Below are 230,686 nucleotides of genomic sequence, written 5' to 3' on the forward strand. Positions count from 1 at the left end.
GACAGCTCTGAAGGATCCTTCAACCGATCGCTTTGGCTTTAACTGATCGGCATTAGCTCATTGTTGAGCGCTTTTTTGTTGGCGATCTATGACTTCTTCTTTGTACTCGACAAAGTAAACTGATTAATCAGCGATTCAAGATGATCAGATAGCTCTTCTAAGTCATTGCTGATGTTGCGAGTTTCAGCCGCGGATTGCGATGTGTTGTTGGCGTGAGAGGTGATGGTTTCAACCTTTTGTTGAACATCTTGAGTCGCTTGTGTGGTGGATTGCGTTTGCTGCTGAATATTCTGTGCGTGAGCCAGCACCTGTTTCATCTCTTCGACCACACCATTCATTTCAATTGAAAGTGCGTCGATATCGGTTGAGCTTTGATGGGCTTGTTCGCAAACGCGATCGGCAGAAGTCAGCGACTCTTCGCTGCCTTGCTGGAACTGATGAATGATTGACTCAATACTGCCTGTTGCTTCAGCGGTTCGTGATGCAAGATGGCGAACTTCATCAGCCACCACCGCAAACCCACGACCTTGTTCTCCCGCACGTGCCGCTTCAATTGCTGCATTCAAGGCCAGAAGATTGGTTTGGTCAGCAATGCCACGAATCACACTCAATATTGAAGAGACCTCTCCGGTTTGCTCATTGAGTGTCAGTATTTTGTGTTTCACTTCTTCTATGCTGCTAACGAGGTTTTTTATCTCACTGCTTGCTTCGTGTGCTTGGTTGGCACTCTTACACGCCACATCAGCGGTGTGATTGATAAGCTCTGAAGCTGTTAAAGTCGCTTGTTCTACATTGACTTGTTGCGCCTGTATTCCTTCGACATTGTGTTGCACTTCTGCGGTTTCGCTTTGCTGGTCGCTGGCGGCTTGCTCGGTAATTTGCGCGACACTAGTCAGTTGGTTGGCAGACGCATTTAACTTGTGCGAGGTGCTTTGTACCTTTTCTAAGCTGTCGGATACGGTTCCCATGAACGAGTTGATGGAGTTAGCCAGCGTGCCAATCTCATCCTTGCTTTGTTCCGGCAGGCGAGTGGATAGGTTTTTATCGTTGCTGACTTGGGTCATAAAGCGAGAAGTCTGTTGCAGCGGGCGCACGATAATCTTACGAATTAATCCCATCGTAAGGACAAATCCGGCAAACGAGATCACTGCCATAATGCCAATAGCAGCCATGGTTTGAGTGTTAATCAGCGAGTTAACATGGTTAAGGTTATATTCGAGACGAATCGCACCCAAGACTTCACCTTCTGGTGCCATATGACAGGCGACACAATTGGTTCCTCGGTAATCTTCACTCGACTTCATTGGCAGAGCAATCACCAAGCCTTTGCCCCAATCAGCAGAAAAAGGTTCGATAACGGTTTCGCCCGCTAGCGCTCGTTTATCAATATCGTCAACCGGTGTTTGGTTGTCATTACCTGGGCCATATAACTTGCTGACAGCGTCGGCGCGTAAAACACGAACGTCTTCAATGCCTTCTTGAGCCAGTGCTTTCTGACGAAGGGTCTCTTTTTGTGCCATGGTGCCGGTGAGCATCATCATATTGAGGCTATCGAAGTAGTTACTTGCTTTGTCGTGAAGCTGCTCACTTAACACTGAGTTTACAAGTTGCTTTTGTTGCGAATATTGGAAATAGGTCGATATTGCCAGCAAAAAGGTGAACACGATGGCGAGGGCCACTAGGATTTTAAAGGTGATTGTTGAGCGCATAAGGTGTTTGTTTTTATTAATTATAATGACGCAAATACTGTACTAGTAAGAATTCCTACCACCTATGGGGTATAACGAATTGTGTGACCACACTCCGGTTGTGGTTATGTTTCTGTGATGTAGCGAGTTTGTGTCGTGTCTGATGTTGAAATGGAACGCGCTTCAAGCTCCTCGCTGTTCTTAAAACAGACTGTTGTTTTGGGAAAATTGAAGTGCAGCATCGAGTTTTGATTGTGCTGATAATTAGAAAAGCCTAGGTTGTTAATTAGCTCGATGTATTTGTCCGCTTGTCTTTTATCAATAAAGACTATTGTTTTAGACGACTTAGTGGTCAATTTATATCCAAATGGTTGTTTTGTTCAATTTAATAGCAAAAATTGTGGTTATAGCGTTGTGTTTCGAGGCTCATTCGATAAGATGAAAAGACCTCTATGATAGAGGTAGGGCAGCAACGGATACGCTGCTTCAAATACTATGGAATGTGACTTATTGGACACATACATGAAATTCAAGATTACATCACCGATTATTGAACCTACGGAAGGTTCACCACATCAGTTAATGCTTACTCACGCTTCTCGTTTTACCTCTTTTAAGACAAGCTCCCCTTTGAACGCCCTGTTCGACAACGTCTCTGCACGCTTCTTTACCGCTTATCGCTCCTATTGTTATTCGTTTTATAACTTTATTTCTATCTGAACTCCTTTGTCATCCGCTCGATGAACGAAGACTCACATCTATAAAAACTAAACAAATAAGTTAAAAACAATGAATATTAAAATGATGGGTAGCTCCCTAATTATCGCTGGTACCGCTCTCGGTGCTGGTATGCTTGCGATCCCAATGGTATTAGCTCAATTCGGATTGCTTTACGGCACACTGCTTATGGTACTGATCTGTTTCGGTACGACTTACGCAGCATTACTACTTCTAGAAGCGACCATCAAAGCGGGTGGCGGTCTAGGATTAAACTCTATTGCCCGAAAAACCTTGGGTAAACAAGGTCAGTTGCTTACCAACGGCTTGCTATACGCGTTGTTGATTTGCCTATTAATGGCTTACATTCTGGGCGCAGGTGACTTGCTGAGTAAGTTACTGTCTAACTTTGGCGTCGAAATTACCGCGACTACCAGCCAAACCGTGTTTACCTTGCTTGCTGGCGCAGTAGTCGCAAGTGGTACTGGTGTGATTGATAAGCTCAATCGAGCATTGTTCTTCGTGATGCTTGCTAGTTTGTTTGCAACCATGGCCTTCTTAGCGCCGAGCATGACTCAAGAAAACTTGATGCAGGTAACCAGCCATGACCACGTTGACCTAATCAAAACCAGTGCCATCCTGTTTACGAGCTTTGGCTTTATGGTGGTGATTCCAACCTTGGTTTCTTACAACCACGAAGCGACAGACAAACAGCTGCGTAACATTGTGATCATCGGTTCTCTGATCCCATTAGTGTGTTACTTGTGTTGGTTGTTTGCGGTAGTGGGTAACTTGAGTGAAGAGCAATTCCGTAGCTTTGAGAACGTATCAGATTTGATGGCGGCGTTTGAGGCTCAGTCTCCTTGGGTGGGTAACGTCTTGTCTACCTTCACTGGCTTGGCGTTGTTGACTTCTTTCTTTGGCGTAGCAATGGCGTTGTTCAACCAGAACAAAGACATGTTCAACCAAAATACAGCGGTAACGTACTGCATTAGCTTTATCTTGCCGTTGGCGGGTTCATTGCTTGCTGCAGACAAGTTCCTACAAGTGCTGAATTACGCAGGCATCATCTTGGTGTTCCTAGCGGTGTTTGTTCCTCTGGTTATGGTTCACAAGCAGCGCTTCATGAAAGTTGCTGATGACCGATACCGAGCAGAAGGTGGCAGCGCAATGATGTTGTTCTCACTGCTGTTTGGTTGTTTCCTGCTTATCTCGCAAGTGATTTAACAAAACAATTTGGTCGGTTGAATCAATCAGTCACCAAGCTTTAGCTCCAAAAGCTTCAGATACAAAAAAGGAACGCCGCGGCGTTCCTTTTTTATTATCGGTTTATTAATTCAGAATGATTAACAAACAACCTTAACAGCCAAACCACCTTGAGATGTCTCACGGTATTTAGCGTTCATGTCTTTACCTGTTTCTAGCATTGTTTCGATAACTTTATCTAGAGAAACAGTAGGAGCAGAAGAGCGACGAAGCGCCATACGAGTCGAGTTGATTGCTTTAACTGCAGCAATACCGTTACGCTCGATACATGGTACTTGTACTTGGCCAGCAACTGGGTCACATGTTAGACCTAGGTTGTGCTCCATGCCGATTTCTGCAGCCATACATACTTGCTCAGGGCTACCACCCATAAGCTCAGCAAGACCAGCAGCAGCCATAGAGCATGCCACACCAACTTCACCCTGACAGCCAACTTCAGCACCAGAGATTGAAGCGTTACGCTTGTAAAGACCACCGATCGCGCCAGAAGCTGCGAAGTAACGGATGTAATCTTTCTCTGTCACTGTTTGGATGAACTTATCGTAGTAAGCCAATACAGCAGGGATGATGCCACATGCGCCGTTTGTTGGTGCCGTTACTACACGGCCGCCAGCTGCATTTTCTTCGTTTACTGCGAAAGCAAACATGTTTACCCAGTCAACAACCGACATTGGATCATTGGTTGTTTTTTCTGAAGTCATTAGCTGTTGGCGAAGTGCTGCTGCACGGCGAGGAACACGTAGTGGACCAGGCAGGATACCTTCAGTATTCATACCGCGATCCATACACTCACGCATAGTTTTCCAGATGTTAGCGAAGTAAGTGCGAGACTCTTCGTCTGAGTGGAACGCTGCTTGGTTTTTCATAACCAGTGTACTGATAGAAAGACCGCTTTCTTTGCACTGATTAACCAGCTCTTCAGCTGTTGTGAATTCGTAAGGTGCTTTGATTGGGTTTTCTTCTTCTTTGCCGAAGTTCTCTTCGTCAACGATGAAACCGCCGCCAATTGAGTAGTACGTTTTTGAGTATGCAACTTCGTCACCAACCCATGCATGAATGCTCATGCCGTTCTCGTGTAGAGAAAGGTTGCTAGTGTGGAAGTTCATACCGCCATCGCGTGGGAACGATACTGTATGACAGTGCATGCCAACAGGAAGGCGCTCAGTTTCTTCTACGCGAGCAATGAAGCCAGCAATAGAATCGATATCAACACGCTCAGGAGTATTGCCAGCAAGACCCATGATGATTGCGATATCTGTGTGGTGACCTTTCCCTGTCAGTGATAGTGATCCATATACGTCCACGGTGATTTTAGTGATGTCGCGCAATTTTCCCATTGAACGTAGGTCATCAATAAATTCTTTACCCGCTTTCATTGGTCCAACTGTGTGTGAGCTCGATGGACCAACACCGATTTTATAGATATCAAATACACTAATCATAGCGATTACCTCAAAAAGAGAGCCTCCCAAGGGGAGTAGGGAGGCTCATTTATTATCATTATATTTTTTGTCTAATCTCGTGATATAAGATGGATGCCATCTTATAAAAAGGGCTTGAGATTAAAGAGCGCCGTAGATTACAGAACTAATAGCCGCTAGACCACATAAAGCTGTAAAGATTTGTACAGGTGCTGAAGTTTTGTACTTAGCCATTGCTGGTACTTTTTGCATCGCGAATACAGGCATTAGGAACAGGATAGCTGCAATCATTGGAGCACCCATTGTTTCAATCATACCTAGGATACTTGGGTTAACTACCGCAACAATCCAAGTAGTAACAACGATGAACGCTAGAGATGCTTTTTCGATAGTGCTTACTGAAGAACCAGAGCGAGACTTGATTAGACCAACAAGACCTTCGTGAGCACCTAGGAAGTGACCGAAGTAGCTAGAAGTAATCGCTGCGAACGCTACTAGAGGACCCATGTAAGAGATAAGTGGAGACTCATGTACGTTAGCTAGGTAAGAAAGAACAGAGATGTTCTGTGCTTGCGCTGTTGCTAGTTGCTCTGGAGATAGAGAAAGCACTACAGAGAATACGAAGAACATTACAAAACCCATCAGCATCATTGCTGCGCCACCAGTGATCGCGTCAGTTTTCTTAACTGCGTCATCACCGTATACACGACGTTGCTCTTTAGAGAACTGTGAAATGATTGGGCTGTGGTTGAAAGAGAACACGATGATTGGAATAGCAAGCCAGATAATAGAAGGCATTGTTGACCATTCTGGGCTTACGTCCATCATTGAAGTGTTCCAATCAGGAACTAGGTAAAAAGATAGCGCTAGTAGGATGAATACTAGTGGGTAAACCATTGCTGAAGTTGCTTTAAGCATCAGCTCTTTACCGAATACAACACCTGCTGTCATAGCAAGGATAAGTGCACCAGAAAGAAGAGGACGTGGAATAGATTCCATACCCATTTGGTTTACTAGGAAAGAATCAACTGTGTTTGTGATACCAACACCGTAGATAAGAACGATCGGGTAGATAGCGAAGAAGTAAGCAAAAGTAATAATGTTTGCGCCAGTCTTACCGAAGTGCTCTTCAACTGTGTCTGTAATATCAGCTTCAGGGTTTTTAGCAGACAGTACGAAACGAGCTAGAGATTTGTGTGCGAACCAAGTCATTGGTGCCGCAATTAGAGCTAGGATAACTAATGGCCAAAAACCACCCGCACCAGCTTTGATTGGAAGGAATAGTACGCCAGCACCAACTGCTGTACCGAATAGTGATAAACACCAGGTAAAATCTTTATAGTTAAACTTGCTTGAATCTTTAACGGCATTTGCCGAAGAAGTTGTTGTGTTCATGTTAAATTACTCATTTTTTGGGAACAGGAAATAAGTCGGGGCTAATTCTGCAGAATTTTCTTCTGCAAAAAATAGATCTAAATCATGTAATGAAACGGCGTGTCACATGATATGCGAAAAACGGATTTTTGATCACGAAAATAGCGTGCCACAGGTGATTTATGTTTATGCTTGGTATTACTTTTATTTATGCGAAAGGCGGGGTTGTATAGATTTATACCAGGGAAACGTTTGCGTAAAATTGCATTAATAAATCTGTTCCATAGAAAGTCTGGATTTTGTTAACAGAGATTAAACAAAACGTAGTTGCTATGTGATTTGTTGCACTACATGTTGCTGCAGTGAATGGATGATTTGCGCCGTAACGCCCCAAATTAGGTGCTCTTGGAAGGGCATAGCAAAAACTCGATGCTTGATTTGTTTAAAGTTAACAGTGTGGCTGTGTAACTTGGCTTGGTCTAAAACATAGGTAGCGGGCACCTCAAAAATTGAGGCAACTTCGTTCTCATCGATGATGGCTTTATAGTCAGGATCGACCATGGCAACAATCGGCGTCACAGAAAATTTACTAATAGTACTCAATGCAGGTAATTGCCCAACAATTTTAACTTGATCCGATCGAATTCCCACCTCCTCATGGAGCTCTCTGAGTGCAGTGAATTGCATAGAAGGGTCAGAAAGTTCGTGTTTACCACCAGGAAAGCTGACTTGGCCGGGGTGATGCTTTAAATGAGCCGCTCTTTTAGTAAAAATGACATGTAAACCATCTTCTCTTTCAACTAAACCTACCACCACTGCCGCTTTACGTAATTGCTCGCCACTGATGTGCGAAACACGCTCTACTGACTCTGGGTGATAGCCAACGGTAGGGTTAAGTTGGAATTGCTGAAGGAAGTTTTCTTTATTCATATCAAGCCAATATATTGATTATTATGATTTTAATTATAGACATAACCGTGGGTTGATTACCAATATTGAGTTTTTCTTCATTCACTTTCCCTCTTTTAGTTATTAATTGGGCGTCATGAGGGGCTGTTTACCGATGAATCTCCTCAAAATGACGATTTTTGCTATATTCAATATGTGCATACAGGCGAGTAAGCGTTACCCATGTCATAAAATTGGGTGACGAAACGTAGATTTTTTGTTTAAGAATTTGATAACAATAACTTAGTGGACCATTCTAAAAAGAAATAGAAGAAAAGGTATGAGATGAAAGGAATCATATTCACCGAATTTTTAGAGCTTGTTGAAGACAAGTTTGGGCTAGAGCTTTTGGAAGAAGTTCTAGAAATGTCAGAAGATGAAGGGATCTATACGTCGGTCGGCAGTTACGACCACAAAGACCTTGTCAGGTTGATTATCAACTTGAGTAAGAAAACCGATATTGATGCGGCAAGCTTGCAACGCGTGTTTGGGCAGTCTGTATTTAAGAACTTACTGGCCTCATTACCGAATAAAGCGAGCCTTGCTCACAGCAATACCACCTTTCAATTTATTCAGCACGTAGAGCGTTACATTCATGTTGAAGTGAAGAAGCTCTATCCAGATGCTGAGCCACCTGAATTCAGTTTTATCACCACGAACGAAGCACAACTTGTTTTTGACTACAAAAGCGCAAGGTGTATGTCTCATGTTTGCTTAGGGCTTATTGAAGGATGTGCTGAATACCACGGTGAATCTATCGCGGTGGAGATGACGCCACAAAATGATGACCAAAGCGTGGTTAGGTTTAATCTCAAAGTAGAAAAGTAATATGGATCTGGCATCTGCCCTAGAGAAGAAGCTTAAGCGTCAAATCGCGGCAAGGAAAGCGGCTGAAGGATTGTTGGAACAGAAGAGCCTCGAACTGTTCGAGGCTAACCAACAACTTGAGCTTGCTTTGCGTCAGTTAGAAAAGCGCTCCAACGCGAATATACGCCGCATTGAATTCCAAGAACAAATCGACAACCTGTTGATTGATTTTGGGCGCGCGTTTCTAAGAAATGATCTCGATGATGTCATGTTATCTGAACTAACGACCAACGTGACTAACAGTTACTTAATCGAAGCCAGTCGTTTGATTCTACCTCCCAAGCTCATCCCTCAGTTACAGACCTATGATTATGGCGATGAGACTGTCGAGGTGTTAGAGCAAGACATTCAAGAACCTCATTGGCAAGACAACCTACTGACCGTGCCCTTAGAGGTTGAAAAAGTCATAGTTGGTGCGTTAATCGTCAGAGTCAGATTGTTAGACCAAGACTACGAGTTTATCCAAAGCCAACTGTTGTTGGTCACGGACCTTATCTGCAGTGCCTTAACCCATCAACTAGCAATCAACCGAAATATTGAATCACGTAAACGAGCGGAAGAGTCCGAAAGGGCAACTCGTGATTTTGTGGCGATGATTAACCATGAGTTAAGAACTCCACTTAATGGCTTACTAGGCAGTGCCGAGTTGATCAGTGATACCGAACTGAATAGCTCTCAGCGTGAGATAGTGAACAACCTGAGCCAATCTGGAGAGTTTCTCCGAACCATCATTAATGATCTATTGGATTACAGCAAAATCAATGCAGGGATGTTGGAGCTTATTCCAAAGAAATTTGCCCTACGTGATTTGAGAAACACGATTGAAAGTATCTTCGTCAATCGCGCGATTGAGAAGCAGATCGAATTTAATATCAGTGTCGCATCTAACGTACCTTCTCATTTCCAAGGCGATTTAGAACGTATCACGCAACTGTTTGTAAACTTAATCGGTAATGCGATCAAATTTACAGAAGAGGGGCACGTCAATGTCGATATTGAGTGGGAGAAAAACCAGTTTGTATTCTCAGTGGAAGATACTGGGGTAGGCATTGCCGAATCTGCACATAAGACGCTGTTTGAACCTTTCACACAAGCTGACAACTCAAGTAGCCGAAATTATGAGGGCACTGGGCTTGGCTTAGCGATTTGTCGCAAGCTGGTGGCTTTGATGAATGGCGTGATTGGGGTGACCAGTGTTGTTGGCTCAGGCACTACGTTTACCATCTCGATTCCTCTTCAGGTTGTCGATGTACCAGCAGAGAGTGATAGTGTCGCCAGAGGCTTTGAATCTGAAGTCGAATTGTCACTGCTTAAAGTGCTGGTGGTTGATGATATTAAGATGAACCAGATCATCATCCAACAAATGTTACGTAAACATGAGATTGAACCTGCTACCGCGAGCAATGGTGTAGAAGCTTTTGAGCTTGCTTCAGATAATGAATACGACATTGTTTTCATGGATTGCAGAATGCCCGTCATGGACGGGTTTGAAGCAACAGAGAAGCTAAGAGAGAAGGGTTACGTTAAATCTATTGTGGCACTGACCGCCGGAACGACATTGGAAGAACGCGAACGTTGTATTCAGTGTGGAATGGATGACATTTTGAGTAAGCCTTACACCGCCAACGATCTGAAAGAGATGCTCAAGAAGTGGGGTGTCTCAGCGGTGAAGGTCGCTTAAACACGCGAATAAAGCGTTGTGAGTTATGTACTCTAACTTACAGACTAAAAAACCGAAGTGATCTTACGATCCTTCGGTTTCTTTTTATATCGAACTTTTGCTAGCCGTTAAGCTACGGAACTCGTCATTAAGTCGCGGAACTCGCAGTTAATGACACTAGGTTTAGCAATCTTCAAGTACCGGTAGAATTCGACTCAGCTTATCCAGTGTTTCTTGGTATTCAGAAGCACAATCACTATCAAATACCACACCACCGCCAGCCCAAGCATAAAGCGTGTTGTTCTCGGCGACTAATGTACGAATGGTAATACTGGTATCCATTCTGCCATTTCGGCTGATGTAGCCAATACTGCCGCAGTACGCTGAACGTCGATGCGGTTCTAACTCTTCAATGATCTGCATCGCGCGAACTTTTGGTGCGCCAGTAATCGAGCCTCCAGGGAAACAGGCTCTCAGAAGGTCAGTTGCAGAGTATTGGTCATCAAGGTCCGCTCGTATCGTGCTCACTAAGTGGTGCACGGCAGGGAAGCTTTCAATATCGAAGAGCTTTGGTACATGCACTGTGCCCGGTTTTGCTACTCGGCCAATGTCATTACGAAGTAGGTCGACGATCATCAAGTTTTCCGCCTGATCTTTATCGGCGCTTGCTAGGTCTTGCGCGTTGGCATTATCAATCATCGGGTCCTCAGAACGAGGTCGTGTGCCTTTGATTGGCTTGGTTTCAATGACGTTGTCTTTGAGTTCTAAGAAACGCTCTGGCGAAACACTGATGATTGCGCAGTCGGTCAAACGGATGAAGCCAGAAAAGGGTGCCGAGTTGTCTTGTTCCAATTTGTCATAGGCTAGCCATTCACTGCCTTGGTACTGGGCATTGAAACGCTGAGCCAAGTTAATCTGATAGCAATCGCCGGATAACAGGTACTCTTGAACACTATCGAATTTCGTTGCGTAGTTCTGTTCGCTCATATTGGATTGCCACGGTGTGGTTAACCCAAAGGGCGCATGTGATAGGTGTGATTGAGCCATCTGCTGCATTAGCCAATCATGATGTTCATCGATATTGCTACCGACAATACACGCCGTTTTCAATTGGTGGTCAACGATAACAGCCCATTCATACAAGCCAACTGCCATGTCAGGTGCTTCAATATCACGCTTTGCGAGTGATGGAAGTGTCTCGACTCTGCGCCCTAAATCATAGCTAAAATAGCCTAAAGCGCCGCCAACGAATGGCAACTGAGTGTGCTCTTTAGTCGCAGGCAATAACTGTTGCTGATATTGGTCGAGTAGTTCGAAAGGATCGGAGTCTGAAACCTCGCACTCTTCATTAACATTAACGGTCGTTTTTGCACCGACTGTCTCAAAGGTGGCGATGGGTTGAGCAACTAAAATATCGTATCGACTATCAACGTGGCTTTCTGAAGCTGAGCGTAATAGCATTGCCCACGGTAGGTTTTCAATATGGGAAAACAGCTGTTTAGCTAAAGTTGATTGATATTCAAGCGGCTTGATTTGGATAGAGCGAAATTCGTTGTTATTCATTTGTTTAATTTGTGACAAAGAGTTCGATCACTGCATGGCGTGTGAGAGGAAGCAAGAGTATCATAAATTGAAAATAAAATGGGTTCTTGATTAGAACGGTGTAATACAAGTGGTTTAGTTTACAGCTATGCAAGCGATTGCTAAAGCAACTAAATACAGCTCAACACAATAAAAAGCTAAGCCAATTAGGCCTGAACAGTCAAACCATGAACCCACATGGAACCAGAACAATAAAGAGGCATGCAATGACGGTTATTCGTAAGCAAGATGTGATCAGCAGTGTCGCTGACGCACTTCAGTACATTTCTTATTATCACCCTTTAGACTTTGTCCAAGCCCTAGAAAAAGCGTATGAGAAAGAAGAGAGCCAAGCAGCAAAAGATGCTATCGCTCAGATTCTGATTAACTCGCGCATGTCTGCGGAAGGCCATCGTCCAATTTGTCAGGATACGGGTATTGTTACTTGTTTTGTGAACATCGGTATGGATGTTAGGTGGGAAACGGATCAAACAGTACAACAGATGGTTGATGAAGGCGTTCGTCAAGCTTACAACAATCCAGATAACCCATTGCGTGCATCTGTCCTAATGGACCCTGCAGGTAAGCGTATTAATACCAAAGACAACACACCAGCGGTTGTTCACATTAATATGGTTCCAGGCAACAAAGTTGAAATTCAAATCGCGGCAAAAGGCGGCGGTTCTGAGAACAAAACCAAGATGGTTATGCTGAACCCTTCTGATGATATTGCAGAATGGGTAGAGAAGACGCTGCCAACAATGGGTGCAGGCTGGTGTCCACCGGGTATGCTAGGTATAGGCATCGGCGGTACGGCTGAGAAAGCAGCTGTGCTAGCGAAAGAATCTTTGATGGAACACATCGATATTCAAGAGCTTATCGAGAAAGGTCCTGAGAACGCAGAAGAAGAGCTTCGTTTAGACATCTTCAACCGTGTAAACAAGCTTGGCATTGGTGCACAAGGTCTTGGCGGTCTCACTACTGTGGTTGATGTAAAAATCAAAACAGCACCAACTCATGCTGCTTCTAAGCCTGTATGTTTGATCCCGAACTGTGCAGCAACGCGTCACGTTCACTTCACACTAGATGGCAGCGGCCCAGCAGAGCTAACGCCACCTAAGTTAGAAGAGTGGCCAGACATCACTTGGGAAGCGGGCGCAAATACACGTCGTGTTAACCTTGATGAAGTGACTAAAGAAGACGTACAAGAGTGGAAGACCGGCGAAACGGTTCTTCTGTCAGGTAAGATCTTAACCGGTCGTGATGCTGCTCATAAACGTATTCAAGGCATGCTAGAAAGCGGCGAAGGCTTACCAGCCGGCGTTGATTTCAAAGGCAAGTTCATTTACTACGTGGGTCCTGTTGATGCTGTAGGTGATGAAGCGGTAGGTCCTGCGGGCCCAACAACTTCAACACGTATGGATAAGTTCACTGACATGATGCTGAACGAAACTGGCATTATGGGCATGATCGGTAAAGCGGAACGTGGCCCTGCAACGGTTGAATCAATCAAAGAGCACAAAGCGGTTTACCTAATGGCGGTTGGTGGTGCAGCTTATTTAGTCGCAAAAGCAATTAAAAAAGCACGCGTTGTTGCGTTTGAAGATCTCGGTATGGAAGCGATTTACGAGTTTGAAGTTGAAGATATGCCTGTAACGGTAGCGGTTGACTCTAACGGCGTGAACGCACACCAGATCGGCCCTGACACGTGGAAAGTGAAGATTGCTGAAGCTGAGAAAGCGTAATTAATCGACGCCAAAAAATCGTAATTGTCGCTAACTTCAGCGTTTGAATTGCAATTTTTGACAGAAAGTTAAAGACAAAAGTGCAGCATTATCTGCACTTTTGTCTTATTATCAATGATATAGTGATAAACACATAGTTTGATATAAGAACATAGGAGAGAGGAATGCCTCGTTTTATTCAGATCCTACAGATTATCTTGGCAGTGGTGATTGGTGCTTTTGTTGGCTACGACCTGATCTTGAAAGGGATCAGTATCTTTGATAATAAATACGTGACGATTACATGTGCGCTTTGGCTAATTGCAGAGATTGCGCTGTTTGTTATCTACAAGTTGATTGAAGACGATTAAACGTCGGATATCGTGCAAAAATTCTAAAGCCCCTGATTATGAATGTAGTCAGGGGCTTTTATTCATCTAGCATTAAGAATGTGTATTGCATACTCATCAACATCAACATCAACATCAACATAAGCAAAAGCATACAAACTATCCCAATTGGGAAAGAACATAGGCTTGCCTCTCTATTATCATAACCAGCTAGCCTAACTATCACGGAGTCGTTCAAATGAAACACCTAACTCAAGAAATGAGTGACTTTATAAGCAGAGGAACGGATTCTCATATTCGAGTAGCGGTCACGGGTCTTTCTCGTGCGGGTAAGACAGCATTCATAACTTCGCTGGTTAATCAGCTTCTTCACACGTCTACCCATAAAAACCTGCCACTGCTTGCATCGGCGAGAGATGGAAGAATTATTGGCGCAAAGCGCATCCCGCAACACAACATGATGATTCCACGCTTCTCTTATGATGAAGCGATGGAGTCGTTGAATGCACAGCCACCAGAATGGCCGGTACCAACGCGTGATGTCAGTGAGATTCGTTTAGCCATCAAATATAAGCCTGCGAAGGGCGCAAAGAAGCTACTGAGTAAAAACAGCACCCTTTATCTCGATATTGTCGATTATCCAGGTGAATGGTTGCTTGATTTGCCGTTACTGGATATGAACTTCGATACCTGGAGCCAATCTCAGTTTGCCGCATTGAAAGGCGACAGAGAAACTTACTCGCAACAGTGGAACGCCATGCGTGGTGATATCGATTTGCTAGCAGAAGCGGACGAAAAGAAACTGGTCGCGATTGCCGATAGCTACACTCAGTACCTTCATACTTGTAAAAGTAACGGGCTGCATTGGGTTCAACCGGGTCGATTCGTATTACCTGGTGAGCTTGAAGGCGCGCCTGTGCTGCAATTCTTCCCGTGTCTCGCACCTGAGGGTAAGTTCTCAAAAACAAGTAACTATGCGGTACTTAAAGCGCGTTATGAAGAGTATCAACAGAAGGTCGTCAAAGCGTTCTACAAGAATCACTTCGCGACGTTCGACAGACAAATCGTGCTAGTGGATTGCTTACAGCCACTTAATGCGGGCTATGACTCTTTCATGGACATGCGTGGCGCGTTAGAACAGTTACTTAAGAGCTTTAAGTACGGTCGAAGCAATATCTTAAGACGTTTATTCGCGCCGAAGATCGACAAGATCTTGTTTGCAGCCACAAAAGCTGACCACGTGACACCGGATCAACATCCGAACTTGGTGTCACTGTTACAACAGATGGTGCATCCAGCTTGGCAGCAGGCGGCGTTTGAACACATCGACATGAGTTGTATGAGTATCGCGTCTATTCAAGCGACCAGCGCGGGTTATATCTCGTCTGGCTCAGACAATGTTCCGGCGTTGCAAGGTGTGACTTTGGATAATGTCCCTCAAACCATGTATCCGGGAGAGGTGCCGCGTAAGTTGCCCAACAAACAGTATTGGGAAACCAACCAGTTTGATTTCACGAGCTTTAGACCGATGGAGCAACATTCCGATGAGCCTTGCCAACATCTAAGAGTCGACAAGGTTTTAGAGTATCTCATTGGCGACAAGTTGAAGTAATTGAGGCAATTAAAATGAGTGAATTAAAAACAAAGCAGGTCTTTAATGAACCGTTGAAGACCTCTTTTGATGAGCAAGACAAGACCGACGTTGGCCCGGATTTAGGTGCTCAACAACTGTTCACAGAGCAAGAGAAATTTGTCCCTGTCGCACCGCAAGTGGAAGCCGAACTTGATGGTGAAGCTGAGCAGCAATTGGAACAAGTGATTCGACCGAGCAAAAAGAAGAAGTGGTTTGGAACGGGTTTATTGGTCGCTTTTTCTGGCCTAGTTGGATGGCAAGCAATTGATTCGGTCATTACCGCAATTCAAACTGCTGATTGGCTTGCGTTAGGTTGGGCAGGCTTTATTGCTGCCATTGCTTCATTGGGTTTAGGCGCAATAGGCAAAGAGCTGTGGAAACTGCGTTCACTTAAAGATCACTTTAGTGTGCAAGAGCAGAGTGAAGAGCTACTCCAAAGTCAAAGTGTCGGCAAGGGCAAAGCGTTCTGTGAAAACATCGCCAAGCAAGGCGGCATTATCGCTGAGTCTCCTTCGTACGATAAGTGGCGAAACAGCATTAACCCTGCACACAGTGATGCAGAAGTGTTGGATATGTACGATGCGTTAGTCGTGAGTCAACAAGACAAAGTAGCGACTCAAATCGTCACTAAGTTTTCGACCGAATCGGCGGCTTTGGTCGCGGTGAGTCCATTGGCGGCGGCTGATATGTTGTTGGTGGCTTGGCGAAATTTCACCATGATAGACAAGCTTGCTGATGTGTATGGCATTGAGCTTGGCTACTGGTCTCGCATTAAGCTATTTAAACTGGTGTTAATCAACATGGCCGCTGCAGGAGCAAGTGAGCTCGCGATTGATGCAAGTATGGATCTCGTCTCGATGGATCTTGCAGGCAAAGTCTCAGCTCGAGCAGGGCAGGGGCTAGGTGTCGGTATCCTTACTGCAAGACTGGGCTTAAAAGCCATGACATTGCTGCGTCCTATGCCTTGGCATAACGAACGAAAAGTAAAACTGGCAGACCTCCGCAAAGCCGTCCTTTCTGAAATAAAGCGTATCACTCTTAAATAAAGCATTTGAAGCTCAATAGTTTGAGAAGAAGAGTAAACATATGTTTACTCTTCTTCTTGACTGAACTCAGAGCTTAATCCACACTACTGTCAACTTATCCTGACACCTATAATAGGACTATTTGTGCGTCTTGAAGTATTGTGTGAAGACAGACTCGGCTTAACGCGTGAGTTGCTCGATATCTTGGCCTCAAAAAGCATTGATTTAAGAGGAATCGAAATTGATGTTAAAGGTATTATTTATCTAAACTGCCCTGATATTGATTTTGATGCTTTTAGTGAACTTATGGCTGAAATTCGCCGAATTTCAGGTGTGAAGGATGTACGTAAAATCCAATTTATGCCAAGCGAAAGGCATAACACAGAGCTGATTGCTCTGCTGGCAAACCTACCTGATCCTGTGATTGCGATTGACCTTAAAGGCTCAGTCGATATGGCTAACCACGCCGCATTGAGCCTCTTCAACAAACAAGAAGATGAAGTCATCGGTGAACCGCTCGCGACGTTTGTTCCTAGTTTTAACTTTGCTCGTTGGATCGAAGGCGATGTAACGCGCCATCGTGAAGTTGTCGTGTTAGATGGCTTAGATTTCTCTATTGAGATCCTGCCGATTTACCTTGGTGGTGATGTCAACGAAGCGGTACTGGCAAGCGCAGTAATGACGATTCGTTCTTGTAATCAAGAGATGAACTCGCCAGATTCAATCCCAGAACAGAACAACCTGGGTTTTGAACACTTTGTTGGTGTCTCTAATCGCCATAAAGCCTTGATCAGCCAAGCTAGGAAATTGGCTATGCTGGATCAGCCTCTATTAATTGAAGGCGATACAGGTACGGGTAAAGAGATGCTGGCGAAAGCGTGTCATAACCGTTCAAATCGATCGTCTTTCCCATTCTTGATTCTAAGCTGTGCATCGATGCCTGATGACGTAGCGGAAACGGAATTGTTTGGTCATGCGCCGGGTTCATTCAACCATGAGCAAGGTCATAAAGGTATTTTCGAACAAGCGAATGGCGGTACGGTATTTTTAGATGAAATTGGCGAGATGAGCCCGCATCTTCAAATCAAGCTGCTGCGTTTCCTACAAGATGGTTCATTCCGTCGTGTTGGTGAAGAAGAAGAGATGCACGCGGATGTTCGTATTATTGCATCAACGCGCCACCGTCTTTCTGAATTAGCCGACTCGGGTTCGTTCCGTGAAGATTTGTTCTACCGCTTGAATGTACTGACTCTGTCTATTCCAGCATTGCGTGAACGCTCAAACGACGTAGCGCCACTGTTGGAACTGTTCGTTGCAAAGTACGCGCAGCAGTTAGGTATGTTAAAACCAAAACTGACTCAAGAGTTAGTCGACCAGCTTGGTAATTACCAATGGCCGGGCAACATTCGTCAGTTAGACAACATGGTTCTACGCGCACTAACAGAGTTGGATTCAGACACGCTAACGGTTGAGCAATTCCACTTGCCACAGCTTGAAACAATGACGGCTGGAATGGCGAACCTGAGCTTAGACGGCTCGCTCGATGAGATCATGAAAGACTATGAATCTCAGATTCTAGAGAAGCTTTATCAGTCTTTCCCATCAAGCCGTAAGCTAGCAAAACGTTTGAATGTTTCTCATACCTCAATTGCGAATAAGCTTCGTGATTACGGTATCAGAAAGAACTGATCGAATAAGAACAAGATTATGGAAGATTTGAGTACACCAGAGCGCATTTATAAGCATGATGGTAATCTGATTCTACGCACGGCTGAAATCGATGATGCTGGCATGATCAGCGAGTACTTTCAGGTTAACAGAGAGTATCTGAAACCTTGGGAACCGATTCGCGAAGACGCGTTCTTTGATAGAGCGAGTTGGGCGCAGCGACTGATCAAGTTAAACGAGCTTCATAAAATGGGGCTAGGCTATTACTGTTTACTGATTAACGCTGACTCTAATGAAATGTTAGGCACCATATCGTTCAGTAATTTGTCTCGTTTCCCGTTCTACGCTTGTAATGTCGGTTACTCATTGGCGCAAAGTGCACAGGGCCACGGTTACATGCGCAGAGGTTTGAACATGGCCAAAGACTACATGTTTGATGTGCAGAACATGCACCGCTTAATGGCGGGCTACATGCCTCACAACGAACGCAGTGCTGGCGTATTAGAACATCTTGGTTTTGTCCGAGAAGGTTTTGCTAAAGACTACCTACAGATTAACGGTAAATGGGAAGACCATATACTGACAGCATTAGTTAACCCAAATTGGGAAGATAGACGCGTTATTTAGCGGCAATATTGCTAAGACGTAGTACTAGTTAAAGGCAAATAGCTTTTAAACGTAAACAAAATTTAGACGCAGCGTATATCAAGCTTTGCTAATCGCCGCTGCATCAAAAAGAACAGATAGGCATGGTAAATCCATCAGCCTGAGCAGATATTTGAGGAATTTTGATGTCATACACAACTTTGGACGAATACCAAAGAAAATGGATTTTCACACACCAGTCAATGCCGCTTCCGGCAGAGGACTTGGAAAAGATTAAGCCAATGACACAGGCGAGAGCATCTCAGTTCTGGAAAGAGAACGTGAGCCCTCAAAGCCCAGACGCAGAACGACTGAGCTCGCAAGACTGGCCAAGCAAAGCATCGAACTGGAATGAAGAGATCAGTTGGATGGCGCATTGGGAAGCGGATGAGCCTGAAATGCCAGAAGAGATTCTTAACTTTATTGATTGGCAAGATGACGTAACTGTTTATTTTTGTTACGAAAAGTACAATGTTCTTGAAACCAAATGGGCGATTTTCAAGAAGCATTGGAAGAACTTCTTGTTCTACGATGATGGCCCGATTCTAATCGGTCGTCGTCGTTCAGAAGCCCTTTGGTTTGCTACCAATGGCAAGGTGAAAATTGGTAACCGTGCTTAACCTCGGTGTGATTTAATCGAGCTAGTGCTGGTAATCCGAGCAACAGATAGATAAACAAAAAGCGAGCATTGAGCTCGCTTTTTTTGTGCCTAATGATCTTCGAAGATCATGGAGAAGTGCCCACTATTTGAGTGCTGACAAAGGTGACCATTTTCACTCGTTCAAAGTGGGTAAATTACGAAATTGAGATCGCTATCTCATTGGGTTAGTTGAAGTTTTATGGGGTTGAGCTATCTTTATATTACTGCCTTAGTGGAGGTGAAGTATTATGATTTGGGATACTCTCGAACGTGTAAATAAACTTCGCAAGGAAGCAATGGAGGATCCAGAGTTTTTGGATTCAGCAAAAATGCATGAGGAATGGCTTTTAAGCGAAACTCATAATCAATTGAACAAAGGAGCGAAAGAGAAGAAACCGAAAAAACTATCTGACATTTATGAAAATACAGATTTTCCTATCAACCCAACTGGAACCAAACATTAACAATGATGAACTGCAACACGGCTAAGGCTCTTAACCAAAAAGCTATAAGTCGATTACACATACCAGCCTTAAGCCACCAATAAAAAAGCCACTTTCAACGAATCGAAAGTGGCTTTTTCTTTTCTTGCTAGCTTCTTTACCATTAGTAACGAAAGCTAATCGTTTTCAAACCTAGTTATTGATTAGGCTTAATCCGCTTGGTAACGCATCACCAAACACACGCTTAGATTCACTCTCAGAAAGCTCAGTCACTTCACTCACTAGTGTTAACCATGAGTCAGGTACCTTGCTTTGCTTAAGCTTCTCAATCACTTGATTGCGATAGTCGTCAGAGATATCAAACTGACGGTCACCGGTTTTTCGACAAATCATCACCGCTGCGAAGGCGATCATCTGCTCTTTCTGCCAGTTCTGTTCAAGCAGTTTTGGTAACCACTGTTCAGCTTGCTCTCTAGGAATTACGCTGTGTTGGCTGCCATACAAAGGCGTTCTTGATGCTAATCGTCCTAGCGCCCACCAGTGAGCCTGTTCAAATTGGTTATGGTTGATCGCTTTGCTTAAGAACCAACTTGCCAGCAGCACTTTGTCTTCAACCTCAAGTTGCTCAAGTGACGCCGCTAAACGGACCATGGCTTCATAACCATTATCTTGCGCATCTTTGGCTGTCTTAGGGTTCTTCATTGCACCTGGGTGAAGGTATTTAGCGATGTCAGCCAAGATACTCTCTTGCTGCTCTTGGTTTAGCCCACCAGCGACACGACGCCAGAATACCCACCAGTCTGTCCAGCCTTGGTGGTTCTTGAACTGAATGTTCTGTTGGTAAAGGCCCCAAATCTGTTCGATACGCCATGAGTCAGTCGGATCGCCAAAGCCAGGACGTAGCGAGTATCCCGCCAAACGTAGCCAGTTCTTCTCGTGTGCTTCTGAGCGGCGACGACGTTTACGACCTAATGAGAAGGTATCAAATAGATGACGAAGGGTCGTGAAGTCCCATTCATCGCGTTTACCTAGTCGCTTCTCAAGATCTTTCGATAGTGTTTTGATCTCTTTCGATTCAGCACTCTTCTTGTTGCCGCTGTACAGGCGAGAAATCAACTCCTTACACTCTTCCAATCTTGGGTGAAGCGCGGAGGTATCAGATTCATCGCCTTGCTTGTTTCTTACTTCAAACTCAAGCAACCAACGCTTAGAGTCATCTTCTATACTCACACACTCCATTTTCAATGTGCCGACTTCGGTTAACTGACAAGCGAGCAGTACTTCAACACGCTCTTTTTGGTTGGCTTGAAGTTCTGCAGTACCTGAGCCTTCCAGCGTAGAAATATACGGTGGGAGAGGGGAGAACAAGTCGGCATCCACATTGACCATCACACCGTTTTGAATGGCGGTGTCATGAGCAATTTGATCGTGTGTTGAAGTCAGAAGATTAAATCGTACTGGCTCACCTAAAGTCAGCGAGAAACGACGGCTGTTCAAGCGTATCTCTTGGCCTTCTTCGGTTCCTTTGGCAAGCAGACAAAGCGCTTTACCCATCTTGTTTTTCTCTTGCAGATGCAAGAAGTAAGAACGGGCAGCACCGCCACCGATTTTCAGCTGTGCACCGCGGCGTGCTTTACCAAAGGCAACCGCGCCAAGGGCAACAGACCAATCTGGATGAGGGTTATCAAGCACTGTGATAGGAGAACCGTTCCAGTTGCCCAGTAGCTGAGTAATTCGCTCTGTTACCAGTTCACTGTTAAACACACCACCATTGAGCAGCACGCCAACTGGAATTGCAGGTTTGGTGTCATCGAACTCAATAGAGTCTGAGTTTTCCAATGCGGCTTTAGACACTTGTTGGTGCGTTGCTAGGAATTCTGCAACGTGCTTACTCACCGCAGGGTCAGCCACGTAAGGCAGACCAAACTCAACCACAGCACTGCGGCGTTTGTCGGGTGTTTCAGTAAACTCAGAAAGCGGGAAGAAACCTTCCAATGCGATTTGATGGACTTCTTGTTTAGTTAAACCAATACTCTTAGTACCGCCAAGCAGTTTTGAACCGCTGCCCAGCATGGTGATCTTTACATCATCGGGCGCATTGGCAGAAAGCAGGCTCTCTTTTGCGGCGCGAGTCTGTTGAATCAGTTTGGTTAGGCTAGAGGCATTGAGCTTTTTGTTTTGATTGAAGCGTTGCTCAGCGAGGTGAGCAAGCGCTAAATCGAGGTTGTCACCACCGAGCATCAAGTGTTCACCAACACCAATACGGTCGAGTGCGAGCTCGTTATTACCGTCGCTGTTCGCATCGAATTTGGCTTCAATTAAGCTTAAATCGGTGGTACCACCTCCAACATCACACACTAGAATCAGTGGGATTTGTTGAAGTTCATCGGCTGCGGTTTGTTGGTGACGGGCATACCAGTCATAACAAACGGCTTGCGGCTCTTCGAGTAATAGAATCTTACCTAAGCCCGCCAGTTCTGCGGCTTCGAGTGTTAGCTTACGTGCTGTCTCATCGAAGGAAGCAGGAACGGTAACCACAACATCTTGGTCTTCCAGCTTGTTGCTCGGGTTACGGTAGTTCCATGCTTGGCGAATGTGGTTGAGGTAGCTTGCACTCGCCACAACTGGCGAGACTTTATCGACATCAGCTGCGCCAGCCCAAGGCATAATGTCGGAGTTACGATCAACCGCTTGGTGTGATAGCCAACTCTTAGCACTCGATACTTGGCGGCCTTCAACCTTAGCGCCTAATTCACGAGCCCATTCACCGACGATAACGTTCTTAATATCGCCTTCAACGGGGCTTGGTTCCCACGGCATCGTCAGGTCAGAAGGGGAGATTTGACCTTGTGCTGGGTGGTAACGAAAGGATGGAAGTAGGGGCTTGCGAACCACTTCACCGGGGCCGATGAGTTGGTCAATATCGAAAAGAGAAACGGGAGCATGTTGTAGGTCGTCGTTGATTTCACAGTAAGCGACAACCGTATTGGTTGTACCTAAGTCAATGCCGACTAAAAAACGAGGAGTTGCCATACAAAACCTTATTCTTCCAGAGTGATGACCAGTTTTTTGATAGCTTTGGTCTTATTGTTGTTATTCGTAAACGTCATTCCTGAGAAACAGGCAGGACTAGATTGAGAAATGCATTGATAAAGTAACGGCACCCGCTAAGGTGCCGTTGATTCATTATGCTTGTTCGTTTGAGTCGTTATTCGAGTCTTCACGAACATCGAACTCAACGTGCCACTTCTGACCGTTGTCAGTAGCAATCGCTTCTAGGTGTAAGGTGCCTAGCTCAGTAACGCGAGAAGCCAAAGTCACTGGAACCACTTCACCTTCGCGACGGCCTTCAGAAACCGGCAATGTCACTTGGATTTCAGGAAGCTCATCAAGCTCTTCAGGCGCCCAGTGATCAAGGTGCGTACCCGCTTCATCTTCACGACGAATGGTTGAACCGAAGAACTGGAAGTGTACTGGCTGACCAATCACTAGACCGAATTCTTGGCTAGGTACTTGTACGCTTGAACCTTCTTCCATACCAAATGGTGCAACACACAAAGCTTCCATCGGAGGAGCCATACCTGGGATAGCTGGCATCGCGCTTTCAATTCCTACGTAGTAAGAAGAAGCGATACCACCGCGGATACGAACGCCTTGGCCACGACGAACTGCGCCGTAGTATGAAGCGCCACTTGCAACCGCTAGGTCTAAATCTAAACCTGAAAGCTGTTTTGCGAACTCTTCGTCAGCATTGATCAACCATTCGTTGATCGTATCTGAAAGACGATCAGCAAGTAGGTTCGATTTTAGAACACCACCATTGAACAGGATTGCTGTTGGCTTGATGAAGTCTGCCGCTGGCGCTTCTGACCCTTGCGTACCGGGCATACCGGGCATGTTTGCAAACGGGTTGAAATCTTGCTGAGCCGTTTCGCTATTTCCAGAAAGCGCGTTCGCTTGCTTAGAAAGGAATGCGGCAATGTGACGAGTGATACCTGCGTCTTGAGCGTAAGGCAGACCCATTTGAGTCAGTGCGCCACGTGTCTTTTGTACTGGATGCTCAGTCACGGCTACTTTCGGGAAGAAGCCATCAACCAATGTTTGTTGTACTTCTTGCTGAGTCAGTTCTGTTTTCAGTGTTGCGCCAAGCAGTTTAGAACCACGGCTTGGAACAACGATAGGCATAGATTGCAGTTCAGCATTGTTTAGCAGTGCTTCTTTCGCATCACGACATGCGTGAGTCATCGCTTGAACCTGCCAAGGAGCCAGTTCTTTGCCTTCTTGCGCCAGTTTCATTTTCAGACGGTAAGCCAGTGCTAAGTCCATGTTGTCGCCGCCAAGTAGGATGTGTTCACCTACTGCGATACGGTTCAGGCTTAGGTTACCGTCATCTTGTGTTACTTCAACTAACGAAAGGTCGGTTGTACCACCACCGATATCGACAACAAGAACGATGTCACCAACGTTTACTTCATCACGCCATGTGTCGTTGCTGTTATCAATCCAGCTGTAAAGAGCCGCTTGTGGCTCTTCAAGAAGCGTTAGGTGAGTGAAACCGACATTACGTGCAGCTTCTGCTGTTAGGTCACGAGCCGCAGGATCAAACGAAGCTGGAACCGTGATCGTTACATCTTGGTCTGCCAGTTTGTGTTCTGGGTTAGCGTGGTTCCAAGCGTCTTTAAGGTGCTCAAGGTACAGTTCAGTTGTCTTAAGCGGAGACACTTTTTCAACTTCTTCAGGGCTGCCTGCAGGAAGGAAAGCATCGCGACGGTTAACACCACCGTGGCACAACCAAGATTTTGCACTTGCTACCAAACGGATTGGGGTTTTAGAACCAAGGTTACGAGCAATTGCACCCACTAGCGCTTTTGGCTCTGAAGACCAAGGAAGAACGCGAGAGCCCGCATTCATTTCATGTTCGTGCGGTTGGTATAGGAACGAGCCAAGTTGGCTGCGAGTTTCTACTGTACCTGGCGCCGTCAGTTGAGGGATTTGCATCACCTCTACGCGAGCATCTTCATTGCTTGTGTCGATGTAAGACAAAACGCAGTGCGTAGTACCTAAATCGATACCAACACTGAATTTAGGTGCTTGATGTTGCTCTTGAGAAGATAGCTCTTGAGCTGAATGACTTTGGTGTTCCATTATAGCTCTACCTCTGCCGGTGCAATTACAGATGCATCGTAGTTTTCAGCAAGCTTAGGCAGGTTCATGTCAGTTGCTTTCCAACCTTTGTGAACCAGTGTGCCGTTGAATGGCGCATTACCCGTTACGTTGCCAGTTAGGCGAATTTCTTGAGGGTTGAAACCTTCAGCAATAGTGATACGTGTTTCTTCATCTTCAGTGCGGATGTGAGACAGCGTTACGTAATCGGCTAATACTTTTTGACCGCCAGTGTGAATAACACGAGCTGCCGCGCCAACTTCTTCATCAGAGAATGATGTTAGGTCTTCTTTTAGGAAGTCAATTAAACGAGCTTCTTGCTGCATGATAGACAGTAGCTGCATTGCAGAATCTGTTGGTGCTGTTGCCAGCTTAGATTCAACTTCTACTACTTTTTCGATCACACGTTCAACTTCAACAACTTTCTCTACTTCGACAATTTTCTCAACTGGCTTTTCAACTTCAACGATCTTTTCTACTGGTTTTTCTACGACTTTCTCGACCACTTTGGTTTTACGAGAAACGGCAATTAGCAGTAGTAAAACGCTTGATGCAGTTAGGCCTGCGTGAAGCATATCAAACGTTTGTGGGATTAGGTTCAAATCAACGATCATAGTGATTTCTCTTTAAAATTGATTTAACGGTATATTCGTCGGTTTAAAGGAATATACAGGTTGGAAAGAAACTCAGTGGCATAAGGCCGAAATGGTCACTTTCAAGCTATAAATATGGGTGGATACTAGCATATTCAAGGCTTAAGGGCTTTATTTAATGTTTTCAATAAACTGGCTTTTTGGTGAGTTAGCTTGAAAGTTAATCGAGATTTGTTGGTTTATTAGCCGTAAATGTCCATGGGTTGTAAATAGTGTTAGTTTTATCCCATTGTGAGAGTCAAAGATAAATAGAGCCTAGCATTCCGGCAGTGTATACTTTCGACTCAAAATAACATCATATGGGAAGCTGTATGCCCCACACTACCGACCCTATAACAGGGTTGAAGAAACGAACTTTGCCGTTAGTTGTCTTTTTTGCCACATTTTTGATGACGGTGTTGTGTTTTGTTTTGGTTGCGGCGAATCAAAATAGGTCTTTGAATGAGAATCTGGATAGCTTTGCTCAGCATCAAACGCTCAGTTTAAAAGCGTTTATTGATAACGATGTCGCTTATATCGGTTCCGGTGCGAATTTTTTCTATTCTAATGATGTCGATAGTCGGGACCGATTTGATCGTTTTGCTCAGCAAACGATTAACGGCTCGAAAAGCCTGATCGGATTGCAGTGGATGCAAAAAGTAGCGGTAGAAGATATCGCCGAGCACACCGCCAAAATGAAAGCTCAATACCCATCCTATAGAATGTTTACTATCCCTAAACATGGGCCAAAAACTTATGGTTATGTCTTGGATGGCGAGCCCGTATTTATCGCGACAGATATTTATCCGAATGATCCAGTGAACAACGGTGTTTTGGGTTTTTACTCTTCTCGTGAGCGGTTTAATCTGGTCATTGAGAACATTAAAAAAACACGTGAAGCGAATATTTCAGACAAAGTTCGTCTATTGCAAGATGGTTTAGACAGCAACACACCTAAGAGCGGAATGTTGGTTTACCACCCTGTGTTTGATGGTCAAACGGACAATTTGTTAGGGGTTGTGATTGGTGTTGTTCGTACCACATACTATTTTGAGAAACTTCTGGCGTCTACTGTCGGCGATATGGACGTTTATGTGCGTGTTACCGATAGCGGTTTTGAAGCTGAAGATGCCCCGATAATGTTCGAAACCAATGGTTATGAAGCGGTAACTGGGCAGCACATTACAAAGACGATTACATTAACTAACCGTGAATGGATCATCGACTTCAAGATAGATGCATGTATTTCATTTAATGGTTACTTAGTGTTGGCGGGAATCGGCATAGTTGGTACCACTATCTCATTACTGCTTGCTTATATTGTGAACCTGCAAATTCGAGAGAAAGAGCGCTTGTATCGAATGATTGATGAAAGAACAGAAGAACTTCGCTTTCTTGCCAATCATGACAGTTTAACGGAAATTTATAATCGCCGAGCTTTTAATAAGATGCTTGGTCAATCGATACAAAGCGATAAGCCGTTTAGCTTAATAGTGTTTGATGTTGATAAGTTTAAAGAGATCAATGATAAGTTTGGGCACCCAGCCGGTGATGCGTTACTTATCCATGTGATTAAGGTTATCTCAGTGAGCTTGAAGTCTGGAGATAACCTATTCCGGATGGGAGGGGATGAGTTCGGTATCATTTCGAGCATCACTGAACATGACCCATTGTCTCGCTATTTAGAATGTATTTTAGAGAAGGTGAGTGAGTCTCATTGCGAGCATTCTGGCCAGCTATTGAGTTGTACTCTAAGCATCGGGGCTACCATCCGCACTAATGAAGACATTGAAGCGCTCCTTCAAAAAACTGACAGCATGTTATACCTAAGTAAGTCAAATGGCCGAAATCGAGTCACAATTGCAGGCTAAATGAGCACTTGATGCAACTGGGGTCGAGTTCTTTATTAGGCTCATGTACAATTTCACGAAATTTTTGACGAGAGAATTAGGCGACGTATGAATCACAATCGAGTGGTGTGTTTCGATTTGGAAATGTGCTGTTGGAGCGAAGACGGTGTAGGAACAACAGGGGAGATCATTGAAATTGGTCTTGCTGAGATCGATCTTGTATCTGGAACCATCGTGAAGCGCGCGCAATATTACGTTAAGCCCGAAAAAGACGAAGTCTCTCTATTCTGCGCCGAGTTAACGGGTATTACACCTCGTAAAATCGAAAAGCAGGGTCGCCCATTAGAGTCTGTTATCAAGTCGATGATTAAGAACTTCGGTGGCCCAAAGAAAATCTATGCAGCGTGGGGACGTGACGACCTTATCTTACACAAAGAGTGTATTGAGAAAGGTATCGAGCCTCCGTTTAGCGAGTTCTTAAACATCGCAACGCTTTACCGTGTTCAGAATCGCTTGAAAGACAAACGCATTGGTCACCGCGCTGCTCAAGAAGCCAAAAATATTGAGTGGGAAGGTCGTCAGCACTCGGGTTATGTCGATGCTTATAATCTTGCGAAACTCACATTAACTATGTTGTAGCTAAATTTTTAGCTCCTCTCAGCCCTGTTTAGTCAGCTTTCAGTTTACCGATTCAAAAAAGCGACCGGTTTCTTAACCCGTCGCTTTTATTTATTTCAGTTTCCAATTCATTATTTCAGGCACTAATTTTCGCCTAAAACACTTAACTTACTCTTGATGAAGTCACAGTGGTCAACGTAGAGCAGTTCTGCTGTTTTACGAATCACAGAATCTTCGATAGGGTCAATTTCCCCGTCGGCATGCGCTACTTCCCACATCGCTTTGATTAAGTCGATTCGCACTGGCTGAGATAGGTCTCTGAGTTGCGATGTAAAGTCATACAGCGATACTGATTGCTCTACTTTCGGCTCTGCTTGCGCGAGCAGTACCTTTGCTTGTTCTTCATCTAAATCCAGCAAACGCTGCAGAAGCTGTAGCTTAGCGACTCTTTCTGATTCATTGATCTGATGGTCGGCACCCGCGACTTCACACAACAAACTCGCGATGGCGATATTAGGTGATGTGCCTTGGTTTTTGCTTAGGTCCTGGCCTTCAATCAATTGTTTAAACATTGATGTGAGAGAATTGAACATAACGAGCTCCAGTTAAAATTTGTATCGAGTTCCGTAACGCTGATAGCTATCAACTATAACCATAAGCATAACTATTGGGTCTACAGAGTGTGATCGCAAGCGTCTTTACTAAAAACTGACATTACGGATACGCGAGCGATAAGGAGCATTTTATCAATCGGGCTCTGGGAAACGGGTAATTTTACCGTCGCCACTGAGTGTCGTGATCGATTGCGGTTTCCCATCAGTGTCTAGCCTCAATTCTCCAATCGCACTGCGGTTTGAAAGGCGATAGAAGGTCTGATTGTCAGGGCTTCGCTTTTCGATCTTCAAGCGTTTACGCTTAGTGAAGTAGTTCAAAACTGAGCGAGGGCTGTATAACAGGCGGTCCCATACATCGCAGAATTTAAGCAGCGGAGCAGGGAACTGATTTTTAATACCACTGCAGGTGATTTGATAGATGTTCGGGCTGTTGCGACGATACCTAAGCTTGATGTCATAAGCGAAGGAGTAGTGAACATCGCCAGAAAGTACCACGAAGTTGGTCGGTGTTTTGGTATGGGTAAAGATGCTAATCAGCGTATTAGCACTGCCCGGATGTGCCATCCAGTTTTCAGCGTCAATCACTAATGGCTTGCCGATTGTGGTCGCCATCTTTTGCAGTGTTTCAATAAACTTCACGCCAAACATCGGTGCAGCAGAAACGATCACCACTTTATCTTGATTCATTAACTGATGTTGAAACTCAATCAAGGCTTCCCAGTCCATTAAACCTGAAGGCTTATTCATGCGTGACTCTGAACGCCAACGGCGGGTTCGAGTATCTAACACAATGACTTTGGGTGAGGTATCTATTGTGTAATGCCACTCTTCAAAGCGACTCAGCATCTCAATAAAGGCTTGATGCTTGTCTGGCTCGATGTTGCCAATAGAGTGAGTAGTCGCTGCATTGCCGGCTTCATTATGAGTTTGTTTACTAATGCGCGGTTGTTTAGTAATGAGCGGTTGAGCGACAAAAAGCTGTTTTGCTTGCACGATAAACGTTTCATCGAAGCTCTCCGGTTTGTTACCCCAACCTTGACACATCCAGTAAGCCGCAAGGCCGTTACCAATGACTTGGGTCGCGAACTGGTTTTGGTCGACGGCATGCTCCCAACCCACGGTAAGGTTCCAATCATCCGTCACATCGTGATCATCGAAGATCATGTACGTTGGAATATGCGCGAACAGACGTTGCACTTGCGGTAAGCCAGCAATGAAATCATCCATGATGACGCTTTCATCACGCCATTGTTGCTGCTCAGTCGGTGTTAATTGGCGTCCACCTTGAGTGAAGTTATTCTCAATTAAACGCTCTCGATTGACGCATTGCCACAGTGTCGGAGACCAAACCAATAAGTACATCGCGATAAACTCAGACAGCGTGACCAAGTGGTTTTCACAATCGGTAGAGCTAAAAATCGGCACGCCACGGTTCGGGAATAACTTATCGATCATCGATTCTGAAGCTGTGTGGTGCGGCAAATAGTGATGACGCTGGTATAAGTGGTATTCACTGTTATACAGAGCGTCACTGTTGTTGATTTGTTTAATTTGCGAGTCAGTCGGTAAGCTTTCGCCTACAAGGCCAAGCAGGTGAATCACTTGTTGAATAGCATCAAGTGTTGGGCCTGCCACATGGTCGGCGTAGATCTGATCGCCGCTCATCATCAGCATGTCGGGTCTTTCAGCGACGGTTTGATCGACCATCTTGTTATCGGCTGCAACTAGGCTGTCTTTGCTTGGATGATGCGGGTTGCGGCAAGAGCCATGAAGAATGTAATCAGCTGAGGTCGATATCTTAAACTCAACGCGAGATTTACCGTTGTAAACAAGGTGAGGGGCGAGCTCTTTTAGTGAACCTGACTCTGTGTGAATGTCATATTCAAGCAGCGTATTAGTCGGAAACTCACCTTGTAAGCGAATTAGCGTTATCCACGCATGTGTACCGATTTGAATCGAATCATGTTCTTCAAGCGATGAGGTATAAAACGGCTGGTCTTGTGCTGCTTCAAAATCGTCTATTTCTTGAGTATGAAGCTCGGCTCTGCCTGTAAGAGGCGAGCTGGTGGCTAACCAAAGTACCACTTCAGTCGCGGTGGTTTTTCTTAAAATGGGTCCGGCGAGTAACAGGGGAAGAGATGATGTCGTAGAGGGTTTCAATACGGTACCTAAAATCGTTGGTGGCTAGTCGTCGTGGTGTTCTTTTGTTTCGAGCTTGTTCGTGTCTGGCTTTGTGGTTCCAAGCGTTGATGCTTCAAATTCTACTGAGTCAGATTCTGTTGATTATGCTCTGCAATCTCAGGCTCTGTCGTTTCAGATTCTGTTGATTCAAGAACTTCGATAACTTCTGAGCTAGAAAGTTCATGGCCCATTAGAAATATTGCCAATAGGGCATCGGCTTTGGTCTTGGTATCGGAAGGCTCGTCTAATAACAGTTCGAGCTTTTCTCGAATCATAGCAATCTCGTGCTCAACAAAGCCACGGCCTTCTTCATCCCCTTGATTGTCTTCAGGGGCATTATCGAATTCAAGAAATAGCATGTCACCGTCTAGGTTGGTATCCACCAAACGCTCAGGCAACCACGCCTCACCCATAACAATATCTGGATCGGAATCTTTGGGTAAGTGATCTATAATGTTTTGTAATTCGGAGACTTTCACAATACTTTCATTTAACCGAGAATATTCTACATTGTAACGGTCAATGCCGAGCAAACCTAAAAATAGTTAGCCGTCATGGTTAATAAATGTCTAATCAGTAACACAATATTTTTTCAAAGAGTAATTACACAAGAATGAAGCTCAAATATTTACCGACTCTTCCTTCATCTGGATTGGTTTTACTAGGTAGCGCTTTCCTAAGTGGCATTTTCGTAAGTGCTAATGCGTGGGCCGCTGAAGAGCAAGAGTGGGGCATCGCTGCAATGTTCCGTACAGCAAGCATCCCTTATGACACGTCTGGTGGCGACCAATCGGTTAGCTCATTCGTACCGATGCTGTTTTTCAAGAACGATTATGTGTTTATTGACGGTACTGAGATGGGGGCATACCTCTATCAAACTGACGATGAGAAGTGGTCTTTCAATGCTATCTCTCGCATGCGCTTTATTGATATTCCTACATCTGAGCAGAACGCGATTGAAGGCGATACGGCGGACTTTGGTGCTCAACTGACCTACCAACTTGATGATTCTTGGTCTGTCGAGACGGAGTTAATGAGCGACAGTGAATACAACTTCCACGGTAACTTACGAGCTAAAGCCAAGTATGAAACTGGAGATTGGGAGTTTTACCCGAGCGCGACGCTGCGTTATAAAAGTGCTGATTTCAACAGTGAGTATTACTCCGCATCTAATGAAACCATTGGTGCTGGTGTTGACTTAAATGTTGGTGTTGAAACGCGTTACCATGTGGTTTCTAACTTGTACTTATTGGGTTCAACCAGTGTGACTCGATTGGACGATAACGCTTACGATTCTTCGATTGTTGAAGACCGTTATCAGGGGGAATTGTACCTTGGCTTTGGTTTCTTTAACGACAAAGAGAAAGCGCCAAAACCTAAACTGAGCAATGCGCCGTACTTACGTGTCGCACACGGCTGGGGAACGCCATCCAATATTGGCGACATCATGAAGTTCAATAGAGAAAAAGACGAATACAACAACCAGTTGACCTCGTTCTTCTATGGACACCCGTTAACCGATGAGATCTTCGGTTTGCCACTGGATATCTATTTAACCCCAGGTATTGCGCACCACTGGAGTTCAGACGTTCAATCGAGCAGCACCGAATACATTATCGCAATCAAGGCGTACTACACCTTTGATTGGCCAACTCAGTGGCGTGTTGGTGTGGCAGAAGGTATGTCTTACATCGATTCGATTACCTATATCGAAGGCTCTGAGATGGACCGTAAAGGTTACACCGCAAGCCATCTATTGAACTACTTAGACTTCTCATTCGATGTCAACGTTGGCGACTTGATTGGTAAGAATGACTTGAACAACTTATGGTTCGGTTATTCATTGCATCACCGTTCTGCGATCTTTGAAAAATCCTCTCAGTATGGTCGTATCAAAGGCGGCAGTAACTACAACACGGTCTACTTCCAATATGAGTTTTAAGCGCAGTTTTTAACGTTAGCTTTAAACCAGAGTTGACTAAGTACGAATTACATTTGACCGCGCTTTCATAGCTCCTGCGAGTGTTAGCGAGATTAATCAGCCTGATAGCTAAAGGTTTTCCCTTTGCTGTCAGGCTTTTTTGTTTGAGACTTGTGATATAATCGCGCGAGTTTAATAAGTACAAGAATAGGACACGCTTTGACTTCGTCTCCGGAAAAAGCAGATAACAACAAGAATGCAGCACAGCCAAGTTCTTCACAGAGCAAAGCGAAACCAAACCAAGCTGCATCGAAAAAATCTGCTGAACAATCAGCGACAAACAACAAATCATCTCAGAATAGCCCAGCCTCTCTTCGTAAAGCGCTCAACGAATGTATGATGCGCGATCGCTTCCGTTTGAGTAAGCGAATTGCTGGTGCGAGCAAAATTAAGAACGAACAAGCTAAGCACGCTGTCTTTGATGAGATTGCGTTAGACATTGCTAAGTCGATGATGACGGCAACTCAGCGTGCGGCACAGAAACCAACGATTGAATACCCAGAAATTCTCCCGGTTAGCCAAAAGCGCGAAGACATCGCGAAAGCCATCGCTGAAAACCAAGTGGTTATCGTGGCGGGTGAAACGGGTTCGGGTAAAACCACTCAGCTACCAAAAATCTGTTCTGAGCTTGGCCGCGGCCGCTTTGGCTTAATTGGTCACACTCAGCCCCGTCGTCTTGCGGCGCGTTCGGTTGCGAACCGTATTGCTGAAGAGATGGAAACACAGCTGGGTGAGTTCGTTGGTTATAAGGTTCGATTCAACGACCAGATTTCTGACAATACCCAAATCAAACTGATGACCGACGGTATTCTACTGGCGGAGATTCAACACGACCGTTTCTTAAATCAGTACGACACCATCATTATCGATGAAGCGCACGAACGTAGCCTGAACATCGATTTCATCATGGGTTACCTGAAAGAGTTACTGCCAAAGCGTCCTGATCTGAAAGTGATCATCACGTCGGCAACCATCGATCCAGAGCGTTTCTCTAAGCACTTTAACAATGCACCGATCATTGAAGTGTCTGGTCGTACTTACCCAGTTGATACGCGTTACCGCCCATTAGGTGGTGATGAAAGTGATTCAGACCGCGACCAAATCGAAGGCATCTTTGAAGCCGTTGATGAGCTGTGTGATGAAGGCCTTGGCGATATCTTGATCTTCATGAACGGTGAGCGAGAAATTCGTGATACCGCAGATGCATTAAGTAAACGCAACCTTCGTGATACCGAAATTGTCCCGCTTTACGCGCGTCTATCGGCGGGTGAGCAGAACCGTATCTTCCAGTCTCATACTGGTCGACGCATCGTTCTGGCAACCAACGTGGCAGAAACCTCGTTAACCGTTCCGGGCATCAAGTATGTTATCGACCCGGGTACGGCGCGTATTAGCCGCTACAGCTACCGAACTAAAGTACAACGCCTACCGATTGAACCAGTATCTCAAGCGAGTGCTAACCAGCGTAAAGGTCGTTGTGGTCGTGTTGCGGAAGGTATCTGTATTCGTCTGTACTCAGAGGAAGATTTCGAATCACGCCCAGAGTTTACTGACCCAGAGATTCTTCGTACTAACCTAGCATCGGTTATCCTTCAGATGACAGCGCTAGGCCTAGGCGATATTCAAGCGTTCCCATTTGTTGAAGCGCCCGATAAGCGCAACATTCAAGACGGTGTAAGGCTGCTTGAAGAGCTTGGTGCGATCGCCACCGTTGAACCGTCAGCGAACAAAAACAAGAACCACGGCGACGACAAGAAGAAGCTAACCGCGATTGGTCGTAAGCTGGCAAAACTGCCTATCGATCCACGTTTAGCGCGTATGGTAATTGAAGCGCCACGTAACCGATGCCTACACGAAGTGATGGTGATCGCGTCTGCGTTGTCGATTCAAGATCCGCGTGAGCGTCCATCAGATAAGCAACAATCGTCTGATGACAAGCACAAGCGTTTCTTCGATAAAGAGTCTGACTTCATCACGTTTGTGAACTTATGGGATTACATCAAGCAGCAGCAAAAAGCATTGTCGAGTAACCAGTTCCGCAAACAGTGTAAGCAAGATTACCTCAACTATTTACGTATCCGTGAATGGCAAGATGTGTACTTCCAAATTCACCAAGCAATGCGTGAACTGGATACTAAGTTGAATACAGAACCGGGCAGCTACGATGGCATTCACATGTCACTGCTATCAGGTCTGCTTTCGCACATCGGTATGAAAGATCAAGAGAAGAATGAGTATCAAGGTGCACGTAATGCACGCTTCCATATCTTCCCTGCGTCTGGCTTATTTAAGAAACAGCCTAAGTGGATCATGTCTGCGGAGCTGGTAGAAACCTCAAAACTTTGGGGGCGCGTTATCGCGAAGATTCAACCGGAATGGATTGAACCGCTAGCGAAACACCTGATTAAACGTAGTTACAGCGAACCACATTGGTCGAAGAAGCAAGCGGCAGTAATGGCACACGAAAAAGTGATGCTTTACGGAATCCCAATCATTCCAAAACGCTTAGTTAACTACGGTGCGATTGATGCCACTGTCAGCCGTGAATTGTTTGTACGCAGTGCATTGGTTGAAGGTGAGTGGGAAACCAAACATACGTTCTTCAAACAGAACCGCAAGCTCCTGCAAGAAGTGGAAGAGCTTGAGCATAAATCGCGTCGTCGCGACATCTTGATCGATGATGATGAACTGTTCGACTTCTATGATCAACGTGTTGGCGAAGAGGCAGTGTCAGGCCGTCATTTTGATACGTGGTGGAAGAAGACCAGTCAGAAAACTCCTGAGCTGCTTAACTTTGAAAAGTCGATGCTGTTCCGAGGCGATGCTAGCCACGTTACTGATTTGGATTATCCGAACTTCTGGCACCAAAACGGTATTAAGTTGAAACTGAGCTACCAATTTGAACCAGGTGACGACAACGATGGTGTAACGGTACACATTCCGCTGCCTATCTTGAACCAAATTGACCAAAACGGTTTTGATTGGCAGATCCCAGGCCTGCGTCAGGAACTGGTGATTAGCCTAATTAAGTCACTACCTAAAACGCTACGCCGTAACTTTGTACCTGCGCCAAACTACGCAGATGCATTCTTGGCACGTGTGACACCGCTTGAAGCACCGTTACTGGATTCTCTTGAGAAAGAGCTACGCCGCATGACGGGTGTGGAAGTGGTACGTGATGACTGGAAGTTAGACCAGATTCCAGAGCACTTAAAGGTAACATTCCGCGCTGTAGATCATCGCAAGCGTAAGCTGAAAGAACAGAAAGATCTGCATGAGTTGAAAGAGAGCCTGAAAGACAAGGTTCAAGAAACGCTTTCTAAAGTGGCAGACGACGATATCGAGCAGCAGAACCTGCACACGTGGAGCTTTGGTGAATTACCAAAAGTCTACCAACAGAAACGTGGTGGCTACGATGTTAAAGCCTTCCCTGCGCTGGTGGATACCAAAGACAGCGTAGAGATCAAACTGTTCGAAACCGAGCAAGAGCAAATCTCGGCAATGAAATCGGGTCAGCGTCGTTTAATCTTGTTGAACGTGCCATCACCGATCAAATACTTGCACTCGAACCTGCCGAACAAATCGAAACTTGGCTTGTACTTCAACCCATACGGACAGGTACTCGATCTTATCGATGACTGTATCGCTTGTGGTATTGATAAGCTGATTGAAGAGAAGGGCGGTTTGGTTTGGGAACCAGAGCAGTTTGAAGCTCTGAAAGAACACGTACGTGCAGAGCTGGGTGATACCGTAGTAGAGATTGCTCAACAGGTTGAAACCATCCTAACCACGGCATTCAGCATCAGTAAAAAGCTGAAAGGACGCGTGGATCTTTCTATGGCATTCGCACTTTCTGACATAAAAGCTCAAGTAGAAGGTTTGATTTTTAAGGGTTTTGCCACAGAATGTGGGTGGAAACGCTTGCCGGATATTCTACGCTATATGAGAGCGATTGAACGCCGCATGGAAAAACTGCCAATTGACCCGAACAAAGATCGTCTTCACATGATCAAAGTTGAGTCAGTAATGAATGATTACAAAGAACTGCTGAATAAAATTCCAAAAGGGATCGCGGTTTCAGAAAATGTAAAAGAGGTGCGTTGGATGATAGAAGAGCTTCGTGTAAGCTTCTTCGCACAGCAGCTCGGTACGCCTTACCCAGTATCAGATAAGCGTGTTAAAAACGCGATTGATGCTTGCTAAAGGAATAAAGCTAGACGCAATGGCAAGGTTTGGGTATAAATCTTGCTTATTGCATTACTAATTGAATAGTTATTACATACAGGGCGACTTGGTGGCAATTTATTACCACTCAAGGCCTGCCACTAGGACGAAAAAGGTCGAATATGAAAAAAACGTTATTGGCACTAGCACTACTAGGTGCATCTTCAACAGCAATGGCTGATTCTTGGTTGTACGGCGGTGTAATGGGTGGTCAAAACTCATTCGCTGGTGAAGATGAAAACGCGGTGGGCATCCACGTAGGTACAGGTATCCTTCCACTAATCGGTGTTGAAGCGGGTTACTGGGATCTAGGTTCTTTCGGCAGCGTTAATTACGGCAACCGCGATCTTAAGAATTTAGACGCAAGCACTGCTTACCTAGCGATTAAACCAAGCATCGATTTTGGTCCTCTTCACGTATACGCGAAGGGTGGTCTTCACTCTTACGAGCTTAAAGCTGATGGCTTCAAGCAAGACGATGTTGATATCATGTACGCTGTAGGCGCTGAATACTTCATCTTTGGTCCACTATCTGTAGGCGCTAGCTACCAAAACTTCAAAATGAAAGATGACGACTCTGGCGTATTCACGCTAAACGCAACTATCCACCTACTGTAATTACTTGCAGTCAGTGACAGACGTACCGTTGGTCACGGATATTTGTAGAGTTCGTAAGAATTCGTAAAAAATGCCAGCTTGATAGCTGGCATTTTTGTATCTGTTAACCGTGTAATCGCTACTCTGTTTTCTTCTAACAGGCAGCGGGTAGACGGTTACTTTTTACTGTTCAGAATACGCTGGATTCTTGGGTTAATCGCTTTGCCGTGCTGGCTTTCGTACTCTTCACGTTTTAAATCGTTTAGGTTTTTCACTGAGTTAGCGGCAAGCAGGAATTGCGGCAACTCCGTTTCCAGCATGCCTTTCTCATCTAAACGTTTTGCTTCCAAGTAGTACTTCTTAAACAGACCATCCAGCTTGTTTTCAGCCGTACGCTTCAAGTCATACAGTTTGTTCTGAATCAGCCATTTTTCAATTTTGTTGGCAGCGGTGCGAGACAACACACGGATACGGCTATCCAGCAACTCTTCTTCAGTTAAAGAATCTTTCAGGATCCACAGCTCACCCATTTGCGGCGGCCAGCTGTTGCCAAGCTGAATACGTTCGTGGCAGTGCATTAAAACGCGGTTAAGGCCGTCTGAATCAACAGAGTTGGCAAACTCAATGAACTTACCGCTTGGCTCACTACCGTACTGATATTCCCACTGCGTTTCGTACACGCTCAAGAAAGAGCCGAACACGTGAATACACCAATCGGTTAGTTCCAGCTCTGCAGGATCTTGATCAACAACAGGTACTTGTTGAGACGCACCAGAATCCGCAGCTTGTGCAGCCGCTACTTTCACTTCGGTACTTTGCGCTTCAATCACTTCAGGTACTAATGGACCTGTAGCGTCAGGTACAACAGGTTGAGCTGGCTCAGAAGGTTGGCTTTTTGCCTTTTTGAATGAGCTGCTGCCTGAAGCGTTCAGATGGGCTAAGCTTTTGTCTATACCCATTTCCTTGAGCTTGTCCTGCATTTCCTGAATATTGAGAGGTCTTCTGCTGTTGTTGTCTTTCATTTTGCTTCTCGTTAACTAGCCAGTACTGCAGCTTGGATTCAATCCGAGATAATGGCATTAATTCATTGGCTTTGGCTTTATACCAGAGGACAAATTTCTTCCATACTAAACTATGGTCACCGGTCAAACCGGAGAATTTAAACGCACGTTCTGCCCATGATGGTATCTCTTCTTCGTTGAGATCATGAGTAGAGACGGTGTTGCTGTTCATTGAGCCTCGACCTTGTGGGCGAGGGGCCTGCTGCATGTGTTGCATTGGTGCCGGAGCAGGCTGAAACTTAGGTGCAGGTGCAGGTGCAGGTGCAGGTGCAGGTGCAGGTGCAGGTGCCGTAGAGTAGACCGGAATACTATTGGTCGGTTGAACCTCAACGTGCGCCGCAGTCTGCTCTTGCTCAATGAGCATTTTGAAAACGTGAATCTCTTTTTTATCCCGATAATCTACTTTTACCTTATCGAGAAAACCTTGGTCGACTAAACACTTAAGACAGTCGGCTAAACCAAACGTAGAGAGAGCACAAAGTTGACCTGCTGTTTGTAGGCACACATTGGTGTAGCCGAATTCGTCAGCACCGTCTGCAAGCATCAATAAAACCAGCTTTTCTGCAGGGCTAGAAGTATTCACTTGCCAAGCTAAATAAGAATATTTGGCGCTCAATATCGTGTTCTCAAAAAAGGTAAGTCGTTGTCACTATTGTAAGTCACCCCTTACCGAATTTATAGCAACTTAACAGAAAACGGCATTAGTAAGCCAAATATTGACCATAAGGAGACGTCTGCCCCATAAAGTAAGCCTACAGTCATTCATTCTTGTGGTTTAAGCTAGGAATCATTGGGCATGAATACGCATAGCAGCTTAAAGTGCCGACATTCTTTGTTAGGTTAAGAATGCCCAATTCGCGTCCACATTCTGTTGGTCACAATACAGGTCTTCTTTTAAAGTCTTCTCTTTAGGTCAACTATTGATGATTTTCTTAGCTATATCCCATTTATTCTCTTTCCATTCACAAAATGTATTTAATTTATAAAACCCCTTGATATGATCAATACTTGCGCTATTATGACGATAAGTCAGAAATGACGAAGCGTCACAAAATGGTTAACTACATGAATTTACTATTCGTGTTAATATATTGGACAGGAGCGTTTTAAATGCTGATTAAGCTTAGGTAATAGCTAAGCTCAAATACGGACTGAAAAATTATGTTTGGCTTTGGTTGTAAAGGCGATAAACAAAGTATCTTTGGTTGCAAAGGCGTGTTGTCTAAAAAGCAGCAATCCATAGCCGACCGAGAAGTAGAATTGATGTTGTTAGCAAAAGATCTGGTTCGAGAACAAGGGTTCGGAAACCTCACGATGGACAAGCTAACGGCAGCGAGCTCTTATTCTAAAGGTACGATATACAATCACTTTTGCAGCAAAGAAGACGTCGTTTTAGCGTTATGTATTCACTCTCTCAAGACAGAAGCAATGATGTTTGCTCGCTCTGGAGAGTTTGAAGGCAACACACGTGAAAAGATCGTCGCATTGCACGTTGCTTACCGAATCTATGCTCGCATGGAGCCGGTACTATCAACCTGTGCGATCATGGCTAAAAGCCCGTGGGTACTAGAGAAAGCGTCTAGTGCACGCGTCGCCGAGATGAATGAACTGGAAGAGTTGGTGATTGAACAATGCGACTCTATGGTTAACCAAGCGGTAGAAGCGGGTGACCTAAAGTTCTCTTCTGGCGTTGGCTCAGATGCCATCGTTTTTGCTAACTGGTCAATCGCATTTGGTTCAAATGCTTTGTCACAGAATGCATCAAACAGTCATTGTATTAAGCGGTTACAAGACCCGTATTCAGTATTACACAACGCGAACATGATTCTAGACGGCCTAAATTGGCAGCCCCTTTCTAGTGACTGGGATTACCGCAAAACTTGGCGTCGTGTAGAACAAGAACTGTTCAGTGAAGAGATCGCTTACTTAGAGTCTGTAGGTCGATAGCTTCCGTTAAGCCCACACATGTGGGTTTATTAATAACCATTTTTGACGATTCGTCACAAACTTGAGACTGACCGACTGTGGTTGCTGTTTTCTTGAGTGTTTGACTAAGCATTGTGTCTTTTGTCAGCTTCGGCTGGCTTTTTATGACACAAATATGACGAATCGTCACAAATGGAGACTGTGATGAAACATGACAGCCAGAAGCCCACGTTCGATCAGCAAAACCGAGATAACCCTAATGCCGATAGCGCAAACACAGATCTAAACAGTTGGCACTCAATACCTACCAAGCGTTCGTTTATCGTTCTGCTGGTGGTGTTTTCAATCATCATTCTCTCTGCATTAGGGGCTAAGAACCTCTACTTTAGAGGGGACTACAACATCTTCTTCGAAGGCACCAACAAGCAGTTGATGGCGTTCGATGAAATCCAAACCACCTTTGCAAAAACCGACAACCTTGCGATTGTTGTCGCACCTGAAGATGGCAATGTCTTCACCCCTGAAACTCTCAACCTGATTCAAAATCTCACGGTTGATGCGTGGCAGATCCCGTATTCAAGCCGTGTCGATTCCCTTGCTAATTATCAGCACACCGAAGCCATTGAAGATGATCTTTTGGTAGAAGACTTGCTGTATGAAGAGTACGAACACACACCAGAACGCATCGCCAAAGTAAAACAGATCGCCCTTAACGAGCCGTTGCTTAAGAATGCCTTGGTGTCGGCCTCTGGCGATGTGACGATTGTGAACGTCACCGTGCAACTGCTAGAAGTGGACAAAACCGCAGAAGTGCAAGAGGTGATTGCGGCAATCAATACCATGATCGGCAAGTACCAAGCTCAGTATCCTAATGTCGAATTCCATAAAGCGGGCATCATAGCCATGAACAACGCTTTTATGACTTCGGCTCAAGAAGACAGCTCAACGCTCGTTCCTTTAATGCTGTTGGTGGTACTGGTGTTCCTGACCTTTATGCTGCGCTCGTTCTTTAGTGTGGTGGCGACGCTCATTGTGATCATCTCTTCGATTGTTGCCACCATGGGATTGTCTGGTTGGGCAGGGATGTTCTTGAGTACCGCAACCGTGAATGTGCCAACCTTGGTTTTAACTTTGGCGGTGGCTGATTGTGTTCACGTGATTGTGACCATGAGACAAGCGATGCAGCGCGGTATGGAGAAAGCACAAGCCATTCAATACAGCATCAAGCTCAATGCGATGCCGATTCTGATCACCTCGGTGACCACTGCGATTGGTTTCCTGATGATGAACATGTCGGACTCACCAGTGCTGCGTGATTTCGGTAACTTATCGGCACTGGGTGTACTTATTGCGTGCTTCTTGTCTGTGACTATGTTGCCAGCGTTGCTAAAACTGCTGCCAGTCAAACGTCTACCTGCCAACCCTAAGGCGGCAGACAAAGTCACCTTCATGGATAAGCTGGGCGATTTTGTCGTAACTAACCGTAAAGCACTGCTGCCGATTTCTACGCTAGTGATTGTTGGCGCTGCCGCGTTAATTCCGCTCAACAAAGTCAACGATGAATCGGTGAAGTATTTCGATACCTCAAGTGAATTCAGACAAGCGGCTGACTTCATGGAAGAGACCGTAAGCGGCATGACAACCCTCAGTATCGCAGTGAAAACTAACGAGTCTCAAGCGATTGCTGATCCTGTGTTCTTGCAAGCAATTGGTGACTTTACTAAGTGGCTACGCGTTCAACCAGAAACTGACCATGTGGCAACGCTTTCTGATGTTTATATGCGTTTGAACAAGAATATGCATGCCGACGACGACAGCTACTACAAGCTACCGCTGAACCGTGAACTTGCCGCGCAATATCTGCTGCTTTACGAAATGTCTCTGCCGTACGGCTTGGACTTGAACAACCAGATCAACGTCGATAAATCATCGATCAAAATGGTACTCACCGTCGATAACCTTGGCAGCGTTGAGCTAGTCGAACTCGAAGAGCGCATTTACTCATGGTTTGCAGCCAATGCACCGCAATATGAAGTGGTGGCTTCGAGCCCGTCACTGATGTTTGCCCATATTGGCGAAACCAACATGGCGAGCATGCTATCAACTTTGCCTATCACCCTAGTGCTTATCTCTGGCTTGATGATCTTTGCATTGCGCTCGGTTCGCTTAGGCATGATCAGCCTAGTGCCCAACATTGCGCCTGCGATCATTGGCTTTGGTTTATGGGCGCTTATCTCAGGTGAAATCAACCTCGGTTTGTCAGTCGTGGTCACGCTCACGTTGGGTATCGTGGTTGATGATGCGGTGCACTTCTTGAGTAAATACCAGCGCGCAAGAATCGAAGGGAAATCAGCAGAAGAAGCGGTTCGATACGCTTTCCACACCGTAGGTCGCGCTTTGTGGATCACCACTGTTGTGCTAGTGGCCGGTTTCTCTGTACTGGCGATGTCGAGCTTCAGACTCAACTCCGACATGGGCTTACTCAGCGCGATTGTGATTTTCATTGCGCTGGTGGTCGATTTCATCTTGCTACCAAGCTTACTGATGATCTTCGACAAACAGACCCACTATTCAGCTAAAACTCAGCACGAATCAAAGCCAGATACCAAGTCGCAGCCTAGATCGACAGCCGAACTGACTACTTCGACCAAATAAGGAAACGTCGGCCTGCTGCGGTGGGCTGACTCAAGGAGATATTTATGAAAAGCGTTAAACAAACATTCGCTACTACATTACTTACTGTTAGCTCGTTGGCACTGAGCACATTCGCCGCTTTCCCAGCGTTAGCAGACCCTGCGAAAGGCTTAGAAATTGCCGAGCAACGTAAAGCGGTCGATGTCGGGTGGGGCGATTCTGTCGCAACCATGGAAATGCTACTTCGCAACAAACAGGGCGAAAGCAGTACACGTCTGATGCGATTGAAATCTTTGGAAGTCGATGACGATGGCGACAAAGGCTTAACCATTTTTGATGAACCACGCGACGTAAAAGGCACGGCTTTCCTAAACCATTCGCACATCACCAAATCCGATGACCAGTGGTTGTATCTTCCTGCACTCAAGCGTGTAAAACGCATCTCTTCACGCAACAAATCTGGCCCGTTTATGGGCAGTGAATTTGCGTATGAGGATTTAAGCTCGTTTGAACTTGAAAAGTACACCTTCAACTACATTGAAGACGCGAAACTGGAAGGCGTAGACACCTTTGTTTTAGAGCAAGTACCGACCGATAAAAACTCAGGCTACACCATGCAAAAGGTATGGCTAGACCAACAGCACTACCGCCCAATGAAAGTCGAGTTTTACGACCGCAAAGGCGCACTGCTTAAAACTCTATCGTTCCAAGATTACAAACAGTACCTAAACCAATACTGGCGCGCACACACCATGGCGATGCAAAACCATCAAACAGGCAAAAGCACCGTATTAACCACGACAGATTTAGTGTTCCAGACCGGTCTTAAAGACAAGGATTTCCAAAAGAACACACTAAAACGTGCGAAATAAGGCAGGAATATGAAAAGGATTGTGGCAACAGGAACCCAATTATCCTTAACCTTGGCGGCGACCGTCGGGCTTATGCAGGTGTCGTTGCCTTGTGTGGCGGCAGGCTTTAGTCCTGATATCGCAGGGCAGGTTAACCTTGAACATAGGCAGTTCTTTAGCGACGGCTTACAAGGGCAAGACAAAGGACAAAGCTCACTGGTGTTGCAGCCAGAGTTTTACTGGGAGCAACAAGAGGGCAACGGCAGCATTACCTTCACCCCGTTTTATCGCCTAGACAGTGAAGACGATGAACGAACTCATGGTGATATTCGCGAAGCCTTGTATTTAACCTATTGGGATGATTACGAACTGCGAGCGGGTGTTGGAAAGGTATTTTGGGGCGTAACCGAATCGGCGCATTTAGTGGATGTGGTAAACCAGACCGATGCCATTGAATCGGTCGATGGCGAATCCAAGTTAGGTCAGCCTATGGTGCACTTCACCTCGATAAAAGAGTGGGGCACCATAGACGCCATGTTACTGCCGTATTTTCGTGAGCGTACATTCGCAGGCGAAGACGGTCGATTAAGACCAACGGTACCTGTTTCGGACGATGCGCTTTACGAATCTTCGCGAGAAGAAAAGCACGTCGATGTGGCATTGCGTTATAGCCAAATGTACGGCGATTGGGATGTCGGTTTAAGTTATTTAGGTGGTACGAACCGTGACCCTTATTACCGTGTGGAAGGCAATCAACTCAAGCCGTATTACGCGCAAATGCAGCACTTCGGACTCGATGTTCAAGGCATTATCGGTGACTGGTTATGGAAGCTGGAAAGCATTTATCGCGACAGCTACGACAACCATACCGGCGTGGCGACAGGCTTTGAATACACTTGGGTTGGAGCGCTTGAATCGTATTGGGACATCGGCTTCATCGCTGAATACCTGTATGACAGCCGAGGCAACAATGCCCAAACCATCGGCCAAAATGATGTGTTCCTTGGGGCACGTTTCGCTTTGAACGATGAAGACGGCACCGAAGTGCTTACTGGTATCACTCAAGACTTAGATAACAGTGATGTCTACAGTGCCAAGCTAGAGGCATCGAGCCGTATTAACAACAATCTCAAGTGGCGACTGAATGCTTGGTTGTTTGAGAACGAAACCCCAGAGGACTTGTTGTTCTTCGCACGCAAGGATGACTTTGTTGAGATGGCGTTGGAATATTATTTCTAATGTTAGCTTCGTGGGGCGTTCCTGTTGGGGGACGTCTCAAATTTAAGATGAGCCATATTTAGAATGTTCAAAGTCGTCTTTTTATAAAGTGGATCAAACAATCGAATAAACCTACAGGTAAAATGGTTATATTTTTTCAGTATCTATAACCTCCGAATATGCATGTAAATCGTGCTGGTGGTATCGGCCTTAAGGGATTTATGAATTCATTTAATTGGGATAAAAACTTTGAAACAGGCATTGGTGTTGTAGATGAACAGCATCAATATCTTGTTGGTATTATCAACCACTACGGAAATCTGTTGTCAGAGAACACTATCTCTATCGACGACATAAACGTCGCTTTACTCGATCTCACATGCTATGCCGAATTTCACTTTAAAGAAGAAGAATCTTTGATGAGAGATTGCGGTGTGTATGAGCGACACATTGAAGAGCATATCAAAGTGCATCGTGTATTTATGCAAGATATCTACAGTATGCAAGCTTTCATCATGGAAGAAGATCAGTCGTCAGCACGGCAGTTACTTGATTTATTGATCCACTGGCTTGCTTACCACATCCTCGGCATCGACCAAAACATGGCGCGACAAATGACCGCGATAGAAGAGGGCGCGACACCTCTGCAAGCCTTTGAAGCGGAAGAAAAGCAGCAAGATTCTGCGACTGTCCCGCTGTTGGCTGCGCTTAACGGCCTGTTTGAACAAGTCTCTGAACGAAACAAACAGTTGTTACGCTTCAACCAGTTACTCGAAGATAAAGTTGAGGAACGTACGGCAGAATTAAAACGAGCGAATAAGAGACTTGAAGAACTGTCATTAACCGACTCTCTTACTAATTTGCATAACCGTCGTAGTGCTTTTAAACAGTTAGCGCTGCATTGGCAAGACTCCAAAGAACTGGGCATGCCTTTAGTGTGTATTATGATTGATGCCGACCACTTCAAGCGCATTAATGACACCAGCGGCCATGATGCAGGCGACTTGGTGCTACAAACCCTCTCGCGTGAACTGAAAAACACGTTCCGTAATGATGATATTGTTTGCCGGTTAGGTGGCGATGAGTTCTTGGTTATTTGCCCAAACACCGACCTTAAAGGTGGGATGTACATCGCGGAAACCGCTCGACAGAAAGTGTCTGAATTAGAGGTTGAAACCAGTCATCAAGTTTGGATTGGCAGTATTAGTGTCGGTGTCGCTGAAATGACCCAAGAATTCGAAACCATGAACGAATTGATTAAAGCGGCGGATGAGTCCGTCTATTTAGCAAAAAACGCAGGGAAGAACAGCGTTTGTTCTATTCAGATCTAGCCTTCAGGTCATTTCCAAATTAAGAAGTGGAACCTGTAATTGTTCCACTTCTTCCTACTCCTCATTAATATCCTGTTAAATTTGCCGTGTTTTTAGGCAATAACTTGTTCTTTTAGCGATTCAATTTGGCATTGGTTGCGTGTTTGATTACTATGTGTAGCTATCTAAAAAAACTAATCATCCGATACGGACACTACCAACTGGTAGATGAGGAAATGATGCAACATCTAGAAGAGATCATTGCTAATGCAACGACTGCTATTGATACAGCAGATTCGTTAGTCGCACTTGATGAAGTGCGAGTTCAGTATTTAGGTAAGAAGGGTGAACTAACTCTTCAACTACAAAGCCTAGGTAAACTTCCACCTGAAGAGCGTCGCACTGCTGGTCAAGAGATCAACAAAGCGAAAGGTGCTGTTCAACAAGCGATCGCAGCTCGCAAAGACGCACTACAACGTGCAGAGCTTGAAGCGAAACTAGCTGAAGAAACTATCGATGTGAGCCTACCAGGTCGTCGCATTGAGAACGGTGGTCTTCACCCAGTTACTCGCACAGTTGAGCGTATCGAACAGTTCTTTGGTGAGCTTGGCTTTAGCACTGAGTCTGGCCCTGAGATCGAAGATGCATTCCACAACTTTGATGCACTAAACATCGCAGACGATCACCCAGCTCGTACTGATCACGATACTTTCTTCTTCAACCCTGATCTAATGCTACGTACGCACACTTCTGGTGTTCAAATCCGTACGATGGAAAACGGCAAACCGCCATTCCGCTTCATTGCTCCGGGTCGTGTTTACCGTAACGACTACGATCAAACTCACACGCCAATGTTCCACCAAGTGGAAGGTATGTTAGTGGATGAGAACGTAAACTTCGCTCAACTTAAAGGCATTCTTAACGATTTCCTTTGTAACTTCTTTGAAGAAGAAGTTGAAGTGCGTTTCCGTCCTTCATTCTTCCCGTTCACAGAACCTTCAGCTGAAGTTGACGTGAAACGTAAAGATGGCAAATGGCTAGAAGTTCTAGGCTGTGGCATGGTTCACCCTAACGTACTTCGCTCTGTTGGCATCGACCCTGAGAAATACTCTGGTTTTGCATTCGGTATGGGTGTAGAGCGTCTAACGATGCTTCGTTATGGCGTAAATGACCTTCGTGCGTTCTTCGAGAACGACCTTCGTTTCCTTAAACAATTCAAGTAATCCGGGGCAGTCAAAACTATGAAATTCAGTGAATCTTGGCTACGCGAGTGGGTTAAACCTGCAATTAACAGCGAAGAGCTAGCTCACCAAATCACTATGGCTGGTTTGGAAGTTGACGATGTAGAACCTGTTGCTGGTGAATTCACCGGCGTTAAAGTAGGTAAAGTGGTTGAGTGCGGTCAGCACCCAGACGCAGACAAACTACAAGTAACTAAAATTGATATCGGCGAAGAAGAGCTGTTAGACATCGTATGTGGTGCATCTAACTGTCGTCTTGGCCTAACTGTAGCAGTAGCAACAGTTGGCGCAGTACTGCCTGGTAACTTCAAAATCAAGAAAGCAAAACTACGTGGTGTTCCATCGAACGGCATGCTTTGTTCTTTCTCTGAGCTAGGTATCGACGTAGAGTCTGACGGCATCCTTGAGCTGCCTGAAGGCACAACGCTAGGTATGGACGTACGTGAGCTTCTTGAGCTTAACGACGTAACTATCGACGTAGACCTAACAGCAAACCGCGCAGACTGCTTCAGCATCCGTGGCCTTGCTCGTGAAGTTGGCGTACTAAACCGCGCAGACGTTACAGAGCCAACAGTTGACGCTGTTGCAACAAGCATTGAAGACACAGTATCTGTTGAAATCAAAGCAACTGATGCTTGTCCACGTTACCTTGGCCGTGTGGTTAAGAACGTAAACGTGAAAGCGGAATCACCAATCTGGATGCAAGAAAAACTGCGCCGTTGTGGTATCCGTTCAATCGACCCAGTTGTAGACATCACAAACTACGTGATGCTAGAGCAAGGCCAACCAATGCACGCATTTGATCTAGCTAAGATCGAAGGCGGTATCGTGGTTCGTCTAGCAGAGCAGGGCGAAAAGCTAACACTTCTAGATGGCAACGAAGCTGAACTAAACAGCAACACACTTGTTATCGCTGACCAAAACAAAGCACTAGCAATCGCTGGTATTTTTGGCGGTCAAGATTCAGGTGTTACGACTGAAACAACAGACGTACTTCTTGAAGCTGCATTCTTCGCACCGGATCACATCCGTGGTCGCGCACGTGCTTACGGCCTTCACACAGATTCTTCTCTACGTTTCGAACGTGGTGTTGATTCAACACTACAAGCAGCAGCAATGGAGCGTGCAACACAGCTTCTAGTTGAAATCTGTGGTGGTGAAGTTGCGCCAGTAAACGGCAGCGAATCTGAAGCTGATCTTCCTAAAGCAAACGTAGTTGCTCTACGTCGCGCTAAGCTAGACAGCCTACTAGGTCACGAAATCCCATCTACAGACGTAGTGGAAATTCTTACTCGCCTAGGCTGTGAAGTTGAAAGCACTGATGCTGGCTGGACGGCAACGTCTCCATCTTGGCGTTTTGATATCGCAATCGAGCAAGACCTAATTGAAGAAGTAGGTCGTATCTACGGTTACGATAACATTCCAAACCAAGCGCCTAAAGCGGCACTTAAAATGAATGACCACAAAGAAGCTGACCAACCGCTTAAGCGCGTTCGTGACCTTCTTGTAGACCGTGGCTACCACGAAGCAATCACATACAGCTTCGTAGAACCAGAACAGCAAAAACTTGTTGTACCTGGTGTTGAGCCGCTAATCCTGCCATTCCCAATCTCTGCGGACATGTCAGCAATGCGTCTTGGCCTAATCCAAGGTCTTCTAAACACAGTTGTTCACAACCAGAAGCGTCAACAGTCTCGCGTTCGTCTATTCGAATCTGGCCTACGTTTCATCCCTGAAGCAACTGCTGAAAACGGCATGCGCCAAGAAATGATGCTTGCGGGCGTTATCTCTGGTACTCGTGGCGAAGAGCACTGGGACATTGCAACTAACACTGTAGATTTCTTCGATCTTAAAGGTGACCTAGAAGCCGTTCTTGAGCTTTCTGCTAACGAAATCGCATACAGCTTCAAATCTGCTAAGCACCCAGCACTTCACCCAGGTCAAACTGCGGCTATCGTAGTAGACGGCAAAGAAGTGGGTATCATTGGTACTGTTCACCCAGAACTAGAGCGTAAGTTTGGTCTTAACGGCCGTACTATCGTATTCGAAATCGAATGGGCAGCTATCAATACTCGCGTGCTTCCAGAAGCAGTAGCAGTATCTAAGTTCCCTGCAAACCGTCGTGATATCGCCGTTGTTGTTGACGAAGCAGTTGCTTCTGGCGACATCGTAGAAGCGTGTATCGCAGCTGGTGGTGAATTCCTAACAGGCGCTAAACTGTTCGACGTATACGTTGGTCAAGGTGTTGAAGAAGGTAAGAAGAGCCTAGCTATCGCACTTAGCCTACAGTCTGTAGAGCGCACACTTGAAGATGCAGACATCGCTGGTTCAGTAGACGCTATCGTAGCTTCAATCTCAGAGAAATTCGGCGCAGCACTTCGCGACTAATCTCTTCTGATAGATAGAAAAATCAAAGGCCTCGCATTGCGAGGCCTTTTTTGTTTTGGAGATGGATGCGGATACTAACTCATTATTGGGCATAAACGCGTTATACTCAAAACTCTAATTCACTTAACTGATATTAGAAAAAGTATCTTGAAACCGTAAAGCTGCGAGTTTGATACGGCGACGTTGAACAATGAGTATTAGCTATCTAATCAATTACGCTAGTATGGGCGAAGTCTGAAAGTAATAGACTCAGAAAGCGTATTAATAATAACCAACAAAAGTCTGGTGAGTGTGTTACCTTGGTTGTTATCCCTACCGCTTAGTAGGGACTTCTTTTCTTTTCCGAACTCGCAAATCGGCACTCCTTAGTCGCCCTCCTAAGCCATACTGCAGGCTTTAATTATGTCCATCTCAACCGAAAAGTTAAGAAATATATTCAAACTCTCTAGAATTGAAAATGTAGATACCAACAACGTACCCCATATAGCTCCTTGGTTACCACTTGCTCAAAAAGTAAATCCGGTCATCCCTTCTGCAATTATATATTGCGAAGGTAATTTTGGTAAAATTGATGGTAAAACCGCTAATGGGTTAGTGAGGCATTCGTTAAGCTATCGTATTCTATCGGTTATTGATAGTGAGTCTGCTGGCTTAGATGCTGGTGAAGTTCTTGATAACAAAGCCAATGGAATACCGATCCTTGCCAATGCTGAAGAAGCTATCATTCACGCGGAAAGCATTCCCGATTATTTCATTTTTGGCATTGCGCCATCAAGTGGTTTTTTATCTGACTTAGATAAAAGCATCATTTTAAATGCCATGTCATTAGGAATGAACATCGTAAATGGCTTACATGAATTTCTAACCGACGATCCTCTGTTTTTAGAAGCCAGTTTAAAGAATAACGTTCGAATATTCGATACTCGCAAACCCAAAAGTAAAGGCGATCTGAAAACGTTTAGCGGGAAAATACACTACGTTAAATGTCCGAGAATTGCTGTAATGGGGACGGATTGCGCCCTAGGAAAACGAACAACAGCAACAATATTGGCGAATGAACTGACTAAAAAAGGCCTTAACGTCGTTCTGATTGCCACTGGTCAAACAGGTATTATGCAAGGCGCACAATACTGCGTTGCACTCGATGCAGTCCCTTCACAATTTTGTGCCGGTGAATTGGAATCTGTCATTGTACAGGCCTATGAAAAAGAAAATCCGGATCTGATAATTGTTGAGGGGCAAGGAGCCTTGAGTCACCCTGCGTTTTCAACCAGCGCTTTTATCTTACGTGGCAGTTGTCCAACGGGTGTGATACTGCAACATGCCCCTAAACGTTTATATCGTAGTGATTTTCCTGATTGCCCAATGCCTTCGATTGCCTCAGAAATCAATCTTATCGAAACGTTTTCTAATACCAATGTTATTGGACTAACACTGAATCATGAAGATATGTCGTTGGATGAAACACGTTGTGCGATAGACACTTACACTACCGAATTTGGTCTACCGGTTACTGATGTCTTGTCACAGCCTGTTGAACATCTACTGCACATCGTAACGTCAGCCTTCCCTATAATAGCAAGTAAACTGGCCGAAAAAGGGTGAACTACCCTAGGTTAGACATCGATTGTGGGAAAGTTCATCATAACGCTCAGTTCCTGATTTCTCAGCTATCACTGAAAAATATATCCGTTACGCCTGTAACAAAAGTCTTCCTCGGCCACCCTATCATCGCACAAGTTCTTATTGATGCTGGCGCAACAATGTTAGCCGATTCAAGAATCGAAAATCTTCAAAAGATGACTGAAATTGGCATTGCTATCCCTAAAATGCTGATACGTACACCCATGCTCAGTCAAGTGGCAAGCGTAATAAAATACAGTGATATGAGTTTAAACTCTGAAGTTGAAGTGATTCAGAGGCTTTCACATGCAGCGGAACAACAAAATTGCTGTCACGGTATCATTATTATGGTTGAGCTTGGCGATCTCAGAGAAGGTGTGATGCCAAATCGCGTGATTGATTTTATCCGAGAGATTATTTCTTTACCAAACATCACGATAAAAGGAATTGGTACGAATTTAGCCTGTCGGTATGGTGTCGCTCCAGATGATCAAAATATGAGTATTCTTTCTGAGCTTGCCGATGGAATTGAAGCTACATTTGGGGTCAGTCTAGAAATTATTTCAGGGGGTAATTCTGCTTCAGTTAACTGGGCTCTTCAGAGAACAGGCTTAACTCGAGTCAATCACCTTCGTATAGGAGAAGCCATTTTTTTAGGCTGTGAGCCTTTAGAGCACGAAAATATCAAAGGCTTACATACGGATGCGGTTTCTTTGACCGCTGAAGTGATTGAATCCAAGACTAAACCGACTTTGCCTTGGGGGAGTCGGGGGTTAAATGCTTTTGGTGAAAAAGAAAACCTTCAAGATAGAGGGGAGGTCTCACAAGCTATTCTAGCATTAGGCCGCCAAGATGTTTGTGTCAGAGGGCTTAAGGCTCCGAATGGGATTAAGATCATGTCTTCAACCAGTGATCATCTTGTCCTTGAATCCTCACAGAAACCACTATTTGTAGGGGAAAAAGTCACATTCAGTTTAGATTACAGTGCGCTCTTATCTTCTATATCTTCACGTTATATCCATAAATATTTTAAGGCACCTAAAGGGAGAAGAAAGGAAGAAGGAGCGCATAATGCTACGAACAACTGTAATTCTCTTCGTCAGTGTCATGCTTAACGGTTGTCAGATAAGCCCAATAAAATCTAATGGACTTGCCGATTATAGAGCGACAGTTATTTCAAGCCAACTTCCACAAGAGTTAGGCTCAATCACACTCGTAAATGCACAGTCAGAGGGCGATAGTGTCACTCTTGTTTTCGTAAAAAAGAAAACTTTGAATATGGACCGCTTAGTAGAAAAAGTCGCCGTTAGTTTTTGTGACAACATCGAAATAAGACCACTATTAGAGAGTGGGATCTCTTATCGAATCATTACCTTAGGAAAAAATGAGAAAGTAGAAAGCCTTAACGTCATTTCTCTAGCTAAGTGCTCTAATTGAATGCTTAGCAGTCGAATGGATAAAAGCCAATACGAGTTGTTCAATGTACTCAATGACACTATTTTATTGAGGTTTGACCGCCTTACGCCTTGGGAAAAAAACTTTATCACAGAGTTACACCATAAGGTCGTAACTAGACAACTCATTTCAATTAAACAAAAACAGCTTGCTTTAAAAATTTCAATGAAAGCCTATAAATCAAAGAAGAAAAACGCGCGTTCCAACGTTTAATTTAAGCTTGTGTATACCTAATCTGTTCAAGGTCCTCTAAACCTTGGACAGATTAGTAGTATTTGCACTTAACGTATTGAAAATAATCAAGTGTAGCGGTGAATGGGTAACAACTTTCAGCGTAATAGCAATTGAAACACCTAAGTATTTAGGTTCCTTTTCGATTAACACTCAGTACCTTCTGAAAGCAACAATGCGTCTTCTAATTCAACCCCAAGATAGCGGATTGTATTATCTACCTTGGTATGACCAAGTAGTAGCTGCACCGCTCGGATATTTTTCGTTTTTGCGTAGACTAACGTCGCTTTTGTTCGCCTCATCGAGTGAGTGCCATACAAGTTAGGATCCAACCCCAGATTAGAAGCCCATCTCCTCACTAAGTATCGATAGTACGAATAGCTAATCGGTTGTTGCTTTCGCCTTTGGCTTGGGAAAATAAAATTGCTGTCATGTAGCGAAGCCATCAAAATCCATTTCATTAGACTCTGTTGAGTTCTTGTCGTTATCTCAAATTGAACTTCAATATCTGTTTTGCGCTGGATATGCTTAACGCGGTTAAATATCCTATCTTGCGAAGATACATCGCAAACTCTGAGAACGAGCAATTCACTTGCTCTAAGTTTGCTATCAATAGCTAAGTTGAGCAATGCAAGCTGCATCAAATTATTTTCAATTTCTAATCTGGTTCTGATCCGCCAAATTTCCTCAAGCCGAAAAGGCTTTTTGACGCCACTTCGTTTCGTTTTGTTGAAAACTACCATGATGACCTCCTTTTTAATTTGGTCATCACGATTGTAGTTGGAAGGAAATGGACAAAAGTTTGCAGTGATTATCCTAAACTAGCTTTTCACGAATTACCTGAAGTATTGCAAAACCTCTAATCTGCGGGCCAAAATCAATCATCCACTACACTTCAAGCACTCTGGTACGAGGCTATAGAGCATGGTTTGCAGCGAGATTGTGGAGACTCAAGTTCGTTACAAGCTTTTAAAGATGTCGATAAACGGTTTGTCTATTACGGTGAACTATCAAACACCTTGTTAGAGAAACCAACGGAAGATCCTGCAAGTCGACAACAAGCGTTGTCTGAACTCAAAAAGTACAAGACAAACCAGTTCAATAAAACAATGTATAACAAGGTATCTCAAATTGGTTTTCTAAAAGAGGCGTTAGCAGATACTTTTTCATCGCTATTTGGAAAGTTGGGTGTGGCTGAGACACTCATAACGAAGGTCGCGCCGGATATGGCGCATTATTGGAATGAAGACACCTATTTTGGTAGCGATGTCAGGCATAGGCTAATGGTTGAATTGAAGGAAGCGCTTGATAATCAGGATGATGTGATGATTGTATCGCACAGCCTTGGGTCGATGATCAGTTATGACGTGTTATGGAAGTTGTCTCATTACGGAGAGTATAGGCATGACTATGGTGCGGATAAGAAGGTTAACTTATTGCTGACGCTTGGGTCACCTTTAGGTGATGAAAACGTAAAAGACAGGCTAAAAGGGAGTCGCTTGAAAGATGAGAAGAAGTACCCTTTAAACATTCAGCAATGGATAAACATATCGGCAGAAGATGATTTTATCTCTCATGACAGCAAAATTAGAAATGACTTTAAAGATATGCTCAAACTGGATCTGATACCCGGTGGAATGAAAGATATCCACCCGATTTATAACCTCAATATTCGCAATGGAAAAAGCAATCCCCATGCTTCTATCGGTTATCTAATCAACCCTAAATTCATCACAGTACTGGACGAATGGCTCTCGAGTTGATTTGGTTTTACCATCGTAAATTTATAGCTACTCGTTCAACACAACACTGTTCAAAGTGATTAAGAATTTTTGTATTCGCAATAGTTAAGCTTTTTTGAAAGCGACTCTAGGCTAAGTTTTGCCAATGTGTCTTTAAACGGCGAATTATGTAAGGCAGTAGTGAGGATGTCGCGCTCTTCTGCTGAAAGCAAATTAGCATGCCTGAATAAGACGTAATCTAATGCGACGTGCAGGTACAATGTTGAGAAGTCAGGTTCAAGCAAATCGTCATTGTTATTCAACTGCCCGATAAGTGCTTTAACGCTTCTTTTAATACCTTCCTTTCCCCTAATCGTTAGCTCGTTTTGCTCAGCTTCGAAGCGGCTCAGTGCAGCACACCGAAAGGCCACTTCCATCAACGTTTTACTCACTCCCAATAACGACATACGTTGTGTGTCGCTAGCCTTGGTCACTGTTAGTTTTTCTGTTGGGTATGCTTGCATGAGGAACTCACAGATCGTTAAACTCTCGGTCAGTGCAACCCCATCACTGGTTTCTAGAACCGGAATGGTACTAAATGGATTAACTGCGACCAATGTGCTGGGTGTTTGCCACGGGTCGACCCATTCAAGAACCATTGGAGCATCACACAAATAGGCCGTTGCCAGCACTGCTCTGGAGAATGGAGAGGTGTCGTTTAAATACAGTTTCATGAGCGATTCCTTTGCTAAGAACTTGTTTGAGCAGTGTTTAATGTCTGCTGTTTAGTTGATGTAAATGCGATGCAGAGTATCGACAAAATCAGTGCACTCGCGCTGATCATAAATAAGAGGTTATAACTGGTGAGTTGAGGGGCGTAGTGAGCCATAACGAAGCCGACTATTCCTTGCGATATAGCAAAAGCCATTGTCATTGCTCCCCAAGATTTCGTATGGAGCTGAGTCCCGACGATTTCTAAGGTGTAGGTTGATACCAGTGTTACGGTGCCAGGCGTAAACATACCGACCAACAAAGATGAAGCAAAAAGTGCTGTTTCACTGGTGCTTAATAGTGGAAGAGCAACCCCAGCAGCTTTACAAATAAACGCCGCTAATAGTGCTTTTTTAAGTCCAAATTTATCCCCTAATATACCAGTTACTATTGGCCCAATCGCTGCTCCTATTCCAAACACAGCCCAATAAAAACCACCGCTCGCAAAACTCATTTTTAGCTCTCGAACAATATAGTCGACCCAAAAAAGAGTATGAGGTAAATAACCAATGGCGCTAAAGGTGTAGGCTAAAAGTACGCAGCTAATACTAATGCGCTTATTCTTAGATAAGGCATCAAACGTCGATGGGCTTTTATCACAATGGTTTGGTTTAGCTTCAAGAGCCCATGTTTTCCACGTCAGGACAGTTGCGAGAAAAGCGATCGCTCCCATACCTAACCATGCACTTTCAACACTTTGGTAGATAAGCAAAGGTATGATTGTTCCTGAAATCATGGCGCCGAGTCCAATGCCTGAAAATACAACGCCACTGATTCTTGCTTTCATCTCTTGAGGGTGAAGGCTGGTGATCACGGGTGGTGCGAGTACCATGAGTACGGCACCTGATATACCCGCAATGGTTCTAAGCGTTAAAAACCATTCAAAGGGCGCAGATTTTAAGGCACAACCAAGATAGCTAAAGCTACTTAACAACAAAGAGGCACGTATGAGTGTGCCTGTTGAATAATATCTTTGTAAAAAGCTCGATGCAGGAGCTCCGAATATATAGCCAATCAGTGTTGCTGCGCCGAGTATGGAGGCATCTTCGCTTGAGAACCACCCACTTTGAATGAGCACAGGCATTAATGCTATGTAGGCAAAGCGACCAATCCCGTTCCCAACTAATGTTGCTGCGAGCCCAGCGAAGGTGTTGCGGTTTAAGAGTTTTACGTGCTGCATATCTCGTACTGTTGGTTTGCATATGTAACATTACGCTAACATTTAAACTTGAACTATCTAAGCTGAGTTTTTGCTCTAATGTTTAAGGTTTGATGACAACTTACATTTTTTGTAAGTGTCAGATTGGTCATTTACATCTCTAATCTCTAGCTAGTATAGGTAAAAGCTAATGGGAGAGGGGGAGTAACTGAATATCGATCGTTACAACTATAGCCATATGTTCAATAGCAAAGAATGATCTCTCCCTCGAACGTTAATCTAAAGAGAGCGTTTAAGTTCATTTGAGAGGCTTTGATGCTAGATCCGTTCAATATAACGTTGATGAAAGCGTTTAAGTTGTAATCGTTGATAGATAAAACAAGGCCTCGCATGTGCGAGGCCTTTTTGTGGTCCGACTGAAACTCAATATTAATCGAGCCTAGCGAAAGCTCGGGATAATCGCTGGAATCCCCGGTAGAAGGCCAACCAACGCCATTACGCCACTTAGCACAATAAACATAGTGCCAGGCAACACCCAGCGGCTCATTTTACTCAGTTCACTACTACGTTCTTTACAACCGACTAAGCCTAAGTTATCCAACAGCATGGTGAGAGCCCAACCAAATGCTGGGTTAACGAGCGCTGAAGAAAATACAACAATCGCTGCTGATTGTGTGGTTTTTCCTTCACGAGTCATTTCCATTCCAGCTTCTAGCAATGGCACAAATACCCCAACAATTAGCGCCACACACAGTACAGGTTGCCAGATAGCTAGATCCATCGGGTAACCCCAAACAGCGGCGATGATACAGAACAGAGCCGTGAGCAAAGCGCCAGCAGGGATAGGGCGTTTAGCAATCGCAGCCGGTACGATATAAGTCCCCCATGAAGACGTAAAGTTAGTACCGCCAAGCAGAGAACCGAACGTTTGACGAATTGATGCCGTGGTCATGGTGTCGTCGATGTTCATGTGTACTTTTTCGGTACGTTCTGGGTAGCTGATCTTTTGGAATACTTGATGCCCTAAGAAATCCGGTGACCACATCGCTACGGCTAGAATCGCAAACGGCAATACCACCATGAAGTGTTCAATCGTCGGTAGGCCTAGCATCCAACCTGTATTTTCTCCCCACCAATACATAGGGTTCATGTTGGGCAAGCCTGGCTCAGTGTGGAAAGCAAATGGGGCGCCCATGGCAAATGCAATCGTACCACCCAACAAGCAGCTAAGAGGTACTGCTAACCAACGTTTGCGGAAGTGTTCCAGTAGCGCGTACAAGATAATGGTGCAAAAGATCACCACAAACGCGATGTGGCTCATACCGATTCCTTCAGCCCAAGCGAAAAGCTTTTTCACTTGAGAGGCGGTTCCAACAAAGCCGAGGTAGAGCAATAAGCCGCCACACACGCCTTTACTGGTGAGGTTGGCCAACATGCTGCCACCTTTACTGATGGCTAAGATGAGGCCAAAAGCGCCAATCAACAGGCCAAACGCCATCGGGTGTCCACCTGCTGCAACCACAATCGGAATCAAAGGGATAAGTGGGCCGTGGGTCCCTGCGAGGTTTGCAGTCGGCAATAAAAAGCCAGAGAAAATAATAATGAAAACAGAGGCGATGAGCAGTTCATAACGAACGTTTTCTAGAATGAAGTCTTCATTTAATCCGAGAGCCCCAGCAAAGGTGGCTGCAATCGCGCCCACCATAACCACTTTACCAATGGTCGCCGCCATCGCTGGGATGGTGTCTTCTATCTCAAATCGATAATCTTTAAACGGCAAATTTGGACGCCAGCGCTTAGGCGACATGATTTGCAATTCGTGTTCTAGATACTGTTCTCGGGATTCAAACTCTGAGCTTGGTTTATGTTGTTGTTCATAGGTGAGTTCATCCTCATTGGCTTGAGGCTTCTCTGTTTGTATATGTGCGGACTCTAAAGTAGTGCTCATTTTGATTCCTTTCGTTCACACTCTGAGGTGTGTTATTCCAACAAACGTTGTTGACTCACGGCATGAAGTGTAAACAATGCGTCAACTTATAATTAAAAATTCATTAACATTTAGTTGTTAGTACCTTATACCAAACCAAAAAAAACAAATAGACTCAGTCGGTTAGACATTAGTCGTAGAGTCGGACGACTAATATTAGACCCTGTAGATAGTATGTGTCTGGTTATTTGTAGTCCCTTAATTTCTCCCACGTTCTGCACTTGATAGTGATAGAATCTCCGCATTAGAGTTATCGAGAAACTAGGTATTTATAAACAATGTTTATCCATCACGTAAATGGCATCGACTGGCTGGTAATTACAGCCTTTGAAGAACTGAAAACTATGTTTATCGAAGATGCAGGCCCAATCCCAGCTTGCTTTTCTACCGCCAGCGAGTTGAGCCTGATTGACCAAGCCAAACGCAGTTATGGATTTTTGCCTAAACTCCGCGGTGTGATCACCGATACCGGCACTTTTCAAAGTAGAGATATTGAAGAAGATTTGAACCCACAGCTTGCGTGTATCGTTGAAGGGCGTGGTCGGGTTTTTATCTATCACGGCGACTACGTGGCTTTTGTCGATGACGAGCAAACCTTCATTACCCGTATGGACTGAGAGTGATTCAGTGAGTTGAGATCGGCGAATTGGTAAATCGGCGAGTTAGCCCACCTAGAATTTAAAACTAAAGGATTAATATGATGGCAAAAACGATCTCATTGGTACTTGGCAGTGGTGGCGCAAGAGGCTTGGTTCACGTTGGAGTCATCCGCTGGTTAATTGAGCATGGCTATCAGATAAAATCCATTTCTGGCTGTTCAATTGGCGCACTTATCGGTGGTGTCTACGCTGCGGGCAAGTTGGATGAATTTGAAGAGTGGGTCACCAGTATCGATCAAGGTGATATGGCGATGTTGTTGGACTTTTCATGGCAGTCGAGTGGTATGTTCAAAGGGGACAAGATCATCGACACACTGCGTGGGCTGATCGGCGAGATTTCAATTGAAGATCTGCCTATCCCTTATACCGCAGTTGCTGCCAACGTCGCCGAAGAAAAAGAGGTTTGGCTGCAATCCGGTTCTCTGTTTGATGCCATTCGCGCCTCCATCTCTTTGCCACTGTTCTTCACTCCACATGTCATTAATGGTGAAGTGCTGATTGATGGCGGAGTGCTCAATCCCGTACCGATTGCGCCTACCTTTAGTGATAAGACAGACTTTACTCTGGCTGTGAACTTAGGTGGTGAACCCGAAATGCTTCAACAGGAAGTGATACCGGTTTCCCTACCAACAAAAGAGAGTAACCTGCATGAGAAGGTTGTTCACTTTATCGATAATCTCGGTAACAGTGTAAAAAGTAAAATGAGCTTCAATTTTGCTTTTTACGATATTGCCAACCAAGCGTTTGATGCGATGCAATCGACCATTGCTCGCCAGAAGCTGGCCGCTTATCCCGCCGATATTACGCTTGAGATCCCACGTAATGCTTGTGGCACCTTAGAGTTCGATCGCTCACAAGAGATGATAGACAGAGGTTACCATTTGGCACAGGCTAAACTGGGCAACCGACTTTAATGTATTTTCAGCTGAATGAGGGTATTTATGGAAACTGAACTCAAACTATCTGAACTCAAAGAATTGGTCACAACAAAAGATGTCATCGTGCTCACCAGCATAGAAGAGCCTGCTGTATCTTGGTTGATAGATTGCTATCAAGAGAATGCTGATATCCAAATTATCGAGAACGCACACCAACTAGATACTGAAGCGATTTTGTCGCAATGCAGAAGCAGCCTTAACGAAAGTAAAAAGGTCATCCTTACAGCGCAGTTTCGTAGCCAACTGCCTATCATCAATATCGCTTCACTGTGTAATGAGCAGCGCAAGTCATTGATCAATATTGAGCTATTAGGCTGGGATGAAGACAAACGCGTTCCTCATTCTTACAGTAGTTTCTAGCTTATATTTGTTGCTAGGTAACTGCAGTTTTTAGGTAACCGACAGCGTCTCTATAACCAGAGCAGTTCAACACAAGGTTGATCAAAGCGGTTAAGTCAGTGTCCGGAATTTGTTGACCACTACAGGGTGGTTGTATCGAATCAGGAGTAGAAAAGTCTCTTGAGATTTTACTTGTCTAAATTGTGCTTAATTATTTGTTCCACCACACCATTCATCGTCCTTGAGCTAATCTCCGGTTTCAAATACAAGGAATGATACTCAACTCCTGTTCGGTCTATATAGGCTGCTTGTAAGCCAGCGGATAGCGCACCATGAGTGTCCCAATCATGAGTAGCGACAAGACGAAGGTTTTCGACAGGCTCTTTTAAAGTTTCGGCTGCAAAGTTATACACATCTGAATTGGGTTTGAAACTGCCTGTTTCTTCAACGGAAATGACGGTGTCGAAATAATCTTCTAAGCCTGAGTTCTTGATTTGAGAAGTGATGAGATCGAGGGATGAGTTGGAAAAAGCGACGGTTTTAAACCCGTTCTCGCGCAATTTGAGCAAAGACGCTTTGATATCTGTGTGCGGTGGTAGATTGGCAAAAGAAGTTAACAAGGCACCTTTGCTTTCCGCCGTTAAATCACACTTGTACCGTTGTGCAATAGCGTTGAGCGCTGCATTCGCTAATTCAGAAAAAGTAGATTTTACGTTTGTTGCGATGCAAACCGTTGAAGAGTGTAAAAGCTTTGAAAACCAAAGTGATAATGCATCCTCCTTTCCAAACACCGCTTTAAATTTAGGCTGTAATGACTCCAAATTTAAAACCGTTTCGTTTATATCAAAAAGTATCACTTCTTTTTTCATGCAAAGCCCCCAGATTTAATTGAATTTTATGCTTACATAATCTGCTCTGACGATATGGTTTTCAACCTCCATTCAAGTAACTAAAGCTTTGCTCTCTAATTTGAAAAGAAGCTGGAATGCGTCAACGACAACCCGCCAACTCAAATCTGGCGTTGCTTTATGAGTATCATGCAACGCCAAATCTGAAACGATTTAGCTTAATTTGCGGCTTCGATGGTGCCTTTGAAAGTGCTGTCTAAAAAGTCATTGATCTCTTGTGAGTGGTAAATTGAGATAATCTTTTTATACGTTTCATTATTTTTGTCTTCTTCTCGCGCCGCAACAACCATCACTGCTAAAGGTGCGTCTTTTTTCTCTAAGTAAATGCCTTGTTTCTTAGGGTCGAGTCCAGCCGACATTACATAGTTCATGGTGATTGCAGCAGCATCTACATCGTCAAGAGAGCGGGGTAGCTGCGCGGCATCCACTTCAACAAATCGAATGTTCTTCGGGTTGCTAACAATATCGTTTAAAGACGCGTTGAAACCAGCGTTGTCTTTTAATGAGATCAGCCCTGCATCTTCAAGCAGTAATAGTCCACGCCCGCCATTCGTTGGATCGTTTGGAATCGCGATTCGAGCGTTTTCGGGAATAGAATCAAGCGAAGTGTACTTGTTCGAGTAAACGCCCATACGCATCAAAATTGAACGTCCGATAGAAACTAACTGGCTATCGTGATTGGCATTAAAGTTATCGAGGAATGGCTGATGCTGGTAACTGTTCAGTTGGATACTTCCATCATCTAATGCTGCGTTAGGGGTGATATAGTCTGAGAACTCGACGAGTTCAATGTTTATCCCTTGCTTTGCTGCTTCTTTGGCAACAGCTTGTACAACTTGTGCATGTGGGCCAACTGTCGCCCCAATCTTGATGACAGCCTCGTCTTTTTTTCCACATCCTGTTACACCGAATACGAAAGCTAATGCCAACAGGGATGCTGTGATTTTTTTGTAGCTGTTCATGATAACTCCATTTAATAAATAAAAGACATGTAGACGTCTAGCTATCTATATTATCTATTTGCGCGATCGGGTCAATAGGTTTGTTTGAAGCGAAGTTACATTGATGAGCGGTTAAGTCAGTGAATCAACGAGGCTTCTGTACGTGAGACTCGACCGACAATCCCCTTCTAACCCCCTTGGTTTACATCTCAAACCTATTGTTGGTAATGGGAAAAGGGAGGAACTGATTACCGACCAACAAAGGCCTCGCGAGTGCGAGGCCTTTTGGGTTTTGTAGGGAATAGGGCAGTCACTCGGAATCTAAAGAAAACGGGTTCAGTAAAGCTAACTATTAAGAAAGCTTTTGGTTAAAGAACTCAAGTGTACGTTTCCAAGCTAACTCTGCTTCTTCTTCAGCATAGCGGCCAGTTGAATCGTTATGGAAGCCATGGTTCACGCCGTCATAGATGTAAGCTGTGTAGTCTGCTTCGTTCTCTTTGAGTTCGGCTTCATAATCTGGCCAAGTCGCATTCACGCGTTTATCGATTCCCGCAAATTGGATGAGCAAGGGGCCTTTTACATTTTTTCTTAAATCTGGTGCGGCAGGAGTACCATAAAATGGAACGCCTGCATCGAGTTGCTCTGGCATGACAGCGGCCAACATATTCACGATATAGCCACCGAAGCAGAAACCGACTGCGCCTAGCTTACCGTTACTTTTTTCATGGGACTTCAAGAAGTTTGCCGCTGCGATAAAGTCTTCTTCGATTTTCTCTTTTGATAGCGACTTCTGCATCGTTCGACCTTCATCATCATTACCTGGATACCCGCCAAGCGAATAGAGTGCATCAGGTGCAAACGCAATAAACCCCGCCGCTGCGAGTCGTCTTGCCACATCCTTTATGTATGGATTGAGGCCTCTATTTTCATGAATGACCAATACAACAGGCGCATTGCCCTCTAACTCTTTGGGTACAACCAAGTAACCATAGCCTTCGCCGTGTCCTTTAGGTGAAGGAAACTTCTCGTAGGTTGCTTTGATGGAAGGGTCATTGAAAGAGACTTGCTCTGCCTGCGCATAATTAGGAATCAGTGCAGAAGTTAGCGTCGTCATGGTTAAGCCAAGTACAGCTAGCCCAGATAGACGAGCCATAAACTCTCTGCGATCAATCAGGCCGTGTGCATATTCGTCGTACCAATCAAATGCTTCTTGAGGGATAGATCGAGTCGGCGTTGATTGAGATTCGGTATTTGGATTCATAACTTTTCCTTGTTGTGAGTTGTTTGACCAATCAACTATAGTGGAAAATTTGATAAAATTGAACGATCGCTCAATAATTTTTGAGCTATTTGTTATATCAAAGTACAAAAATTAGATGACAGTCCGATAAAACGATCACTTCGAATCGATTTCCATCGCTTTGGTTTGTTTTACGGAGCAATTCAATACAAGGTTGATTTGAGGGTTAAGTCAGTGAAGTCGGGTGTGATGATTGTTTGTTTTTAGGGAGGCTCTAAATCGAAGTTGGGCACATTAGAGCTAGGCTTATTTTCCGCAGACATGGGCAAGTAAGTTTCAATGCAAAACGCTTGATTTTACTCTGGTATAATCTTTCTCATAGGGACGACCTTAGCGTTATCAGAACCTTCTTGATGAGAGATAAAATAGATGTTGAAACTTCTGCGTCAGATAAAAAAATGGAAACTTGTAACGTTTGGCTTACTGATGCTCATTGCCGCTTTTTTTATCTACAACCATTTCGGGAACCGTATGTCCCGTGTCGACGAGGCAAAATTTCTAATCGGCCAGCTGAATACTGTTTTGGATGCCGCTGAGCAATATTCTCGTGATAATGGCTCTCTGCCTCCTATTGCTTCCGATACCGATACGAACTTCGGCTACTTAAACATCAATCACTTAATTGCAAATCCGGGCTTATCCACATGGAAAGGGCCGTACCTACCTTATGAAGATACATGGATAGGTGGCGATCAGTACATCGACCACCCAGATTACATAGCAACGCAATTACTGCTTAAGGAAAAGGATAGTCTTTGGATAAGAGGAAGCTCCGAGACAGGTTGCGAATCGTCATCATCCACTTGCTCTGTTGCAGCTTGTATCTGGTTGGTACCAACAAAAGTCGCACAAGAAATTAATAAGATTGTGGACGGCAGTTCGAGTTTAGAAAGCTCAGATGCGACAGGAAAAATACGTTACGAAAAAGCTTTTGGTGGCGCTCTTATCTGTATGATTGGAGATGATTATCCAATGCCTTCAGCACAGACAAATTAAGTCGTTTCTAATTACCTCACTGGCAACTTGGTCTTAGTTTTTACCTGACCGAAGGCGAAGCTGGATTCAATAGAAGCAATATTAGGCAGGCGAGTTAGTTGTTTACGGATGAACTGCTCGTAGCTTTTTAGCGATTCACTGACTACATGCAATAGGTAGTCGTGATTGCCCGTCATCAGAAAACACTCTAACACCTCGTCAATCACTTCAATGTGCTGCTCAAAGTCTCGCATGTTCTCTTCTGTCGGCTTTTCAAGTTTCACCAACACAAACACATTGACTGGCAGGCCACACGCTTCTTGGTCGACACTGGCGTGGTAACCACGAATTATCCCTTGTTTCTCTAATGCTCGAACTCGGCGTAAGCAAGGAGAGGGCGACAGTGCTACTCGATCGGCCAACTCTTGATTAGACAGCCGAGCGTTGTTTTGCAGTTCAGCCAGTATTTTCTTGTCGATCTCGTCCATTGGCATAATCCATCAATATTGAATTTAGTTTGGCAATATTATTGCTCAAAGTGTATGTCTTACTTCGCAAATAGCAATTTTTAACATCTGCCCAAAACTAAAATTAAAGAAGGAACAACAAGCATGGAATGACTTAGGAATTATGAATACTTCAACTCAACTTAGCCCGCTGCGTAAAACCACCAAACACGAACAAGCAGAAGCTCTTGCCGTTGAGCAAGCAAAGCATTTTGGTATCGTCCCAAATAGCGATTACGGCATCACGCTGATTGAACTGGCGACGACACTGTACCAAGCCAATACCAAGACACACGATCTTTGGGCATTGACGGTTGATGGACTTTCAGAGCTCGATAAAAGTGACCGAATCGCTTGGTTTAACGCCAAACGTTTTTTGTCATTCCAGATCGCTAAGATCCTCGATAATCTGCAAAACCCAATGCGCGCCACTTACCAGTCTATTGCCACCAATAATGGTAATTTTGCGTCTAAAGGTGCGTATCCAATTTTCGATAATGTCGCTGCTATATTTTCTGCAAGCCCTGTGATTACACGTACCGCGACCTATTTGTTTGCGTGTACAGAATGGATTGAAGATGCGTTTAACGGTAAAGAGCCGTTGCACGATATATATTCTCGACTGCTTAACCCTACATCGATTTCACTGGCTAACCATATGGTTGATATCGAGGCAGGCTCTAGAGCCAACGAATACCTCGCATGGAACTTTAACTCGGGTATGGCGGCTATTGATGGGTTGTTGAGCCACTTGCTCGGGCATGAAGACATTGTTTTGGCTTCACGCAATATCTACGGTGGTTCTTACCAGCTGTTGGAAGATTGGTTTGGAAAACCTTCTAATCTGAATGTCGCGGTAGAGTGGGTGGATGGTTACTCCGGTGATGAGTTTGCGACGCGCCTTGATGAGGTTGCTGATAAATACGCAGATCGCATCGCTGCAGGTAAGAAAATCTACGTTTACCTAGAGTCACCGTGTAACCCGCATGGATACGTGTTGGATGTTGCTAGCATCAGTAAAGCTGGTCACTCTCGTGGTTGGGATGTGATTGTTGACTCAACAGTGGGTACACCATTGTTGCACCCAGTACTAAAACGTGACGATGTGATGGAAAGACCAGATTATGTGATTCACTCCTACACCAAAGAACTGGCGGGTTCTGGCACCACAACTGCTGGGGTTGTGATTGGTCGCAATGAGACTATGTTTGTGCCAAAAGGAGAGGAGGTCACTTTCACCAAGCCCAACGGTGATGAGGCCAAAATCCTATGGAACGAAACGCTGTTTTGGAATGTGTACTACATTAAGGGTGCATTCCTAGATGCAGATAAAGCGTTTGAAGTGCTCAATGGTATGAAAACGTATGAGATGCGAGTGGTGCAAAAAACGATTAATACACTGACTCTCGCGAAGATCTTTGATGCTCACCCAGACATCAATGTGTCGTGTCCTGCTTTGCCAGATAGTGATAACTATGAACACTGCCAGAACAACATGTACTTGGGGCTACCAGCGGCGCTTTTCACTATCGATATGGAAGGCAATGGCGACCGTGCGCCAATCAATCGAGATGGCTTCAAACAGTTCTTCGACATGCTTGAGCCCGCTATCGGCATGCAAGTAAGTTTAGGGCAAACCAATACAGTGGCGCTGTGTCCAGCACTGACTACGCACTCAGAACTCAGTGATGAAGCGCTCAATGAAGCCGGTATCAAACCGACGACAATGCGTATCTCTATTGGCTTGGAAGATCCGAGAATGTTCATCGCTCATATTGTCGAGGCCGCTAAATTGTCTATCGACCGCAACCACGTAGATTTCTCATCCAGCTTCCCGAGTAGTGACAATATCGATGAAATCTATATGCAAACTTATATGGATGTACACCAGAGGTTTGTGAAAAGCTTGCCGAAGTTCAGTGAGCTGAGTCAGTAACTTAGGTCAGTAAGGAAAGTTAACAAAAGAAATCAGTGAAGTAGGGAGCTGTAAACGTTAAATGAAAAACGTAAGGCCTCGAACTGCGAGGCCTTTAGGTATTCGGGTAATTACAATAAACCAATCTAGAACAAATCCTAGAAAAACGCGTCGATGAATCACCTAATAGCCTTTAACTCGTAGAATATGGGTAATTCATTTCTTATAACATAAGGCAAATATGAGTGGAAAAAGTAGTTTTTTGGACAACACTGATGTTGAGCACTTTTTCCACTCAATGAAGCTGCAATTAACGTTGGCTAGGGTCCTTTAATTAAAGACGCTATCGCCCCAAAACTCGGCGCACTAGCCACGATTTTTCTCTTCACTCCTCGTTTTTTAAGTATTGTGTCTATCTCGGTTTGGTGAGAATGCTCAAAAGACATGATGGCGTGAGGTTTGGAGCAATATTGTTCTATCGTTGTTGGCGGTGTTTGCTTTTGAGGATTGTAAAAACAGACCTCTTGGTCAGAAAACAACTTAGTTTGAATTAAATCCGACTCGTTACTCATTAGTTCAGGTGACAAAACAAAATCTACATCGCCAGACCGAAGTAATGAAGCCCACTGAAGTTGAGTTCTGGCTGGAGCTATGTGCAGCGAACTCATCGGCGCTGCTTTCTGGAAATCATGAAACATAGGTTTTATAACGGTTTCTATTTCATAGTCGTTAGCCGCGATGGAAAAAACTTTATCATCTATTAGTGGGTTGTATTGTTGTGAGCTTGCGAAGGCTTGCATCGCTATTACGATTTCTCTGGCTTTTTCAATAAGTTCTCCCGCCTTTGGCGTAGGCGCGATGCCTCTTCCTGAAGTGACAAACAATTCATCGTTTATGGATCAGGTCGCTGCTTTAAGTATTGCGCTGATTATACATCACCTTTGAATTGGGTAGCTAAATTTACTATGCCACTAGACACCTTTTCGGTTTAGTCAGATCGATATTTTTGAATGTCGACCTCGTCAACATATGCTTCCGGCATAAATTTCTTCGCGTAGTCGAGGTACACTCCGCTCTCCAAGAACAGTAAAAATAAGTCCATATCCAAATGCTCATCCACTGCCATTTGATACATTATATCGATAGCGATACTCACAGGCTTCGCTTTCTTGTATGGCCGGTCTCCTGCGGTTAACGCTTCAAATATGTCTGCAATCACCAATATACGTTCTGGTATCGATAAATCCTCGGCATTCAATTTCCGTGGATAACCGTTACCTTTGAGTGTTTCATGGTGCGTGGAAGCATAGCGCGGTACATTGCTCAGTTCAGGTGGAAATGGCAAAGCTTCAAGCATTCTTATCCCACTAATCATATGCTCATTGATTTTGAAACGATCCTCAGGTGTCAAAGTCCCACGTGAAATCGTTAGATTGTATACCTCACCCATGTTGTATTGATGCTCAGGAACTTGCATTTGGATGCCATGCTCAGGTTCGAATTCGACGGGTCGCACACGTCTAATGATGTGCTCAGGTTTATCTTCTAGCAGTTTTTCCATGACTGGTAGAGACGAATCCTGTTCGGGTTTGTTCATTTCTTCAAATGGCGACAAACCCAAGCGATCGTCAAAGTAACGTAACCATGTTTTCTCAGCAATTTGCTTAATTCGAGCAACTTTATCTTCACTCATGAATTCACCACCGATGTTAGCCTTGGCAAGGAACTCAAAGTCATCGTTCAACTGGCGTACTTTTTCTTTAAACTCGGCATTTGCTTTATCCTTACTTACCTCACTGTGCAATAACACGTTTAAGTAATCGATTTCTGCATCTCTCCGTAGGACTTCAAACCGAGTTCGAATTTCATTGATTCGGTTGTAGTTCGCTTCAAGTTTAGTGCCCTTATCAACAATATGTTCTGGCGTCGTAATTTTTCCGCAGTCATGCAACCAGGCAGCAATACGAAACTCTCTTCGTTCGGCATCATTTTGGAAAGCAAAGTCTTTGAACTTACCGCTTTGGCATTTCTCAGCTGCACTTGCCAGCATCATGCCAATTTCTGGAACGCGATTACAGTGTCCTGCTGTGTACGGTGACTTATCATCGATCGCTTGAGCAATAAGGCGAATAAACGCTTCGATGAATTCTTCTTGTTGTTTTTCGTGCAATTGAATCTCAGCCATCATTTCCATCATGGCTTCGGAAAGTTCATCAATTTCTTTGACTCTGGTTGTCATTGGCCAAACTTGATCAAAGTTGCGTGCACGAATCTTCTTAGTTCTTGCTTTAAGTGCATAGATTGATCGAGTCATCGGTTTACCCAGTCGCCACGCGAGAGGAAAAAGACCTAACATCAACAATGTACTAATGAATAAAGAGTTGAACAAACGTTTGTTGACGGCACTGGTTATGATTTTTTCTGGGATAATGACGGAAAAGTAATCGTCACTACCGACTGAGCTCGATATAGGTGTTATGTAAGCAAAATAGTTTTTCCCTTCAATACTTTGTCTCACAATAGTATTGTAGTTGGGCGTATCTTTCACCAGCTGAAGCACTTCTGGGTAGGGTAGGAATGTGCCACGCCAGTGATTAGATTCTAGCCATTTTTGTTCTAAAGCATCTCGTTGAACAGGCGTAATAGACTCTATGGCAAGATTGAGTACATCTAATAATCCAGCATATTTTTGGTTTATGTACATGTGATAAGAAGCCGGGGGAGCATCCAACTTTCTTACCGTTATTGCTGATGTGTTGTCTAAACTATTAAGCTCATCTAGCGTTAGGAATGAATCGACCAAGTATGGCACTTCGCCTTTCTCTAACGCATCTTTTGCGTCGCTTAAGCTTTTGAATTCAACAATGTTCAAGCCTGAATAATTAGCTTGCAACCACTCTTTCATACCAAACCCGAAAACTACTCCCACTTTGGCTGTAACGTTTTCCAGTGAAACAGGCATGGAACGGTGTTTTTTACCTGCAATCGCTAATTTCGTTGAGTACATTGGTGCACTTCGCTCGCCATATAGCGGCACTTCACCAGACACCGAGTGCAAAACATCGATAGTGCCTCTTAAGTATCTTTCGGACAGCGAGTTCGATTCAAAACCATTAATAAAATCGAATTTTAAACCAGTTTTTTGCGACAAAATTTCAATTAAATCAATAGCAAAACCTTGCGGTTCACCAGCTTGAGAAAAATCGTAAGGTCCCCAGTCATTTTGGTTAGAAACCAATAAGGCTGGAGTGTTCATTACTAGCGCACGTTGTGGTTCGGTAAGAGTTAACGGTGCAGATTCAGGAATTTCAATATCGCGCTCTAGGTAAATATTTGACGCAACCACTTCACCTTTATGATTGAAAATAAACGATTCAACACCACTCTCTAAACTCATTCCTAATGCGGTTGCTGCGATTTTCTCATTGAGTGTCGAAAGCTCAACATCAATTCCGATAACATCCTCGCCGCTACGAATCGAATAACTTTGGCCTGTCACCTTCATATTCTTGAACAGGTAAGGTTCCGTTTTATTAACGTGGGTTTCAACTGCTTCGACAAACCATGGTCTTCGAGTAGGGTAAAAGGACGTTTTGCTTACTACCGTTCGATTAACCTTAAAGTCGCTATCAACATAGGAAACGAGCATCTGTCGATCAGTGCCGGTGCCTTTCGCTTTTGCGATAGCCCAACGGTCATTGCTATCCGCACTCATTTTGTTTCGGATGGTGACTGAATTTTTGAGGTTAATGATCTGAAAGAAGTCTTCGTTCTCACTGCCTACATACAAGCTTTGGATAAAAGGGTTTTCACTCAAAACCTGCGCAAACAACTGTAGAATTTCTTTCTCTGAAAAGTCATGATCAGACATAGAAAGGAAGCTCTTCAGCATTTTTGTACTACTGATCGCATTGCTGTCGACTTGGTGAATATATTCACTCACATCTGCTGTTGCTACGCTTAACCTTGAGATGACGTGCTCCTGGGACATTTTCTGCCCAAAATAATGCATCATAACCATGGCAAAAATCGCTGTAAGCGCAGTTACTAACATGAACATGCTGCTCACTATAAACTTGATTGAATATGTGCTTTTTAGCGAAGCGCTACGTTTCATTTTTATGCCCCAGCGTGGTCATCTACTATCAAATTGTATATTACCATCTTCTAAATAAGGCGGCTTTATGTGCCCCCTAAAAGGGGACGTTGGTTCAGTCTCGCACTAGTTGTTACTGCTTTACGCATTGTTACTTGTATTTATGGTGGACATAACGTCGCATGATGTCTTCGTTTAGTCATACGAGATCAACAAAATTACTTCGCTGCCAAAAGCGGTTGTTAGATGGGCGACTCTCGTTACCAAGTGACGCCTCCCAGGGAGCTGATCTTCAAACTTTCAATTCACTAGGATCAAGTTTAGACAAAGGTATCGTTCAATACCCAGCAACTTATAAAGCAGCTTGAGTAGTTTCGTTCCCTGAGTTACTAGCTAGCCTTTTGGTTTCCCTTGGCCAAATATTCTTGGTTTGAGAATTAGATAGTGTGCATTTCAGGTTTTCACGCTAGACATCATTTATGCGTGGAGTGACCTCAAATTCTTTGATGTATTATTCATCAATAAACCTTCAGCAACTCCCTCTTAATATAGTGCTCTAGTTTATATTAGTCTCAACAGGGGGGGGATGCACATGAACAAGGGTTTTCATGAATAGGGGCAATCGATGGAAGGGGCAATTTCGAGAAGGAAATTGCCCCTAGTTAAAGTGTAACCTGCATGCATATCGGCAAATAAGCGCTCACATACGCTATATAACAATGTTCCGTATTTAGCTTTCTCGATTATGCCTGCTAAGTCAGCAGGCATTTATTGGTGTTATTTCGCTTTTGATGCGGCGTGGTGTTCAATCATGAAGGCAATAGCTTCATCGTTTAAACAAGATTTACTCACATATTGGCGCTGTTTACCGATATGCAGGATAAAACCAAGATCGGTCTGCTCAAGTTGGTCGATGTCACTCCACGCGATGGTGTTGGTCGCTTTGTGGGTTTTGTAACTTACTCCGTTAGCGTCACCTTGAAAGACAATTTTGCTGCCTGCGCCTGAGCTGATTTTTTGTCGCCATAACCACCAGGTTCTTTTGCAGTACACACTGAATGCTTCAATCACACTCAAAACAATAAAGAACCAGCCAACATAGCCGTTAGGTAATAGTTCAAACTCCAGCAGAACCACACCAAAAATAAGAAACAGTATTCCTTTTAAGTAGGCTTTTGGAAATTGAGTCGGAAGGCTAGTTTGATCATAACACTCCGCGAAAAACGTCTTGTCGAGTTTGTATTCTGTAGTGAAACCGGGTTCTTTAGACATGTGAGGCTACTTTATGGTTCTCTGTGAATGGGCTGTCAGTGGGCAGGTGTCCCACGCTGCAATTTTGCAACTTGATTATTGTATCGCTTCTCACTGTTTTTATTTAGATATTTTGGCTCTGTTTTGTAAATCGATGATACTTAACGGGTCTATTCTAACTTTAGCTATCAGACTAGTGTAGGGGCATCTTTAAAGTCACCTAAAAAATTGGTGATGGGATGGATAGATCTGTGGAGTCACCCGGTTGTTGGGACTACTGGCCTTTTTGGATAAAACTTCGATCTCATTTTGTTGGTTGATGGAGTCTATAGTGATTAGCGTGCTTTATCACTACTGTTGAGGGGCTGGCATAGTCTGCTCTAACAGAATAAACATATGAAGCTTGCAAAGTTCATCACTGTTCACTCTGAGAGGCCATGCCCAAAGCGATACCTTGGGCATGGCCTTATTCTATTTCAGTTTTAGGATCAGTACTCGATGAATAATGACACCTGCTTAACGTTAATGAAGAAACTTCTTTCATAGGGAGAAGAGGTAAGAGCAATATCTAGTTTGTTCAACCCAGACACTCTCTTCTCATTTAATGCTTCTAATAGTTTAGAGTTGGTAAACCTAAGCGTTTGACCGGCTTCTACGTTGTTGAATGTAGTGAGTGGATTACTCCATGCTGCACATATAGTAAAAGACTCACAGAACGTGTCGTAATCCAGTGTGTTTGGAGACCAAGTTTGATTAACGATATGCGCAGTTACATTGTTGAATGGAAATTGAAGAGTTGAATCTCCGAAATCAACAATAAGCGTTGCCTGTTTAATTTTCCCTCGAACCTCACTTAAGTCAAAACTCGCTAGTGTTTCGTAGTCGTATGGGATTGAAGCCCCCGCTCTTAAGTAACCACCGACACGATGTTGCGTGACATGTGTTGCCGGGGTTGCTTGCCAGTTTTCTCTTTCCAAACCGAATAGGTTAGAGGGGAGGGTCACATTCACTGGCGGACTGAAATCAGAGGCTTGGTATGGTGGAGTTTGACCGAGAACTCCTTGTCGATAGGAGTCAACGCCACTGTAGATTAGCAGTGCGTTCAGTTCATAAGGACCATCGGCTTGCTTAAACGTGTCACCAGGAACGGTAAACTTGATGGTGTTTTCGCCAGCCTCAAGCGGTTCTTGGAAACTCACTAGCTCTAAATACTCTCCGGCTGCACCAACGATATTTACCGAACCTGTGTAAGTTCCACTGCGCGTAACATGGATAGGAAACTCAAAACTCAGCGAATCAATGTAGGTTCCATCTTGCGACATAGTCGGTGTGGTGACTAAACTCCCCGTGACTTCAATCGGTTCGCGGCAACGCTCAAAAGATGCTAAATCAATAAATTCTTCAAACTGAATTCGAGGGGCTGAAATTCGTATGTCATCTTGAGTGATTGCGTAGATGATCGTCGGGTTGGAGGTCAAAGTAGACGCTGAATCAAACGCGCCAAAAATATCTTCAGTTGAGTACTGTAGAGTGACGATTTGCTTCGCAGGTTTGAGTTGCAGACGTTTGCTTGTGTTCAGCTCGTCAATTCCATCGGTGAGGTAACCATGAATGGCAAAATCCCCCGCGGATTTAACATCAAGTTCCAAGCGCTGCTCTAAGGCAATAACACAGCCTTCAGAGGAAAACAGTGGAGCGAGTGAGAGGCTGACAAATTCAATGTCAGAGGGTAGTACGTGGATTTTTTTACTTGTCTGGCGAGTGATAGTTGTTCCATATTCTTCAAAAGACGTTATGCCTTCAATTAGATAATCCCCTTCAGCGGGTGGAACGAAAATATTGCTGTAGACACCATCTTTAGCAATAGCATCGAAATTGACACCCTCATCTTTAAGCGTCAGGCGTGTTTTTATTCCAGCTTCATCAATGATCACTGCGCTGGTTTGGGCACCTGTGATTGGATTCCCTTTGTTTGTCAGTAATGCAGAAACGGGAACTGGTTCACCGACCACAAATTGGTTTGCAGCTATCGCCATGCCAAACGCAATAGGGGATTGGATCGCAACCTGAGCAATAATTACTGTGTTGTAACTTAGGTTTGGAAAATCAACGACGATCTTCCATTCGCCAGGTTCAGGGTTAGTTACTTCAGGCAAAAATAAATAGCTGCCCGGTAGCGGCGGACTTTGTGTGTCACCTGAAAGTATGTTCGCTTGCACATCATTGGATGATGTTGCGACTTGCCCGTTAGGCTTGACTAAATATACGGTTGCATCATCCAACGGCACGATGATTTCTGCTTTTAGGGCTTCCGCTTTGTCGATGGTAAATAGCATTGTGACTTCGTTATCGTTACTAGTCACTGGTTGAGATAGTGTCGTGCTTGTACTCATCCCAACGGGTATTGCATTACTGGCGATAGCCGGTGTGATGAAGGTACAGAAAAGACTGAACACCATCACTAATTGCTTGATGAATTTCATTGTGGCCACTCCTTAGCGCATTGAAATAATTTGTTGTAGAAAACGTTCAACGTTTTGTCCCGTTTTCATTGTTGAGTGGTTAGCCAATACGTTACCCAATGCATTGGTATAACTTGGGTTAGCGCTTGCCAAGGTCACAACAACATCATTTTCTTGCGGTACTGTTTGAATGGCTTGGTAACTGACTATGGTGATTGGATGAGCTTGTGGTCCATGCACACTTGGCATTGTGACCGATTGAGTTTGAGTATCGAGGTAGGCCGCAGAACTAAAGCTTCTTAGCGCCTGCCAAGCGGTAACGCCTGCCCAACGCGATCCCCACGGGAATAGGCCAACGATATCAGGATCTTTCTCAATAACACCGTCTTGGTTGAGATCGGCATTTGCCCCAATAGAAAATGTATTTGCAATATTGCCGCGAGTACGCATTTGGATCGCGTTTGATGCTGTATCCGTTGTTAGATCACGGATACCAGGCATTTTAGGACCCGCAAACGGAATATTTGGGAGTTGCATGTACTTGCCAGCGTAATTATTTGGATCGGTACTGACGTTACTGTAGATATCGGCGTAGTGGTCCATTTTTATCACCGACAAATCTGCTGCGACGCTACCAAGGTGAGGTGTGGAGAAAGTAGAAAGGGAGGTTATCTCAAAGGAAGGGCTAAGTGCTTTGAGGTTTTGGGTATCTAGCCCGCCTTTACTGTGTGCAATGACGTGAACTTTGTCGGATTTCAACTCATCGAGAAAACCCTGAATTTTGTTGTTCAAGATATTAGCGTTAGTCGCTGTGGTTCCATTTTTGTCAGCAGAGAAACGAGTATAACGAATGCCATAGTCATCAAGTGTAGAAAGCACGCCTGGAGCCGTATCATCATCCCAAGTGTCTGATTGTGCAGCAATGCCATGAGCAAGAATCACAGGAATGGCAACATCAAACTCGATTGAGACCCAATCGACAGACATACACCAGTTGTCTCCCGTATTGCCAGTATCAATATCGACGCGAATCTCATTGTTTTGGCCGAACTTGACATCACTGATATCGACTTGAAGGTTAGTATCCGTCCAACGGTTATCAGCGCCTTGCACCGTACCTAAAGACTTTCCGTTAAAAGATACGATATCTATTTCTGGAGCAATATTACTGACGTTGGCATTGGAGTCTATGTCGAAGACCGGCATGCTGATCCTTGCGTTAGAACCGATAACGCCTTTTTGCTGCATATCGCCCAGTTTACTCGGAGCAATTCTCCCGTCACTTTGTAAAACGTTGGGGCTGACAACCATAGGAACAGGTAAAGAGATAAGTAGAGGTCCGCCAGAAGCATAGGTACAACCGGTATCCAGACCAGGACCAGAATTGACAACATAAACGCCGAGTACTTCTTGCGGTGGGGCTATCCCAGAGCTTTGTGAACGCATCGAGAAATTACGCAATTTATATCTTCGGCACTCGCGAAACTCGGAGAAAGTAACAAAACACTGAGCGTGGCGCTCGGAATGTATAGTTTCATTTGTTTACCTTTGAGTATAGGTTATCCAAGAATTTGGTTGAAGAAAGCTCTATCTGTAGTTGTAAGGTAAAGGCTAGGAGTTTGATGTGAAATTTATTGGGTATAATTTCGGCTTGTTACTCAATTGATAAAACTGCTGCTCTATTTTTTTTCAAAATAGGAAGAGTGCGATCGCAGTTTCTGGATTGCGGAAGTTATGTCCTTATTTTCAAAAGGAGGGGGATAGTGCTCTAATATTGTTAGAACAATCTAAGTTAGTTTATGAAAGAGTAGCTAAGAATAGGAAAATCAAAGTTGGATGTAGGTTTGTTACAGAACTACATAGAGCGCGCTGTTCTGAATGGTTGACTACTAACCTAACTGGCTGTGCAAAGTTAGGTTAGTAGAAATTATGTGGCTGTTAATTCAGATTTGAGAGATAAGGGCTAGTGTTTTTTAGTAAAAATGGTAAAGGTCGCAATAAACTGAGGTTTGTTATTACATCGTTCGCTACATAGTGAAAACAGGCGACATACCGCTGTCTTGTCCACTCATTAGCAACAAGCCAATTAAGACAAGTAAAACACCACCGAATAGCTGTAAATAATGACCTGCGGCTTTTAGTGAAGCACTGTTATTCTTGTTACCTGCTGCCAAATAGCGTTTTACCAAGTTCTTGCCTGTTAGTGTCATTATAGCAATCGTCGAGGTTGTGAAAGCAGTACCAATCGCCATGGAAAAAGCACTGACAACACCCATCCAATATAGGCCAACCATGTTTGCGAAAAGCAGTACCATGATGGCTCCGGTGCACGGTCTTACGCCAATCGTCACTATAATTCCAGCATATTCTCGGAGCGTTGAGGCTTTGTTGATTGCGTCTGCATCGGCTACATGCTGGTGGCCGCACCCACAGTCGGCATGAGAATGATCTGCATGAGTGTTAGCTGCGGCTTGCATTGTGCTAGTAGCGTCGATTATCGGAGAAGGGGCTGATATTGATGAGCGAAGTGCCATTGGCGAACGCGCTGAAATTGTCGCAGCTGTGTCTGTTGCGAGTGTAGTGATGGCTTTCACTTTCAGCTTAGGCTTACGCATAGCGGTGTAGATGTTTTTCAAAGCCTTCCAACATATAAGTGCGCCGACGACCGCGACTAAGGCAAAGCTTAATGAAACAAACATATTCGCTTTGTCATTCACTACTCGCATGGAAGCACTAAAGCCCCACAGCAACACGCTTACTAGTAAGATTGCGACCAATGCTTGTAAAAAAGCGGAGACGACCGTAAGCACTAAACTCGCCTTGGCTTTGGTTGGGTGAGTCGCTAAGTAAGTCGACACGATAACTTTGCCGTGCCCAGGCCCCAAAGAATGAAGCATGCCATAGATAAAGCTGAACCCGATAAGGTAACTGCCTGCGCCCCAAGGGTTGGATTTAGCTTCATAGAGCAGGTCTGCAAGTTCTGAATTGACTTCTCTTTGCCATTGAATGCTAGAGATAACTAACGATGGCCACATGGACCACAGTTGATACGCACCAATAGCAATAAGCACGAACGCGCCAGCACCAATGAGGTAGTGATTGATTTTGGATTGATTTTTCTTCATTTAACAAGAACCTATATCTGAAATCTTTCTGTTAATTAGTTGCCATGCTTAATCAGCTAGACGCTGACTTAAAGGCTGAAACGAACCACTGCGACTAAGAAGCGGGAACCGCCGCACAATGAAGCTCAACCGATTGTGTAAACAGTTGGCCTAGCGTGTTATCTGGATCTGCATCGACAGGTAAAGACATTGCATAACTCATTTGCTCTGGCGTCGGGTTAGGCTCGATTAATTCTAAATGGCATTGTCTTGCTAGTTCAGGTGACAATGTCACGTCGCTGTTGGATAGCCACGACATGTCGACAAAGTAACTAGGGTCAAAAATCAATACGCGAAGCGAGTTTCGTGTCACAGGCTTAGGTTTAGAAAGTGGTAGGTCAAATGTTAGAACCATCTTGGCTTTATCACGCTCAAACTTTGCGTTCTCAACCACCTGATATTTGATGGGCTCTTCACCATCATAAAAGTACGTGAAGTAGTGCTCGTACATCATGTTTTCGATTACAGACGCAGCGAGCTTTTTGAATGTTTCAGTTTCTGTATCGGCAGAGACGTCTTCTCCATCCAACATGTACATCGAGGTCATTGCATCAAAAGACCACTCCATAGAGAGACCGGTGATCATGCCATTCTCTCCCTCAATATGAGTTTTCATCTCTATCCAAGAGTGAGGGTGGGCATATAGATTTGGCGCAAAACACAATAATGCTAGGCCAACAGTCAAGCCCTTGAGAGAGCGAAAGCATGTCGAGAAACGGCTTACATAGCGTGTGGAGAGGCGATTGATGACATCGATTAGAATAAATGGCTGTTTCATGAGAAATGATGGTAATTTAGTGTGATGTTATATTATAACAACCCGATGCGTTGTTCACTTCAAATTATAAGCTTGTTTACATTGAAGCCGACTGCAATTCTTGATTTTCAATCCAACCTATTTTTCCTATAAACATCTTTGATTGGTCCCTAATTCGACATTATTCAGACTAGTGTGTGACGTTGAATAGTCGATTAAGCTCTCGGTTGTGCGAGGCCTTTTTGTAATGGGTTTGAGCTTGGCTCTTGATAACAGGCATTAACAACGCAAAAAATACCCCCAGTAAAAATACTACCCCCTAGTATATATGGTTATTTGAAAGGTAACTGAGAGAGGCTGAAGATGACGCTAAGTTTGGGTGCTTGTGATCTTAGTTATCGATCCAGTAAATCTTATTTTTCACATGATAGTTATTGGCATATGCCAGTAATGGGGCGTATGCTGAACTCCTGATCATCAATAACAGGAAGTTACTATGTTATACGCAGTACCTTGTCGCGACCTTCATGTTGGCAACCACTTTGCTCGTTCCCCACAGATCGCGATTGTCGATGAACAACGACAGATAAAACAGATTGTTCCTTTGATTGACTCCGACACCTCTTGCAATAAAAAGAAGCAATGGATTTCGGTTCTCCGTTCTTACGATGTGAAATCTGTGGTGGTTCGTTATATTGGTAAGAAGATGCTGGCGCACTTGTTCAATAACGATATTCGAGTCTTGGCATCGACAGGTAAGGCAGAAATCGGGGCTTTGGATTTCGACAATCTACGGGAAGTGACCGATCTCGATTATGGTCGCGAGCCGAGAAATAGTGGGTGTGGCAATAAAACGTGCGGCGAAAACGGGCACAAAAAACAAGCTTCGATTCTAATGGTACAGCCTAATCAGCTAGGTGCTATTCGAGGGTTCCGACAATGACCTTTTTGTTGACGCTATTGGGGTTTGTCGGAGTCGTTACATTGATGGCGATAGGCGTGATTTTTTCGCGCAAGCCAATCAAAGGCAGCTGTGGAGGATTGGCGCAGTTAGATATTGAGCGTGAATGCAATTGCAAGGATGTGTGTGAAGGGCAAAGTAAAAAGCTGTATCAGATTACTGAGCCATCAAGCTAAGTATCGAAGTAAGCATCAGAGTTCTCGCTCACTGAGTTAAATAACTTCTGGCTAACACGTTAATTAACTACTTTGAATCACCAACGCGTGACCATTGACGATGCACTTGGCGACTTTAGCTCGTGCACGCTTGATAATGTTGCCGAACGTTTGGCGAGACACCTGCATTTGTTCAGCGGCTTCAAGCTGGCTCAGGCCTTCTTGATCAGCCAAGCGCAAGGCTTCGAGCTCTTCCAATAGCAATTCTTCTTTATGAAGCTCGTCCATAGGAACACCATTGGGCTTAAAACAAGAGTAAGCCGTACGGGTACACAACTGGCGATGTTTTTTTGGTCGAGCCATATCAATCTCTAGCAATCTATGGGTAAAGGTAAGTATGAAGGTTTTCTTTCCACACAATCATCGGCGTTGCCAAGTGTGCAGCCAAGGTTTTTTCAACGACAGCGCCATTTGTTTTGAAGCTATTGGCGAGCATGACACTTTAACTAAGCATGAGGCAGTAGCTAAATATAAAACCAGAGCCAAGATTGTACCAACAGATAAAACTGAGGGCTACGATGGCATCATGCAAGGTGGCATTGTCACTACACTGCATGACAGCGCGATGTTGCATTGTCTATTTCAGAATGATATCAAGGCGATGACGGTGAGTTTAACCTCTCGTTTTCATCATCCGATTTTGATTGGTCAAGAACTGGAAGTTCGTGCCCAGTGGGTGAAAAGTAGACGTAATATCTACTTCCTAGAAAGCCAAATTACTCAGTGCGGAAAGTTATGTTCGTCGGCACAAAGTCAGTTTATGTCAGTTTCTAGCTATCAAACTTAAGCTTGGTATAGCGGTGTTGTTTTATCAGTTATAAAAGTCCAACTACGGTTTCATAATCACTGAAAATAACGTGTACGAAGAAGAGATTAACCGCGCCCTGTTGAAGATTCGTGAGTCACGAAAGTGGCGTAAAATCTTGGTCGATTATTTCGCAGATCAGTAATCGAAATTAGAGGCTTATTCAAAAGCTTTTGGACTTTCGCCGTTACAGTTGATCTGAATCTGAGGCCTTGATCTTTTTGAAGTATTTAAATGCACTCCAAACCGCGTAAGCCGCAACCCCTACAATCAATGCCGAGCGAAGGAGAATAGGCGCATCATGCTCAAGTTGACCAACATGCGGCACAATACTGGCAAACAATCGACTGGTAAAAAACAGCCCCATTACTAACATAACAATCTTATTCATGTGACCTGCCATTCAATTGGGTACGTTGGACAGAACGAGTTATGGGGCGATTACACGGTTAACACGCCAGACAACGATTCTGCTCGAGATAAAAGCATGCGCTTCTCAAACGTAACCGTCAACGCGATATCAGCTTAAAGCCAGTAAGCTAAAGTTTCGTTTTTGGAAGTGATTTGTTCTGCTGTTGGAGTTTCGAGTTCAAGACTGTTGGGAGGGCGATGACACCTTTCTGTGAATTTGATTTTCCGGAATTATTATTCTGATTTATGATCGCATGCAATCTAGGGGGGACAAATGTCCTCCTCTTTGTTTCTATCGGCGCAATAAGATAGGTGCTACAAAAATCAAATAATAAAGGACACCCCGATGGATCTATTCGCCCTACTTGATATCAACAATACTCTAGTCAATATCCCAATAGGAGATGGCTATGCAATGAGCTGGATCGAATCATTCGGCACGGTGTTTGGCCTGCTTTGCATTTGGTTTGCAAGCCAAGAAAAAACCATTAATTACCTGTTCGGGTTACTGAATGTCACCTTATTTGCGGTTATCTTTTTCCAAATTCAGTTATACGGACTGTTACTGCTTCAACTCTTTTTCTTCTGCGCCAACATTTACGGCTGGTACGCATGGACACGCCCTAATGAGCAAGGTGAAACGCTAGAAGTTCGCTGGTTGAGTCAAAATAAGCTGGTGGCAACGGCTGCAGCCTGTGCGATTTCGATTGCACTGCTCACAATGTATATCGACCCATTCTTCTTTGCGTTGGCAAACATCGCGGTTGATAGCTTGAATCTATTTGGTGCTGATTTAACGGAACCAGTACTTGAACCTGATGCGTTCCCATTCTGGGATGCCACGATGACTATTCTATCTATTGTTGCTCAAGTTCTTATGACACGTAAGTATGTTGAAAACTGGATACTGTGGATTGTGATTAACATTATCAGTGTTGGTATTTATGCGACGCAGGGTGTGTACGCAATGTCTGTTCAATACGCAATCTTAATGTTTATTGCGGCAAACGGTACTCGTGAGTGGGCACGTACAGCTAAACGAAACAGTGATAAATCGTTAACTCAAGCAACGGCTTCTTAGGAGTGAAGATGGCAAAGCAACCTCATATCGGCGTTGATGAAACGCAAATTGCTCCGTTAGTTATTGTTTGTGGTGAGCCTGATAGAGCGAATCGAATCGCGAGCTTGCTTGAAGATGCCGAGATGGTTTCTGAGAACCGAGAGTATCGAATGTTCACTGGAACTTATCAAGGGAAAGCGATATCAGTTTGCAGCACTGGTATTGGCGCACCTTCAATGATCATTGCGGTAGAAGAACTTAAGTTTTGTGGTGTGACTCATATCATCCGAGTAGGGTCTGCAGGTGCGATGCAGTCACATATCAGGCTTGGTGAGCTAATTATTGCAGAGGGCGCGGTTCGCGATGAGGGTGGTTCTACCGCTTACGTTAAGCCGTCGTATCCCGCCTATGCAAGCTTCTCTCTGCTTAAAGAGCTAGACAAGTTCTTGCAGCAGCAAATAACACCTTACTATTTGGGCACGGTACGCTCACACGACAGTTTTTATACCGATGACGAGCAGGCGCTTTGTCAGTACTGGAATGGCAAAGGCATTTTAGGTGCAGACATGGAAACATCCGCGCTGTTTACCGTGGGACGCTTGAGAGGGCTTAATGTAGCTTCTATCTTGAACAATGTTGTCTTGTACGAACAAGATGTAAAGGAGGGCGTTGGGCAATATGTCGATGAGGCAGAGGCAATGATGCAAGGAGAGCGGCTAGCATCATTAGCGGCACTGGAAGCATTAATTACTCAATAAGAGCCTGAATAAATACAAGACAAAAGCGATGGGAGACCGTCGCTTTTTTATTGGGTTCTCTCCTGTGGTTTAAGTGGTTACAATCGTTTGAATATAAACAGCAGTAATGCAATGAGAGAGTAAGTATGAAGATTGCACCATACTCAAGCGGACGCTTTAAAAATTACTTAGAACAAAAAAGCTCTGAATTTAGAGATCTCATCTACCAACACCAAGTTAACTCTCGTTACTTTAATCAAAACGATGAAATCCTACGTCAAGGTGAGCAGCTTCAGTATCTTTATGTAGTGCCCGCAGGGAGAGTCTCTATGAGTATTTCTGCAGCTAATGGGCGACGCTTTCAATTGGGTGAGGTGAATTGCGATTACCATATCTTCGGTGAGATGGAGTTTTTCACTCAGACACCTTGTCAGTGGAACGTAGTGGCTGACGAACACATGCAAGTTGATGTCATTTGCATTCAGAAACTAGCAGAAGCACTACATGAAAACCCGGAGATGATGTTCTTCTTTGCCTCTGCATTAGCGGAAGATTATCAAGACTCTATGGGCATTTACACTAACCGTCTTTTACACTCAATTACCTACAACATTGCCTACGACTTATTGGTTCAAAGCCAAACAAATACCGTGTTAGGTGGTTTCGATAAAGTGAATCAAGAAGCGGAACGTTTTGGCACATCGAGCAGAGTGTATCGAAGAGCGGTTAAAGACCTATTAGACAAAGGTTTCATCAGAAAAGGAGACCAAGGGTTAGAAATTGTCGACCAGCAAGCACTCCGAGCCTTTATTGATTCGTACGAGTAATAAAAGAGCTTGGCACTTACTTAAATGCCAAGCTCGGTTTTTCAATGTTTACTATTAACTACTCGCATCTATTTATGAGCGACTTTCTCTCAGCAACTAGCAACTAGCCCGTAAGTGTCCGCGCACCATTACCGGCGACTAAGTATTAATCCTTAAGCTTTTGCATACATGAGTGTTCTATAACCACCGATTAAGTTGCGTGCTTTAAAGCCGTTGTTGACGAGTTGGCGATAAGCCACGTTACCACGTAACCCGACTTGGCAGTAGATTACAATCTCTTTGTCTGCTGGGAGCTCACTCATTCGATCACGCAGTTGGTCGACAGGAATGTTGATTGCGCCTTCAATAAAGCCACCATTTTCTAGTTCGCCAGGGTTACGAACATCGAGTAGGAGTTGGTTGTCGCTTAATGTTGCAATCTCATCGAAATGAATAGGTGTCGCGTCACCTTTAATAATATTGTTGGCAACAAATGCGGCTTGGTTAATCACGTCTTTGGCACTCCCGTAAGGTGGTGCATAGGTTAATTCAAGGTGTTGAAGCTGATCAACGGTCATACCTGCACGTTGAGCTACTGCCATAACATCAATGCGTTTATCAACGCCATCTTTACCGACGGCTTGCGCACCTAGTATTTTCCCTGTCTTAGGGGCGAATAACATCTTGAACGAGACAATCTCAGCGCCAGGATAGTAGCTAGCGTGGCTTGCGGTATGCACATAGACTTTTTCATAGTCGACGCCTTCACGCTTCAACTGTTTTTCGTTTTTCCCTGTTGAGGCAACGGCTAGGTCAAAAATCTTACAGATAGCTGTGCCCTGTGTACCTTGATAGATTTCATTGCGTCCGAGCATGTTGTCGGCAGCCATACGACCTTGACGGTTAGCAGGGCCAGCAAGCGGAACTAGAGTTTGTGCACCTGTGACAAAGTCTTTTTCTTCGACCACATCACCCACAGCGTAGATGCTAGGATCGCTAGTCTGCATCATTTCATTGGTGTAGATACCACCTAGTTCGCCAATTTGAAGTCCTGCTTCTTTTGCTAACTTAGTCTCAGGACGCACACCGATAGCCATGATTAAGATATCAGTAGTTAATGACTCGCCATTATTAAGTGTTAATTCCAATTCACCCTCTATGTGTTGGTGCTTCTCGCTCTCGCCTGAATCAAAACTTGCGATGTGTTCGTTAGGTATATATTTCACAGACTCAAGCGCGACGCCGAGTTTTAGGTCGATGCCTTTGTCACGAATCTCCGCATGGGCAAAGCCGGCCATTTCCCGGTCTACTGGCGTCATTACTTGGTCAGCCATCTCAATCAACGAAGTCTTGATCCCAAGCTGATGAAACGCTTCCATCATTTCCAAGCCGATAAAGCCACCGCCAACAACTGTCGCGTGCTCAGGTTTATTCATTTGGATTGTTTCGATGATGCGATCCATATCTGGAATATTGCGTAGTGAATGGGTTAGGGGGTTATCGATTCCTGAGATGGGAGGAACGACGGCACCGGCTCCAGGGCTGAGTAATAAGAAGTCGTAACTCTCGCTGTAGTGATTACCATCAACAAGATTTTTGACTGTAACGGTTTTATTGGTGCGCTCAATAGAGGTAACTTCGTTCATCACTCGTGCGTCAACGTTGAAGCGAGCTAAGAAGCTTTCAGGTGTTTGTAACAGAAGCTTGCTTCTATCCTCGATATCGCCACCTATGTGGTATGGCAATCCACAGTTGGCAAAAGAGACGAATGGTCCTCGTTCAAACATTATGATTTCGGCTTCTTCACTAAGACGACGAGCGCGTGCAGCAGCTGAAGCACCTCCAGCTACGCCACCGATGATTACAATTTTAGTCATACGTTTACCTATTACTGTCTCTAAGTTTAACTATACAAATTGCCGAGCATAGAGCTTGTATCTTCTTAATGATCAGTACTGGCTGGTCGCCGGCGATTGAGTAGTTTTCGAAATACCTAGATACTATAAAGATGTAAATTAGCATTGTCTAATATTTATTTTAAAGCTATCACCTCGGGATTGAGCGTTTGGTCCAAGGGCTGTGATTAGACTAAAGCACGCTAGTAAAGGTAATACGCGTTAGCGAGTCGAGTACAGGTTAGCCAAATTAACTGTCATGAGCATAATGAACAGGATCATGGATGTGCTGACTGATTACGTTCTTCAGATCTTGTTCATACAGATCTAGCCAGGCATAACGCTCGCGATACAACTTACGCTTTTGACGTTTTAGAGCTTCAAGATCTTTCCTGTTCGGGTTTGTCGGGAGACGATAGAAATAGTTATCATGCACCTGTCCATCGTGCTCTTCCCACAGACTGTCGTATTTAAGGCTGATGTCTTTGTTTTTCTTACCGTAGCGTAATGAGTTCGAGACATGACCAGACTCTTTTACCGCATAGATATTGTCGATACCCAAGTTAATAGCGAGCAGTCGTAGTGTTTCTACCATGAAGGATTTAGGTCTTAAACCGTAAAAAGCTTTGGTGAATGTGCGGCTAAATCCATTGTCATTGGCGCCACCCTGTATACCGCCGATGTAGATGTTGTTGTCGAAAACAGTAAACGAAAGGGTATACATTTTTTCGAGTTGAGAGTTGGTCAATGAAATTGTCAGTTCACCTTCTTTTCTCGCGTTTCTTTCGAAGCTGAGATTAACCAGATAAACGTTGTCATCTATCTCAAGTTTTAAAAGATTGAGCCTTTCGTTATAGATTTGGTGTCTAGCTTCTGTTGCGAAGGTGTTTTCAAACCAGTCGTAGTGTTTGGATAAGATATCGATCTTTTCTTTATTGCTAAAGCCAGTACATAAGTAGGGAGTCACAAATTTAGAAAGGAAGTTGGGTTGCTTGATAAATAATAACTTTCTCTCTTCAGAGTTGAAATTATCACTCATTTTTCGAGTAGCTGAATAATAAAACAGGGCTCGAATAGTAAACTTAAGTATCGCTTTGTACTTACCCTTATTTTTATGGGTATTTGCTTCAATCCCCATGCGAACGACATTCATAATCACCTCAAAGAAGAAGGATTGCTCGAACACAGTCGTGTCATGAACCCTTCCAATAATCTGACCAATAACAAGAAAATGATGATAGTGAAAAAGGCGATTTGGGTAAGTATGGATATGTATAGCTATGTAACCTAATCAGTTACTTAGTGAGTGGTTCTTGTTCGATTATGCCTTGTTATGTGGAAGGGAACTGGATTGATGACTATAAAAGAGTCGTTTATAGGAACAATGTTGCACCTTTTACGGGTTACGTGCTTTTAGAGTTGCAAGCCGAAAAGTATTTGGTCTATCGAATCTGGTGGAGGTTAGCTTCGGTTTTAGGGTTCTGTATAAGACTTTGACCACATAAAAGCACCGATAACCCAGGCTGTAACATCTCCGCTTATAGTGGTTAGACGCAATATCATGGTTATCGCTAAAGAAACCTCTGAACCGTAAATTGGGTTAAGTAGGCTAACCAGAACAAGTTCTCTAACTCCGATCCCAGCAGGGGACCCGGGGGTGAAGAATCCAACAATCCAGGCGACCGCGAAAATGCTCCCTAGTGTCAATATATCGAGTTCCCAAAGGTCAAACAGTGCTCCTCCAACTAAAGATATTACCGCGCCCAATAGTAAATAGTTAAATAAATATGTTACTAAACTCACCATCACAATTGGTAACGTAGGGAGTTTAAGTTCGTCTATTTGTGCCACGTCTTGTTTTGATAGAAACCAAGCATACAGGCGAACAAACGAATGCCGAAAGATCTTCGGTCCAAAGACAATAGTGGTAATAGTCAAACTAAGTATAAGTACGTGTGTTTGTATGGATGATTCGTGAATGAAGTCATTCCCTTGATGGATCCCATGATATAGGGTCAAGATAACCACAACTCCAACTACCCAAATGGTTTCGATAAGCATACTCAAGAGAATTTTACTTCGCTTCATTCTTAACTTTTCAGATAACACAACGCGCCCTATATGGTGTGCTATGTTTCCGGGTAAGTACTTTGCCAATTGAGCTACAAGGTTTATTGAAACGACCTGAGTTATGTTACCTCTACTTTCTCCTACGGATTTCAGTAGGTAGTAGCTAACTAAACCACCGTTTATTAACGTCCAGCTATAAAGAGCAATACTTCCGACTAGGACTAATATTAGATCGTAGCTCCAATTAATCGTGTACCAAATTGATAATTGAATTGATGACTGATAACAAAACCATATAATTAGCGATATAGATATAAGCCAACCTAGTTTCTCTACCTGTATTCGTATATTAGACACCAAGCGAAACCCTTAGACGGTTACTTTGATATTTTTGATTTTTCATTCGCTAACCTATCCTCTAGTTTCTCGATTCGGTACAGCAGTTTTTCCATTAACTTGCGATTGAAGCTTACTAGGTCTGCGACAAATCCTACAATCATAGTGAGAAACCCAAGTATTAATAATGTGCTGCCGAGTAATAAGGACTGAATATGGCCATCGCCACCCCCTTCCATGAAAAAGTATAGGAAACGAATGATGGGTAATACACCAACGGCAACCATTATGGCACCTAAAATAAAGAACACACGCAAGGGTTTGTACATTGTGTAGATACGAATTAATGTGGAAATAGACATCCTTAAAAAGTGAGGAATACTTGAAAATAGCCTAGACTCTCTAGTCTTCTCGTTAGTGTGGATTGGAACGGAGATTACACCGAGCTTTTTCGCACTAGCTTGAATAAGCATCTCAATCGTGTAACTGAACTCTGATACTATATTTATTTGTTGTGCTGCTGATCTTGATATTGCTCTGAAACCACTGACTGAGTCTTTTATGTCTAAGCCGGTCGCTTTGGACACGATATAACTACCTAACACTTGAAGGGTTCGCTTGAAAAATGAGAAATGTTTATTGTTATAACCACCTCGGTTTCCGACGACAATATCAGCTCTCTTATTCAGTATGGGTTCGACTAACTTAGAGATTTCAGAGCCATTGTATTGGTTGTCACCATCAGTATTAACAATGATATCAGCTTTCTTATCTATGCAGGTTTCTAACCCTAGGTGAAACGCGTGGGCTAAACCCTTATTTCTCGTGCTCTCTACTATGTAATCCACGCCTAACTGTTGCGCTATAGCAACCGTATCATCTGTAGAACCATCGTCTATAACAAGTATCTCGATTTTATCTATACCTTTGATCTCTTCCGGTATACCTCGGATTACTGATTTGAGGTTACTTCCTTCGTTATAGCAAGGGATTTGAACAATTAGTTTCAATTTTGCCACCTCTATTTATTCTGGTTTGTTTAAAATCCGCTAAACATACGAGATTCTCGATTGCTCTCTTTAGGCCTATATAAATTCTCCCCCCAACGAAGTGTATATGTACCTGTATCTTCGAAAATTTTAATAGTATTTTTTCCTTTTGATAAAGCGACGATTTCTTGTGGGTGGATAACTTTGTTATTTATGATTACTTTTGAATCTGATTCCAAAGTGTAATTACCAGAGATATTTAAGGTAAACGTCACGGCGTTATCCTCTTGAGTTAACAGCAACTCTTTACCTGCAACATAGAGTTCATTCCAGTGACTTATATAATTGTTTTTAATAGCTTTCCTATCTTCTTCTAAAAGAGCCAAATAGATTGATCCCACACTGCTCTCGCTGTGAATGAACTCAAGGTATTCTGAATTCACGATCAAAAATTTAGGTTCGTGATCTTCAATAGCAAGCTTAAGTATAGGCTGTCCTGCTATTAAGTAGTTATCCATCCCCCAAGAGCTCATGAAAAAGCCTTTCTGAGGGTATGATGAGATCATAGAGCACCTATCTATGTAGGCGACAGGTTCAGGAAATATCTTCTGAACAACATTAATAAAATGATACTGATAATCTAAGTTCCGGGAATATTTCAAATAAATACTTTGAAATATTAGGTTAAAAACAAACAAAAAAACAACCCCACGGCTTATTCTCATGTATCGTTTACTAGTTTTTCTTTGATTCCATACCTCCCAAGCTAGGCCGAAATAAATTGCTGAAGGAGCTAATATAAATGAATAAAAGTAGGGGAATGCGTTACGATAAATAAGAATAGATAATAAAGGAAGTATCAAAGTCATGAGCTTTAAGTAATCTAATTTTATTTCAATATTATTATTTTTAATTGTTGAAGATAGGCAGAAGTAAACGCCACAAACTAAAGTAAACCAAAAGCCTAAGTCTGTTCCTAATGTATATATAAAGTAATTAGCTCGAGGGAAAAATAAATTATGGTTTAGTGTTTTGTTTGCCCCACTTAGCATTGATATAGCATCGTTCTCGGTTGTTGATGTAATGCTTTGTGAGTGCCAAAAGTATAGGGATAAAAACAGTAACGTGACTAAAATAAAATATCGCGAAAGGATAATGCTAGTTCTACGTTTTTGGGAAGATTGTACAATGGATAAAAGTGAAATTAGGATAATAGTAGGAAGATAAAATACAGACTTTAGTGTTATAAGGAATGCTATGGCAGTAAGCAATGCAGTAATCAATGTTCGTTTGAAAGAATACTCTAGTTTTAGCAGATAATCTAAACTAGCCATTAAGCAAAAAGTTGCAATAGGGTCTGTCCGAAAACTAGCTCCCATCCTAATTACAAATGAAAATGAAAAGTAAGCTAAAACCGCAAATAGAGAAGCGGATCTACCAAGGTGTCTACGACAAATTCTAAATATAAAAAATCCTGTAGCAATTTGAAGACACAGCATAACATTACGAGCAACAATGATTTGGTTAACCTCATTATCGGATACCCAGCTTAACCAAGTGAAAACATGCACATGGAATGTTTGAAAGCTACTTATCGATTCTCCAGCTAAAAACTGATGAACAAAAGACAGATAGTAGAATTCATCCCAATTAACCTCATAATTGAACGCGGTGTATACTCGAAGAACTATAGCTAGAAATATCAAGGTAAGCATAATGGAACTTCTGCTTACCTTGATATCTCTATTTAATATATTAGGCTTACTATTTGTTTTTTCAAACATTTTCCTTCTACCCTAAACTTCCAAAGACTTTGTTATTTCATCTAAAAGCTCAGTTGCTTTTTCTAACTATAGTACCTTTGAATTTTCTTGTTTTTAGTGAGTTAGAACTTGATTACTTAGACGATTAGCTAACGGTTTGTCGTCTGTTGGGCTAAGATAAAAGTATGAAATAAGCTGTTTTATGGAACTATTGATGATACATATTTTGATTGGTACTCGCGCTCAGCTCATAAAAATGATTCCCATTATGAAAAATCTTCAAGATAGAAATGTTGAATACAATTTTATATTTATGGCACAGCATAGAGAAACTATATTAGAAATATTATTTGAATTTGGAATCAAAGAGCCAGATTATGTTTTATGTGACGATAATAGAGATATCGTTAGCAGTATACAGATGGTTGCATGGTCTATTAAGGTTTTACTTGTCGGTATTTATAATAAACGGGAGTTATTCAGAGGAGATAAGGACGGGATCGTAATGATTCATGGTGATGCCCCCCCATTGTTATTAGGTGCTATTTTGGCTAAAAGCCAGAAATTAAGGGTCGCCTCGGTCGAAGCTGGCTTACGTTCTTTTAATTTACTCAAGCCTTTTCCTGAGGAAATAACTCGTGTTGTTACAGCTAAATTGGGATTAATTGATGTTTTTTATTGTCAGGATCAACTCTCTGCAGAGAACGTAAGTAAATATAATAAACAAGTTGTCAACACTAATGGGAATACTATTGTTGATACTATACAACTTGCTAGCTCTATAAATAAATTATCGACCAATTCTATCTCTGATAAACAAGAACGCTACGCTACTGTCTCACTCCATAGATTCGAAACGATATCAAATATAAGTGGTTTGAAGAAAATAGTGGAACTAATAGAAAAACTCACTAATGTTATTCAAGTTAAGTTTATATTACACCCTCCAACAAGAGAAGCACTTAAGAAGAATGGGCTTTATAGAACTTTGGAAAACAACATCAATCTAGACTTAATTCCTCGTATGACATTTTTGAACTTTAATAAACTCATATCGAAATCTGAGTTTATGGTTACTGATGGCGGTAGTAATCAGGAAGAATGCGCATTTCTCGGAATTCCATGTTTAGTTATTAGAAATGAAACAGAGAGAAAAGATGGACTTGGTGATAATGCAGTTCTTTCATATTTTGACTATAACGTGATTGATAGTTTCATTGAAAACTATTCTGAATATCGTCGCCCGAGTAAAGTTCTCAAGAGAAGCCCCAGTGAAATCATTATCGACAACGTAACTAAGTCATTGTGATAAAACCAGTTTTGATCATCTACTTGGGTGGGTGTTAAGAGTTAGCGATACGTAACCATAACGAACAAACTCATTGTAGTTGCTGACGTCATAGATCACTAAGACAAGCCTATAACCAAAAATGCCACTACAAATCTGCAGTGGCATTAGAACGATAACAAACTATCACCTTGCTTAAACCTAAACTTTAGTTCTTATATAAACTAAAGTTCTAACAGTTTAGCCAGTTCACGCTCTTCGAGAAGCTCTTCAATGCGTTGACGAGTCTTAGGCGTTTCGGCTTGCGCTTTAGTCGACTTGCCTGCTTTTTTGCTTCGGCTCGTTTTCGCTTTTTCCTTAGTCGTCATCGTAATCTTCCTTGTGTTTTTTGTGTTACAGGTTGCACGTCTCTTTTAGTGCCTTGCCCGCTTTAAATGCTGGCGTCTTTGATGCGGCAATCTGAATCTCTTCTCCGGTTCGCGGGTTACGACCAGTGCGAGCAGCTCGAGAGTTAACTTTAAAGCTACCAAATCCAAGGATCGATACGTCATCACCGTTCGCAAGCGAAGTAGAGATACCTTCAACTAGCGCATTTAGTGCTGTGCCTGCTTGGTCTTTTGAGATGTCTGCAGAAGTCGCGATGTGTTCAACTAATTGAGATTTGTTCATAATCTATATTCCTTATTGAGTACGGCTGGCGTCTACCTTTAGCACCTAGCTTATGCGATCTTATCAACAGCAATTGAAATAATGTCAGTGAGCGGGTAGAGCTTTGTAAAGTAACCAACAGAATTGACTATAAAAGCATCTGTCGGTTCAATCAATGCAATTCATTGATTATTATTGGTTTATAGACATGTTGCCCAAATTTACTTGAGAAAAGAGCATTAGGGTTGCCCGTTCGATTCATAATCCAAATCGAAGCTGTCATCTATCACGTTGATAACGAAAGAGTAAAAACAAAGAAGCCCAGCTTAATTGCTGGGCTTCATGTTGTGCTGTCAGAGCGATTTGTTAATTCAGAACTATTTAGTAATAAAAATTTGTTCTGTTTCTAGTGATGTCATCGTGCGAACTTGACGCCAAATGTAGTAGAAAATACCTAACATCATCAGCATGCTTGGGATGGCGATTGCTGGGTAGCTGTAAAGTGTCAGCTTGCCAAGTTCTTCATTAAAGGCAGCGGTGCCAGCAGGGCTAGTCACAATCCAAGTCGCTAGGAAGTAGTTCATAGCTGAAGAAAATGCGAAAGTACTCGCGAATAGGTAGTTGGATGTCATTAGACAACGATCAAACTTTGCTTGGTTACCGAACTGCTTTAGGCGCTCTTCAATAAGAGAGATATTTAACAGGGCCGGTGTGAAGATAACTTTCTGGATAAACGGGTAGCGGGTGAAGGTTGAGCCCAGAACCGCCAAACCAATTAGACCAGGGATTAATGCTTCTTTTAGTGCTAACCAACGAGTGTCTAGCTCAAAGAAACCAATACCGCCCGTCAATAGCACGCTTACAAAGCCGAGCGCAGCGATGAAGTTGAACTTCTTATTGCGGATTAACTCCATGCCACCATAAGCAATAGGGAAGGCAAGGGCAACAAGCAAAGCTAAGCCTGTTCCGAGATGCTCATCTCCACTGAACTTCATTAAAATGAATGAAGGAAGAAAGACGTTAAACACGACTTCGAAAAGAGGACTCGATTTTTTGTTTTCTGTGTTACTCATAATTTCTAAATACATTATGTTATGGATTTATTCTCAGGGATTGTTGTTTACCTCGCCCAAGATGTAAAGCCTTAAGGCGTCATGCTGTGTAACGACATGTGACATCAACGACATCTCTGAGCCTATATAACGCTCAATTTAATACTTTGTGAGGGATGTTTATCTGGCCGACTTGGGGAAATCGAGTGGAAATTTTGGTTTAGTTTATTCAAACCTAATTCAGTTTATTGCGTTGTCGCGTACTCTCACTCACATTCACCGCTCTTAAACGATTGATGAATGTGAAATGAGGCAGAACAGAAAGGAAGAGTTATAAGCCCATTATTCGTCGAAAAGTAGGTTAAAGCTCAAAGGGATTTGGTCGGAAATCGCTAATCCACCCACGGTCGCTGAAAGTTTGTTTAGATTCTCTGTAGATATCCCAAAATCAGCGCCGTTGACGATGATTGTCGAAGCTGAGCTAACCATGACAAACCCTGAGGATGGAACCACCACAACTGGGAAGTCGATCGTTTTGGTTACGCCGTGTAAAGTAACTTCCGCTGCTACTGTTGTTCTTTTTGGATCACCAGATAGCATCGACGGTTCAACCTTCCCAGAGATCTTCACTTCAGGAAAAGTCATCGATTCAAAGTAGAGTTCATTCAGTCTCTGGTCACGAATAGCGACTCCGGTGCTCACGCTTTTCAAGTCCAATACTATTGAAAACTGGCCCTCTTCGGTAAGCCCTCCAGACATAGGTTTGATGGATGCGGGCTCGACAACAAACTGCTTTTTAATGGTCGCGAATGTGATGTTCGATAACTTCGGATCTAATGTGTAGCCCGACTCCGCGAAAGATTGAGCGGAGATAACGGTGCATAGGAGGCCGAATGTAGAGATTAGTTTTTTCATAAGTTGTCACCAGATTGATGAATTCACAGGTTTAAGTTCTTGAGTCGTACGTTTTTAAAATGACTTTTTGGAAAGAGTGATTGAGAGAAGCTTAGTTCAGCATTCGAAAAATTACCGCAGGAAAAGAAGAGCGTCGCTGTATTACTGGAATCATGATCGACGAAGTGACTTGTTTATTTTTGGTTATGTTATAACATAACCAAAATCACTCTTGCCAAGAATAATTATTCTGTTGGTAAACGGGAAGCGATGAGCATGTATCAAGGAGACGACGTAATGAATGCCGTGTTAACCAAGCCTTTGGCTACCAATAGCAGCCAGCCACTCAACATTAGTTCAGCTGTGAGTATTCAGGATAAGGCAAATCACAAGCCAAGCTTGAGTGCTTCTGAGCAGCCAACGGTATTAGCGGATATCTACCAAAGTGATATTAATATAGCGGTATGGCAGCGACAGTTTGATGAAGGCTTAACGACGGCAATTAGTGAATTTATCGCCTTGAATCCAAACTTTAGTAAGTCTGTTAGCGTGTCACCTGATAATGCTTTCGATAAGTTGGAATTTGCCACCGATGGCACCGCCTCTAAAGCGCTATTAGAAAACATGGCAGAGCTGGTGGATATGTTCTGTTGTTTGTTTGAGCTTGAAGAAGTCGGGTTGCGTTTAGCCGTTCTGAATAAAGCGATGTGCCCACGTTTCCATTTTGATCAAGTGCCTTGCCGCTTGGTGACAACTTATCATGGTGTTGCGACTCAATGGTTGCCAAACGACTTAGTCGACCGTTCTAAGCTAGGGCTAGGGGCTAACGGAAAGCTTGATTCTGTTTCAGGCCTGTACAACGACGAATCTGACATCCAGAAAATGGCCAGTGGTGATGTTGCGTTATTAAAAGGGGAGCGTTGGAGTGGCAATGAGAATAGAGGCCTTGTTCACCGTTCACCAGTCACTTCATCTGACGAAACACGATTGCTGTTAACGTTGGACTTTGGTTGATCAACTTTTGACTATTTAGTTCGCAACCTGTTTCTATTCAGACGTTCAACTCATTTAAATACCTTCCTAATGAGCTAACGGTATGGCGCGATCTGTGCTGTTATTATTCTCAAACAGAGACACTCATCAGCTGACCATGTTTAGCACATTAATTCAAAATTTAGAGTTTACCATTCTCTAAATCAATGGGTTACGATGCGTGCACTTACTCACATATATCAATATTTCAGTTCCTCATCGGTTTCTTAATTTATTTTAAAGCGTAAAATATATCCCGCTTGCAAACCGCTTTGGCAATCAATTTGTTCGCCACGGTTTATTACTTCCAAATTATAGGTTTCCTATGTTCAAGAAACTCTCGCTTAAAAATAAGCTGGCGATTTCAGCCAGTATGGCCATTATCCTGGGGGGGATTTTGGTCGAGGCATTGTCTTTTCGTGCTTCACTGCAAAGGTTGGATATTGAAGTTGAACAGCGCTTAGAGGGCGCATCGGCTTCGTACAATCAATATGTATCGGATTGGATCTTATCCAAAGAGCGTGCGCTTACTTCTCTTTCGAAAGAGTCCAAACAAGAAAGCTTGGTGACTTATCTAAAACAGGTTCGTGACTCAGCCTCTTTTGATAATGTCTTCTTGGCATTTCCTGATGGTTCGCAAAAGAACGCGAACGGTGTTGTGTTGCCACCGGGCAATGATGATCCACGCGTATGGGGTTGGTACACCAATGCGGTTGCGAACCCAAGCAAGGTGTTCATGGATAACCCAACGGTTGCTGCAGCAACTGGGGTGAACGTTGTTTCATTAGGAACAGCAATGCAACTGCATGGGCAACAGGTTGTGTTGGGTGCTGATGTAGAAATTACAGACATCTTAAACAGTCTAGAGCAGGTGATTCTTCCAGGTGAAGGTTACATGTTCATCGCGACCAACAAGGGCACGGTTTATACGCACCCTGACACTAAGTTACTGAACAAAAACATCAGCTCACTTGGGTTACATTTTGCGGACGTACAAAAGGCGCTGACTAGCGGTAAAGACACTTCTATCGAGTTGAATGGCAGCGACTATGTTCTGTACGCACGTGCGATTGATGGAACGAGCCTGATTACTGTGAGCGTTGTTAACCATGACTCTCTGGTTGCGCCACTATTTGATGCAGTGATTGGTCAAGTGTTGGTGACGCTACTTGTGGTGATCGTATGTACCATACTGTTTAACCTGTTGTGTACGATTCTATTCCGCCCGTTGAACCACGTTTCTCAAGCACTGGCGCAAATCGCGAATGGTAGTGGTGATTTAACTCAACGCATTCATGTTGAAAACCAAGATGAAGTGGGCGAGTTGGCTCATAACTTCAATACCTTCGTTGGAAGTTTACAGCAGTTGATTGGCCATATCCGTGGGCAGTCAGAGCAGCTAAACAGCCAGTCAGAGCAAAGTGCTCAGCGTGCGAACCGTTCGGTGGATGAGCTTAATCATCAGCAGCAAGAAATCACCATGGTCGCGACGGCCGTAACTGAAATGGCGAGCGCCACGCAAGAGATAGCATCGCATGCCGAGCAAACAGCAAAAGCGGCGCAAGATTCAGCGACAAGCACTAACAGCGGTCACGCTCTGGTTGTGGATACCAAAGGTTCAATCAATAACCTAGCCAATGAAGTGAACGAAGCGGGTAGTGTGATTAGCGAACTTAACAAGCATGCTCAAGAGATCTCGACTGTACTCGCAACGATTCAAGGCATTGCAGAACAAACCAACTTACTTGCTTTGAATGCAGCGATTGAAGCGGCTCGTGCTGGTGAACAAGGTCGTGGATTTGCTGTGGTAGCGGATGAAGTACGTGTGCTTTCACAGCGTACCCACTCTTCAACGGAAGAGATCAAATCAACGATTGATATCCTGCAGCGCACAACGACCCAAGCCGTTGAGCTTATGGAGAGCAGTTCTAAACTGGCAATACACTCAGTAGAGGATGCCGACAGAGCTTCGCATGCGCTTAAAGAGATCAACTCGGCGGTGGCTTTGATCAGTGACATGGCGACTCAAATCGCGACGGCTGCTGAAGAGCAAACACACGTGACGGGTGAAATTACCCAAAATATTACGACCATTAAAGATGTTACTGACCACCTAGTTGTGGGCGCACAGGACAGCTTAACTGAGTCAAACGAACTTAAAAGCCAAGCCGCGGGTTTAAGCGACAAAGTGGCCACTTTTAAGCTTGCTTAACTGTTTCACTCGCTGATGCCTGATCAGTGAGTGCGCGGTAAGCAATAAGTCAAAGCGACGTAGATTACGTCGCTTTTTTTGTGTCTGTGAACAATCGAATTCTTTACTAATCCGCTTCTGAAAATTCTCTAAGCGCACTCATTGCGGCTTCAGCTTTGTCTTTCTGAACGAAGATATGGTCGTGATAAAAGCCAGCAATCACGTTGGCGCTAATGCCGTAAGAACCAAGCTTGGTGGCAAAGGCTGCTGTTAATCCAACCGCTTCAAGACTGGAATGTACCGACAATGTAATCAGGCTAAACACACCATCGAAGTCTAGCTGAGCTTTGGTCGCAACGTCTTCTTTCAGAACCAGCGTTAAACCTTCTTTCTCACGAAAAGTCGAGATTGGATTGAGCTGAACATAGTCTGCCAATCCCCCGCCTACAGTACAAAAAACATAGTTGCCTTCAATGAGTTCTGGTGACATGGACTTTAACAAAATGTCTAAATCGGTAATGGCAGCCATAGTCAGTTTCCCTGCGTGAATAAGCTAATTGATGATGTATGCAGTCACGATAGAAGCAACTGACAGTTAAGTAAAATTAATGATTTTAATTCTGCATCAGTTTTACTAATGGCAAGTTTTCCTCCTTAGTGATGGCATCGTACTTCTACCAACTTGTCGATTGTTCCATCTCGTCAGATAAATGGTCGATAAAGGCTCTTAACAGCGGTGTGACTTGTTTACGCGTTCCATAAATAGCATGAACACCGAGCGTTTTAGGTTGCCATTCAGAAAGCAGTGGCACTAATAGACCATCACGCATCAAGGTTTCCACTGAAGGGAAGGGCAGTAAACAGATACCGTTGCCTTTGAGTGTGGCAGAAAGCAGAACCTCTGAGGTGTTTGCACTGATATTCCCTTTAATCGGAACCGATTCGAGCCCATTGGGGCCATTGAACGTCCAAGCGGTTTTGCCAAAGTAACTGAACGATAAACAGTTGTGGTGCGCTAGATCTTGGGCTTCTGTGGGTGTGCCTTTCTCTTTTAGATATTGAGGCGATGCGCAAATCACGGAGCGGCATTCACCGATCTGCTTCGCGACAATATTGGGCGTCAGTTCGTTGGTTATGCGAATGGCCAAATCGATGCGTGACTCAACCAGGTTGACGGTCTGATCAGTCGAGATAATGTCGATAGAAACCTCTGGCCATTTGGCGATGAAGCGACTAATTGATTCCATCAAGAAGCTATCGACAATCGAGTAGCTCGCAGTAATACGCAGCTGACCTTTTAAATGCTCTCGGTTTTGGTTTCTGATCCCAGCTAGGGATGTTTCCAGTGCCAAAAGTTCTCTGGCGACCTCAAGTGTTTCTTTACCTGCGCTGGTTAAACTCAAGCTTCGTGTTGTTCTGTGAAGCAAGCGTGTGTCCATCCATGCTTCTAACTCACCCAAATAACGAGTGACCTTGGTTCGTGAGAGATCAAGGTGCTCTGCCGCAGCGCTTAAACTGCCACGTTCCACTATGGTGACAAAGACATTCATTGCCTCGAGTTTATCCATTGTTTTATTGCCTAGAGAATTAAACCGACCTCAGTATATGTCCGAAAACTGCAATAGTTAAAGTCAATTTGATATCTATTTCATCTAAAAACAATCAAATAAGATATTTGGACATTCAACGAGTTGGCAGGTGTTCAACTCCAAGTATCGGAATAAAGCCATGAATACGTTATCGAAAAACCTGTTATTAAAAAGCATGCTTTTAGGAACCATAAGCCTAGGAACCGTGCTGGCATCAAGTGTTGCTTTAGCTGTGGATCTGAACATCACTCACTATAACCCCGGTGAGAACGCGATATTCCCTGCAAGCTCGGTATTGGTTTCGGGTGAGAAAGAAGTGATTCTATTTGACGCACAATTCAGTGTCGCAGACGGACAAAATTTGGTGGAGCAAATCAAAGCCACAGGCAAAAAATTATCGATGGTTTACATCAGCAGCGGCGACCCAGATTACTACTTTGGTTTGGAACCGATAGTTTCGGCATTTCCTAACGTTAAAGTCGTTGCCAGTGAAGCCGTTGTCGCGCATATCAAACGCACCAAAGATGCAAAGCTTGAATACTGGGGGCCTATATTAGAAGGCAACGCGCCCTCTAAGGTGATTGTTCCAATGGTGATGAACGACACAACATTAAGCATCGAAGGTGAAACCATCGAAGTGAAAGAGATAAATACACACCAAGCTTACCTATGGGTTCCGTCTGAAAAAACGGTGTTTGGTGGCGTGTCGGTGTATAGCGGTGTGCATGTATGGATGGCAGATACTGCATCGAAAGAGATTCGTAGCCAGTGGTCACAATCGTTGGAGCGTATGAAAGCACTAGAGCCAGAGGTTGTAATTCCGGGTCACTATTTAGGTGAAATGCCAACAGGAATAAATGCAGTTCACTTCACGAAGGATTATGTGGCTGATATTGAAAAAGCGTTGGCGAGCAAAAGTAATCCAACATCGGTCGAGATCAGTGATTACATGAAGAAAGCCTACTCGAAATTTGAGGCTACGGAAGGCGATTTAGAACTTGGCGCGAAAGTGCTAAGCGGCGAAATGGCTTGGCACTAGAGTTGATTATCTCGGTTGTGTCCCAGAACAGTCTGAAGATTGTATGCTAGATTTATTGGTGATACACAACTGGAGATATCGATGATCTGGCTTTCAGTGAAAGTACTACAGATTGGACTTGTCTATGGATACAGGAAGTATCAAAAAACGAAAAGAGCTCCAGCTTAGGAGCTCTTTTTTTGTTTCGGAGAGACGACTTTCTATTTCAAGTGAGAAAGAAAATCAGCATTTACCCGGTTTACAGTTAGTAGTCAGATTAGCCTAGTAGCCAGATCCGCCCTGCAACTCAATATCACCAATAAGCGAAAGTATGTTGAAAATAGAACCCATTACTCCTCACATCGGCGCTCGTATTCACGAACTAGAGCTTTCTACATGCAGTGCTGATGAACTCGATAAGGTGTATCAGGCACTTATTGCCCATCAAGTGATCTTTCTCGACGGGCAGACTTTGTCTCCAGAACAACACTTGATGATTGCACAGCGCTTTGGAACGTTAGAACCTGCACATCCTTTCTTCCCTCGCGTGGAAAGTGCGCCACAGGTGAGTGTGATTGAAACAACCCGTGGCAATGCGCCAAAGGAAAGTTATTGGCATACCGACTTAACGTGGCGCAGCTTGCCGTCGAAAGCTTCCCTGTTGCATGCTCAACACATTCCAAGCATTGGTGGTGACACTATCTGGTGTTCTATGACTGCGGTTTTTGAATCTCTACATGAAGATATGAAAGCTAAGTTGAGAGGGTTGTCGGCGACTCATTCGCTTGTGGCCTTTGAAGGTATAGAATCAGAAGACATTGATCTCGATTGGCACAAATCCTTGATTAAAACAGCACAGGAGAATCCGCCAGTGGTTCACTCTGTTGTTCAAGTTCATCCTGAAACGGATAAAGAAACGCTCTGTATCAATGAACAGTTTACTTGTTATATCAACGAACTCGACCGCAAAGAGAGTGATGTTTTACTCAGCCAACTGTTTGAAATTGCGAGACGCCCTGAGTTTCAAGTTCGTTTCAAATGGGACAACGGCTCAATGGCGATCTGGGATAACAGGGTAACGCAACATTACGCAGTGATAGATTACGGGGATACTCCAAGAAAAATGCATCGAGTAACAGTGACATAGCGGTAAGCTGAACACAGTTATCAAAAGAACACCGCGCATGCCCATCCCTGAACCAAGCACTCGTACTTAAATTTAAGCGTCAGCAGGGTGCATCATTCATCTACGCTTAATAATAAAAACAAATGCGTTGGTACATATTTGATTGAAACCTCACTGCTCGGACGTGATGTGTAATATAATCGGCGCCAAAATATAAGTATAAAAACCAAATCATAGAATTAATAAACGTCAGGGCTTAGAGAGCAAAGTATTTCGTATGAACGCGATTCGTAAAGTTTACCAGTACGCAGAACCGAATTTAACCCTCGTGGGTTGGATGGGCTTTGTCGGCTTCCCAATTTACTACATTGTGTGGGAGTTTTTGTTCCCGCAACCCTACGAAAACTTAGCGCTTCGCCTGTTTTGCTCGGTATTGTTCTTTGGCATTATATTTCGCAATCGCGTCCCATTTGAATGGCGAAAATACCTTCCGGCTTATTATCAAGTTGCCGTAACTATCTGTTTGCCAGGTTTCTTCTTCTACATGCTGCTAATGAATAATTGGTCCAACGTTTGGGTTATGTCATTCATGTCGGCTATTTTCCTCCATATTTTATTGGTGCACGTGACGAGAGTGATGTTTGCACAAACCTTTGCCGGTATTGGGATTGCTACCTTGTGCGCTTGGATTGCACAAGGCTTCTACCTCGAACTCACAATGGATTGGACGCATGTGCCAATCTTTTTGTTTATCTACTTATTCGGCAACTTGTTCTACTTCCGCAATCAGGTGGAACATGAAAACAAGGTGTCATTGGCGAAGTCTTTTGGTGCGGGTATTGCCCATGAGATGCGAAACCCTCTAAGCGGATTACTTACCTCTATTGATGTCATGCAGTCCATATTGCCGAACCCTAAAAGTGGCGATCAAAAAGGGCAATATGCGTTAAGCAATGAAGAAGTGATTCAGTTGCGTGAAGTGGGCGATGAAGCGATGGAGATCATTCATTCCGGTAACGAAACGATAGATCTGTTACTGACTTCAATTGATGAAAACCGAGTCTCTCGATCTACGTTTAAGAAGCATTCAGCGCAAGCGGTGGTTGAGGATGCGATAGACAGTTTCAATTACAAGCGCTCTGCTGATAAATCAGCAATCTCTTTAGACGTACAGAGTAACTTTGATTTCTTGGGTAGCGACACTTTGTTGAAGTACGTGATGTATAACTTGTTCAAGAACGCATTCCACCATCGCAGCCCTGAAGATTTTCATATTCATGTCACCATGTCTAGTGATGAAGTGGCCAATCAAATAATGGTTACCGATAACGGATCAGGCATCTCAAATGATGTGATTCGACGCATTTTTCAGGACTTTTATACTACTGGCCAATCGGGTAATTACGGCTTAGGTTTGCCATTTTGTCAGAAGGTAATGCGCTCGTTTGGTGGTGAAATTAAATGTCAGTCTGAAGTGGATCAATGGACACAGTTCACGATGACTTTTCCGTCTTTGTCTTCCCATTCGGTGAAAGAAATCAAGAATGAACTGACTAAACTTAAGACTGTGCTAATGGTGAGTGACCAGAAAGTTCTCACCAATAAAATGACTGAGGTAGCCCGTTTTATGGGGTTTGAGCTCACGGTGTTGGATGTAGCATCAGCGCTTAAAAATAAGGAATACCAGTTCGAATTCGACTTGATTTTCGTTGATATGGAGAGCTTGGATTTAAGAGCCAATTGCCTCGATAAGATTGAATCGTTACTTTCGTTCACTGAGGCGCGAATCATTTACTTGTATGAGCGTCATCCTATCAAGCGTGTACGTAACATTTCTTTCGAGCCTATTTGGGTGGAAACACAAGTCTGGCTACTAAATACTAAAGCGACCATTGACCGTTTACTGTTTGACTCCAACTACGTGATGCCATCGGTTGCTGTAAAACCGCTAGAGGCCACCACTAGACGTACGATTATGGTGGTCGATGACAATGAATCTCTACGCCGATTTACGGCAATGTTATTGGAAAAACAGGGCTTTGATGTTGTGCAAAAAGAAGACGGACAACAAGCCTTAGATGCGCTTGATACCGACGAAATCGACTTGATCCTAATGGATATTGAAATGCCAATCATGGATGGTGTTGAAGCTTCTCGCCGAATTCGCAGTGCCGACAAAGAATACTCTTCGGTGCCGATTATTGCTCACACGGGTGACAGTTCTCCCGTTACCTTGGAAAAAATGGAATCATCAGGCATGTCGGACTTTATTGTTAAACCTGCCGATAAAAACCGACTGTTTGATAAAATTGCTCACTGGATTTAGCGGGTGTAATAGTCTGAAGTTCACGGCCATTGGGTAGACATAGATTCAAGAAAGAGCTCAGCGAATTGCTGGGCTCTTTTTGTATCGCGACATGATAGCGTCCATTCAGTCCTGCCGTTGGTGTTGGTTATAAATATGGTTCGAAAAAGGTTACACGAACTCTAACTCGGGGTGATGGTACGCTTCGTGACAAACCGTGAGCACATGGTCAATGTCTCTTGGCGTCATATCGGCATTCACTGAAAAACGGATGATGTTTTTGTTCTTGCCAGTCGCAGGGCGGCAGAATACCGCACCGAACACATCACGTTCTTCTAAGAAGTCTCGCACACGCTCCGTGTTTCTTTCATTGCCGCACTCTAGCGCTACAATTTGAGACTCACTGCGGATATTAAAGCCAATTCGCTTTAGCCCCGTAGTCAGCGACTTAGCCCGATTGAATAAGGCTTCTCGTTTGTCTTCCGCACCTTTGATCACCTCCAACGTTTTCTCTAAACGAACCACTTCTTGTGGTAACACTGTTGAGCTAAAAATCGCAGGGTACGCCACAAACGGCAAGGTTTTAGACAGTTGTTTAGGGCCAAGGATTGCCCCAGCGCGATAAGCAAAGGTTTTTGCCAAGCTAACGGTGATGAAGTCGACTTGCTTGGTGAGCCCCAATGCTTGCACTAAGCCTGCACCATTCTCTCCATGTGTACCCAGTGAATGGGATTCATCAACGACGACCGCACAATCAAACTCTTGCGCCATTTCGTAGATGTCGCACAGTGGGGCAATGGTGCCTATTGTGCTGTAAACCGAGTCGACAACAATGACACCTGAGCCGTGGCGCTCTAACTGTTTGCGTAGGTGATTCATATTGTTATGCATAAACGGATGGGCAACTGCGCCGGCAGCCCGAATCCCTTCCCATAGCGACATGTGTGCAAGGAAATCAATATACACAGGTGTGCCCGGTGGGCAGATGGTTTGCAATAGCCCAATATTGGCCGCCCAGCCCGATTGAGAAAGCAAACAGCTCTCCATTCCAACATAGTTCGCAAGCTCAGTTTCGAACGCAGGTTTAGACTGCTCATCTTGTAAGAAAATCGCAGACATCACCACGTTGTCATCGTGCTCACAGATCGCCGCTTGATGGGCTTGTTGGATCTGTTTGTTGTGTGACAGCGCTAGGTAATCATTGCTCTGCATCACAACGGCACTGCGCTGGGGGCGTTTACCCAATACCAAATGCTTTTGGCTTTGGTTCTGGGTAATCAGGTCTTGAATATAGAAGTTCAAGCGTTCTTCGATAAAGGAAGGTAGTGGTTTGTTTTTTGTTTTATCACTCATAATAGTTCTCTTCAAATACAGGAAAACGCCAGCGCTGACGGCTGTATATTGACGATAAAAAGTGATGTGTCATTAGCCAAGTTGCATAAATTTGTGGGTGCTTGCAAACTCAGCATTTAAGGGTTTTGAGGCGAGTGGGTTTCCTTACGGTTCGGGGCTTTACCCGAATTAAGATAGGAATAATAGCCTTCTTTTTTATGACAAAAGGCTATTAGAATTCGGCATTCGAAGGCATTTAAAAAAGCGGATTTTGAAAGGCTACGTGCTACGTGCTACGTGCTACGTGCTGTTAGCTGTGAATATGGATAAGCTCGATTAAGGCATCCAATTGCTGCTTGGCTCCACCCTCTAACGAATACCCAATATTGATGCGTAAGCAATTGCTGTAAAGGTCGAGAGTGCTGAACAGGTGTCCAAGCCTAATATCAATGTTCTTCTCGGTAATGCCCTGAGCAAAGGCTGAGTGGGCAGGGCAACGCCGTAGCTCGCAGCTGAGAACTGAGCCTTGTATTCGTTGATAAACCTGCCCGGCAAGCACCATCCCAAACGGTAACTCGGTGACAAACTTTTCGATACTGATCCACACCATAAGACAAAACCGCCTTTGTCGTAGTATTTCGCGGGGAGCGGCGTGTGTGAGGAGTAGGACAGTTCCAGATACACATCATCTTCAATGATCGGCACTCGATAGTGATTCGCTAATTCAGCCAGTTTCTGCTTTTGAGTGGCTGACATGTTGATCCCTTGAGGGTTCATATGAGAGGTACAAAAGATCGCGGCATCGACTTGTTTATTTTTCAAATGCGCTTCCAGTTGTTGCAAGTCGACACCATCATCTAGAGACGGGATCTCGATGATTTTTCGCGACATTTGTCCGAGCAATTCCAGAATACCGTTGAAACATGGCGAGCTAATAGCGATGGTGTCGCCTTCTTTAGTGCAAGATTCAAGTGCGGCCTTAATCGCAGACATACAGCCAGCCGTAATCACCATCTCTTCAGGTGAAAAGTGCACATCGAGCTTGGCAAAATGAGTGGATAATGCCTGTCGTAAAATCGGCTCACCTTGTGTATCTGGGTAATGGTTAAGCCTGTTGCTCATACGCCTAATAGCGCGACGAAAACTTCGTTCCAGTTCAACGATCGACTGCTCATCATTAGTGGTGCTCGAAACCCCTAAAGGCCCATTGATTGAGTTGTGAGTCGATGAGGTTTGCCTAACGCTGGACACCTTACTCTCAAACTGTGCCCACTCTGGGGTTGAGTGAGCAGGTTTATGAGGAGAAACAAAATATCCCGCTTGCGGTCGAGAATGAATCCAACCTTGTGATTCCAGTTTTTGGTAGCAGCTCACCACGGTCGACATGCTGATCGCCTGTTGCTTGGCGCTACTTAGTCAGTTATGGCTTTGTGTTCGGTGTGGGTATCTGGGGTATGGCTTCATGGTCGATCACTGCTGGTTTATCGTCTGGGCTTTCATCGGTCTTGCTTTCAACCAACGTATTAATCGGCATGGCGGTTGGCGTGTGGTTGTTCAAGGAGAGTGCTTCTATTCGTAAATTATTGGGTGCGATGCTAGCTATGTGTGCATTGGCGGTATTGGTATCTGCAGCTACGGGTAATGTCACCGTTAATGGCGTGATCTTGATTATGATTGCGGCGTGCAGTTGGACCTTGATGGGCGTGATTGTTAAGGCATCGAAAACCACTCAAGCTTTTGCGTTCAATGTCTGGGGGATGCTGTTTGCTCCAGTGCCATTAGTGTTATTTGCCGTGATGTTACATGGTGACCAAATTATCTGGCAGGGCATCGAACAATGGGATTGGAACACGACGATTGCGGTGCTGTTTCAGGCTTACCCAACCACGCTATTTGGTTATTGGGTATGGAATAAGCTGCTAATCCAATACCCTTTAAGCACGACCGCGCCGTTAACCTTGTTAGTGCCTATCTTCGCATTGATTAGCGGTTACTTTATGTATGATGAGGTGCTGTCTGTGGCTCAGGTTGTTGCATCAATACTGTTTCTTGTCGGAATTGGTTTGATTGTGAAACCTGCGAATGTAACGAATACCAAAGCGACACAAACACTTGCTGAACAAAAATGATTGAAGAAAGCTGATATTGCATGAGCAGCTTTGAATGACAAATAAGACCTCGCACTTGTGAGGTCTTATTCTATGTCGAAGAAGTGAAGTTATTTAAATAACCAACTTACTAAGCAATCAACTAACCATACACGCAAGTAACTGGCTCTCAAGATCATCGTCTATTTCTAGACCGATCATTTCTATTCTGATTTCGATACACTCATCGAGTTCTGATTCCGTCAAGCCATCCTCTGTTAAGTTGTGACCGAAAACCTCAAAAGAACATAGGCTTTTATAAGTGAATTCGAATTAAATTCTGAAATGATACAAATCTTATATTTAATAACGCTTATTTAGTAACCTTTGTTGAGTCCCATATCAAATCAAGTGGCTGATTTTATTGGGTATCGGAGAAAAGTCTCAAAAATTATTATTTAGTTCGCTAAAGTTTTAAATTCTATTAATGGTTGTTTGTATGGAATATAACTCCATTTCGTTACTGTTGAGTAGATGGTTTTTAGCTATATATGTGAAATTTGAAGCGAGTTATCTTTCTGATTTGAAAGAATAATTAAATAGTTAAGATAAAAAAGTTGGCGAAAATCAGAAGCTTGGCATACACTTTCCTTGTAAATGACCTTATCTCATTGATTGAATAGGGTAAATGCTTTGGCGCTACTGGCGATGGTAGCAATGTTTAACATAGCTTTGAGGAAAGTTTTATGGCACTCACGAAGGCCGATTTGGCTGAGAACCTGTTTGAGACACTCGGATACAGCAAGCGGGATGCCAAGGAAACGGTGGAAGTGTTTTTCGAAGAAGTTCGTAAAGCGCTCGAAAATGGCGAACAGGTAAAACTGTCTGGTTTTGGTAATTTTGATCTTCGCGAGAAAAACGAGCGACCTGGTCGTAACCCGAAAACTGGTGAAGACATTCCAATTTCTGCTCGACGTGTTGTTACTTTTAGACCGGGACAAAAACTAAAGGCCCGTGTCGAAAATATTAAAATCGAGAAGTAGCCAAGCAATAGACCACGCCTAGCGTGGTCTTTTTGTATCTGCATAGAGTTTAAGCTAAACGCATTTCTTTAATTTTTAGTAACCTTTCTCAAACTCCATCTATTTACTGTCCGGTAAGAACTTGCTTTAGATGCGAAAACAGAGGCTAGGCCTCTGACTTTGAATCTTCACTCTAAAGGGCTTGTTGAACCTTACTTGCGATGTCTTCAGACACCCAAGGCTTCCATACCTGTGGTGAGCTTTCTAGAAAGTAATACATGGCTTCTTCGGCGTCGGCTTGGTTGTCTTCCATCCAGGCCAGCAACTCACTCATTTGTTTATTGGTAAAACCACGCTTTTCAAAGTATTGGTAGGCAAGAGGTTCGTTATTAGCAAAGGCTTCTGTGGTGATTGTGTGAACCGGTGCTGGTGGATACATGGTCACTTTAGGAGATTCACAATCAGGTTGTGTCGTACAGTTACGGAATTCCTCAATGTCAGTACCACTTCCGAAATCAACCTTCACCATTTCATACTTACCTAGCACAGGCGTAGGCGACCAGTAATATCCAAACCATGCTTTTTTGCGTTCGTAAGCTTTCGCTATCGTACCTGCTAAAGCGGCGCCTGAGCCGGGATCAACCATTTCAAAATTGTGATCTTCTAACTTAAGCGCATCGAACAGGTGACCGGAGGTAATCTGACAAGTCCAACCCGCAGGGCAGCTATAAAACGCAAACTTCTCATCATCTTCTGGGTGTTCAAACAGCTTTGCGTTTTTAATCACACCTTCAATGGTTGTAAGCTCTGGGTACTGTTCAACAAGGTAGTTTGGTACCCAGAAACCTTCTTCACCGCCGTTGACCAAAGACTTGCCCCCGTAACGTAGACGCTTATCCGCAACACCCTTATCCAACGCTTCTTTGATGCCATTAGTCCAAAGCTCTGGCGCAACATCAGGTTGACCTTTTTCAATCATTGACGTGCCCGTAGGGACGCTATCACCGGGGATTAAGTCCGCTTCACAGCCGTAGCCGTTATTCAAAATGAATTGGTCGACATGAGCAATAGGCTCGCCGAGTTCCAGTTCATGTCTGCAATGGTGATCTTTCCGCATTCGTCAGCACTAGCGTGTACAGAAAACGCAGCAAGTAGCGCGATGGAAAGCATGGATTTGTTATTCTGCATTGACGTAATTCCTTTTCTTGTCAGAAGCTTATTCGCTATAGAAACAGAAATGTTCGACGGAGAAAAGAGACTGAGATCTAAATTTAAACGATCTGATTATTTGGGATAGGAAGTGGAGAGGCTACTCAACAAGTACTAAAAAGGGCTGCGAGTGCAGCCCTTGTGATGTTTATTGGAATAGCCTATCTATGTGTTAAGCCGCTTTAATGTGCGTTGTAATGTACGGTTGCCATGCTTGTTGGTAAAGCTCTAAAGATTGGCGTCGTAGGCTATTGATTTGTGCCGCTTCGATATCGTTGATTGGGCGATGTTCTGCAATTGCGTGACGCTCAATGCCTTGGATAATTTCGTACAGCTCGTGCTCAGGACCACTTTTCACGTCAGCAATCGCTTTTAAGTGAAGTTGAACCTCTGCAATGATGTTGGTTTTAGGCAAACGAACCAACAAGTTAAGGTCACGGTAACCAGAGTCAGCCGGCGATTTAAACTTGTTTTTCAGCTTAACAACGTCTGCTTCACGGCTTAGCGCTTCGTAAACTTCAACCAAGCTCTCTACATCGTTCGCGATGATAGTTGCACGGGCTAAGTCGGTAATTTTTGTCACATCACCATCAAGCTCAAGGGCGATTTTTTCTTCTGCGCGAGCTTGAGATTTAACGCCAGCAAATAGCGCTTCAGAATTGGTGAGTAGGGCAGTACTTTTACAGATAGTTTCTAGTTCAGCTTGGCCTTGATGCGCTTTGCTGTACAAAATATCGAAGTCGGTGTAAGGCTGAGTCGGGCGTGAGTCGAAGGCTTTGATGCCGTAAAGGCCGCTCAAACTATGACGGAATACGTTTGAAGATACTTGGTTTTGCGCAGGAGTGCGCGTTTGATCTGTTGAACTTGTTGAAACAGGTGCTGCTGCGAATGCAGGCGCTCGGCTCAATACCAAAAGCATTAGGGCCGTCGTACGGAGAAATACACTCATTCAAACTCCAAAATACAAGGTTACAAAAAACGGGTAGTCAAAAGGGGTAACCAGTAACGCACAAGAGTAAAAACAGCTTAACTAATTTCACTACATATTAAATGAGGCTAGCTAAGACAGAAACCAATTCTAACGTTTAATATTGCTTTAAAATGTGAAGATATAGCCAAATAACCCAACCGTTAGTTCCGCAATTATCAGAACTTTGAACTTAGCCAGTTTCTGATTTTATCGAAATCAATTTAGTACTTTAAACCAAGCTAAGGTTGCTCTTACCTCTCTATACTGTACCCTTGCATTATGACTGTTTAACATGAACGAAAGATGAATAATCCTGAATTTTGGCACAATAAATGGGCAGCCAACCAAATTGGTTTCCACCTCGAAGATGTAAACCCACTTCTGATTAAATTTTGGGAAAATACTGAGCCTAGCTACGAGAAGAGTGTGTTTGTTCCACTTTGTGGCAAAAGTGAAGATCTGATTTGGCTAGCTTCAAAGCATGAAGATGTTCAAGGTGTCGAGTTAAGCCAGATTGCGGTTCGCGCATTTTTTGCAGAGCACCTTTATACCCCGACTGTGACTCAAATTAGCGGTCAGCACGAGCTCTACCAATTCGATGAACTGAACATCTACACGGGCGATTACTTTTCAGCGCCAATCCAACCTGTCGATACCATTTATGATCGCGCGTCTTTAGTCGCATTGCCTGAAGAGATGCGAGTGCAGTACGTAGAGCGCTTAAAACAACTGCTGAAACCGGGCGGTAAGATCCTTCTGGTGACTCTGGATTATGATCAAAGCGAGATGGCGGGGCCTCCGTTTAGCGTACCTAAACTAGAGATCGATCAGTTGTTCTCAGGATACAAAATCACATTGTTGAATCAAGATATAGCGAACGATGAACATCCGAAGATTGCTAAGAAAGGTTTGTCTCGCTTCTGTGAAGAAGTGTATTTGATTGAGTCAGACGCTTAAGTTCAGTCTGCTTAGTTAAGCCAACAGATAACACCAACAAAAAGACGGGCTCGATAGCCCGTCTTTTTTATTGTTCAGATTTGAACTCGTGATTGTTCAGAATTGAATAGCAGGTTAGTAAATCACTTTTACTTTTGACGCGCTCTCAATTGCATCTTCAATCGCTGTCTCAGTGCTGTTGCGACGAGTAAGCGCCACACCAAGACGACGGCGACCATCGATATCAGGCTTACCAAACAAGCGAACTTGCGTTTGTGGTGCGTCTAGCGCTTCTGCAAGGCCTTCAAAGCGGATATTCGTTGATGTGCCTTGACCAAGGATTACGGCAGAGGCACAAGGGCCATACTGAGTAATTGATTTGATCGGCATACCTGTAAATGCGCGTACGTGTAGTGCAAATTCCGATGAGTCTTGAGACATCAGAGTAACCAAGCCAGTATCATGTGGGCGAGGGGAGACTTCATTGAAGATCACGTGGTCGCCTTTAACGAACAGTTCAACACCAAAGATGCCGTGACCGCCTAATGCGTTAACCACTTGCTCTGCCGTGTATTGCGCCGCTTTAAGTGCGTTGTCAGACATGACCTGTGGCTGCCATGATTCACGGTAATCACCGTCTTCTTGACGGTGACCGATAGGTGCACAGAAGTGAACACCGTCGACTGCGCGAACGGTAAGTAGCGTAATTTCGTAATCGAAGTCGATGAAGCCTTCAACGATTACACGACCCGCGCCAGTACGACCGCCTTCTTGTGCGTAGTCCCAAGACTTCTGAATGTCTTCCTCTGTTTTGATAACGCTTTGGCCTTTACCTGAAGAGCTCATTACTGGCTTAACAACGCAAGGCATGCCCACGAATTCAACAGCGGAAGCGAAGTCTTCAAAGGTGTCTGCAAAGCGGTAAGGTGAAGTGCTCAGTTTGAGTTCTTCTGCGGCTAGACGACGGATACCTTCGCGGTTCATCGTTAGCTTGGTCGCATTCGCAGTTGGAACGACATTTAAGCCTTGCGCTTCTAGCTCTACCAACTTGCTGGTGGCAATAGCTTCAATTTCAGGAACCACATAATCTGGCTTTTCTAGTTCAATGATCGCTTGAAGTGCATCGCCGTCTAACATGTCTAATACATGGCTACGATGCGCAACTTGCATCGCTGGTGCGTCTGCATAACGGTCACAAGCAATAACTTCCAAACCTAAACGTTGGCACTCGATAGCAACTTCTTTGCCGAGTTCACCTGAACCTAATAGAAGTACACGAGTAGCATTTTCACGAGTAGCAGTACCAAACATAGAAATTCCTTCCGATCTTTTGAGCGATTGATTGAAAACGGGGTGATCATACTTATTTCAATGATAAAAGCAAACGTTTGCGCAAGTTGTTGCGTTAATTACAGGTATAAAAAAAGCAGCCCCGTTAAATAGGGCTGCTTATTTAAATTTTTGTTAATTATATGTACTTAGATTGCTAAGTAAGTCACTGGAATGTCGGGATTAATCGCTTCTAATGTAGATTGCGTATCCGCTAGGTGACTGATGCTACCTTCTGCGATTTCAACCAAAGCAGCACTTTCAATTTGTTCGAAATCGAAGCCAGCCAGTTTAAGTTGAATTAACGCGACTTGAAGGGGTGGTAGGCTCGGGTTGAACGCCGCATTTTCTGCGTAAGCACCCGTAAAAATTTCACCTGACGTCAGTTGTAGTGAAACACCACTTAGGTTTTTGGTGTAAGGAGCATGGCTGCGGTTTAGTGCTGCTAGCGCTTCTACAACAATAGGCGTTGTTTCTTCGGTCGTGTACTTATGATCAAGCTTTGTCATTAGGCCAGTTGTCACACCTAAATCAGCAGGGCCGAACGAGTCTGGTAGGTACTCTTGCAGAGACATTTCATCACGTTGTGGCAGCTGAACTTTAAGTTCTTTTGCTGTTGTCAGTTCGTTCATGAATTGACGACAGTGACCACAAGGACTGAAGTTGATGGTGATATCTGAGATACCTAGTTCGCCTTTCATCCAAGCGTGGCTGATTGCAGATTGCTCAGCGTGAACGGTTTGACCAAGTTGAGCACCAGCGATTTCAAGGTTTGCACCAAAATACAGAGTACCAGACAAACCACGCACGATTGCACCAACATAAAAGTCAGATAACGGAGCGTAAGAATACGCTGCGGCAAAAGGAAGTAGCGCAATACGTAGTTCGTCATCCGCTAGACCACTTGCTTGCAGTAGGCTAGCAAATTGTTCTGGAGACAATGTCGCGTCAAAGTTGTCTGCTAATACGATGTCACTCAAAAGCGCTTTCATTGATGATGGAGCACTTTCCAGCGCCAGGGTAATACGACTGTTCATGTTGAATCCTTAATTGACCTTAGGCTTTAAGTTTATGCATTGCTCAGGAATTTTCTGTGATAAAAATCACTATTGAATTGTTGTTGTTACATTGGTTTGCATAATTAGAGTGAGGTCACACTTGAAATCGATTACAAGAGCCATTTATACAGCTGATATCGCACTTATTGCTCGTAAAAGACCGTGACTTGACTGCTATTGCTAAATAAATGCGAATAAAAAGCCCAAACAGACACTGTAATAAACAGCATTCTGGTTGGGCTGAATCGCGTAGTGATCGTTTAGGTTAAGAGTAGAACCAAACCACGAGCGAAAATATACTCGGTGCGATGATTGAGGTAATGACGCCACAAAGCACAAGAGCCAAAGAACTGAATGCTGCATCTTCCTGATTCTTTTCCGCACAAGTCGCGGTGCCTAAAGCGTGAGACACGGTACCCATGGTTAAACCACGGGCGATCGGGCTCTTAATACCAATGAGGTTGTAGATTGGGTAAGCAAAAATTGCCCCAAATAGACCCACAATCAATACCAGTATTGCCGCAATCGCTGCTTCACCACCTAAATGGCTCGATACTTCCATTGCAATTGGCGTGGTGACTGATTTGCCTAACAAGCTCGCAATCAAAGTTAAGTCCGCTTTAAATGCTACTGCGATCACTGCCGTTGTTGTCATCGACATCACACTGCCTAGCGTGCACGCAAAGGTAATGATGCGCCAGTTGGCTCTGATTTGAGGTAGCTGCTCATAAAGTGGGTAAGCAAGTGCAACAACCGCAGGCTGCAGCATGTAGGTAATCCAAGTGTTGTCAGCATAGTAAGTCTCAAACGGTACTCTAAAGAACGTGAGAATCGGAATGATGATACCAATGCTGATAAGCAGGGGGTTACACAGCGGCGAGTTTACTTTTTGACTTACCCAGCGAGCAAATAGGAATACCACGATGGTGAGTAGAATCCACATGATCAGTTACCTCTCGAAAGCAAGCGGTCTAAGAACCATGATAAGGATACTAACACCAATAATGTGCCACCAACGGCGCTCGCCATAATTGGCAATGCGTTCGCGATGAGCATGTCGAAATGATCCATCAACCCAACACTGATCGGAACAAACAGTAAGATCATTAGGCGGATAATCAAGCTTGCACCGGGTTGTACCCAGTGCGAAGGAACAATACCAATCACCATGGCGGCAAACAGAATCAACATGCCAAAAATACTGCCAGGGATTGAGGTATCCAAAAAGTGCTGTAACGCGTTACCTGCTGTAAGTGCACCTATGATTAAGGTGAAGGAGATTAAGCAGTAAACCAGTTGGATCAATCTTTCTTTCAAAGTGTTACGTCTCTTGATAATGGAATTAGCTAGCTAACTTTTCTACGTACTGATAAACCGCCTTCAAGATAGCCATTTTCTTCTCGTCGCTTTCATGTTCGTGCGCGAGGTTTTCAAGGTTGAGCATGTACTCTTCTAAACGGCACTCATAAAACTCACGACAATGGTTCGCCCATTTCAATTGCTCAGCTTCGTCGAGCGTCCATGGGAAGTTACGCGCACGGTAACGGAACAGTAACGGTTTAATTCGTTCGTCACTGAAGGTGATATCCAAAGCCGCCAAGTTGTTCGGGTCAGTTTCGCGAATGATGTTCATCGCTGTTTTATCAGCAGGTGAAAAGAAACCGTCGTAAAGGTGTGTATCAACATCATCACTCTTTTCGTACTCGCGCTCTTGTGAATACAGGCCGATCAGTTTTTCGCGGATCTCTGGGTGTTCGCGCAGCAGTGCCAAGTTTTTCAGGCATTGTTGGCGATCGATACCGATGGTTTCAGCATTTTCAGCCGTTAGCGTTTTGGCTGGAGCAAGAATAGGGCACTTGTTTAGCTGAACCAATTTGATGGGTACGGGTAGTTCGTCTTCACCCAGTTCACTGCGTTTGGTATAGAGCCTTTCTCTGAGTTCATCAGCGTCCAGTTCTAACAGTGGGCTTGGATCTTTGGCTAAATCAACCACGATAACCGCATTTTGATTGGTTGGGTGCCAAGCCATAGGCACAATCCAGCTGGTGTAGTTGCAGTCACGGCCAAACATGCCTGAAACGTGCATTAATGGTGTCATGTTTACGATATCAACCAGATCATTCAGCTTACGCTTATGACGCATGTTGTAAAGGTAATCGAACATCTTAGGTTGCGCAGCTTTCAGCTTCTTCGCTAACTCGATGGTCGCAATAACATCGGCCATCGCATCGTGCGCGTTCTCATGTTCAATGCCGTTTGCCACAGATAGGTGTTCCAGTTTGAAGCTTGGATAACCTTCTTCGTTCTCTGGCCAAACAATGCCTTCAGGGCGCAGTGCGTGAACAGCTCGCATTACATCTAATAAATCCCAACGCGAGTTGCCGTTCTGCCAGCTCCACGCATATGGGTCGATGAAGTTTCGGTAACAGGTGTAACGCGTTACTTCATCATCGAATCGAATACTGTTGTAACCAAGGCTTGTGGTGTTAGGTTTCGCTAACTCAGCATGGATCTTAGCGATAAACTCAGGTTCAGGAAGACCTTGTGAAGCCGCTTTCTGTGGTGTGATACGGGTGATCAACGCAGCTTCAGGCGCAGGGAGGTAATCAGCGGGAGGTTGGCAATAGATAACCAGAGGCTCTCCAATAACATTGAAATCTTGGTCGGTACGAACACCTGCAAATTGACTCGGACGGTCTTTTGCTGGGCTAACGCCCCAAGTTTCGTAATCGAAAAAGAAGTAGGTCGGCTGATTATCTGAACTCATTGAATTTCCTGAACAGCAAGCGCGGAACGTTTACTGTGGCTGAAGGTTAGTTTTGTTCAGTATCTGATAGTATGCGGTACGCGTGCAACCCAGATCACAAATAAATTGCCGGAAAACGGTGCTTTACTATTCAATCGAGTCAGTGGGGAAGGTTTTGAAACCAATTGAGGCGGTTTCTTAGTTAATACAATCTGTCTATCGTCCGTTTAATCCGATGGAGGCGAGAGTATCAACTGGACTTTCTGTTTCATGGTCAACTCTCGGTTCTTCAGATCTTTGAATATGGCCTTCCATTCTTGAAAGGTGACCACTATCGGATTAAAACTGTTCACGGGTTTGGTGACGCCATAACGTACAGTTTCAACTTCAGGTTCGAATGTACCAAATAACTTATCCCAGATAATAAGAACGCCGGCGTAGTTCTTATCAATGTATTGCGGGTTTTTGCCGTGATGTACTCGATGATGCGAAGGGGTATTAAAGATGTATTCAAGTGGCCCCAAGCTTCGTATCCATTGTGTATGGACGAAGAACTGCAAACCTAGATTGAGAAGCACCACAAAGATGACCCACTTAGGGGCAAAACCTATGATGACCAACGGTATCCAGAAAAGCCACATCCCAGCAAGTGGATACATTAAGCTTTGACGGAAAGCCGTACTGAAGTTCATGCTTTCTGAACTGTGGTGTGCCACGTGTGCTGCCCACATCCAGCGAACACGATGGCTTGCTCTGTGGAACCAGTAATAGCAAAAGTCTTGCAACACCATCAATACAACAAAACTCAGCACGCCCATTTCAATGTCCATTAAGCGCCAACCAAACATCCAGAGATACAGCTGCACGACCAATAACCCGGTGAGCAAATCGGAGAGTTGATGCATTCCCGCCAGCGTGAAATTACACATCACTTCTGAAAGCTTATAGCTGGAGTTATCAGGCAGTCGACCTTGCTTCTGACCGATAAAATACTCAGCCAACATGCACACCACGAACAAGGGCGCTAATACCAGCAGTAGCCATTCTGGGTAATTGATTAATGCGTCGATATTCATGTTTTATCCTTGTTGAGACGCCATACGCGTTCTTAGTATCAAGTTTACTTAGACTTGCTCGCCTGAAATTCAGTTAGCAAAATTTCGCTACCAGCGAGCAAAGTGATCTTCTGTTAGGCCAAGAACACCATCGAGTTGATGTGTCACTCCATTGTTGTCTTCAATCGAGCCAGAAAAGTGACCAATGAACTGACGAAAGTTACTTTTTAACAGCCATAAATTGAGCTTTTCGCTGCGATTATTTAAGGGCGTAAAGGTCAGGTTTATACGTCCATCTTGTGATGTTATCTGCCAAGGTAAATTGGTGTCTTGGCGACTAAACGCAAACTGTACCGGGTTAAGTAAGTGCCGAGTTCCATTGATCCATAAAACGTTCTCGCAGCCTCCGGTTTCATTGACGCCTGCTGCGAGGTTCAAGCCAATATCTGTCCCATTGGATTGCGTGTTGATGCTTGCCCAGCGCCAACTGGTTTCACGTCTCATGTAACCCGCTGAAAAGTCATAACCGGCACGAGCTTGTTCGAGAACGAGTGATTCTCCCTTGATTTGGATTTCACCGCTGATGCGCAAAGCATTGTGCTTTTGGGTGTAAGTCCAACCTGAATAACCCGTTGGGCTGCACATCGCCATGGGCAAGCTGTCGGTTTCAGGCTCTAAAGAAATATCGGCCTTGATGAATTTCGTATTCAAGCGAACTCGCCATTGTCCGCCCTCGATATAGAAAGCAATGCTTTGATCTGCAATGCTTGTCTTTCCTTCAAATGGTGAAGGCGTTACATGCTTATCAAACCCTAATGGCCTCAACCAAGATGACTCTTGCAGATGGTTGTTTTCTATGTCGTACAGATAACAAAATGCCGAGCCTAAGTAGCGAATATCCGCGATAGCGACGCCGATAATGTGTGTGTCGGTGACGATGCTGACAAACTGGAATTGCTTATAGTGGAAGTGCTTCTGCCAAGGGTTTGCTTTTGAATCCATCGAGTTTCGGTAGTCAAAGTTCTCGATGTTTAGGTGTTTAAGGATGCCATCGAAATGCCCAATGATCGGCTGACCATTAGAATTAATCAAACTGTGTGGGGCTGGGTTGGTTTTTATCATTGCGATGGTTCACATTATTTTAACAACTAAAGCCATTGTGCGATGAGTAGCGTAGAATTGGGAGGTCATATTCGGACAAGAGCGCGTTACCAATCACGATTTTGTCAGCATGTGTTGTTAAGGCTGAGTAGTCATGTTGATGGGAATGGGCTCGATATAAGGAGAGACGATTGGAGATTATCGCGGAGTATAAGCCAACCGGACATCGGCATCAGTTGGGCACATTAGATATCGCGCTGCTGTTGAATACGCTAGAGCAACGAGGTATCGATATTGAAAGGCTACTCAATGATGTGGGTTTGCCGAACATGGATTGGCGAGATCCGAATGGAAAACTGACTTACGCTGATAAACTAGCGTTATTTAGCGTGGCGAATCAGAGCTTTCCTCACGATGGCTTAGGGCTTTGGCTGGGGGAACACGCTAGCTTGAGCCACTTTGGTGTGTTGGGTTATGCGCTATCGACCAGTCAAAATGTCGGGGAGGCCATCAAGTCGGGCTTTAAATATCTGCGCCTGAACGGTCCTATTTTCTCGGTTAAATTGTTTCTAGATTCCGAGCACGCAGTGATTCAGATTGAGAACACCTTGGAAGTGGGCGATCTGCTCCCTTTCTGCAGTGAGTATTTCTTAAGTTCCATCGTCTCTTTGTTCAAAGAACTGACTGGTCATGAGTTGGATATTCACACTTTGGCTTTGCCTTATGCTCGTCCCAATTACGCTAAGCTCTATGACGACCGTTTCCAGTGCCCTGTAGTTTTTGAGCAGAGCCATTGTGAATTGCGTTTTGATGCCTCGGTTTTATCACAGACCTTATTGACTCATGATGCCGCGACACTGAAGCGCTATCTTGCGTCTTGCCAGTCGATAGTCGAAACGTTGGACTCTGAGCATCTGCTGACTAATCAGATCAAAACGATCGTTTATCAAACCGCAGGTAGTTTCCCGACTATAGAACAACTCGCGGATGAGTTTGGTTGTAGCTCTCGTACACTCAGGCGAGAGCTAGTGACCCATGAATCCAGTTTCCAAATATTGCTTACCGAAGTTCGAGTGGAGCTGGCCAAAGAGCTATTACTCGGCACAACCATGAGCATTGATGACATCGGTGAAAGGCTCGGTTATAGCGACCCTGCAAATTTCAGAAGGGCGTTTAAAGGTTGGCTCAATAAAACGCCCGCTCAGTTTCGTGATGGTTTAAGTTAAGGCGTTACTTGCTAAAGAACTGCTCCCTGAAATCGGTGACTTGCTGTTGATAATAACTGTCCCAATCTTGTTGAGTCCAAGTGGCATAACTTGATGATCGCTGAGAGTCTAAGGTCGCTTTGAGCTGATCCAGTTGCTCGTGATAACTCATCACGGTTTGTTGCTGTTGTGCGACTTGTTGTTCTCGCGCGGCAATGTTGCTGGCCTGCGCTTCATCTAAGTAGGCATCTTGAAGGTCGGCTTTGACTGATGCTACTTCAGCAGGGCTATAGCTGCTGGGTATCAAAGATACTGCCAGTTCATATTTTTGAAGCTGTGTTTCGGCGTTTAACGTGCCCGTATTGTTTTGCCATTCACTAAGCAAATCTTGATAGTTGGCCAAAAACTGGCTCGCTTCGTTCTTTTCAAGGGTGTTAGCGTCAAGCGTAAAATCCAGATGAGCAAACTGGTCAGCGAATAGCTGGTGGGCCAACTCTCCCCATACTTGTTGTGCAGATTGCTTGAATAAGGCAACACGATCTTCAAGAGTCTCTATGGATTCAAGTGGGATAGTGCTTTGTGTTAATTGCCAGTCAGCCGATAGCTGCGGATAGTCGCTCAGTAACTCGAACCATATGCCCGGCAATTCTGATTTCAATCGTGCGAGTTGCTCTGCGCAGTCATCGCGTTGTTGGCAAAGCTTCCAGAACCCATCGAGATCATCGAACAAAGCCTTGCCTTCAAGCTCACTCAAGTTTTCAGCAAGAATTTTACCGTCCAGTGCTCCGGCTTGGGCTTGATTGCTGTGCGATGCGGAGTTTTCCGAACTAGCGGTTGCAGTAGGCGTGGAATTATCGTCATTAGTTGTCGTAGAAACACGCGGCTTAGGTTCTGTGTGTTGAGCAGAAGATAGCGCTGTTTCGTTCGTTTTTGATGACCACGAATAGCCAATAATGCTAGCCGTTAAGACGAGCATTAGGATTAATATAACTCGATGCATTATTGGTTCACCGAGTTACTTGATCACGGCGCTAACAGGGAAGTGGTCTGAAAGGTTGTAGTGCTTCCATAACTCACTGCTTGTTGATCTTGGGACATCCACACGATTGTCGTTATGAGCTTTGGCGGCATATTCCGAGCTCACTACCACATAATCGAGATACTCAACGTTTTCACCACCCGACATAGGTTCACCCGCAAAGTTGTTGATGCGTGGGTCAAAGGTAGAAGCGGTGTAACCTGAGTAGGTTGGTTCGTCAGCTTGCAGGTTAGCGAACATCTGTTGGTAGTCGTCTGGGAACTTGAGCTTGTTCACGTTGAAGTCACCGCTGTAAACCACAGTTTCTGATGCCGGGATATTCAGAGACTGCGCCAGTGCACGCATCTGCTTGAATTGACGTTGTCGGTAATCACGAGCGGTGTCCGTATCGAATGATGCCGTGTGGGTACCGAAAACATGGTAAGCCTGACCATTCTTGATCACTTCCGCGTAGTTAACACCTTTATCAGCAAAGCAATCTGTGCCCGTGCAATCAGGGAAAACATACTGCGCTTCATTAACGATAGGATAGCGGCTGACAATGATCACACCACCGTCGTATATGTTAATCCCATCTTTATCGAGCATTTTAGTTTGATAAGGATACTCTTTCGCAAGCTCACGCAAGAACTCATCTCTGCCGTTAGCAAACACCTCTTGAAGCGCCAACACGTCATAGCCCTTTACATATTGAGGGAGTAGGTCATAGCGGTCACCAATATGTGAAGCGATGGCAGGCAGCGCCCAGATGTTGTAAGTCATGACCTTGAGTGTATTGGCATCCGGCTCTGGTTGCTCATCCACTTTTGGTGGGGTGATGGTGTAATAAATATCATCATAGCGCGCTGTAGAATCGGCTTTGAGGGCTAGCTCTGCATTGACCCCGAACGCATCGGTTGTGCTGCGATGAATATTACGATCGTCATACAATGTTAGGTTGACGTCTGCGGCACTCAAACCATGTTGCAGTGTCGAGTTATACCAATGTCCCTTCATGGTTTGGTTGAGCGTGACACTTTCGCCCACAGCGTTTGATACCACAGTGTCAAACTCATAGGTCTTCCCAGATTTCACACCAGTCCAGCGGTTGAAACTTATCAGCTTCTTCGTCTCCCAAGGACCAATCTGTTCAACATGCTGTTGCCACTCATCACCGAGTTGAAGCAGGTCGGTACCAGTGTGGTTGGCTTGAATGGTCATCACTTGATTGGTGTTATTGGTGAGATACACGTCGGTGTCTGCGATCGCAGAGGTCGAAGCGATTGATGTGGATGCCACAAGTGCAGCTAACCAAGTCCATTGAGTTTTCATCGTTTACGTTATCCTTATTGATTGATGTCTAGAATAACGTAGTCAAGAGTTATGACATTGGAGTTATAACTCTATGGCATTTATTCAAATATGAGATATATGCCAAGGTTTTATAAAATTGATTAACCATTGAAAATTAACATATTGTCTTATCGGAATGATAAGTGGTACGCGCGCGAATAATAGGGTCAGTTAATGCTTTCGAGTCGGTGGAACAGCCAATATTGGCGTGCTTAAGTGAAAACTGTGTGTCGCGGTAAAGTGGAGGTTGTGAGCAACAAGAAGGGAATATGGACACAGCTTAGAGCTATCAGCATAAATTTTGCGATTGTTCTGTAATTTACTCTTGTTCAGTAAACAGAAACCTCAAAAACAGGTATGATAGTGCCGTTTTTAATCCTGAACTGGGAAAGTCATGGCAAAGTTAACACTCCAAGAGCAGATGCTTAAAGCTGGCTTGGTAAATGAGAAAAAATTAAAGAAGGCGAAGAAAGGCTCTAAAAAGTCTCGCGTTCAGTCTCGTGAAGCAAAAGCGGCAGCTGAAGAAATTAAACTGGCGCAGCAAGCGAAAGACAAAGAGCTAAACCAACAGTTGAAAGAACAACAGTTGAGCAAAGAAATTAAAGCTCAAGTGAAGCAACTGATTGAGATGAACAAGATCGAACAGAAGAACGGTGAGATCAAATACAACTTCACCGACGGTACGCTAGTTAAATATCTTTACGTAGAAGAGCTGACTCAAAAGCAACTAAGTAAAGGCATTCTAAGTATTGCTCGTCAAGGCGAGAGCTATGTTGTTATTCCAACAGCAGTAGCGAACAAGATCGCGATGCGTGACGAAGAATCTATCGTTGATACTCAAGCTTCAAGCTCTGATGAAGTAGACGAAGATGACCCGTACAAAGACTTCGTGATCCCAGATGATCTAATGTGGTAATCCGTTTTACCTAGCTCCATTCTAATGGTTAGCTAAGTTTACAGGATCTAAGAATGCAGCGAACAATCACTCGATTGGCGCTGCATTTTTTTTGGCGCAAAATGACTTCGACAAATCTTTAATTACGCTTAGTGTTCTGACATGCCGTAAACAAGGCTATCATTGGCACTTGCATGATCGATAAAATCGGTATTAGCGCGCTGTTCGTGTTGGTCATAGCCATCGAAGTAACAGTCGCCAATTTCATTGCGCGGGCAAACGTGAATGTGGTCTTTGATGACCAGTTCGGTAGAGCAGCATGGGCAGTGTTTTACATGTCCAGTGAGTACCGTAGATCGATTTGGTTTCATACATCCTCCTGATAGGCACTGTAATCTGATTGCCTATTTGCACCCTAAGTTACGCAAATTAGTGTGTCGTTATGATTTCATTTTTAAGTCAATGAAAAACGATTCAGAAGTGAATACTTAGCGGCTAATACAGATGTATGACTGAGAGAATGTAAGACGAATCAAGCCCAGAGCAGACGCAATGGGCTTGGAATAACAGCTGAAACTTTCTATGGGCTTATGGCTGCATTGGGGTAAGCGTTAGCTGAGCGCTGTTATAACCCAGTTGCGCTAGGGCTGCAGGGTCGAAGTCAGTCAGAACCTTGATGTCACCAGCGTAGTAGGGTGTGTAATCGCCTGAAGGTGTCATGGCGTTAAATGAATCAATAGAGTGCTCGGTACCAATATCGATCATTCCAGAATATTGTGACTCCGCACTAAACTGGCCTGAAACATAGGTGTAGAAAGGACGGACACTGGCACCTGCGGCGTACTGCATGCTACTTAAACCATTGGTGTTGATTGCCCAGCTCCAATCCCACCATTTCATCTCTCCAGGAATATAACGGTGATCCCATTGGTAGCGGATATTGGCTTGATCTTCGCTAGTGGTTCCCATGGTAAAGGTGTGAGAGACCGTCGGGCGGTTTGTTGGGTGTGAGCTTAGCGCATTGCCGCTATAACGAAGGAAACCTGTGAAGTTCACGTCGTAACTCATGCTGGTTTTGATACGGTATGGGTAAGTGATGGTAGAGCGTAAGAACTCTACTTGAAAAGGAAGTACTGAGTGAGCAGGCACGGTGATGATGGCTTCCAGTTCTGTTGGTTCAAAACGAGCACCATTGTTGGTATCGGAGAAACGTTGGCCATCTTCTAGCGCTACTCTTACTTCTGTCTTTCCAACTTGTGGCCAATGAAAGGTTTCATCAATGACGACTGAATCAGCAAGGTCGAAGCGTTGGGTTTTACTCCATTGTGTGGATTGCTCAAAATGAAGGTCAACGACGATTTGTTTAGACTGATCGTCGTCATTGATTGCATAAGCCGAGACGGTTTCAATCAGTTCTTGGTCGGTCTCTGTCATAGAACCGTGTAAAAACGATGTGTTATCGAGCGTGTAAGCGAAGTTATCAACAGTGATGCTTGTCTTCTCATCACAGCGATCACCGGCACAGCTTCCATCGTTATTGCCTTTAATCTCCCAACCATTGTTAAGCGGTTTTATTGCCATGTCTTGGCCGACGTAACGCGCGCTATCGCCTCCAACCCAAGCGTAACCGAGGTTATGGGCCAAGTAACTCAGTGGCCTGATAAAGTTCGTGTTGTCGCTGACTAAGGCGCGTTGAATATCAAGGTTATTGTTCGTTTCGATAGCTTGCGCTTCGTAGTAAGGCAGGCCTGCGTCTGGGGTATTGGGGTAGCACCAAGTATTGTCACTTGGTTGTCCTTGTTTGATGAGCCCGTGGTAGCCAGACCCCATGATCACCCAGTCATTTTTAAGGCCAGCAATGTCCCACACATTCATGCGAGATAGTAGGGCGGTTTTGTGTTCTTGAGCTTCTGTATTACTGAGCGGACGATAATCGGAACGGCAGATATCTTCATCGAGGTTATCCAATACGATTTGGTCTGAATATATCTTGGCATGAGTGGCAAAAGAGATGAAACAGAGGGCAGAGCTAAATAGAACGGTTTTACTGACGTTAAGCATGAATAAGTTCCTAAATGCCATTATTTGGCTATTTTTATTAGAATCGAGTTATTAGATTTTATTGATATTATTTAAAGCCGAGGGGCTCTAGCGGGGTGTACTTTGTCATATAAAACAATGCCAAAAATACTGAAATGAATTGAAAATAAATACTTATAGATATCAGGAGGTTGTACTGATCAACTTGTTGTTTGATAAAGACTTATCTTGATGACTTCAATTAGTTTCAACAATCCAATCTATGGGTGATTAATTGTTGAACGTTTCTGTTTTTGAAGCCTCGTTATTTGGTATGTTGGCTTGGAAAATTTAGGCCAGCAAGATGGATTAGATAGGTTTATTGTTTAAAGGAGGGGGAAGTACTGAGTAAGCCAAATAAGGAGGGATGTTGTGATAAGCAAGATCGAAAAATGCAGCCAACAACCGTTCGATTGCTGCTGCGTTTTTTATTGTTCGAGTTAACTTAATTGGAAGAGATTAAGCATCACCTGGTTTTTCGCGTTTGCTGTTCCAACCCATAAAGTTGTAAATGTTGTAACGAGCAAAGCCAATCTGTTCATGCAAAGCAAAATCTGTGACCGCAAAGTTGTACCACAATGGCAACCATGAAATTTGAGCAGCCATATAGTCGGCTCTCACTGGAATAACATTCAAGCCGAAGTGGTTGAAGTAGAGCTCGCTACGACGAATATGTAGACCAGATGAAACCAACACAATGTTGTCGAATTTATGATGCTTCATTAGGTCACTAGTGAGCTGAGCGTTCTTCCAAGTGTTGACGCTATTTGGCTCTTGAATGATGTCACCCATCGGAACGCCAAGTCTCAGCAATTGTTGCTGATAAACTTCTGCTTCGGCAACACCGTTATTTTGTGCATCGCCACCACTGATGATCACTTTGCATGTGGTTTGGGTTTTGGCGCAATCTTTATATTGGCTGGCGGTTTCACTGATTCGGCCAAAAGAGAAAAAGGCTGGCTCGAACTCTTGCGTGCTTTTAATTAACTGCGTTCCCGCACCCAGAAGAACAATGGCGTTATTGTCAGACCATTGGATATCAGGCTTATTTTCGTAATCGGCTTGCAGATCGTTCAGTAAATAACGAGGAATTAAACCTGAACCAATCAGCACAAATGACGATATAAGAACAAGAGATAAAAACAGAGAGGTTTTTCGCCACTGAAGTAAACGTGTAAAGCCTACGAATAGCAGAAGAAGTAATAATATAATAAAGCTCATGAGGATCCTGTTATCGAACTGGTGCCAAGATGATGTGACATACTGAAGCGGTGCATCATATATCAGTTATGTTAATCATTCATAGGTAACTCATTGTATTATTGAACAAATGCACGATTTCTTTCTATCAAGAACAATCATCGATGAGAGCATTCGAAAAATCGCTTTATTATTGTTCGATAATCCCATTTTAAATATAGGCATATAAATCAAGAGGGTTATTTAAACCTTATTTCGTGTTATTTGATTTATCTGTTCATCGGTTTCCGTTTCTTCAACTCGTTAACTCAGCTTTCATATTCTTAAACTACCAAATCTTCAAGCTCTTAAATGATCGAGCTCTCCAGTTTTCAAGATCTTAAACTATCAAGCTCTCAAGTTTTCAAGTTTTCAAAGTAATGCTGAACAAATTTAACGAACACTTGGTGTTTCTTTGCCGGATAAATAACTTGCGGATAGAAAAGGTAAATACTGTTGCCTTGTTGCAGACATTCATCAGGCAGCACTCGCTCTAATTCTCCCAGTTCGACCTCTTTCGCAACGTAGTAACTTGCAATACGGATGATGCCACTGCCTGCCATAGCTTGTTGCTTAAGCAGGTGGTTGTCATTACTTGAAAGCCAGCCGGACACATCAATATTTACCGATTTTAAAGGCCACTCGGTTTGGTGCAGAGTTGCTAAGCATTGATGATCACTTAAGTCACTCACATTGGTAGGGCGACCAAATTGGTTAAGATAACCGGGAGTCGCGACTAAATCATGTTGATAGCTAATCAAGTGTTTCGCCACCATGTTGTCAGGTGGCGTATTGGTGGCACGAAACGCGATATCGATATCATCTTGATTGAGATTAAAGTTGGTGTAGCTACTGTTTATCTCGAAACGAATCTCAGGGTATTGCTGCCTTAACTGTTGGCAGATATCGAATAGATATACCTCAGTAAACATCTTTGGCGCAGTGAGGCGTAATAGGCCTTTGACGATGTCGTGTTGCTCAGAAACACTGCGTTCAAGCTGTAAGACTTGCGAGCGAATCGTTAAGCCTTGTTGTAACGCGCGTTCGCCTTCTTGGGTTAAACGAACGCTGCGAGTGGTTCTGACCAAAAGCGGGCACTGTAAATCGTTCTCTAAACGTTTGATCTGTTCAGAAAGGTAGCTCTTAGAGATACCGAGCTTTTCGGCTGCCTTGGTAAAGTTGAGTTGCTGAGCAAGTTCTACAAACAGGATCAGTCGTTCTATTCTTTTGTGTTCGTTCATTCGCGCGTTCCTACCAATCTATTGTTCGTCATATCAAACAATCATTTCGTAACTAGCATATTCTGTTTTTAAAAAGAACAATATGATAGAGGCATTTTTCTGGTCAGCAAATCTTCTAAGCGAGAATCGATATGACGAACAGCACTGAATCTACAAACAAAACGAATGACAAAAAACGTATCCCATTATCAAATTATCTACCGAATGTTGGGCAAATTGCCTATGGCTGCATGGGGTTAGGTGGTGGCTGGAATGATAATCCAGTGACGAGTGCGGATGTTGCTCAAACACGAAGCGTAATCGGCACCGCACTAGAATCGGGCATTAACTTATTCGACCATGCGGATATCTATACCTTCAGCAAAGCTGAGCAAGCCTTTGGTCAAGCATTACAACAAGCGCCTGATCTGCGTGAACAGATGTTCATTCAATCTAAGTGTGGGATTCGTTTTGAAGGCGAGGGCAATGTTGGTCGTTATGATTTCTCGGCTGATTGGGTAGGCCAATCGGTAGACGGTATTCTCAATCGATTGAATACTGAAAAGCTTGATGTGCTGTTATTGCACCGCCCTGATCCTTTGATGGAACTCGATGAGCTAGCAAGAACGTTAGAGCACATAAAAGCGCAAGGTAAGGTCGATTATTTTGGTGTGTCGAACATGAACAGCCATCAAATTCAGTACCTGCAATCTGCGCTTGGGCAACCCATCGTCGCGAATCAAGTTGAGATGAGCTTAGCCAAATTGGATTGGTTGAATGATGGGGTGATGATTAACTCGCAAGGGCACCATCAATCAGACTTCGCCGCAGGCACTCTTGAACATTGCCAATTGAATAACATCCAACTGCAAGCTTGGGGCTGTTTGGCACAAGGCCGATTTGCTGAGCAAGGTTTGTATTCAGAACATGAAAACGTGAAAAAGACAGCGCACTACGTGGCTCAGTTAGCGAACCAATATGGCGTAGAAAGTGAAGCGATTGTGTTGGCATTTTTGCTTCGTCACCCTGCTCGTATCCAACCTGTAATTGGCACCACAAATCTAGAGCGAATCAAAGCTTCGGCAGTCGCGACTCAGATAAACCTGTCTCGTGAAGAGTGGTACAACCTATACGTGTACTCACGTGGTCAAGCACTGCCATAAGGAATGAATATGTTGAATCAAAAGATCGCGCAACAACTGGTGTCTAACGCTCTAGACATTGCTGAGCGTAATCAACAAGCAATCGCGGTGAGCGTGTGTGATACGCACGGTGAGTTACTGGCGTTTATTCGCATGGATAATGTGAGTGTTCAAGCCGGATTGTTAGCACAGAACAAAGCTTATACATCTGCAAGAGATAGACAGCCAAGCGGTAACTTAGGTGCTTGGGCGAGAGAAACTGGTAAAGACTTAAGTTACTGGACTGACCCAAAGATCACTGGCTTTAAAGGCGGTGTTCCCATTGAATTAAATGGGCAGGTGATTGGCGCTATTGGTGTCAGCGGATTAAGTGAAGACGACGATGAAGCACTTGCCGAAAAGTCATTCAACTTGTGTTCTAAGCTGTTGCTCGTGAAGTAATGGAAGTTAGAAGTAACAGATAATAAAAAACCGATGCATGTGCATCGGTTTTTTTGTTTAACGAGACTCAAGTGCTTGAATCAATCGAACCCATTAAGCGTTCGCTTGTTCCAGATCTTGTTGCTTGTCTTTCTTGCCTAATAGGCGGCTTGTGATCGTACCGGCTGTCATAGCACCAGATACGTTAAGCGCCGTACGTGCCATATCGATAAGTGGCTCGATAGAGATAAGCAGTGCTGCAATCGTTACAGGAAGGCCCATAGCAGGAAGTACGATAAGCGCCGCGAACGTTGCACCGCCACCTACGCCAGCAATACCGAATGAGCTCACTGTGATAATAGCAATCAGAGACAGAATGAAGTTGATGTCCATTGGGTCGATGCCAACTGTAGGCGCAACCATGACTGCTAGCATTGCAGGGTAGATACCCGCACAACCGTTTTGACCAATCGTCGCACCGAAAGAGGCAGACAGGTTAGCAATCGCTGGTGGCACGTTTAGCTTAGTGATTTGAGCTTCAACGTTCAGTGGAATTGTTGCTGCAGAACTACGAGACGTGAAAGCGAACGTCAGTACAGGCCAGATCTTTTGGAAGTACTCTTTCGGGTTTACACCAACAAAAGAAACCAACACACCGTGTACGACGAACATCAGTAGAATCGCAACGTAAGATGCAACGATGAAACCCAGTAGGCTGAGGATGTCAGAAGCACTTGATGTTGCAACTACCTTCGCCATTAACGCTGCGATGCCGTATGGCGTTAGTGCCATGATCATCTTAACTAAGCGCATAACGATAGATTGTGACGCTTCAACAAACGTACGGATTGGAGATTCTAGTTCTTCTTTCTCTGCCATCACTTTACGAGCAGCGATGCCCGTTAGCACACCAAAGATAACAACCGCGATGATAGACGTAGAGCGAGCCCCCGTTAGGTCTGCAAATGGGTTAGTCGGAATAAAGCTGATCAGCATTTGTGGAATTGTTAGGTCTGAAACGCTACCGATGCGGCTTTCAAGTGTTGCGATACGTGCTGTTTCGCGAGCGCCTTCTGTTAAACCTTCAGCAGACAGGCCGAATGCTTGCGTTACAACAATACCAACAATCGCAGAAATCGCGGTTGTTGCTAACAGTACAGAAATGGTGATACCAGAAATCTTGCCCAGTGAGCCGCCTTTTTCAAGCTTCACTACTGCTGCAATCATTGAAACCAATACTAATGGCATGATCACCATTTTCAGTAGGCCAACATAACCACGGCCAACAATATTTACCCAGTCTAGTGTTTCGTTGATGACCGGATTGCCTTCACCAAATAACAGCTGTAGACCAAGACCAAATGCGCTACCAAATACTAAACCGAGTAAAACGAGGCGAGAAAGTGTGTTTTCTTTTTTCTGCTGTCCGTAGAGAAAAAAGAGGATACCAGTGAATACCGCTAAGGCAGCGATAGCTGAAAATGACATTTGTTTTCCTTATGAATTTCTTTAAATCGATAGGGCGCTTAGATATATGGGCGCAAATACTGTTAGCTACAGTAGCGACCTGTAACAAAACGTAAAATAAGGAAAAGTAATTTATTAGAACGATTAGTAATATCCACTCAATAGGATGGGTGGATATTCAACATTGTGATGAATAGGTGAGCTTTTTAGCGATATTTTGCCAATAAATTGAGCATGTCACTTGACGAGTAAATTTCGATATTTTGGAAATTATTTTCGAATAACCGGAACAACATTGCTTTGGCTACGTCTTCCGACTGAATAGGGCGTAGGTTTTTGAACTTACCAAGCATAAATGGAGACAGCAGAGGAAAGACACTTTGCAGGAGTTTTTCATCAGCTCTAGGTTCATCACGCTCACCCACCAGAGGCCCAGGGCGTGCGATGAAAAGCTGCTTGAAGCCAATACGTTTTAAATTTTGTTCCATTTGTCCTTTACAGCGAAGGTAGTGCGAATAGGAATCTGGTGAAGCGCCATAGCTAGAAACGACCGCTACGCGTTGAACCCCAAGAAACTTCATCGACTGTGCGACTTGGCTAACCAGTTCCACATCGATTTTGCGAAGCGCTTCTTTTGATCCTGCCTTTTTCTTAGTCGTACCTAAGCAGATAACGCCAAGATTAGGCGTCGCATTCGTGTCATCCCAACTGGTAACTTGCAGGTCGCTGTGAATGAGTGTGTGGAGCTTGTTGGAATCAAACTGTGAATCTAACGCTCGGCGAGATAGGGCATAGATATGATCAACGGCGGGTTCATCGATGAGCAACTTCATCACATGATGACCAATTAACCCGGTTGCACCAGCCACCACGACCGATGTTTTGTCTCCAGAAATGCTCATTTTAATCCCTTCTTCACTCCACAAGTGCTTGTTTAATATAAACAGTGTTTGAATTTTAAGCGAATAAAAGTTTGTTAAACGAGTGGTCAGTAGTATGTGGGGAGTCGCCTGTTTATGGAAAAAAGAGATGATTTAGTTTGGCTCGACGCATAAGTACGGTCTGAAGCATAAGTACGATATGAAACATAATGGCGGTGGGAAAGATAAATGCGGTTTGAAACTTAAGTTAGGCGTTAAACATAACAAAGCCCGCTGGGCGACGGGCTTTGTTACTTTTCTTGCTTCTTACTAGGTAAAGGACAGTGGGATTTTCCTTACCTTTTTGCTAGCTTTCTTACTTGATTTATTTGGTTTTCTTTTACTTGAATTTGGAATCATTACACCTCCTAAATCGTTGTTCTGTTTTGTCTTTCAATCGATTGTCTTTCTTCGTGTAGCGTCAGTGTTGTGGGCATTCACTGTATGGGTACTTATCAATGGAGAGATTAATAAGTAATTTAGATAAGGCATAAACGATGCCAAAATGTAAGTTATTGATAAATCTATTATCAGTATTATTTGTGTTTTAGGGTTCGTCAATTTGACTGTCAATCTGAGAAAAAACCAGTGTGATCTGTTTAAATTAAGAACACTCTCTGCGGTTTCTGCCACATAGCCATAGATACAGCCTTGCTTAACACGTAAACTGAGTCGTAATTCACATAGACCAAGGACGTGCTATGAACCTCAAGCTTGATACTCTTGCTCCCACTCAGATTTATCACCTGATGACACAAACCGTTGTTCCTCGCCCGATTGCGTGGGCATTGACGGAATCTTCTGACCAAGAGTACAACCTCGCGCCTTTCTCTTATTTCACACCTGTTTCCAGCAATCCGCCGTTACTGATGTTATCGGTTGGGAAGAAGCCGTCCGGCGAAATCAAAGATACCACTCGTAATGCCCTAGAAACGGGTAAGCTAGTGATTCACATTGCTTCTTCAAGTTCTGCCGAAACCATGACGGCGACAGCAGCTACCCTTGAACATGGTGATTCGGAAGTCACCGCGAATAACATTGATCTGGTTGAATTTGAAGGCTTCTCTTTACCGAGATTGAAAGAGTGCGCGGTCGCTTTTGGATGCACCTTGTACGAAGTAAAAGAGGTTGGAGAAGTGCCACAAAGCCTTATCTTTGCTCAAGTCGAAACCGTGTACATTTCCGAAGACGTGATCGACAAAGACAGTGAGCGTCTTAAGATCGACGCGTTAGCACTTGATCCTTTATCTCGATTGGGTGGCGGTGAATACGCCACGCTTTCCAATGTGTTTTCTGTCGCACGCCCTAAGTAGCAATACCTAAGTAGCAGCCCTATATCAACGTACCCAGAATAAGCGTTTTTAAAAACTATGTTAGATACCCAATACTCGCAGTACATCCAACACCGAATTGACCAAAAAACCAAGCCACTTGGCGCACTTGGCTTACTAGAAAAAGTCGCACATCAACTGGCTTTGATTCAGAGCCAAGGCAAAGAAGCTGCGGTTGAACACATCGAATTGAATAAGCCAAGTATCATCATTTTTGCTGGCGACCATGGCATTGCTGACGAAGGCGTGAGTATTGCTCCAAGCGCGGTAACACAACAGATGGTGTTGAACTTCTTAAGCGATGGCGCGGCGATCAATTGCTTCTGTGCGGTGAATAATATCGATATCACGGTAGTCGACACGGGGATATTGTTGCCTGTGGAATCAGACAGTGACATGTTGATCTCTCAGCGTTTGGGTACGCGAACCAATAACTTTGCCAATGAAGCGGCAATGAGTTTAGAAACGGTTGAACGTGGGATTGAACTGGGTACAGATCTTGTATCTAAAACCATTTCGAATGGCACCAATATCATCATGTTTGGTGAAATGGGTATCGGAAATACCAGCAGCGCATCAGCGATCTTAAGTGCATTAGCGAATCGTGCTGCAGCGGAGTGTGTTGGCCTAGGCACTGGCATCAACAATGAACAGCTTGCACGTAAAGTGGCTGTGGTTGAGCAAGGTGTCGCGCGTTGCAAAGGTTTAGATGCGAATGAAGTTAAAGATATTAAAGAGGTACTCGCACAAGTCGGTGGCTATGAAATCGTTCAAATGGTCGGTGCTTTCCTTGGCGCTTACCAAAACAAAACCCCAGTATTAGTCGATGGCTTTATCGTGTCGGTTGCGGCGTATGTCGCGACTTTAATTGAACCGAGTTGCCGAGACTATATGATCTTCGCCCATCGCTCTGAAGAGTCAGGACACAAAATTCTGTTAGAGCTGCTCGACGCTGAGCCACTGCTCGATCTTGGATTGAGATTAGGCGAGGGCACAGGTGCTGCGCTAGCTATGCCAATCATTCGTGCGGCAGCCGAGTTCTATAACAACATGGCGAGCTTCGAAAGTGCTGGAGTCACGGTTTAATGAGTGATGCACCAGAAAGATCGTTGAAAGATCGAGTTACTTATCAGTGGGAGCTTTTTGCGCTGGCGATGGGTTTCTTTTCTCGCTTGCCAATGCCGAAAAACACGCCCTATTCTACAGAGCGAATGAACCGTTCTGGTCGCTACTTTTCAACGGTTGGTTTGTTGCTTGGTGTTCTGTGTGGCGGTGTGTTCTTGCTACTTGATGTGGTACTGCCGAGTGCAGTAGCGATCTTTTTGATGATGAGTTTTAGCCTGATGCTCACTGGCGCATTCCATGAAGATGGTTTGACTGATATGGCCGATGGCATTGGTGGCGGCATGACCCTAGAACGCCGTTTGACCATCATGAAAGACAGTCGAATCGGTACTTATGGTGCGTCTGCTCTGATTATGGCTCTGCTTGGCAAGTGGGTGCTGTTGAATGAACTCATAAGCATGACGGGACTGTTTATGGTAATCGTGACCAGTTATACCTTTAGCCGCGCGATTGCTGCATCGCTAATTTACGACATGCCTTATGTCAGTGATTTAGATACCAGTAAAAGTAAACCATTGGCCAACAAGCAAACCAAAGGCGAACTTGTCTTCTTGTTGCTGGTAGGCGTGCTGCCTAGCCTGTGGTTTGGTCTTGAATTCGCTTTGGTTTTATCTGTCGTCGCCTATCTGTTCAGAACAGGTTTTAAAACGTGGTTAACGGCTCGAATTGGCGGCTTTACTGGGGACTGCTTGGGTGCGGCTCAACAGTTAATGGAGTTGCTGACTTACCTTGTATTCATTACTGCATTTTACAATGGCTTTCTATAACGGCTTCCTATGACCAACACGAATGAAACTATTCAAGCTAATCAAGCAAGTCAGCGAAACAGCCATTTGGTATTGGGCGGGGCTCGTTCTGGTAAGTCTAGTTTTGCAGAGCAACAAGCATTATGTGCGCTTGAAGCATGTTCAAATGGACGCCTCAATTATATTGCGACAGCGACATATCTTGATGATGAAATGCGAGAACGAATCGCGCACCATCAACAGCGTCGTGGTGAGCAGTGGATTGAGCATGAAGTACCCGTCGAATTAGCCGAAAAACTGCAGTCTTTTGAGAAAGAAGATGTGGTATTGATTGATTGCCTAACCTTGTGGTTGAACAACATCATCTTTGAACTGGGTGATGACGCAACTAATGAACAGGTTGAAGCCGTGGTTGAAGTATTGGTCAAAAGCGTCGAGCAAAGTCCGGCGCAAATTATCATGGTCTCTAACGAAGTCGGTTTAGGTGTGGTGCCGCTGGGTAAAGTGTCTCGCTTGTTTGTGGACAATGCAGGACGAATGAACCAAGCGCTAGCTCGCGTCGTTGAGCGCGTCACGCTGGTTGCTGCCGGATTGCCGCTGCACTTAAAACCATCTAATCACTTGCTTGATATTCAAGGCTAGGTCGCACACATGGTCAATGGAACAACCAAAAACATCTATTTGTTAAGACATGGCAAAGTCGAAGGAAAAGCTGCGCTCAATGGTTTATCTGATGTGCTGGTCAACTCTGATCTTCAAGAACAGATATGTGAGGCACTAACTACACAAGGCATTACCTTTGATAGCGTGGTTAGCTCTCCACTAAGACGATGTGGTGATCTCGCGAGCTTGTTTGCAGAGCGTATGTCTGTGCCTTTATCAGTTGCATCGGGTTTTCAGGAAATGAACTTCGGTGAAGTAGATGGTGTCCCATTTGATGAACTTGAAGACAAGTGGGGAATGTTAGAAACCTTTTGGAAAGACCCTGCTAATCATCAATTAACTGGCGCAGAAAGTTTACAGAGCTTCCACGACAGAGTAACTCAAGCTTGGTCGCAACTTTTGAATGATTCAAGTGACAACATATTGTTGGTTACTCATGGTGGTGTGATTCGCATACTGCTAGCGCACTGCCTTAATATTGATTGGAAAAACCCGAGTTTGTACTCGAAGTTATCGATAGAAAACGCATCGATAACGCATATTCAAATCACTCAGTTTGCGCAGAGCTTTATCAGCGTTAAATCGATAGGGCTACCTGTTCTCTGAGTTTTCAAAAAACACAGTTTAAGAATTAACAATCTATTAGAACTGTAAATAGAAATAGAAGTATAAAGCGGCGTTTACAGCCGCTATACCAGATTGGTATTACTACCTACGTGAAAGGAATTTAGTCATGACAACACCGAGTTGGGATCTAAGCATTGCTTATCGCGATCTTAATGATGCAAAAATCGAACTGGACATTGAACTCATTCAACAATGTATTGAGCTGTTGTACCTACACGTTGAAAAGCGTCATATTATCCTAGCGATGCAAAACGCCATTCAAACTTCTGAAGCGGCAGGCACGTTACTGAGCACAATCAACACCTTCGCTAATTGTCACGCATCGGTAGACGCGACGCACACAGAAGCCAAAGCACTGCTTGGTCGTGTAGCGAAGCTGAACTCTGAAATGTCTCAAGCGTTCAGCCCTTACGAAGACACGCTAATTCACGCAGAGCCAGAATTTATTGATGCAGTATTAGAGCATGAGAGCGCGGATGTTGCAGGGCAACGCTTTGCTATCGAAAGCTCACGTAAGTTATCAAGCAGTCGACTCAGTGTTGCTGAAGAGCAGTTATTAGCTGCGATGAAGGTTGATGGTCGTGACGGATGGGGTCGTTTATACGATAACCTAACCGGATCTTTAAAACTGTCGCTAAAGCTGGACGGTGAAGAGGAAGCCCTAGGCTTTTCACAAGCCGCGAGCCTGTTGTACGGCAGCGAATTCGACAAACAAGAACCAGCATGGCGCGCGGTTCAAGGTGCGATGAAAACGCACCAAGAGTCTTTTGCTTCGATTCTAAATGCATTGGCGGGTTGGCGACTGACTGAAAACAAAAAGCGTTCGAAGATTAGCGATGTGCATTTCCTAGATCCAAGCCTACACGGCAGCCGCATTGTGCCAGAAACGCTAGACACCATGATGTCGGTAGCGAAAGCTAATCGAGCTGTTGGTCAGAAAGCAGGTTTGTTAATGGCAAGAGTTCACGGGCTAGATGAAATGAAGCCTTGGAATCACTTAGCTGCGATGCCGCCGCTGGGTGACGCTGAATCTAAGGTTTACCCATTTGATGAGGCGATCGACGTGATCAAAACTGCGTTCGCTGAAGTAAATCCAGAGATGGCTGATTTTGTCGCTTTGATGGTTGATAATGGTTGGATTGATGCCGCACCAGCAGCCAACAAACGTTTAGGCGCTTACTGCACCAAGTTTGCTGCTACACGCACTCCGCTTGTGTTCATGACATGGAGCGGTAGCCGCTCAGATTTAATGACATTGGCACACGAGTTAGGCCACGCGTTCCACAACTGGGTGATGAAAGACATGCCGTTGTGTCAAACACGCTACCCAATGACGCTAGCAGAAACCGCTTCGATCTTTGCTGAAAATATCGTTCGAGACCATTTGTTAAAACAAGCACAAACACGTAATGAGAAACTTGAAATGCTGTGGGAAGAGCTTTCTTCTTCTTTGGCATTAATGGTGAACATTCCCGTTCGTTTTGAGTTTGAAAAAGCCTTCTACGAGCAGCGTGAAAAAGGCGAGCTAACGGCTCAGCAGCTGTGTGACTTGATGGAAACGACTTGGAAAGAGTGGTATGGCGATGCAATGACAGAAGCTGACCCTTACTTCTGGGCGAGCAAACTGCATTTCAGCATCTCTCAAGTAAGCTTCTACAACTACCCATACTTGTTCGGTTACCTGTTCAGTAAAGGTGTTTACGCTCAGCGCGATGCGAAAGGTGAGCAATTCTTCAGCGATTACGTTTCGTTGCTTCGTGATACGGGCAGCATGATGGCGGAAGAAGTCGTTCAAAAGCACTTAGGAATGGACCTGACTCAAGCTGATTTTTGGCAACAAAGCATCGACATGGTCAAAGTTCAAATCGATGAATTTGAAAGATTGCTCGATCAGGAAGATTAATTGATCTCAATCTGTTCATAGCAGGTAAGAGCTGTGTTAGCTTACGTGGCTCTTATCTTGCTGGCATAACCTGAGATAAGCCGAAACAACCAAAAGTCTCTTTAAATAGAGAAAGTTATTTGGAACAGATGTCGGTTAGTAAAGTCAGCAGGTAATATAAAAATATATGGGTAGTATTTGTGAGTGATAACGGAGTTTCTGTTGATAAGTGCGATCCTAGCAACACAATTTCTATGTACAATTTATTAACATACGGCCGTGCAATTAAGGAGTAGCGCATGACGAAGACCCTCTTTCGCCAATCATTTCTTTTTGACAGCCTAGATCTTGAGCAAGAAGTGTTTGCAGGACAGACCGTACTGAGTAACGGTGTTCAAATTAAGCTTCATCAACGCGGTGTCTTGGAAGTGATTCCCGCGGATTTTAATTCTGAAACCAAGAACATCATTTTTTCAACCGGTGTTCATGGCGACGAAACTTCACCAATGGAGCTGATCGATAAGCTCATTGAGGATATTGAAACAGGTTTCCAAGTAGTAAACGCGAGATGCTTGTTTATCATAGCTCACCCAGAAGCCACTAACGCGCATACTCGTTTTCTTGATGTGAACATGAATCGTCTGTTTGATGAAAAGCAGTACGAGAGCAATCGAGAAGTGGATATCGCGAAGAACTTGAAGTTCTTGGTGACTGAGTTTTACAAAGAAACGGAACCTGCCACTCGTTGGCATCTAGATTTGCACTGTGCAATCCGTTTATCTAAGCATTACTCGTTTGCAGTGAGCCCTAAAGTTCGCCACGAAGTACGCAGTAAAGAGCTGTTTGATTTCATTAACAGTGCGCACGTGGAAGCAGTGTTGTTGTCAAATGCGCCAACCAGTACATTCAGTTGGTACAGTGCTGAAAACTTCGAAGCGCAAGCACTGACAATGGAACTAGGGCAGGTCGCGAGAATTGGTGAGAACCAACTTGATAAGCTAACGGCTTTTGACTTGGCGATGCGTAACTTGATTGCTGAAGTTGAGCCAGAGCATTTACCTAAGCGAACCATCACTTATCGCGTGAGCAGAACCATTGTTCGTTTACATGATGACTTCGATTTCATGTTCTCAGATTCTGTAGAGAACTTTACCGCGTTCAAGCACGGTGAAGTATTCGGTCATGATGGTGATAAACCGTTAATGGCTAAGAATGAAAACGAAGCGGTGGTGTTCCCTAATCGTAATGTTGCTATCGGTCAACGAGCGGCCTTAATGGTGTGTGAAGTTGAAACGCGATTCGACCATGGTCAGCTTGTGTACGATTAATATCGACTCGGGTTTAAACGACGAAAACAACCGCTCAACTGGTTGAAATATCAAGGTTCACATTACGGTGTGAGCCTTGAGTTTATTTAGGGATACAGGTAAGGTTACGCGAACATTTTCAAAGTAGCTTGATATGGATTTCCAACAACTTCTTCACCAAAAACAGCGCAAATGGACTAGAGCCATTTATCTGATGGCAGCACTGCTTGTCGCGCTGAGTGCGATTTACCTAATGGTTGGCGATCTTTTCATTTCCCCTCTGGGCACATTGTCCACGTTAGAACAAAAACTACTGATTGATTTACGCTTACCTCGACTATTGGCGGCTATTGCTATCGGGGCAGGGTTAGCCGTATCTGGCGCAAGTTTACAAGTCTTATTGGGTAACGTATTAGCAGAGCCCGGTGTGCTCGGCATTTCTGGTGGTGCAAGTTTGGCGATGGTTATCGTGCTGTTCTTCTTGCCGTTTGCTCCCACACCAGAACTGTTCATGATTGCCGCCGTTTTAGGCTCGCTCTGTTTCACCGTGATACTGGTGAGCATGGTAAAAACGATGCGACTCACCACGGCTAAATTACTGCTAGTGGGTGTCGCGTTAGGCATTCTTTCTGGCGCGATGGTGACATGGGCGTTCTATTTTAGTGATGACTTAAGTCTACGCTTATTGATGTATTGGCTGATGGGTAGCTTGGGTGGTGTAACTTGGTATCAACACTCGCTCACGTTGGTGATGATCCCCGTGATTATTTGGCTGTGCCTGCAAGGTAGTAAGCTAGATAAGTTAATGATTGGCGAAACGCATGCCGCACAGTTAGGCGTAAACGTACCGAGATTGCGCTGGCGTCTAATTTTCGCCGTGTCTATTTTAGTCGGCTGCGCGGTAGCTTTAGGTGGCGTGATCAGCTTTGTTGGCTTGGTTGTGCCACACTTGTTGCGTTTAGCGATTGGTACTGATAACAAATACCTTCTTCCTTTGTCTGCCGTTGCTGGCGCTGCGTTGTTGGTGTTTGCTGATATCTGTGCAAGAACCTTATTAGATTCCGCAGAGCTGCCTTTGGGTGTGATGACCACCAGTATCGGTGCGCCTATCTTCATTTGGATGTTAATTAAAAATCATGATTCAAATTAAGAGCCTGAGCGTCGGCGCTCGTTTATTACCACTATCATTTGAGCTCAAGCAAGGGCAGGTGACTCACGTTATCGGCCCTAATGGCAGCGGTAAAAGTACCTTGCTCGAAGCGATATCTGGAATTGGTGATGGTTACAAAGGTGATATCAAGATCGACGGGCAGGATTTGTCGGAGCTGTCTTTACAAGATTTATCATTGCATCGTGCTTACTTGTGCCAAAGCGCAAGGCCAGCCTTCAACTTAGAAGTGTTCCAATATCTTGCATTGTCACTGCCAAGCTCCTCACACGGCCTTGATGCTGAAATCAACGCAGCTTTGGAAGAAATCAGCCAGATGCTAGACATTGCAGACAAACTTCATCGCTCAATTCAGACACTGTCTGGTGGTGAATGGCAACGCGTACGTTTGGCGGGAATGTGCCTGCAAATTTGGCCGACACTTAACCCATACGCGAAGCTGCTGATCCTCGACGAACCCGCAGCTCCGTTGGATATTGCTCAAGAAGCCTTGTTGTACAAGCTTATCGAACGAGTGGCTGAGAAGGGCATCGCCGTGATCATGGCTAACCATGATTTGAACAGAACACTAAGACACGCAGACCAAGTGTTGTTGCTCGATAAAGGTGTACTTCAAGCATCAGGCTCAGCTGATCAAGTGCTTACCCCTGAGCAGCTAGAGTCCGTGTTCAACACCGAAGTCAAAAGTATCTCAGTCGACAATCAGACCTATCTGCTGTTTGGTTAACTTAAGCTCATCAATACAAGGCAATCTATATGTTTAGATATATTCAACGACGACGAATCAAGAAAGTAATCAAATCACTTTCTGCAAAGTTGGTGAAAGCGTACGGAAGCAGTGACTTTTTCTCTATTGGGCAAGTAGAAACGAGTTCATGTGAATTAAGTAAGCGCCAACAACTGGTTGCCTTAGCATTGTTTGCTGATCCACAAGACCTTGCTGCTGAAATTGCTCCAGCCATTCAATTGCTGCGTAATAATGTGTCTAATGACTTCTTCGGTGGTGAGGAATATAACGCGCGTGATGTACTTAATTTGTTGGGCGGTGGCGGTTGGAAGGGCGGTCGTATGGACGATGATATGTCGAATCGATTTGGCATGAATAGCCGCTATTAGTTTAGCTCGTTCAAATTAACGTTTAATGATTTATCCATTTATAAACGTATACGCTCAATAGCTTAGCGACTTTACAGCAGTCTCAACAACGTAATAATAATGATGATAAAAAGCACTCAATATCATTATTTATGCGAGCGTTTCACTCCAATTAATTCAATGAAAAAATACCTTCCTAGCGATCTATTTTCTTAGGGAATGCGTAATTTTTGTCGGTAAAAATTGATAATTCGAACCAATATCATCTATCTACAACGCATTTGTTTGAGTTGTGTGATGCTGATTCCTATCAATATAAAATCCGCTGTTATTGATAAAATTGACGTATATATTTTTCGTTGTTCTTTAAGTCAGAAACTATAAACCTTCGAATTACAGTGCTGGTTGGTTAGTAACCAATTGGTTTTGTGTTTAGGGTAAAATAATAGAGAGTGGGAAAGTGACAACAATAAATAATAATATTCTAAAAATAGCAGTGGGTATGGCTATGCTATCGAGTGTGCCGTCAGTGGCAAATGCTCATGGTTGGTCTGAGTTTCCAAGCGCGCGTCAGAACACGTGTTACGAGCAAGGCGGGATTTGGTCGGGTACACCACCTAATGCTGCGTGTGCTCAAGCAAAAGACATTTCGGGTTCATACCCGTTTGTTCAACGTAACGAGTACGCGAAAAATGTCCAAGATTTCAATAATATCAATGCTGTAAAAGCGGCGATTCCTGACGGCACGTTATGTTATGCCAACGATTCGCAAAAACGCGGCATGGGTGCGCCTCATACTGGTTGGACTCGTACCGAGCTAAATACTGGTACGTTTGAATATGTATTCAATGCGACAGCGCCACACAACCCTTCTTTCTGGGAGTTCTACCTAACGAAACCAAACGCGGACCTAAGCAAAGGCCTAGCGTGGGGAGACTTAGATCTTATCCAAGAAGAGGGTAACGTTCCGGTTAATGGCGGCAAGTACCGCATTAATGTCACTATTCCTTCAGACCGTTCTGGCGATGCGATTCTATTCGTTCGTTGGCAACGTGATGATGCTGCGGGCGAAGGCTTCTACAACTGTTCAGACATCACTATCGCGGGTGGCACAACCCCTCCACCAGAGCCTACACCTCAACCTGATCTAGTCCGTGGCGACCTGTTTGTTTCTGACCAGTTTGGTACGCCAGAAATTGGTGATACGGTTAAGTACGACATCATCAACAAGTACGGTGAAGTCGCGCGTAGCTTCGACATCGTTATCGACGCTTCAAACGTTAACGATTGGGCTCGCTTGTTGGCTTCAGAGATTAACGGCTGGCACGAAGAGTTTAAAGATGGCGCGATCTTCATTGGTGACTGGCATGCTGAAATGCAGCACTACATGTACTTCCAAAACGATCCTTCACGTAACTTCTTCAACTCAAAAGATAGCCGTGCTTCTGGTCAGTTAACGTTGATTGATGGTGGCGACGGTGGTGTTGAACCATTAAAAGGCGACATCTACGAGCTAGTGAAGAGTGACAACGTAGTGAATGCTGGCGACAAAGTTGTAATTGCAACAAGCGAAGCGGCGACATTGACTCAAACTCAAGGTACTTCTGTAAGCATTCAAAATAACGGCACGGCTTCTATCGTAGTTGATACCACTGGCATCACTGCAAACGAAACTTTATCGTTTATGGCTAGCTCGATTGAAAGCGACAGTGTTGAAACCTTCACTTTTGAAGTAATTGCTGATGACGGTGGCGTAACACCAGACCCAGATCCAACGCCGGATCCTGATCCGACTCCTGACCCAGACCCTACGCCAGATCCAGGTACGTGGGACTCATCAGCGACTTACCTTGGTGGCGAAGTCGTGACTTACTCGAACCAGTCATGGAAAGCACAATGGTGGGTTCAAGGTGGTACTAACCCTAAAGCGACTTACGAAAATGACAAATGGGGCGTTTGGCGTCCAGCCAACTAATCTTAACTATTGTTAGTTAATTAGCCTTGCAATAATAACCAAGACACCACACTTTTTGACGAGTGTGGTGTCTTTTTTAGCGTCTGCATTTGCGGTTTTGAATGTCATCAGCCTAGAAAAAGTGATTCAGGAACGGAGTCTTAATCACTCAGCACGGCTCTATAAGAAGATGAGAGTTATATAGAAAACAAGAGCTATATAACGTTTTGTAATGTGTTGAAGAATTATTCCAGAGTAAGGTTTTGCTTAATCTCATCGTTAAGATACCCCTGATCAAAATCTGGTGTCATGAATTCGACGAAGGAGGAGTCTAGATAGCTGGTTTCTAGATAACTCGACTCTAGATAATGGAAATCTAAGTGATCAGCACTTGCGTAGGTGGGAATCGCAGAAAACAAAACGATACTGATCGCTGCAGCGATATTAATGACTTTGTTACGTTGAGAAGTAATTTTCATAGTAGTGCCCTCGAAAGGTGGGCAAATCCATCTGCCTATGAGAATTGAATCTGAGATATTTAGAAGTCGTAAGACAAACCAAGTGTGATGATGCTGTCGTTGTCGATCGGGCCCATCGATTGGCCGTTCAAGTAAAGGTCACCTTCGTTGGTGTTGAAATAGGTGTATTTCACGTAGGGTGTCCAGTCGTCGATGCTCTTAGAGAGAACGACTTCGTGTTCATTGGTACGGTAGTCGCCTTGATGAAAGATTACGTTGTCATCGTTGTGGGTAAACCCGCCATTGGATCCATCACTGTTTTCGTGAGTGTATTGGTAAGCTAAATCCCAGCCTGAGAGTGAGTACCCCGCACCGGCGATGAACTTATTAGTGTTGATCGTGGTGTCGCTTACATTCTCGAGTACTTGCCCTGACTGGTTATATCCCAATCCACTGAATACATTGAAGTTATCATTGACTTGGTAATCAATAATACCTTCGATTAATAACTCTTCACCGTTGTCCCATTTACCGAGTTCACCGTATAGGTTGAACGTGAAGGACTCGCTGATGTGAAAGTCGTGGCCGTAACCCGCTGCTAACCAACCTTGGTCATCAAAACCTATATAGACTTGTCCATTTTCTGAGGTATCGATTAATGCGCCAGCTTCTGTGGTGTAGACACCGTTATCAGCAGCATTAGAGGCAACGTTTTGTTCGATGTAAACTTGAGTCGAAGTCGTAAACGCTGCGCTGCTGAGTAACGTAAGTGGTAGAGCACCTTCCGATGCAATGCATGTTGCCGATGAAGGCTCGCTAAAAATCACGCACGGTGAAGGCGGAGGCATTATGACGGAATACACAATAAAGGATGGCCAACACGCTTTTTCTGTTATGTGTGGATACACCTCGGGTCCTTCATTCTGGGCTGATGGAAAACCCGCGAAGGTATGTGAAGAGGCGCAAGCACTAGCGGTTGCATTGGAAGCAAAAGGTGAATGGGAGGTGAAGCCAATGACTTACACCATCGCACCAGCAAGAATCGTAGTTGATAAGTGATTTTTGTCTACAGAACGCTCGTTATATCGAGCCTCGTTATCCAATCATATTGATTATTTGTAGTGAGACAGAGGGGTACTCAGGCTGAAATGGTCTTGAAGTTCCCCTTAACTTAGCTCAAATAACAAGAAGCTAAGTCAACCAACTAATCAAATTTGTATTCGAAAATACAGAAGGTCTATCCTATGAAAAATACCATTAAGCTACTGGCTATCGCATGTGTTTTACTTACTCCAATGCTTGTCGCCGCTGCCGAACATAATCACAGTCACAATCATTTTAACCCTGAATTAGAGCAACTTGGCGACGACATTATTGGCCTAACCGTGTGTTACAAAAATGGTCATCTATCAGATGAGAATCAAGAGCCTGCGTTTATGAACCTTATCAACCACGCCAATGTTGAAGGAGAGGAGTTGGGGATGTTCTACATGGACAAATTTGGCCCTAAAGCTGAGCAAATCATGAGTGATGACGACGCTCGTCGCTTATGGACTCAAGATTATTGTGCTGATTTGACTGACACTTATTTGGATTCAGATAAGTTAGCTCAAAGATCAAATGAACATCAAAGTCATTCACACGGCCACGATCATGGTCATCACCATAATCATGACCACCATGGACATGGCGATTTAACGCCGGAGGTACTTGAGCAAGATATTGAGAGAGGGCGTTTACTCAGTATCAATTAAGCCCAATAAGATAAGTTCATCTAACCTATTGTTAAATATTCACTATTTGTTAGTGTGTTTAGGTGCACATTGAGGATGTGTTTCATATTTAGCGAAGAAATATTAGGAGTTGCGATGAGTATTATAGTGAGACGGTCTGAGCCGTCAGATGCGAAGGGAATAAAAGAAGTTTACGAATGCACGAATGCTTATACCGGTACGCTGCAACTCCCAAATCCATCTCTGGAAAGCTGGCAAAAACGAATCTCTAATATGCCTGATAACGTGTATTCGTATGTCGCGATGATCGACGATGAGATTGTTGGCAACTTGGGAATGGAAGTGTGTGTGAACCCAAGAAGACGACATGTGGCTTCATTTGGTATGGGTGTTAAGGACGATGTGCTAGGCAAAGGTGTCGGTAGCCAACTGCTCGCAACAGCAATCGACTTGTGTGATAACTGGATTAACATCAAGCGAATGGAGTTAACGGTGTATACCGATAACGAAAGAGCGATCAGTCTGTATAAGAAGTTTGGTTTCGTGATTGAAGGAGAGTCCGCAGGATTCGCTTTCAGAAATGGCGAATATGTGGCGGCTTATCATATGGCTCGACTAGTATAGCGCTCGGCTTCTAACCAAGGCTACAATTAAAACAGCTAGAGTTCTTCAATAGATAATAAAACGCCACGTTACAATAACGTGGCGTTTTCTATTTCAGTCAACTGATGCTTTGAAGCGCTTCAGTTTTAACTCTACTTAAGCTGTAAGAGGCTCAAGGTTCGCAGGACGGTAGTGTACAGATTTTAGTACTTTACCTTGGCGAACTGTTTTACCTTCCGATACAAAATCTTCAGCGCATTTAGCAATGATGTATTCACCTTTTTGAACCGCCATTAGCTTAATGTTCTGCTCAGCATAGAATGCTTCTGTTTCTGCGTATTCTGTTTCATTACGGCATACTTTGCTCATGTTGCTTGAGTGTACTTCGTCCCAGCAAGGTAAGAAGTCAATTGAACGGTTTTTGGCAACGTTCAACAGTAAGTCGATTAAGTAGCTGATCGCTAGGTTGTCTTCTACTTTGGATTGGCCAAGGTGAACCAAACGTCCCATCAAAACATAAACGCTGTCTACAATAGCGTCCGCTTGTTCGATTTTAGAGTCAGCTTCTGCAAGTTCTGTTAGCTCTTCGATCGCTAGAGAGGTATGTAGCGTATCGCCTTTTTCGTCCATTGTTTCAGGAGCAGCAACCGGCAGATCAAAAGTACTGCGGAACTCTTCAATGTCGCGGTAAAGGTGATCGTAGATTTCTTGGTTTAGTTGAGAAAGGTTCATATTCCTATCCATTTTGTTTCGTTAATGGACCATTTTAACAAAGGTAGGAATGGGGTGCTAACGCAAAGTGGAAGAACGCGACTTTTATTCATTGGACCAATGAGGTATTTTGCATACAAACTAATTGATTATTATGTTTTTTTACACTTTACTCTTCTTAATATACGAAATATTAATGTTGCCATTAATGTCAGCAGTAGTGGAATCCCATTTATGAACCAAGCCAGTGAAAGCGAAATTGTTATACGCCGCTTGTATCAAATCACCAATGATTATCGAAAGGGCTTCGACGTTCAGATTGCTCAGTTGCTCACAATGGGGCTTGAGCGTTTCGATTTAGATATTGGTATCTTATCGAAAGTCGATGGCAATACTTATGTTGTTGAACATTGTGTTACGCCTGAAGGGGTAGAACTCAATAGCGGTGACACTTTTGATTATCGTTCAACCTATTGCGAAATTACCTGTAAATCGATTGGTCCTATCTGCATTGAGCATTGTGGTAAACACGATAAGTATGCGAAGCACCCTGCTTACCAGTCTTTTGGCTTGGAGTCTTATATTGGGGTTCCCATTTTCGTTAATGATGAGCTTTATGGCACTTTAAACTTTTCAAGCCCAGCCCCCTATCATCGCGAGTTCAAAGAGTTCGATGTCGACGTGATGAGACTAATGGCATCATGGATTGAAGTGGAGCTGGTTAGAAGACAGCAAGAACGAAAACTCAAAGAGCTGAATGAGAAGTTAGAGTACCAAGCTCTGTATGATCCTCTGACACACTTGCCAAATAGACGTTGCTTGTTTAAAACGTTGAATGCGGAAGTCGAGCAGTTAAAAGGCTCTTTAGGAAAGGGAACCTTGGCGGTTGTCGACATCGACTTCTTTAAACAGGTTAACGACATTTACGGTCACCAAATGGGCGATGTTGTATTAAAGAAAGTGGCGAGCGTGCTGAGCAATAACACTCAAGAAGGTGAGTTTGTGGCGCGCTTTGGTGGCGAGGAGTTCATTCTTTGGTACCCAAATAAAACACCAAGTTGTGTTGAAGATAAGTTCATGACTCTTTTGCAAGAGATGAAGAAAATCACACTGGATAGAAAGCCTGTCACTATATCAATCGGTGCGTGTCATTTTGAGTTGAGTACAGGGGATACCAAAGGGGAAAGGATGTCGGCGTTAGATAAGCTCATCAAAGTTGCCGATGAATGCCTGTATATTGCGAAACAAAATGGACGAGATCAGTTCATTTCTCGTCCATATCATCAAGAACGCTCAGGAATATGAGCCATTTTGTTAGCGATTAACTGAACGATTAGCTGAACAGATAAGGGAACAGTTGACGACGTTCTTCCGGAGTTAAGGATTCAACTCTCGCGATGTTGGTATCAGGAATCGCTTCAGGGTTAGGGTAGTGCTTCAACACTTTTTCCATACTCGCTTCACGAATCAAATGGTAAACCGGGTACGGAGAACGGTTCGTTAGGTTTTCATCGTCTTCTGGATCCGCACCACCAAAACAATAGTCTGGGTGGAAGGTTGCTACTTGGTAAACGCCTTCCCAATCTTCTTGCTTGATCAACGCTTCAATCCAATCAATGAACATGTTGTAGTCGAAGAAATCTTGCAGCATGTTAGGTACAACAACCAAAGTCGTCTCTAATTCCGCGACTGGCGTGTTATCTAACTCTACGAAATGCGTCATGATGTCTTGCAACAACGCTTCTTCCGTATTTGCTTCACTCACAAAGATCTTAATCTGTTTATTACGTTGTGGCTTGGCTGCGAATGGACACAGGTTTAGGCCAATAACGACATCGTCTAACCACTGTTTTACTTGGTCGTGGATGGTTTGAAGATCTGTGCTTTGAGTGTTCGACATAACAGGTTCCGAAATGAAATTTTGCGTAGGATATCAGAACGGACGTCAATCAAAAGCAATAATTGAGTTACAACCTTAGTCGTACTTATGCTTGTGCAAGTTTAGACGCCGATACTTGTAGCTGTTTCAACTGGTAGACCCAAGCAAATATCGCGACATAGAAGATTGAACCGCCCGCAATCACGCCATTCCAACCGAACAGCTGCCAACAATATAAGAGTAAGAAACCACCTAAGCTCCCGCCAATGTAGTAGTGAACTAAGTAAAGTGCCGTTGCTGTCGCTTTGGCGCTCGGTGCTTTTTGACTTACCCAAGAGTAGGCAAGGGTATGGGCGAAGAACGCGCCGCCACTAATCAATAACAAGCCTGCTAGCATGAACGGAACTTTGTCGACTGCAGAAATTAGCATTCCGATTAAGCTAATACACACGCCCATCAATATTCCGCTTAACGGGTCAAAGCGAAGTGTCCATTTGTTGGAGAGCTTAGAGCTTACCGTACCGGCCAAGTAACATAGGAATATCAGTGAAGCTAAACCAACGGGTACCGAGTGAGGTTCGGATACTAGCCTAAAGCCCATTACAGAGTACAGGTTAACAAACAGCGCGAAGTTAGCACCACCAATCAACATGGCAAGCCACAAGGTACGGTTTCTTAAGTGCATTACAACGGAGCGGTTGTGATGAAAGAACAGCCCTTTTTGAGGTTTGAAGTTCTGTTGGTCAGGTAGGCGATAGGCAATAAAGAGTGCACCAAGCAATGAACCGACAACGAAAAACAGTACAGTTGCATGCCAATCGAAATAGTCTGTAATTAAGCCGCCTAATACACGTCCGAAGATTCCACCCAATGAGTTGGCCGCAATATAACCTCCAATCGCGACAGCAAAGGCTTTGGGTGTTAACTCCTCAACCATATAGGCAACCGCCACACCAGCAAACGCCGCCACAGCGATGCCCATAAATGCGCGGGCAATAACGAGTTGCAACAAGGTAGTCGTGAACACCATGCTTAACCCTATTAATGGGATAGCGAACAGACTGAACAGAATAATGGGTTTACGACCAAAGGTTTCAGAGGCAATTGCCCAAGGTACCAAGCTAATCGAAAGGCCGAGTGTTGTAGCAGCAAATAACCAGTTGATCTGAGTTTCAGATACTTGGAAGTGCTCCGCCATGTGCGGCAAGATAGGCTGAAAGAGGTAAAGGTTACAGAAAATGATAAATGAACCAATCGCCAATGATTGAGTGATACGTTTGTATTGAGGACTGCCTTTATCAAACATTTACGTTGTGCCTGCGCGAGTTAGTAAGCTATTTGTGAACAAGTTATCAGTACAGGTGTGATTAAAGAAATATATTAAAAATATCACCTCTATATATTAAATATATCGCCATGCTTGAATCAAAACCACTTCGACATTTTCTGGCTGTTGCTCAGTTTGGTAACTTCACCCAGGCGGCCAAAGCGCTGCATATCGCACAGCCTGCATTGAGTATCTCCATTAAAAAACTAGAACAGACACTAGAGTTGATTCTATTTCGTCGAGGCGATAAATCCGTCACTTTAACGGAGGAGGGCAAAGTACTGTTTGAGCATGCAAAGCGAATCGCCCAGCAGTTTGATGATGCTCAGCTCGCGATGAATGAACTAAAGGGGCTAGAAAAAGGCGAGGTTCGATTAGGCGCTCCAAGTATGATGGGCAGTTACTTTTTCCCCCAAGTAGTGATGGCATTTAAAAGCCAATACCCAAACCTAAAGTTGACCTTGATTGATGCTGGCACCGCATCGATTCGTGAAATGCTGTTAAACGGCGAACTCGATATTGGCGTAATTAATCATGAGAACGTTCCAGATGATTTGGAAACGGATCATCTGTTAAGCTCAGAAATGTTAGCTGTAGTTGGCAAAGATCACCCACTGGCAACGCAACCATCCATCACCTTTGAAGAATTTTTTGCTCAAGAGCTGATCATGTTCAAATCGGGCTACTTCCACCGCGATTTTATCGATGCGACTTGTAAGAAGTACAATCTCGATATGACCATTGCGTTCGAAACCAATTTATTGCCAATGATTCTTTCTATCGTGAAGCGAGAGTTTGCCATCACCGCGTTGCTTAGCTTGGTGACAGAATACGAGGAAGATGTCGTAGGCGTGCCATTTAAAGACCCTGTGAAACTGAACCTATCTTTGGCGTGGAGAAAGGAAGGGTATCTGTCAAAAGCAGACCGAACCTTTATTGATTTCGTTAAGCGGTATGTGTGATTTAGTAAGATTTAAATAAACAAAGCCCGAACATCCTAGGTTGGACATTCGGGCTTTGTTTGTAGAAATATAAGTCTCTTAAATCACGTTAAGTGTTCTTTGAGTTATACATCTTATCGAAGTTCTTCTGATTCCAACCGACCATCACTTGATCGCCGATCTTAAGCACGGGGATAGAACGAGCACCCATCGCTTGCAATTCTTTACGACCACGCTGCATCTTTGCATTCGTTAGGCGGTAAACAATTTTCTTAGAGTCTAAATACCTTTGGGCATCTTTACAGTGCGGGCATTTGTCTGCGACGTACAATACAACACGTTTCATTTTTTCATTCTCTTGGTGAATCTCGCTAAAGTGTAACGAATCCTAGGTGATTAGAAAAGTGTGATCAGTTACACTATGCGGCTCAATTTTCAAGACCACAACGTATTGTCGTGGTGTAACTTGTACGGTCTTTCAGCATGCATCCTTCTTTACGCTATATTCAAGGCTATCCTAAGCACATTCTTGATCCTGTTACTCAACTTGTAGAGTCGGGTAATTTGGTGCCTTGGTTTGAAGCTCGCTACCCAAAGAATCATGAAATAAAAAGCGAGAAAGCCCTGTTTGACTATGCGATTGAGATAAAAAATCGCTACATGAAAAAAACACCACCGATCAGCAAAGTGATTTACGACGGCAAGATACACCTAATCAATAATGCGTTAGGTCTGCATTCTTACGTTGCTAAGAATCACGGTGGAAAGATCAAATCAAAGAATGAAATTCGTATCGCCAGTGTTTTTAAAAATGCACCAGAACCTTTGCTAAGAATGCTGGTGGTACACGAACTGGCGCATATCAAAGAGAAAGAGCACGACAAAGCCTTTTACCAACTATGCTGTCACATGGAACCGGAATATCATCAACTTGAGTTGGATGCCCGTTTATTCATGATGTATTTAGATTTAAAGAAGTAGCCCAATGAGCCAATCACAAAATAGAACGACGCTAAGCCTGTCGAAAAACAGCACTTCATCAGCAAAAACAAAAGACAACCAAGCTGATGTTAAGCCAAGTACAGCTAAGCCAAGCAGCGACAAGCGTATTTCTACAAAGAACACATCTGATAAAAGCCGCAAGAATAGCGCACCTAAAGGCGCGGGCAATAACAAAGCAAAGCGACCTTTTGCAAAAGACAGTAAAGGGAAGCAGGGTGCAAATAAAGGATCATCGAATAAGGGTTCTTTCAATAAAACGGCTTTTAACAAGAACGCAGCTCAGAAAAGACGCTCGGCTGAAAAACCTCAAGGTGGATTACACCCAAGAAACCAGCACACTGGCCGCTACAACTTCGAGTTACTAGTTGCAGCCTTGCCTGAGCTAAAAGAGCATCTGATCAAGAATCCGGTTGGCGAAGACACCATTAATTTCTCTGATCCATTGGCCGTTAAGCTACTCAACATAGCTTTGTTGGCGCATCACTATGGCGTTAAACATTGGGATATTCCTGCTGGTTACTTGTGCCCGCCAATTCCTGGTCGTGCAGACTACATTCACAGAGTGGCCGACATCCTTAATAGCGATGGCCAAGGTGAACCCTATAACCACGCGTCTGTGAAAGCATTAGATATTGGTGTCGGTGCAAACTGTATCTACCCAATCATTGGTGCGACAGAGTATAAGTGGCGTTGTACAGGGACAGATGTTGATTCAGTCTCCATCAAAACAGCGAACTTCATAGCGGAAAGCAACCCTAATCTAAAAGGTAAGATCCGCGCTCGCCTACAAGCTGACTCTGAATCTATCTTTAAGGGCGTGATTAAGGATAATGAACGTTACGATGTCACTATTTGTAACCCGCCATTCCACAGCTCTCTTGAAGAGGCTGAAAAGGGGTCACAACGTAAACTGGATAATCTAGCGGCGAACCGTGCTAAGAAAGCCGGTCAGTCGTTCAAGCCAGAAATGAATAAGAAGCCAGTTAAGTTAGATAAATCAACTAAGCAAGATAAACCAACCTTAAACTTTGGTGGTCAAAAAGCCGAGCTTTGGTGCCCAGGTGGTGAAGCCGCTTTCATTATGAAGATGGCGAGAGAGAGTCAACTTTTTGCTACTCAAGTTTTGTGGTTTACGACATTGATTTCTAAGAAAGATAACGTCGATATGGTTCGTTCAGAGCTTGGCAAGCTTAGAGCTAAACAAGTGAAAGTCGTCGAGATGTCACAAGGCCAGAAGGTAAGTCGCTTTATCGCATGGACCTTTATGGACGATGAGCAAAGACAAGAGTGGATCGCGCTAAAATAGCGGCTGCACTTAGTTAAGATATTAAGCTGAAATACGGACGGGCTTGTTGTTAACGCAACAAGCCCGTTTTTTTTGTGTTTTGCATATAACCTAAGCAGAAAGCAACTCATCTAACTTACTCTGATATTTCTGCTCTAGAGCTTTGTTACCTGCTTTGTTTTCGAGATCGACCAAGATTTTAAGCGATGGAATTTGATAGCCATAACGCTGGTGGAATTTGAATAAACGGATTCGAGCTTCATTGTAATCGGCGTCACTCACTTCAATCTTTGAAAGCTGCAGTATCGATTTCACGCGGTTTGGATCGTGGTCAATTGCTCTGCTGAAGTAGTACTTCGCTTGGTCGGTATTGCCAGCCTTAAATGCGCAAAACGCGGCGTTTTCATAACTTGCAGACACCAAGTAGTAGTAGGGTTGGTCGATGGCGCGATTGAAGTAATTATCGGCTTGTTCGTATTCGCCCTGTTTACACAAGAAGGTACCGTAGTTGTTCAATACATTGCCATTTCTTGAATCAAGACTGAGTGCTTTGCGGTAAGTGCTTCTCGCTTCATCTACTTCACCCACTTGTTCGTAGTAATGCGCCATTGAAAGCCGAGCACGGTAGTAGCTAGGTGCGTGTTTAATCGCGAGCTCAAGGTTTTCACGCGCTCTCACCATATTGCCTTGTCCCATATAGCCCAAACCTAATTCGATTCGAGATTCAGACATCGCGATAGGATCACTTTCAATCTTTGGCGGTCCTTCAGTGACAGAGACACAACCGGCCAAGGAAAGCGAGGCAAGTAGTACCACACTTGATAACGAAAGAGGGCGGGACAACGAAATCGGATTTGAAAATGATGGCTTGGCAGGCATGTGAAGCTCCTTATGAACACCAACCCATCATATGAAATCAAACCCATTGAAGTCGTAAATCTATCATGGAATGCGACCCACACACCATAAAAAAACCGCGTCCAATTCGTCGTTTTATCAACAACATACTGAACACGGTTTATGTGTTTGTGAATCGGAAGAAAGAACTTAATCGTCTTTGGTAAAGTTGTCTTCGCTGAAATGATCCAGATCGTAAGGCGTTTGTTGGTAAACGCAGTAGTTTAGCCAGTTTGAGAACAACAAGTGTCCGTGGCTGCGCCAGCTTGCAACCGGTTTGTTGTCTGGATTGTTATTCGGGTAGTAGTTGATTGGTATCACAGGCTCCATGCCTTCACCCAAATCTCGAATGTACTCATTGTGAAGTGTGTGAGAGTCGTACTCAGGGTGACCCGTTACAAACACGTTTCGCTTATCTTTGGTTGCTGCTAGGTATACGCCTGCAACATCAGAAGTTGCAAGAACATCAAGGTCAGTATGTTCCGCTAAGTACTCTTGAGAGAAGTCCGCATAGCGAGAGTGCGGAGCTAAGAATGTATCGTCGAAGCCACGTAAAATAGGGTGGTATGGGTTATGTATCTCGTGGTTATAAACACCAGACAGCTTCTCTTTACGAGTGCGTTTTGGCAAATCATATAATAACTTCAAACCAGCCTGAGCCGCCCAACACACGTATAGCGTTGAAGTAACGTGCTTGTTTGCCCATTCCATGATGGTTTTCAGGTGATCCCAGTAGATCACATCTTCAAATTGAACCAAGCCAAGCGGCGCACCAGTGATGATCAATCCATCAAAGTTTCTTTCTTTGACCATTTCAAATTGGCGGTAGAAGTTATCAAGGTGTTCAGTCGGTGTGTTTTTACTTGGTCGGTCATCAATGCGCAGCAGCTCTACATCCACTTGCAATGGGCTGTTCGATAGTAGGCGTAAAAATTGAGTTTCAGTTTCAATCTTCTTCGGCATTAGGTTGAGGATCAAGACTCGAAGTGGACGAATTTCCTGTGTCGATGCTCTTGATAACGGCATAACGAAGATGTTTTCTTCACGAAGAACATCGGATGCTGGCAATTGGTCTGGAATGCGAATAGGCACAGCTTTCTCCCTAAGCTAGATATGTAGACGTCTATACATCTAAATCTATAGTAGTTTGATACGCTTGTCGATATGCAAAATGGATAGATGTAAATTATTTGTGTTTTCTATCAGAAGCAATCCACGCGCTTCGAGGGGAGTCTCATTGTATTAAGTGATTGTCTGAGTCGTGTGTAAGTACTTGGTTTTCGTATGCTGAGCAGAGGCAGTTATCAGAGCAACTCGTTACTATTTACGATAAACTCATGTTTTCAAATTAGCCTGTACAGTGACAGATGAAGTTAATACTCATTCGAGGGTTGCCCGGTTCTGGCAAATCAACAAAAGCAAAAACCTACGATGCATTGAATGTCGAAGCCGATATGTATTATGTGAATGAGCAAGGTGAGTACCATTTTGATCCTAGGCAGCTGCGACAAGCTCATGAGTGGTGTCAAAACACAGCTGAAAACGGCTTAAAGCAAGGGTTTGATGTGGTTGTTTCAAATACCTTTATTAAGCATTGGGAAATGAAAGCCTACCGCCAACTTGCACTCAAATATAAAGCAGAATTAATTATCGAAGTGTGCCGAGAGCAATATGGCACTATTCACGACATTGAACCTTCAGTAATTAAGCGTATGGCGAAAGACTGGCAAGAATAGCCTCGTTCTTCTTCTGCTTGCGTGGCTGAATGGCAAATAGAATTAAATTAATAGAACAACTTCAAGGTAACGATTGAAATGGCAAAGCGCTCTGTTGTGGTCGACATGACTTCTTATGGTATCTATTCCACATGGGATTCAAAATCTAAAGATCTTCCAAAAATCCAAGAGTTCACCACCACCGTTGATGCTGAAATCGACGTAGAGTTTGGCTATATCCTGAATATCAAAAAAGCCAAAGGTGAGAAGATCCGTTACTGCATTTATCACCCAAACATCACCACAGACAAAGGTGAAGTGCTCGAACCGTTTGACGGTGAGGAGTATGTCGGTAACAATGACTGGGATTTCTACTTAGGTGACACTATCTGGGCTCCTGTCTCGAACAAGCTAGGAAAGTGGCGCATGACGGTTGAGCTAAAAGGCAACATCATCGCCGACAAGACATTCGACCTAGTAGCAAAAGACGAAGGCCAATTCTGGAAGCGTAGAGGGTTTTAGATTCGACCTTCTATGTTCACCTAAACAACAAAAAGCCGAGCATCGTGATGATGTCTCGGCTTTTTTCATTGTGCTAGATAGAAGTGACTACCTAACTAATGGATTCGATTATTGCGTTACGTAAGCCACAACAAACTCAGTGATTGCGACCATGTCTTTCACTGCAATGTACTCTTCAGTGGTGTGAACTTTCGCCATACCAGTAGAAAGGTTAACTGTTGTCAGGCCTTTTGCGTTGAAGTTGTTTGCATCGCTACCGCCGCCAGTGCGTTTAGTGTTCGCTGTGACGCCAAGCTTCTCAAACGCCGATTTGATAGAAAGAATGTGCGGATGATCGTCTGCAATAACGAATGCATCGTAAGCACGAGTTGATTCGATTTCTACTTCAGCGCCGAACTGCTTAGCACTTTCTTGGAATGTAGAGATCATATGTTCAACTTGAGCCGTTAGCTTTTCGCCGTTTAGAGAACGTGCTTCAGCCACGACTTTAAGCTCTGGCATTACGATGTTAGTTGCTTGACCACCTTCAACAATACCAACGTTTGCTGTCGTTTCTTCATCGATACGAAGTAGGTTCATCTTAGTGATAGCGTCTGCAGCAACTTGAATTGCGCTGATGCCTTCTTCTGGTGCTAAACCAGCGTGAGCAGGGCGACCTTTGATTTTAGCAACAATCTTCTGCTGGCCAGGCGCTGCGTTTACGATAGTGCCAATTGGACCGCCTGTATCAAGTACGATTGCGTGCTCAGATTGAATGTAAGACATATCGAAGTTCAAAGAGCCGAACAGACCGCCTTCTTCGAATACAGTAAATGCAATCTCGATAGTTTTGTGCTCTTGTCCTTCAGCTTTAATGCAACGAACCGCTTCCATGATAGCTGCGATACCAGACTTGTCGTCACCACCTAGAATTGTGTTGCCTTTTGAACGGATGATACCGTCTTCGATGATTGGCTCAATGCCGATGCCTGGCGTTACTGTGTCCATGTGGCAGCTGAACACTGTGCTACCTGGAAGAGTGCCATCTAGACGAGCGTAGATGTTGAAACCATTAGACACTTCTTCAGGAACCGCCAGTTTGTGAACTTCAAAACCTAGTTCACCGAGTTGCTCAGCCAAAGCTTCAGCAATCGCTTTTTCGTTACGAGATTCACTATCAATTTTCACTAGATCGCAGAAATGTTCTACAAGACGTTGTTCATTAATTTGGGTCATTGTTAATTCTCATTATGCTTCCGCTTGTTCAAAAAGAAGCCGCGGAGGTAGGAACAGGAAAATCACTATAACGCCAATGAGGTAGATGATTGTCTGAGTTAAATCAAGAAAGTTGCCTGATTATTCTAATTAATGAGAAAAACCCAATTCAGATCCACCAGTGCGCAGGATTTTAATCTGTATATCTGTCGGGTATAATGTTTGACCGCTCTTAAAAAACGTCAATAAAATTGGAATTCAATCAATAATGGCCCTGATAAATGAATAGAAACAATGTGTTAGGTTCATTCCTTTTCGTGGTGCTGATGAGTATTGTGCTGGGGCTGTATTTGCTCTATCCAACTTATGACGACGATTTAAAGCATATTCGCCCTGAAAACCCGAGTGTTTATAGTCCAGAGAAAGAGTTATCACTCTCTCAATATGGATCTGCGTTGATCGATATTCTCGATGTATCTCGTGGTGACCCTAATTTAGCTTCCCTACAACTTGAGGCTCTCCAAGCCAAGTTCCCAGACCAAGATAAAGCCATCTATCGTGCTTACGAATTGATGATTTTGTCGAACCTCGCGCAACATAAGTTGGATACCAAAGCGGTTTCCGAATACGTCAGGCAGATTAAAGCACTCGCACAACACGAACATATGGGTTGGTTAAAGGCCCAATCTCTCGTTGAATTAGCGATCGAATACATCAGTACGGGTGAGCTAGCGGAATCTGAAATCCAAATCAGAGCTGCGATAGATATCGCAGAATCGCTTCACTATGAAGAGTTGTTGATTAAGGCCTATAACACGGCTGGTGTCATCAATAACATCCGCAATGACTTTCCTGAAGCTCAATACTTTTTCCATAAAGGTTTAGACCTTGGTAAGAAGTACCCTCATCACATCTACAACAGCAAGTTAGTGTCAAATATGGCACTGCTTTATATCTATTTGGAAGACTGGCCTAAAGCGCTCAAGCTGATTAAAAGAGCCAAAAAGCTCTATTACAAGAGTGGGCTACTCGAAGCGTCTACCATCGGCGTGCTGCATGTGAATGAGTCTTTTGCTTATCTGCGCAGTGGTGATTTAGTCAAAGGCCGAGAAGCATATCAAAGTGCGGCTAAGCTAAATGGCGATAACGTGAGTGAACGATACAAAATCATCCTATTAAAAGCAGAGAGTGATGTGTTGTTGGCGGAAAAGAACTTTGAGTCAGCACGACAAGTCGCAAACTTGTGTCTTAGATACCCAGGCGTGGACAAATACACACTTCAATTGGGGCAGTGTTACCTAAATAGAGCCTTAGCGAACATTGGTTTGAACCAAGATAATTTTGTTTTTGCTGATCTAAAGCGATCGTCTGCAATGTTCGATGTTGTGGGGACTCGCAGCTGGAAGGTCCTCGGCTTAAGAACACTTGCTGAATACTATGATTCAAGAGGCGACAGCGAGAACGCACTTCGCTACTTCAAGCTCTATTACAAGGGTAATAAAGCGCTGCTATTTGATAAGCGCCAGAGTGATATCTTTTTACTCGAGCAAGATTTCGCTACGGCATCATTAGCTCAAGAAAACGAACTGCTTAACGCAGAAAAAGAGTTGGGTGAGCTGACATTAGATAAGCAGCAATTACGGAATCGAATCGTCGTCGCTTTGGGTATCATGGTGATGATAAGCGCCACGTTACTATTGATAAGGTTACGCTCGATCCAGAAGACCAACAAAGAACTACTTAAGCAATCAACAAGATGCGAACTGACAGGCTTATACAATAGGCGTTACTTAGAGCAACGGTTAACTCAGCCGATGCCACATCATTTGTCGTCGTTTGGGTATACGCTCGCTATTCTAGATTTAGACCGCTTCAAACAAGTTAATGACACTTATGGCCATGATATTGGTGACCAAGTGCTGGTGGAAGTCGCTAAGCGTTTAGAGAAAATCTTATCAACAAACGATGTAGTGGCAAGATGGGGTGGGGAAGAGTTTGTTTTGTTGCTGTCTGGTTCCATTGATCCTGAGCAACAGTTGAACGTTATCCGTTTAGCTATTTCTGAAACACCCATTGATACGCACTCCGGCTCTTTAGACCTCACCACATCGATAGGAGCGTCGATTGGTATTGTTCATGAGCAACTCAATCAAGATACTTACAAGAAGTACCTCAAAGCCGCGGATGATGCACTATATCAAGCGAAAGAGTCGGGTAGGAATCAAGTCATCATTGCTGAAAGTTAATCGCTAATCTGGAAACAAAAAGCCATTCTGATCTTCGTGAGATAAGAATGGCTTCTGGAACACTCTGAGATCGCTAATATCAAAATTTGAGTGAGAAGTGGGGTTTACTTAGCGATATGTCGAGTTTATCTATATCAACATTTTCTAAATGAGTTACTTAGCGACACCTTGAAGCATTTCAACCAATTCGCCTTCTGTCGCTGGTTCGCTAGCGAGTTCAATCACAGCCGAAGCTCCTCCCTTTAACATGTAGGCTTGGGTTCCGCAGTGGTCATAGTGGAACCATTTACCATCTACACATACGTCGGTATAACATCTTGGGTCTTGTTTAAGTTCCATATCAATTTCCTTATTAACATTTGCCTAACGTTTTTCAGACTAGTTGATCACAAATCTAGGTAAATTGATCTAAATCAATCTAGAGTGTAATTGATGATTTAATTATCAAAATAAGAGAGGTGTGTCTAGCGAAGGAGCGACCTCTCGTTGGGCACTGCGCTCAAAGGTCGTGATTCTGGTTGGCAACTCTCGCTCTTTTGCTTGCCAGGTGATGCTTTTCTACATACGCTAGCTACTCTCTTAATCCCTATGAAGACTTGATTGTGTTGGAAAATGACTAATATCTTTATCGTTGTAATTGTTCTGGTTGTGTTCTTTTACTTTATTCAAAAGTATGTGGTGAAACACGATGACACCAAAGACCACGCTTATCAGAAGAAAGGCGCGTTGATGTCGGCGCAACAGGCGACATTCTATAATGCGCTAAAATCAGCTGTGGGCAACCATGGGGAAGTGTTTGCTAAAGTCAGCATGTCGAACGTACTTGTTCCTGCTAAGACGAACAATAAGAAGAATTGGTTTATCGCCAACAACAAGATCTCACGTAGTTACTTCGACTTTGTTGTTTGCGACCCGCGAACGCTAGAGCCCCGCGTTATTATCGAACTTGATAACGGCAAAGAGCTCAATAAAGGGAAAGTCGATCGCGAAAAGCTACTAATTCACGTGTGTAAATCGGCAGGTTTACCTCTGATTGGTGCATCTATTAAACACAGCTACCAAGTGAGCCGTTTGAAGAGCTTACTGGCAGCACACATCGATTTAATCGAGCCATCAAAAGAAGTGCGATTTTGTAAGAAGTGTGGTAGCCCAATGATCATCAAACTGGCAAGCCAAGGCGATTACAAAGGCCGACGCTTCTTCACTTGTAGCCGCCAGCCAAACTGCACCTATACCGAAAACTACAACGTTGTATTCGATGTTGAAGAATAGTTGGTATCGATAGTAATGCATCCGGTTGGACTCGATTCAATCGCTTAGATACGAATAAGTTATACAAACTAAAAAGCCGAGCATTGATTATGCTCGGCTTTACTAATATTAAGTGGATTGGTTTAGACTAAAACGCGTAACGCATACCGAGCTGTAGCTCATCTTCGTCGTTATCGCCTTGCCCACCTTCGCCCTCGTCTAACATGTTAAACTTATAACTACCAAAGAAGGCCACATCGCCAATATAACGTGCGTATTCTAGACCGATAAAGTTAATGTCGTAATCTGCAATATCGTCAGCTTCAAAGTAGCTGTAGGTCAGGTTGACGGTGTTGACACCAAACGAGTATCCCAAGTAAGCATCGGCAGAATCGTAGTCTGAATCTTTTACGCCTAGACCTGAAATACTACCAAATTGATAGAGTGCGGCGAACCAAACCCCCTGATCGTTGGTGTACTTAACCGCACCAATATAGGCATCAGAAGTTTCTGTATCTGTCCCAACGCCATAGGTTTCATCACTTGACGCATAACCGACGCCAATATCTAACCCAATCGAAGTGCTGCCGGCGACAACTGCACCGAAGCCGTCACTTTGTGCTGATTCACTATCTGAATTGAAATTGCCATCAATTTGAAAGGTGATGTTGTCGCTTGTCAGTTCATAACGTAAAACATTTTTTGCTCGATCAGCAGTCGACACCGTGTATTCATTGATATAGCCGCTGAAGGTTTCAGCCATATCCGTCCAATCGGTTAAGTAGGTAACGGCATTATTTTGGTGGCCATAATAGACGTTACCGTGATTGGTTTGAACACCCGTATATAAGAATCGAGTGTTAATGCCGATATCATCTGATGCGCCATCTTCAGACTCTGTTAGTTCGAATTCATATTTCCCAAAAAAGTAAATATCGTCCGACGCTTTTTGTGTGCCATCGACACTTAAGCGGACACGTGATCTATCACTATAGGTGCTACTATTACCAGCACTTTTATTCGCATCAGAGAAATTCCCTCGAACTTCTGCGCGGCCGCCGATATTGAATACTGTTTCATCTGTCTCATAAATGGTCGCCGCCGATACGGCAGATGTCGATAGTATGCTCACCACTGCAATGGCGATATGTGATTTTTTCATAATTTATTCCCTATTTTTCACACTTGTATTTATCGCAAACCATAAATTCACGTATAGCATTGAATTTAGATTGTTGATTCCTACAGGTTATGAATATAGGCGCGCTTTACCATTATGCAAATTTCATTATGTATTACTGTGCTGTATGTATTCAAAATAGCTATGATGTGTGGGGTTGGGTTTTGAATTGCTTATAGATTGTTGCTCTTGAGGGAGATTAATTGTAGCTGATGTTTTTCGACTATAGAGTGCTATCGTATTTATGTATGTTGGTAATAACCCGGCCACTTTATATGAAAAATCCGAATTTAGTCATTGCGGCCTAGTAATTCGATGACGACGATTACAAAATCGTGGTGATTTTTATGAATGATGTATTTCAGTGAGTTACAAAGCCTTTGCGTGCCTTTCACTTATAATGATCAAAATACTACGGTAACCCAGTGGGCAAGCAAAATTTTTGACACTAAATATAGGCATTGATCTATACCTGTATGGTTACTGTAAAGACCAAGAAAAACGGTATAGACAACAAAAATCCCAAATTGAACACATTAGGTTAGTTAATTGGTTGTCATCAAGGATTAGAATTTTTTCTAACTAAACTTTGTTTTTCAGCGGTTTGACGATAATCTGGGTGTAAAATCGACATGTTGTTATGTCTTTGATTGCAAAGTGAGCAAACGAATCGCAAGATGCCAGTTAATACTTGCACCATCTGTTTATCATGGATATCATCGTTGGCGTTCTAAGGGAATGCGTCCGTAGCTCAGTTGGTTAGAGTACCGCCTTGACATGGCGGGGGTCGGTGATTCGAGTTCACTCGGACGCACCATTCCTTATTTAGTTTTTATTGCATAACTATTGAGTTTGTCACAATGGTAGTAATAAGAAATTAGAACATCGCCCGCTTAGCTCAGTTGGTTAGAGTACTTGCATGACATGCAAGGTGTCACTGGTTCGAGTCCAGTAGCGGGCACCAAATTCGTTCTTTCTGAACAAGCAAAAAGCCCACCTAGCGTGGGCTTTTTTGTGTCTGTAATATTTACATAGTTATTCATTTCGTATCAGCCTCAATAGTTTTGTCTCAGCTGACTCTTGTCTGGTTAGGCACAATCGACAGGTTTTTTGCCTATGCTGTGCCCAGGTTCAACTAACACGGCTAGTTTAGGCTGCCGCTACGCTCTCACCACTAAGAACTTAAATCTCAGCATAATCTTGGGCAAAAGTGAGTTACGAACTAGAGAGTACTCTGATTTTTCGGATTACTTCTAGTATTGCATCATTCGCTCCGCCTACATGTAGTTGGAGATACCCCCTTATCCACTACACTTTTTCCAGCAGCAAACGAAATAATTAATCAAGTAACTAATGTGACGAGTGGTTAGCAACATTATATTTAGATAGCTCCAGTACTTTTCGGCTCACTGTTAGCCATACTTAGACCTAGATAATGTTTATTAACGTCTACAAAAATCGAAACTCTCTTATGTGTTAGACAGGTTTCAGGCTGATATGCGTATTTTTATCTGAAGTGTCAAAGCCTGGCGCTAAGCACATGGACGTCAGACTGGCCAGCTCATAGCGATTAGCTAGGTGCAGTGGAAACTGCACCGCAGGTAGTGCAGCTTCGGCCGAACAATCGACACGCCATTCTTGCAGGCAATACCCGGCCATAGCTGCGCTGATACGTAGATTCAAAACTGGTTTGTTTTCCAAGCCGAGATCCAGCCGGATGGCCTCTGGCTGATGATGATTCGGGTGAGGGACCAAAGTTAGAACCACTTCGGTAAGCCACTCACTGTCCACAGGAAGTGGCGACGGGATCGGAACAGTGTCAACTACCTGTTTGAACCTGCTGAGCCTAAACACACGGAACTCACCTGACTCACCGGCTGAAAAGTCAAAGGCTCGGCAGTACCAATTACCCAAACTGTTGAAAAAGTGGGTTGGGGCTAAAAGGCGCTCACACGCACCTGAGCTCAGCGATAAGTACTGAACGGTAACCGCAGAGCTACGGCATGCAGCCGATGTCAGCGTACGTACTTGTTCCGGATCCAACGCAGGTGCAATTCCTGCGGGTAAGTTGGCAGGAACAAGCGGCGACGATATGTATCGTGTTATTAGACCGGTTGAGATTAAGTCCAAGCCCGCCAGGGGATCATGCGAGAACACCGGAATATAGCCAGATTCGGCGACATAGAGCTTTTCTGAGTGCTTGTAAGTCAGATTGTGAGGCCAGCGGCGGACATACTCGCCAAAAGTGCGCGATGCGGTAGCCACACTGATTTGTGCAAACTCCATCAGGTCATTCCGGCTAACCTGCCCGCAGAACGCCAAGTAGAAATCAACACAGCGCAGATTTCTTTCCATGCTAGTCGACATCTGGTTCTCCATAAATTCTTGAAATAATTGCATCATATTCCAAATGACACTCATCTTCAATGGTTTACAGTATCAAATGATTCGAATAAAATGTTGGTACCGTACTAAAATTGAGCAGGTTTACCCATGAAGTGGACGATTGAAGAAGATTTAAAACTCCTAACCATTGTTCGCCAACGCTTTCCGGAGTTGGTCAAGCACACCCGACTGGATGCAGGCATGGCCTTTAGCCAACAGTTGAATATCGACTTCAATTCGCCACACCGCGATGCAGCAGCGCTGTTATTTCGCCTTGAGGGTGCCAAGATCCTGGCCAAGGCTAGCCGCCCAACGGGTGACGCCAACAAACAACGCTTTTGCTGCCTGCTCGCGGACGACCTGGCGCTGTATGACTACAGCGTCACACTGCCTACGCTGAAGCGGGCGCTGAACCCTCAGACTGTTAATGCGGTACTACACCACTTTTCTGTGAGCGACCCGCATCAGCCGCTTTCCGATACGATCGGAGAGATCTCTGCAACCTTATTCTTGGTGCCGATGCAGGTGGAAAAAGTGCTTATCGAGCACAACCAGCTGGTCATTAATCGCTATCGCCAGTGTGAGCGAGCTGAAGCTGCGCGAGCTAGCCTCGGCCTTAGCGACCTGATCACCAAACAGACTCCGGCCGCCAAGCTCGTCGACGACATCAATAAATGTCGCGCTCGAGCCTCAAAGCTATACCATGTGCACGAGCGTGACGGCGCAGAGGTGCTCTTCAGCTCTGACGGCACCGGATTTGGTAAGAGCTACGGCGTGATCCAGGGTTACGTTGAGTACATCGAACGCTTCGCAGAAACCCAGGCTTCTGACTACCTGTTCCCAGAGGGTGGCTTCACCAATCTGCTGTTCATGTCGCCACAGAAGTCGCAAATCGACCTCGAACGTAGTCAAAAAAACAAAATTCTGGCCGCCGGCGGTGAGTTCATCTGCGTACTGGCACGCAAGGACATCGCTGACCTCGACTTCGTGGACTGGGCCTCTGGCAAGAAAAACCGCAAACGCTATAACCAGTGGTACGAGGGAGCGAAGGATAGCTCTTACATCAAGTCCGCGATGCGCACACTCAACTACCTAATGATCCAAATCGACCGTTGTGAAGAGCAGATCGAGCGACTTTCTGCCTTCGGCACGTTAGACGCGATCCAAGACAAAGAGATGGCGGAAGATCAGCTCAAGAGCTACCGCAACAGCCTTCGTTCCACGATCGAGTCCGCCTGCAAGGCGCTGTTTGATGCCAGCAGCTCGGAAAATCCAATCCGTGACTATGTTGGCCGCGGCATTCAAGCTCGCCGCGAACGCCTGCACAAAACCGAACAAGTTGAGGCCGAGGGCAAGAATGCACCGAAGATGAGCGTGCACGAAGTCTACTTCGAGCTGATCAAGCAAGTATTGCCATTCGAGGTCTGTAAGTTCCGCCCTTCTGTACTGCTAATGACCACCAACAAGTTCGACACATCGACCTACCGTCTGGCGCCGCGTCAGCGGGGTGAAGGAATGCGCTTTGAGTCGGTGGGCTTCGACCTGCTGATTGGTGGCAAGGTGAAGCCGGAAAAGCCACAGATCAGCACCGTTGCTGCTGAAAGTCACGCGGTGCAGGTCGACTATCTGCGTAACGAACACTTCAAGAGCAACCCGGATTGCCCGTTCCGCCGCAACAACATTCGCTTCACCGTGGTGGTAGACGAACTGCACGAAGCCTATACCCGCCTCGAAGACAGCTGCCATGTCAAACTAGTCAAACAGGAAAACAACCTGGCGCATGTGCTCTCGGTCACCGGGCGCATCTACAACGCGGTTCTTAGTTTAGAGCGCCGGGAAAAACCTCACGAAGAGCAAACTACCTTCGAGCAGGAGAAGGTCAAGTTCATCACGGCCTTGCGCGAGCTGCTTGCCGACAAGTGCGAGCTGTCACCAGGAACGACTCTGGGCTCTGTACTGGAAATGTTCCGTGACCAGCTGGGTGCGTTTGAAGTTAATGGTGACGCTGCGGAGCGCATCATCTCAATCACCCGCAATGTCTTCAGCTTCAATGCCAAGATGTACGTCAACGAAGAGGGGCTAAAGCGCATCCGAATGCGCAACAGCGAAGACGACGTCACCCGCACGGAGCTGTATTACGAGGTCGAGGGCGACACCACCGACGCTAACCCCACACTGCACGATCTGTTCCAGCTGATCTCAGCTATCTTGGCTGCCTGCGCCCAGATCACTAACCGCCATTTCAAGCGCTGGGTGAAGAACGGTGGCCAGGATAACGCTAGTAGCCAGAACACCCCTCTGGGCCAGTTTGTCGATGCCGCCAACAACGTTGCCGGTGAAGTGCGCCACATCTTTGACCGCACTACCGATGAAAACTTGCTGATTGACCATTTCTACACCTATCTGCAGCCGAAGACTGTGTTCACCATGACTCCGGTGACCGAGCTGAACTACGTGAACAAGGGGGCAGAGCGCACTGTGATCCTGGCCTTCGAGATGGATCTGGTGAAAGAGTTACCTGAAGCGATGCTGCTACGCCTACTGACTGGCACTGAGAATAAGGTGATCGGCCTGAGTGCCACCAGTGGCTTTAGCCACACCAAAAACGGTAATTTCAGCCGTCACTTTCTGCAGCGTTACGCCCGCGACCTGGGCTATCGTGTGGTCGAGCGCGAACCTGCAGACATCAGCATGCTCAAGGAGCTTCGCGAACTGCGAGCCCGTATTCGCGATGCTCACTTCAAGGTCTTTGATGCTGAGCTACCGGTACTGACCGATACTTACCAGTGCTGCGAGACCTTCCGAGCGGTGTACGACGACATCTTCAGCGCTCTGCGTGAACCACTGGAGTACGCTCTGAGCAACCCCTACAAGCGGCGCCAGCACTGCCGTGAACTGGAAGCGCTGCTTCTCGCCGCCTACGAAGGCAAAAACAGCCTAATCTTGTCGCTCTCCGGCGGTTTCAAAAACGCTTTCGCTCGCGCCTACCGCCAGCATCAGACCGCATGGCGCAAGCAGTACGGCATGAGTTCCAAGTGTGACGAAAAGCATGAGAAGCAACATGACCAGATCCTGACCTTTACCCCGTTTCAGGGACGTCACACGATCCATCTGGTGTTCTTTGACTCGCCGCTGGCCAATGTAGAGGATATCAAGCGGGAAACCTATGTCAGGGACGACAATAGCGTGCTGGTGTTCATGAGCACCTACAACAGCGCGGGTACCGGCCTCAACTACTTCGTCAAGTACCATGATGGCGACATCGAAGATGCAAATGTGCCGCGCCTGGACGTCGACTTCCAGCACCTAGTGCTGATCAACTCATCGTTCTACAGCGAGGTGATGGGCAACGGTGCCAACCTCAACAGTCTGCCCAACTACGTCAGCGTGCTAAAGCACCTGGCCGATGACATCGCCGGTCACCAGATGGCCGACTTTAGTGTCAACTTTGCGCAAGGAGACAACTATCGCCTGCTGATGGCCGAGCATGGCATGAGCTTGTTTAAGGTGATTGTCCAGGCGGTGGGGCGGGTCGAGCGCCGTGATACCTTGCTGAACACTAAGATCTTCCTTCCCAGTGACGTTATGCACAACGTGGCGTTCCAGTTTGCGGGATTAAGCGAGGACGCTGGCAACGAGGTGGTGCTGGAGAGCATGTCCCTGCTCAACTACCGTCTCAAGGAGTTCTGTGAAGAGCTTAGCCGAAATCATTCTTTCGACAGCGCGGAGTTGCGCCGTACGTTTGAACAGTCAGTATTGAACGATGGCCGCCGGATCGACGCTGTCCACAAACGTGTCCTGAAGAGCGATTGGATGAACCGTGTGCGTGGTGGTGGCTTTGAATACCTAGATCTGTGCAACCTGTTCCGTGATCGTGACTCTTTCGCCAACCCTGAGCGCTGGCTGGAGAAGTTGCAAGCCCATCCCCAGTATGCCGTCAACCGTCAAATGCAGTCGATCCATGACAAGTTGTTCATCTCGCGCCGCCAGGGCAATCAGCCTATCTTGTTGTGTCATAAGCGCGGCCCTGATGGACTGGCCCATCCTGACTACTCGGCCTTGTCCGACTTTGCCGGCGGAGCTCGTGAGTACCGCCCTGAGCTGACCATCTTCCCGCAGTACAGCAAGGACGTCGACTTCACCCCAGGAAACCTGGTGGGAGAGCTGATGCGAGAATGTGCCGACATCCAGAAAACGGCGTTTGCCAAGGTGGTACCGCACCCTAAGCTGGTGCCACTACTCAAAGGCAATGTTGGCGAATACTTGTTTGACAGGGTGTTGGCTCATTACGGGGTGCTGCCGCTCGACGACATGCAAGTCTTTGAGAGACTAGAGCCGTTGGTGTACGAATTCTTCGACCGCTTTATCGAGGTAGGTGATGATCTGGTCTGTGTTGACGTCAAGCGTTGGGCAACCAAGCTGGACGATTTGACGCGGGCGGAAGACACCCTAGAGAAGAGCGATAACAAGATCCGTCAGATCCGTGACATCGCCAGCCAAGCTGCAGACCTAGATGGTCAAGAGCAAGTGCGGGCGGCGTTGGCCGGTCGCTACCAGCGCATCAAATTTGTCTACCTGAACGCGGCCTACAGCCAGAACCCGAACAACCTGATGTGGCAAGATAATGTGGATCATACCATCCACTATCTAAATCTGCTTCAGGCCGACCACCAATATTATCAGCCGCTGGATCGCGAGCGTCTACGACGTCAGGACAAGTCCAAGCTGGACACTACTATGCACATCAACCCGATGCTGGACACCCTGCTCGGACGGTAACCTACAAATAACCGGCGGCCTGCGGGCCGCCTTGAGGATAATAATGTTCCCCAATCTACAAAAACTGACCGATACCCCGATTGCTCGCACTAACCTGATCCAGCTTGAAGAGGCGCCGTTGGCCACCATTCGCCGCTTGCTAGCGCCTGTCTCTGATCTGTACGTGATCGATTTTGGATTGCAGCGTTTCAACAAGGAGCGAAAAGAGAAGAGCCGAGACTATCACGCACGCGTTCATCGTGAGGTCAAGGTGCAACTTCGGCAGACGCTGGGGCTAGATGCCAAAGACGACGTGAAGTATGAGTTGCACCGCCTCCCCAGCGGCCAGCACGTCTATTTTTACCTGGCACCTTCCGCGGCTCGACACACGCCGGCTCACCAGTCGCTATCGACGCGTATTGAACAAGTATGTCAGCAACTGACTGCCAACGAGCAGAGCCTGGCACGCTTGATCCAGGGATTGTTCGGTCTGCACTTGAAGATGATACTTCTGGAACAAGCAGCTGACCGTTTCGCAGTGTGTCCCGTCTACTTCAACGCGGTGATGTACCTTAACGCTCGCCTGAGCCAACCGGTCACCAAGAAAAATGGTACTGGGGTGATGGAGGCTTTCGAACTTGATGTGTTTGCCTCAGAGGAGCGTGAGCTCGCGTTCACCTTGTACAAGCGCAAATTCCTGGTTGAGCCCGCTGAAGAGCTGCACTTGGTTCTGAATGATGACAAGGTATGGTTCAACACCGATAGTGGTCGGGTAAAAGCCCGACGCAAGCTCGATGCCCGTGACACTAAGCTGGAGTTTTTCCGCGAGCGCAGCGGCTATGGTGATTGTCAGGCCTACACCTACAATGTAGTGATGAATGCTGTGGTCGAACGTCTCATCGAACTAGAGATCCCCCACGCGCCAATACCATTTCAGGCTACCTACGAGGTCAATCAATTTGTAACCGACCTAGATCAGCAACTGGCCAATACTCTACTGGTAGTGAACAACGGCGTAGATTTCAGCGCCACGCAAGAGGCCTACTTCTTCAACGCTCTAGCCACGCAGCTGCCTGGGTACCAGCTGTGGCCCGTAGACTCGTTGGAGCAGGCGAAGAAAACCCGATTCTCCGAATTGCCGTCAAATACCTCGGTAATGGTGCTTAACCCGGTGGAAGATGATACTAGTAACAGTATTCGCCAGCTCTGTGATGGTACTGCTGAACATGGCAACTTCTTTGCAGCGTATGACACAGACCGGAAGCAATCTGGTTTACGTTGGGACACTTACACCCAGCTCAAACTAGATCGTCTGCATGGGTGGTTGCAACAAGAACCACTACACGTGGCCCTGCAAGGCATGAACATAGATAGCAAGCTGCTTGAAGCTATCAACTATATCGATGAGCTGTCCAAAGCCAACCCAGAGCAATACAGTGCCGATCTGGCAAAGCCCAGAAGCCGCCTGAAGTCTGCGGTTAACTTGGTAAATAGCAAGATCTGTCGGACTAAGACTGAACTGTGGTTCAAAGAGAGCCTGCTCACACAGTGCCATATCCAGTTGCCGAACATCGCGACAGGGCGCTATACAGCGTTTGCAGTGCGCTCGACGGATAACGGCACCACGTTGCTTGGGCACGTTGAGTTGATGTCAGACGGTAACCAGCTGAGAGTGGCAAATACTGGGGTCACAGAGGGTGATCTGGAGTGGCTGGCTGTCGAGCATCCGGCACTGGCGAGGTTGAAGAAACTATTCAACAATAGTTTCTACCTTTATGACCACGCTGCGGATGTGCTGCTCACCACCTACAACAGTGTGCGGGTGCCGCGCCTGATCGGCCCAAGCCACCTAGACGTGGTGGACTTGTACTCCTTTCAGGAGCAGGAAAAGAAGCAGACCGAACGCGATGGGGGTAAGTTCAGCGATTACGCTATCACACGTTCGGCCAAGGTGGAGTTGAACGTGCTGCCCTACCTGATGTCGCCTGGTCGCTCGATTCACGATCCGCTGACTAAGTCGCAGAAGATGAAGCATCACCATACGTACCTGCAGCCGCATGACTACGGACTCTATGTCTTGGTAAGCGACTCTCAACCAGCAAACCCGTCAATGGCGCGGCCCAACCTGGTAGAGAACCTACTAATTTGGGATGCTAAGGGCGAACCTTTGGATGTGTTCACCAACCCACTAACCGGTGTCTACCTCAACTCTTTCACTCTTGATATGCTGAAAAGTAGTGACAGCAGCAAGAGTTCGATTTTTGCTAAGTTAGCTCGTCTGATGGTGGAGAATTAATACGGTTAAACCTTATTCAAGGCTGAGGGTATGGGGCTGACGCGTAGTAGCACTTTAAATAAAGTGGTCATGAAGATAACTGATATTAAACTGTGTATCGATATGGGTGGCACTGAAATTTTAACGTAAATTAAACGGGCATATAGCCTTTACAAAATCAGGCTAAGTTAAACAGCCTAGTTTGGTGAAAACGCTATTATCACCCAAATGCCCACCCGACAAGGGCAGTCATTTAGACTACCTTTTGTATAAATCACATAGATTAAGTTAATCCGAATTAATTATTAATAATTAATTCGGATTATTTGTTCTAACTCACTTTGGGGCGTGCGACGTGAAGTCGTATGAAGCGCTGTTCACCGTTTAATGTGTGAACCATCTGTATCACCAGATGAACCTAAGGCTCTGAATAAAGTAGCGAGCCTGACAATGTAACGAAGGTTGGTCATAGACCAATCGGGATCAAAATCGTGAGAGGACGATCCTCCTGATAACCACAATCGGGTGAGTGCTACGTAGTCAGCATGATGAACATAAGTGAATCCGCATAAGGTGCGTTATGTTATGAAACAGCGGAAGTGGTTAATACGCTGTGGCCAAAAGGCACGAGAGTCGGAAAGGGATTGCCCCATGCTCTTTCGTGATCGTCGAACTCTCCGCACTATAGCGGGCATCTACACTGACACTGCGCAACATACGGAACACGGTAAGCCTGTATCACTCCCTCCGGGAAAGCCTTCGCGGCCGATAGTGATGCAGGTATAGGAGGTTGGAAAAAGCGAATGCTGCATTGTAACGATGCAGATACAGACTTGTGTCTGGTCACGAAAGTGAGCCCACTTCCGACTGGTCTCCCGTTGCGAGAGAATTTGAAGAACTTTATTCAAGGAGAAATGCAAATGATGATCTCAAAAGAGATTAGTGCCGCTCCTGACAGCGCTCAATGGCAGTCAATTGACTGGAAATCTGTTGAGGCGCATGTATTAAAGCTTCAGATGCGTATCGCAAAGGCAACGAGAGAAGGTAAACGTGGCAAAGCGAAAGCATTGCAATGGATACTGACTCACTCTCGTTCAGCAAAGCTTCTTGCTGTTAAACGAGTATCGCAAAACAAAGGCAGTAAAACGTCTGGAATAGACGGTGTCATTTGGAACACAGACACTCGTCGCATGAAAGCCGTGCATCAATTGAGTCGAAAGGCCTATCAAGCTAAACCACTCAAGCGTATCTATATCCCCAAAAAGAATGGCAAACTTCGACCATTGGGCATCCCATGCATGATAGACCGAGCGCAACAGGCACTTTATCTATTAGCATTAGAGCCTGTGTCTGAGAGTATTGCCGATCCTAACAGCTACGGTTTTAGACCAAGGCGCAGCACTGCTGACGCAATCGGACAGTGTTTTATCTGCTTAAGTCAGAAACGGTCAGCACAATGGGTTCTCGAAGGGGACATCAAAGCCTGTTTCGACAAAATAGGGCATCAATGGCTGATGGACAATATTGCTGTTGATAAACGTATGTTGGGACAATGGTTAAAGTCTGGCTTTGTAGACAAAGGGCTATTTCAAGACACCGATGAAGGCACGCCTCAAGGCGGGATTATATCCCCAACCTTGATGTTAATGACGCTCTCTGGTCTCGAACAGCAGATTAAGTCTACCGCTCTCAAAAAGGGGGCAAGAGCCAACTTTATTGGATACGCCGACGATTTCGTCGTCACTTGTGCTTCAAAGGAAGTATTAGAGAACGATATCAAACCGTTGATCGCTGATTTCTTAGCAGAAAGAGGCCTAACACTTTCCGAAGAGAAAACGCATATCACTCACATTAATGATGGCTTTGATTTCCTAGGTTTTAACCATAGGAAGTACAAAGAGAAATTGCTCATTAAACCGAGTAAATCGAACACGTTGATGTTCTTGAGTAATCTGCGTGAACTCGTCAAAAAGCACGTAACCCTACAAGTGAATGATCTTATCAAACTGATAAATCCGAAACTTAGGGGGTGGTCGAACTACTACCGACACTGCGTTGCCAAACAAGTATTCGGATATGTAGGCCACAAGCTATTCCATACATTGTGGCACTGGGCAAAAAGACGCCATCCAACAAAGTCTAAAACTTGGATCGCCCTAAAATACTTCATCAACCGAAAAGACCAGTGGCAGTTTCACGGTTGGCAGAAGATCATGGATATGGATTGCCAGTTCAATCTCTTCCAAATAGCCAAAGTGCCAATAGAAAGGCATGTGAAAATCCGAAGTGCAGCGACTCCATTTGCCCCTCGATACCAAGAGTACTTGGTTAAAAGGAAGTCCAAAAGGCTAGCTCGTAACTCTTGGAACGAACCTGCTCCGACTGCTTTATAAGTTGCTGGGTATCAAACGATGCCTTCGTGGAGGCTTGAGCCTAGTGCAGTGAAAGTTGCACGCTGGGTTCTTAGGGAGACGGCACTTGGTAACAGGTGTCGTCCACCCGACAAAACTAAGCTAGCGATTTGCTGTATTCAATAAACTAGCAGTAACTGTACTATTAGGAGAGGGCTTCTTAACCTAAGATAAAGTCCTTATTCCAAACAATAGATCATCTGGAAGGGGAAATTGAAGTGGGATAGTTGAGAGATCGCTATGATCTAGATACGTATCTGACTTGGCTCTTATTCTGGTATGTACTCTATAAGCTCTTCGATCTTGCATTCGAAGAATTTACACAATTCATTCAAAGTGGTCGTTGTGGTTGTATAACCTTTGTTATTAGCAAGCTTTGACATCGCGGAGCTTTGAACTCCAACGGCTTCGGCAACTTCAGATAAAGTAATCTTACGTTTTTCGCGTAACGATTTAATTTCTACTAATTCTTTGATCTTATATTTAATCATATCTATATAATTATTTGGTATATAAATCGTCTTGATGGGACGAATTAATGGTTCTATAGTTTGTCTTGTCAGGACGAAAGTTATTCTTGGCTAGCAAATAAGGAGGTCATTATGGACCAAACATTATTGACTGCAAAAGAGCTCGCAAGTCGTATCAAATTTAGCGCCAACTATATTAACGCGACATTGCGAGACTCTCTTTTCATCGAAGGTACGCATTACATCCGACCTTTCAATGGTCGCAAAATTCTCTACATTTGGGAAGCTATTGAGCGGGATTTGTATCAATCTGCATCTCGAAATCAAAATATAATTCCAATGGCAGGAGGGCGTATCTGTTATGGGTAAAGTACGAGAACGAAATGGAAAACTATTTCTGGATTTTAGGTACAACGATATCCGATGCAGAGAACAGACTGCCTTACCTAATACCATTCAGAATACCAGGAAGTTGCAAAAGCTGCTTAATCAGATAGATGCAGACATAAGACTGGGGTCTTTCGTCTATAGAGATTACTTTCCAAGCTCAAGTAGAGCTGCTCGATTTCTTGAGGAGGACTGTAAGGCCGAAAAGGTAAAGCAAGAAATGTTGGGGAGTTATAAAAGTGCAATACACGAAGCACAAGGTACTTCTCTTATTTCATTAGAAGACTTTGCCGCTGAGTGGTACGAAGAAAACGAAAGTCGATGGAAAGAAAGCTATAAGGAGAGTATTCGTTTATACCTTTACAGATACCTTGTTCCACACTTTGGAAGTACTTCTATTGATCAGATCTCTAGGCCAGATATTTTGAAGTTCAGAGCTGAATTAGCTAAACCAAAATCGGGTAAGAAACTATCAGCAGAGTTTATTAATCACGTGATGACGCCATTAAGGATGATGTTGTCAGAAGCTGCAGATCGTTATGAATTTAGAACTCCGTTTGAAAACATTAAAGCGTTGAGAATTGATAGAAGAGACGTTCAGCCGTTTAGTATTGAGGAAGTAATGCATTTTCTCGATAAAATTAGGGATGATTACAAGACGTATTTCACCACACGCTTCTTTACTGGTATGCGGACTTCAGAGATTGATGGTTTGAAGTGGCAATACGTGGATTTCAATTTGAAGACAATTTCTGTTCGTGAAACTTATGTACATGGGAGAATGGATACAGTTAAGACGACAGGTTCTGCTAGAGATATTCAAATGAACTCTCATGTTTATGAGGCTTTGGAAAAGCAATTCAAGTTAACAGGGGAAGGAGAGTTCGTATTTACAAATGCTTCAGGGAACCCTTTGGACAAAGGGAATGTCCGTGACCGAATTTGGAAGCCTGCGTTAAAAGAGATGGGGTTGAAGTATCGTCGCCCATACGAAACGCGCCATACTTATGCCACTCTGATGCTTGCCGCTGGTGAAGCCCCTGAGTGGATAGCTAGGCAAATGGGGCATACGACGACCAAGATGCTTTTTCAGACATACAGCCGTTTCGTACCTAATTTAACGCGGAATGATGGAAGTGCATTTGAACGTCTATTGAAAAAAGCTAATAGTGGTGGGTTAGGAGGTGATAAATGAAGTATTCTCCTTTGACAATCCATTGCACTAGTTTGTGCTTCGATGTGATTCAAGGGCAACATTTCAAAGCCATGTCACATCAGGATATCGATGAAAGCTATCAAGAAGTCTATTGTTTGGTAAGAGAAAGAACGTCATTACACCCAATGCATTATGTAAGAGAGCATAAGTTTGTGAGTGAGGTGGCGGAAGTTGTAGTAACGGTGCTTCATCACTGCTTGAATGAGCCTATAAAGCGGGATTCTGATTGGGTACTTGAAGTTATTGAAGCATCAATTGATAAGTCAATAAAACGATATTTAAATTGAATGCTTAGCTTTATTGCTCATAGCTCCTAGAAAGTCGATGTTCGCTCGAATCTAGGGGCTAAAATATTATTGTTACTTCTGCACGAATGTTCGTTGCGGTTGTCACTAAAAATAAATGAGATTTAAAAGGGGTTAATATCAGGGCAAGATCATGAAAAACCCATATGGAATAAGGGGTAGCGTGAAGTGATGTTTCCACTAATTTGTACACTGAAGTCACAACAAATTCAATACATTCAAGATCGATTTGATGATCAGATTTAGGTGTGGTCATATACTGTTTTTTAACAGCAGATATTTAGCCATAATGAATGGATTAAGCCTTTTGGACCATATTTCAGTTATTCGAGACCCTCGCCAAGCTTGGAAAATAGAGCACACGCTAACCGACATTATCTTCTTAACAATTGCAGCAGTGATTGCTGGTGCTGAAGGTTGGGAGGATATTGAAGATTTTGGTGAAGATAACTTGGAATGGCTTAGGCAGTATGGTGATTTCAAACAAGGCATACCAGTACACGATACCATTGCCCGAGTTATCAATCTTATTTCCGCCAAGCAACTGCAACGATGCTTTACTGCGTGGATGAAAGACTGTCATGAGACGACAGAGGGTGAAGTGATTGCTATCGACGGCAAAACTCTCAGAGGCACATACAACAAAGACAAGCGTTGTGGTGCAATCCATATGGTTAGTGCCTTTAGTGCAGCAAACCAAGTTGTACTAGGACAAGTGAAGACTGCGGATAAAAGCAATGAAATAAAAGCGATCCCTGAACTGCTTGAAATGCTTTCCTTGCGAGGTTGTTTAGTGACTATTGATGCTATGGGATGCCAGAAGGATATAGCTGAAAAGATAGTCGCTCAAGATGCAGATTATCTCTTAGCGGTAAAAGGTAATCAAAAACGATTGGAGCAAGCGATTAGCCAAGTGTTTAATTCTAGTATGATTAATAGTTTTGAAGGTGATAAATACGTCACTCAAGAGAAAGGGCATGGTCGTACAGAAACGCGTTTGAGTATGGTTGTTCACAATACAGATTTCTTAGGCTATATAGCGTTTGATTGGGCTGAACTCTCCACAATTGGTATGGTCGTTTCAATTCGTCAAGAAGGTGATAAGCCAGCAGAAACAATGCAAATCAAGCACTACATAAGCTCAGCAAAACTAACGGCTAAAGCTTTACTAGAGAGCACGCGAGCACATTGGAGCATTGAAAATCAGATGCACTGGCGATTAGACGTTGGTTTTAAAGAAGATGAATGTCGGATACGTCGAGAGCAAGCCGGTGAGAATTTAGCAGTTATAAGACATATAGCTTTAAATCTGCTGACGGAAGAAATCAGCTTCAAAGCAGGGATCAAAAGAAAGCAGAAAAAAGCGAACCGCAATAACGCTTACCTTTCGCAAGTCCTTGCAGGGCAAGGGGCTTCGTAATCTTGCCCTGGGGTTAATATGCTTAAAGTTGGAGTGATCGATTATATAGCGACAGGAGAAGGTCGACATATCTATATAAAAACCGGAACTGAAGACTCTATTCGAAGCAACGTTGGAGATTGGCTTTATCAAGGTGCAGACGTATATTCTATCGAAGAATGGTTGGAAATTGATAGAGCCTATGATTCCAGTAATGAGCGAAACTCAGGTGTAGTTATTCTTAAAACGTATGCTCCTGCGTTATGGGATGCGATGGTAAAAGGTTTAGTTATGAAAGTGGATATTGAATACCACGATAATCAAAGCTAACGAAGGCTTCGCTTTAGCTACATTCATGAACCTCATCTTGGTAGATACGTTTTTCACAAGCTTATAAACCTCATTTCGAAACCCCTTTCAAATATTATGCTTCTCAACGAAACGACTTAGTTTGAGAGGCCTGTCATGTGTAAACAATCTAGCTACAGCAAATACCAAAAGCGTGTAATCAAATTTTTAAATGACCAACTTGGTACAGCTACGCCTTTCTCTTACGAAAGAACTCAGACAAATCACCTAAAAGTACTTATAGATGGTGTACCAAAGCCCATTTTTACTGGGTCTACGCCATCAGATTGTAAATCAATCAATAACGTTATGGCTGAAGTAAAGCGTGAAATTAGAGCGAGTAAAGCTGAAGTGGATGATTCTAAACCTACCCCTGAATTACCTAATCCCGTAAAAGCCTCTAACGATAAGCTAATTCAGGGTTGTATTAAATCTCTGCGCACACGCCTGCCGGTGTTGAAATCTCAAGAAGAGTCTCGTGTTTTAGAGACTCAAGAGCTAGACGATATCACCCCGAATCGCTTAGAAGCGGTAAAGCATTCCATCTCATTCGCGTTGCAAGCGCGAAAAGATGGCGTCTATATCAAACGAAATGAAATGAAAGAGCTTGAGCAAGCAATTCTAAAGCATTTAAATTTCATGCTACCAACAATGGCTTACTACTCAGAACTCCTGGTAAATAAAAATAAATATCATCAGAAGAATCTTGAACCTTTACCTGCAGAAACTGTGATGAATGAGTCTGATGTTCGAGAGTTTCGAGCTACTACTGTGGTGAACATAGATTCGCCTTCAAGAGATGTTCCGAATACTGAGAGCTTGGTTACCTCTAAAGTGCGCACGAATTCCCGCACCGTCAAACAAACTAAAGATTCAGCTTCAGAGCTTATGGAGATGTCTACGGATAATCGCGTGTGCATGTTACGACGTTTAACCAAAGTACAGGCGCTGACACTCATTGATGATTTAAATCATGCGTTAGCTTTGAACCGCGAACAAGATATCGAAGCTGTCGTTGAGTTAATCCGTGATAAAGACTTGCCTTTAGAAGCTATTATTTCTCGTTTGGAAGCAGCTTAGAACGGAACCCAATTAACTTATTACCGTTAGCTGCTTGGTATTAGCGGTAAGAACTTAGACGGTGAGCTGTTGCTCATCGTTTTACCTTAAATATAAGAGAACCGCATTGTGTGTTTGACCCAAGATTATTTTGGTGCGCTAGAAAAAGACAAAGCTCAAAAAGAAGCTGAGCAATATCTCCAGCTTGATGAAGTTTGCCTTCAATATGATATAAACATGAATTTTTTGGTTCGCGCGAATCTGATTTTTCATGAGCAAGCAGGAGAGGGAATCATCAACACGGTTAGACCGACAGCAGTTGGTTCCCGCTGGCTAGTTCTAAGTTACCAAACTTGTTATATCCACAAGCTGGATATCTCGGAGTTTTTACTTTGGGTAGCTAGACGTCGATATCAGTTTTATGAAGTATCTTTTTTGGATGAAGCAGATCAAGTGCATGTTGGGCACTTAGAGCTTACTGATCTTAAAACATTGCGGTTTACAGTGCCTTTATGTTATCCACTTGAGAAAAGCCTCGATATTGAAGATCTTCCAGTTAACTCAAGTGAGCATGTTTCAAAAAGTTTGGCGTTAAATGGTAAAGATCTTGATTCTATATTTTGTAACATTATGAGTTGTCGTTCTGTTGTAGATAACCTCGACTCCATCAGGGAAGGTTACATAACATTTAGAAGAGATTTAGATCAAGAGCCACGAGGGCTACAAAAAGACTTAGAAAAAGCTAAAAGTGACTTAATGAACCAATGGTTAGCTAAGGGCATTGATGAAGACACCTTTACTAATAAATTGAATTCGTTAGATAAAAAAACAGAGCGATATTTAGTTTGCTATGCCGTTGCTGAGAATGAGTTTTTTAAGGCTGCGATGCCTGGCATTCCAGAGTCGATGTTTGAGGAACTAGTTAGTTTGATAAAAAAGACTTGAACCAAGGACCTTATGTTTTTTGATATCAATCTCATTAATAGTTTTTGACAAATGATCAGTTGAATCATGGTTGGTATCGGCTATTTTACACGCGAATGAATTCAAACTATTTCATTCTGAGTGCCGTTCGGTATCGCACCTAAATGAAGCGTGATACGCTAAATTATTTTTGAGAAAGTTAACATAAGCTTAGAAACATTGTAGCTGTAAACCACTCTAAAAGTTACATTTATTTGCTAAGGGTGGTCTGATACATAGTCTAATTTAAACGAGGAAATAAATTGAGTCTTAAAAAATTCACAGTGGCCAAAGCAAGGGCGCTACCAGTTATTATTCTAGCTGACACCAGTGGCAGTATGTCTGTAGATGGCAAAATTGCCACACTAAATGAAGCCGTGAAAGATATGCTAGCTACATTTAGTCAAGAATCGGCTAGACAAGCAGAAATCAAAGTTGGATTAATCACGTTTGGTGGTAATTCAGCTGAGCTTCATCTTCCATTTGCTAAAGCCAAAGAAATTAGTGAAATTGAGCCACTTGAAGCCATTGGTAGAACTCCAATGGGGGATGCGTTCAAACTAGCGACGGAGCTACTTGAAGATCAAGAACTGCTCTCCTCTAGAGATTACCGTCCGGTATTGCTCCTTCTTTCAGATGGTATTCCAACCGATGATTGGAAGTCTAATTTGACGGCACTATGCGAGAGTGAAAGAGCGAAAAAAGCGAGCAGATTTGCAATGGCGATCGGCAGTGAAGCAGATCAACAGGTTCTTGCCGAATTCAATAATGATCTTGAAGCCCCAGTGTTCACGGCAAACGAAGCAAGAGATATCCATCGCTTCTTCAGAGCGGTTACAATGAGCGTCACTCATCGCTCAAAAAGTCAGACCCCAAATGTTATTACCCCGATAGATTTTTCAGATTTTGGCAATGCAGATGATGACTTAGGTCTTGATCTCGGCGGCCAATGGTAACAATGCATACAATCGCTGTGTCGGTTAAAGGACCCAGTCATCATACGACCGGCTTGCCCAATCAAGATTTTTGTAAGGTAAGAAAGGTACCGACTGGTTGGCTCGCGGTGGTTTGTGATGGTATGGGCTCTAAGCAGTTTGCTGATATTGGTTCAAGGATAGCGACTCAAGCCGTTTATGACGTGATTAAAAAGAGCTCATTTCAGATCGATAGTAAACACTTGATCAAAGCCATTTATCAGCAATGGTTAAATTTGTTAGATTCCGTTGCTCCCAGAGAGGCTGTAACAACCTGTTTAATTGCCTGGTACACGCACGATGGTCGCTATCGAACCTTTCAACTGGGGGATGGATTATTAATATCCAGTCGCAGTTTGACAGCAGGTCAACATAAAAAGCTAAATAACAGGGACTTTGGTAATGTCACAACGGGTCTAGGTATTTCGACCAAATATTCTGATTGGACTGAATCTCACGGCAAACTAGGGCCAAGCGAATATCTAGCACTTATGACAGATGGTATTAGCGAAGACATTACTGAAGGCTTAGAAGATGATTTTATCCAAGAAGTTATCGAACATACGAAAGCCAAAAGTGCTCGACAAGCAAAAACTTGGCTGAAGAACGAACTACGTAACTGGGCAACCCCAAATCACCTAGATGATAAAACACTAGCACTTCTGGTATTAAATAATGAGCGATGAACGTAAACCAAACAAAAGATTGGTCAAGGATGAATTTGGACAACAATTTGAATTGAAATCAAAGCTAGGGGAAGGCGGTCAAGGGTTAGTTTGTACAACCCAATTTGAACAAGTGCTTGTTAAAATCAATACTCAAGCAGACAAAAAACGAAAAAGTCAGTGGATGGAGCATATTCGCTGGCTGATGCGCCAACCACTGGAACAATTGAATATTGCTAAACCATTTGCGCGTATTCCTCCTCAAGAAAATAAAGGTAATGTTGGATATGCTCTTGAGTTGATGCACGGTTTGATCCCGCTTCAGTCGCTTATGGATGAAACTGAAAGTGCGATGGATGAATCAGAAGGCTCGCCAGAAAAATACCTCGAGACAGGGGGTATCAAACGCCGCATGCGATTGCTGGCAAGGCTAGCTAGAACCTTAGCCGATCTTCATTCTAGAGGGCTAGCCTTTGGCGACCTTTCTCCAAGTAATATCTTTGTTTCTAAGGAAGTTGAATATGATCAAGTCTGGCTAATTGATTGCGATAATATTTGTGTCAATCAACGTGACAGCTACGACTCCTCTGAGGTGGAGGGAAGGCCTGGTCGAGTTTACAGCCCTGGATATGGAGCACCAGAAGTAGTAAATGGCGATGCATTTGTTTCGTCCTTAACTGATTCATGGAGTTTCGCTGTCATTGCATTAAAACTATTAACGACGAACCATCCGTTTATCGGAGAGTTTGTAGACAGTGGCACTCCTGAAGATGAGGAGAGAGCCTTCAATGGGGAGTTAGCTTGGATATATCATTCCGAGGACTTCTCAAATGAGGTCTTTAAAGGGCTGCCTCTGGAGCTTGTTGCATTAAAGCCTTTGAGAGATGCATTTGAACGCTGTTTCGAGTTGGGTAAAGATAACCCTACGGCACGGCCGACTTTGAACGAATGGGCCGAAGTGTTTGAACGCATGAGTCATCTTTTAGTGCGGTGCCAAAGTTCGCGTTGCAACGCGACTTATAACTTTGATGTCACTGATGGCGTTTTGTTATGCCCATTTTGTGACACCAAAGCCTCTAGCTCCCAAGTTCTATTTATTCGAAATGTGATTGAAGACACTTCATTGCTGAATATTGAAGGAGCAAGTAGAAAAGACTCTCTAATTGATACTGGATATTCGCAGACCTTAAACCTAAATGAAGAGTTAGTTGTCAAAAATTCACCTCCCGGAAGTGTGTACTGGCACGAGTCGGGAGAAGCGTTTAGTTTGTCGCTAACGACAGAACATTTGATCGTAAAGCCTGCGAAAGGTAAAGATGTTAAGTTTTCGATTGGCAGTTCGTCACTCAAGAGTTTCTCAAAAGAAATTAAGTTAGCTTCAAATGAGCGCGATGGAAAGTGGCTACGTTTTGCGCCTCAGTCATCTGGTTCCGAAGGGTTAATCAATAGTTTTTGGGTTAAGTGGTAAGTACTCATGAAAACAATGGATCTCAAACATCTTGCAAACGAACATGTCATTGAAGCGAAGCTAGAAGGTGATGCTTTACTAGAGTTGAACACAAACGATGAACTACTGATTTATCAAATTGATGGTGAGTACATCGTTGAACAAAACGACAACTTGTCGGCCGTAATCAATAGTTTTGTTTTCACATCCTTGGGAAACATAAAGCATTACATCTGGATTCCAGTGTCGATCAGTGGGAACACATTGTCTTTGCAGTACATCCCTTGTTTACCGAGTAATTTGGGATTTGAAAACCTTGATGCTGCGATAGATGACAAAATAGTTCATCAAGTCGTAGAAAAAGCAAATCTGGCAGACTCTTCAGTTGAATCTATTGGTAAGTGGATGCATGAGCAATTTGTTCTGCAATCTTCAAAAGGCGCAAGCCTTTTGCTTTCGATGAATCGAAAAAACAAAAAGAAATCCGGCTCTTTGACCTTGGTCGGACGACAATACTTGCTGCAAGTCGAAATCAAGCCCGACGGCATGCTTTGGGTCAATACACTGACCCCTAAACCTAGAAATAGAAACTACGACTTAACGCATCTAAATGCCGAAATTTCATTTGTTGATTCAACGCTCGCAAGTAGGATCCAAGATTCGTCGCTAAAAGAAAAGCTTGATGAGCTAGAAAAAACCAATACTGCCTATATTCAGCTCTGGGACGAGTACAACCAGAAAGTCAAAGAGAAAGCGGTTCAGTTGGCAAAGGAGGCTAGGTTTGTGCGCTTTGTTAAGTGCCAAGCATATGAGTCCATAGATGGCGTAGAGTGGCGCTTCTACTTCAAAGAGAAAGATAAAGAGTCAGTCGAAGCTTTATGTGGCATCGTTGACGACCAAAAAGACAACTTGCTTGAAGTTAGTCAAAGTCTTCCTGAATGGTTGGACAATGATGGCACTACCGATCTCGTTGCTAATGATGACGAGCATCCGTCGATAAAAGCGCAATTGGTTCGAAAATCCAATCAGTATTTAGTTCTTGAACTTCAAGGCTTTGGTAAACCGAATGATCAGGGGGTCATTTATCTGTCTATCAGTGGTTCGTTAGTACAGATGCGTCGACGGGAGAAAGCAAGAGATGCTATTACTCGCCTTACTAACCCGATGCCAGAATTACGCTTTCTCATCGAGAATCTAGATTTTGATTCGGGTCGCAGCAAATACAAAACACTGAAGCCATTAACTCAGTCTGCTAGAGCCGCTTTTAAAGGCACACCAACGAGAAAACAGGTACAAGCGTTAGACGTTGCGCTGAATACGCCCGATATCGCACTGATATTAGGGCCACCAGGCACAGGCAAGACGCAGGTTATCAGTGCTCTTCAAAATCGACTTGCCGAAGCGGCAGACCAAAGCATGACTGCCGAGATATTACTGACCAGCTTTCAAAATGACGCAGTAGATAACGTAGTCGCTCGTTCTGAAGCATTTGGTATTCCTGCAATAAGAGCTGATGACAATGTACGAGCACCGCTGTTGTTGGAGCAGTGGGTCAAGAAGCAAGCTCATCAACTAGGGGAGAGAGTTGAATCTGTTTCTCATTCGGATGGCGCTTATAAGATCCTAAAAAACATCAATGCAGACATTGTCGCTTTACACAGTAAAACCGTTGATTTCACCATCAAGAAAGCGCGTCTTACAAGCTTATTAGAAGATGTAAACTTACTTAGGATTGAACATGGATTTGAAGTCCCACTTCAACTCGTTCTCCAGCTTGAGGAGTGCTTAAGCAAAACGTCGACTGTTGCGAGTGAAACTAAGTCAGAGCGATTGCTACAAAGCATTCGAGGCCTCAGAACAACTAAAACGTCTTACAACGATGATGGTTCAGAGCAGTGTTGGCGATGCGGCAGTGCTTTGAGGCGGCTAGATTCATATCGAGGCTCAGAAGAAGTGGATTTTCTGGAAGCACTAAGTGATTCCTTTGAGCCAATCAGTGACTCACAATTGACTAAACTTAGATCTCTCAAAAATGATTTACTTGACCATTTCTTGCCTGACATTCGCCCTAAAGTTCTCCAATCTCAAATGTCGGATCAGCTAACTGTTTTGCTTAATCAACTGGCGGAAATCATGCACGAACATGCATCAAGTTGTTCCGCTGGTATCCCCGAAGTTTTAGAAGAGTATTTAGAGACGATTAAGTACCAACCGCACTTACTTGCGTCATGTGTATCTGAATATACAACGTCGGTTGGGGCTTCTTGCCAAAGGTCACAAAGTGAAAAAGTGTCTAGCTATAAACAGAGCGTATCAGCTTCTTTAGGCGAAGTTAACAGCGATATTTCTTTTGATACGGTTATCGTGGATGAGGCGGCGCGGGCTAACCCATTGGATCTATTCATACCAATGGCACTCGCTAAACGCCGTATTGTTCTGGTTGGGGATCATTTCCAGCTTCCTCAAATGTTGGAGCCTGATATTGAAAAAGAAATGACAGAAACAGGCTCATTAAGAGAAGAAACCGCTGACGCAATCAAGAAGAGTCTTTTCGAGAGGCTTTACATGCAGTTAAAACAGCGTGAAGCGAAAGACGGCATTAAGCGCACTGTCATGCTTGATACTCAGTTTCGTATGCACCCTAAAATTGGTGATTTTGTTAGTCGATCTTTTTATGAGAGTGAAGGGGAGGCCAAAGTTAATGCCGGGCTGACTGCGGACCGTTTCGATCTAGGAATTGCCAATTATTCAGGAAAATTCGCTGAATGGATTGATGTTCCACTTTCCAGTGGAAAAGAGCTTCGTTCTGGAACAAGTTGGCAACGTAGGTGTGAAGCAGAAAGGATAGCCGAAGAAATCGCTGACCTCCTTGAAGCATCAACGGGTATTAGTATTGGAGTGATTACATTTTTTGCCGCGCAACGTGAGCTTATATTTGATCAATTGGCTAAAAGGTCAATCTGTCGTAAGACGAGTGATGGCTGGGAATACTTACCCGAGTACAAAAACTTGCCAAATGGAGAGGAGAGACTTCGGGTTGGATCTGTCGATGCTTTCCAAGGTAAAGAATTTGATGTTGTCTTACTGTCTATGGTTCGTTCCAACAACTATTCCGCCACGGATGAAAATTCACTGAGGGCAAAGTATGGATTTATACGTACACCTAATAGACTCAATGTTGCATTTAGCCGTGCTAAAAGCCTAATTAAAGTAATAGGTGATAAAGCCATGTTTGATACCGATGAAGCTAAAAAAGCAATACCGCCAGTTTGGTCTTTCGTGAACGAGTTGTGTGAGGAGCAATAAATGGTTACTCATAAAGATATAAAGCAAGTGAGCTATTTGAAGTCCAAAGACATTAGTAGGCAAATTTATGCTGACAAAAAGGATGTTTTCTGGCCTTTCTACCTCTGGAGGGTTTTGGCGCCAAAGTCAAAACCCATGCTGAATGTTTTTCAAACATTGATTCTTAAGTTGGTTAAAGCTGGTTGCAAAAATAGAGAGAGCCTTCATGAGTACAGCAACCTAGACCCGGAGTTGATTCAATACATTCTTGTTCAGCTAGCACAATCTAACTACATGGAGTCTTGGGAGTTGACTCAAGATGGCTTAGATATTCTTAAAGGAGAGCTAACGGATTCTAAAGAGCGAACCAGTTACTACTTGATTCAGGACGCATTCACTGGTCGTTTGATTCCTCGAGTGTTGAATGATATCCCTCATATTGAGGGCATGGACTTCTCACAAAAGTTCCCAGGATACATTGCAAGTAAGAGCTCGGGTCGAAAAGTGACCCCGCTTTTGCTCAGTAGAGGGATCTTAAACCCGACTCAACCACTTATCGAGGACATGAGCTACTGTATTCGTGAACATAGAAGGGAATTAAACCAGTTCAAACAAGCTGATTTTTATGTTCCCGAGCAAGCTCTTGGGGTAAAGCAAAATGTTGAGCTCATAGAGGAGCAAGCCATACCTGTATACGTTCACTTAAGCCTTTTCTCACCGATAGCAGCAGGGGAGCGCTTGTGGTATCTGTCTGACCCAAGTGGTTTAACACATACAGTACCAGAGCTTAACGAGATAGCAGAGCAGGTTGCTGAGGGTCATAAAGAATTTGCCGAACGCGTCGAGTCGGTAATCGGTATTGCGAGTTCAGATCACATGACAACTTACCAACAAAAACTACAAGAGTTCGAGGAGAAAGCAAAACTAGAACTTCTTTCATCGTATTCTTGGGTGAAAAAAGACGCTCTGATAGAGAAGCACTTGCTAGCCATGCTACGTCTTAAAAAACAAGTTGAATCTGAGTCTAACCCTAAGTTTGAACTACTTGATGGATTACTGAACGAACTACAAAAAGTGTTGGAAGCTTGGCTGAAAAGCTTTATTCGACCAGATAAAAGGAATCGTGATTGGCATGTTTTGGTTTACCGCTGGGAAGGTGACAAAGCAATAATGAATAACAATCAATTTTTTAAAGAAAAAATATTCTTACAGGTCAATGGGGTCAGTAGTCAAGCTGCGAGTCAATTATCAACATCTAACTCGGGAAACATTCGTGGTGCTTTAACATTTGGGAATCAGTCTCTCAAGCCCATGTTGGTGGCAATGCTATTGAAGTACCCAGAAGCAGTCGAGCAGTTGAACGCATTACTTCCCGACTGGATTGACAAAGCGATTCAATTGGCGAATGTCCGAAACACAAAGTCAGCACATGCTGGTGGGCAGACTTTAACCAAGCCCGAAGCGCTTGAACATTTAGATAACACAGAAAAACTATTAAAAGTATTAGAAAATTTGCTAGGAAATAACTAATGGGAAAGAAAAAGGCTAGTGGCCGCAGCAACGCTAACAAAACTAACACAAGCACTTCTGCGAATACATTGGGCAGTGGGCTTTCAGCGATTAAAAACTTAACCGCCAATGAAGACAGTAGTGAATTGGGAACAATGGCTTCTTTGTTAATAGGTGCCCAAGAATCATTTGACGCCGCCGATCATGCTAAAAAAGAGAAAATATCAGAATCGCTTGAGGACGATATTCAACTGCTAGTGGGTGAACTTAAGAAAGTAATTGCGGCAAATAAAAGACTTGAAAGTGAAAATAAACAAACGCTTTCTCAAACGAAAAACTTAGAAGAAGCTGCTTTACTGAAAAAGAAACAAGTTGAGCAAAAAGAGAAAGATTTATCTAAAGAAGAAAAGCAAATTTTAGTTGATAAGAACAAACTGTCTTTGGAACAAGCAGATATCGCAACACGCTTGCGCGATCTAGAAGAAAAGGAACTCGATGCGGAGAGTGGTTTTGCCCAAAAAAATATGGATATGCTGGAAGAGTTCCGCGCAAAAAAAGAAGAACTACACGCCAGGTTAGAAAAGAGAAAAGACGACCTCGAGCAACAAATAGATCAGTTAGAAGAAACTAAAACAACCATTTCAGAAGAAGATAATACAGCTTTAGAATCAAAACTTCGTGATATTGCTGAGAAAGAAAATACGCTGAGTGATAAAGAGCACGAGCTTAAACAAAAAACAGCCGTACTGGATCGAAAAATTAAGCGTTTGGAAATGACAGAATCGGATGCCCAAGCATATCGACTGGAAATTCTTGACGACGTCAAAAACCAGTATGTTCATCAAATTCACAACCTTGAAAGCTCAAAAAAAGTATTAGCAAATCAGATTGAGCAATATCAGCGCAGTGAAAAGGAGCAGTTGGCTCAGTTAGGAGCATATAGCGAGCTTCAACGCAAGTTTGGAGATTCATCAGCAGAGCAAGTTCTAAAAGAACTAAATGACTCAAGAATTAAGCTATCAGAATTGAAAGCGCAGCTCGATGCAAAGCCAAGCGAACAACTAGAAGGCGCGCACAAAGCTTTAACGAATGAGCATCAGGAATTACAACAGTCGTTAGTTGATACACAAACAGAACTGGCTCAAGTGAAAACACGATTAAACAAAAATATGCGTTCTGTCGTGGAGCTAGAGCAAATGAATTTCCAAAAGCAGGTGTTGGAAAAGCATAACGAGTTGCTAAAGGTGAGACTTGACCAGTTAAGAGATGAAGTTGATGAACTACTAAGTAAACAGCAAAGTAAGTCGGCATTCCCAGCCTTGTTAAATCTTGATGCCAAATATAGAGCTAATGCACTTACCGAGACAGTTCCGGTACTGGCTGAATTTGCGCGCGAACTCCAACAAAGAATTGCCTGGGATCCAACAGTAAACAAAGAGCTTTATTATCGCTTGGAAGATATCCAGCTATTTATCGCCGGCCTGGCAATGAGCCGTTTACACATATTACAGGGTATCAGTGGTACGGGTAAAACCAGCCTAGCTAAGGCATTCGCCAGAGCTATTGGCGGCGGCTGTAAAACAATTTCAGTTCAAGCTGGCTGGCGTGACAAAGGTGATTTGGTTGGGCACTACAATGCGTTCGAGAAGAAGTTTTACGAGCAAGAAACGTTACAAGGCCTTTATGAAGCACAGTGTCCATCGTTTAGTGACAGACCTTACATTATTTTGCTCGATGAGATGAACCTTTCTCGCCCAGAGCAATATTTTGCTGAATTTTTATCTGCGCTTGAATTAGATCCCAAAGACAGGATCCTACCATTGATGACGACTGAGCTTCCTGGTGGACCAGAACTGTTGATAGATGGTCGTAAGTTGAAAATTCCAGAAAATGTCTGGTTTATCGGTACTGCAAACCATGACGAAACGACGTTTGAGTTTGCTGATAAAACGTATGACCGAGCTCACGTTATGGAGTTACCAAGACACAGAAATACCTTCAATATCGATAAGTCGCTAGATAAGGTCACATATAGTTTTAAGTCACTGGAAAAAGAATTTGAGCGTGCTTCACAAAAGCACAGCAAAACAGTCAAAGATATGGTCAAAGCAATGGATGCTTCAGGCTTCTCTATGTGTTTAGAGGAAGACTTTAACGTTAGTTGGGGTAACCGTTTAGAGCGACACTTACACCGCTTTGTACCTGTTTTGCTGGAGACTGGTAGTGATCTAGGTTTTGCAGTAGACCATATCCTGGCCACCAAAGTTTTACGATCGGGTAAAGCAACGGGTAGATATGATACAGATCGTACAGAAATTTCTAACCTGATTGACCACTTAAAAGAGTTCTGGAAAGAACAGAAATTCAACACTGGACCGACTGCAAGCTTGAGGTTGCTAGAGGCAGAGTTAAAAATAAAGAGTGAAATTTAATGAGCCTTTGGTATGACCGTCTAGAAGGGAGATTTACTAAGCGGCTCCCAAGTGTCATTAGTCCATCTCAGTTCGCAGTGACTGCTGAGTGTGAATTTAATTCGCACTCAGTTCTTTCGGCTGGGCAGGCGATTGTGAATGATGGCACTGATAAGTTTCATTTCCAGAGCATAGTTGGTAGTTTTGATTCGCCCGAAGTTGGGGGTGTAAATAAAACTGAGTTAAATATTATTGAAAGTGCTCTGTTCGCATACAAGGAGGCTGTAGATGACGGTAATACCGCCTCCTTTCTAATTTCTGAAACTTTACTTTCGCGTTTCGATCTAGGTAACTTTGAGCAGCTTCTTCATAGCGTACTTGCAAAGGGGCACCTGCAAGAAATTGCGAGACGTCCTCGTATGGAATTGGTATACGAGGAATATCTGGTACCTGTGTCCAGAGCAAAGAAGTTGGCAGCTAACGCTACTCGTCATCTGGCCTCGCATTCAGAATGTTGGCAAACGCGCACTTTCACGGGCGTGGTACCAAAATCCGTTCTTGCTTTAGAAAGTGAAGACCAACTCAATATCTATGAGAACAGAGTATATGTAAAACTGATCTCAAATATAGAAAAGTACTTAGTTGAGCGAATTGCAGAGGTAAGAAGGTTAGAGCAGCTTTTTGATGATGCGATGTCGTTTCAAGATGCGATAGATATTCATCATGAAGTGAGCCAGAGTATTTTTAGTCTTTGGGGGGAAGGGTTTAGAGGGGACTCTGATACAAATCAGGTAGCTGAAAATGGTAAGTCTACGCTTAATATTCTAGCTAGTATGCTCAAAAGCGTTAGGGCTTTACAACATACGAAACTTTATCGAAAGCTCAATCAGAATCTGCATATTCCACTCAAGATCAATATAACCAACGTTTTGTCACATGATCAGCACTATCGTCACGTGGCAAGGTTATGGCATATGTGGTTAGACACACAGCAAACTTCCCGATTAGATCCGAAACACATACTCGAAAGAAACTTAAGATTGGTGAACTCTTACGCGACATATTGCTGTGATATCACGAAAAGAGCTTTAAGCGAACTAGGTTTTGTTAATCGCAGTGCGTGTTCATTTGTGCGATCTAACGGCTCAGAACTAACTCTTGAAGTTAATAATTACAGTGAAATTTTGCTGTGCTTTAGAAACCGTAAGCTAACGTTAGTTCCATGGCTCTCTTCGAATTATATTAATAACCAGCTTAACACTGACTCTTGGGGTAATAGAGTGTTATTGGGTATTGATCAGCAAATAAGTCGCAGCGGCGGTTATTTATGTTTGTCTCCAACGAACTTTTACTCGTTAGAGTCTATAACAACTTTAATCTGCCAATGGGTGGCGGGTGATATTTATTCAAAACTCGGTCGCCCATTAATGTTAATGCCAGCAAAGTTAACCGAAGAGTTGAGTAAGTTTAACGAGGGTCAGTGGACGTCTAACGGATCTAATTTGGTAATTAACAGACCGTGTGGTAGCAAGATTCACCAAATACAAGAGGTCGCTAAAAAGCACCATCATGATATTAGTCTTCAGAAGGCTTCGGCAGAGCTGTGCGATGAAATAGCGGAGATAGAGCATTTGTTACATTGCCCAATCTGTGCAACGAAATGCTCGGAAAGTAGTTGGACATTACGCGATGATAATTGCTTTGTTGTACATAACTCAAATTGCAGCCATCAATGGATGTTAAATCGCCAACAAAATGGCGACCGCCACTTGGTGGCTAGGCCCGGTAGGGTCGATAGTTCTACCAATTTATCTTTCAAAGTGTATGGCCGTTTTGGTTGGGATATCAAAATGTGTTGAATTATGCCTAGCCGTCGTTAGATGGTTAAGAAGCTCCTAGGGACATGTCTCAAATATGTAAGCTTACGAACAACCAAAGCGTCTCTAACCACATTATATTTGGTTCCAACGAAATCAATGAACTAAATTAAGGTGAATAGATGCCCGTATTTACGCGCAAGACTCTTCGTAAAAAATCACTAACGGAGCTTTACAGTATGAGAGCAATACATTTGAAAAAGAAACCGAGTACTTACCTAGGTTACTGGCGTTACAACTGGGGCTCATTAAATGTAGAAACTGGGCTGATGAAAGACTGGCGCGAGTCATTACATGAATTAGCGACTGTCATCAGTGAAAAAGGAGGTCGTTAGACCTTCATAGCTTTTGAATTGGCATTAAATCGTGAACAAGCTTTCGAAGCTGTTGTAAGGTTGATTCGAGATAAACATCTTCCATAAGAAGCGATCATGACTCGTCTTGAAGCGGCTTAATAGTTAACAGCTTGAATTGTACTGCAATTGCATACACGGTCATCGTAATAAGAGCGATTATTTGATATAAGGTATGCAATTCAAATTTGGAGTATCAATGGCTTATGGCGATTTCTTTAAACTTCGAACTCATTCGTGAACATAACGAAAAACTGGCAAATTTAGGATACCTCGCTGAGCAGATCCTACATTTAGACCCTGGCAGTGCGATTACGCGATTGCGTGGCTTTGCCGAAGAAGTCACCAAAGAGATTTATGCCATTGATGGTTTAGCAAGGCTTCCGCAGGCAAGCTTTATGGAACTGCTAAAGAACGATGCTTTTATTGATGTCACTGAATCACGCCTTCGAGATCAGCTTCATTTCTTGCGAGTAGAAGGAAATGACACTGCACATGGTGGTGACGGTTCTACGCGTAAAGCTTATGCGGCACTGGGTACAGCTCACTCTTTATCTCAATACCTTGCGATTAACTATTACGGCTTTCAAGTATCCGAGCTCAAAGAGCTTGTATACCCAGAGGCACCTACCTCAAACTCTTTAACGCAAAAGCAACTTGATAAAGTTATTGAAGAGAACGAACAGAAGCAACAAGCGCTGTTTGATGAATTAGAGCGCGAGCGCCAGAAGCGACAAGCAGCAGAAACTCAGGTCGAGTTAACGGCTGAACAACTCAAGCAAGCAAAAGCACAGGCGAAATCGCGTAGTCAACAATCGGCGAACAGCCTTCAATGGGATGAAAATAAAACTCGCCAGTTGTTAATTGATACATTACTGGCTCAGGCGGGTTGGGATACTAACGATCCAGAAAAAGTAGGCATTGAAGTTGAAGTCGAACATCAACCGACAAACTCGGGAGTAGGGTATGTCGATTATGTTCTTTGGGACGACGACGGCACGCCACTTGCCGTAGTCGAAGCGAAACGTTCGCGTGAACATATGCAAAAAGGCAGAGAGCAAGCTCGCTATTATGCTGAAGGTCTAGCAAAGCAACATAACTGTCCAGAGCCGATTGTGTTTTATACCAATGGCTATGAGATTTGTATTTGGGATACCAAGCAATACAACACCTATCGTCAGGTGTTTGGCTTCTATTCCAAAGATAGCCTGAAGTTTTTGCAATACCAGCATTTACATAAAGATCCAAATTTAGAACAACTCAACCCTAGCGCAGACATCGCAGGTCGACCTTATCAGATTGAGGCGATCAAATCGGTGACCAACCAATTCCAAAATCAGCGCCGTAAGGCACTGATTGTTCAAGCAACAGGAACGGGTAAAACTCGTGTATCCATTGCATTAGTTGAGTTGCTACTTCGTTCTCGCTGGGTTAAGCGCGTACTATTCTTGTGTGACCGTAAAGAGTTGCGCCGTCAAGCCGATGGAGCGTTTAAAGACTTTTTACCAAGTGAACCGCGTTGTGTCATCGGGGAGAAAAACCAAGTCGACCAGTCAGCTCGTGTATTCGTCTCGACTTACCCAGGTATGATGAACCGATTCTCACAATTGGATGTAGGCTTCTTTGATTTGATCATTGCCGATGAATCACACCGTAGTATCTATAACCGCTATCGTGACATTTTCGACTACTTTGATGCAATGCAGGTAGGTTTAACTGCAACACCAGTCAAGTTCATTGCGCGTAACACTTATGACTTGTTTGGATGTGAAAATGGCGACCCAACCTTTAACTTCGACCTAGCAGAAGCGATCTCGCATGAGCCACGTTTCCTAAATCCATTCAGAGTAAAAGAGTTCACTACCGAATTCTTACGTGATGGTACCCACTACAGCAAACTCACTCCAGAACAACAAGCGCAGCTTGAAGAAGATCTAGGAGAAGAAGAGGCGCAAAATACCACCATTAAAGGCAAAGACATTGGCAAGAAGATTTTCAGTGTCGAAACCGACAGTGCCATCCTAGAGAACTTGATGGAAAATGGCATTAAAGATGCCACTAAGTCGCTAGTGGGGAAAACCATCATCTTTGCGCAAAACCAAGCGCATGCTGAACAACTTGAGAAACTCTTCTGTGAAGATCTGTATCCACAATACGGCAGTAAAGTGTGTAAGGTGATCCACAATGCCGTTGATCGACCAGAAGCTCGAATTGACGAGTTTAAAAAGCCAGATAACGATTTCCGTATCGCTATTTCAGTAGACATGATGGACACCGGTATCGATGTTCCAGAAGTGGTCAACCTTGTGTTTGCACGCCCTGTGAAATCTTGGGTGAAGTTCTGGCAGATGATTGGGCGTGGTACAAGACTTTGTCCAGATCTGTTTGGCCCCGATAAAGACAAAGAAGAGTTCTTGATTTTCGACCACTATGGCAACTTTGAATATTTTGAAGAAGAGTATGTAGAAGCAGACACTGGCGTTAGCCGTTCACTGCTGCAAACCGTCTTTGAAGCACGCTTACAACTTGCCGATGAAGCTCAAAAGCGTGCCGACGTTAAAGCCTTTGAGCTCGCTTGCGCGCAGATGAAAGCGGATATTTGTGACCTACCCGAAGGCGCAATTGCCGTTCGCCGTGAGCTGAGAAACGTAAAACAGCTCCAAGAAACTGATCAGTTACTCCAAATGAATGGTTCCACTAGGCATTTACTGGAAACTACAATCGCGCCTCTGATGGGTAATCGCACACTAAAAGATAAAGATGCCTCAATGCTGGATCGCTTAACCTCGCAAATCCAAAGTGCTCAGTTATCGGGCAGTAGTGAGATCGAGAACCTAAAAGCGGATTACATCTCTCGTTTACAAAACCTGGCAGTGACCATTACAGAAGTGCGCAAACAAGGCGATGAAATCGCAAGAGTGCAAACCCAGAAATACTGGCAAGATATTACGCTAGAACAGCTTGAAAACACACGTACCAAACTACGTGGGATCATGAAGTTCAAAAAGAAAGAACTGTCTCCTTATGAGAATATTCAAACAACCACAACGCAAGATAGCGAGGTTCGTGAAACTGACCGTGTGGTGGTTATCGGTGATGAAACGGAAGCCATGGTTTACCGTAAGCGTTTGAAAGACATTCTCGATAAAATGCTCGCTGATAATCCTGTATTACAGAAGATTCATAACAACCAAGCAGTGACAGAAGATGAACTAAAATCACTGACTTCAACAATTTTAACGCAGCACCCCGGTGTTGATGCGAATGCCTTGAACGCATTTTATGGCAGAACGTCACAAGAACTGAGCCAAACGTTGGTTCAGTTGGTAGGCTTAGACGCCGATCTGGTCAATCAACGCTTTACCGATTTCATTCAAAATAACCAACTTAGCTACAAGCAAGTGCAGTTTTTGAATCAATTGAAACGTTTTATTTGTCAGAACGGGCGTATCAAAGTCGCAGATTTATACGAGGGGCCGTTTGAGCGCCTAACTGATGGCGAAGGCTTGGATATCTTCACTGATACAAAAGCGGACGAGCTTGAAGCGTTAATGCAGCCATTTTTGATGCCACATTAACCAAACGGTCATTCAAAACACCGAAAAGGGAGTTTGTAAGGTTACGAACTCCCTTATTCATTATAAAATCTCATAATCTACACCTCTTAACTTTGTCGCTTGCAAAGTTAACAGCCACTAAAAGAAGAGCGCTTTATGCTAACTGGTCAATTACGTAACGATATCGATGGTCTGTGGGAAAAGTTTTGGACGGGTGGGGTAACCAACCCGCTAGTGGTGATCGAGCAGATCAGTTACCTAATGTTCTCTCGCATGTTAGATATGCAAGAAACCACGGCAGAGAAAAAGGCTAAACGTACAGGTAAACCGTTTACTCGCCAGTTTCCGGAAACGCCTGAAGGTCAGTTACTACGTTGGCAGAACTTTAAAAACATGTCAGGTGCAGAACTGCTTCCGCACTTGCGTAACAATGTATTCCCGCACTTCTCACAAATCGAGCTAAACGGTTCAGACATTGCGCAATTTATGGCGGATGCCGACGTGGAGATTCGTAGTGAATCGGTACTGCTATCTGCTGTTGAGATGGTTGATAAGCTTCCGCTCGAGCAGAGTGATGTTAAAGGTGATATCTACGAATATCTACTGAGTAAGCTCTCTTCTGCGGGCATTAACGGACAATTCCGTACGCCTCGTCATATCATCGATATGATGGTTGAAATGCTGGATGTGCAACCAACAGATGTGATTTGTGACCCTGCATGTGGTACAGCGGGCTTCCTTTCTCGCGCAATGGAATACCTAACGCGTACTCACACTAACCCAGAAAGCATTTACCAGGATGAAGACGGCAACAACGTTTACACCGGTGATATGTTGCACGAGTACCAAGACCACATTAATAATAAAATGTTCTGGGGTTTTGACTTCGATACCACCATGCTACGCGTCTCAGCAATGAACATGCTGCTACACGGGGTAAGCTCTGCCAACATCACATACCAAGACAGCTTGAATAAGAATTTTTCAGGTAAGGCTCAAGAAGAGAACTTCTTCGACAAAATTCTAGCTAACCCACCGTTTAAAGGCAGCCTAGATGAGCAGTCGGTAAACCCGCAAGTGCTTTCAATGGTGAAAACCAAGAAAACCGAGCTGCTATTCGTGGCGTTAATCTTGCGCATGCTTAAGCTTGGTGGCCGCAGCGCAACCATCGTGCCTGATGGTGTCTTGTTTGGCAGTTCAAAGGCGCATAAAGATTTACGTCAAGAGCTGATTGACAATAACCAACTAGAAGCCATGATTTCTCTGCCTAGTGGTGTATTTAAGCCGTACGCTGGGGTATCTACCGGTATTCTCATCTTTACTAAAGGCGGCAGCACCGACAATGTTATGTTTTATGACATGCAGGCAGACGGCTATTCACTAGATGATAAGCGTAATCCAATCAAAGATAATGATATTCCAGAAGCTCTCGCGAAATGGAAGCGTTATAGCGAGCTATACGAAGCGAATGATACAGCCACATTGAAAGAAGAGTTTGGTGATAAAACGCAGAAAGCCTTTATGGTTTCAGCTGAAGACATTAAAGCGCAAAAGTATGACCTTTCTATCAACCGCTACAAAGAAGTGGTGTATGAGGAAGAAGTGTATGAGGACCCTAAGGTGATTCTTGCTAAGCTGAAAGCGCTTGAGAATGAGATTCTGGCTGACTTGAATGAGTTGGAGGGGATGTTATGAGTCAAAACTTTGTCTCATTGGGAGAAATAGCTCAATTTATCAATGGTGACCGAGGGAAGAACTACCCTGCTAAAGGCTCGTTTGTCGACGAGGGTGTAGCTTTCATAAATGCAGGCAGTCTAAGCCAAGAACATAGTATTGACTCTTGTAGCCTTAATTACATTACTGAAGCAAAGTACGATTCATTAAGTAGCGGCAAAGTAGCTCAAGGAGACATTCTATTTTGTCTTCGTGGCTCTATTGGTAAATTTGCGCTAATTACAGAGCAAATGACAGGGGCTATTGCATCATCATTAGTTATTGTCCGGCCTTCTGAAAAAGTGTTCACGGGTTACTTAAAACACTATTTTGCTAGTAACCTTTGTAGACGTGAAATAGATAATTTTGAAAATGGTGCTGCGCAACCGAACTTGTCCGCAACCGATTTAAAAGAGTTTAGAATCCCGCTCCCACCGCTAGTAGAACAAAAACGCATTGCAGCCATTTTGGATAAAGCTGATGCCATCCGCCAAAAGCGCAAGCAAGCCATCGACCTAGCAGATGAGTTCCTACGCAGCGTCTTTTTGGATATGTTTGGTGATCCGGTGACTAATCCGAAAGGGTGGGATTTAAAGCCTATCGTAGAGGGTGTTAATAAAATCACATCAGGTTGGAGTGCGAAGGGAGAGTCTAGGCCATGTGAAAACCATGAGCTTGGTGTGTTAAAGATTAGTGCTGTAACTAGCGGAAAGTTTAAACCTGAAGAAAACAAATTTGTTGATAAAGGTATTATTCCAACCGAAAAAAAACTAATTTGCCCACTTAAAGGTGATTTACTCTTTAGCCGAGCAAATACTAGAGAATTAGTTGGTGCAACGTGCATCGTGCCTTTTGATTCATTGAATACCTTTCTTCCTGATAAGCTTTGGAAGGTTGAATTAGACTCTACTCGATTATTACCAGAGTATCTTCACATGCTGTTGCGTCATGAGAAGTTTCGAGAAACTTTGACCTCTAAGGCGACAGGATCTAGTGGCTCTATGTTAAATATATCTAAGCAAAAATTTGAATCAACGATTGCACCCTTTTCGAGCGTCGAATTACAGAATAAATTTGCTGTGTTGTATTGGAAGCTAGTTCATGAGTTAGATTTAAAAGAAAGCTCTTTGGAAAAGTTAGAACAGCAATTTAAAGCACTCTCCCAAAAAGCCTTCGCTGGCGAACTTTAAACCAAGCCCCAAATAAACTCTCAAATTAGCAATGCTGAGGTTCTTCAGCATTGCTATCAACAACAATGACTATCCTGTATTGCTTATCCCGGTCAACCCTTAAATTACTCAAAGATTCAGTTACGAAAACGGGTCATCAAAACTTGAACTCCCACAGCCAAAACTATCATCGTCAAAAAGGCTAGAATCATCGAAACAACTGTTTGTACTGTCATCGAACAAACTGTTGTTCATGCTATCGTCACTCAGTGAACTGATTGAGTCGTCAAAGAGACTGGTGTTATCAAAGCTATCCGATGAATCTATGCCGAATGGATTGCCTTCCACATCCACACCTCCTATGCCACCTACCATAGGTAACCCGTTTGCAGGGTTAATCGCATTGTCATCGAACGTTGTGGTGTCTTCTGTAAATAAAGTGCTTTCAATAGTGTCGGATTCAAACAGATCATCTTGGTTGTTATCGGGCGTGGTGTCTGAATGTTCACTGTCTGAAGCTGAATCGGAAGTTGAAGCCATAGGGGGAAAGTCGTTTGTCTCAGTCATGTGAGAGACAAAAAAGTAGCTAAACACTCCGATGAAGATCCCGAAAGGTATGGCCAGCGAACCAATCATGAGGCCAATGGCAGGAAAAAGAATGGCTAAGACATATTTCATGAGGAACCTCATCACTCGGCATGTTAGAAGACTAGGTGTTCAAATCATCGTTATGCCTAAACAATAGCAATCCAACCATTTTGTGTTGTTATCAATGTTGAGATTTGCAGTCCATCCTTCACTAAATAGTATTGACTCAATCTTTAATTTGTATATGTGATGTCAACTCTATAAATATATGCAATTTGGTGATAATAGTATGAGTTAACTCGCTGATTTGTATCAGCATAACCACTTAAAGTTAATGATTACCGCTGAACATGAATATCACCAAGCTATCTCTAACCAATTTCCGCTCATTCCAGCAAACACAAACTATCGAGTTTGCACCCGTCACCTTATTGTTCGGCCCAAATAGTGTCGGTAAGAGCAGTGTCCTTATGGCTCTGTTCTACTTACAGCATGTAATTAATAAGGGGCAATGTGACCCTCAGCGAATTGAAGCGCTCGGTAATAAATACGTTGGCGGCTTTAAGAATCTTATTAACGGTAAAGATCTCTCTAAAACCATGGTGATTAAGGTTGAGTACCAGAAACCAAAAAACCAGGCAGGACACAGTTTCGATGATAGCACTTGGTTTATTGAGGGTTTACATCAAAAAGCGGCTCAGTTAGGTGAGGCCGTATCTGAACCTCTACTCAATATGAGTAGCCCTAGTGAATGGGCCGACGAGGTCGCGATTGAGTTTGAAATCAAGTGGTCTCACGCTGAAAAAACAGCATTTGTCTGCCGCCAATCTGTGTGGTTAGACAACGAGTTCATTCTGGAAGTGAAGAACACCAAGCCAAACGACAACGCTGAAGTGAGCCGAGTTAACTATCTTCATCCTTTATTTAAAACGGATGACGAAGATAATACAGAAACGGCTTCTCGGGAAGATGGATCATGCGGTGAATTTCATCACCATGTTTTGGAAGCGGCAACCTCTACCCCAATAGATGTATTGTTACCGGATAGTCAACAAAGGTTTGTTCACGCGCCGTTTCATTTTCAATCTCGATCAGGTGCGCTGCCGAGGCTAGATAAAAGGCTAGAAACGAGCTTAGAGTCTGAGCATGACTTGATTACTCGTAGAATCGAGGAGATTTTTAGTGATGTGGTTGTCGCATCACTCGCCAATTTAAACGATGTTCTTTCAGACAGTGTTGCTATTGGGCCGCTAAGACAAATTCCTGATTCTACTTTCGATGCTGAAGATAAGGTGATTCAAAAGGATTGGTACTCGGGTAAGGCGAGTTGGGACACCATTTTCAATGCTGATATGGAGGTGGTTCATCGAGTTAACCGCTGGATGGCAGGCCGTGATTGGCTTGATCTTGGTTATGCCTTGGTTGAAAAGTCTGAGCAAGGGCGAATCGACTATATCAATGATGGCGATAAGTTTAGTGATTTCACACGTAGACAACTGGATGAAGCGTCTAGCGAAGGTGTCAATCATAAGTATTTTTCTTCACGAGAGTATCAACACGACGTGGTTACTTTATGGGACCTTTCAAATGATATTGAGGTGTCAGCGAGTGACGTTGGTGCCGGTATTTCACAAGTTTTCCCCTTGGTGGTTGCAGCAGAATCGAACAAGCGTGGCCTGATTTGTTGTGAGCAACCTGAATTGCATTTACATCCCAAAGCACAAGTTTCATTGGGTGATTTGTTAACTCAAACAGACAGTAAAAACCACTACCTCATTGAAACTCACAGTGAGCATCTGATCCTGCGCTTACTTCGCCGTATCAGAGAAACGACAGATCAAGCGTTGCCAAGTGGCTTTACGCCAGTTAGCAAAGCGGATCTCTCTATTGTCTACCTAGAGTCTTCTGATGCAGGAGTTGTGGCACATAAAACACTGCTTACCGATGATGGTGATTTAGAAACAGGTTGGCCGAGTGGTTTCTTTGATGAAAGAGATGAGGAGCTTTTCTAATGTACAAGGAGATTGCACTCGACCCTCACTGTATGTCGGAATATCACTATTATGCGTTGCTTAAAAGTGCCTTTGGTTTTGAAAATGGTCGATATCTGGTAGCCCCAACTAAAGAGTGGGTTAGGGAGGCGTATCAAAGTGTTAAGGCTTCTGATATTGCGCCAACTAAGAAAAAGTCAGTGACTAATTTTCTTAATAAGTTGCAGCGAGATAAAGCGAATCCTTTCATTGTGTTACCAAAAGATCGAGCAGATTCAACACTGCAGGGTGGATATGAGAATTGGCTCAATTGGATGACATCACAACACTCACTAAGAGCATTCAACGCCGTTGTGTCAGAGCAAGCGGGCACAGAACATATCAATTATGAGCAGATCATTGATGGAGACACGAGTTGGTCGATTCCTCCAACACTTTGGATCGATAAAACCGAGCTCAATCTCTTAGAGGTGACTGTTCCACTACTGAATGTGGGCAAAGATCTAATCATTGCGGATCCCTATTTTAAACTCCCAGGTAATGCATTACTCAAAGCTATTTTGCGTAGGGCAATAGCTGCAGGTGTCCGCAGCGTGAGTATAGTGACCACAATGGATTGCAGTAATTTACCAGGTGTTTTTGAACGTGAGTATCAAGCTTCAATGGTTGATTTGCCTTTGGTGAATTATATCCGTGTGCCACATGGGTTTATACACGATAGATATCTATTGAGTGATAAAGCGGCAATAAAAGCGGGGCAAGGCTTTTCAACCGCACCTGAAAAAGGTCTGCAGTCGGATCGATTAAGCATCAGTTTGTGCGGTTTAGAAGAATACAAAGAAACCAAAGCGTGTATCGACGAGTATCAAAACAAGCATCCAGAAATGTGCACGCGTTTGGGTGAATAATAAAACAATGGCTTAGATAAATATTATGGAATTACAGTTTAAGGATGTATCCGGTAAAGACAATATTGGCGATTTTACTTGGATCCATCAATCAGGGCGTCAGGCACTTATCGCAGACCTGGTATCGGGTTGCGACGTTGCTAGGGGGATAGACCTGCTAAGTAGTTGGTTAACCGTGAATCAAACTAATGAGCTGTTTGTCGCGGAACAAGTGATAGAAGATCTGCATCAACTCTTTTTCAACAATGGGGTTCAATCTACCTTTGGCATCATCACTCAGAAGGCAGAAGAGTTTGAATTGTATTGGGTAGGAAACATTCGGCTTTATCGAGTTGAGAAGGGGGTTAAAAGAGCCGAATCTCGTGGTTTTGAATCTCAACCTATTTCTGTTGTTGGAAGTGAAATCACGCCTATCGTTCATCACATGAACCTTGATAATGATGGGATTTCGAAGTTCATTTTAACCAGTGACGGTTTAAGCAGCCAAAGGATGTGTGAGCTTAATTTAACCTCTGATGCTCTAACCAGTGGCCAACTGCAAAAAAAACTGCTTCCGGCGGTTGTTGACCAAGACTGGTCTGCACTTATCTTTCCGATGTCGAACTCGCACTCTTTTGTAGAAAATGACTGGCCATACAATCCGTTTGTTGGGGCACAAGAAGAGCGTTTACATGAACGCCGAGGCTTAGCTGAATTAGCAACACAACTTTTCACACAACCGCTTTTCGAAGGTTTTAGAATTGTCTCTTGCCCGCCGATCTTGAGTGAAAACTCATCCCGTTTGTTTGATGGACTGCTTATTTATCCGTTTGGTGTGATTCCGCTTGAATTGAAAGATCATCACGGCAGTATCGCAGTTGATATGTGCACGAACAAACGAAACAGCTTGTTGGTCGATAATGATATGGGTCGCACTTACCTCTCGAATCCGGTCACTAAGCTCAGAGAAGCCTTAAGAAGGTTTGGAGATCTACCTGAGTTAAAAGCGCTGCTGCCAGAATTAAAAAATACTGGCTTAGTACTGTTTACGAATCGTAACGCCAATGTTGAGTGTATTTATGATGGTCAAACAGTTTCGGCTCCTTTTATGGAGATGGGGGAAGTCATTGTTGCGCAAACCGAACAGGTATCTTCGCTACTCGTTAAGTTCTGCCGCTCTCGATTTGGTAAAAAACCAAAACGGCGTTTGCTTGAATCGGAAATAAATCAGCTGGTTCAGGAACTGACGGCATCTCCTGTTGAACAGTATCAAGGTGCCATCACCGTTGGAGATTACGAAGTAGAACTGGAAGCGGTTGAGTCGGAATCAACAGATTACTTTACCGTTTATAACGCCGTTCTGTTTAACGAACAGGTTTGGGCGAAGTGCTTTAACTTAGATCACCTAAGCGCTGTACATCGCCAAACCGAGCTCAAGAGCTTGGGTCGAGAAGCTCTAGTGCTTAAGCGCTTGAGCCGAGTGGATGGTGTTCAACGCTATCAAGATAAGGAACTACTTGAAGACAAGTTTTATGTGTTCGTTGAAAAAGCTCCTGCTGTAACACTTGAACAATGGCTTAGTGCGAACCCTACAAAAGAAGAGAAACTGAACCTACTGATCGAATTAGCAGAAACCATTCAACAGATTCAGAGCGTGGGTGACCCCGAGATTATTCATCGAGCCATTAACTTATCAAATATTCGTGTTACCGAACGAAGCGAGCCAATGTTGATAAATTTCGAGTTATGTCAGCAAGAAATGGTTGCGACACTGCCCCTAAATGCTAGAAGAACGTTCGAGCAGAAGTACCAAGCGCCGGAAGTAAATGAACCTGGTCAGTCTTTAACGTTTTCTTCCGATATTTTTAGTCTGGGATTAGTCGTGTTTTATTCGTTAAGTGGGGAACTGCCGTTTGAGCAATCGACGAAAGAATTAGTTAGTAAGGGGCGCCGCCCAGCATATTGGAAACAGCTGTGTCAAAAGTTAGAGCTATCAGGACAACATGCTGAGTTTTGGCAGAGAATACTTCACGTTACACCTAAATACCGTCCAACAATTGAGCAAGTGATAGAGGTCTTAAAGACATGGAAATGACGACAAGTGGCTATGCCAAACAATACCCCAAGGAAAAGGTAATCTATCAGTGCGAAGCGACGAAACGTGCTTTTTATCGCGTCAAATTGCCTCAGCTTGGTTTGTATTACGGGTTAAAAGAGATTGAGGTCGAGGATCTTAAAGCTAGTAAAGCCATTAAAAATGAGATTGTTGCTCTGAACCGTTTGCCGTTTGGTGTTGCAGCTAAGTGCCATCAATATTGGCAAGAAGGAAAGAAGCATTATCTTCTTATGGACTGGGTTGAAGGTAAGCCTCTTAATGAGTTTGTAACGGTGGCACCAGATAATCGTAGAGAGTTTGCACAACGCCTGCGCTTGGCAGAGAAAATTGGTTGGAAGTTGGTTGAACTTCATCGTTATCGTGTTACCCATCGAGACCTCAAACCAGAAAATATCATTGTGCACAGCGACAAAAATCAGAATGTCGCCGGAGTCAGTTTTATTGATTTTGGTTTATCCAACCAAAAGCGTTACCTTGAGGAAGGGACAGCACATTATCGCTCCCCGGAGCAAGAATTTGTGAGACACGTGAGCCTCACACAGTCGTCGGACATTTTTTCATTCTGCCAACTTATTCACTATTTATTGACGGGCCAACCATTGGTACTTCAGCCAAATTTTGATAATTCGGATTGGGATGAGATGAACATTCACTTGCCTACCTCTATACCATCAAAGCTCCGTGATGCATTGCAGCAGGGGTTAACGTTCGACTGTAGTCAGCGCAGTAAACAAGTATTTACTATCGTCAAAGCCTTACAAGAGGCATCTAAGCAACTCAATAGCAAGGGGTAATCGTAATGTCTGCATACAATCAAACCGTGCCTTTTTGGCCGGAAGATAAATCAGCTAAATATGGTTCCGTTCTTCCTCTATTGTACCGTTTGGAAAATAATTATCTGGATAAAAACTGGCCTGACAATGGTGAAGGTCAAGAGGCGGTTATAAGCCAACTAAAGTCAACTAACAAAGCTTGGGCTTCTTCATTTAAGCCGAAAGATACCGTCATCGTCACCTTACTTATTGGTAAATATAAAATCACAATTAATGTTGCCAAGAGTGAGGAAAAACATACGCTTAAGGTGAGTCGCATTTACTATGCGAACAACCAAGACCGTCAGCGCATGCTGGAGCATGGGACTTTGCTCGAGTTTGATGGCATTGAGTTTCTGACGGGCCGCGAATTTGGCAATGGATTGGAAGCTCGTGATGTGAGATTTAAGTATGGCTTATACGCAACTGAGTTACTCGATGCAATCAATTCTCCGTGGAATGTGGAGGGCGAGGAGCTAGAACCAGAACAAGCAGAAGAGGAGGCGCTTTGCTACGAAGAGCAAGAGATGGTCGATGTGTTGCGCTGTTTCATTGATTCTGAATATGAACTCGAAAGAATTGCGGCTCAGCAATGTATGCCTTTCAATGCGACCTCTATCAGCGCTCGAAGTGAGCGAACAACCTACCGTCTTCACTATGAAATTACGTTAGATGAATTTGATTATTCCCGCTTACTTGAAGTACAACCAACGCTGCTTGAAATGCTCGACGAAATGCGAGAGCCAACAGATATATTATTAGAGGTGGCGGATCTCACCCCTATAGAGAATGAACCTATCATTCACGTTAGCATCGAGAAACAAGCGTTAAATTCACAAATACCAGATCAAGCGCTTTTGGCTATTGCGGCTCTACCGACGTTAAAGAAGGTAAGAAACTCCGTTGTAGATTCTTTAGAGTCTGAGTCATCCAAAAACCCATGGTTGTTACCTTTAGCCGCTAAAGTGTATCAACATGAGCCTCTTACCCCAGTTAAGGTTCCATTACCTCCAAGTAAATTTCCACCGACACAGTCGCAAGTCAAAGCGATTGATAGTGGTGCTGGTAGTAATGATTACACTTTGGTTCTAGGGCCTCCGGGCACAGGTAAAACCACGGTTATTCTTCAGTGGGTGAAGTACTTCGCGGCGCAGGGTAAACGTGTTCTTGTGACATCGCAAAACAATAAAGCGGTCGACAATGTACTAGAACGTTTGGCTGAAGAAGACGATTTTGAGTGTTTACGTATAGGCAACGAAAATAAAATCAGCTCTTGCTTGGAGGACATTACACTCGATAATAAAGCCGCTGAATTGCAAGCGCGTATGTTTAGTTCAGCCGATGAGACACTGAAAAACCTAGAGTCTCAACTCACTTATATTCATGAACTGCTTGCGAGTAGAAATGAAATTATCGCGAAAATGGATAATGCAGATAAAGTTCAAAGTGATCACATCCATCATATTAATAGGCAGAAAAGCTTACACGTAGAGTTGGCTGAAATAGAATCGCATATTCTTTCTCACGACAATGTTATTCGTCGATTAAATGCTCAATTAAAAGAAATTGAGCAAAAAGAGTGGCCGATTTTTAAGTCTGTTTCTCGATGGATAAACACTAAAAAGACCAATCTAGTCAATAGCCGTATAGAAAGCTCTCATATAAAGTCTGGAAAACTTAGCGAATCACGAACAACGACTATGGCCTCTATTGCCAATACAGAGAAGTCTATAGAGGAAGCTCAACAGCTTATTGAAAGCTGTAATCAACAGATTGATGCTTACTTTAGAAAGGTCACTTCCCTAGTTGATGAGGTAGTTCTGCCAGGGCAGTCTGAGGACAGAGTAACGAAATTAGAACTGGTTCAATTGGATGAACTGTTGCGTAAAGTTTCGGGTATTCATAGCAACCTCACGCAGTGGTTCAATAAATTGAAAACCGAGCGTCAACAGGCGCTGTATAAAATCTTAATCGAAAACGTAAACGTGGTTGGTGCTACTTGTATTGGTATCAATACCAAAGCCCTATTTAGAGAACTCGACTTTGATGTTGTGATCGTAGATGAGTCTGGTCAGATACAACTCCACAACTTGATTGTCCCTTTGTCCCGAGCCGATAAAGCGATATTAGTAGGGGATCATAAGCAGTTACCGCCTGTCGTCAGTGATGAAGTACTGGAAGAAGTTGAAGCTAAAGACTTCGGTGACTACAAAGACCTTTATCGACTGAGTTGGTTTGAGCACCTATGGAATGCCGCTCCGGACGACCGAAAAATCATGCTGGATACACAATTCCGCTGTCCTTCCATTATTAGTGATTTTGTCTCGGAAGCTTTTTATGAGGGCAACTATTTTGCTGGTGTCGGTATGGATAAGAAAAAACCGCTACTGTCATATTGCCCACAGCCGATGATTTGGATAGACACGACTTGGTTAGAAAATAAAGGTGAAAAGTCGACATCAGAAGAGGGCAGAGCGGTGGTGCAAGATAACGTTTGTGAGACAAATCTAGTTATTGAGCTTCTTAAGTCTTCAATTCAGGAGATGCCAGAACTTGCTGAGAACCGAGAGATAGGGGTTATTGTTCCCTACGCAAATCACGTGAAAGCCATCCAGAACGCAATACGCAGAGAACAAAAGCGTGGTGAGCTACTGGAACTCAAGATGCCACTAAATGAACTGGTTGCTTCTGTAGATAGTTTCCAGGGGCAAGAACGAGATTTGATCATATTCACATTCACGCGTTCGAATCGACAAGGTAAGGTTGGATTCCTTGCGGATTGGCGCCGACTTAATGTTGCTCAAACACGAGCTAAGAAGCAGCTTGTAATGATCGGTGATTCTCAAACATTGACTAAAGGTGCAGACCGAGATAGTGCTCATGATGTGGAATTCAAGAGAGCGATGGTGCTGCTGAAGAGTCAGTGTTATGAGAAAGGGGCGCTAATCCAAGCGAGCCGTTTTCTGCCAAACGAAAAGGTCGTTAAGCGCCCAAGCGTTCAAAACAAATATAGAACGACACACAATCCTAGCTCTAAAACAATGTTGGTAAATGAAAATGGCTAAAAAGAAAACAAATAGTAATCCTTACTTCAATGCCTTGAAGAGTTACGCTGAAGTACTAAATTCTCAGATCGGATCTGATGAAACGCTCTTTTATGTTCGAGATAGTCTGTTACCTATTCTAAATGTGAAAATATTGGTAAAAGAGCGAAGTAGAGAGGAGTTAAGTGATATAGATTTAATGATCTTCAAGTTGATAGAGCAAGGTGTCAGTTCTGTTCAATCTATCGTAACTTTGACTGGTTTAGCAGAAAAACTTGTCACAAAGCACTTGAGTGAAATGGCAGGCCGTTCCTTTGTTACTTTTATTGATGGAAGGTTTAAATTAACAGCGTTGGGGGAAGAGACGCTTGAACACGGTGTCCCAATTCGCACCGTGCAGCGAGCCTATCGCTATTGTGCTGTTTCAGAACAACTGCTGCCGAAAGATGCGTATAAGTTACCTTACACCGAGGTAGATAAGCTTCGCTCTAGCGACTTTACACGTACGATTAGCTCGAACCATATCTTAGAAGAGTCTCAATTAGTTAACCTTAAAGGATTAGACTTATCAAAGGTCAGTTCGAAAAGAGCACTTGGTATTACCGACGAAGCATTATCCTTTGACGAGATTATTGGGTACTCATCTGGTTATCTTCAAACACGGGTCTTTTTGGTCGGCAAAAATAAGCCTCAAAGAGCGATTGTGGCATTTGGAGAAACCTGCGTTGAATATGATTTAGAGGGAATATTGGCGACAGTTACAGCATTAAATGACGAAAATATCATAGGTAACTTAAACGAGTTTCATCAAAGGCAAAAGGTCTCTTTTGGAGATGGAGAAGTCACACTTGATGAGTTCGGTCTCCCAGTTGTCAATATTACGCGAGCAAATCTCGATTGGTTGTCAAAAGGGTTAGAGTCAGGGCAGAAAGCCATCCTTATGTGTGGGACTCAAGCTTTACCTGCTAAGCCTATAGGCTTGAAAGCTTGGGGTAGGCTATCAAGTATATCTGGCTTGACCATTCGTTACTGTCTGCTTGAGGAAGAGTTACAAAAGGATGCATCTAGCCTAAGGGAGTACACTGATTTATGTGATTCGTATATGAGAATTCCTCGAGACGAAAGACCTTATTCAAAGCTAAGTGCTTACATTGAAAATACACTATCGGTGGAAGAGATAGAGCATGTACGTGTACTTGCTGAGCGCTATTCTATAGCTAGGATCAGTAATAATTTACCCAAGACAGAGGCGGTTGAAGCTTAATGGCTGAGTATAAATGGCAGGGGTGGGGATTTTTACCGCTCTTTATCTCAAAGAAATCATTTTTAGAACTTGTGAACTCAGGAAATTGGAAACATTGGAGCGAAGATTTACAAGATCATGAGATCAAAGATATAAGACGCTTCTATACTAGATCTAGTGCCGATTTGTTAAGGCCAATGAAACAAGGTCGCTACGTGTTTGAAGCTAAATTGAGTGATAGCCCGTTGTTATCTTTGGTACCTAATCAACAATCGTTTAATCACGAATTTTCGGTCTGTATTACCAAGCTACAGCTTCTCCAAATGGGCGAGGTGAGTCTGCTTTATTTGCATTTTGAATCTAGCGATAACCTAAGTGCAACTAGTATTGCTGAGCTCAATAGAACTGTTTTTCAATGGGAGCCGAGAACGGAAAGGCATAATGTTTGTCTATGGGAGGATTCAGAACAACAAAAGAAAGGATTAAAGCAACACATTAGTGACTTACTAAGCCTTCCTCTAAGCAATAACAGCCACTATGAAGAAGATGCTTTTGGTCATGAGCTTGTTAGTTGTTCTTGGATTAAGCAAGTAAGTGATTTTGACCAATCTGACACTATTTGTGTGAGTGAGCTTAGCGCAGGAATCAATTTTTCTAACCCTAGGTATAAGCTCTCTGAAAACGAAAAACAGAGGCTTATCGAGAACCAATTTCACTACTGGTCTGATTGGCGCTGTCAATTTAATCTGAATCGTCTTGTTTTTGTAGATCAAACCCCAGGAGAATCATCACTAAACTGGAACTTAGCGACGAACCAGTACTATCTTGATTTGTTAGCCGCGGTAATTTGCCAACGAACAACGCTCGGTCGTTTTAAAGATGAGATGATTTTAAGCCCGAACAAACAAAGAGCGAGGCTTTACGAACGGATATCCCTATTTAGACGATCGTATAAAATGTCTCATGTCTCTACTTACCCTTTTGCAGAGAGATTGTATCAATATCTGTGCTGCCAAGCAGATTTAGAGTTAATAGAACAAAAAGCATTCGTCGAGCTGGAGCATAACCATGCGTTATGGAAGCAAGAGAAAGACGAATCATCCAACACGGTTTTGTTGTTAGTATCACTTGTGGCTGCTTTGCTCGTCCCCGCCAGCTCTATAGCCACAATTATGGCATTAACAAAAGAACAAATGAATCTAACCTTTTGGGCTATATCTGGAAGTATCACTCTAGTTACCGCGATTGTAATGGTGTGGCCGCCACTTAAACGTTATTTGAAAAGTAAAGATTGATGAGAGAACCAGAATCGAGCAGTAATTTTGTAATTGAACTTATTATCGGCATTGTATTGGTTGTGTCTCTTGATTCGGCCTTAATAGCTGTACTAAATATTAGCTTAGTACGGCTAACTGGTAACCAATTGGTGGATGTTTTGTTAATGAGTTTGTTCTTTTTTGGTTTGTATATGACAAAAGTATCACTGTGGCTAAGGGTGCGATTAGTGTCTTTTATCTATAGGTTTTGCAAGTAAACTTCTTAGCTACTTTACCCAAATATGACTCTTTCTATAAACTCTCAGCTCAAACACGCAGGGAGTTTCTCATTTTGAGCATTCATAAGCTTAAGAATACCAATCTGAATTATCTAACTTTTATCATAGCGTTCGAACAAACAAGGGTTTAGCGCATATGACGATACAATTGGTAAAAATTCAAGGTGATGAGACACCGCTGTTCGCCCCGTTTTCTGGAGTTCAAATTGCAGGAGAGGGCGTGCAGAGTTGGGATAAGCTTGAGGAAGATCCGACGTTTCTATTCGGTTTTTGTTTAGAAGCTGGTGAGTTTGTTTATATCAACAATGAATTATCTCAAGCTGTTGGTTTTGATATTTCTGATGTTGAACTTACGGTAGAGCAGCTTTGTAGCATGCTGAAAGTTCGCAATGGTGTTTGTATAGAGCACAATACTGGCTGGGGCGGTAGCTACATTGTAGCGTTTGGGGAACTAAGTGAATGCTAACACAAGGTGATCTATGCCCACACTGTGGTTTGATAATTATGATGCCAACTGACTTAACTCCAGATTGTCTAGGCTGTGGAAAGATTATCAATCAGGAGACAGACCAAACAGATGGTGACGAATTTTATGGTATCTAGACGATAGCATAACTATTAAGTCCTTCTTTTTCATACAAGACCAAATAACTTAGTGAGCCTATTTTGAAAAATATTTTGGTAGCCGTAACAGGCGCAAGTCCTCAAGTCCTAACTGAAACGTTGTTTGCATTGAATCATCAAGGTAAAACAATGCCTGATGAAGTATTTGTGATTACTACCGCTAACTCTAAGCTAACGCTAGAAGAAGGGTTATTTCAAGATGGTCATTGGAACAAGTTAATACAAGATTATCAACTTCCAGACATTAAGTTTAGTTCTGACAATATTTGGTTGATCTCTGATGAAGAAGGCAATGTGTTAGATGATGCAAAGGCCGAAGCAGACCAAGTCGTCATGGCTGACTTTATTACACAGAAAGTAGAGGAGCTGACTCGTAATGACGATGTTGCGATTCATGCTTCAATTGCTGGTGGACGAAAGACAATGGCTTTTTACATGGGCTACGCAATGTCTTTGTATGGTCGTGAGCAAGACGTGCTGAGTCATGTGTTCGTAGACGATGATTTTGAGTTTGTGAGTGAATTTTATTACCCAACTCCTTATGATAAGTACATCGTCGGGAGAGATAAAAAAAAGGTCGTAAACACCAAGGACGCTAACGTCACCCTAGCTGAAATCCCGTTTGTAAGAATGCGTCGTCAGGTTGATGAGTCAATTTATAATCAAATGCAAAGCCATTCGTTTTCAAAAACTGTATCAGCTTTGAATAGCGCTCATAGCTCAGAAATTAAAGTAAAAATTTCGACCAAGGATAAGACATTAGATGTGGCTGGTGTACCTGTAAAACTTACAGCTAAAGCGCTAGCTATTTACTTATTCTTCGTCAAAAAAGCCATGAGAACGGAAACGTTGGGGCGAATATTTGAAGAAGACGTTGACCAAACACGTGAATATTTAGAAGTATTAGACTCAATGAAAGCCGACGTGCGTTTGTACAAAAGCATGGGTTTAGAAGATGAGGGGCAGTGGCGTCAGAATGATTTTGAATTGACACCTAAATTGACGAAAGACTTCGTACGTCAGTCATTAAGTGCATTCCATAAAACGTTAGAAAGGCGTTTAGTTCCAGATATCGTGGAAAAAATCAAAGTGCACTCTGATGGTGCCAAAGCCGGTGCGAGTTATAGTGTCAATAGTGGTATTACTATTGAGGTAGATGGGCTGTTTGTCTGAACCTAAACCTAAATCGCAATAGTTTGAAGCTAATTTGAGCTGGCATTGGACTGTAACAAGGTTCAATAAGGTCAGTTCTAAACTTAAGTAACACCAGAAGTAACATTTTTAAATTCTATTTTTATAATTCCCATACTACTCAATTTGATATATTGGATAGTCGAGTCCAGTAGCGGCACCAAATTCGTTCTTCATGAACAAACAAAAAAGCCCACCTAGTGTGGGCTTTTTTGTGTCTGTAATTCCTTGTGTTATCTCGTTCTTTATGAACAATCAAAAAAGTCCACTGAATGTGGGCTTTGATGTAGATCTTGTCGTCTTCTAAACTAACCTCGAATGATCATTTGCTCGCGCTCTGGACCTACCGATACCATCACGATTGGCACACCCATCAGCTCTTCGATACGAGTAACGTAATCTTGCGCTGCTTGAGGAAGGCTCTCAAACGTGCGGCAACCCGTGATGTCTTCATCCCAGCCAGCCATATCTTCATATACGGGCTTTAGCTCAGCCGTTTGTGGCCAAATCGGGTTCTCAGTATGTTCACCTGAGTAAGCGGTACAGATTTTAAGTTCAGACAAACCAGACAGGCAATCGATCTTAGTCAGTGCTATTTCCGTTGCAGCTTGTAGGTCAACACCGTTGCGAGTTGCTACCGCGTCGAAGTAACCCATGTCACGTGGGCGGCCTGTTGTTGCGCCGTATTCGTTAGAGCTTTCGCGGAAGCTATCTTGTTCTTCCATTGCAGTTACTAGCGTGCCAGTACCAACAGACGAGCTGAATGATTTAGCAACAGCGATAACACGTTCAGGACGAAGTGCAGGTAAACCGCTACCAATGCCAGCATAAGCTGCGGTTACATTCGAAGATGTTGTCCAAGGGTATTCACCGTAGACAAGGTCGCGACCTGCGCCTAACTGAGCTTCAAACAGTAGGTTTGCGTCTTGTGATTGCAGCGCTTTAAGCGGCTCAGTTACGTTGCAGATGAACGGGCGCCACGCTTTAGTTACTTCAAGTAGCCATTCTGTCATTTCAGAAGCAGTCTGGGAGAAGTCACATTGAGGGTAGAGCGCTTTAAGCTGAGGCATCTTCCAATCAAGTAGGAATTGAATACGCTGCTCTAAAATTTCAGGTTGATTCAGCCAACCGACAAGAATGCCTTTCTTCATTACACGATCGCCGTACGCTGGTGCAATGCCTTGACGTGTAGAGCCGTAAGCGCCATCGCCCAAACGCTCTTCTTCAAGCGTATCTTCAAGAGCATGTAAAGGGAGACACAGTGTCGCACGATCTGAGATCGCCATTTTCACTTTGATGCCAGCCTCTTGAACTTCTGCAATCTCTTCAGTTAGCGCAGCAGGGCTGATCACCATGCCAGGGCCAAGAACCGCCGTACAATTAGGATTAAAAATACCACTAGGTAGTTGGTGCAGTTTGAATGTACCGAAGTCATTTACCACAGTATGACCTGCATTGTTTCCGCCTTGGAAACGAATGCTAGCAGAAGCTTGGTCTGCTAAAAAATCGACGATGCGGCCTTTGCCTTCATCACCCCAGTTTGCGCCCACAACAACGATAGATGGCATAATTTTTCTCCTAACTGATTGAGGAATCATGTTAGGCCTACAAGGTGGATAAGAGAAATTAATTATCTTTATTATCTTGATAAGGATTTCATATATCCTTAAAGTCTTAAGCTACAAACGAGATTCCCTATCACGTTCGTTCCTCACTGTAGGGAATGACGATGGGGCATTCTTTACTTTTAGGGAATGATATTAGTGACACGAGAGAGAGGACATGATGCTCGATATTAATTTGTTGAAGACGTTTGTGACGCTTGCGGAGTACAAGCATTTTGGGAAAGCGGCCAATGCACTGCACATGACACAACCCAATGTGAGTTTGCACCTAAAACAACTGGAACAACAAACACGCATAAAGTTGATAGAGAGAAGCCCTTTTCAATTGACTCAAGCGGGTGAACGGCTATTGGAAACAAGCCAAAGAACGCTACTCGAACTGCAGATTTGTCAGGCCGATCTCAATGCCATTAACGACCTTAAAATAGGGACGTTAACCATTGCCGTAAGTGACATCATTTCTCGATTTTTGCTAATTCGTCCGTTCCAGAAGTTCAAAGCGCAGTATCCCGGTATTGACCTTACGCTCTTGAATACCACGTCATCTCAGGCATCGAATTTAGTTAAAAATGCTCAAGCGGATATTGGTTTTGTTATCGCCAAAGAGCAGCACAACGAGTCTTTGTATTTCACTAAGCTGCAAGAGCTTTCTTGGTGTGCGCTTGGCGATGGGTTTGATATCCGAGACTCTGATGCAGAGCTCACTTTGATTCTACTAGGTCATGATACGAGAACGCGTGACTTTATTGATGAAGGTTTACCAAGCCTTAATCTACCTAATTATAGGGTGATGGAAGTAGGGAGTGTCGATGCTCAAATCGACTGGGCAGAAGCGGGATTTGGTGTGGCTATTGTCCCGGAGTTTGCGGTATCAACCAAGCAGCACCTGCATTCGAAAGTGACACCATTGACCAACTTCTCGAGCACCAGTCTTGGTTATATTGTTCGGCAGAACCAAGTCTTGTCGAAAGCAACCAAGCAGCTGTTAGGTTGGGTGAATGATGAGATTATTTCATTGCAAAACAAATAAATACAATCATTGAGTTTGACTCAATCAGCCCACCTCGAGTGGGCTTTTTTGTCCCTGGAAAGCCTCGTTTTTACTGAATCAATAATCTTTGGAACAAACTAGCGCTCACCATCAACTATTCGTCCCGCAAATCAGAGTTTCAAAATTCATCGTTGACAAAGTTTGATAATCAAACTAAATTTCAAATTATTACTTTGATTGTCAAATTACTTGTCAATCAAAGGGCTTCTATTTGCAACGATCATCTAACCACAAACACAAGCTAAGGACGCCATTTTGAGTTTTCCAACACGTCACCAACACAACTTTTCTTCACATAACAGCCAAGGTGAAAAGCGTACTTTCTACGTTCTCTTGTTAACTATCATCACCATGGTTGTCGAGATCGTTGCCGGTACTATTTACGGCTCTATGGCGTTACTTGCTGATGGTTGGCACATGGGGACGCATGCTGCGGCGTTTGGCATCACCTTATTTGCATACCGATATGCGAAGAAACATGCCGAGAGCGAACGTTTCTCTTTTGGTACTGGCAAAGTCAGCGTGCTAGGGGGCTATACCAGCGCGATTGCGTTGGGGATTGTGGCATTGTTGATGCTGGTGGAATCGGTACATCGCTTGTTTAACCCACAAGCAATTCAGTTCAATGAAGCGATCATCGTTGCTTGTATTGGTTTAACCGTGAATGTAGTGAGTATGTTTTTACTCGGCGATCACCATCATGATCACGGACACCATCATGATCACAACCTACGCGCAGCCTACATGCATGTGTTGGCGGATACTCTAACTTCGCTGCTTGCGATTGTTGCGCTGCTATTTGGTAAGTTTTACGGTTGGAACTGGTTAGATGCAGCAATGGGAATGGTTGGCGCATTCGTGATTGCTAAGTGGACGATGAACCTTATGAAACAAACCAGCCCAATCCTGCTGGATGAGAATATCGACCAAGATTATCGTGACTCAGTGACCAAAACCTTAACGCCTTATGCGTCGGTCACCGATTTCCATATGTGGAAGGTGAGTGGGCATCACTATTCAGCAGCGATTACTCTTGAATCAAACAGTGATAAAACCGTCTCTGAATATAAACAAATGCTCGCCAAGTTTGATAAGATTAATCATCTTACTCTTGAAGTGCATTCAAACGACCATGCGAAATATAGAACAGCTTAACCAAATACTGACTGAGTTCTACGATAAAATGTCTTCGTGGGAGCAGTCTGTTGTCAAAGAGACGGGTTATTCCCTGGCTCAAGTACACACCATTGAAGTACTTGGTATGCATGGTGCGTTAAGAATGAAAGAGCTCGCTGAAAAGTTGGGTATTACCACGGGTACACTTACTGTTCAAATAGAAAAGTTGGTTAAAGCTGAATTGATTGAGCGCCATGAACACCCAACAGATCGTCGTGCGATTGTGGTTGCCTTGACGGATGAAGGGCAGAAGATCCACGTCCACCATAACCAGCTTCACTTGAATTTGGTTAATGAGCTGACGCAAGATATCGAAGAAGACGAGAAAGCGGTGTTATTGAAGTGCCTAACCAAGATGGTAAAAGCGTTTTAGCCAGCCTTGAATTCGCACCTAACTCTTTAGCTGCAAAGCGATTGACTAGAAAATCAAAAGATGGACCTGACTCGAATTGAGTAGGTCCATCTTTTTCGCCGTTTACGCTCTACTGTACAATCATCAATAGACGGATTCACTGTTTAAAAACCAAGTCAAAACCTCCAATATTGCGCTTCGCTCGTGCTCTTCTGGAGAGCCAAAAAAATGTCATCATAAATAATGCGTCCAAATGTGCGTCAAAGTCTTTTTATTCAATGCCTTGTATGCCGTGGTGTTCAGTCTGTTTATGTTCCGTCAAATAGCTGTCTCTCACTTTTATCATTCAACTAATGTACATGTATTCAATTTGTGTTATTGATGCTTTTATCTTTAGTGAAAAGATTCATTCTCTGTTTGAATACCATTGAGAATGTCACTGCTGGTGGGCTGAACAGTCGCTAGATTTAGTGCTCATTACTGATACAAAAAATATAACAATAACCAGGTCGCGCAAGTTGGATATCCATTCTTTGATGCGATTTATTTAGATACTCATAGTTAATTTAGTAAAGACGAGCCACGTATATGAATATAAAGAAAAAGCTCTATTCGTTGGGGATGTTCTCCATCTTCGGCATGATTTCACTGCTGTTTACCACATCACAATTTGCAGACACCACCGCTCAAATGAGCGAAGCCAAACAAATTACCAAAGAGCTTGAAGTGCGTTTGCTCAACCTTCGCCGTAACGAGAAAGATTTTTTACTGCGTAGCGATATGAAATACCTCGACAAGTTCGACGTAAACTACAAAAAATTCTTAGCGTCTGAATCTAAGCTAGATACAGTGCTCAGTGATTTAGGTTTAGCCAACAGCACACACCTACGTGAAGACATCGAAACCTACCACACCAGCTTTGTTAACTTAGTTAAAGCGAGCGAAGTCTATGGGCTATCACGTGACAAAGGTATGCTAGGCGAGTTTCATGTTTTGCTCGATAACATCAGCGCGACAGCCAGTGCGGAACAAAAAATCGAGCTTTACCTGTTCAATGACTTAATTGAGAAGGGGGAGTTTGACCCGAGTGTTCTTTCTATAACTTCAAATATGAGTAGCTCAGCTGCTTTGATTGACGCTGCTCGCCAAGTGGTTGAGCAAAAGCGAGTGATTGGCTTGAAGCACAACGAAGGTCTGCTTGGGCAAGCTCGCTCGGGTTCTCATGCTATCGAAACTCAATTTAAAGAGTTCTCCGCGGTGCTAGACCAACAAACGCAGCAAGAGATGGACAAGCTATCGCTGATCAACAACATCCTTTGCGTCACGCTACTCGTGTCGATCATTCTGTTCAGCTGGTTAATCGTCCGTTCTATCATTGGTAAAATTGAGTCACTGCTTTCGGTGATTCGTAACATCGTTGATTCTAACGACGTGTCTATTCGTTCGCACCTAGATGGCAAAGACGAACTCAGCACTTTAGGCCAATACTTCAACCAACTGTTGGATCAACTGGAAGGGCTTATCGCTGCCTCTCAATCTAAGTCACTGCAACTGACACAAAGCACATCGAACATGCATGATGAGCTAGAGTCAGTAATCAAACAGTTTGAAGTTCAAGCAAATCACACATCTACAATGACAACGTCAGTTCAAGAGATGGTACTCACCATTGGCGAGATCTCTGAAAGCACATCGGTTGCCGCTGAAGGTGTACATCAAGCGAAAGTGAATGCCGATAAAGGCCGTGAAGTGGTGGTTGAAACCATCAGCAACATCACCCAGTTGTCTGAACGTCTTTCAAGCAGCCAAGATTCGATCAGTTCACTGAACCATCATGTTGACCAGATCGGCGATGCAGTAAACATCATCCAAGGCATTGCAGAACAAACTAACCTATTGGCATTGAACGCAGCAATTGAAGCAGCACGTGCGGGTGAACAAGGTCGTGGCTTTGCGGTAGTTGCCGATGAAGTACGCGCACTAGCAAGCAGAACGCATCAATCGACCACAGAGATAACTTCAGTGGTGAGTGCAATTCAAAGCCAGATGCAGGCGTCGATGGCAGAGATTGGCGAGTGTAATCAACAAGGTCAACTAACGCTGAAAGATTCGGAAGAGCTGGATGCGAGCTTGCAACTTATCTTGAGCGACATGGAAAGCATCCAAGGTAATTCAGAACGTATTGCTTCAGCGATTGAAGAGCAGGGCGCAGTAATGGCGCAAGTGAGTGACTCAATTACTGAGCTGAACACTATCTCGAACGACAATAACGCTTCGGCGCAGCATTGCTTAGTTGAAGTGGACAAGGTAGCAGAGCAAGCGAACGATATGGACCAAGCGGTCGCGCAGTTCAAAACTTCATAAACAACATAGAACTTACTAAAACAAAAGGCGTGGATCATCTACGCCTTTTTTGTGACTAAAATTCAAATAGATAAATGACGAGAATAAAAAAACGGCCCGATCTGGGGGAAGATCTGGGCCGTTATATTACGTATTAAAGGGGGGACTACTTATTTCGGCCTTCCAGCACATCCAGTGCCAGTTCAACCGCTTTATCAATATTGTCGCATCCCGCTAACTTACCTGAGCTGATAGGACCAAGCACATTAGCGTATAACGAGAGCTGCTTGTTAAATGGCAGGCTCAACTGCTCATATAAACGCTGGCGAATCTCGGCATGTTGCTCAGGAGCGTGAGCAGCAAGGCTTTTCAAAGTGTCATAAACAAGAGTGGTGGTAGTGTTCATTCGTCTCTTTATCTTTGAGTGGGGGATTTCTATTTTAATATCATTTGGGTACAAGTTGCTGTGATATATGTCATACAATAAGTCAAATAAACTTAGGGTGAGCATTTTGGTCTTAACTGACAAGTGAGAAATCATCAATGATTTTTAACGCACCTGAAAAATCATTGTTTATGTTGAAAGAATGTTGAAATGCAATGACTTCACAACCACTAGCTAAACCAGCCTGAAGTCCTGGAGCCGAGTCTTCAAAGATAATGGTTTTACTTGCGGTTACATTTAATCTAGATAGCGCCAACAAATAAGCTTCCGGATCTGGCTTGTGCATTGAAACATGCTCTTTAGCGATGACAAGATCAAACAAGTGCTCAAGTTTACAAGCTTCCAGTATTTGGTTAGCCATCCACTGTTGCGCAGAAGTTACAACCGCACATCGCTTCCCAGAAGATTTTAGTTGCTGTAGGAGGCCAACGACACCTTTATTGATAGATAATCTTTGTGAAAGGAGTAATTGATAATGTTCCTTAAATTTATCGTTAAACTCTTGTCTCTCTGGTTCGATTTCTCCAACTTTGAAAAAATACTGAACGACATTTTCCCATTTCATACCCATTACATTTTGATAAATACGGTGGTCAACGATGGAACCATAGTCTTTACAGGTCAGCGCTAATGCTTGGCCTTTGAGCGGCTCGGAGTTTACTAATGTTCCATCCATATCAAAGATAAAGGCGTCGTAATAAAGTTTTATTGGTTCCATTTCAATACGTTAACTCAGGATTAATTCGTTAATGGTGGGTAGCATTCAATAATCTCGACGCCATCGTCTGTTTCTATCGTGATATTTTCAATGCCAGCCGGGCAGAAAAATTTATCGTACTTATTGAGTACTAAAATTTCTTCGTCTAATTTAATCGTACAACTGCCAGCAGCAATAACACCGACATAAAAGTCGTTCTCAGATTTGGTGATGCTGCTAATGACTTTTGTGCGACAAACTCGATATCTGTCGGTTGTTTTGTCATCAATGAGAGACTCTTTTACCGATCCGTCAGCATAAGCTGTTAATAGTTGAGGTGTCTTTTTGTTCTGAGTTGCCACAGCTTCAACCGACTTCTCTGAATAGTCAAAAACATCAAGGCAAAAGTCCAAATCTCGCTTCATGTAGCGAGCTTCTTCAGGAAGTGTATAACCAGCTCGTTCAAACTCAAATCGAACAGCCCAGTCCGATGGTTCCATTATCTCAATCATTAGAATGCCTTCGCCAATCGCGTGAGGCATTCCTCCTGGAATAAAGTAACACTCACCAGGAGATACTTTGATTTTTTCGAAGCAAGTTTTCAGTCGGTTAATGTCTTGTTCAACAATGATCTCTTTCAACGTTTCTTTAGTCGGAGGCGTCTGAAATCCGAGATAAATATAAGGATCATCAATCTCCTCACGAACTTGTAAAATATAGTAGGCTTCAGCCTTGCCTGAATTTGAATCTAGGTGCTTTTGGGCAAACTCTCTGGTTGGGTGTGCTTGGAAATGTAAGCGAATTGAAGAGTCTAGAAACTTAATCAAAACCATAGGGTTAGGACCGAATCTACTGAAGTGCTCTTTACCTAAAAAATACTCAGGATCTAGATCTAATAATTCGGCGAAATCGAGTGAGTGATCGCCGATAATCGCAGTTGATTGACCTTCACTGATTGTTTCTCGACCTGGGTTAACGGCTTTAGTGACCGATGCAATCCAGTCTTCAGGAAAATGAGAGTCGACCGGAACGCTTTCGTTATTAATTTGGTCTAAAACCTTACCACCACTGTAAGAGCGCCAAACGCGGTTCTGACCAAATCGAATCAACTTATTTTTGTATTCCATGCCTAGCCCTTTAAGTTCAGTGTTTTTGTTAAGTTATGTAAAGTTTGCATTGCACCAACCTCTTGAATACATTCGAAAAGGTCGACTATCTTATTTACGAATTCGGCATCTGCAAGAAGGCTAGATTCAAAAATACCATCAATGCTTAATAAAGAAATGACAGCTTCACGAGGCGTTTTACTTTCTTGTTTGATTTGCTTGAACACGCCAGCCATTGGATCATGAACCTCGATAGCATCGCCGTTGTCATCCATGCCAATCACATAAGCCATCCACCCTGCAATGCCCAACTCTAACCAAGTTGTTTGAACAGCATTTTCACGGTTATATTTGAGAGATTCACAAAATCGTGGTGGTAATTTCTGACTTCCGTCCATTGCTATCTGAGAGGTAAGGTGTTTTAAATTTGGGTTAGAGAAACGTTCAATCAGCGAATCTGCGTAAGCTGCAATGTCAGTTTCCTTTGGTAACGACAATGAAGGCGTTTGCTCATTCATCATGAAGTCTAGAATCACCTTCTTAAAATATGGGTCTGAAATCGCTTCTGACACATACTTATAACCACTCAAGTATCCCAAGTACGCAAGAAGTGAGTGACTACCATTTAGCATGCGTAGCTTCATCTCTTCAAAAGGTATGACATCATCGACAAATTGCGCGCCCACTTCATCCCAATTTGGTCGACCAATTACAAACTTATCTTCTATTACCCATTGTCGAAAAGGTTCACAAGCGATGGCACATGGATCCGAGTAGCCGATAGCTGTTTCTATATAAGATAAGCTTTCTTTATTCGCCGCTGGAACAATACGGTCTACCATAGTGTTTGGGAATGTGACATTAGCCTCTATCCAAGAATACAACTCCAAGTCGACCAATTTTGCAAAACTAAGAATAGCCGACTTCGCTACTTCTCCATTGTTTTGAATATTGTCGCAAGACAATACGGTGAACGCGTTAATATTCCTTTCTTTTCTGAGTCTTAAACCTTCAACGATATAACCGATGGCGGACACTGGACGAGAAGGTGAGTCGAGATCGAGCTGGATGAGACGATTGTTAACATCAAGAGAGCCAGTACTTGGTTCAATGCAATAGCCTTTTTCTGTGATAGTCATTGAGACTATACGAACGTTTGGATTCGCAATTTTTTCGATGATAGTCGACTGACCGTCTAGATCTGGATGTAAGGATTGAGTGATTGCCTTTGATATTTTTATTTGTTCGCTTGTCGCACCTCTCTCCAAAACAGTGTAGCAATGACCTTGCTCTCTTAACTGCTGAATAAGCGATTGTGAACCAAATAAGTTAATGGAACAGATCGTCCAGTTAGACTTTTTATTGTCTAACAATTCGCTTGTATATAAAGCTTGATGAGCTCGATGAAAAGCCCCTAAGCCAATGTGAACAATTCTCTGTTCTTCTTTTAAGTATTGATTTAAAACATTTTTATTCATACTTCCGCACTCTCACTCCAATTTTTAAAATCAGACGGCTATAAAAATTACCATTAGAGAGTAACATTCATTTGTATTATTTAAACGGCATATCATCAGAGATTTATTTTTTTGTGAGAAGTGTCAACCAATTGGTAGACCAATTTTGACAGCCAATATCTAGGGGCGATATAAAAGAAAGCGAAAGGTGTTTAGTTTTTAAATATCACGGTTAGGGATCATTATGAATATCGATATACTTATAGTTATAGGCTACTTCGTTTTCCTCCTCGGAGTAGGTTGGATGTTTCGATCAGCAACGTCATCGACAAGTGATTACTTTAGGGGGGGAGGCAAAATGTTGTGGTGGATGGTTGGGTCCACAGCATTTCTTCAAGCACTGAGTGCTATGACGTTTACTGGCGTAATGGGAAAAGCTCTTGATGTTGGCTTATCCATCTCTGTTATCTTTTTTGCGAATGCTCTTGGTTACTTTTGTAACTACTTATTCTTTGCTGCAAGAGCTCGACAGATGCGAGTTATCAGTCCAATCCAAGGCATTCGCAAACGTTTTGGTCCTGTTAGCGAGCAAGTTGTAACGTGGGCGACGGTACCGTCGAGTGTACTTCAGGCTGCGCTATGGCTGAATGCATTAGCGATCTTTGCAAGTGCGGTATTTAATATCCCAATTGAAACAACGATAGTTGCTGCGGGTATGGTTGTACTTCTTATGTCTCTGGTCGGCGGAAGTTGGGCTGTAGTTGCATCAGACTTTATACAGATGATCATCATTACTGTTGTTACCTTCATAGCGACAATCGTAGCGATATACAAATCTGGTGGTGTAGCACCAATCCTAGAAGCGGGTTTGCCTGATCAAGGGTTTGTTGGAGAAGGGTATAGCTATACCTACTTATTTGTTGGCTGGTTTATCTGTATTTTCATCAAACAGTTCTTCAGTACAAACAATATGATTGATTCTTACCGCTATATTGCAGCAAAAGATACTAATAATGCACGTAAAGCTGCAATCCTAGCGTGTTGTCTAATGGCGTTTGGACCTTTCATTTGGTTCCTTCCTGCTTGGTATGTAAGCGGAAATTACCCAGATATGTCTACATGGGGCCTCGATGTTCTAGGCAAAGATATTTCTAATGCCACTTATTTTGTCTTCGTTCGTAACGAGATGCCCGTTGGGATGGTTGGCTTGATGATGTCAGCTATGTTTGCTGCAACCATGTCGTCAATGGACTCTGCATTAAATAGAAATGCCGGCATATTCATTAAAAACGTTTATGAACCTTACATGGCAAAAGACAAATCAGATAAATCGATCTTGTTTGCAAGTAAAGTTTCTACCGTGGTATTCGGCTTGTTGATTATTGTTTGTGGCTTGTTCATGAGCAAACTGCAAGATTTTGGTCTATTTGATGCACTTATGATGGTGAGTACGCTTGTCGCGTTCCCTGTGCTTATTCCGTCACTGCTTTGTTTCTTTATCAAGAAGACTCCAGATTGGTCATGTTGGGCAACCATTGCCGTAGGCGCTTGTGTTTCAGCCGTTATTGCTTCAACAAATGCACCAATGATCGAAAGCCTGTTTAATTTATCTGAACCATTGTCTAGTCGTGAATTCGCTGAAATGAAATCGATAACCATGGGCGTAACAGGGCACATTATTATCACAGGTGGTTTCTTCTTGCTGACTCAACTTTTCTATAAAGAGCCAACAGGTAAGCGTGCTGAAGAAATCGCAGAGTTCTTTAGTAATGCAGAAACTCCAGTAATTGTAGAAGATTCGCCTCAAAGCTTCGAAGCTGATAGACAACAGTACATTTTACTTGGTCGAGTGTTATTGGCGACAAGTGCAGCGCTTCTCCTATTAACGCTGATACCAAACCCTATGTGGGGAAGAATGTTATTTGTATTAATGGCAGCGATTGTCGGGTTTATATCTTGGCTATTACTACGAGCTGGTAAGTTAAATGATGTAAAACTAAAAGCTTACACTGTCTAATTAAATAAAATATCAGATGAAGCCTTAATAAGGCTTCATCAAAAAAATTAATAATAGGTAATAACTTATGAAGCAAACTTGGCGATGGTATGGTCCAAATGATATTGTAACGCTTAATGATATTCGTCAGGCTGGGGCAACAGGAATCGTAACGGCATTACATCATATTAAGAATGGTGAAATATGGTCTAAAGAAGAAATACTAAAACGTAAAAAGTTAATAGAAGAAAATTCACTTACATGGGAAGTTGTCGAAAGTATCCCTGTTCATGAAGAGATCAAGACTCAAACTGGAAATTTCATTCAATGGATAGAGCACTATAAGCAATCTATTATCAATTTATCTGAATGCGGAGTTGATACAGTTTGCTATAACTTTATGCCAGTTCTTGATTGGACGAGAACAGATTTAGAGTATGTACTCCCAGATGGCTCAAAAGCATTAAGGTTTGACCATATTGACTTTGCTGTTTTTGAGCTATGCATACTAGAACGAGAAGGTGCACATGAAGAGTATTCAAAAGAAGACATTGCACTTGCTCGAACTCGTTTTTCTAACATGCCTGATGACAAAATTGCACAGCTAACATCGAATATCATCGCTGGTCTACCAGGTGCGGAAGAAGGCTATACTCTTCAGCAGTTTAGAGAGCAACTGGATCAGTACCAACACATTGACGGCAATAAGTTACGTGAAAATTTAGTTTACTTCCTAAACGAAATTACCCCAGTGTGTGAAGAGTACGGCGTGAAGTTGGCCATTCACCCTGATGATCCACCACGCCCAATTCTTGGTTTACCGCGAGTGGTATCTACGATTGAAGATATCGAATTCTTGACGCATCGTGTACCGAGCAAAATGAACGGTATTACTATGTGTACCGGGTCTTATGGCGTGCGAGACGATAACGATCTTGTGAAGATGATTGAAACTTTTGGTGATCGAATTTATTTCACGCATCTGCGTTCAACAAAGCGCGAAGAAGAACCCGGCAACTTCCATGAAGCAGCTCATCTCAATGGTGATGTTGATATGTATGAAGTGATATTTGCACTTCTTAAAGAAGAAAATCGTCGTACTAATAATGGACAAAGTGATTTAATTCCAATGCGGCCTGATCATGGTCACCAAATTATTGACGACTTAAATAAAAAAACAAACCCAGGGTATTCTTGCATAGGCCGTTTAAAAGGCTTAGCTGAGATTCGTGGTGTCGAGTATGCATTGACTCGGTCTCATTTTAATTAATGTGTTTTCAATTCGATATTGGGTTTTTAAATTAAGCTAACCCAGGGATATTATCGGATTAGCTTATTTAGTGTCAGTGAAAATATTGATAATCAATAAGGGAAGTCGTTACTGTTACTTCCCTTTATTTATAGGTGATGATATGTCGGTTCAACAAAAATTTGGCGGTGAACTTTCGGATGAGGAATTTAGAAAATTCACCCTATATACAACACAAAGTAATAATAAACATGATGACGAGTCGAGAGCTCAAATCTTAGGCTTCACCAACAATAATGTTCGAGTTGCTCCAGGAGCTATCGTTCGCATTGGTGAAAACCAAATCGGAACACGAAGTTATATAGGCCTATACAGCTACATTAATGGTGATGTGGAGGTTGGTGAAGACGTTTTGGTAGGGCCACATGTTTCTGTCGTTGCGTCTAATCATTTATTTGACCCGACTTCAGAGAGCTTTAGTGGTCGTAGTGATTTGGAAAGCGGAAAGGTCACAATCGCAAAGGGTGTTTGGTTGACATCTGGTGTTGTTGTCACTCCAGGAGTGAGCATCGGTAAATGTTCATTGATTTGTGCTAATTCGGTAGTGACATCCGATGTGCCCCCATATTCGATTTTTGCAGGGACCCCAGCGAAGCAAATTGGTCATATTGATGCAGAGACAGGGCAATATCATTGGTCGAAATAGAGGAGTAACACATGCTACAACTAGAAAGAACGCATGATTTCCAAATTTTTTTGTCGCCTTGTAACGAAATTTCCTCAGTCAATCCCCCAAGTTTCAATTGGCCTCAAGGAGAGTATGGTTCTGCATATAACATCGAACTTGAAGACAAAGACGGTGAGCAAAAATGGGATTGGAAATCGGTGCAGTCTCCTTTACAACCGACATTTCAGTTACCTCAAGGTAGCTATCGCTGGAGAGTGACTTGCCTCAATACTCTAGCAAAATCTGATTGGATTGTTTTTGAAATCACGACGGAGTCAGAAAACTACTTGGCACCGGACGCTATGTCACTATTCTCACTGTGTACTAATAAAGACCAGTTTATGATGTATCTCGATGAAGATATTGACGCAGTCAGCAATGCTTCATTAAGTGCAAGAGACAAGTTACGCAATAGTGTTGAACTAACTGATATAGATGACATTTTATATTCTAATCATTATCGCCGTGGTAATGAAGAAGGGAAGCGTACAGCTATCGCTAACGTAAGACGTTGGATTGATCGCGATCTTATCGCACTAACATTACTATATAAGGTGTGGGGTGATGAGGTGGCAGGACATAAGGCATGCCAAATTTTATTGCGCTTATCCGAGTGGAGCCCTGAAGGCCCGGCGTCACTGTTAAGGCCTTGTACGTGGGGAGATGAAATTGGCCTGTCAATGACGCGAAATTTGTATCTTGCCTATCATTGGTTGTCTCCATTGCTGACGACCGACGAGTGTTCATTCGTCAGGCCGCTCTTAATTCGATATGCCTATCAAATGGAAGAGCGCTTAGAGCAAGATAAGTTTAAACAGTACCCGGGACATTCACATACATCGCGTTTGCCTGCTTACTTAGGCGTTGCTGCCCTTGTGTTACACAAAGAGTTTGAACTTAAAACTTGTGAACGTTGGCTTAATTACGCCTTAATGATTTACCGAGGTGTGTTGCCTTTCTATGGCGGAAAAGATGGCAGTTGGGTTGAGGGGCCTTTTTATTCTTCTTCCTATACCAAGTGGCACCATCCGTTTTTCTTGTCGGTTGAGCGTTTAAGTGGCTTTTCTTTCTATAATCACCCGTTTTATAAGAATTACGTTAAGTTTGCTTTGGACTTTGTGGCGAATAACGATCGAATTCATCCCTTTGGTGATGGCTTCTGGTGCAAGAGAGAAGGTAAAGAGTGGCCTGGTTTCTTTGCGCAAAATCCACTCAGAATATATGCACCACGGTATGGTTGTACGAAGTCGATATTAGAGTCCAAGAAGTTAGAGTCCAATATTGAGACTTACAAGCTCCATTTATTAGATATAGTACCGACGTATCCGCAGTTACAATTTGAAAAATCGGGTCAACATTCAACCGTTTCTAATACGTTAATGACTTCAAATGAGGCGTTTGTTTCTGACGAGACTGCTCTGTGTGTGAGCCCTGCGTCGAACAACATTTACTATTCATACGCAGGGTTAGGTAAAACTGCCCATAGTAAAATGTCGGTGTACTACCGAGCAAGTAAGTTTGGTAATAGTTCTCATCGCCATGCTGATCAAGGGAATGTTGCACTAGTCGATGATGGCGTTAATGTTCTTACTCCGAGTGGCAGTTATGGCTATAGGTTTGGTAGCAAACATCATAGTTTATGGACTCGAACTACGCAGGCGCATAATTTACCCTTATTTGGTGGTGTCAATTTAGACGATAGCGTTACCAACGCGACTGAAGGTCAGAAGATAGATTGCGCAACAGCTCAAGCAACAGTAATCACTCGAATTGATAGCAATGAGTTTCAATGTGTCGTTCTAGATCTCGCGAATGCTTATGAGAGTTGTGAGTCGTTTGTGCGAACAATAATACAAGTTGCAGATAACGGGGTCGTTATTGTCGACAACATTAGGCTATCTGAACCCAAATCGATGCAATGGCGAGCCCATACCCCGCTCGAAGTTGTTATTAAGGGGGGGAGTGTTGATTTGTACCATGAACAAGAAACTTATTATCTTGGAATGATGAGTGATCCTTCTTGTGTAGTTAAGTTAACAAGTGAAATTGATGACGGTGATGGTTTCAAAGGGAATGTTGAATCTGACGCTCAGAAAGATATTAAACATCTAGAATGGTTCATAGAAGAACAGCAGCAACATCAAGTGGTTATGAGTTGCTTAAAACAACCAATAGATTACGTGTTAACTGACGAAAATACTTTGATACTTGCCCATGCGGGCCAGTCTTTTAAGCTCAATGTAGAAACTGGTGAGGAGATCACTCCGTAAAAATCAGGTGACATAAGTATTTTATGTCACCAATTTTCTAAAGATTGTCTTTTGATGTCGCGATAGCGGGAAT

Annotated in this window: 188 protein-coding genes, 2 tRNA genes and 6 pseudogenes (1 of these 196 cut by a window edge); 116 read left to right on the top strand and 80 right to left on the bottom strand. The window is 43.8% G+C overall.

What is annotated here, in order from left to right; all coding sequences use genetic code 11:
- Positions 1-86 precede the first annotated feature (86 nt).
- Entirely contained in the window at positions 87-1,709 is a 1,623-nt protein-coding gene (locus ACED41_RS02760; RefSeq protein WP_017065420.1) for a methyl-accepting chemotaxis protein, read from the bottom strand.
- Between the two features lie 501 nt (positions 1,710-2,210).
- Here ACED41_RS02760 and ACED41_RS02765 point away from each other — a divergent pair.
- Both ACED41_RS02765 and ACED41_RS02770 read left to right on the top strand, forming a co-directional pair.
- A complete protein-coding gene (locus ACED41_RS02765; RefSeq protein WP_048611631.1) occupies positions 2,211-2,408 on the top strand; it encodes a hypothetical protein in 198 nt (65 codons plus the stop codon).
- An 81-nt stretch (positions 2,409-2,489) separates the two neighbouring features.
- Complete coding sequence (locus tag ACED41_RS02770; RefSeq protein ID WP_371724524.1) at positions 2,490-3,632, top strand: amino acid permease; 1,143 nt, start codon at positions 2,490-2,492, stop codon at positions 3,630-3,632.
- Between the two features lie 119 nt (positions 3,633-3,751).
- Here ACED41_RS02770 and ACED41_RS02775 read toward each other — a convergent pair whose 3' ends face one another.
- The 3 genes from ACED41_RS02775 to ACED41_RS02785 all read right to left on the bottom strand — a co-directional run bounded on the left by ACED41_RS02775 (position 3,752) and on the right by ACED41_RS02785 (position 7,396).
- Positions 3,752-5,113 carry an L-serine ammonia-lyase gene (locus ACED41_RS02775; RefSeq protein WP_017060420.1) on the bottom strand — a complete coding sequence of 454 codons (1,362 nt, stop codon included), beginning with the start codon at positions 5,111-5,113 and terminating at the stop codon, positions 3,752-3,754.
- 120 nt (positions 5,114-5,233) lie between these two features.
- The gene (locus ACED41_RS02780) at positions 5,234-6,487 is read right to left on the bottom strand and encodes an aromatic amino acid transport family protein (protein ID WP_102320452.1); all 1,254 of its coding nucleotides are present in this window, start codon (positions 6,485-6,487) and stop codon (positions 5,234-5,236) included.
- A gap of 309 nt (positions 6,488-6,796) precedes the next feature.
- The gene (locus ACED41_RS02785) at positions 6,797-7,396 is read right to left on the bottom strand and encodes a CoA pyrophosphatase (protein ID WP_102333204.1); all 600 of its coding nucleotides are present in this window, start codon (positions 7,394-7,396) and stop codon (positions 6,797-6,799) included.
- Between the two features lie 303 nt (positions 7,397-7,699).
- Here ACED41_RS02785 and ACED41_RS02790 point away from each other — a divergent pair, with 303 nt between their 5' ends.
- Both ACED41_RS02790 and ACED41_RS02795 read left to right on the top strand, forming a co-directional pair.
- Positions 7,700-8,242 (top strand): heme NO-binding domain-containing protein, encoded by a 543-nt coding sequence (locus ACED41_RS02790; RefSeq protein ID WP_065584176.1) that lies wholly within the window; start codon positions 7,700-7,702, stop codon positions 8,240-8,242.
- 1 nt (position 8,243) lies between these two features.
- Complete coding sequence (locus tag ACED41_RS02795) at positions 8,244-9,962, top strand: ATP-binding protein (RefSeq protein WP_371724425.1); 1,719 nt, start codon at positions 8,244-8,246, stop codon at positions 9,960-9,962.
- 162 nt (positions 9,963-10,124) lie between these two features.
- Here ACED41_RS02795 and pabB read toward each other — a convergent pair whose 3' ends face one another.
- Positions 10,125-11,504, bottom strand: a complete 1,380-nt coding sequence (gene pabB, locus ACED41_RS02800; protein ID WP_371724426.1) for an aminodeoxychorismate synthase component I — start codon at positions 11,502-11,504, stop codon at positions 10,125-10,127.
- Positions 11,505-11,749: 245 nt separating this feature from the next.
- On the opposite strand from pabB, the gene ACED41_RS02805 reads away from it, so the two are divergent.
- The 8 genes from ACED41_RS02805 to ACED41_RS02840 all read left to right on the top strand — a co-directional run bounded on the left by ACED41_RS02805 (position 11,750) and on the right by ACED41_RS02840 (position 19,671).
- Positions 11,750-13,267: a fumarate hydratase gene (locus ACED41_RS02805; RefSeq protein ID WP_017068776.1), complete on the top strand. Its 1,518-nt coding sequence runs from the start codon at positions 11,750-11,752 to the stop codon at positions 13,265-13,267.
- Positions 13,268-13,431: 164 nt separating this feature from the next.
- Entirely contained in the window at positions 13,432-13,617 is a 186-nt protein-coding gene (locus ACED41_RS02810) for a hypothetical protein (protein ID WP_004734731.1), read from the top strand.
- A gap of 217 nt (positions 13,618-13,834) precedes the next feature.
- Positions 13,835-15,208, top strand: coding sequence for a YcjX family protein (locus ACED41_RS02815; RefSeq protein WP_371724427.1), 1,374 nt, complete (start codon positions 13,835-13,837; stop codon positions 15,206-15,208).
- Between the two features lie 14 nt (positions 15,209-15,222).
- Complete coding sequence (locus tag ACED41_RS02820; protein WP_017065429.1) at positions 15,223-16,275, top strand: YcjF family protein; 1,053 nt, start codon at positions 15,223-15,225, stop codon at positions 16,273-16,275.
- A 123-nt stretch (positions 16,276-16,398) separates the two neighbouring features.
- Positions 16,399-17,943, top strand: coding sequence for a transcriptional regulator TyrR (tyrR, locus tag ACED41_RS02825; protein ID WP_102428583.1), 1,545 nt, complete (start codon positions 16,399-16,401; stop codon positions 17,941-17,943).
- Positions 17,944-17,961: 18 nt separating this feature from the next.
- On the top strand, positions 17,962-18,549 hold the full coding sequence (rimJ, locus tag ACED41_RS02830; RefSeq protein WP_017065430.1) for a ribosomal protein S5-alanine N-acetyltransferase: 588 nt from the start codon (positions 17,962-17,964) through the stop codon (positions 18,547-18,549).
- A gap of 164 nt (positions 18,550-18,713) precedes the next feature.
- Positions 18,714-19,187, top strand: coding sequence for a DUF2947 domain-containing protein (locus tag ACED41_RS02835; RefSeq protein WP_017060433.1), 474 nt, complete (start codon positions 18,714-18,716; stop codon positions 19,185-19,187).
- Between the two features lie 268 nt (positions 19,188-19,455).
- Positions 19,456-19,671, top strand: a complete 216-nt coding sequence (locus ACED41_RS02840; RefSeq protein ID WP_102394306.1) for a hypothetical protein — start codon at positions 19,456-19,458, stop codon at positions 19,669-19,671.
- A gap of 171 nt (positions 19,672-19,842) precedes the next feature.
- On the opposite strand, the gene ACED41_RS02845 is transcribed toward ACED41_RS02840, so the two are convergent.
- From ACED41_RS02845 to ACED41_RS02855, 3 genes are all read right to left on the bottom strand, one after another.
- A complete protein-coding gene (locus tag ACED41_RS02845) occupies positions 19,843-22,683 on the bottom strand; it encodes an Hsp70 family protein (protein WP_371724428.1) in 2,841 nt (946 codons plus the stop codon).
- 153 nt (positions 22,684-22,836) lie between these two features.
- Entirely contained in the window at positions 22,837-24,795 is a 1,959-nt protein-coding gene (locus ACED41_RS02850) for an Hsp70 family protein (RefSeq protein ID WP_371724429.1), read from the bottom strand.
- Entirely contained in the window at positions 24,795-25,427 is a 633-nt protein-coding gene (locus ACED41_RS02855; protein WP_017091262.1) for a DUF2760 domain-containing protein, read from the bottom strand. Before ACED41_RS02855 ends, ACED41_RS02850 begins: the two co-directional genes overlap by 1 nt.
- 350 nt (positions 25,428-25,777) lie before the next feature.
- Between ACED41_RS02855 and ACED41_RS02860 the strand changes: the two genes are divergently transcribed.
- Positions 25,778-27,316, top strand: a complete 1,539-nt coding sequence (locus ACED41_RS02860) for a diguanylate cyclase domain-containing protein (protein WP_371724430.1) — start codon at positions 25,778-25,780, stop codon at positions 27,314-27,316.
- An 87-nt stretch (positions 27,317-27,403) separates the two neighbouring features.
- Positions 27,404-27,934 (top strand): 3'-5' exonuclease, encoded by a 531-nt coding sequence (locus ACED41_RS02865; protein WP_017060438.1) that lies wholly within the window; start codon positions 27,404-27,406, stop codon positions 27,932-27,934.
- Between the two features lie 122 nt (positions 27,935-28,056).
- Here ACED41_RS02865 and ACED41_RS02870 read toward each other — a convergent pair whose 3' ends face one another.
- From ACED41_RS02870 to ACED41_RS02880, 3 genes are all read right to left on the bottom strand, one after another.
- Positions 28,057-28,506, bottom strand: a complete 450-nt coding sequence (locus ACED41_RS02870) for a TerB family tellurite resistance protein (RefSeq protein WP_017060439.1) — start codon at positions 28,504-28,506, stop codon at positions 28,057-28,059.
- Between the two features lie 153 nt (positions 28,507-28,659).
- Positions 28,660-30,687, bottom strand: coding sequence for an alkaline phosphatase family protein (locus ACED41_RS02875; RefSeq protein WP_371724431.1), 2,028 nt, complete (start codon positions 30,685-30,687; stop codon positions 28,660-28,662).
- Positions 30,688-30,788: 101 nt separating this feature from the next.
- Positions 30,789-31,241 (bottom strand): hypothetical protein, encoded by a 453-nt coding sequence (locus ACED41_RS02880; RefSeq protein WP_102428589.1) that lies wholly within the window; start codon positions 31,239-31,241, stop codon positions 30,789-30,791.
- 80 nt (positions 31,242-31,321) lie between these two features.
- On the opposite strand from ACED41_RS02880, the gene ACED41_RS02885 reads away from it, so the two are divergent.
- The 3 genes from ACED41_RS02885 (at position 31,322) to ACED41_RS02895 (ending at position 37,530) form a co-directional block, all read left to right on the top strand.
- Complete coding sequence (locus ACED41_RS02885; RefSeq protein WP_371724432.1) at positions 31,322-32,650, top strand: MipA/OmpV family protein; 1,329 nt, start codon at positions 31,322-31,324, stop codon at positions 32,648-32,650.
- A 198-nt stretch (positions 32,651-32,848) separates the two neighbouring features.
- Positions 32,849-36,892 carry an ATP-dependent RNA helicase HrpA gene (gene hrpA, locus ACED41_RS02890; protein ID WP_371724433.1) on the top strand — a complete coding sequence of 1,348 codons (4,044 nt, stop codon included), beginning with the start codon at positions 32,849-32,851 and terminating at the stop codon, positions 36,890-36,892.
- A gap of 143 nt (positions 36,893-37,035) precedes the next feature.
- Positions 37,036-37,530 (top strand): outer membrane beta-barrel protein, encoded by a 495-nt coding sequence (locus ACED41_RS02895; RefSeq protein WP_371724434.1) that lies wholly within the window; start codon positions 37,036-37,038, stop codon positions 37,528-37,530.
- Positions 37,531-37,685: 155 nt separating this feature from the next.
- Here ACED41_RS02895 and ACED41_RS02900 read toward each other — a convergent pair whose 3' ends face one another.
- Entirely contained in the window at positions 37,686-38,468 is a 783-nt protein-coding gene (locus tag ACED41_RS02900) for a hypothetical protein (RefSeq protein WP_136974838.1), read from the bottom strand.
- A complete protein-coding gene (locus ACED41_RS02905; RefSeq protein ID WP_102427735.1) occupies positions 38,389-39,186 on the bottom strand; it encodes a hypothetical protein in 798 nt (265 codons plus the stop codon). Before ACED41_RS02905 ends, ACED41_RS02900 begins: the two co-directional genes overlap by 80 nt.
- A 545-nt stretch (positions 39,187-39,731) precedes the next feature.
- Here ACED41_RS02905 and ACED41_RS02910 point away from each other — a divergent pair.
- The 11 genes from ACED41_RS02910 (at position 39,732) to ACED41_RS02960 (ending at position 53,429) form a co-directional block, all read left to right on the top strand.
- Complete coding sequence (locus tag ACED41_RS02910; protein ID WP_371724435.1) at positions 39,732-40,517, top strand: TetR/AcrR family transcriptional regulator; 786 nt, start codon at positions 39,732-39,734, stop codon at positions 40,515-40,517.
- A 171-nt stretch (positions 40,518-40,688) separates the two neighbouring features.
- Positions 40,689-43,151, top strand: coding sequence for an RND family transporter (locus tag ACED41_RS02915; RefSeq protein WP_371724436.1), 2,463 nt, complete (start codon positions 40,689-40,691; stop codon positions 43,149-43,151).
- 44 nt (positions 43,152-43,195) lie between these two features.
- Entirely contained in the window at positions 43,196-44,002 is an 807-nt protein-coding gene (locus tag ACED41_RS02920; RefSeq protein WP_017060448.1) for an outer membrane lipoprotein-sorting protein, read from the top strand.
- Between the two features lie 9 nt (positions 44,003-44,011).
- Positions 44,012-45,220, top strand: coding sequence for a hypothetical protein (locus ACED41_RS02925; RefSeq protein ID WP_017060449.1), 1,209 nt, complete (start codon positions 44,012-44,014; stop codon positions 45,218-45,220).
- A gap of 200 nt (positions 45,221-45,420) precedes the next feature.
- Positions 45,421-46,530, top strand: a complete 1,110-nt coding sequence (locus ACED41_RS02930) for a GGDEF domain-containing protein (protein WP_029235308.1) — start codon at positions 45,421-45,423, stop codon at positions 46,528-46,530.
- A gap of 218 nt (positions 46,531-46,748) precedes the next feature.
- Complete coding sequence (gene pheS, locus ACED41_RS02935; protein WP_004734764.1) at positions 46,749-47,732, top strand: phenylalanine--tRNA ligase subunit alpha; 984 nt, start codon at positions 46,749-46,751, stop codon at positions 47,730-47,732.
- 18 nt (positions 47,733-47,750) lie between these two features.
- A complete protein-coding gene (gene pheT, locus ACED41_RS02940; protein WP_371724437.1) occupies positions 47,751-50,138 on the top strand; it encodes a phenylalanine--tRNA ligase subunit beta in 2,388 nt (795 codons plus the stop codon).
- A gap of 402 nt (positions 50,139-50,540) precedes the next feature.
- Complete coding sequence (locus tag ACED41_RS02945; RefSeq protein ID WP_371724438.1) at positions 50,541-51,743, top strand: DUF1611 domain-containing protein; 1,203 nt, start codon at positions 50,541-50,543, stop codon at positions 51,741-51,743.
- Positions 51,740-52,876, top strand: coding sequence for an alanine/ornithine racemase family PLP-dependent enzyme (locus tag ACED41_RS02950; RefSeq protein WP_371724439.1), 1,137 nt, complete (start codon positions 51,740-51,742; stop codon positions 52,874-52,876). Before ACED41_RS02945 ends, ACED41_RS02950 begins: the two co-directional genes overlap by 4 nt.
- Positions 52,833-53,198, top strand: coding sequence for a type II secretion system pilot lipoprotein GspS-beta (gspS2, locus tag ACED41_RS02955; RefSeq protein ID WP_016788065.1), 366 nt, complete (start codon positions 52,833-52,835; stop codon positions 53,196-53,198). The genes ACED41_RS02950 and gspS2 overlap by 44 nt, the downstream gene beginning before the upstream one ends.
- On the top strand, positions 53,199-53,429 hold the full coding sequence (locus ACED41_RS02960) for a hypothetical protein (protein WP_004735670.1): 231 nt from the start codon (positions 53,199-53,201) through the stop codon (positions 53,427-53,429).
- A gap of 164 nt (positions 53,430-53,593) precedes the next feature.
- Here ACED41_RS02960 and ACED41_RS02965 read toward each other — a convergent pair whose 3' ends face one another.
- On the bottom strand, positions 53,594-54,190 hold the full coding sequence (locus tag ACED41_RS02965; RefSeq protein ID WP_371724440.1) for a tyrosine-type recombinase/integrase: 597 nt from the start codon (positions 54,188-54,190) through the stop codon (positions 53,594-53,596).
- 150 nt (positions 54,191-54,340) lie between these two features.
- On the opposite strand from ACED41_RS02965, the pseudogene ACED41_RS02970 reads away from it, so the two are divergent.
- Positions 54,341-55,210 (top strand): annotated as a pseudogene (locus tag ACED41_RS02970) (hypothetical protein); the annotation flags it as partial.
- 59 nt (positions 55,211-55,269) lie between these two features.
- Here the strand turns inward: ACED41_RS02970 and ACED41_RS02975 are convergent.
- From ACED41_RS02975 to ACED41_RS02985, 3 genes are all read right to left on the bottom strand, one after another.
- On the bottom strand, positions 55,270-55,902 hold the full coding sequence (locus tag ACED41_RS02975; RefSeq protein ID WP_017068008.1) for a glutathione S-transferase family protein: 633 nt from the start codon (positions 55,900-55,902) through the stop codon (positions 55,270-55,272).
- A 14-nt stretch (positions 55,903-55,916) separates the two neighbouring features.
- Positions 55,917-57,119 (bottom strand): YbfB/YjiJ family MFS transporter, encoded by a 1,203-nt coding sequence (locus tag ACED41_RS02980; RefSeq protein ID WP_371724441.1) that lies wholly within the window; start codon positions 57,117-57,119, stop codon positions 55,917-55,919.
- A gap of 418 nt (positions 57,120-57,537) precedes the next feature.
- Positions 57,538-59,046, bottom strand: coding sequence for a DUF3360 domain-containing protein (locus ACED41_RS02985; RefSeq protein WP_371724442.1), 1,509 nt, complete (start codon positions 59,044-59,046; stop codon positions 57,538-57,540).
- A gap of 317 nt (positions 59,047-59,363) precedes the next feature.
- Here ACED41_RS02985 and ACED41_RS02990 point away from each other — a divergent pair, with 317 nt between their 5' ends.
- The 3 genes from ACED41_RS02990 (at position 59,364) to ACED41_RS03000 (ending at position 61,042) form a co-directional block, all read left to right on the top strand.
- Positions 59,364-59,702 carry a hypothetical protein gene (locus tag ACED41_RS02990; RefSeq protein ID WP_017059071.1) on the top strand — a complete coding sequence of 113 codons (339 nt, stop codon included), beginning with the start codon at positions 59,364-59,366 and terminating at the stop codon, positions 59,700-59,702.
- A gap of 83 nt (positions 59,703-59,785) precedes the next feature.
- Entirely contained in the window at positions 59,786-60,658 is an 873-nt protein-coding gene (locus tag ACED41_RS02995) for a patatin-like phospholipase family protein (RefSeq protein WP_065583529.1), read from the top strand.
- Between the two features lie 15 nt (positions 60,659-60,673).
- Positions 60,674-61,042 (top strand): hypothetical protein, encoded by a 369-nt coding sequence (locus tag ACED41_RS03000; RefSeq protein ID WP_065583528.1) that lies wholly within the window; start codon positions 60,674-60,676, stop codon positions 61,040-61,042.
- A gap of 167 nt (positions 61,043-61,209) precedes the next feature.
- Here ACED41_RS03000 and ACED41_RS03005 read toward each other — a convergent pair whose 3' ends face one another.
- The 3 genes from ACED41_RS03005 to ACED41_RS03015 form a co-directional block, all read right to left on the bottom strand.
- On the bottom strand, positions 61,210-61,890 hold the full coding sequence (locus ACED41_RS03005; protein WP_017065459.1) for a haloacid dehalogenase type II: 681 nt from the start codon (positions 61,888-61,890) through the stop codon (positions 61,210-61,212).
- Positions 61,891-62,087: 197 nt separating this feature from the next.
- The gene (locus tag ACED41_RS03010; RefSeq protein ID WP_017059075.1) at positions 62,088-62,891 is read right to left on the bottom strand and encodes a MetQ/NlpA family ABC transporter substrate-binding protein; all 804 of its coding nucleotides are present in this window, start codon (positions 62,889-62,891) and stop codon (positions 62,088-62,090) included.
- Positions 62,892-63,222: 331 nt separating this feature from the next.
- Positions 63,223-64,131: a dienelactone hydrolase family protein gene (locus ACED41_RS03015; RefSeq protein ID WP_017059076.1), complete on the bottom strand. Its 909-nt coding sequence runs from the start codon at positions 64,129-64,131 to the stop codon at positions 63,223-63,225.
- A gap of 408 nt (positions 64,132-64,539) precedes the next feature.
- Between ACED41_RS03015 and ACED41_RS03020 the strand changes: the two genes are divergently transcribed.
- Positions 64,540-65,166: a type II secretion system protein gene (locus ACED41_RS03020; protein WP_371724443.1), complete on the top strand. Its 627-nt coding sequence runs from the start codon at positions 64,540-64,542 to the stop codon at positions 65,164-65,166.
- Between the two features lie 11 nt (positions 65,167-65,177).
- On the opposite strand, the gene ACED41_RS03025 is transcribed toward ACED41_RS03020, so the two are convergent.
- The gene (locus ACED41_RS03025; RefSeq protein ID WP_017059083.1) at positions 65,178-65,633 is read right to left on the bottom strand and encodes an Lrp/AsnC family transcriptional regulator; all 456 of its coding nucleotides are present in this window, start codon (positions 65,631-65,633) and stop codon (positions 65,178-65,180) included.
- 142 nt (positions 65,634-65,775) lie between these two features.
- Between ACED41_RS03025 and ACED41_RS03030 the strand changes: the two genes are divergently transcribed.
- Complete coding sequence (locus ACED41_RS03030) at positions 65,776-67,587, top strand: PLP-dependent transferase (protein WP_102333220.1); 1,812 nt, start codon at positions 65,776-65,778, stop codon at positions 67,585-67,587.
- 299 nt (positions 67,588-67,886) lie between these two features.
- Here the strand turns inward: ACED41_RS03030 and ACED41_RS03035 are convergent, their stop codons facing one another.
- The 7 genes from ACED41_RS03035 to ACED41_RS03065 form a co-directional block, all read right to left on the bottom strand.
- Positions 67,887-68,450, bottom strand: coding sequence for a LysR substrate-binding domain-containing protein (locus tag ACED41_RS03035; RefSeq protein ID WP_229647242.1), 564 nt, complete (start codon positions 68,448-68,450; stop codon positions 67,887-67,889).
- A gap of 104 nt (positions 68,451-68,554) precedes the next feature.
- Positions 68,555-71,683 (bottom strand): HD domain-containing phosphohydrolase, encoded by a 3,129-nt coding sequence (locus ACED41_RS03040; RefSeq protein WP_371724444.1) that lies wholly within the window; start codon positions 71,681-71,683, stop codon positions 68,555-68,557.
- 756 nt (positions 71,684-72,439) lie between these two features.
- A complete protein-coding gene (locus ACED41_RS03045; protein ID WP_371724445.1) occupies positions 72,440-72,934 on the bottom strand; it encodes a YcxB family protein in 495 nt (164 codons plus the stop codon).
- Between the two features lie 467 nt (positions 72,935-73,401).
- Positions 73,402-75,396, bottom strand: a complete 1,995-nt coding sequence (locus ACED41_RS03050; RefSeq protein ID WP_371724446.1) for a choice-of-anchor X domain-containing protein — start codon at positions 75,394-75,396, stop codon at positions 73,402-73,404.
- A 12-nt stretch (positions 75,397-75,408) separates the two neighbouring features.
- The gene (locus ACED41_RS03055; RefSeq protein WP_371724447.1) at positions 75,409-76,836 is read right to left on the bottom strand and encodes an esterase/lipase family protein; all 1,428 of its coding nucleotides are present in this window, start codon (positions 76,834-76,836) and stop codon (positions 75,409-75,411) included.
- A gap of 566 nt (positions 76,837-77,402) precedes the next feature.
- Positions 77,403-78,500 carry a nickel/cobalt transporter gene (locus ACED41_RS03060; RefSeq protein ID WP_017059100.1) on the bottom strand — a complete coding sequence of 366 codons (1,098 nt, stop codon included), beginning with the start codon at positions 78,498-78,500 and terminating at the stop codon, positions 77,403-77,405.
- A gap of 94 nt (positions 78,501-78,594) precedes the next feature.
- Positions 78,595-79,317, bottom strand: coding sequence for a DUF1007 family protein (locus ACED41_RS03065; RefSeq protein ID WP_029235926.1), 723 nt, complete (start codon positions 79,315-79,317; stop codon positions 78,595-78,597).
- Between the two features lie 475 nt (positions 79,318-79,792).
- Between ACED41_RS03065 and ACED41_RS03070 the strand changes: the two genes are divergently transcribed.
- Both ACED41_RS03070 and nqrM read left to right on the top strand, forming a co-directional pair.
- On the top strand, positions 79,793-80,239 hold the full coding sequence (locus ACED41_RS03070; RefSeq protein WP_017059102.1) for a NifB/NifX family molybdenum-iron cluster-binding protein: 447 nt from the start codon (positions 79,793-79,795) through the stop codon (positions 80,237-80,239).
- Positions 80,236-80,433, top strand: coding sequence for a (Na+)-NQR maturation NqrM (gene nqrM / locus ACED41_RS03075; protein ID WP_017059103.1), 198 nt, complete (start codon positions 80,236-80,238; stop codon positions 80,431-80,433). Before ACED41_RS03070 ends, nqrM begins: the two co-directional genes overlap by 4 nt.
- Before the next feature lie 63 nt (positions 80,434-80,496).
- On the opposite strand, the gene ACED41_RS03080 is transcribed toward nqrM, so the two are convergent.
- Entirely contained in the window at positions 80,497-80,775 is a 279-nt protein-coding gene (locus tag ACED41_RS03080; RefSeq protein ID WP_029235478.1) for a DUF134 domain-containing protein, read from the bottom strand.
- Positions 80,776-80,809: 34 nt separating this feature from the next.
- Between ACED41_RS03080 and ACED41_RS03085 the strand changes: the two genes are divergently transcribed.
- Together ACED41_RS03085 and ACED41_RS03090 are read left to right on the top strand one after the other, a co-directional pair.
- Positions 80,810-81,259 carry a PaaI family thioesterase gene (locus ACED41_RS03085; protein WP_102320058.1) on the top strand — a complete coding sequence of 150 codons (450 nt, stop codon included), beginning with the start codon at positions 80,810-80,812 and terminating at the stop codon, positions 81,257-81,259.
- A 34-nt stretch (positions 81,260-81,293) separates the two neighbouring features.
- A pseudogene (locus ACED41_RS03090) lies at positions 81,294-81,422 on the top strand (ABC transporter substrate-binding protein); the annotation flags it as partial.
- Positions 81,423-81,464: 42 nt separating this feature from the next.
- On the opposite strand, the gene ACED41_RS03095 reads toward ACED41_RS03090, so the two are convergent.
- Entirely contained in the window at positions 81,465-81,668 is a 204-nt protein-coding gene (locus tag ACED41_RS03095; protein WP_371724448.1) for a hypothetical protein, read from the bottom strand.
- A gap of 366 nt (positions 81,669-82,034) precedes the next feature.
- Here ACED41_RS03095 and pnuC point away from each other — a divergent pair, with 366 nt between their 5' ends.
- The 3 genes from pnuC (at position 82,035) to ACED41_RS03110 (ending at position 84,312) form a co-directional block, all read left to right on the top strand.
- Positions 82,035-82,769: a nicotinamide riboside transporter PnuC gene (gene pnuC / locus ACED41_RS03100; protein WP_229650224.1), complete on the top strand. Its 735-nt coding sequence runs from the start codon at positions 82,035-82,037 to the stop codon at positions 82,767-82,769.
- An 8-nt stretch (positions 82,770-82,777) separates the two neighbouring features.
- On the top strand, positions 82,778-83,506 hold the full coding sequence (locus ACED41_RS03105) for a nucleoside phosphorylase (RefSeq protein ID WP_017077947.1): 729 nt from the start codon (positions 82,778-82,780) through the stop codon (positions 83,504-83,506).
- Positions 83,507-83,631: 125 nt separating this feature from the next.
- The gene (locus tag ACED41_RS03110; protein ID WP_004734820.1) at positions 83,632-84,312 is read left to right on the top strand and encodes a Crp/Fnr family transcriptional regulator; all 681 of its coding nucleotides are present in this window, start codon (positions 83,632-83,634) and stop codon (positions 84,310-84,312) included.
- A gap of 152 nt (positions 84,313-84,464) precedes the next feature.
- Here the strand turns inward: ACED41_RS03110 and ACED41_RS03115 are convergent, their stop codons facing one another.
- The 4 genes from ACED41_RS03115 to ACED41_RS03130 form a co-directional block, all read right to left on the bottom strand.
- A complete protein-coding gene (locus tag ACED41_RS03115; RefSeq protein ID WP_371724449.1) occupies positions 84,465-86,168 on the bottom strand; it encodes an FAD-dependent oxidoreductase in 1,704 nt (567 codons plus the stop codon).
- Between the two features lie 268 nt (positions 86,169-86,436).
- Positions 86,437-87,339 carry a VirK/YbjX family protein gene (locus tag ACED41_RS03120; protein ID WP_371724450.1) on the bottom strand — a complete coding sequence of 301 codons (903 nt, stop codon included), beginning with the start codon at positions 87,337-87,339 and terminating at the stop codon, positions 86,437-86,439.
- Positions 87,340-88,633: 1,294 nt separating this feature from the next.
- A complete protein-coding gene (locus ACED41_RS03125; RefSeq protein WP_371724451.1) occupies positions 88,634-89,602 on the bottom strand; it encodes a glycosyltransferase family 2 protein in 969 nt (322 codons plus the stop codon).
- Between the two features lie 29 nt (positions 89,603-89,631).
- Positions 89,632-91,365: an ArnT family glycosyltransferase gene (locus ACED41_RS03130; protein WP_371724452.1), complete on the bottom strand. Its 1,734-nt coding sequence runs from the start codon at positions 91,363-91,365 to the stop codon at positions 89,632-89,634.
- Between the two features lie 181 nt (positions 91,366-91,546).
- Here ACED41_RS03130 and ACED41_RS03135 point away from each other — a divergent pair, with 181 nt between their 5' ends.
- Entirely contained in the window at positions 91,547-92,653 is a 1,107-nt protein-coding gene (locus ACED41_RS03135; RefSeq protein WP_241846870.1) for a UDP-N-acetylglucosamine 2-epimerase, read from the top strand.
- A gap of 203 nt (positions 92,654-92,856) precedes the next feature.
- Here the strand turns inward: ACED41_RS03135 and ACED41_RS03140 are convergent, their stop codons facing one another.
- The 4 genes from ACED41_RS03140 to ACED41_RS03155 form a co-directional block, all read right to left on the bottom strand.
- Positions 92,857-93,000 carry a hypothetical protein gene (locus ACED41_RS03140; RefSeq protein WP_017059112.1) on the bottom strand — a complete coding sequence of 48 codons (144 nt, stop codon included), beginning with the start codon at positions 92,998-93,000 and terminating at the stop codon, positions 92,857-92,859.
- A 25-nt stretch (positions 93,001-93,025) separates the two neighbouring features.
- On the bottom strand, positions 93,026-93,301 hold the full coding sequence (locus ACED41_RS03145) for an HU family DNA-binding protein (RefSeq protein WP_017059113.1): 276 nt from the start codon (positions 93,299-93,301) through the stop codon (positions 93,026-93,028).
- 356 nt (positions 93,302-93,657) lie between these two features.
- A complete protein-coding gene (locus ACED41_RS03150) occupies positions 93,658-94,353 on the bottom strand; it encodes a VC0807 family protein (RefSeq protein WP_017059114.1) in 696 nt (231 codons plus the stop codon).
- A 321-nt stretch (positions 94,354-94,674) separates the two neighbouring features.
- Complete coding sequence (locus tag ACED41_RS03155; protein WP_229647247.1) at positions 94,675-95,247, bottom strand: YceI family protein; 573 nt, start codon at positions 95,245-95,247, stop codon at positions 94,675-94,677.
- A gap of 276 nt (positions 95,248-95,523) precedes the next feature.
- Between ACED41_RS03155 and ACED41_RS03160 the strand changes: the two genes are divergently transcribed.
- Positions 95,524-96,240 carry a DUF1826 domain-containing protein gene (locus ACED41_RS03160; RefSeq protein ID WP_371724525.1) on the top strand — a complete coding sequence of 239 codons (717 nt, stop codon included), beginning with the start codon at positions 95,524-95,526 and terminating at the stop codon, positions 96,238-96,240.
- Positions 96,241-96,583: 343 nt separating this feature from the next.
- A complete protein-coding gene (locus ACED41_RS03165) occupies positions 96,584-98,470 on the top strand; it encodes a methyl-accepting chemotaxis protein (RefSeq protein WP_371724453.1) in 1,887 nt (628 codons plus the stop codon).
- Positions 98,471-98,576: 106 nt separating this feature from the next.
- On the opposite strand, the gene ACED41_RS03170 is transcribed toward ACED41_RS03165, so the two are convergent.
- Positions 98,577-98,978 (bottom strand): ACT domain-containing protein, encoded by a 402-nt coding sequence (locus tag ACED41_RS03170; protein ID WP_371724454.1) that lies wholly within the window; start codon positions 98,976-98,978, stop codon positions 98,577-98,579.
- 145 nt (positions 98,979-99,123) lie between these two features.
- The gene (locus tag ACED41_RS03175) at positions 99,124-100,017 is read right to left on the bottom strand and encodes a LysR family transcriptional regulator (protein WP_017069834.1); all 894 of its coding nucleotides are present in this window, start codon (positions 100,015-100,017) and stop codon (positions 99,124-99,126) included.
- A gap of 160 nt (positions 100,018-100,177) precedes the next feature.
- Here ACED41_RS03175 and ACED41_RS03180 point away from each other — a divergent pair, with 160 nt between their 5' ends.
- From ACED41_RS03180 to ACED41_RS03190, 3 genes are all read left to right on the top strand, one after another.
- Positions 100,178-101,077, top strand: a complete 900-nt coding sequence (locus ACED41_RS03180; protein ID WP_371724455.1) for a Vmh family MBL fold metallo-hydrolase — start codon at positions 100,178-100,180, stop codon at positions 101,075-101,077.
- A 310-nt stretch (positions 101,078-101,387) separates the two neighbouring features.
- Complete coding sequence (locus ACED41_RS03185; RefSeq protein ID WP_371724456.1) at positions 101,388-102,203, top strand: TauD/TfdA dioxygenase family protein; 816 nt, start codon at positions 101,388-101,390, stop codon at positions 102,201-102,203.
- Positions 102,204-102,459: 256 nt separating this feature from the next.
- Positions 102,460-104,508 (top strand): response regulator, encoded by a 2,049-nt coding sequence (locus tag ACED41_RS03190; RefSeq protein ID WP_371724457.1) that lies wholly within the window; start codon positions 102,460-102,462, stop codon positions 104,506-104,508.
- 150 nt (positions 104,509-104,658) lie between these two features.
- Here ACED41_RS03190 and cqsA read toward each other — a convergent pair whose 3' ends face one another.
- The gene (cqsA, locus tag ACED41_RS03195; RefSeq protein WP_371722118.1) at positions 104,659-105,840 is read right to left on the bottom strand and encodes an alpha-hydroxyketone-type quorum-sensing autoinducer synthase; all 1,182 of its coding nucleotides are present in this window, start codon (positions 105,838-105,840) and stop codon (positions 104,659-104,661) included.
- 289 nt (positions 105,841-106,129) lie between these two features.
- Positions 106,130-107,226, bottom strand: a pseudogene (locus ACED41_RS03200) (PLP-dependent aminotransferase family protein); the annotation flags it as partial.
- On the opposite strand from ACED41_RS03200, the pseudogene ACED41_RS03205 reads away from it, so the two are divergent.
- Positions 107,217-107,948 (top strand): annotated as a pseudogene (locus tag ACED41_RS03205) (DMT family transporter); the annotation flags it as partial. The pseudogenes ACED41_RS03200 and ACED41_RS03205 overlap by 10 nt on opposite strands.
- A gap of 117 nt (positions 107,949-108,065) precedes the next feature.
- Here ACED41_RS03205 and ACED41_RS03210 read toward each other — a convergent pair.
- A pseudogene (locus ACED41_RS03210) lies at positions 108,066-108,203 on the bottom strand (GTP-binding protein); the annotation flags it as partial.
- Positions 108,204-108,652: 449 nt separating this feature from the next.
- Between ACED41_RS03210 and ihfA the strand changes: the two are divergent.
- Entirely contained in the window at positions 108,653-108,949 is a 297-nt protein-coding gene (ihfA, locus tag ACED41_RS03215) for an integration host factor subunit alpha (RefSeq protein WP_004734853.1), read from the top strand.
- Positions 108,950-109,121: 172 nt separating this feature from the next.
- Here ihfA and ACED41_RS03220 read toward each other — a convergent pair.
- Positions 109,122-110,116: pseudogene (locus tag ACED41_RS03220) on the bottom strand (ABC transporter substrate-binding protein).
- 193 nt (positions 110,117-110,309) lie between these two features.
- Positions 110,310-111,086, bottom strand: coding sequence for a RelA/SpoT domain-containing protein (locus ACED41_RS03225; protein WP_017059130.1), 777 nt, complete (start codon positions 111,084-111,086; stop codon positions 110,310-110,312).
- 324 nt (positions 111,087-111,410) lie between these two features.
- Here ACED41_RS03225 and ACED41_RS03230 point away from each other — a divergent pair, with 324 nt between their 5' ends.
- Complete coding sequence (locus ACED41_RS03230; RefSeq protein WP_371724458.1) at positions 111,411-112,064, top strand: thiopurine S-methyltransferase; 654 nt, start codon at positions 111,411-111,413, stop codon at positions 112,062-112,064.
- Between the two features lie 114 nt (positions 112,065-112,178).
- Here the strand turns inward: ACED41_RS03230 and purT are convergent, their stop codons facing one another.
- From purT to ACED41_RS03265, 7 genes are all read right to left on the bottom strand, one after another.
- Positions 112,179-113,354, bottom strand: a complete 1,176-nt coding sequence (gene purT / locus ACED41_RS03235) for a formate-dependent phosphoribosylglycinamide formyltransferase (protein WP_137002067.1) — start codon at positions 113,352-113,354, stop codon at positions 112,179-112,181.
- Positions 113,355-113,521: 167 nt separating this feature from the next.
- Positions 113,522-114,409 carry a cytidine deaminase gene (gene cdd / locus ACED41_RS03240; RefSeq protein ID WP_017059133.1) on the bottom strand — a complete coding sequence of 296 codons (888 nt, stop codon included), beginning with the start codon at positions 114,407-114,409 and terminating at the stop codon, positions 113,522-113,524.
- Positions 114,410-114,695: 286 nt separating this feature from the next.
- Positions 114,696-115,373 (bottom strand): LrgB family protein, encoded by a 678-nt coding sequence (locus tag ACED41_RS03245; protein WP_017059134.1) that lies wholly within the window; start codon positions 115,371-115,373, stop codon positions 114,696-114,698.
- A 2-nt stretch (positions 115,374-115,375) separates the two neighbouring features.
- On the bottom strand, positions 115,376-115,747 hold the full coding sequence (locus ACED41_RS03250) for a CidA/LrgA family protein (RefSeq protein ID WP_004734867.1): 372 nt from the start codon (positions 115,745-115,747) through the stop codon (positions 115,376-115,378).
- Positions 115,748-115,772: 25 nt separating this feature from the next.
- Complete coding sequence (gene sbcB, locus ACED41_RS03255; protein WP_017070926.1) at positions 115,773-117,197, bottom strand: exodeoxyribonuclease I; 1,425 nt, start codon at positions 117,195-117,197, stop codon at positions 115,773-115,775.
- A gap of 206 nt (positions 117,198-117,403) precedes the next feature.
- Positions 117,404-118,252 carry a sterol desaturase family protein gene (locus tag ACED41_RS03260; protein ID WP_017059137.1) on the bottom strand — a complete coding sequence of 283 codons (849 nt, stop codon included), beginning with the start codon at positions 118,250-118,252 and terminating at the stop codon, positions 117,404-117,406.
- An 87-nt stretch (positions 118,253-118,339) separates the two neighbouring features.
- Positions 118,340-119,353 (bottom strand): DUF2804 domain-containing protein, encoded by a 1,014-nt coding sequence (locus ACED41_RS03265; protein WP_017070924.1) that lies wholly within the window; start codon positions 119,351-119,353, stop codon positions 118,340-118,342.
- Positions 119,354-119,523: 170 nt separating this feature from the next.
- Between ACED41_RS03265 and ACED41_RS03270 the strand changes: the two genes are divergently transcribed.
- The gene (locus tag ACED41_RS03270) at positions 119,524-120,558 is read left to right on the top strand and encodes an AraC family transcriptional regulator (RefSeq protein WP_371724459.1); all 1,035 of its coding nucleotides are present in this window, start codon (positions 119,524-119,526) and stop codon (positions 120,556-120,558) included.
- A gap of 4 nt (positions 120,559-120,562) precedes the next feature.
- On the opposite strand, the gene ACED41_RS03275 is transcribed toward ACED41_RS03270, so the two are convergent.
- Together ACED41_RS03275 and ACED41_RS03280 are read right to left on the bottom strand one after the other, a co-directional pair.
- Positions 120,563-121,513 carry a chromosome partitioning protein ParA gene (locus ACED41_RS03275; RefSeq protein ID WP_371724526.1) on the bottom strand — a complete coding sequence of 317 codons (951 nt, stop codon included), beginning with the start codon at positions 121,511-121,513 and terminating at the stop codon, positions 120,563-120,565.
- 39 nt (positions 121,514-121,552) lie between these two features.
- Complete coding sequence (locus ACED41_RS03280) at positions 121,553-122,887, bottom strand: sphingomyelin phosphodiesterase (protein ID WP_371724460.1); 1,335 nt, start codon at positions 122,885-122,887, stop codon at positions 121,553-121,555.
- 415 nt (positions 122,888-123,302) lie between these two features.
- Between ACED41_RS03280 and ACED41_RS03285 the strand changes: the two genes are divergently transcribed.
- On the top strand, positions 123,303-123,824 hold the full coding sequence (locus tag ACED41_RS03285) for a DUF2058 domain-containing protein (protein WP_371724461.1): 522 nt from the start codon (positions 123,303-123,305) through the stop codon (positions 123,822-123,824).
- A 128-nt stretch (positions 123,825-123,952) separates the two neighbouring features.
- On the opposite strand, the gene ACED41_RS03290 is transcribed toward ACED41_RS03285, so the two are convergent.
- From ACED41_RS03290 to ACED41_RS03305, 4 genes are all read right to left on the bottom strand, one after another.
- Positions 123,953-124,174, bottom strand: a complete 222-nt coding sequence (locus tag ACED41_RS03290) for a hypothetical protein (protein WP_017059142.1) — start codon at positions 124,172-124,174, stop codon at positions 123,953-123,955.
- A 217-nt stretch (positions 124,175-124,391) separates the two neighbouring features.
- Positions 124,392-125,864 carry an aerolysin family beta-barrel pore-forming toxin gene (locus tag ACED41_RS03295; RefSeq protein WP_371724462.1) on the bottom strand — a complete coding sequence of 491 codons (1,473 nt, stop codon included), beginning with the start codon at positions 125,862-125,864 and terminating at the stop codon, positions 124,392-124,394.
- Positions 125,865-126,341: 477 nt separating this feature from the next.
- A complete protein-coding gene (locus ACED41_RS03300) occupies positions 126,342-127,103 on the bottom strand; it encodes a YdcF family protein (protein WP_017065514.1) in 762 nt (253 codons plus the stop codon).
- Between the two features lie 374 nt (positions 127,104-127,477).
- Positions 127,478-128,362: a LysR family transcriptional regulator gene (locus tag ACED41_RS03305; protein ID WP_371724463.1), complete on the bottom strand. Its 885-nt coding sequence runs from the start codon at positions 128,360-128,362 to the stop codon at positions 127,478-127,480.
- 131 nt (positions 128,363-128,493) lie between these two features.
- On the opposite strand from ACED41_RS03305, the gene ACED41_RS03310 reads away from it, so the two are divergent.
- The gene (locus ACED41_RS03310) at positions 128,494-129,504 is read left to right on the top strand and encodes an aldo/keto reductase family oxidoreductase (protein WP_371724464.1); all 1,011 of its coding nucleotides are present in this window, start codon (positions 128,494-128,496) and stop codon (positions 129,502-129,504) included.
- 9 nt (positions 129,505-129,513) lie between these two features.
- Positions 129,514-129,924 carry a heme-binding protein gene (locus ACED41_RS03315; RefSeq protein ID WP_371724465.1) on the top strand — a complete coding sequence of 137 codons (411 nt, stop codon included), beginning with the start codon at positions 129,514-129,516 and terminating at the stop codon, positions 129,922-129,924.
- 93 nt (positions 129,925-130,017) lie between these two features.
- On the opposite strand, the gene ACED41_RS03320 is transcribed toward ACED41_RS03315, so the two are convergent.
- Together ACED41_RS03320 and ACED41_RS03325 are read right to left on the bottom strand one after the other, a co-directional pair.
- Positions 130,018-131,391: an L-cystine transporter gene (locus ACED41_RS03320; RefSeq protein WP_017059148.1), complete on the bottom strand. Its 1,374-nt coding sequence runs from the start codon at positions 131,389-131,391 to the stop codon at positions 130,018-130,020.
- Between the two features lie 185 nt (positions 131,392-131,576).
- Entirely contained in the window at positions 131,577-132,272 is a 696-nt protein-coding gene (locus tag ACED41_RS03325) for an NAD-dependent epimerase/dehydratase family protein (RefSeq protein ID WP_017059149.1), read from the bottom strand.
- Positions 132,273-132,991: 719 nt separating this feature from the next.
- Between ACED41_RS03325 and ACED41_RS03330 the strand changes: the two genes are divergently transcribed.
- From ACED41_RS03330 to ACED41_RS03380, 11 genes are all read left to right on the top strand, one after another.
- Positions 132,992-133,603, top strand: coding sequence for a flavin reductase family protein (locus ACED41_RS03330; protein ID WP_017065519.1), 612 nt, complete (start codon positions 132,992-132,994; stop codon positions 133,601-133,603).
- 57 nt (positions 133,604-133,660) lie between these two features.
- Positions 133,661-134,707, top strand: a complete 1,047-nt coding sequence (gene cobT / locus ACED41_RS03335) for a nicotinate-nucleotide--dimethylbenzimidazole phosphoribosyltransferase (protein ID WP_017065520.1) — start codon at positions 133,661-133,663, stop codon at positions 134,705-134,707.
- Positions 134,707-135,513 (top strand): adenosylcobinamide-GDP ribazoletransferase, encoded by an 807-nt coding sequence (locus tag ACED41_RS03340; protein ID WP_017066160.1) that lies wholly within the window; start codon positions 134,707-134,709, stop codon positions 135,511-135,513. Before cobT ends, ACED41_RS03340 begins: the two co-directional genes overlap by 1 nt.
- Positions 135,514-135,522: 9 nt before the next feature.
- On the top strand, positions 135,523-136,134 hold the full coding sequence (gene cobU / locus ACED41_RS03345; RefSeq protein ID WP_371724466.1) for a bifunctional adenosylcobinamide kinase/adenosylcobinamide-phosphate guanylyltransferase: 612 nt from the start codon (positions 135,523-135,525) through the stop codon (positions 136,132-136,134).
- Between the two features lie 9 nt (positions 136,135-136,143).
- A complete protein-coding gene (gene cobC / locus ACED41_RS03350; RefSeq protein WP_371724467.1) occupies positions 136,144-136,761 on the top strand; it encodes an alpha-ribazole phosphatase family protein in 618 nt (205 codons plus the stop codon).
- 127 nt (positions 136,762-136,888) lie between these two features.
- The gene (locus ACED41_RS03355) at positions 136,889-138,685 is read left to right on the top strand and encodes a M3 family oligoendopeptidase (RefSeq protein WP_371724468.1); all 1,797 of its coding nucleotides are present in this window, start codon (positions 136,889-136,891) and stop codon (positions 138,683-138,685) included.
- A gap of 278 nt (positions 138,686-138,963) precedes the next feature.
- On the top strand, positions 138,964-139,992 hold the full coding sequence (locus ACED41_RS03360) for a succinylglutamate desuccinylase (RefSeq protein WP_017059157.1): 1,029 nt from the start codon (positions 138,964-138,966) through the stop codon (positions 139,990-139,992).
- 133 nt (positions 139,993-140,125) lie between these two features.
- Positions 140,126-141,121, top strand: coding sequence for a vitamin B12 ABC transporter permease BtuC (gene btuC, locus ACED41_RS03365; protein ID WP_017096955.1), 996 nt, complete (start codon positions 140,126-140,128; stop codon positions 141,119-141,121).
- Positions 141,108-141,866: a vitamin B12 ABC transporter ATP-binding protein BtuD gene (btuD, locus tag ACED41_RS03370; protein ID WP_136978782.1), complete on the top strand. Its 759-nt coding sequence runs from the start codon at positions 141,108-141,110 to the stop codon at positions 141,864-141,866. Before btuC ends, btuD begins: the two co-directional genes overlap by 14 nt.
- Before the next feature lie 29 nt (positions 141,867-141,895).
- A complete protein-coding gene (locus tag ACED41_RS03375; protein WP_102320089.1) occupies positions 141,896-142,255 on the top strand; it encodes a DUF6559 family protein in 360 nt (119 codons plus the stop codon).
- Positions 142,256-142,742: 487 nt separating this feature from the next.
- The gene (locus ACED41_RS03380) at positions 142,743-144,209 is read left to right on the top strand and encodes a lytic polysaccharide monooxygenase (protein ID WP_371724527.1); all 1,467 of its coding nucleotides are present in this window, start codon (positions 142,743-142,745) and stop codon (positions 144,207-144,209) included.
- 224 nt (positions 144,210-144,433) lie between these two features.
- Here the strand turns inward: ACED41_RS03380 and ACED41_RS03385 are convergent, their stop codons facing one another.
- Positions 144,434-144,667, bottom strand: a complete 234-nt coding sequence (locus ACED41_RS03385) for a hypothetical protein (protein ID WP_102333260.1) — start codon at positions 144,665-144,667, stop codon at positions 144,434-144,436.
- A gap of 59 nt (positions 144,668-144,726) precedes the next feature.
- Positions 144,727-145,494, bottom strand: a complete 768-nt coding sequence (locus ACED41_RS03390) for a hypothetical protein (protein ID WP_017059163.1) — start codon at positions 145,492-145,494, stop codon at positions 144,727-144,729.
- A 1-nt stretch (position 145,495) separates the two neighbouring features.
- Between ACED41_RS03390 and ACED41_RS03395 the strand changes: the two genes are divergently transcribed.
- The 3 genes from ACED41_RS03395 (at position 145,496) to ACED41_RS03405 (ending at position 147,003) form a co-directional block, all read left to right on the top strand.
- A complete protein-coding gene (locus ACED41_RS03395) occupies positions 145,496-145,705 on the top strand; it encodes a hypothetical protein (protein WP_017059164.1) in 210 nt (69 codons plus the stop codon).
- Positions 145,706-145,890: 185 nt separating this feature from the next.
- Positions 145,891-146,400 (top strand): hypothetical protein, encoded by a 510-nt coding sequence (locus tag ACED41_RS03400; RefSeq protein WP_371724469.1) that lies wholly within the window; start codon positions 145,891-145,893, stop codon positions 146,398-146,400.
- Positions 146,401-146,514: 114 nt separating this feature from the next.
- The gene (locus ACED41_RS03405) at positions 146,515-147,003 is read left to right on the top strand and encodes a GNAT family N-acetyltransferase (protein ID WP_017068284.1); all 489 of its coding nucleotides are present in this window, start codon (positions 146,515-146,517) and stop codon (positions 147,001-147,003) included.
- 135 nt (positions 147,004-147,138) lie between these two features.
- On the opposite strand, the gene ACED41_RS03410 is transcribed toward ACED41_RS03405, so the two are convergent.
- A complete protein-coding gene (locus ACED41_RS03410; protein ID WP_008217561.1) occupies positions 147,139-147,714 on the bottom strand; it encodes a nucleoside triphosphate pyrophosphohydrolase family protein in 576 nt (191 codons plus the stop codon).
- 213 nt (positions 147,715-147,927) lie between these two features.
- Between ACED41_RS03410 and ACED41_RS03415 the strand changes: the two genes are divergently transcribed.
- A complete protein-coding gene (locus ACED41_RS03415) occupies positions 147,928-148,998 on the top strand; it encodes a diguanylate cyclase domain-containing protein (protein ID WP_017065530.1) in 1,071 nt (356 codons plus the stop codon).
- A 28-nt stretch (positions 148,999-149,026) separates the two neighbouring features.
- Here ACED41_RS03415 and ACED41_RS03420 read toward each other — a convergent pair whose 3' ends face one another.
- Together ACED41_RS03420 and ACED41_RS03425 are read right to left on the bottom strand one after the other, a co-directional pair.
- Complete coding sequence (locus tag ACED41_RS03420; RefSeq protein WP_017065531.1) at positions 149,027-149,593, bottom strand: DUF1415 domain-containing protein; 567 nt, start codon at positions 149,591-149,593, stop codon at positions 149,027-149,029.
- Positions 149,594-149,678: 85 nt separating this feature from the next.
- Positions 149,679-150,878 carry an MFS transporter gene (locus tag ACED41_RS03425; protein ID WP_017065532.1) on the bottom strand — a complete coding sequence of 400 codons (1,200 nt, stop codon included), beginning with the start codon at positions 150,876-150,878 and terminating at the stop codon, positions 149,679-149,681.
- Positions 150,879-150,988: 110 nt separating this feature from the next.
- Between ACED41_RS03425 and ACED41_RS03430 the strand changes: the two genes are divergently transcribed.
- Entirely contained in the window at positions 150,989-151,861 is an 873-nt protein-coding gene (locus ACED41_RS03430) for a LysR family transcriptional regulator (RefSeq protein ID WP_017065533.1), read from the top strand.
- Positions 151,862-151,949: 88 nt separating this feature from the next.
- On the opposite strand, the gene ACED41_RS03435 is transcribed toward ACED41_RS03430, so the two are convergent.
- Positions 151,950-152,186, bottom strand: a complete 237-nt coding sequence (locus tag ACED41_RS03435; RefSeq protein ID WP_016786183.1) for a glutaredoxin family protein — start codon at positions 152,184-152,186, stop codon at positions 151,950-151,952.
- 137 nt (positions 152,187-152,323) lie between these two features.
- On the opposite strand from ACED41_RS03435, the gene ACED41_RS03440 reads away from it, so the two are divergent.
- The gene (locus tag ACED41_RS03440; RefSeq protein WP_017065534.1) at positions 152,324-152,821 is read left to right on the top strand and encodes a YgjP-like metallopeptidase domain-containing protein; all 498 of its coding nucleotides are present in this window, start codon (positions 152,324-152,326) and stop codon (positions 152,819-152,821) included.
- A gap of 4 nt (positions 152,822-152,825) precedes the next feature.
- Positions 152,826-154,148, top strand: a complete 1,323-nt coding sequence (rlmF, locus tag ACED41_RS03445; protein WP_371724470.1) for a 23S rRNA (adenine(1618)-N(6))-methyltransferase RlmF — start codon at positions 152,826-152,828, stop codon at positions 154,146-154,148.
- A gap of 90 nt (positions 154,149-154,238) precedes the next feature.
- Here the strand turns inward: rlmF and pilW are convergent, their stop codons facing one another.
- Positions 154,239-155,006, bottom strand: coding sequence for a type IV pilus biogenesis/stability protein PilW (gene pilW / locus ACED41_RS03450; RefSeq protein ID WP_371724471.1), 768 nt, complete (start codon positions 155,004-155,006; stop codon positions 154,239-154,241).
- Between the two features lie 168 nt (positions 155,007-155,174).
- Positions 155,175-156,116: a homoserine O-succinyltransferase gene (metA, locus tag ACED41_RS03455; protein WP_017066439.1), complete on the bottom strand. Its 942-nt coding sequence runs from the start codon at positions 156,114-156,116 to the stop codon at positions 155,175-155,177.
- A 275-nt stretch (positions 156,117-156,391) separates the two neighbouring features.
- Here metA and ACED41_RS03460 point away from each other — a divergent pair, with 275 nt between their 5' ends.
- Together ACED41_RS03460 and ACED41_RS03465 are read left to right on the top strand one after the other, a co-directional pair.
- A complete protein-coding gene (locus tag ACED41_RS03460) occupies positions 156,392-156,760 on the top strand; it encodes an AAA family ATPase (RefSeq protein ID WP_371724472.1) in 369 nt (122 codons plus the stop codon).
- A 78-nt stretch (positions 156,761-156,838) separates the two neighbouring features.
- Positions 156,839-157,261: a DUF3859 domain-containing protein gene (locus tag ACED41_RS03465; protein ID WP_019824122.1), complete on the top strand. Its 423-nt coding sequence runs from the start codon at positions 156,839-156,841 to the stop codon at positions 157,259-157,261.
- Between the two features lie 108 nt (positions 157,262-157,369).
- Here ACED41_RS03465 and ACED41_RS03470 read toward each other — a convergent pair whose 3' ends face one another.
- Complete coding sequence (locus tag ACED41_RS03470) at positions 157,370-158,476, bottom strand: M20/M25/M40 family metallo-hydrolase (RefSeq protein WP_017059177.1); 1,107 nt, start codon at positions 158,474-158,476, stop codon at positions 157,370-157,372.
- 260 nt (positions 158,477-158,736) lie between these two features.
- On the opposite strand from ACED41_RS03470, the gene ACED41_RS03475 reads away from it, so the two are divergent.
- Positions 158,737-160,701, top strand: a complete 1,965-nt coding sequence (locus tag ACED41_RS03475) for a diguanylate cyclase domain-containing protein (RefSeq protein WP_371724473.1) — start codon at positions 158,737-158,739, stop codon at positions 160,699-160,701.
- 153 nt (positions 160,702-160,854) lie between these two features.
- On the opposite strand, the gene ACED41_RS03480 is transcribed toward ACED41_RS03475, so the two are convergent.
- The gene (locus tag ACED41_RS03480) at positions 160,855-161,040 is read right to left on the bottom strand and encodes a hypothetical protein (RefSeq protein ID WP_017059179.1); all 186 of its coding nucleotides are present in this window, start codon (positions 161,038-161,040) and stop codon (positions 160,855-160,857) included.
- Positions 161,041-161,313: 273 nt separating this feature from the next.
- On the opposite strand from ACED41_RS03480, the gene ACED41_RS03485 reads away from it, so the two are divergent.
- Positions 161,314-161,973: a DUF2726 domain-containing protein gene (locus tag ACED41_RS03485; protein ID WP_229647280.1), complete on the top strand. Its 660-nt coding sequence runs from the start codon at positions 161,314-161,316 to the stop codon at positions 161,971-161,973.
- Positions 161,974-162,100: 127 nt separating this feature from the next.
- Here the strand turns inward: ACED41_RS03485 and ACED41_RS03490 are convergent, their stop codons facing one another.
- A complete protein-coding gene (locus tag ACED41_RS03490; protein WP_371724474.1) occupies positions 162,101-163,114 on the bottom strand; it encodes a porin in 1,014 nt (337 codons plus the stop codon).
- Positions 163,115-163,872: 758 nt separating this feature from the next.
- Here ACED41_RS03490 and ACED41_RS03495 point away from each other — a divergent pair.
- Positions 163,873-163,949 (top strand) — tRNA-Val (locus ACED41_RS03495).
- 70 nt (positions 163,950-164,019) lie between these two features.
- Positions 164,020-164,096, top strand: a tRNA-Val gene (locus ACED41_RS03500).
- Positions 164,097-164,608: 512 nt separating this feature from the next.
- Here the strand turns inward: ACED41_RS03500 and ACED41_RS03505 are convergent.
- Positions 164,609-165,532, bottom strand: a complete 924-nt coding sequence (locus ACED41_RS03505) for a WYL domain-containing protein (protein ID WP_371724475.1) — start codon at positions 165,530-165,532, stop codon at positions 164,609-164,611.
- 93 nt (positions 165,533-165,625) lie between these two features.
- On the opposite strand from ACED41_RS03505, the gene ACED41_RS03510 reads away from it, so the two are divergent.
- The 3 genes from ACED41_RS03510 to ltrA all read left to right on the top strand — a co-directional run bounded on the left by ACED41_RS03510 (position 165,626) and on the right by ltrA (position 174,943).
- On the top strand, positions 165,626-170,296 hold the full coding sequence (locus tag ACED41_RS03510; RefSeq protein WP_371724476.1) for a hypothetical protein: 4,671 nt from the start codon (positions 165,626-165,628) through the stop codon (positions 170,294-170,296).
- Positions 170,297-170,339: 43 nt separating this feature from the next.
- Complete coding sequence (locus tag ACED41_RS03515; protein ID WP_371724477.1) at positions 170,340-172,571, top strand: hypothetical protein; 2,232 nt, start codon at positions 170,340-170,342, stop codon at positions 172,569-172,571.
- An 899-nt stretch (positions 172,572-173,470) separates the two neighbouring features.
- Entirely contained in the window at positions 173,471-174,943 is a 1,473-nt protein-coding gene (gene ltrA, locus ACED41_RS03520; RefSeq protein WP_371724478.1) for a group II intron reverse transcriptase/maturase, read from the top strand.
- Between the two features lie 287 nt (positions 174,944-175,230).
- On the opposite strand, the gene ACED41_RS03525 is transcribed toward ltrA, so the two are convergent.
- Positions 175,231-175,452: a helix-turn-helix domain-containing protein gene (locus ACED41_RS03525; RefSeq protein WP_371724479.1), complete on the bottom strand. Its 222-nt coding sequence runs from the start codon at positions 175,450-175,452 to the stop codon at positions 175,231-175,233.
- 111 nt (positions 175,453-175,563) lie between these two features.
- Here ACED41_RS03525 and ACED41_RS03530 point away from each other — a divergent pair, with 111 nt between their 5' ends.
- From ACED41_RS03530 to ACED41_RS03615, 18 genes are all read left to right on the top strand, one after another.
- Entirely contained in the window at positions 175,564-175,800 is a 237-nt protein-coding gene (locus ACED41_RS03530) for a hypothetical protein (protein WP_371724480.1), read from the top strand.
- The gene (locus ACED41_RS03535; RefSeq protein ID WP_210464449.1) at positions 175,793-177,013 is read left to right on the top strand and encodes a site-specific integrase; all 1,221 of its coding nucleotides are present in this window, start codon (positions 175,793-175,795) and stop codon (positions 177,011-177,013) included. The genes ACED41_RS03530 and ACED41_RS03535 overlap by 8 nt, the downstream gene beginning before the upstream one ends.
- Positions 177,010-177,321, top strand: coding sequence for a hypothetical protein (locus ACED41_RS03540; protein WP_371724481.1), 312 nt, complete (start codon positions 177,010-177,012; stop codon positions 177,319-177,321). Before ACED41_RS03535 ends, ACED41_RS03540 begins: the two co-directional genes overlap by 4 nt.
- A 307-nt stretch (positions 177,322-177,628) precedes the next feature.
- Complete coding sequence (locus tag ACED41_RS03545) at positions 177,629-178,759, top strand: ISAs1 family transposase (protein ID WP_065584519.1); 1,131 nt, start codon at positions 177,629-177,631, stop codon at positions 178,757-178,759.
- 18 nt (positions 178,760-178,777) lie between these two features.
- On the top strand, positions 178,778-179,068 hold the full coding sequence (locus tag ACED41_RS03550; protein ID WP_060981879.1) for a hypothetical protein: 291 nt from the start codon (positions 178,778-178,780) through the stop codon (positions 179,066-179,068).
- Positions 179,069-179,395: 327 nt separating this feature from the next.
- Positions 179,396-180,166, top strand: coding sequence for a hypothetical protein (locus ACED41_RS03555; protein WP_371724482.1), 771 nt, complete (start codon positions 179,396-179,398; stop codon positions 180,164-180,166).
- A gap of 108 nt (positions 180,167-180,274) precedes the next feature.
- Positions 180,275-181,090: a hypothetical protein gene (locus ACED41_RS03560; RefSeq protein WP_371724483.1), complete on the top strand. Its 816-nt coding sequence runs from the start codon at positions 180,275-180,277 to the stop codon at positions 181,088-181,090.
- Between the two features lie 281 nt (positions 181,091-181,371).
- Positions 181,372-182,064: a VWA domain-containing protein gene (locus ACED41_RS03565; protein WP_371724484.1), complete on the top strand. Its 693-nt coding sequence runs from the start codon at positions 181,372-181,374 to the stop codon at positions 182,062-182,064.
- Between the two features lie 2 nt (positions 182,065-182,066).
- Positions 182,067-182,768 carry a PP2C family serine/threonine-protein phosphatase gene (locus tag ACED41_RS03570; RefSeq protein ID WP_371724485.1) on the top strand — a complete coding sequence of 234 codons (702 nt, stop codon included), beginning with the start codon at positions 182,067-182,069 and terminating at the stop codon, positions 182,766-182,768.
- Positions 182,758-184,215, top strand: coding sequence for a protein kinase (locus tag ACED41_RS03575; RefSeq protein WP_371724486.1), 1,458 nt, complete (start codon positions 182,758-182,760; stop codon positions 184,213-184,215). Before ACED41_RS03570 ends, ACED41_RS03575 begins: the two co-directional genes overlap by 11 nt.
- Positions 184,216-184,221: 6 nt before the next feature.
- Positions 184,222-187,500, top strand: coding sequence for a DEAD/DEAH box helicase (locus tag ACED41_RS03580; RefSeq protein WP_371724487.1), 3,279 nt, complete (start codon positions 184,222-184,224; stop codon positions 187,498-187,500).
- A complete protein-coding gene (locus ACED41_RS03585; protein WP_371724488.1) occupies positions 187,501-189,009 on the top strand; it encodes a hypothetical protein in 1,509 nt (502 codons plus the stop codon).
- Entirely contained in the window at positions 189,009-191,420 is a 2,412-nt protein-coding gene (locus ACED41_RS03590; protein WP_371724489.1) for an AAA family ATPase, read from the top strand. Before ACED41_RS03585 ends, ACED41_RS03590 begins: the two co-directional genes overlap by 1 nt.
- The gene (locus tag ACED41_RS03595; protein WP_371724490.1) at positions 191,420-193,258 is read left to right on the top strand and encodes a DUF2357 domain-containing protein; all 1,839 of its coding nucleotides are present in this window, start codon (positions 191,420-191,422) and stop codon (positions 193,256-193,258) included. The genes ACED41_RS03590 and ACED41_RS03595 overlap by 1 nt, the downstream gene beginning before the upstream one ends.
- Positions 193,259-193,455: 197 nt before the next feature.
- Positions 193,456-193,611 carry a hypothetical protein gene (locus ACED41_RS03600; RefSeq protein WP_371724491.1) on the top strand — a complete coding sequence of 52 codons (156 nt, stop codon included), beginning with the start codon at positions 193,456-193,458 and terminating at the stop codon, positions 193,609-193,611.
- Positions 193,612-193,835: 224 nt separating this feature from the next.
- On the top strand, positions 193,836-197,207 hold the full coding sequence (locus ACED41_RS03605) for a DEAD/DEAH box helicase family protein (protein ID WP_371724492.1): 3,372 nt from the start codon (positions 193,836-193,838) through the stop codon (positions 197,205-197,207).
- A 135-nt stretch (positions 197,208-197,342) separates the two neighbouring features.
- On the top strand, positions 197,343-198,881 hold the full coding sequence (locus ACED41_RS03610) for an N-6 DNA methylase (RefSeq protein ID WP_371724493.1): 1,539 nt from the start codon (positions 197,343-197,345) through the stop codon (positions 198,879-198,881).
- Positions 198,878-200,089 carry a restriction endonuclease subunit S gene (locus ACED41_RS03615; RefSeq protein WP_371724494.1) on the top strand — a complete coding sequence of 404 codons (1,212 nt, stop codon included), beginning with the start codon at positions 198,878-198,880 and terminating at the stop codon, positions 200,087-200,089. The genes ACED41_RS03610 and ACED41_RS03615 overlap by 4 nt, the downstream gene beginning before the upstream one ends.
- Positions 200,090-200,209: 120 nt before the next feature.
- Here ACED41_RS03615 and ACED41_RS03620 read toward each other — a convergent pair whose 3' ends face one another.
- Positions 200,210-200,635, bottom strand: coding sequence for a hypothetical protein (locus tag ACED41_RS03620; protein ID WP_371724495.1), 426 nt, complete (start codon positions 200,633-200,635; stop codon positions 200,210-200,212).
- 371 nt (positions 200,636-201,006) lie between these two features.
- Here ACED41_RS03620 and ACED41_RS03625 point away from each other — a divergent pair, with 371 nt between their 5' ends.
- The 9 genes from ACED41_RS03625 to csm6 all read left to right on the top strand — a co-directional run bounded on the left by ACED41_RS03625 (position 201,007) and on the right by csm6 (position 214,101).
- Positions 201,007-202,668 (top strand): DUF3696 domain-containing protein, encoded by a 1,662-nt coding sequence (locus ACED41_RS03625; protein WP_371724496.1) that lies wholly within the window; start codon positions 201,007-201,009, stop codon positions 202,666-202,668.
- The gene (locus tag ACED41_RS03630; protein ID WP_371724497.1) at positions 202,668-203,555 is read left to right on the top strand and encodes a hypothetical protein; all 888 of its coding nucleotides are present in this window, start codon (positions 202,668-202,670) and stop codon (positions 203,553-203,555) included. The genes ACED41_RS03625 and ACED41_RS03630 overlap by 1 nt, the downstream gene beginning before the upstream one ends.
- Before the next feature lie 25 nt (positions 203,556-203,580).
- Positions 203,581-205,629, top strand: coding sequence for a protein kinase family protein (locus ACED41_RS03635; protein WP_371724498.1), 2,049 nt, complete (start codon positions 203,581-203,583; stop codon positions 205,627-205,629).
- The gene (locus ACED41_RS03640) at positions 205,626-206,444 is read left to right on the top strand and encodes a serine/threonine protein kinase (RefSeq protein ID WP_371724499.1); all 819 of its coding nucleotides are present in this window, start codon (positions 205,626-205,628) and stop codon (positions 206,442-206,444) included. Before ACED41_RS03635 ends, ACED41_RS03640 begins: the two co-directional genes overlap by 4 nt.
- A 5-nt stretch (positions 206,445-206,449) precedes the next feature.
- Entirely contained in the window at positions 206,450-209,527 is a 3,078-nt protein-coding gene (locus ACED41_RS03645; RefSeq protein WP_371724500.1) for a DEAD/DEAH box helicase, read from the top strand.
- On the top strand, positions 209,520-210,770 hold the full coding sequence (locus ACED41_RS03650; protein WP_371724501.1) for a hypothetical protein: 1,251 nt from the start codon (positions 209,520-209,522) through the stop codon (positions 210,768-210,770). Before ACED41_RS03645 ends, ACED41_RS03650 begins: the two co-directional genes overlap by 8 nt.
- On the top strand, positions 210,770-212,044 hold the full coding sequence (locus ACED41_RS03655) for a hypothetical protein (RefSeq protein WP_017071517.1): 1,275 nt from the start codon (positions 210,770-210,772) through the stop codon (positions 212,042-212,044). The genes ACED41_RS03650 and ACED41_RS03655 overlap by 1 nt, the downstream gene beginning before the upstream one ends.
- A gap of 396 nt (positions 212,045-212,440) precedes the next feature.
- On the top strand, positions 212,441-212,770 hold the full coding sequence (locus ACED41_RS03660) for a hypothetical protein (protein WP_136982980.1): 330 nt from the start codon (positions 212,441-212,443) through the stop codon (positions 212,768-212,770).
- Positions 212,771-212,970: 200 nt separating this feature from the next.
- Entirely contained in the window at positions 212,971-214,101 is a 1,131-nt protein-coding gene (gene csm6, locus ACED41_RS03665) for a CRISPR-associated ring nuclease Csm6 (protein WP_371724502.1), read from the top strand.
- 326 nt (positions 214,102-214,427) lie between these two features.
- Here csm6 and ACED41_RS03670 read toward each other — a convergent pair whose 3' ends face one another.
- Positions 214,428-215,687: an adenylosuccinate synthase gene (locus ACED41_RS03670; RefSeq protein WP_102547907.1), complete on the bottom strand. Its 1,260-nt coding sequence runs from the start codon at positions 215,685-215,687 to the stop codon at positions 214,428-214,430.
- A 214-nt stretch (positions 215,688-215,901) separates the two neighbouring features.
- On the opposite strand from ACED41_RS03670, the gene ACED41_RS03675 reads away from it, so the two are divergent.
- The 4 genes from ACED41_RS03675 (at position 215,902) to ACED41_RS03690 (ending at position 220,687) form a co-directional block, all read left to right on the top strand.
- Complete coding sequence (locus ACED41_RS03675; RefSeq protein ID WP_017059183.1) at positions 215,902-216,774, top strand: LysR family transcriptional regulator; 873 nt, start codon at positions 215,902-215,904, stop codon at positions 216,772-216,774.
- 276 nt (positions 216,775-217,050) lie between these two features.
- Positions 217,051-217,950, top strand: a complete 900-nt coding sequence (locus tag ACED41_RS03680) for a cation diffusion facilitator family transporter (protein ID WP_371724503.1) — start codon at positions 217,051-217,053, stop codon at positions 217,948-217,950.
- Positions 217,928-218,344 (top strand): MarR family winged helix-turn-helix transcriptional regulator, encoded by a 417-nt coding sequence (locus ACED41_RS03685; protein ID WP_017059185.1) that lies wholly within the window; start codon positions 217,928-217,930, stop codon positions 218,342-218,344. The genes ACED41_RS03680 and ACED41_RS03685 overlap by 23 nt, the downstream gene beginning before the upstream one ends.
- Positions 218,345-218,962: 618 nt before the next feature.
- The gene (locus ACED41_RS03690; RefSeq protein WP_371724528.1) at positions 218,963-220,687 is read left to right on the top strand and encodes a methyl-accepting chemotaxis protein; all 1,725 of its coding nucleotides are present in this window, start codon (positions 218,963-218,965) and stop codon (positions 220,685-220,687) included.
- Positions 220,688-220,832: 145 nt separating this feature from the next.
- Here the strand turns inward: ACED41_RS03690 and ACED41_RS03695 are convergent, their stop codons facing one another.
- From ACED41_RS03695 to ACED41_RS03710, 4 genes are all read right to left on the bottom strand, one after another.
- The gene (locus tag ACED41_RS03695) at positions 220,833-221,072 is read right to left on the bottom strand and encodes a PAS factor family protein (protein ID WP_004733935.1); all 240 of its coding nucleotides are present in this window, start codon (positions 221,070-221,072) and stop codon (positions 220,833-220,835) included.
- Between the two features lie 112 nt (positions 221,073-221,184).
- Positions 221,185-221,829, bottom strand: a complete 645-nt coding sequence (locus ACED41_RS03700) for an HAD family phosphatase (RefSeq protein ID WP_065583616.1) — start codon at positions 221,827-221,829, stop codon at positions 221,185-221,187.
- Between the two features lie 20 nt (positions 221,830-221,849).
- A complete protein-coding gene (locus ACED41_RS03705; protein WP_065583617.1) occupies positions 221,850-222,935 on the bottom strand; it encodes a class I mannose-6-phosphate isomerase in 1,086 nt (361 codons plus the stop codon).
- Between the two features lie 2 nt (positions 222,936-222,937).
- Positions 222,938-224,392 (bottom strand): mannitol dehydrogenase family protein, encoded by a 1,455-nt coding sequence (locus ACED41_RS03710; RefSeq protein ID WP_065583618.1) that lies wholly within the window; start codon positions 224,390-224,392, stop codon positions 222,938-222,940.
- A 223-nt stretch (positions 224,393-224,615) separates the two neighbouring features.
- Here ACED41_RS03710 and ACED41_RS03715 point away from each other — a divergent pair, with 223 nt between their 5' ends.
- The 4 genes from ACED41_RS03715 to ACED41_RS03730 all read left to right on the top strand — a co-directional run bounded on the left by ACED41_RS03715 (position 224,616) and on the right by ACED41_RS03730 (position 230,613).
- On the top strand, positions 224,616-226,388 hold the full coding sequence (locus ACED41_RS03715) for a transporter (protein WP_065583619.1): 1,773 nt from the start codon (positions 224,616-224,618) through the stop codon (positions 226,386-226,388).
- Positions 226,389-226,455: 67 nt separating this feature from the next.
- Positions 226,456-227,637 carry a mannonate dehydratase gene (gene uxuA / locus ACED41_RS03720; protein WP_065583620.1) on the top strand — a complete coding sequence of 394 codons (1,182 nt, stop codon included), beginning with the start codon at positions 226,456-226,458 and terminating at the stop codon, positions 227,635-227,637.
- A 142-nt stretch (positions 227,638-227,779) separates the two neighbouring features.
- Positions 227,780-228,322, top strand: coding sequence for an acyltransferase (locus ACED41_RS03725; protein ID WP_065101257.1), 543 nt, complete (start codon positions 227,780-227,782; stop codon positions 228,320-228,322).
- A gap of 11 nt (positions 228,323-228,333) precedes the next feature.
- Positions 228,334-230,613: a heparinase II/III family protein gene (locus tag ACED41_RS03730; RefSeq protein ID WP_065583621.1), complete on the top strand. Its 2,280-nt coding sequence runs from the start codon at positions 228,334-228,336 to the stop codon at positions 230,611-230,613.
- Between the two features lie 37 nt (positions 230,614-230,650).
- Here ACED41_RS03730 and ACED41_RS03735 read toward each other — a convergent pair whose 3' ends face one another.
- On the bottom strand, positions 230,651-230,686 hold the 3' end of the coding sequence (locus tag ACED41_RS03735) for an FCD domain-containing protein (RefSeq protein ID WP_083190198.1). The gene runs 723 nt beyond the window's last position; the window shows 36 of its 759 coding nt (coding positions 724-759); its start codon lies off the right edge, out of view; the stop codon is at positions 230,651-230,653.

This window comes from Vibrio sp. 1F255 (assembly GCF_041439145.1).
Taxonomy (GTDB): domain Bacteria; phylum Pseudomonadota; class Gammaproteobacteria; order Enterobacterales; family Vibrionaceae; genus Vibrio; species Vibrio crassostreae_C.

Bases quoted from the DNA above. Each gene is read 5' to 3' on its own strand.
- ACED41_RS03595 (WP_371724490.1), top strand. From the start codon at position 191,420: ATGAGCCTTTGGTATGACCGTCTAGAAGGGAGATTTACTAAGCGGCTC.
- ACED41_RS03700 (WP_065583616.1), bottom strand. From the start codon at position 221,829: ATGGAACCAATAAAACTTTATTACGACGCCTTTATCTTTGATATGGAT.
- ACED41_RS03020 (WP_371724443.1), top strand. From the start codon at position 64,540: ATGTTGAAACTTCTGCGTCAGATAAAAAAATGGAAACTTGTAACGTTT.
- ACED41_RS02815 (WP_371724427.1), top strand. From the start codon at position 13,835: ATGAAACACCTAACTCAAGAAATGAGTGACTTTATAAGCAGAGGAACG.
- ACED41_RS03645 (WP_371724500.1), top strand. From the start codon at position 206,450: ATGTCTGCATACAATCAAACCGTGCCTTTTTGGCCGGAAGATAAATCA.
- ACED41_RS03325 (WP_017059149.1), bottom strand. From the start codon at position 132,272: ATGAGCATTTCTGGAGACAAAACATCGGTCGTGGTGGCTGGTGCAACC.
- ACED41_RS03550 (WP_060981879.1), top strand. From the start codon at position 178,778: ATGCTTAAAGTTGGAGTGATCGATTATATAGCGACAGGAGAAGGTCGA.
- nqrM (WP_017059103.1), top strand. From the start codon at position 80,236: ATGACCTTTTTGTTGACGCTATTGGGGTTTGTCGGAGTCGTTACATTG.
- purT (WP_137002067.1), bottom strand. From the start codon at position 113,354: ATGTTTGGTACTGCTACTCGTGAAAATGCTACTCGTGTACTTCTATTA.
- ACED41_RS03710 (WP_065583618.1), bottom strand. From the start codon at position 224,392: ATGAATAAAAATGTTTTAAATCAATACTTAAAAGAAGAACAGAGAATT.
- ACED41_RS03440 (WP_017065534.1), top strand. From the start codon at position 152,324: ATGCATCCTTCTTTACGCTATATTCAAGGCTATCCTAAGCACATTCTT.
- ACED41_RS02810 (WP_004734731.1), top strand. From the start codon at position 13,432: ATGCCTCGTTTTATTCAGATCCTACAGATTATCTTGGCAGTGGTGATT.
- ACED41_RS03065 (WP_029235926.1), bottom strand. From the start codon at position 79,317: ATGAAACAGCCATTTATTCTAATCGATGTCATCAATCGCCTCTCCACA.
- ACED41_RS02780 (WP_102320452.1), bottom strand. From the start codon at position 6,487: ATGAACACAACAACTTCTTCGGCAAATGCCGTTAAAGATTCAAGCAAG.
- ACED41_RS03685 (WP_017059185.1), top strand. From the start codon at position 217,928: ATGCGAAATATAGAACAGCTTAACCAAATACTGACTGAGTTCTACGAT.
- ACED41_RS02920 (WP_017060448.1), top strand. From the start codon at position 43,196: ATGAAAAGCGTTAAACAAACATTCGCTACTACATTACTTACTGTTAGC.
- ACED41_RS03470 (WP_017059177.1), bottom strand. From the start codon at position 158,476: ATGACCCAAATTAATGAACAACGTCTTGTAGAACATTTCTGCGATCTA.
- ACED41_RS02960 (WP_004735670.1), top strand. From the start codon at position 53,199: ATGCTTAGCAGTCGAATGGATAAAAGCCAATACGAGTTGTTCAATGTA.
- ACED41_RS03025 (WP_017059083.1), bottom strand. From the start codon at position 65,633: ATGGACGAGATCGACAAGAAAATACTGGCTGAACTGCAAAACAACGCT.
- ACED41_RS03705 (WP_065583617.1), bottom strand. From the start codon at position 222,935: ATGGAATACAAAAATAAGTTGATTCGATTTGGTCAGAACCGCGTTTGG.
- ACED41_RS03615 (WP_371724494.1), top strand. From the start codon at position 198,878: ATGAGTCAAAACTTTGTCTCATTGGGAGAAATAGCTCAATTTATCAAT.
- ACED41_RS03465 (WP_019824122.1), top strand. From the start codon at position 156,839: ATGGCAAAGCGCTCTGTTGTGGTCGACATGACTTCTTATGGTATCTAT.
- ACED41_RS03050 (WP_371724446.1), bottom strand. From the start codon at position 75,396: ATGAAATTCATCAAGCAATTAGTGATGGTGTTCAGTCTTTTCTGTACC.
- ACED41_RS03610 (WP_371724493.1), top strand. From the start codon at position 197,343: ATGCTAACTGGTCAATTACGTAACGATATCGATGGTCTGTGGGAAAAG.
- ACED41_RS03180 (WP_371724455.1), top strand. From the start codon at position 100,178: ATGAATACGTTATCGAAAAACCTGTTATTAAAAAGCATGCTTTTAGGA.
- ACED41_RS03120 (WP_371724450.1), bottom strand. From the start codon at position 87,339: ATGAATGTCGTTCGCATGGGGATTGAAGCAAATACCCATAAAAATAAG.
- ltrA (WP_371724478.1), top strand. From the start codon at position 173,471: ATGATGATCTCAAAAGAGATTAGTGCCGCTCCTGACAGCGCTCAATGG.
- ACED41_RS02850 (WP_371724429.1), bottom strand. From the start codon at position 24,795: ATGGAACACCAAAGTCATTCAGCTCAAGAGCTATCTTCTCAAGAGCAA.
- ACED41_RS03430 (WP_017065533.1), top strand. From the start codon at position 150,989: ATGCTTGAATCAAAACCACTTCGACATTTTCTGGCTGTTGCTCAGTTT.
- ACED41_RS03690 (WP_371724528.1), top strand. From the start codon at position 218,963: ATGATTTCACTGCTGTTTACCACATCACAATTTGCAGACACCACCGCT.
- ACED41_RS02895 (WP_371724434.1), top strand. From the start codon at position 37,036: ATGAAAAAAACGTTATTGGCACTAGCACTACTAGGTGCATCTTCAACA.
- ACED41_RS03555 (WP_371724482.1), top strand. From the start codon at position 179,396: ATGGCTGAAGTAAAGCGTGAAATTAGAGCGAGTAAAGCTGAAGTGGAT.
- ACED41_RS03340 (WP_017066160.1), top strand. From the start codon at position 134,707: ATGAGTGATGCACCAGAAAGATCGTTGAAAGATCGAGTTACTTATCAG.
- ACED41_RS02770 (WP_371724524.1), top strand. From the start codon at position 2,490: ATGATGGGTAGCTCCCTAATTATCGCTGGTACCGCTCTCGGTGCTGGT.
- ACED41_RS02915 (WP_371724436.1), top strand. From the start codon at position 40,689: ATGGAGACTGTGATGAAACATGACAGCCAGAAGCCCACGTTCGATCAG.
- ACED41_RS02945 (WP_371724438.1), top strand. From the start codon at position 50,541: ATGTCCATCTCAACCGAAAAGTTAAGAAATATATTCAAACTCTCTAGA.
- rlmF (WP_371724470.1), top strand. From the start codon at position 152,826: ATGAGCCAATCACAAAATAGAACGACGCTAAGCCTGTCGAAAAACAGC.
- cqsA (WP_371722118.1), bottom strand. From the start codon at position 105,840: ATGAGTGATAAAACAAAAAACAAACCACTACCTTCCTTTATCGAAGAA.
- ACED41_RS03535 (WP_210464449.1), top strand. From the start codon at position 175,793: ATGGGTAAAGTACGAGAACGAAATGGAAAACTATTTCTGGATTTTAGG.
- ACED41_RS03315 (WP_371724465.1), top strand. From the start codon at position 129,514: ATGTTGAATCAAAAGATCGCGCAACAACTGGTGTCTAACGCTCTAGAC.
- ACED41_RS03085 (WP_102320058.1), top strand. From the start codon at position 80,810: ATGAAGGTTTTCTTTCCACACAATCATCGGCGTTGCCAAGTGTGCAGC.
- ACED41_RS03410 (WP_008217561.1), bottom strand. From the start codon at position 147,714: ATGAACCTTTCTCAACTAAACCAAGAAATCTACGATCACCTTTACCGC.
- ACED41_RS03725 (WP_065101257.1), top strand. From the start codon at position 227,780: ATGTCGGTTCAACAAAAATTTGGCGGTGAACTTTCGGATGAGGAATTT.
- ACED41_RS03225 (WP_017059130.1), bottom strand. From the start codon at position 111,086: ATGAGTGTATTTCTCCGTACGACGGCCCTAATGCTTTTGGTATTGAGC.
- ACED41_RS03635 (WP_371724498.1), top strand. From the start codon at position 203,581: ATGGAATTACAGTTTAAGGATGTATCCGGTAAAGACAATATTGGCGAT.
- ACED41_RS03045 (WP_371724445.1), bottom strand. From the start codon at position 72,934: ATGTCTAAAGAACCCGGTTTCACTACAGAATACAAACTCGACAAGACG.
- ACED41_RS03010 (WP_017059075.1), bottom strand. From the start codon at position 62,891: ATGAACAGCTACAAAAAAATCACAGCATCCCTGTTGGCATTAGCTTTC.
- ACED41_RS03490 (WP_371724474.1), bottom strand. From the start codon at position 163,114: ATGAAAAAATCACATATCGCCATTGCAGTGGTGAGCATACTATCGACA.
- rimJ (WP_017065430.1), top strand. From the start codon at position 17,962: ATGGAAGATTTGAGTACACCAGAGCGCATTTATAAGCATGATGGTAAT.
- ACED41_RS03425 (WP_017065532.1), bottom strand. From the start codon at position 150,878: ATGTTTGATAAAGGCAGTCCTCAATACAAACGTATCACTCAATCATTG.
- ACED41_RS03570 (WP_371724485.1), top strand. From the start codon at position 182,067: ATGCATACAATCGCTGTGTCGGTTAAAGGACCCAGTCATCATACGACC.
- ACED41_RS03040 (WP_371724444.1), bottom strand. From the start codon at position 71,683: ATGAAACGTAGCGCTTCGCTAAAAAGCACATATTCAATCAAGTTTATA.
- ACED41_RS03320 (WP_017059148.1), bottom strand. From the start codon at position 131,391: ATGTCATTTTCAGCTATCGCTGCCTTAGCGGTATTCACTGGTATCCTC.
- ACED41_RS03000 (WP_065583528.1), top strand. From the start codon at position 60,674: ATGAGGGTATTTATGGAAACTGAACTCAAACTATCTGAACTCAAAGAA.
- ACED41_RS02820 (WP_017065429.1), top strand. From the start codon at position 15,223: ATGAGTGAATTAAAAACAAAGCAGGTCTTTAATGAACCGTTGAAGACC.
- ACED41_RS02805 (WP_017068776.1), top strand. From the start codon at position 11,750: ATGACGGTTATTCGTAAGCAAGATGTGATCAGCAGTGTCGCTGACGCA.
- ACED41_RS03675 (WP_017059183.1), top strand. From the start codon at position 215,902: ATGATGCTCGATATTAATTTGTTGAAGACGTTTGTGACGCTTGCGGAG.
- ACED41_RS02760 (WP_017065420.1), bottom strand. From the start codon at position 1,709: ATGCGCTCAACAATCACCTTTAAAATCCTAGTGGCCCTCGCCATCGTG.
- ACED41_RS02840 (WP_102394306.1), top strand. From the start codon at position 19,456: ATGATTTGGGATACTCTCGAACGTGTAAATAAACTTCGCAAGGAAGCA.
- ACED41_RS03280 (WP_371724460.1), bottom strand. From the start codon at position 122,887: ATGAAAACTCAATGGACTTGGTTAGCTGCACTTGTGGCATCCACATCA.
- ACED41_RS02965 (WP_371724440.1), bottom strand. From the start codon at position 54,190: ATGGTAGTTTTCAACAAAACGAAACGAAGTGGCGTCAAAAAGCCTTTT.
- ACED41_RS03640 (WP_371724499.1), top strand. From the start codon at position 205,626: ATGACGACAAGTGGCTATGCCAAACAATACCCCAAGGAAAAGGTAATC.
- ACED41_RS02885 (WP_371724432.1), top strand. From the start codon at position 31,322: ATGAAGCTCAAATATTTACCGACTCTTCCTTCATCTGGATTGGTTTTA.
- ACED41_RS03160 (WP_371724525.1), top strand. From the start codon at position 95,524: ATGAATGCCGTGTTAACCAAGCCTTTGGCTACCAATAGCAGCCAGCCA.
- ACED41_RS03625 (WP_371724496.1), top strand. From the start codon at position 201,007: ATGAATATCACCAAGCTATCTCTAACCAATTTCCGCTCATTCCAGCAA.
- ACED41_RS03630 (WP_371724497.1), top strand. From the start codon at position 202,668: ATGTACAAGGAGATTGCACTCGACCCTCACTGTATGTCGGAATATCAC.
- ACED41_RS03545 (WP_065584519.1), top strand. From the start codon at position 177,629: ATGAATGGATTAAGCCTTTTGGACCATATTTCAGTTATTCGAGACCCT.
- ACED41_RS02980 (WP_371724441.1), bottom strand. From the start codon at position 57,119: ATGCAGCACGTAAAACTCTTAAACCGCAACACCTTCGCTGGGCTCGCA.
- btuC (WP_017096955.1), top strand. From the start codon at position 140,126: ATGGATTTCCAACAACTTCTTCACCAAAAACAGCGCAAATGGACTAGA.
- ACED41_RS02925 (WP_017060449.1), top strand. From the start codon at position 44,012: ATGAAAAGGATTGTGGCAACAGGAACCCAATTATCCTTAACCTTGGCG.
- ACED41_RS03655 (WP_017071517.1), top strand. From the start codon at position 210,770: ATGGCTGAGTATAAATGGCAGGGGTGGGGATTTTTACCGCTCTTTATC.
- ACED41_RS03305 (WP_371724463.1), bottom strand. From the start codon at position 128,362: ATGAACGAACACAAAAGAATAGAACGACTGATCCTGTTTGTAGAACTT.
- ACED41_RS03230 (WP_371724458.1), top strand. From the start codon at position 111,411: ATGAATAATCCTGAATTTTGGCACAATAAATGGGCAGCCAACCAAATT.
- ACED41_RS03590 (WP_371724489.1), top strand. From the start codon at position 189,009: ATGGGAAAGAAAAAGGCTAGTGGCCGCAGCAACGCTAACAAAACTAAC.
- ACED41_RS03605 (WP_371724492.1), top strand. From the start codon at position 193,836: ATGGCGATTTCTTTAAACTTCGAACTCATTCGTGAACATAACGAAAAA.
- ACED41_RS03245 (WP_017059134.1), bottom strand. From the start codon at position 115,373: ATGTGGATTCTACTCACCATCGTGGTATTCCTATTTGCTCGCTGGGTA.
- ACED41_RS02910 (WP_371724435.1), top strand. From the start codon at position 39,732: ATGTTTGGCTTTGGTTGTAAAGGCGATAAACAAAGTATCTTTGGTTGC.
- ACED41_RS03275 (WP_371724526.1), bottom strand. From the start codon at position 121,513: ATGCTCGTCTTAACGGCTAGCATTATTGGCTATTCGTGGTCATCAAAA.
- ACED41_RS03300 (WP_017065514.1), bottom strand. From the start codon at position 127,103: ATGAGCTTTATTATATTATTACTTCTTCTGCTATTCGTAGGCTTTACA.
- ACED41_RS03015 (WP_017059076.1), bottom strand. From the start codon at position 64,131: ATGAATCCAAATACCGAATCTCAATCAACGCCGACTCGATCTATCCCT.
- ACED41_RS02990 (WP_017059071.1), top strand. From the start codon at position 59,364: ATGTTTATCCATCACGTAAATGGCATCGACTGGCTGGTAATTACAGCC.
- pilW (WP_371724471.1), bottom strand. From the start codon at position 155,006: ATGCCTGCCAAGCCATCATTTTCAAATCCGATTTCGTTGTCCCGCCCT.
- ACED41_RS03475 (WP_371724473.1), top strand. From the start codon at position 158,737: ATGAATAGAAACAATGTGTTAGGTTCATTCCTTTTCGTGGTGCTGATG.
- ACED41_RS03540 (WP_371724481.1), top strand. From the start codon at position 177,010: ATGAAGTATTCTCCTTTGACAATCCATTGCACTAGTTTGTGCTTCGAT.
- ACED41_RS03515 (WP_371724477.1), top strand. From the start codon at position 170,340: ATGTTCCCCAATCTACAAAAACTGACCGATACCCCGATTGCTCGCACT.
- ACED41_RS03375 (WP_102320089.1), top strand. From the start codon at position 141,896: ATGTTTAGATATATTCAACGACGACGAATCAAGAAAGTAATCAAATCA.
- ACED41_RS03395 (WP_017059164.1), top strand. From the start codon at position 145,496: ATGACGGAATACACAATAAAGGATGGCCAACACGCTTTTTCTGTTATG.
- ACED41_RS03355 (WP_371724468.1), top strand. From the start codon at position 136,889: ATGACAACACCGAGTTGGGATCTAAGCATTGCTTATCGCGATCTTAAT.
- ACED41_RS03620 (WP_371724495.1), bottom strand. From the start codon at position 200,635: ATGACTGAGACAAACGACTTTCCCCCTATGGCTTCAACTTCCGATTCA.
- ACED41_RS03135 (WP_241846870.1), top strand. From the start codon at position 91,547: ATGGAACTATTGATGATACATATTTTGATTGGTACTCGCGCTCAGCTC.
- ACED41_RS03155 (WP_229647247.1), bottom strand. From the start codon at position 95,247: ATGAAAAAACTAATCTCTACATTCGGCCTCCTATGCACCGTTATCTCC.
- ACED41_RS03415 (WP_017065530.1), top strand. From the start codon at position 147,928: ATGAACCAAGCCAGTGAAAGCGAAATTGTTATACGCCGCTTGTATCAA.
- sbcB (WP_017070926.1), bottom strand. From the start codon at position 117,197: ATGAGTTCAGATAATCAGCCGACCTACTTCTTTTTCGATTACGAAACT.
- ACED41_RS03580 (WP_371724487.1), top strand. From the start codon at position 184,222: ATGAAAACAATGGATCTCAAACATCTTGCAAACGAACATGTCATTGAA.
- ACED41_RS03105 (WP_017077947.1), top strand. From the start codon at position 82,778: ATGGCAAAGCAACCTCATATCGGCGTTGATGAAACGCAAATTGCTCCG.
- ACED41_RS03165 (WP_371724453.1), top strand. From the start codon at position 96,584: ATGTTCAAGAAACTCTCGCTTAAAAATAAGCTGGCGATTTCAGCCAGT.
- ACED41_RS03585 (WP_371724488.1), top strand. From the start codon at position 187,501: ATGGTTACTCATAAAGATATAAAGCAAGTGAGCTATTTGAAGTCCAAA.
- ACED41_RS03730 (WP_065583621.1), top strand. From the start codon at position 228,334: ATGCTACAACTAGAAAGAACGCATGATTTCCAAATTTTTTTGTCGCCT.
- ACED41_RS02975 (WP_017068008.1), bottom strand. From the start codon at position 55,902: ATGAAACTGTATTTAAACGACACCTCTCCATTCTCCAGAGCAGTGCTG.
- ACED41_RS03670 (WP_102547907.1), bottom strand. From the start codon at position 215,687: ATGCCATCTATCGTTGTTGTGGGCGCAAACTGGGGTGATGAAGGCAAA.
- ACED41_RS03145 (WP_017059113.1), bottom strand. From the start codon at position 93,301: ATGAACAAATCTCAATTAGTTGAACACATCGCGACTTCTGCAGACATC.
- ACED41_RS03170 (WP_371724454.1), bottom strand. From the start codon at position 98,978: ATGGCTGCCATTACCGATTTAGACATTTTGTTAAAGTCCATGTCACCA.
- ACED41_RS03390 (WP_017059163.1), bottom strand. From the start codon at position 145,494: ATGCCTCCGCCTTCACCGTGCGTGATTTTTAGCGAGCCTTCATCGGCA.
- ACED41_RS03265 (WP_017070924.1), bottom strand. From the start codon at position 119,353: ATGATAAAAACCAACCCAGCCCCACACAGTTTGATTAATTCTAATGGT.
- ACED41_RS02790 (WP_065584176.1), top strand. From the start codon at position 7,700: ATGAAAGGAATCATATTCACCGAATTTTTAGAGCTTGTTGAAGACAAG.
- uxuA (WP_065583620.1), top strand. From the start codon at position 226,456: ATGAAGCAAACTTGGCGATGGTATGGTCCAAATGATATTGTAACGCTT.
- ACED41_RS02995 (WP_065583529.1), top strand. From the start codon at position 59,786: ATGGCAAAAACGATCTCATTGGTACTTGGCAGTGGTGGCGCAAGAGGC.
- ACED41_RS03175 (WP_017069834.1), bottom strand. From the start codon at position 100,017: ATGGATAAACTCGAGGCAATGAATGTCTTTGTCACCATAGTGGAACGT.
- ACED41_RS03650 (WP_371724501.1), top strand. From the start codon at position 209,520: ATGGCTAAAAAGAAAACAAATAGTAATCCTTACTTCAATGCCTTGAAG.
- ACED41_RS03530 (WP_371724480.1), top strand. From the start codon at position 175,564: ATGGACCAAACATTATTGACTGCAAAAGAGCTCGCAAGTCGTATCAAA.
- pnuC (WP_229650224.1), top strand. From the start codon at position 82,035: ATGGATCTATTCGCCCTACTTGATATCAACAATACTCTAGTCAATATC.
- ACED41_RS02860 (WP_371724430.1), top strand. From the start codon at position 25,778: ATGCCCCACACTACCGACCCTATAACAGGGTTGAAGAAACGAACTTTG.
- ACED41_RS02845 (WP_371724428.1), bottom strand. From the start codon at position 22,683: ATGGCAACTCCTCGTTTTTTAGTCGGCATTGACTTAGGTACAACCAAT.
- ACED41_RS03140 (WP_017059112.1), bottom strand. From the start codon at position 93,000: ATGACGACTAAGGAAAAAGCGAAAACGAGCCGAAGCAAAAAAGCAGGC.
- ACED41_RS03285 (WP_371724461.1), top strand. From the start codon at position 123,303: ATGGCAAAGTTAACACTCCAAGAGCAGATGCTTAAAGCTGGCTTGGTA.
- ACED41_RS03600 (WP_371724491.1), top strand. From the start codon at position 193,456: ATGAGAGCAATACATTTGAAAAAGAAACCGAGTACTTACCTAGGTTAC.
- ACED41_RS03485 (WP_229647280.1), top strand. From the start codon at position 161,314: ATGACTAATATCTTTATCGTTGTAATTGTTCTGGTTGTGTTCTTTTAC.
- ACED41_RS02835 (WP_017060433.1), top strand. From the start codon at position 18,714: ATGTCATACACAACTTTGGACGAATACCAAAGAAAATGGATTTTCACA.
- ACED41_RS03575 (WP_371724486.1), top strand. From the start codon at position 182,758: ATGAGCGATGAACGTAAACCAAACAAAAGATTGGTCAAGGATGAATTT.
- ACED41_RS02785 (WP_102333204.1), bottom strand. From the start codon at position 7,396: ATGAATAAAGAAAACTTCCTTCAGCAATTCCAACTTAACCCTACCGTT.
- ACED41_RS03460 (WP_371724472.1), top strand. From the start codon at position 156,392: ATGAAGTTAATACTCATTCGAGGGTTGCCCGGTTCTGGCAAATCAACA.
- ACED41_RS03130 (WP_371724452.1), bottom strand. From the start codon at position 91,365: ATGTTTGAAAAAACAAATAGTAAGCCTAATATATTAAATAGAGATATC.
- ACED41_RS03385 (WP_102333260.1), bottom strand. From the start codon at position 144,667: ATGAAAATTACTTCTCAACGTAACAAAGTCATTAATATCGCTGCAGCG.
- ACED41_RS03095 (WP_371724448.1), bottom strand. From the start codon at position 81,668: ATGAATAAGATTGTTATGTTAGTAATGGGGCTGTTTTTTACCAGTCGA.
- ACED41_RS02900 (WP_136974838.1), bottom strand. From the start codon at position 38,468: ATGGGTATAGACAAAAGCTTAGCCCATCTGAACGCTTCAGGCAGCAGC.
- pheS (WP_004734764.1), top strand. From the start codon at position 46,749: ATGCAACATCTAGAAGAGATCATTGCTAATGCAACGACTGCTATTGAT.
- ACED41_RS02865 (WP_017060438.1), top strand. From the start codon at position 27,404: ATGAATCACAATCGAGTGGTGTGTTTCGATTTGGAAATGTGCTGTTGG.
- ACED41_RS03330 (WP_017065519.1), top strand. From the start codon at position 132,992: ATGAACCTCAAGCTTGATACTCTTGCTCCCACTCAGATTTATCACCTG.
- ACED41_RS03185 (WP_371724456.1), top strand. From the start codon at position 101,388: ATGTTGAAAATAGAACCCATTACTCCTCACATCGGCGCTCGTATTCAC.
- cobT (WP_017065520.1), top strand. From the start codon at position 133,661: ATGTTAGATACCCAATACTCGCAGTACATCCAACACCGAATTGACCAA.
- ACED41_RS02855 (WP_017091262.1), bottom strand. From the start codon at position 25,427: ATGATCGTTGATTTGAACCTAATCCCACAAACGTTTGATATGCTTCAC.
- ACED41_RS03405 (WP_017068284.1), top strand. From the start codon at position 146,515: ATGAGTATTATAGTGAGACGGTCTGAGCCGTCAGATGCGAAGGGAATA.
- gspS2 (WP_016788065.1), top strand. From the start codon at position 52,833: ATGCTACGAACAACTGTAATTCTCTTCGTCAGTGTCATGCTTAACGGT.
- btuD (WP_136978782.1), top strand. From the start codon at position 141,108: ATGATTCAAATTAAGAGCCTGAGCGTCGGCGCTCGTTTATTACCACTA.
- ACED41_RS03525 (WP_371724479.1), bottom strand. From the start codon at position 175,452: ATGATTAAATATAAGATCAAAGAATTAGTAGAAATTAAATCGTTACGC.
- cobC (WP_371724467.1), top strand. From the start codon at position 136,144: ATGGTCAATGGAACAACCAAAAACATCTATTTGTTAAGACATGGCAAA.
- ACED41_RS03290 (WP_017059142.1), bottom strand. From the start codon at position 124,174: ATGAAACCAAATCGATCTACGGTACTCACTGGACATGTAAAACACTGC.
- ACED41_RS03115 (WP_371724449.1), bottom strand. From the start codon at position 86,168: ATGACTAAAATTGTAATCATCGGTGGCGTAGCTGGAGGTGCTTCAGCT.
- ACED41_RS02985 (WP_371724442.1), bottom strand. From the start codon at position 59,046: ATGAGCACTACTTTAGAGTCCGCACATATACAAACAGAGAAGCCTCAA.
- ACED41_RS03480 (WP_017059179.1), bottom strand. From the start codon at position 161,040: ATGGAACTTAAACAAGACCCAAGATGTTATACCGACGTATGTGTAGAT.
- ACED41_RS02765 (WP_048611631.1), top strand. From the start codon at position 2,211: ATGAAATTCAAGATTACATCACCGATTATTGAACCTACGGAAGGTTCA.
- ACED41_RS03695 (WP_004733935.1), bottom strand. From the start codon at position 221,072: ATGAACACTACCACCACTCTTGTTTATGACACTTTGAAAAGCCTTGCT.
- ACED41_RS03110 (WP_004734820.1), top strand. From the start codon at position 83,632: ATGAAGATTGCACCATACTCAAGCGGACGCTTTAAAAATTACTTAGAA.
- ACED41_RS03420 (WP_017065531.1), bottom strand. From the start codon at position 149,593: ATGTCGAACACTCAAAGCACAGATCTTCAAACCATCCACGACCAAGTA.
- ACED41_RS03310 (WP_371724464.1), top strand. From the start codon at position 128,494: ATGACGAACAGCACTGAATCTACAAACAAAACGAATGACAAAAAACGT.
- ACED41_RS03150 (WP_017059114.1), bottom strand. From the start codon at position 94,353: ATGAGTAACACAGAAAACAAAAAATCGAGTCCTCTTTTCGAAGTCGTG.
- ACED41_RS03380 (WP_371724527.1), top strand. From the start codon at position 142,743: ATGCTATCGAGTGTGCCGTCAGTGGCAAATGCTCATGGTTGGTCTGAG.
- ACED41_RS03005 (WP_017065459.1), bottom strand. From the start codon at position 61,890: ATGAAAAAAGAAGTGATACTTTTTGATATAAACGAAACGGTTTTAAAT.
- ACED41_RS03660 (WP_136982980.1), top strand. From the start codon at position 212,441: ATGACGATACAATTGGTAAAAATTCAAGGTGATGAGACACCGCTGTTC.
- ACED41_RS02795 (WP_371724425.1), top strand. From the start codon at position 8,244: ATGGATCTGGCATCTGCCCTAGAGAAGAAGCTTAAGCGTCAAATCGCG.
- ACED41_RS03510 (WP_371724476.1), top strand. From the start codon at position 165,626: ATGAAGTGGACGATTGAAGAAGATTTAAAACTCCTAACCATTGTTCGC.
- cdd (WP_017059133.1), bottom strand. From the start codon at position 114,409: ATGAACAGTCGTATTACCCTGGCGCTGGAAAGTGCTCCATCATCAATG.
- ACED41_RS02930 (WP_029235308.1), top strand. From the start codon at position 45,421: ATGAATTCATTTAATTGGGATAAAAACTTTGAAACAGGCATTGGTGTT.
- ACED41_RS03070 (WP_017059102.1), top strand. From the start codon at position 79,793: ATGTTATACGCAGTACCTTGTCGCGACCTTCATGTTGGCAACCACTTT.
- ACED41_RS03060 (WP_017059100.1), bottom strand. From the start codon at position 78,500: ATGAAGAAAAATCAATCCAAAATCAATCACTACCTCATTGGTGCTGGC.
- ACED41_RS03715 (WP_065583619.1), top strand. From the start codon at position 224,616: ATGAATATCGATATACTTATAGTTATAGGCTACTTCGTTTTCCTCCTC.
- pabB (WP_371724426.1), bottom strand. From the start codon at position 11,504: ATGAATAACAACGAATTTCGCTCTATCCAAATCAAGCCGCTTGAATAT.
- ACED41_RS03435 (WP_016786183.1), bottom strand. From the start codon at position 152,186: ATGAAACGTGTTGTATTGTACGTCGCAGACAAATGCCCGCACTGTAAA.
- ACED41_RS03400 (WP_371724469.1), top strand. From the start codon at position 145,891: ATGAAAAATACCATTAAGCTACTGGCTATCGCATGTGTTTTACTTACT.
- ACED41_RS03030 (WP_102333220.1), top strand. From the start codon at position 65,776: ATGAATACTTCAACTCAACTTAGCCCGCTGCGTAAAACCACCAAACAC.
- ACED41_RS03360 (WP_017059157.1), top strand. From the start codon at position 138,964: ATGACGAAGACCCTCTTTCGCCAATCATTTCTTTTTGACAGCCTAGAT.
- ACED41_RS02775 (WP_017060420.1), bottom strand. From the start codon at position 5,113: ATGATTAGTGTATTTGATATCTATAAAATCGGTGTTGGTCCATCGAGC.
- pheT (WP_371724437.1), top strand. From the start codon at position 47,751: ATGAAATTCAGTGAATCTTGGCTACGCGAGTGGGTTAAACCTGCAATT.
- ihfA (WP_004734853.1), top strand. From the start codon at position 108,653: ATGGCACTCACGAAGGCCGATTTGGCTGAGAACCTGTTTGAGACACTC.
- ACED41_RS03190 (WP_371724457.1), top strand. From the start codon at position 102,460: ATGAACGCGATTCGTAAAGTTTACCAGTACGCAGAACCGAATTTAACC.
- ACED41_RS02870 (WP_017060439.1), bottom strand. From the start codon at position 28,506: ATGTTCAATTCTCTCACATCAATGTTTAAACAATTGATTGAAGGCCAG.
- ACED41_RS03505 (WP_371724475.1), bottom strand. From the start codon at position 165,532: ATGCAATTATTTCAAGAATTTATGGAGAACCAGATGTCGACTAGCATG.
- ACED41_RS03295 (WP_371724462.1), bottom strand. From the start codon at position 125,864: ATGCTTAACGTCAGTAAAACCGTTCTATTTAGCTCTGCCCTCTGTTTC.
- ACED41_RS03260 (WP_017059137.1), bottom strand. From the start codon at position 118,252: ATGAATATCGACGCATTAATCAATTACCCAGAATGGCTACTGCTGGTA.
- ACED41_RS03080 (WP_029235478.1), bottom strand. From the start codon at position 80,775: ATGGCTCGACCAAAAAAACATCGCCAGTTGTGTACCCGTACGGCTTAC.
- cobU (WP_371724466.1), top strand. From the start codon at position 135,523: ATGACCAACACGAATGAAACTATTCAAGCTAATCAAGCAAGTCAGCGA.